The 174,558-nt window shown below is 72.1% G+C and carries 163 protein-coding genes and 3 tRNA genes (1 of these 166 only partly in view); 72 read left to right on the forward strand and 94 right to left on the reverse strand.

Annotation, left to right across the window (positions count from 1 at the left end; translation table 11 throughout):
* The 4 genes in view from DOO78_RS04655 to DOO78_RS04670 are tightly spaced (at most 5 nt apart) and all read right to left on the reverse strand, a layout consistent with a single transcriptional unit that may run on beyond the window.
* Positions 1-6 carry the 5' portion of a tripartite tricarboxylate transporter substrate-binding protein gene (locus tag DOO78_RS04655; RefSeq protein ID WP_165838718.1) on the reverse strand. 960 nt of this gene lie to the left of the window's left edge, so the window shows 6 of its 966 coding nt (coding positions 1-6); it begins with the start codon at positions 4-6; its stop codon lies off the left edge, out of view.
* A 5-nt stretch (positions 7-11) separates the two neighbouring features.
* Positions 12-1,148: a toxic anion resistance protein gene (locus DOO78_RS04660; RefSeq protein ID WP_111468552.1), complete on the reverse strand. Its 1,137-nt coding sequence runs from the start codon at positions 1,146-1,148 to the stop codon at positions 12-14.
* Positions 1,145-1,915: a hypothetical protein gene (locus DOO78_RS04665; protein WP_111468553.1), complete on the reverse strand. Its 771-nt coding sequence runs from the start codon at positions 1,913-1,915 to the stop codon at positions 1,145-1,147. The genes DOO78_RS04660 and DOO78_RS04665 overlap by 4 nt, the downstream gene beginning before the upstream one ends.
* Complete coding sequence (locus tag DOO78_RS04670) at positions 1,915-2,127, reverse strand: hypothetical protein (RefSeq protein WP_111468554.1); 213 nt, start codon at positions 2,125-2,127, stop codon at positions 1,915-1,917. Before DOO78_RS04670 ends, DOO78_RS04665 begins: the two co-directional genes overlap by 1 nt.
* A 94-nt stretch (positions 2,128-2,221) precedes the next feature.
* Between DOO78_RS04670 and DOO78_RS04675 the strand changes: the two genes are divergently transcribed.
* Complete coding sequence (locus DOO78_RS04675; protein WP_111468555.1) at positions 2,222-3,151, forward strand: 3-hydroxyacyl-CoA dehydrogenase; 930 nt, start codon at positions 2,222-2,224, stop codon at positions 3,149-3,151.
* A gap of 15 nt (positions 3,152-3,166) precedes the next feature.
* On the opposite strand, the gene DOO78_RS04680 is transcribed toward DOO78_RS04675, so the two are convergent.
* The 6 genes from DOO78_RS04680 to DOO78_RS04705 form a co-directional block, all read right to left on the reverse strand.
* A complete protein-coding gene (locus tag DOO78_RS04680) occupies positions 3,167-3,910 on the reverse strand; it encodes a CHAP domain-containing protein (RefSeq protein WP_111468556.1) in 744 nt (247 codons plus the stop codon).
* A 364-nt stretch (positions 3,911-4,274) separates the two neighbouring features.
* A complete protein-coding gene (locus tag DOO78_RS04685; RefSeq protein WP_111468557.1) occupies positions 4,275-4,625 on the reverse strand; it encodes a RidA family protein in 351 nt (116 codons plus the stop codon).
* A 55-nt stretch (positions 4,626-4,680) separates the two neighbouring features.
* Positions 4,681-5,568: a VOC family protein gene (locus tag DOO78_RS04690; RefSeq protein ID WP_111468558.1), complete on the reverse strand. Its 888-nt coding sequence runs from the start codon at positions 5,566-5,568 to the stop codon at positions 4,681-4,683.
* Positions 5,559-6,464, reverse strand: coding sequence for an SMP-30/gluconolactonase/LRE family protein (locus DOO78_RS04695; protein ID WP_111468559.1), 906 nt, complete (start codon positions 6,462-6,464; stop codon positions 5,559-5,561). The genes DOO78_RS04690 and DOO78_RS04695 overlap by 10 nt, the downstream gene beginning before the upstream one ends.
* Before the next feature lie 5 nt (positions 6,465-6,469).
* Complete coding sequence (locus tag DOO78_RS04700; RefSeq protein ID WP_111468560.1) at positions 6,470-6,916, reverse strand: cupin domain-containing protein; 447 nt, start codon at positions 6,914-6,916, stop codon at positions 6,470-6,472.
* Between the two features lies 1 nt (position 6,917).
* Complete coding sequence (locus tag DOO78_RS04705; protein WP_111468561.1) at positions 6,918-7,391, reverse strand: DoxX family protein; 474 nt, start codon at positions 7,389-7,391, stop codon at positions 6,918-6,920.
* 168 nt (positions 7,392-7,559) lie between these two features.
* Here DOO78_RS04705 and DOO78_RS04710 point away from each other — a divergent pair, with 168 nt between their 5' ends.
* Complete coding sequence (locus DOO78_RS04710; protein ID WP_111468562.1) at positions 7,560-9,131, forward strand: GMC oxidoreductase; 1,572 nt, start codon at positions 7,560-7,562, stop codon at positions 9,129-9,131.
* Positions 9,132-9,152: 21 nt separating this feature from the next.
* Here the strand turns inward: DOO78_RS04710 and DOO78_RS04715 are convergent, their stop codons facing one another.
* From DOO78_RS04715 to DOO78_RS04730, 4 genes are all read right to left on the reverse strand, one after another.
* Complete coding sequence (locus tag DOO78_RS04715) at positions 9,153-10,409, reverse strand: MFS transporter (RefSeq protein WP_111468563.1); 1,257 nt, start codon at positions 10,407-10,409, stop codon at positions 9,153-9,155.
* A 54-nt stretch (positions 10,410-10,463) separates the two neighbouring features.
* Complete coding sequence (locus DOO78_RS04720) at positions 10,464-10,916, reverse strand: hypothetical protein (RefSeq protein WP_128079998.1); 453 nt, start codon at positions 10,914-10,916, stop codon at positions 10,464-10,466.
* A 10-nt stretch (positions 10,917-10,926) separates the two neighbouring features.
* The gene (locus DOO78_RS04725) at positions 10,927-11,433 is read right to left on the reverse strand and encodes a hypothetical protein (RefSeq protein ID WP_243634367.1); all 507 of its coding nucleotides are present in this window, start codon (positions 11,431-11,433) and stop codon (positions 10,927-10,929) included.
* 184 nt (positions 11,434-11,617) lie between these two features.
* Positions 11,618-11,857, reverse strand: a complete 240-nt coding sequence (locus tag DOO78_RS04730) for a hypothetical protein (RefSeq protein ID WP_111468566.1) — start codon at positions 11,855-11,857, stop codon at positions 11,618-11,620.
* 147 nt (positions 11,858-12,004) lie between these two features.
* Here DOO78_RS04730 and DOO78_RS04735 point away from each other — a divergent pair, with 147 nt between their 5' ends.
* Positions 12,005-13,297 carry an amidase gene (locus tag DOO78_RS04735; protein ID WP_111468567.1) on the forward strand — a complete coding sequence of 431 codons (1,293 nt, stop codon included), beginning with the start codon at positions 12,005-12,007 and terminating at the stop codon, positions 13,295-13,297.
* Positions 13,298-13,324: 27 nt separating this feature from the next.
* Here the strand turns inward: DOO78_RS04735 and DOO78_RS04740 are convergent, their stop codons facing one another.
* The 6 genes from DOO78_RS04740 to DOO78_RS04765 form a co-directional block, all read right to left on the reverse strand.
* Entirely contained in the window at positions 13,325-14,974 is a 1,650-nt protein-coding gene (locus tag DOO78_RS04740; RefSeq protein WP_111468568.1) for an NTP transferase domain-containing protein, read from the reverse strand.
* Positions 14,971-15,687 (reverse strand): XdhC family protein, encoded by a 717-nt coding sequence (locus DOO78_RS04745; RefSeq protein WP_111468569.1) that lies wholly within the window; start codon positions 15,685-15,687, stop codon positions 14,971-14,973. The genes DOO78_RS04740 and DOO78_RS04745 overlap by 4 nt, the downstream gene beginning before the upstream one ends.
* Positions 15,684-16,004 (reverse strand): XdhC family protein, encoded by a 321-nt coding sequence (locus tag DOO78_RS04750; RefSeq protein WP_111468570.1) that lies wholly within the window; start codon positions 16,002-16,004, stop codon positions 15,684-15,686. Before DOO78_RS04750 ends, DOO78_RS04745 begins: the two co-directional genes overlap by 4 nt.
* On the reverse strand, positions 16,001-17,218 hold the full coding sequence (locus DOO78_RS04755; protein WP_243634369.1) for a vWA domain-containing protein: 1,218 nt from the start codon (positions 17,216-17,218) through the stop codon (positions 16,001-16,003). Before DOO78_RS04755 ends, DOO78_RS04750 begins: the two co-directional genes overlap by 4 nt.
* Before the next feature lie 102 nt (positions 17,219-17,320).
* Positions 17,321-18,217: an AAA family ATPase gene (locus DOO78_RS04760; RefSeq protein ID WP_111468729.1), complete on the reverse strand. Its 897-nt coding sequence runs from the start codon at positions 18,215-18,217 to the stop codon at positions 17,321-17,323.
* A gap of 65 nt (positions 18,218-18,282) precedes the next feature.
* The gene (locus DOO78_RS04765; RefSeq protein ID WP_111468571.1) at positions 18,283-19,143 is read right to left on the reverse strand and encodes a CoxG family protein; all 861 of its coding nucleotides are present in this window, start codon (positions 19,141-19,143) and stop codon (positions 18,283-18,285) included.
* Between the two features lie 295 nt (positions 19,144-19,438).
* On the opposite strand from DOO78_RS04765, the gene prpB reads away from it, so the two are divergent.
* Positions 19,439-20,362 carry a methylisocitrate lyase gene (gene prpB / locus DOO78_RS04770; RefSeq protein ID WP_111468572.1) on the forward strand — a complete coding sequence of 308 codons (924 nt, stop codon included), beginning with the start codon at positions 19,439-19,441 and terminating at the stop codon, positions 20,360-20,362.
* Between the two features lie 84 nt (positions 20,363-20,446).
* Here prpB and DOO78_RS04775 read toward each other — a convergent pair whose 3' ends face one another.
* The 3 genes from DOO78_RS04775 to DOO78_RS04785 all read right to left on the reverse strand — a co-directional run bounded on the left by DOO78_RS04775 (position 20,447) and on the right by DOO78_RS04785 (position 22,839).
* Complete coding sequence (locus tag DOO78_RS04775) at positions 20,447-20,860, reverse strand: DUF3597 domain-containing protein (protein ID WP_111468573.1); 414 nt, start codon at positions 20,858-20,860, stop codon at positions 20,447-20,449.
* Between the two features lie 175 nt (positions 20,861-21,035).
* On the reverse strand, positions 21,036-21,779 hold the full coding sequence (locus DOO78_RS04780; RefSeq protein ID WP_111468574.1) for an SDR family NAD(P)-dependent oxidoreductase: 744 nt from the start codon (positions 21,777-21,779) through the stop codon (positions 21,036-21,038).
* 82 nt (positions 21,780-21,861) lie between these two features.
* The gene (locus DOO78_RS04785; RefSeq protein ID WP_111468575.1) at positions 21,862-22,839 is read right to left on the reverse strand and encodes a TRAP transporter substrate-binding protein; all 978 of its coding nucleotides are present in this window, start codon (positions 22,837-22,839) and stop codon (positions 21,862-21,864) included.
* Positions 22,840-22,958: 119 nt separating this feature from the next.
* Here DOO78_RS04785 and DOO78_RS04790 point away from each other — a divergent pair, with 119 nt between their 5' ends.
* The 11 genes from DOO78_RS04790 (at position 22,959) to DOO78_RS04840 (ending at position 36,490) form a co-directional block, all read left to right on the forward strand.
* Positions 22,959-23,726, forward strand: coding sequence for an SDR family NAD(P)-dependent oxidoreductase (locus DOO78_RS04790; RefSeq protein ID WP_111468576.1), 768 nt, complete (start codon positions 22,959-22,961; stop codon positions 23,724-23,726).
* 35 nt (positions 23,727-23,761) lie between these two features.
* The gene (gene hisD / locus DOO78_RS04795) at positions 23,762-25,075 is read left to right on the forward strand and encodes a histidinol dehydrogenase (RefSeq protein ID WP_111468577.1); all 1,314 of its coding nucleotides are present in this window, start codon (positions 23,762-23,764) and stop codon (positions 25,073-25,075) included.
* The gene (locus tag DOO78_RS04800) at positions 25,075-26,304 is read left to right on the forward strand and encodes an amidohydrolase family protein (protein ID WP_111468578.1); all 1,230 of its coding nucleotides are present in this window, start codon (positions 25,075-25,077) and stop codon (positions 26,302-26,304) included. Before hisD ends, DOO78_RS04800 begins: the two co-directional genes overlap by 1 nt.
* Before the next feature lie 96 nt (positions 26,305-26,400).
* On the forward strand, positions 26,401-27,273 hold the full coding sequence (locus DOO78_RS04805; RefSeq protein ID WP_111468579.1) for an isocitrate lyase/PEP mutase family protein: 873 nt from the start codon (positions 26,401-26,403) through the stop codon (positions 27,271-27,273).
* A 48-nt stretch (positions 27,274-27,321) separates the two neighbouring features.
* On the forward strand, positions 27,322-28,422 hold the full coding sequence (locus DOO78_RS04810; protein WP_111468580.1) for an alpha-hydroxy acid oxidase: 1,101 nt from the start codon (positions 27,322-27,324) through the stop codon (positions 28,420-28,422).
* Between the two features lie 64 nt (positions 28,423-28,486).
* The gene (locus DOO78_RS04815; RefSeq protein ID WP_243634370.1) at positions 28,487-30,655 is read left to right on the forward strand and encodes a N,N-dimethylformamidase beta subunit family domain-containing protein; all 2,169 of its coding nucleotides are present in this window, start codon (positions 28,487-28,489) and stop codon (positions 30,653-30,655) included.
* A gap of 4 nt (positions 30,656-30,659) precedes the next feature.
* Positions 30,660-33,293: an aminopeptidase N gene (pepN, locus tag DOO78_RS04820; protein ID WP_111468581.1), complete on the forward strand. Its 2,634-nt coding sequence runs from the start codon at positions 30,660-30,662 to the stop codon at positions 33,291-33,293.
* A gap of 47 nt (positions 33,294-33,340) precedes the next feature.
* Positions 33,341-33,793, forward strand: coding sequence for a cupin domain-containing protein (locus DOO78_RS04825; RefSeq protein WP_111468582.1), 453 nt, complete (start codon positions 33,341-33,343; stop codon positions 33,791-33,793).
* Positions 33,790-34,512: a hypothetical protein gene (locus DOO78_RS04830; RefSeq protein WP_111468583.1), complete on the forward strand. Its 723-nt coding sequence runs from the start codon at positions 33,790-33,792 to the stop codon at positions 34,510-34,512. Before DOO78_RS04825 ends, DOO78_RS04830 begins: the two co-directional genes overlap by 4 nt.
* A gap of 33 nt (positions 34,513-34,545) precedes the next feature.
* Positions 34,546-35,397, forward strand: coding sequence for a phytanoyl-CoA dioxygenase family protein (locus DOO78_RS04835; RefSeq protein WP_111468584.1), 852 nt, complete (start codon positions 34,546-34,548; stop codon positions 35,395-35,397).
* Positions 35,398-35,488: 91 nt separating this feature from the next.
* Positions 35,489-36,490, forward strand: coding sequence for a VOC family protein (locus tag DOO78_RS04840; RefSeq protein ID WP_111468585.1), 1,002 nt, complete (start codon positions 35,489-35,491; stop codon positions 36,488-36,490).
* 121 nt (positions 36,491-36,611) lie between these two features.
* Here DOO78_RS04840 and DOO78_RS04845 read toward each other — a convergent pair whose 3' ends face one another.
* On the reverse strand, positions 36,612-37,595 hold the full coding sequence (locus DOO78_RS04845; RefSeq protein ID WP_165838719.1) for a Bug family tripartite tricarboxylate transporter substrate binding protein: 984 nt from the start codon (positions 37,593-37,595) through the stop codon (positions 36,612-36,614).
* Between the two features lie 92 nt (positions 37,596-37,687).
* Positions 37,688-38,671 (reverse strand): Bug family tripartite tricarboxylate transporter substrate binding protein, encoded by a 984-nt coding sequence (locus DOO78_RS04850; RefSeq protein ID WP_111468587.1) that lies wholly within the window; start codon positions 38,669-38,671, stop codon positions 37,688-37,690.
* 181 nt (positions 38,672-38,852) lie between these two features.
* On the opposite strand from DOO78_RS04850, the gene DOO78_RS04855 reads away from it, so the two are divergent.
* Positions 38,853-39,704 carry an alpha/beta fold hydrolase gene (locus DOO78_RS04855; protein ID WP_111468588.1) on the forward strand — a complete coding sequence of 284 codons (852 nt, stop codon included), beginning with the start codon at positions 38,853-38,855 and terminating at the stop codon, positions 39,702-39,704.
* Positions 39,705-39,758: 54 nt separating this feature from the next.
* Here the strand turns inward: DOO78_RS04855 and DOO78_RS04860 are convergent, their stop codons facing one another.
* From DOO78_RS04860 to DOO78_RS04875, 4 genes are all read right to left on the reverse strand, one after another.
* Positions 39,759-40,988, reverse strand: a complete 1,230-nt coding sequence (locus DOO78_RS04860) for an ABC transporter substrate-binding protein (RefSeq protein WP_111468589.1) — start codon at positions 40,986-40,988, stop codon at positions 39,759-39,761.
* Between the two features lie 86 nt (positions 40,989-41,074).
* On the reverse strand, positions 41,075-42,883 hold the full coding sequence (locus tag DOO78_RS04865; RefSeq protein WP_111468590.1) for an ABC-F family ATP-binding cassette domain-containing protein: 1,809 nt from the start codon (positions 42,881-42,883) through the stop codon (positions 41,075-41,077).
* A 33-nt stretch (positions 42,884-42,916) separates the two neighbouring features.
* On the reverse strand, positions 42,917-43,216 hold the full coding sequence (locus DOO78_RS04870) for a type II toxin-antitoxin system Phd/YefM family antitoxin (protein ID WP_111468591.1): 300 nt from the start codon (positions 43,214-43,216) through the stop codon (positions 42,917-42,919).
* A gap of 99 nt (positions 43,217-43,315) precedes the next feature.
* Complete coding sequence (locus tag DOO78_RS04875) at positions 43,316-44,716, reverse strand: carbohydrate porin (protein WP_111468592.1); 1,401 nt, start codon at positions 44,714-44,716, stop codon at positions 43,316-43,318.
* Between the two features lie 183 nt (positions 44,717-44,899).
* Here DOO78_RS04875 and DOO78_RS04880 point away from each other — a divergent pair, with 183 nt between their 5' ends.
* From DOO78_RS04880 to DOO78_RS04890, 4 genes are all read left to right on the forward strand, one after another.
* On the forward strand, positions 44,900-45,607 hold the full coding sequence (locus DOO78_RS04880; protein ID WP_111468593.1) for an RraA family protein: 708 nt from the start codon (positions 44,900-44,902) through the stop codon (positions 45,605-45,607).
* A gap of 26 nt (positions 45,608-45,633) precedes the next feature.
* The gene (locus DOO78_RS27360; RefSeq protein WP_165838720.1) at positions 45,634-45,984 is read left to right on the forward strand and encodes a hypothetical protein; all 351 of its coding nucleotides are present in this window, start codon (positions 45,634-45,636) and stop codon (positions 45,982-45,984) included.
* Positions 45,985-45,994: 10 nt separating this feature from the next.
* On the forward strand, positions 45,995-46,453 hold the full coding sequence (locus DOO78_RS04885; RefSeq protein ID WP_165838721.1) for an acyl-CoA thioesterase: 459 nt from the start codon (positions 45,995-45,997) through the stop codon (positions 46,451-46,453).
* A gap of 107 nt (positions 46,454-46,560) precedes the next feature.
* The gene (locus DOO78_RS04890; RefSeq protein ID WP_128079999.1) at positions 46,561-46,833 is read left to right on the forward strand and encodes a hypothetical protein; all 273 of its coding nucleotides are present in this window, start codon (positions 46,561-46,563) and stop codon (positions 46,831-46,833) included.
* Positions 46,834-46,861: 28 nt separating this feature from the next.
* On the opposite strand, the gene DOO78_RS04895 is transcribed toward DOO78_RS04890, so the two are convergent.
* The 4 genes from DOO78_RS04895 to DOO78_RS04910 all read right to left on the reverse strand — a co-directional run bounded on the left by DOO78_RS04895 (position 46,862) and on the right by DOO78_RS04910 (position 51,865).
* On the reverse strand, positions 46,862-47,791 hold the full coding sequence (locus tag DOO78_RS04895) for a 1-phosphofructokinase family hexose kinase (protein WP_111468596.1): 930 nt from the start codon (positions 47,789-47,791) through the stop codon (positions 46,862-46,864).
* A 116-nt stretch (positions 47,792-47,907) separates the two neighbouring features.
* Positions 47,908-49,062 carry a zinc-binding dehydrogenase gene (locus tag DOO78_RS04900; protein ID WP_111468597.1) on the reverse strand — a complete coding sequence of 385 codons (1,155 nt, stop codon included), beginning with the start codon at positions 49,060-49,062 and terminating at the stop codon, positions 47,908-47,910.
* Between the two features lie 171 nt (positions 49,063-49,233).
* Positions 49,234-50,211, reverse strand: a complete 978-nt coding sequence (locus tag DOO78_RS04905; protein ID WP_111468598.1) for a bifunctional enoyl-CoA hydratase/phosphate acetyltransferase — start codon at positions 50,209-50,211, stop codon at positions 49,234-49,236.
* 67 nt (positions 50,212-50,278) lie between these two features.
* Positions 50,279-51,865: an ABC transporter substrate-binding protein gene (locus DOO78_RS04910; protein ID WP_111468599.1), complete on the reverse strand. Its 1,587-nt coding sequence runs from the start codon at positions 51,863-51,865 to the stop codon at positions 50,279-50,281.
* Positions 51,866-52,167: 302 nt separating this feature from the next.
* Here DOO78_RS04910 and DOO78_RS04915 point away from each other — a divergent pair, with 302 nt between their 5' ends.
* Positions 52,168-55,296, forward strand: coding sequence for an acetoacetate--CoA ligase (locus DOO78_RS04915; protein ID WP_165838722.1), 3,129 nt, complete (start codon positions 52,168-52,170; stop codon positions 55,294-55,296).
* Between the two features lie 208 nt (positions 55,297-55,504).
* On the opposite strand, the gene DOO78_RS04920 is transcribed toward DOO78_RS04915, so the two are convergent.
* From DOO78_RS04920 to recG, 8 genes are all read right to left on the reverse strand, one after another.
* Positions 55,505-55,810, reverse strand: a complete 306-nt coding sequence (locus DOO78_RS04920) for a hypothetical protein (protein ID WP_111468601.1) — start codon at positions 55,808-55,810, stop codon at positions 55,505-55,507.
* Between the two features lie 524 nt (positions 55,811-56,334).
* Positions 56,335-57,117, reverse strand: a complete 783-nt coding sequence (locus DOO78_RS04925; protein WP_111468602.1) for a class II aldolase/adducin family protein — start codon at positions 57,115-57,117, stop codon at positions 56,335-56,337.
* A 112-nt stretch (positions 57,118-57,229) separates the two neighbouring features.
* Positions 57,230-57,676 carry an NUDIX hydrolase gene (locus DOO78_RS04930; RefSeq protein WP_111468603.1) on the reverse strand — a complete coding sequence of 149 codons (447 nt, stop codon included), beginning with the start codon at positions 57,674-57,676 and terminating at the stop codon, positions 57,230-57,232.
* Entirely contained in the window at positions 57,673-58,707 is a 1,035-nt protein-coding gene (locus DOO78_RS04935) for a DUF4340 domain-containing protein (RefSeq protein WP_111468604.1), read from the reverse strand. The genes DOO78_RS04930 and DOO78_RS04935 overlap by 4 nt, the downstream gene beginning before the upstream one ends.
* Positions 58,708-58,717: 10 nt before the next feature.
* On the reverse strand, positions 58,718-60,688 hold the full coding sequence (locus tag DOO78_RS04940; protein WP_111468605.1) for a Gldg family protein: 1,971 nt from the start codon (positions 60,686-60,688) through the stop codon (positions 58,718-58,720).
* A 3-nt stretch (positions 60,689-60,691) separates the two neighbouring features.
* Entirely contained in the window at positions 60,692-61,423 is a 732-nt protein-coding gene (locus DOO78_RS04945; RefSeq protein ID WP_111468606.1) for an ABC transporter permease subunit, read from the reverse strand.
* Positions 61,423-62,166: an ABC transporter ATP-binding protein gene (locus DOO78_RS04950; protein WP_111468607.1), complete on the reverse strand. Its 744-nt coding sequence runs from the start codon at positions 62,164-62,166 to the stop codon at positions 61,423-61,425. Before DOO78_RS04950 ends, DOO78_RS04945 begins: the two co-directional genes overlap by 1 nt.
* 130 nt (positions 62,167-62,296) lie before the next feature.
* Positions 62,297-64,411, reverse strand: a complete 2,115-nt coding sequence (recG, locus tag DOO78_RS04955) for an ATP-dependent DNA helicase RecG (protein WP_243634372.1) — start codon at positions 64,409-64,411, stop codon at positions 62,297-62,299.
* Between the two features lie 96 nt (positions 64,412-64,507).
* Between recG and DOO78_RS04960 the strand changes: the two genes are divergently transcribed.
* Together DOO78_RS04960 and mfd are read left to right on the forward strand one after the other, a co-directional pair.
* Positions 64,508-64,813, forward strand: coding sequence for a succinate dehydrogenase assembly factor 2 (locus DOO78_RS04960; RefSeq protein ID WP_111468731.1), 306 nt, complete (start codon positions 64,508-64,510; stop codon positions 64,811-64,813).
* Positions 64,810-68,322: a transcription-repair coupling factor gene (mfd, locus tag DOO78_RS04965; protein WP_243634373.1), complete on the forward strand. Its 3,513-nt coding sequence runs from the start codon at positions 64,810-64,812 to the stop codon at positions 68,320-68,322. The genes DOO78_RS04960 and mfd overlap by 4 nt, the downstream gene beginning before the upstream one ends.
* Positions 68,323-68,340: 18 nt before the next feature.
* On the opposite strand, the gene DOO78_RS04970 is transcribed toward mfd, so the two are convergent.
* Together DOO78_RS04970 and DOO78_RS04975 are read right to left on the reverse strand one after the other, a co-directional pair.
* Positions 68,341-69,000 carry a DsbA family oxidoreductase gene (locus DOO78_RS04970; RefSeq protein ID WP_207802788.1) on the reverse strand — a complete coding sequence of 220 codons (660 nt, stop codon included), beginning with the start codon at positions 68,998-69,000 and terminating at the stop codon, positions 68,341-68,343.
* Positions 69,001-69,124: 124 nt separating this feature from the next.
* Positions 69,125-69,715, reverse strand: a complete 591-nt coding sequence (locus DOO78_RS04975; protein WP_128080000.1) for a GGDEF domain-containing protein — start codon at positions 69,713-69,715, stop codon at positions 69,125-69,127.
* 346 nt (positions 69,716-70,061) lie between these two features.
* Here DOO78_RS04975 and DOO78_RS04980 point away from each other — a divergent pair, with 346 nt between their 5' ends.
* Positions 70,062-70,379 carry an HU family DNA-binding protein gene (locus DOO78_RS04980; RefSeq protein WP_111468611.1) on the forward strand — a complete coding sequence of 106 codons (318 nt, stop codon included), beginning with the start codon at positions 70,062-70,064 and terminating at the stop codon, positions 70,377-70,379.
* A gap of 496 nt (positions 70,380-70,875) precedes the next feature.
* Complete coding sequence (locus tag DOO78_RS04985; protein WP_207802789.1) at positions 70,876-73,020, forward strand: TonB-dependent siderophore receptor; 2,145 nt, start codon at positions 70,876-70,878, stop codon at positions 73,018-73,020.
* Positions 73,021-73,052: 32 nt separating this feature from the next.
* Here DOO78_RS04985 and DOO78_RS04990 read toward each other — a convergent pair.
* Positions 73,053-73,142: transfer RNA gene (locus DOO78_RS04990), tRNA-Ser, on the reverse strand.
* Positions 73,143-73,230: 88 nt separating this feature from the next.
* Entirely contained in the window at positions 73,231-74,631 is a 1,401-nt protein-coding gene (locus DOO78_RS04995; RefSeq protein WP_111468613.1) for an MmgE/PrpD family protein, read from the reverse strand.
* Between the two features lie 123 nt (positions 74,632-74,754).
* On the opposite strand from DOO78_RS04995, the gene DOO78_RS05000 reads away from it, so the two are divergent.
* From DOO78_RS05000 to mazG, 9 genes are all read left to right on the forward strand, one after another.
* Complete coding sequence (locus tag DOO78_RS05000) at positions 74,755-75,729, forward strand: lytic murein transglycosylase (protein WP_111468614.1); 975 nt, start codon at positions 74,755-74,757, stop codon at positions 75,727-75,729.
* Positions 75,726-76,628: a septal ring lytic transglycosylase RlpA family protein gene (locus DOO78_RS05005; RefSeq protein ID WP_111468615.1), complete on the forward strand. Its 903-nt coding sequence runs from the start codon at positions 75,726-75,728 to the stop codon at positions 76,626-76,628. The genes DOO78_RS05000 and DOO78_RS05005 overlap by 4 nt, the downstream gene beginning before the upstream one ends.
* Positions 76,629-76,794: 166 nt before the next feature.
* Positions 76,795-78,033, forward strand: coding sequence for a D-alanyl-D-alanine carboxypeptidase family protein (locus DOO78_RS05010; RefSeq protein ID WP_111468616.1), 1,239 nt, complete (start codon positions 76,795-76,797; stop codon positions 78,031-78,033).
* The gene (gene tmk / locus DOO78_RS05015; protein WP_111468617.1) at positions 78,033-78,665 is read left to right on the forward strand and encodes a dTMP kinase; all 633 of its coding nucleotides are present in this window, start codon (positions 78,033-78,035) and stop codon (positions 78,663-78,665) included. The genes DOO78_RS05010 and tmk overlap by 1 nt, the downstream gene beginning before the upstream one ends.
* Entirely contained in the window at positions 78,662-79,684 is a 1,023-nt protein-coding gene (locus DOO78_RS05020; RefSeq protein ID WP_111468618.1) for a DNA polymerase III subunit delta', read from the forward strand. Before tmk ends, DOO78_RS05020 begins: the two co-directional genes overlap by 4 nt.
* A gap of 97 nt (positions 79,685-79,781) precedes the next feature.
* Positions 79,782-81,326 (forward strand): methionine--tRNA ligase, encoded by a 1,545-nt coding sequence (metG, locus tag DOO78_RS05025; RefSeq protein ID WP_111468619.1) that lies wholly within the window; start codon positions 79,782-79,784, stop codon positions 81,324-81,326.
* Positions 81,327-81,354: 28 nt separating this feature from the next.
* A complete protein-coding gene (locus DOO78_RS05030) occupies positions 81,355-82,131 on the forward strand; it encodes a TatD family hydrolase (RefSeq protein WP_111468620.1) in 777 nt (258 codons plus the stop codon).
* A 5-nt stretch (positions 82,132-82,136) separates the two neighbouring features.
* Positions 82,137-82,928 (forward strand): MBL fold metallo-hydrolase, encoded by a 792-nt coding sequence (locus DOO78_RS05035; RefSeq protein ID WP_111468733.1) that lies wholly within the window; start codon positions 82,137-82,139, stop codon positions 82,926-82,928.
* A 406-nt stretch (positions 82,929-83,334) separates the two neighbouring features.
* Entirely contained in the window at positions 83,335-84,162 is an 828-nt protein-coding gene (gene mazG / locus DOO78_RS05040; RefSeq protein WP_111468621.1) for a nucleoside triphosphate pyrophosphohydrolase, read from the forward strand.
* Positions 84,163-84,415: 253 nt separating this feature from the next.
* Here mazG and DOO78_RS05045 read toward each other — a convergent pair whose 3' ends face one another.
* The 9 genes from DOO78_RS05045 to DOO78_RS05085 form a co-directional block, all read right to left on the reverse strand.
* Positions 84,416-85,387 (reverse strand): pirin family protein, encoded by a 972-nt coding sequence (locus tag DOO78_RS05045; protein ID WP_111468622.1) that lies wholly within the window; start codon positions 85,385-85,387, stop codon positions 84,416-84,418.
* A gap of 131 nt (positions 85,388-85,518) precedes the next feature.
* Positions 85,519-87,054: an amidase gene (locus DOO78_RS05050; protein WP_111468623.1), complete on the reverse strand. Its 1,536-nt coding sequence runs from the start codon at positions 87,052-87,054 to the stop codon at positions 85,519-85,521.
* 54 nt (positions 87,055-87,108) lie between these two features.
* Positions 87,109-87,855 carry an ABC transporter ATP-binding protein gene (locus DOO78_RS27825; protein ID WP_207802790.1) on the reverse strand — a complete coding sequence of 249 codons (747 nt, stop codon included), beginning with the start codon at positions 87,853-87,855 and terminating at the stop codon, positions 87,109-87,111.
* Positions 87,852-88,589, reverse strand: coding sequence for an ABC transporter ATP-binding protein (locus DOO78_RS05060; RefSeq protein WP_243634374.1), 738 nt, complete (start codon positions 88,587-88,589; stop codon positions 87,852-87,854). The genes DOO78_RS27825 and DOO78_RS05060 overlap by 4 nt, the downstream gene beginning before the upstream one ends.
* The gene (locus tag DOO78_RS05065; RefSeq protein WP_111468625.1) at positions 88,586-89,608 is read right to left on the reverse strand and encodes a branched-chain amino acid ABC transporter permease; all 1,023 of its coding nucleotides are present in this window, start codon (positions 89,606-89,608) and stop codon (positions 88,586-88,588) included. Before DOO78_RS05065 ends, DOO78_RS05060 begins: the two co-directional genes overlap by 4 nt.
* Positions 89,608-90,474, reverse strand: a complete 867-nt coding sequence (locus DOO78_RS05070) for an ABC transporter permease subunit (protein ID WP_111468626.1) — start codon at positions 90,472-90,474, stop codon at positions 89,608-89,610. Before DOO78_RS05070 ends, DOO78_RS05065 begins: the two co-directional genes overlap by 1 nt.
* 10 nt (positions 90,475-90,484) lie before the next feature.
* Positions 90,485-91,714 (reverse strand): urea ABC transporter substrate-binding protein, encoded by a 1,230-nt coding sequence (locus tag DOO78_RS05075; protein ID WP_111468627.1) that lies wholly within the window; start codon positions 91,712-91,714, stop codon positions 90,485-90,487.
* A gap of 17 nt (positions 91,715-91,731) precedes the next feature.
* Positions 91,732-92,493, reverse strand: coding sequence for an SDR family NAD(P)-dependent oxidoreductase (locus tag DOO78_RS05080; RefSeq protein ID WP_111468628.1), 762 nt, complete (start codon positions 92,491-92,493; stop codon positions 91,732-91,734).
* A gap of 22 nt (positions 92,494-92,515) precedes the next feature.
* Positions 92,516-93,556, reverse strand: a complete 1,041-nt coding sequence (locus DOO78_RS05085) for an acetamidase/formamidase family protein (protein WP_341538226.1) — start codon at positions 93,554-93,556, stop codon at positions 92,516-92,518.
* Positions 93,557-93,702: 146 nt separating this feature from the next.
* Here DOO78_RS05085 and DOO78_RS05090 point away from each other — a divergent pair, with 146 nt between their 5' ends.
* The gene (locus DOO78_RS05090) at positions 93,703-94,317 is read left to right on the forward strand and encodes an amidohydrolase family protein (RefSeq protein WP_111468630.1); all 615 of its coding nucleotides are present in this window, start codon (positions 93,703-93,705) and stop codon (positions 94,315-94,317) included.
* Between the two features lie 91 nt (positions 94,318-94,408).
* Here DOO78_RS05090 and DOO78_RS05095 read toward each other — a convergent pair whose 3' ends face one another.
* The 10 genes from DOO78_RS05095 to dusB all read right to left on the reverse strand — a co-directional run bounded on the left by DOO78_RS05095 (position 94,409) and on the right by dusB (position 106,286).
* Positions 94,409-95,242: an inositol monophosphatase family protein gene (locus DOO78_RS05095; protein WP_165838723.1), complete on the reverse strand. Its 834-nt coding sequence runs from the start codon at positions 95,240-95,242 to the stop codon at positions 94,409-94,411.
* Between the two features lie 11 nt (positions 95,243-95,253).
* Entirely contained in the window at positions 95,254-96,522 is a 1,269-nt protein-coding gene (gene hflX / locus DOO78_RS05100) for a GTPase HflX (RefSeq protein WP_111468736.1), read from the reverse strand.
* Positions 96,523-96,613: 91 nt separating this feature from the next.
* A complete protein-coding gene (gene hfq / locus DOO78_RS05105) occupies positions 96,614-96,928 on the reverse strand; it encodes an RNA chaperone Hfq (protein ID WP_111468737.1) in 315 nt (104 codons plus the stop codon).
* A gap of 183 nt (positions 96,929-97,111) precedes the next feature.
* The gene (locus DOO78_RS05110) at positions 97,112-97,756 is read right to left on the reverse strand and encodes an HAD family hydrolase (protein ID WP_111468631.1); all 645 of its coding nucleotides are present in this window, start codon (positions 97,754-97,756) and stop codon (positions 97,112-97,114) included.
* Positions 97,753-98,625, reverse strand: a complete 873-nt coding sequence (locus DOO78_RS05115) for a D-amino-acid transaminase (protein WP_111468632.1) — start codon at positions 98,623-98,625, stop codon at positions 97,753-97,755. The genes DOO78_RS05110 and DOO78_RS05115 overlap by 4 nt, the downstream gene beginning before the upstream one ends.
* 85 nt (positions 98,626-98,710) lie before the next feature.
* The gene (ntrX, locus tag DOO78_RS05120) at positions 98,711-100,156 is read right to left on the reverse strand and encodes a nitrogen assimilation response regulator NtrX (RefSeq protein ID WP_111468633.1); all 1,446 of its coding nucleotides are present in this window, start codon (positions 100,154-100,156) and stop codon (positions 98,711-98,713) included.
* Positions 100,146-102,533 carry a sensor histidine kinase NtrY-like gene (locus DOO78_RS05125; RefSeq protein ID WP_111468634.1) on the reverse strand — a complete coding sequence of 796 codons (2,388 nt, stop codon included), beginning with the start codon at positions 102,531-102,533 and terminating at the stop codon, positions 100,146-100,148. The genes ntrX and DOO78_RS05125 overlap by 11 nt, the downstream gene beginning before the upstream one ends.
* A complete protein-coding gene (gene ntrC, locus DOO78_RS05130) occupies positions 102,533-103,978 on the reverse strand; it encodes a nitrogen regulation protein NR(I) (RefSeq protein ID WP_111468635.1) in 1,446 nt (481 codons plus the stop codon). Before ntrC ends, DOO78_RS05125 begins: the two co-directional genes overlap by 1 nt.
* A complete protein-coding gene (locus DOO78_RS05135; protein ID WP_243634393.1) occupies positions 103,978-105,072 on the reverse strand; it encodes an ATP-binding protein in 1,095 nt (364 codons plus the stop codon). Before DOO78_RS05135 ends, ntrC begins: the two co-directional genes overlap by 1 nt.
* 110 nt (positions 105,073-105,182) lie before the next feature.
* Positions 105,183-106,286: a tRNA dihydrouridine synthase DusB gene (dusB, locus tag DOO78_RS05140; RefSeq protein WP_111468637.1), complete on the reverse strand. Its 1,104-nt coding sequence runs from the start codon at positions 106,284-106,286 to the stop codon at positions 105,183-105,185.
* 238 nt (positions 106,287-106,524) lie between these two features.
* Here dusB and DOO78_RS05145 point away from each other — a divergent pair, with 238 nt between their 5' ends.
* Positions 106,525-107,676, forward strand: coding sequence for a bifunctional 2-C-methyl-D-erythritol 4-phosphate cytidylyltransferase/2-C-methyl-D-erythritol 2,4-cyclodiphosphate synthase (locus DOO78_RS05145; RefSeq protein ID WP_111468638.1), 1,152 nt, complete (start codon positions 106,525-106,527; stop codon positions 107,674-107,676).
* 44 nt (positions 107,677-107,720) lie between these two features.
* Here the strand turns inward: DOO78_RS05145 and DOO78_RS05150 are convergent, their stop codons facing one another.
* The 4 genes from DOO78_RS05150 to DOO78_RS05165 all read right to left on the reverse strand — a co-directional run bounded on the left by DOO78_RS05150 (position 107,721) and on the right by DOO78_RS05165 (position 110,680).
* Positions 107,721-108,053, reverse strand: a complete 333-nt coding sequence (locus DOO78_RS05150) for a hypothetical protein (RefSeq protein WP_128080001.1) — start codon at positions 108,051-108,053, stop codon at positions 107,721-107,723.
* Positions 108,050-108,991 (reverse strand): DnaJ C-terminal domain-containing protein, encoded by a 942-nt coding sequence (locus DOO78_RS05155; protein ID WP_165838724.1) that lies wholly within the window; start codon positions 108,989-108,991, stop codon positions 108,050-108,052. Before DOO78_RS05155 ends, DOO78_RS05150 begins: the two co-directional genes overlap by 4 nt.
* Positions 108,992-109,130: 139 nt before the next feature.
* Positions 109,131-109,484, reverse strand: coding sequence for a divalent-cation tolerance protein CutA (cutA, locus tag DOO78_RS05160; RefSeq protein WP_111468641.1), 354 nt, complete (start codon positions 109,482-109,484; stop codon positions 109,131-109,133).
* A 5-nt stretch (positions 109,485-109,489) separates the two neighbouring features.
* Entirely contained in the window at positions 109,490-110,680 is a 1,191-nt protein-coding gene (locus DOO78_RS05165; protein WP_111468738.1) for an acetyl-CoA acetyltransferase, read from the reverse strand.
* Positions 110,681-110,789: 109 nt separating this feature from the next.
* Between DOO78_RS05165 and DOO78_RS05170 the strand changes: the two genes are divergently transcribed.
* Positions 110,790-112,349, forward strand: a complete 1,560-nt coding sequence (locus DOO78_RS05170) for an acyl-CoA carboxylase subunit beta (RefSeq protein ID WP_111468642.1) — start codon at positions 110,790-110,792, stop codon at positions 112,347-112,349.
* 33 nt (positions 112,350-112,382) lie between these two features.
* Here DOO78_RS05170 and DOO78_RS05175 read toward each other — a convergent pair whose 3' ends face one another.
* The gene (locus DOO78_RS05175) at positions 112,383-113,138 is read right to left on the reverse strand and encodes a tyrosine-protein phosphatase (RefSeq protein ID WP_165838725.1); all 756 of its coding nucleotides are present in this window, start codon (positions 113,136-113,138) and stop codon (positions 112,383-112,385) included.
* 190 nt (positions 113,139-113,328) lie between these two features.
* Between DOO78_RS05175 and DOO78_RS05180 the strand changes: the two genes are divergently transcribed.
* The 4 genes from DOO78_RS05180 to DOO78_RS05195 all read left to right on the forward strand — a co-directional run bounded on the left by DOO78_RS05180 (position 113,329) and on the right by DOO78_RS05195 (position 119,491).
* Positions 113,329-114,120 (forward strand): SDR family NAD(P)-dependent oxidoreductase, encoded by a 792-nt coding sequence (locus tag DOO78_RS05180; RefSeq protein WP_111468644.1) that lies wholly within the window; start codon positions 113,329-113,331, stop codon positions 114,118-114,120.
* A 559-nt stretch (positions 114,121-114,679) separates the two neighbouring features.
* Positions 114,680-116,626 (forward strand): PrkA family serine protein kinase, encoded by a 1,947-nt coding sequence (locus DOO78_RS05185; RefSeq protein WP_111468645.1) that lies wholly within the window; start codon positions 114,680-114,682, stop codon positions 116,624-116,626.
* A gap of 25 nt (positions 116,627-116,651) precedes the next feature.
* Positions 116,652-117,956 (forward strand): YeaH/YhbH family protein, encoded by a 1,305-nt coding sequence (locus DOO78_RS05190; protein ID WP_111468646.1) that lies wholly within the window; start codon positions 116,652-116,654, stop codon positions 117,954-117,956.
* An 8-nt stretch (positions 117,957-117,964) separates the two neighbouring features.
* The gene (locus tag DOO78_RS05195) at positions 117,965-119,491 is read left to right on the forward strand and encodes a SpoVR family protein (RefSeq protein ID WP_207802791.1); all 1,527 of its coding nucleotides are present in this window, start codon (positions 117,965-117,967) and stop codon (positions 119,489-119,491) included.
* Between the two features lie 22 nt (positions 119,492-119,513).
* On the opposite strand, the gene DOO78_RS05200 is transcribed toward DOO78_RS05195, so the two are convergent.
* Complete coding sequence (locus DOO78_RS05200) at positions 119,514-120,641, reverse strand: serine hydrolase domain-containing protein (RefSeq protein WP_243634377.1); 1,128 nt, start codon at positions 120,639-120,641, stop codon at positions 119,514-119,516.
* A gap of 152 nt (positions 120,642-120,793) precedes the next feature.
* Between DOO78_RS05200 and DOO78_RS28050 the strand changes: the two genes are divergently transcribed.
* The gene (locus DOO78_RS28050; RefSeq protein ID WP_243634379.1) at positions 120,794-122,731 is read left to right on the forward strand and encodes a class I SAM-dependent methyltransferase; all 1,938 of its coding nucleotides are present in this window, start codon (positions 120,794-120,796) and stop codon (positions 122,729-122,731) included.
* 480 nt (positions 122,732-123,211) lie between these two features.
* Here the strand turns inward: DOO78_RS28050 and minE are convergent, their stop codons facing one another.
* The 3 genes from minE to minC all read right to left on the reverse strand — a co-directional run bounded on the left by minE (position 123,212) and on the right by minC (position 125,533).
* Positions 123,212-123,511, reverse strand: coding sequence for a cell division topological specificity factor MinE (gene minE, locus DOO78_RS05210; protein ID WP_111468648.1), 300 nt, complete (start codon positions 123,509-123,511; stop codon positions 123,212-123,214).
* 1 nt (position 123,512) lies between these two features.
* Positions 123,513-124,334, reverse strand: a complete 822-nt coding sequence (gene minD, locus DOO78_RS05215) for a septum site-determining protein MinD (RefSeq protein WP_111468649.1) — start codon at positions 124,332-124,334, stop codon at positions 123,513-123,515.
* Positions 124,335-124,699: 365 nt separating this feature from the next.
* Positions 124,700-125,533 (reverse strand): septum site-determining protein MinC, encoded by an 834-nt coding sequence (gene minC / locus DOO78_RS05220; protein ID WP_408887559.1) that lies wholly within the window; start codon positions 125,531-125,533, stop codon positions 124,700-124,702.
* 128 nt (positions 125,534-125,661) lie between these two features.
* Here minC and DOO78_RS05225 point away from each other — a divergent pair, with 128 nt between their 5' ends.
* The 9 genes from DOO78_RS05225 (at position 125,662) to hpxZ (ending at position 133,739) form a co-directional block, all read left to right on the forward strand.
* On the forward strand, positions 125,662-126,564 hold the full coding sequence (locus DOO78_RS05225) for an ABC transporter substrate-binding protein (RefSeq protein WP_165838726.1): 903 nt from the start codon (positions 125,662-125,664) through the stop codon (positions 126,562-126,564).
* Positions 126,561-127,004 (forward strand): acyl-CoA thioesterase, encoded by a 444-nt coding sequence (locus DOO78_RS05230; protein ID WP_111468651.1) that lies wholly within the window; start codon positions 126,561-126,563, stop codon positions 127,002-127,004. The genes DOO78_RS05225 and DOO78_RS05230 overlap by 4 nt, the downstream gene beginning before the upstream one ends.
* Positions 127,005-127,051: 47 nt before the next feature.
* Complete coding sequence (locus tag DOO78_RS05235) at positions 127,052-128,014, forward strand: D-2-hydroxyacid dehydrogenase family protein (RefSeq protein ID WP_111468652.1); 963 nt, start codon at positions 127,052-127,054, stop codon at positions 128,012-128,014.
* Positions 128,015-128,175: 161 nt separating this feature from the next.
* Positions 128,176-129,123 carry an ABC transporter substrate-binding protein gene (locus DOO78_RS05240; protein WP_111468653.1) on the forward strand — a complete coding sequence of 316 codons (948 nt, stop codon included), beginning with the start codon at positions 128,176-128,178 and terminating at the stop codon, positions 129,121-129,123.
* 3 nt (positions 129,124-129,126) lie between these two features.
* Entirely contained in the window at positions 129,127-129,927 is an 801-nt protein-coding gene (locus DOO78_RS05245; protein WP_111468654.1) for an ABC transporter permease, read from the forward strand.
* The gene (locus DOO78_RS05250; protein ID WP_111468655.1) at positions 129,920-130,717 is read left to right on the forward strand and encodes an ABC transporter ATP-binding protein; all 798 of its coding nucleotides are present in this window, start codon (positions 129,920-129,922) and stop codon (positions 130,715-130,717) included. Before DOO78_RS05245 ends, DOO78_RS05250 begins: the two co-directional genes overlap by 8 nt.
* A gap of 18 nt (positions 130,718-130,735) precedes the next feature.
* A complete protein-coding gene (locus DOO78_RS05255) occupies positions 130,736-131,566 on the forward strand; it encodes an alpha/beta hydrolase (protein ID WP_111468656.1) in 831 nt (276 codons plus the stop codon).
* Positions 131,563-133,353 (forward strand): allophanate hydrolase, encoded by a 1,791-nt coding sequence (gene atzF / locus DOO78_RS05260; RefSeq protein WP_111468657.1) that lies wholly within the window; start codon positions 131,563-131,565, stop codon positions 133,351-133,353. Before DOO78_RS05255 ends, atzF begins: the two co-directional genes overlap by 4 nt.
* Positions 133,353-133,739 carry an oxalurate catabolism protein HpxZ gene (hpxZ, locus tag DOO78_RS05265; protein ID WP_111468658.1) on the forward strand — a complete coding sequence of 129 codons (387 nt, stop codon included), beginning with the start codon at positions 133,353-133,355 and terminating at the stop codon, positions 133,737-133,739. Before atzF ends, hpxZ begins: the two co-directional genes overlap by 1 nt.
* Before the next feature lie 25 nt (positions 133,740-133,764).
* On the opposite strand, the gene DOO78_RS05270 is transcribed toward hpxZ, so the two are convergent.
* Positions 133,765-134,967 carry a Zn-dependent hydrolase gene (locus DOO78_RS05270; RefSeq protein WP_111468659.1) on the reverse strand — a complete coding sequence of 401 codons (1,203 nt, stop codon included), beginning with the start codon at positions 134,965-134,967 and terminating at the stop codon, positions 133,765-133,767.
* Positions 134,968-135,172: 205 nt separating this feature from the next.
* On the opposite strand from DOO78_RS05270, the gene DOO78_RS05275 reads away from it, so the two are divergent.
* On the forward strand, positions 135,173-135,691 hold the full coding sequence (locus tag DOO78_RS05275) for a MarR family winged helix-turn-helix transcriptional regulator (RefSeq protein ID WP_111468660.1): 519 nt from the start codon (positions 135,173-135,175) through the stop codon (positions 135,689-135,691).
* 35 nt (positions 135,692-135,726) lie between these two features.
* On the opposite strand, the gene DOO78_RS05280 is transcribed toward DOO78_RS05275, so the two are convergent.
* Both DOO78_RS05280 and DOO78_RS05285 read right to left on the reverse strand, forming a co-directional pair.
* On the reverse strand, positions 135,727-136,515 hold the full coding sequence (locus tag DOO78_RS05280) for a cyclase family protein (RefSeq protein ID WP_111468661.1): 789 nt from the start codon (positions 136,513-136,515) through the stop codon (positions 135,727-135,729).
* A 37-nt stretch (positions 136,516-136,552) separates the two neighbouring features.
* Positions 136,553-137,338, reverse strand: a complete 786-nt coding sequence (locus DOO78_RS05285; protein ID WP_111468662.1) for an SDR family NAD(P)-dependent oxidoreductase — start codon at positions 137,336-137,338, stop codon at positions 136,553-136,555.
* 101 nt (positions 137,339-137,439) lie between these two features.
* Here DOO78_RS05285 and DOO78_RS05290 point away from each other — a divergent pair, with 101 nt between their 5' ends.
* Complete coding sequence (locus tag DOO78_RS05290) at positions 137,440-137,763, forward strand: 2Fe-2S iron-sulfur cluster-binding protein (protein WP_111468663.1); 324 nt, start codon at positions 137,440-137,442, stop codon at positions 137,761-137,763.
* Positions 137,760-139,601, forward strand: coding sequence for an NAD(P)-binding protein (locus DOO78_RS28370; protein WP_111468664.1), 1,842 nt, complete (start codon positions 137,760-137,762; stop codon positions 139,599-139,601). Before DOO78_RS05290 ends, DOO78_RS28370 begins: the two co-directional genes overlap by 4 nt.
* Positions 139,602-139,623: 22 nt before the next feature.
* Here the strand turns inward: DOO78_RS28370 and DOO78_RS05300 are convergent, their stop codons facing one another.
* Positions 139,624-140,949 carry an MFS transporter gene (locus DOO78_RS05300; protein ID WP_111468665.1) on the reverse strand — a complete coding sequence of 442 codons (1,326 nt, stop codon included), beginning with the start codon at positions 140,947-140,949 and terminating at the stop codon, positions 139,624-139,626.
* A 273-nt stretch (positions 140,950-141,222) separates the two neighbouring features.
* Entirely contained in the window at positions 141,223-141,729 is a 507-nt protein-coding gene (locus DOO78_RS05305) for a cupin domain-containing protein (protein WP_111468666.1), read from the reverse strand.
* 176 nt (positions 141,730-141,905) lie between these two features.
* On the opposite strand from DOO78_RS05305, the gene DOO78_RS05310 reads away from it, so the two are divergent.
* Positions 141,906-142,883 (forward strand): TRAP transporter substrate-binding protein, encoded by a 978-nt coding sequence (locus DOO78_RS05310; RefSeq protein ID WP_243634382.1) that lies wholly within the window; start codon positions 141,906-141,908, stop codon positions 142,881-142,883.
* 10 nt (positions 142,884-142,893) lie between these two features.
* On the opposite strand, the gene DOO78_RS05315 is transcribed toward DOO78_RS05310, so the two are convergent.
* The 5 genes from DOO78_RS05315 to DOO78_RS05335 all read right to left on the reverse strand — a co-directional run bounded on the left by DOO78_RS05315 (position 142,894) and on the right by DOO78_RS05335 (position 146,848).
* Complete coding sequence (locus tag DOO78_RS05315; RefSeq protein WP_111468667.1) at positions 142,894-143,856, reverse strand: dihydrodipicolinate synthase family protein; 963 nt, start codon at positions 143,854-143,856, stop codon at positions 142,894-142,896.
* A gap of 27 nt (positions 143,857-143,883) precedes the next feature.
* Entirely contained in the window at positions 143,884-144,495 is a 612-nt protein-coding gene (locus DOO78_RS05320; protein WP_111468668.1) for a thiamine pyrophosphate-dependent enzyme, read from the reverse strand.
* A 3-nt stretch (positions 144,496-144,498) separates the two neighbouring features.
* A complete protein-coding gene (locus DOO78_RS05325; RefSeq protein ID WP_111468669.1) occupies positions 144,499-145,041 on the reverse strand; it encodes a thiamine pyrophosphate-binding protein in 543 nt (180 codons plus the stop codon).
* A gap of 118 nt (positions 145,042-145,159) precedes the next feature.
* Positions 145,160-145,561 (reverse strand): VOC family protein, encoded by a 402-nt coding sequence (locus DOO78_RS05330; protein WP_111468670.1) that lies wholly within the window; start codon positions 145,559-145,561, stop codon positions 145,160-145,162.
* Between the two features lie 87 nt (positions 145,562-145,648).
* Complete coding sequence (locus DOO78_RS05335) at positions 145,649-146,848, reverse strand: acyl-CoA dehydrogenase family protein (protein ID WP_128080002.1); 1,200 nt, start codon at positions 146,846-146,848, stop codon at positions 145,649-145,651.
* A 135-nt stretch (positions 146,849-146,983) separates the two neighbouring features.
* Here DOO78_RS05335 and DOO78_RS27365 point away from each other — a divergent pair, with 135 nt between their 5' ends.
* On the forward strand, positions 146,984-147,643 hold the full coding sequence (locus DOO78_RS27365) for a TetR/AcrR family transcriptional regulator (protein ID WP_165838727.1): 660 nt from the start codon (positions 146,984-146,986) through the stop codon (positions 147,641-147,643).
* A gap of 63 nt (positions 147,644-147,706) precedes the next feature.
* Here the strand turns inward: DOO78_RS27365 and DOO78_RS05345 are convergent, their stop codons facing one another.
* The gene (locus tag DOO78_RS05345; RefSeq protein ID WP_111468672.1) at positions 147,707-148,717 is read right to left on the reverse strand and encodes an aldo/keto reductase; all 1,011 of its coding nucleotides are present in this window, start codon (positions 148,715-148,717) and stop codon (positions 147,707-147,709) included.
* A gap of 68 nt (positions 148,718-148,785) precedes the next feature.
* Entirely contained in the window at positions 148,786-150,045 is a 1,260-nt protein-coding gene (locus tag DOO78_RS05350; RefSeq protein WP_111468673.1) for a D-amino acid dehydrogenase, read from the reverse strand.
* Between the two features lie 128 nt (positions 150,046-150,173).
* On the opposite strand from DOO78_RS05350, the gene DOO78_RS05355 reads away from it, so the two are divergent.
* A complete protein-coding gene (locus tag DOO78_RS05355; protein ID WP_111468744.1) occupies positions 150,174-150,620 on the forward strand; it encodes an Lrp/AsnC family transcriptional regulator in 447 nt (148 codons plus the stop codon).
* A 25-nt stretch (positions 150,621-150,645) separates the two neighbouring features.
* On the opposite strand, the gene DOO78_RS05360 is transcribed toward DOO78_RS05355, so the two are convergent.
* From DOO78_RS05360 to DOO78_RS05375, 4 genes are all read right to left on the reverse strand, one after another.
* Positions 150,646-150,722 (reverse strand) — tRNA-Arg (locus DOO78_RS05360).
* 31 nt (positions 150,723-150,753) lie between these two features.
* Positions 150,754-151,074 carry an ETC complex I subunit gene (locus DOO78_RS05365; RefSeq protein WP_165838728.1) on the reverse strand — a complete coding sequence of 107 codons (321 nt, stop codon included), beginning with the start codon at positions 151,072-151,074 and terminating at the stop codon, positions 150,754-150,756.
* A gap of 38 nt (positions 151,075-151,112) precedes the next feature.
* Positions 151,113-151,186 (reverse strand) — tRNA-Pro (locus DOO78_RS05370).
* Between the two features lie 75 nt (positions 151,187-151,261).
* Positions 151,262-151,747, reverse strand: coding sequence for a DUF192 domain-containing protein (locus DOO78_RS05375; protein ID WP_111468675.1), 486 nt, complete (start codon positions 151,745-151,747; stop codon positions 151,262-151,264).
* Between the two features lie 78 nt (positions 151,748-151,825).
* Between DOO78_RS05375 and DOO78_RS05380 the strand changes: the two genes are divergently transcribed.
* Positions 151,826-152,719, forward strand: coding sequence for an alpha/beta fold hydrolase (locus DOO78_RS05380; protein ID WP_111468745.1), 894 nt, complete (start codon positions 151,826-151,828; stop codon positions 152,717-152,719).
* A 45-nt stretch (positions 152,720-152,764) separates the two neighbouring features.
* On the opposite strand, the gene DOO78_RS05385 is transcribed toward DOO78_RS05380, so the two are convergent.
* The 3 genes from DOO78_RS05385 to DOO78_RS05395 form a co-directional block, all read right to left on the reverse strand.
* Positions 152,765-153,670, reverse strand: a complete 906-nt coding sequence (locus DOO78_RS05385; protein ID WP_165838729.1) for an alpha/beta hydrolase — start codon at positions 153,668-153,670, stop codon at positions 152,765-152,767.
* Positions 153,671-153,978: 308 nt separating this feature from the next.
* Positions 153,979-155,370 (reverse strand): GntP family permease, encoded by a 1,392-nt coding sequence (locus DOO78_RS05390; protein WP_111468677.1) that lies wholly within the window; start codon positions 155,368-155,370, stop codon positions 153,979-153,981.
* Positions 155,367-156,638, reverse strand: a complete 1,272-nt coding sequence (locus DOO78_RS05395; protein ID WP_243634383.1) for an acetoin utilization protein AcuC — start codon at positions 156,636-156,638, stop codon at positions 155,367-155,369. The genes DOO78_RS05390 and DOO78_RS05395 overlap by 4 nt, the downstream gene beginning before the upstream one ends.
* Before the next feature lie 126 nt (positions 156,639-156,764).
* Here DOO78_RS05395 and DOO78_RS05400 point away from each other — a divergent pair, with 126 nt between their 5' ends.
* From DOO78_RS05400 to DOO78_RS05410, 3 genes are all read left to right on the forward strand, one after another.
* Positions 156,765-157,211, forward strand: coding sequence for a MarR family winged helix-turn-helix transcriptional regulator (locus DOO78_RS05400; RefSeq protein WP_111468678.1), 447 nt, complete (start codon positions 156,765-156,767; stop codon positions 157,209-157,211).
* A 15-nt stretch (positions 157,212-157,226) separates the two neighbouring features.
* Positions 157,227-158,507: an MFS transporter gene (locus DOO78_RS05405; protein ID WP_111468679.1), complete on the forward strand. Its 1,281-nt coding sequence runs from the start codon at positions 157,227-157,229 to the stop codon at positions 158,505-158,507.
* A gap of 238 nt (positions 158,508-158,745) precedes the next feature.
* A complete protein-coding gene (locus tag DOO78_RS05410) occupies positions 158,746-160,509 on the forward strand; it encodes an ATP-binding protein (protein ID WP_207802793.1) in 1,764 nt (587 codons plus the stop codon).
* A 9-nt stretch (positions 160,510-160,518) separates the two neighbouring features.
* Here DOO78_RS05410 and tpiA read toward each other — a convergent pair whose 3' ends face one another.
* Positions 160,519-161,259 (reverse strand): triose-phosphate isomerase, encoded by a 741-nt coding sequence (gene tpiA / locus DOO78_RS05415; protein ID WP_207802797.1) that lies wholly within the window; start codon positions 161,257-161,259, stop codon positions 160,519-160,521.
* Between the two features lie 114 nt (positions 161,260-161,373).
* Here tpiA and DOO78_RS05420 point away from each other — a divergent pair, with 114 nt between their 5' ends.
* The gene (locus DOO78_RS05420) at positions 161,374-163,269 is read left to right on the forward strand and encodes a peptidylprolyl isomerase (protein ID WP_165838730.1); all 1,896 of its coding nucleotides are present in this window, start codon (positions 161,374-161,376) and stop codon (positions 163,267-163,269) included.
* A 137-nt stretch (positions 163,270-163,406) separates the two neighbouring features.
* Here the strand turns inward: DOO78_RS05420 and DOO78_RS05425 are convergent, their stop codons facing one another.
* Positions 163,407-164,615 carry an ABC transporter substrate-binding protein gene (locus DOO78_RS05425; protein ID WP_111468682.1) on the reverse strand — a complete coding sequence of 403 codons (1,209 nt, stop codon included), beginning with the start codon at positions 164,613-164,615 and terminating at the stop codon, positions 163,407-163,409.
* Positions 164,616-164,905: 290 nt separating this feature from the next.
* On the opposite strand from DOO78_RS05425, the gene trpE reads away from it, so the two are divergent.
* The 10 genes from trpE to lexA all read left to right on the forward strand — a co-directional run bounded on the left by trpE (position 164,906) and on the right by lexA (position 174,389).
* On the forward strand, positions 164,906-166,420 hold the full coding sequence (trpE, locus tag DOO78_RS05430; RefSeq protein ID WP_111468683.1) for an anthranilate synthase component I: 1,515 nt from the start codon (positions 164,906-164,908) through the stop codon (positions 166,418-166,420).
* A gap of 173 nt (positions 166,421-166,593) precedes the next feature.
* Entirely contained in the window at positions 166,594-167,853 is a 1,260-nt protein-coding gene (locus DOO78_RS05435; protein WP_111468684.1) for an MFS transporter, read from the forward strand.
* 2 nt (positions 167,854-167,855) lie between these two features.
* Positions 167,856-168,722, forward strand: coding sequence for an amidohydrolase family protein (locus tag DOO78_RS05440; RefSeq protein ID WP_111468685.1), 867 nt, complete (start codon positions 167,856-167,858; stop codon positions 168,720-168,722).
* Between the two features lie 353 nt (positions 168,723-169,075).
* On the forward strand, positions 169,076-169,219 hold the full coding sequence (locus DOO78_RS27370) for a hypothetical protein (RefSeq protein WP_165838731.1): 144 nt from the start codon (positions 169,076-169,078) through the stop codon (positions 169,217-169,219).
* Positions 169,220-169,294: 75 nt separating this feature from the next.
* Positions 169,295-169,888, forward strand: a complete 594-nt coding sequence (locus tag DOO78_RS05445; RefSeq protein WP_111468686.1) for an anthranilate synthase component II — start codon at positions 169,295-169,297, stop codon at positions 169,886-169,888.
* Positions 169,885-170,895: an anthranilate phosphoribosyltransferase gene (trpD, locus tag DOO78_RS05450; protein ID WP_111468687.1), complete on the forward strand. Its 1,011-nt coding sequence runs from the start codon at positions 169,885-169,887 to the stop codon at positions 170,893-170,895. Before DOO78_RS05445 ends, trpD begins: the two co-directional genes overlap by 4 nt.
* A 37-nt stretch (positions 170,896-170,932) precedes the next feature.
* The gene (gene trpC, locus DOO78_RS05455) at positions 170,933-171,763 is read left to right on the forward strand and encodes an indole-3-glycerol phosphate synthase TrpC (protein WP_111468688.1); all 831 of its coding nucleotides are present in this window, start codon (positions 170,933-170,935) and stop codon (positions 171,761-171,763) included.
* Positions 171,764-171,791: 28 nt separating this feature from the next.
* Positions 171,792-172,265 (forward strand): cyclic pyranopterin monophosphate synthase MoaC, encoded by a 474-nt coding sequence (moaC, locus tag DOO78_RS05460; RefSeq protein ID WP_111468689.1) that lies wholly within the window; start codon positions 171,792-171,794, stop codon positions 172,263-172,265.
* A 65-nt stretch (positions 172,266-172,330) separates the two neighbouring features.
* Positions 172,331-173,536 carry a molybdopterin molybdotransferase MoeA gene (locus DOO78_RS05465; protein WP_111468690.1) on the forward strand — a complete coding sequence of 402 codons (1,206 nt, stop codon included), beginning with the start codon at positions 172,331-172,333 and terminating at the stop codon, positions 173,534-173,536.
* Positions 173,537-173,660: 124 nt separating this feature from the next.
* Positions 173,661-174,389, forward strand: coding sequence for a transcriptional repressor LexA (lexA, locus tag DOO78_RS05470; protein WP_111468691.1), 729 nt, complete (start codon positions 173,661-173,663; stop codon positions 174,387-174,389).
* Positions 174,390-174,558: the final 169 nt, after the last annotated feature.

Consider the following 174,558-nt stretch of genomic DNA (forward strand, 5'->3'; position numbering starts at 1 on the left):
GCGCACCGGCCTCAGCCGGGGCGGGCGCCGGCGGTGCTGCCGCCGCTGGCCCGCGCCGCCAGCAGGGCGCGGCGGATCTCCGCCTCCGCCTTCTCCAGCTCCTTGGTCGCGCTAGCCCGCTGCGCCTGGGCGTCCTGGGCGATGCGCAGGCTGTCCTCGATGGTGGCGACCAGCGAGGCATTCGCCTTCTTCACCGCCTCGATGTCGAAGACGCCGCGCTCGAGCTGCACCCGCGCCTCGGCATTGCCCTGGCGCAGCCGCTCGGCATTGCCGACCAGCAGGTCGTTGGTCAGGTCGGTCGCCTCCTTCAGCGTGCGCCCGGCCTCGCGCATGGTCTGGATGGCGAGCGCCTGGGCGAGCTGCTGCCGCCAAAGCGGCACGGTGTTGGCGATGACGCTCTGGATCTTGGCGGCGAGCGCCTTGTCGTTCTCCTGGATCAGCCGGATGGAGGGCAGGGCCTGCATCGCCACCTGCCGGGTCAGCCGCAGGTCGTGCACCCGCCGCTCCAGCTCGTCGCGGGCGCTGCGCAGGTCGCGCAGCCGCTGCGCCGCGACGCTGTCGCCATTCTCCACCTCCCGCGCCATGGCGGGGACCGCCTCCTCGTCGACCCGCCGCAGCACCGTCTCGCCGGCGGCGATGTGGTCGCCGAGGGCGTGGAACCAGTCGAGCGTGGCGCGGTAGAGCCGCTCCAGCTTCTCCACATCCTCGAGCAGCCGGGTGCGGTGGCTGTCCAGCCGGTCGCCGACCTCCTCCACCTGGCCCTTGATGGTCTCGTAGCGCTGCACGACCTTGGCCGTCTCGGTGCCGGCCTTGTTGAAGATGCGCGCGAAGAAGCCGGGCTTCTCGGCCAGGCCGCGCATGTCGAAGCCGCGCAGCGTGCCGAGCAGGGTCGAGAGGGTGACGCCGGCCTCGCCGGCCTCGCGGTTGCGGGCCCCCTCCAGCATGGCATCGGCAGCCAATGTCGCGCGGTTCTGCGCATCCTGGCCGAAGCGGAGGATGCTGCCGGGATCGGCGATGTCGATGCGGGCGGCGAGCGCCTGCACCTCCGCCTCGCGCCCCTCGGGCACCGTCTGCAGCGCCGCCTCCAGCGCCTCGGGGGTGATGTCGCGCAGCGGGGTCTGCGCCGTCCGTGTCTCGCGGCCGCTCATCGGTAGCCTTCCTCACGCAAGCGGTCCGAGAGGACCTTCACCTGGATCTCCAGCGCCTCGCTTTCCTCGCGCGACAGGCGCTGCCGCAGCTCGCCGGCGGTCTGGGTCAGCTCGTCGAGCAGCCCGGGCAGGGTCTCGGGCGGCGCCGCGCCCGCCTCCAGCCGCTGCACGATCCGGTCCAGCCCGTCGAGCTGCACGGTGAGGAAGCGGCGGGCCATCGGCAGACGGTCCGGCCGCTGGACGAGGTCGTCCAGCACCCCGCCCATCGCCGCCGCGACGCCCTGCAGCCGCCAGTCGCCGCGCCGCTGCGCCACCGTCTCGATGCGCGCCAGCCGGCCGCGGCTCTCCTCGATCAGGGCTGGCGGCGCGGCGGGCGGCACGGGCTCCGGCACCGGCTCGGGCGGCGGCGGGGGAGGCGGCGCCTCGGGCAGCGCGGTATAGGTGAGCCGGGTGCCGTAGAGGGCGCCGGCGGCCATCACGAAGGGGAAGATCGTGCCCATGCCGGCGGCCATATGCGCCGCCAGGCCGGTGCCGGCGGCCATGATCCAGGCGGCGCGGTTGGCGTCGCCCAGCCGGCCGCGGCGCAGCACCCGCGTCGCCAGCAGGCTGGCCCCGAAGCCGAGCAGGGAGCCGGTGACGATCCGGTTGTCGCCGCCGAGCGCGGCGATGAGCGCGGCGGCCAGCAGGGGCGAGGCGACGATCGGCAGCGCATAGCCACGCAGGCGGGTGCGCAGCCCGATCCAGCCGGCGAGCAGGTCGCGGAGCATCAGTCGAACAGGCTGGCGATGGCGCGGAACAGCGCGATCATGCCGGTCAGCCAGAGGGTCGCGGTCAGCAGCGCGCTGCCCCACGCCCAGACGAGCGGGGTATGCAGCGCCGGCGGCGACGAGGCGCCCGACGGAGTGGCCCTGGTGGGCTCCTGCCACGGCCCTGCCCCCGGGGGGGCGGCGTTCAGGGGAGGCGCGTTGCGCGTGTCCATTGCGCGGCGTTACATCGCGTGAAGCGGGCGGCGGATCAAGCGGCGTCCCCGTAACGATGCCTTTGTAACGATGCATGACAGGCGGGAGCGCAGCATGGACAAGGTGGCCGTGGTGGGGGCGGGGCTCATCGGCCGCGCCTGGGCGATGGTCTTCGCGCGTGCCGGGCTCGCCGTCTCGCTCTGGGACAAGGCGGAGGGCGTCGCCGACCGCGCCATGGGGCTGATCGGCGCCAGCCTGGCCGACCTCCGGGCCGCCGGGCTGGTGCAGGAGGCGCCCGAGGTAATCGCTGCCCGCATCACCCCCGCCGCGACGCTGGCCGACTGCGTCGCCGGCGCGATCCATGTGCAGGAGAACGGGCCGGAGCGGCTGGCCCCGAAGCAGGACCTCTTCGCCGAGCTCGACCGCCTCTGCCCGCCGGAGGTGCCGCTGGCCAGTTCCACCTCCGGCATCCCGGCGAGCGACTTCACCGGCAACCTGCCCGGCCGCGGCCGCTGCCTCGTCGCGCATCCGGTGAACCCGCCCTATCTCGTGCCGCTGGTCGAGCTGGTCGGCGCGCCCTGGACGGAGCCGGCGGTGGTGGCCCGCACCCGGGCGCTGATGCAGCGCGTCGGCCAGGTGCCGGTGACGGCCTTCAAGGAGACGCCGGGCTTCGTCCTGAACCGGCTGCAGGCGGCGCTGCTGGCGGAGGCCTTCCGCATGGTGCGGGACGGCGTGATGGCGCCCGCGGATATCGATGCCTGCGTCCGGGAAGGGCTCGGCCTGCGCTGGTCCTTCATGGGGCCCTTCGAGACCATCGACCTCAACGCGCCGGGCGGCGTCGAGGACTATGTCGGGCGTTTCGGCCCGCTGATGGGCGGCATCACCGAGGAGCAGACGCCCTACGACTACGACGCGCCGACGGTCGGGCGGGTGACGGCGGAGCGGCGCGCGGCGCTGCCGCTCGACCAGATCGAGGCACGGAGCGCCTGGCGCGACCGGCGCCTGATGGCGCTGATCGCCCACAGGCGCGGCCAGCCGGGCTGAGGCGCGGCGCCGGCCTCAGCGCCGGGCGGCGCTGGCCTGGCTGACGGTCATGTCGGCCAGCGTCTCGAAGGCGGAAGGCCGCGCGCTGACCGGCATCTCGGCGAGCTGCTCGAAGCGCATGCTGCGCTGCATGGGCTGGATGGCGGCGAAGCGGGTCGCCGGCATGTCGTCGGGGCGGTTGTAGATGAAACCGTAGGTGGGATAGGTTTTGCCGAAGCTCGTCGTGTCGTAGCCGAGCTGCACCCGCACCGCCGACCAGTCATTCGCCTCGGAGACGTCGACGACGTTGATGTTGTGCATGATCATGCCCTTGCGGAGGCCGGCGCCCCCCCAATTGGCGTGGTCGATCAGCACGTGGCGCGGGCCGAGGACGCGGCTGACCACGGCGACATGGCCGAGGCGCATGCCGTTGGTGGAGCGGAAGGCCATGATGGACCCCGGCTCCGGGCGCTGGCCGCGATCGTAGCGGCCGGCCGCGTTCGCCCACCAATCGCCGCCATTGCCGCGGATCTGCATGCCGGTGACGTCGCGCGCATAGGGGACGCAGGAAATGCCGCCGACGCTGGCCAGGCTGGCACTGCCGCGACGGGCGGCGCGATGCGCCTTGTGGGCATGCTTCTGCGACGTGGCGACGGCGTGCGGGTGGCGCTTCGCGGCATGGCCGGCCGGCCGGCCCGTGCTGGCGGCATCGGCGGAATTTATTACGATACTAAAACCAAAAGCCACGCACACTGCCAGGGTCGTGTCCACGACGCGCATATTGCCTGCCCCCGTTCTTACCCCTGCCGCAACGACGCCGGCGACGCCCGGTGCTTTGAGCGCACCTTGACCTCACGCCTCACGGAGCCATCACGGTCTTTCGGGTAACAAGCGGTCACGGAACCGACAATGCGGTGCAGTGAAACACATCGAAATGGCGTTTGATTTGTCAGATCAGCGCTTGCCTTGAGCAGCGCAAAGGGACTGATGTCCTAAAAATACGAGGATTGAAAACGTCTGCAACAGTGTGGCGACAGGATTGCAACGGTAGCGCGGCAGCAGATCGGCCACGGCATGCGGGGAATATCGAGCCGAGTCATGCACCTTCCAGGCGTTCCTGCCTGGAAGGTGCAACAGGCCAGCCTCAGCGGCAGGCCGTGACCATGATTTCCACCAGATGGCGCGAATCCGCCATGTTGGCCTCGACGCAGGCCCGCGCCGGACGGCCGGCATCGCCGAGCCAGGACACCCAGACCTTGTTCATCGCGTCGCGGTCGGTGATGTGCTTCACCCAGATCTGCGCCGTCAGCAGGCGGGTCTTGTCGGTGCCGTTGTTCTCCAGCGCCCGGTCGATCTTGGCGACCACCTCCTCGGTCTGGCCGGTGATGTCCTTCGAGAGGTCATCGGCGGTGATGCCGGCGAGGAAGACGAAGTTGTGGTACTCGACCGAGGTCGAGAGGATGGCATTGCTGCCCTGGCGGTTGATCTTGGACATCGGCGGGGCCTCTCCGTTGCGGGAGAGGCGGTTCTAGACCGGAAAGCCGGTGGCGTCAGCCGGGGGCGCCGGCGAGAACCAGCCCGTGGCCGTCCGGGTCGCGCAGCAGGCGCGCCGCGCCGGGGGCGGGATCGTCCGGCGCGCCGGTGGGCACCAGCCGCAGCCGCGTCGCGGCCAGATCCGTCTCGCGCAGATCCACCGGGCGCGGCCGTGGGCGCAGCGCCGGCGCATAGCCGAGCAGCTCGAGATGCGGCGGGGCCGCGGCGGGGCGCAGCGCCGTCACCGTGGCCTCGGCGCCCGGCAGGCCGTCCAGCCGCGCCTGCTCCGGCCCGGCATTGGCGCTGCCGCCGGCGACGGCGAAGCCGAGCGCGGCATAGAAGGCGATGCTGGCCGCGCTGTCCGAGACCGCGATGGCCGAATGGTCGATGCCGAGGCACGGGCCGCCAGGCGCGCCGCGCCAGGCCGGCGGCCAGCGGTCCGCCGGGAATTCCAGCAGCTCCAGCGGATGCCCCTCGGGATCGCGGAACTTGAAGGCGGTGACGCCGCCGGAGCTGGCCGGCAGGCGCTGCGGCCCATCGACCGAGATCGGGTTCCAGCCCGGCTGGCGCAGCAGCTGCGCATAGGCGGCGCGCATATCGGCGACGACGATCGCCATGTGCTGGAACCAGAGATCGCAGCTCCGGCTATCGACGGGGTAGGGGCGGCCGGGCGGGTCGGCGGCCCAGAGCTCGATGGCCTGCGCGCCGAGGCGGAGGCGCTGCAGCGTGCCCTGGCCGGGCAGGCCGGTCAGGCGCCTGATGGCCGCGCCGGCCAGCGCCGGCCCCTCCGGGCGGCAGCCGAAGGCCGCCTCGTAGAACGCCGCGAGACGCGCCACGCAGCCGGTGCTGAGGCCGATCGCGGCGATCCGCCAGCCGCTGCGCGCCGCCTCCGCGCTCAGGGCCATTGCGCGCCGCGGCGATTGAGGAAGATGGCATAGAGGCTGTGCGAGGCGGCGATGAACAACCGGTTCCTCGCCGGGCCGCCGAAGGTGAGGTTGGAGACGCGGTGCGGCACCAGGACCTTGCCGAGCAGCCCTCCCTCCGGGCTGATGCAGTGCACGCCATCGGCGGCGCTCGACCAGAGATTGCCGTCCTCGTCCACCCGCATCCCGTCGCAATAGCCGGGCGAGACCGTGTGGAAGACCTCGCCGCCCGACAGGCGCCGCCCGTCCAGCGCGACGTCGAAGACGCGGATATGCTGCTTCGGCGCCTCGCCGGTCTGGTCGCCCGTCTCGGCCACATAGAGGCGGCGCTCGTCGGGCGAGAAGGCGAGGCCGTTCGGCCCGTCGAAATCCCCGGCCATGCAGCGGATCTCGCCGCTTCCGGGGTCGAGGCGGTAGAGCGCCGGCGGCTGCTCGGACACCTGCCGGCCGCCCTCGTAGTCGGTCTGGATGCCGTAGAGCGGGTCGGAGAACCAGATGCTGCCGTCCGACTTCACCACCACGTCGTTCGGCGCGTTGAGCCGCTTGCCGTCGTGATGCGTGACGAGGCGCGTCACCGTGCCGTCCCATTCGGTGCGGTAGAGGCAGCGCCCGCGATGCGAGCAGGCGATCAGCCGCCCCTGGCGGTCGCGCGTCTGGCCGTTCGCGTAGTCCGACGGGGCGCGGTAGGTGCTGACGCCCCTCTCCTCCGTCCAGCGCATCGTCCGGTTGCGCGGCAGGTCCTGGAACAACAGGCAGTCGGCATCGCCCATCCAGACCGGCCCCTCGACCCAGCGGAAGCCCTCGGCGAGCAACTCGAGCGGCGCATTGTCGAGGACGTAACGCGCGAAGCGCCGGTCGTGGATCTCGAAGCCGTCCATGGCCGCTACCGGAACCGGCAGGGCGTGGCGAGGTCGGGCGGCGCATCCATCTGCACCACCATCAGCACCGCCGGCCCGTCGCCGACCGTGCCGGAGAGATGGCCCTTGCGGCCGTCCCGCTCGCGCGTGCCCTGATCCTCGCCGAAGGAGATCTCGCCCGGGCCCATCTCGACCCGCTGCCCATCCATGGATTCGACGAACCAGCGGCCGGAGAGGGGGATGATCCATTGCGGCCGCGGGTTCTCGTGCCAGGCGCCGACCCAGCCCACCGGCTGCACCGTCACCATCACCGTCATGCCGCCATGCGTCTTCTGCCCCTGCCATTGCGGTGCCGCCGGCGGGTTCATCGAGTGCAGGGCGAACTCGGTCAGGCTGCAGCGGGTCTGCCGGCTGATGCCCTGCGCGTCGGTCCAGAGATGCCAGTAGGGGATGCGTGGCGCGGCGTCGCTCATCTCAGCCTCCGATCGTCCAGGCGGCATAGGGGTGGGAGGAGCCGAAGGGATCGGCCAGGAAGCTCCCGAGCGAGAGCGTGCCCGCGCCGAAGGCCAGCACCAGGAAGCCGCCGGCGAGGGAGACGTTCTTCAGGAAGTCCCAGAACAGGTTCCGCCCCCGGCTCTCGCCGGCCTGCCAGAAATCGCCGGGCTGCCAGAAGCGCTTCCAGAGCAGCGCCGTCGCCACGCAGTAGCCGGCAAGGACCAGCGCGGCGAGCCTGTCGGCGATGCCGGTCAGGATCCCGAGCGGGGCCAGGATCTCGATGCCGAGCCCGCAGAGGATCAGCAGCCGGGCGAGGGCGGCGTTCGGCGCGATCTCGCGCGCCTGTCCGACCGCGCCCTGGAAGTTGAGGATCTTGTCGAGCGCGCTGAAGGGCAGGAACAGGATCACCAGCATCAGCCGGACCCCGAGCGTCACCGCGAAACCAGAGGTCATGCCGCCCTCCGCCGCGCATCGCCGCAAGGCGGGGCGGCCCATTGCATGGCGGCCCTATCGCCGGGGCGGGGCGGCGGTTCCGCGGCCGGGCGGCGCCGTGGCGGAACGGCGGCCGGGCCCCTGGCGTTGGCCGTCCCGCCGGAGCAAGCTGCGAGGGACGGGCCTGCCATGGCAGCCGAACGCTACGACGTGATCATCATCGGCTCCGGCCCCGGCGGCGGCACCATGGCCTGGCGCCTGGCCCAGACCGGCAAGCGGATCCTGCTGCTCGAGCGCGGCGAGTACCTGCGCCGCGAGAAGGAGAATTGGGACAGCCGCGCCGTCTTCCTGGAAGGCCGCTACCAGGCGCCGGAGACCTGGACCAATGCGGCCGGGGACAGCTTCCATCCCGGCCTGCACTATGCCGTCGGCGGCAACAGCAAGGTCTATGGCGCCGTGCTCTTCCGGCTGCGGCTGGAGGATTTCGGCGAGATCCGGCATCCGGATGGCGTCTCGCCCGCCTGGCCGCTCGGCTACGACGTCTTCGAGCCCTACTACCAGGCGGCCGAGGAGCTCTACCAGGTGCACGGGCTGCGCGGCGAGGATCCGACCGAGCCGCCCTGCGCCAAGCCCTACGCGCATCCGCCGGTCTCGCACGAGCCGCGGATGCAGGAGCTCTTCGACGGGCTGAGGCACGAAGGCCACCATCCCTTCCACCTGCCGATCGGCGTGCGGCTGGAGGAGAAGGGAGGCGAGCCGACGCCGCATTCGCCCTGCATCCGCTGCTCCACCTTCGATGGCTTCCCCTGCCTGGTGAACGGCAAGGCGGATGCGCAGGTGATCTGCGTCGACCCGGCGCTGCGAGCGCATCCGAACCTCACCCTGATGACCGGCACCTATGTCGAGCGGCTGCACACGGACCCGCTGGGACGGGTGGTGACCGAGGTCGAGGCCATCCGCGGCGAGGAGCGGCTCCGCTTCGCGGCCGATTGCGTCGTCGTCGCCTGCGGCGCGCTCTCCTCGGCGCTGCTGCTGCTCCGCTCGGCGAGCGACGCGCATCCGGACGGGCTGGCGAACGGCTCCGGCCTCGTCGGGCGGAACTACATGCGGCACAACAATGCGGCGGTGATGGCGATCTCCCGCCGGCCGAACCCGACGCGCTTCCAGAAGACCATCGGCCTGAACGACTTCTATCTCGGCGCGCCCGACTGGGACTACCCGCTCGGCCATATCCAGATGCTCGGCAAGTCGGACGGCGTCCAGATCGAGGCCGAGGGCCTGCCCGATGCCCTGCAATGGCTGCCCACCCGGCCCTTCGACTGGGTGGCGCGGCATTCGGTGGATTTCTGGCTCACCTCCGAGGATCTGCCGCTGCCGGAGAACCGCATCCACTACCGCGACGGCAAGGTGCATCTCGACCTGACCGAGACCAACATGGAGGCGCATCGCCGGCTGCGGGAGAAGCTGCGCGGGCTCTGCGACCGGCTCGACATCCACCCGCATCTGCTCGACCGCCGGCTCTATCTCGGGCGCGACATCCCGATCGGCGGCACCGCACATCAGGCCGGCACGCTGCGCTTCGGCCCCGACCCGGCCGGCGCGGTGCTCGACCTGGACTGCCGGGCGCATGAGCTCGACAACCTCTACGTCACCGATGCGAGCTTCTTCCCCTCGATCGGCGCAGTGAACCCGACGCTCACCATCATCGCCAATGCGCTGCGGGTCGGCGACCGGATCGCCGAGCGGCTGGCGGGAGGCTGAGGCGGCGCTGCGCCGCCGCCTTCAGCGGGCGCCGGCCGTCGGCTCCGGCCGCTCCTCGAGCGCCGCCGTCATCCCGGGCAGGCGGCGCCAGCCCCAGGCGAGCACGCCGAGCGCCAGCAGCATCGCCAGGATGGTCGGCAGGCGCAGCCCGAACAGCTCGCCGAGCGTGCCCAACAGGAGCGCGCCGAGCGCCGGGCAGGCCCGGGTGATGAGCCCCCAGAGGCTGAGGACCCGGCCGCGCATGCTCGCATCGGCGGCGTTCTGCACCAGGGTCTGGGTGGTGATGCCATGCGCCGAGCCCGCCGCCCCCATCGCCGCGGCGCAGAGCAGGGCGAAGGGGAAGAAGCCGGTGGCAACGAAGCCGATGGTGCAGATCGCCTGCACGCCCACCGCGCCGACGGCGATGCGCGTCGTGCCCTGCATGCGGCCGCGATTGGCCACCCAGAGCCCGGTGATCAGCGCGCCGACGCCGATGCAGGCCGTCAGCAGGCCGAGCCCTTCCGGCCCGCGATGGAACAGCCGCTCGACATAGGGCGGCAGGATCTCCTGCACGCCGCGCATCAGCACGGCGCAGATGGCGGCGAAGATCAGCAGCGGCCCGATGCCAGGGTGCCGCCCGGCATAGCGGAAGCCGGCCGCCGCCTCGGCCCAGACGCTGCCCTCGGGCGCATGGCCGCGGCGCTGCGAGGCCTCGACCCGCAGCAGCGGCATGCTGGCGCAGGCGAGCACATAGGCGAGGCAATTGAACAGGATCGCCGGCACCACGCCGCTGGTGGCGATCAGCGGCCCGGCGATGACCGGGCCGATGAAGCGGGCGACGTTGAAGCAGAGCGAGTTGCAGGCGACCGCCGCCGGCAGGTCGGCGCGCGGCACCAGCCCCGGCATCAGGCTCTGCCGCGCCGGCTGCGAGAAGCTCGCCGCCGTGCCGCTCATCGCCTCGCAGGCCAGCAGGAGGCCGATGCTGATCTCGCCCGTTGCCACCATGGTGGCGACCAGCGCCGCCTCGCAGGCGATGACCGCCTGGGAGAGCATGGTCAGCCGCACCCGGTCCATGCGGTCGGCGACCGCCCCGGCGATGGGGCTGAAGATCACCGCCGGGGCGAGGTCGGAGAAGGCGCACATGCTGACCCAGAAGGCGCTGTGCGTCATTTCCCAGGCGAGCCAGGAGACGCCCATCCGGTGCGCCCAGAGGCCGGTCCAGGAGAGCAGCGAGGCGCCGAAGAAGATCTGCGCGTCGCGATGCGAGAGGGCTCGCCCAAGCGCCCCGAAGCTGGCCATGCCGCTACCGCCGGCGGGCGGCGGGGCGGCGGGCCGGGAAGCGGCGGCGCATCCTCAGCGCTGCGGCGGCGTGCGGGTGTTCTCCTGGACGCACTGGTCGGCCAGGCGGTCGCGCTCGAAGAGACGGCCCAGCCGGTCGGTCTCGGCGCGCTGCGAATAGATGCTGGCCTGCGAGCCGACGCGGGAATCCCGCTCGTCCTCGCGCATGAGCTGGCCGCGGTCGCGGGTGACGATGATCCGGTCGGCGTCGCGGCGGCAGGCGGCGGCGATCGCCGCCTGGTCCTGCACCGCCCGGCCCGGCGGCGGCGCGACATAGACCCCGCCGGGATTGCTCGGGATGACCGGCGGCGCGCCCTCGCGCGGCGGCGGCGTGAAGCTGAGGGGGGCGATCGCCGGATCGCGGCCGCCTCCGGCGCAGGCGGCGAGGCCGGCCAGCGCCAGCCCCGGCAGCATGGCCCGCAACAGGGGCTTCGCGGCATGGGGCGGACAGGGCAGGGGGCGGATCATGCGGATCATCTCATGCAATGCGGCGCTGCTCGGCGCCTGGCGGCAGACGATCCGACAATAGCCGCCGAAGCCCGGCCTCGTCGAACCTCGCCCCGGGATCGAGCGGCATGGAGGCGGCGGCGTCGAGCAGCGCCGGATGCAGCTCGATGCCCTCGGGCGTGACGTCGAAGAGGGGGGCGAGGGCGGGCACCCGGCCGAGCACCTCGACCAATGCGAGCAGGCGCAGGCACAGCGCGAGGCCCGGCAGCGTCCCGAGCCCGACCGCCGAATCGATCGCCTCCGCCCAGCAGCCGGCATCGGCATCGGTGATGGCGATCTCCGTCGACTCGCCATCGGGCCGGGCGAAATGCAGCAGCCGCGGCGCGCCCCAGAGATGCCGCGCCGCGGCATGGCGCGCGAGGGTCCAAGCGGAGAGCAGGGCGGCGGGCTGCACGGCGGGCAGGCGCTCCGGCGGCACCGGGACGGCATAGGCAAGGGCGCCGGCCGGGGTGCGGGCGACGCGGATGGGACCGGACATCATCTGAGAGTGGGGACCGGGGCCGCCGGAGGAAAGGGTCGGCCCGCCCCGCGGCCTCCGCGGCCCCTCGAGCAGATCCCGGTCAGATGGGATCACCTGATCGGGTGACGATGCTCTGAAGGCAACAGGCTGGAGCATGTGCCGGGAACCGGCGTGAACGGACGATGCTCCGGCCCCGCCGCTATCAGCGGTGGGTCAGGTAGCGCCGGTCGCCGGAGGGCGTATAGACGAAGGCCTCGTTGAGGGCGCTCCGGCAGGGCTTGTCCCAGGTGCAGCGCCCCGGGCCCGGGGCGGGCGGCGCGCTGGCGCTCGGCGGCGCCGGCGGCGCGATGGCCCCGGGCTTCGGCGGCTCCGCCGCGCCCCCGGCCAGGCTGGCGGCGCCGAGACCAAGCCCGGCGGCCAGCAGGATGATCGCTCGCTGCATCGGATACCCCCCGCGAAGGCTGCGCGCCGCCAGCACTGGCATGGAAGTCCGACCACTTTCTTGCCGCGGCGGGCGGCGGCGCGCGGGTTTGCCGAAATCCGGCGCCCGGGGTCAACTTGGCCAGGGCCGCTTGCCCCGGACGATGCCATGACCGATCCCGCCGACCTTCCCGCCACCCAGGCCGCACGGCGCCTCGCCGAGGGCAGCCTCTCCGCCGTCGAGATGACGGAGGCGCTGCTGGCCCGCATCGCGGACCGCGAACCGGTCCTGCGCGCCTTCGCCTGGCTCGACCCGGCCCTCGCCCTGCGCCAGGCGCGGGCGCTCGATGCCGCCCGGCGCGCCGGCCGTGCCGCCGGGCCGCTGCACGGCCTCTCGCTCGGCGTGAAGGACGTGCTCGACACCGCCGACCAGCCCTCCCAGTACGGCTCGCCGATCTGGGCCGGGCATCGGCCGCGCAGCGACGCGGCCTGCGTGGCGCTCGGTCGCCGGGCCGGGGCGGTGATCCTCGGCAAGACCGTCACCACCGAATTCGCCACCCGCCATCCCGGGCCGACGACCAACCCGGCCAATCCCGCGCATACGCCGGGCGGCAGCTCCTCCGGCTCGGCGGCGGGCGCCGCGGCCGGCGTCTTCCATGCCGGCTTCGCCACCCAGACCGCGGGCAGCATCATCCGCCCGGCCGCCTTCTGCGGCGCCGTCGGCTGCAAGCCGAGCTTCGGCACGCTGCACCGGGCGGGCATGAAGGTGATGAGCGAATCGCTCGACACCATCGGCGTCATCACCCGCAGCGTGGGCGATGCCGCGCTCGTCCTCGGCGGCCTCACCGGCCGGGATTACGGCAAGCCGGAGACGCGGCCCGGCACCGCCCCGCGCCTCGGCCTCTGCTGGGGCCCGACGGCGGATCAGGCGGCGCCGGAGACGCGGGCGCTGCTGGAGCGCGTGGCCACGGCGGCGGCACGCGCCGGGGCGGTGGTCCAGCCGCTCGAGATGCCGGCCGCGGTGGTGGCCGGCCTCGCGGCGCATCCGCTGGTGATGAACGGCGAATCGGCGGCGGCACTCGCCTGGGAGCTCGACCACGCCGCGCCGCTGCTCTCGCCCGGGCTGCGCGAGCGGCTGCAATGGGGCGCCGGCCAGGGGGCGGCGGCGCTGGCGGCGGGGCGGGCCGCCTTCGCCACCGCGCGCGCCGCCATCCGCGACCTGTTCGGCGAGGTCGATGCCATCCTGACGCCGAGCGCCCCGGGCGAGGCGCCCGAGGGGTTGGGCTGGACCGGCGACCCTGCCTTCAACTCGCTCTGGACCCTGCTGCACCTGCCCTGCGTCACGGTGCCCGCCGGCACCGGGCCGCGAGGCTTACCGCTCGGCGTGCAGATCGTCACCGGCTTCGGGGAGGATGCGGCGGCGCTCGCCTGGGCGGAATGGGTCCGGCAGGCCGCCGGATAGGCCGCCCCGCCGCGGCGGGCGGGCCGCTCAGCGCAGGCCCGCGAAGCCCGGCGCCTGCCGCAGCGCCTCGGTGGTGTCGAAGTCGCGGAGCACCGCGTCATCGGCCATCTCCACCTCGGCGACGCGGTCGGCATGCTTGCCGGCCAGGTGCCGCGCGCCGACATCGCCGCTGATGGTCATCATCTCGGGCAGGAATTCCCGCGCCCAGAGCATGGGGTTGCCCTGCTTGCCGCGGAAGGTCGGCATGACGATGGCGCGGCCCTCCTCGGGATCGAAGGCGGCGGCCAGCCGGTCGATCATCGCCGCGCCGACCAGCGGCATGTCGCCGAGGCAGATCACCACCCCCTCGACATCCTCCGGCAGGGCGGCGAGGCCGGCGCGGAGGCTGGCGGAGAGCCCCTCGGCGTAATCCTCGGCATGGGCGAAGCGGACCGGCCGGCCGGCCAGCGCCTCCTCCACCCGGGCACGCTCGTAGCCCGTGACCACCACCACCGGCCGGGCGCGCGAGGCGAGGACGTTGTCCACCACCCGCGCCACCATCGGCACGCCCTTGTCGTCCGCGACCAGCAGCTTGTTGAGCGGCGCCATGCGGCGGCTGCGGCCGGCCGCCAGCACCAGCGCCGCGACCTGTCGCGGCCGGCGTGGGGGGCGCGTCGGCGCCGCGGCCCGGGCCGCCTCGGCCCGCGGCAGGGGGCGGGCCTCGATCTCCTTCAGCAGCCCGCCGACCCCCATGCCCATGACGTCCCGCGGCGTCACCGCGAGGCCGGCGAAGAGGCGCTGCAGCACCCAGTCGATGCCGTTCAGCTTGGGCGACTTGGCACAGCCGGGCAGCACCAGCGCCGGGATGTCGTCGATATGGCCGAGGCAGATCAGGTTGCCGGGATCGACCGGCATGCCGAAATGGTCGATCGCCCCGCCGGCCCGGACGATGGCGGCCGGCCCGACATCGCGCCGGTCCACCACGGCCGAGGCGCCGGCGACGAGCAGGAGCTGGGCGCCATGCCGGCGCAGGCGGTTCAGCGCATCGGCGATCGGCGTCGTCTCGTGCCGGCAGCGCTCCGGCGGCATCAGGCTGCCGCAGAGCGCCTCCACCCGGTCGCGCGTCGCCTCGACCGCGCCCTCCATCACGCTCTCCTTCACCCCCGGCAGCTCGCTCAGCACCAGCCCGACCTTGAGCGGGCGGAAGGGGTGCAGCGCCAGCGGCGGCGGGCCCTGGCGGATCATCGTCTCCGCCACCTGCAGCACCGGGCCGGGCACGGCGAAGGGGATCACCTTGATCGTCGCCAGCATCTCCTTGGCCGCCACCGGCTGGTGCGAGGCGAGGGTCGCCAGGGTGAGCGATTCATCGAGCGCGTTCAGGCGGTTGACGAGCTGCGCGTCGATGACGAGCAGGCCGGAGGTCTCGGCGAGCAGGTTGACCCGGCCGGTCGAGGCGCGCGAGCGCGCCAGCAGCGGCCCGACCAGCGCATCGGCGATGCGGTCGGCCGCCTCGTCCTCCGGCACGTCGCCCGGCTCGAGCCGGGCCGTGATCACGCTGCCATGCCCGCCCTGCTGCAGGGCCGCGACCGCCGCCTGGTCGAGCACGGTGCCCTTCTTCAGCACCCGGCCCGGCAGGCGGATGGTATGGGCGAGGATGGCGCCGCGCGCCTCGTCCAGCGGTGTCGGCCCGAAGATCATGCCGCGGCGGCCGGGGCGGGCGCGGCGCGTCGGGCCAGCGCCGCGCCGCGCCGGGCGGCGACGACCTCGGCGAGGATCGAGAGCGCGATCTCGGGGGCCGTCACCGCGGCGATGTCGAGGCCCACCGGGGCACGGATGCGCGCCATCGCCGCCTCGCCATGCCCCATCTCGGCGAGGCGCGCGACGCGCTTGGCATGCGTCCGCCGGCTGCCGAGCGCGCCGATGTAGAAGCACGGGGAGCGCAACGCGATGTCGAGCGCGGGATCGTCGAGTTTCGGATCATGGGTCAGCGTCACCACCGCGGTCCGCGCATCCGGCGCGAGGGCGCGCATGGCGTCGTCGGTCCATTCATGGATCAGCGTGATGCCCGGGAAGCGGTCGGCCGTCGCCCAGGCGCGGCGCGGATCGACGACGGTGACCGCGAAGCCGGTGGTCTGCGCCATCGGCACCAGCGCCTGCGCGATATGCACGGCGCCGACCACGATGAGGCGGAGCGGCGGGTTGTGCGGGTGCACGAACCAGGCCTCGCCATCCAGGGTGAGGTTGGCGGCCGCGTCGTCGCGCAGCGCCGCCTCGGCCGCCTCGGCGAGGGCGCCGGGCAGGGCGGCATCCGGCCAGAGGCATTGCTCGCCATCCGAGAGCCGGGTCAGCAGCGCGACCGGGCGCTTGGCGGCCTGCGCCGCCTGCAGCGCGGCGAGGAGCGCCGGCGTCACGCCAGCTTCTCCACGAAGACCTTCAGCTTGCCGCCGCAGGCGAGCCCCACCTCCCAGGCCCGCTCGTCGGAGATGCCGAAATCGAGCAGCTGCGGCGAGCCGGTCCGCATGGTCTGCTGCGCCGCATCGGCGACCGCGCCCTCGATGCAGCCGCCGGAGACGCTGCCGGCGAGCTTGCCGGTGGCGCTCACCGCCAGCCGCGAGCCGGCGGGGCGGGGCGAGGAGCCCCAGGTCTCCACCACCGTGGCCAGGGCCACGGGTTCGCCGGCCGCCCGCCAGGCGGCGGCGGTCGCCAGCACATCCTCGGAATCACTCATGCTGCGATTCTCCTCCCGGGCTGCGGCCGGCTCAGGCTTTCCACCAGCGCCCGCAGGCTGTGCAGATTATGCACGGGGCGGAACTCGTCCACATGCGGCAGCATCGCCCGGATCCCCTGGGATCTGGGCTGGAAGCCCTCGTAGCGCAACAGCGGGTTCAGCCAGACCAGGCGGCGGCAGGAGCGGCGCAGCCGGTCGGTCGCCTCGGCGAGCCCCTTGGCGCCGTCGCGATCCAGCCCATCCGTGATCAGCAGCACCACGGCGCCCTGGCCGAGCACGCGCCTCGCCCATTGCCGGTTGAACAGCTCGATCGCCTCGCCGATGCGCGTGCCGCCGGACCAGTCGGGCACGACATGCGAGACCAGCTCGAAGGCCACCTCGGCGTCGCGGTGGCGGAGCTGCCGGGTGACATTGGTCAGGCGCGTGCCGAAGAGGAAGCTGTGCACCCGGTCGCGGTCATTGGTCACGGCATGCAGGAAATGCAGCAGGATCTGCGCGTAGCGGGCCATGCTGCCGGAGATGTCGCAGAGCGCGACCAGCGGCGGCGGCCGCGTGACCTTGCGGCGGCGGGCGAGGGTGAGGATCTCGCCGCCCTGGTGCAGGCTGGCGCGGATGGTGGCGCGGAGATCGACGCCCGGCCCTTCCGGGTCGGGCCGGAAGCGGCGCGTCGGGCGATCCTCGAGCGGCAGGACGAGCTTCTGGATCTCGCGCTTCGCCGCGGCGATCTCAGCCGCCGACATGGCCTCGAAATCCATGCTCTGCAGGCGCTCGCGCTCGCTGACCGTCATCGCCACCTCGAGCGGCGGCCGCTCCTCCGGCTCGGGCGGCGGCTGCGGCGGCTGGCGCGGCGGGGTCATTGCCTCCGCGACCCGGCGGCTGGAGGGGGGGGGCTTCTGCCGCTCCTTGAACCCGTCCAGCAGGGCCATGGCGGCGGCGTTGCGGCCGGCCTCGGGGTCGCGCCAGAACAGCAGGAAGGCCTGGTCGAAGACGTCGAATTGCTCGTGCCGGCGGACCATCGCCGCCCGCAGCGCGGCATGCACCTGCCGGCGGTCGCCGATATCGACCAGGGTGAGCGCCTCGGCGGCGGCCAGGCTCTCGGCCGGGCCGACCGGCAGGCCGGCCCGCCGGAGCAGCCGGCCGAAGGCCAGCAGGTTGCCGGCGAGCGCCGTCCCCGAGGGCTTGATCAGCGCCGGCATGGCGGCGAACTCGCTCATCCCTCGGAACCTCCGATCATGCGGGCGCCGTCGCGGCGGGGCCGGACATGGCGCCGGGGGCAGTCGGGGCGGCGGTCGGGGCGCCGGCCGCGTCCCGACCGCTCAGGCCGCCGCCTGCTTCGCCTCGGCCACCAGCCGGGCGGCCTCGGCGCCGCGCAGCTTGGCGATGTCGTCCTGATATTTCAGCAGCACGCCGAGGGTTTCGTCCACCACCGCCGGCTCCAGCTCGCGCGCATCCAGCGCCGCCAGGGCCGCTGCCCAGTCGATGGTCTCGGCGACGCCGGGCAACTTGAAGTAGTCGCCGCCGCGCAGCCGTTGCACGAAGGCGACGACCTGGGCCGAGAGCCGCTCCGGCACGCCGGGCGCGCGGATGCGGAGGATGGCACGCTCGCGCGCCGCATCCGGATAGTCCACCCATTGATAGAGGCAGCGCCGGCGGATGGCGTCATGCACCTCGCGCGTGCGGTTGGAGGTGATGATGACGATGGGCGGGATCTCGGCCCGGATCGTCCCGAGCTCGGGCACGCTGAGCTGGAAATCGGCCAGGATCTCGAGCAGGAAGGCCTCGAAGGGCTCGTCGGCGCGGTCGAGCTCGTCGATCAGCAGCACCGCAGGGCCGCCCTCGGGGGAGAGGGCCTGGAGCAGGGGCCGCTCCTGCAGGAATTCCCGCGCATAGATGCCGCGCTCCAGCGCCGCCCGGTCGGCGGCCTGGCCGCTCGCCTCGGCGAGGCGGATCGCCATCAGCTGGCGGGCGTGGTTCCACTCATAGGCCGCGGCCGAGAGGTCGAGCCCGTCATAGCATTGCAGCCGGACCAGCCGCCGCGGCAGCTCGCGCGCCAGCACCTTGGCGATCTCGGTCTTGCCGGTGCCGGGCTCGCCCTCGAGGAAGAGCGGCCGGCGCATCCGGAGCGAGAGATGCACCGTCGTCGCCAACCCTCTGTCGGCGACATAGCCGCCGCCGGCGAGCAGCGCCTGCGTCGCCTCGACGCTCGCCGGCAAATCCGGGGCGCCGGTGGGGGGCAGGGCCGCCGCAGCCTCCCCAGGGCCGGTCCCGAGGGGATCGCTCACAGGAACATCAGCGCCAGGATGATGAGCATCAGGACGCAGCCGATCCAGAATTGCAGCGGCAGGCCGAAGGGCTCGATCTCGAGCAGCAGCCGCAGCGGCTTGATGGCATCGGTGTCCACCGGGCGCGGGTTCGGCCGGTAGACCGGCTTGCCGCCGCCGGCGCTCGGCCCCTCGGCGCCATGCTGGGTGAGCGGGCCCGCGGCGTCGAGGTCGCGCAGATACTCGGTGTCGGTGTTGGCGGCCGGGGCGCCATGGGCGGCGGCGCCGACGCGGCGGTCTGTCGCGGCCCGGTTGCCGGGGCTGGTGGTCGCGGCCGCGGCGGCCGCGTTGCTGGCCGCCTCGGGCGCCGCGCCGGCGCCGGCCGCCATGGCGGCCGCCGGTTGCGCCGCGGCCAGGGCCGGCTCGGCGGCCGGCTCGGGCGTCAGCCGGGCGGCGAAGCGGTCGAAGAACTGGTCGGCCATCTGCTTCGCGGTGCTGTCGATCAGCCGTGCGCCGAGCTGCGCCATCTTGCCGCCGACCTGCGCCTTGACGTTGTACTTCAGGAGCGTCTCGGCCGGGCCCAGCTCCTCCAGCGCGACATCGGCGCCGCCCTTGGCGAAGCCCATGGCGCCGCCATTGCCCTCGCCGCTGATGGTGTAGCTGGCGGGCGGGTTGATGTTCTCGAGCTTCACCTTGCCGCCGAACTTCGCCGACATCGGGCCCAGCTTGACGCCGACGCGGGCCTGGAACTGGTCATCGGCGGTCCGCTCGACGGACTCGCAGCCCGGAATGGAGGCACGGAGCGCCTCCGGATCGTTCAGCGCTTCCCAGACTTGCTGCCGCGGCGCGGGGATGCGCCGCTCGCCGGTCATTTCCATGCTCTGCTCCCGCGTTTGGCCCGGACCTTAGGCGCCGGTCCGCGGGAGGGAAACCCCTGGGGCGGGGCCTCGGTTCGCCGGCCGCATCGACCGCGCCGCAGCGGCCCCGGCCGCCCCGGCCAGGGCGGCCGGATGGACCTGCGCCGAGGGGGGTGGGCACCCGGGATGGGCGCTTGGGCCGGGCGCCCGGGGCGGGGCCCGCGATCCACCCCGGCTATTGCCAGCTTCCGACCTCCGGAATTGACAGCACCGGGCTCTGGTCCCCTTCTCCCGGAACGCCAGCAGGAGATCCGCCATGCCCTATGTGATCGGTGCCGATGTCCCGGACGAGCCGGCCGGACTGCGCTTCCGCCGCCTGCTCGAGCGGCCGGAGATCCTGCAGATGCCAGGCGCCCATTTCGGCATGGCGGCGCTGCTGGCGAAGAAGGCCGGCTTCGAGGCGCTCTACCTCTCCGGCGCCGCCATGACCGCGACCATGGGGCTGCCGGATCTCGGCATGATCACGGTGGACGAGGTCTGCTTCTGGATCCGCCAGGTCAACCGCGCCGCCGGCCTGCCGATGCTGGTCGATGGCGATACCGGCTATGGCGAGGCGCTGAACGTCATGCACATGGTGCGCGCCTTCGAAGAGGCGGGCGCCGGCGCCGTGCATCTCGAGGACCAGCTCCTGCCGAAGAAATGCGGCCATCTGAACGACAAGAAGCTGGCCGATGCGCATGACATGGCGGCCAAGGTCGCCGCCGCCCGCAAGGCCCGCAAGCACCTCTACATCATCGCCCGCACCGATGCGGCGGCGAGCGAGGGGATGGATGGCGCGGTGGCGCGCGCCAGGCTCTACCTCGAGGCGGGGGCGGACGCGATCTTCCCCGAGGCGCTGAACACCCGCGAGATGTTCACCGAATTCGCCCGCCGCATGCCCGGCGTGACGCTGCTGGCGAACATGACCGAGTTCGGCCGCACGCCCTTCTTCACCGCCGCCGAGTTCCAGGCGATGGGCTATGCCATGGTGATCTGGCCGGTCTCGCATCTCCGGGTGGCGGCCAAGGCCATCGAGGAGCTCTATGCCTCGATCCGCGCCAATGGTGGCACGCATAAGATGGTCGAGCGCATGCAGACCCGGGCCGAGCTCTACGCCACCATCGGCTACCACGATTACGAGTCGCTGGATGCGACGCTGGTCAAGACCGTGATCCCGACCGGGATGCCGCAGCGGGGCTGATCTCCTCCCCCGGGCAGCCGTCCCCGGCTGCCCCCTGGCGCGGGAGGGCTGCCCCGGCTGGCCGGCCAGGGCAGCCCCGACGCATCAGCGGCGCAGCTCTTCCGGCACCTTGCCGCCGTTCTGCGCCAGCTTCTGCATGACCTGGCGGTGCAGCCAGATGTTCATGGCCGCGGAATCCGAGGTGCTGCCGTCGTAATGCAGCTCCTGCGCAAGCTCCTTCCGGGCCTCGAGGCTGCTGTCGAGGCCGAGCAGCTTCATCAGGTCGACGATGGAGTGCTTCCAGTCGAGCTTCTGCGGCGCCTTCGCCGCCAGCCCGTCGAGCAGCGCCGCGACATCGACATCGCTGATCGAGGGCGTCTGGCCGGAGGCGCCGGCCGCACCGTCCGGGGCGCCCGGCGTGGCCGGGGCGGCGCCGGACGGGGATGCGCCGCTGCCGGGCTGCGCGGCCGCCTGGCTGTGGCCGAAGATCTTCGACAAGATGTTTCCGAAAACGCTCATGCTTCATCCTCCAGACGGTCATGTCGGACGGAAACTCTAACGAAGCTTGCCTAGCGCGGTTTGCCTCGGCACCTGGATCACCGGAGCGTCATCGGAATGGGGGCTGCCCGCGGCGGGCCTGAATCCGCCGGCCGCGCCGCCGGCGGCCGATGGCGGGGGCACCGCCCCGACCGGGTCACGGCATGTAGCTGCCGCCATTGATGTGCCAGACCTGCCCGGTGACCCAGGCCGCCTTCCCGGACGCCAGATAGACGGCGAGATCGGCGATCTCGTCCGGCCGGCCGAGCCGGCCGAGCGGCAGCGCCCGGCCCATCGCCTGCAGCTCCTCCTCGGTATTGCCGTAGCGGGGCTGTGCCGTGTCCGTGGTGCCGGGGGCGATGGCGTTCACCCGGATGCCGTGCGGCGCCAGCGCCAGGGCCATGGAGCGGGTTATGCCAACCACGCCGTTCTTGGTGGCGCTGTAATGCACGCCGACCGGCGTGCCGCGCACCGCCTGGGACGAGAGGTTGATGATTGATCCGCCATGCCCGGCCGCCAGCATCGCCCGCGCCGCGGCCTGGGCGGCGAAGGCGCTGCCCTTCAGGTTGACGGCGAGCACGCGGTCCCACTCCGCCTCGGTCATCTCGAGGAAGGGAACGCGCGGGAAGATGCCGGCATTGTTCACCAGCACGTCGAGCCGGCCGAGCGCGCCGACCGCCGCCTCGACGATGCGGCCGCATTCGGCGACATGGCCGACATCGCCCTGGACCAGCGCGGCGCGGCGGCCGGCGGCGTGCACCTCCGCCGCCACCGCCGCGGCGGCGGCCTCGTCATCCAGCCAGTTCAGCGCCACGTCATAGCCCGCCGCCGCGAAGGCGAGGGCGCAGCATCGCCCGATGCCCTGCTGCGCGCCGGTCACCAGCACCACCTGCGCCGTCATGCTCCATCTCCCCTTGGCTTGCTGCAGTGCAGTATGCGGCGGGCCGGCCGGTGATGTCAGCGGGTGATGTCAGCGGGTGATGTCAGCGGGCGATGAGGGGGCGATAGCGCTCCAGCATCTGGCCGCCATCCGGGCCGGCGCGCTGCAGCCATTCCCCGGTCTGCTTCGCGCCGATCTCGCGCAGCGCGGCCTGCATCGCCGGCGGCGCGGCCACGACCTGCATGCCCTGGCTGCGCAACCGGTCGAGCATCGCGCCCTCCGCCTCCCGGCTCATCTCCGCGCCGCGCGCCGCGGCCCGCGCCGCGGCATCGAGCACTGCCTTGCGCAGCGCGGGGTCGAGGGCGGCCAGCGCCCGGCTGTTGGCGAAGACGGCGTTGCGCGGCCGCATCCCGCCGACATCGGTGAAATGCCCGGCGAAGTCCCAGGCGCTGGCATCGACGCCGGTCTGGGCCGAGGTGAAGAGGACGTTGACCAGGTTGGTGGCGAAGGCCTGCGGGATGTCCGGCACCTGCACCGTCACGGGCTGCGCGCCGAGCAGCTCGGCGAAGCGGAAGGTCAGGGTGTTGAAGGCTCGCAGCCGCGTGCCCCGCAGCTGCTCGAGCCCGGTTAGCGGCGCCCGGGTGTAGAATCCCTGGCTGTTCCAATGGACCATGTAGAGCAGGGTCAGCCCTTGGCGCTCGAGGCGGGCCCGGATGAAGGGCTCCGTCGCCTCGTGCAGCGCGACCGCGGCGGGCCAAGTGTCGGCCAGGAAGGGCACGCTGTCGACCTCGAAGAAGGGGTCATCGTTGCCATAGGCCGAAAGCAGGATCTCGCCGAGCTGCACCTGGCCGGTCTGCACGCCGCGCTTGATCTGCGCCATGGGCAGCAGCGAGCCGTTGTGGTGGCCCTGGACCACCAGGGCGCCGCCACTGGCCTCGGCGATGTCCTGCAGGAAGGCGCGCAGGTTGCGGGTGTGGAAATTTGCCTCGGCATAGGGGGAGGCGGCCACCCAGCGCGTCTGCGCGGCGGTGGGCAGGGCGAGGCAGGCGGCCAGCAGGGCCGCCAGGGCGAGGCGGATCACGACGTGCGCTCCCGGAAGGTTCGTTCCGATCAGTTTCGCTGGCCCCGCCCTGTGCCGCAAGCCCTGGACCAGGCTGCCCAGCGGTGTAGCCTGCCGGCCATGCGCCCCGGCCCATTCGAATGACCACGCTTCCCGAGACGCCGAGCTTCCGCCTCGACGGGCGCCGTGCCCTGGTCACCGGGGCAGGGCGGGGGATCGGCCTCGCCGCCGCGGCGGCGCTGGCCGGAGCCGGCGCGGCGGTGACGCTCGCCGCCCGCACCGCGGCCGAGATCGAGGCCGCGGCCGAGGCCATCCGCGCCGCCGGCGGCGAGGCGGATGCGTTGGTGCTGGATGTGGCCGATCTGCCGGCGCTGCAGGCGGCCATCGCCGCCCGGCCGGCCTTCCATGCCTTCGTGAACAATGCCGGCACCAACCGCCCGGCGCGCTTCGACCAGGTGACGGTGGAGGATTTCGACGCCGTCGTGGCGCTCAACCTGCGCGGCTGCTTCTTCGCCGCGCAGGCCGTGACGCAGCGGATGATGGCGGAGGGGGTGCGGGGCTCCATCATCAACATCTCCTCGCAGATGGGGCATGTCGGCGGCCCGAATCGCGGCGTCTATTGCGCCAGCAAATGGGCGATGGAGGGCTGGACCAAGTCGATGGCGATCGACCTCGCCCCCTTCGGCATCCGCGCCAACACCATCGGGCCCACCTTCGTCGAGACGCCGCTGACCAAGCCCTTCTTCGAGAAGCCGGAGTTCCGGGACTGGGTGCTGTCGAAGATCAAGCTCGGGCGGCTCGGCCAGGTGCAGGACCTGATGGGCGCGGTCGTCTTCCTCGCCTCCGATGCCTCGGCGCTGATGACCGGCTCGGCCATGCTGGTCGATGGCGGCTGGACGGCGGAATAGGCGGTGCCCCGACGCAATCTTGAGGAGGAAGGCGCATGGCGCGCTGGCTGAAGACGAGCATCTCCGCCGCCGACAAGGCGGAGGCCGATGCCAAGGTGCGGGCGGTGGTCGAGGGGCTGCTGGCCGATATCGCCGCGCGCGGCGACGCCGCGGTGCGCGAGATGTCGGTGAAGTTCGACAGATGGGACCGCGCCGACTACCGGCTGACGGATGCCGAGATCAAGGACTGCCTCGGCCAGCTCCGCGGCCAGGATCTCGAGGATATCCGCTTCGCCCAGGAGCAGGTGCGGAATTTCGCGCAGCACCAGAAGGCGGCGCTGCAGGACATTGAGGTCGAGACCCTGCCTGGCGTGGTGCTCGGCCATAAGAACATCCCGGTCAACTCGGTCGGCTGCTACGTGCCGGGCGGCAAGTACCCGCTGCTCGCCTCGGCGCATATGTCGGTGGTGACGGCCAAGGTCGCCGGCGTGCCGCGCATCGTCACCTGCGCCCCGCCCTTCGAGGGTCGGCCGGCGCCGGCGATCGTCGCGGCGCAGCACCTGGCGGGGGCGGATGTCATCTATTGCCTCGGCGGCGTGCAGGCGGTGGGCGCCATGGCGCTGGGCACGGAGAGCATCACGCCGGTCGACATGCTGGTCGGGCCAGGCAACGCCTTCGTCGCCGAGGCCAAGCGGCAGCTCTATGGCCGGGTCGGCATCGACCTCTTCGCCGGCCCGACCGAGACGCTGGTGATCGCCGACGAGACGGTGGATGGCGAGATCTGCGCCACCGACCTGCTCGGCCAGGCGGAGCATGGGCCGACGAGCCCCGCCATCCTGCTGACCGATTCCGAGAAACTCGCCCGCGAGACCATGGCGGAGATCGAGCGGCTGCTCGGCATCCTGCCGACGGCCGCCATCGCGCGGCAGTCCTGGCGCGACTACGGCGAGGTCATCCTCTGCGACGGACCGGAGGAGATGCTGCGGGAGGCGGACCGCATCGCCTCCGAGCATGTGCAGGTGATGACGCGGGACGACGACTACTTCCTGCAGCACATGACCAATTACGGCGCGCTCTTCCTCGGGCCGCGGACCAATGTCGCCTATGGCGACAAGGTCATCGGCACCAACCACACGCTGCCGACGCAGAAGGCGGCGCGCTACACGGGCGGGCTCTGGGTCGGGAAATTCCTCAAGACCGTGACCTATCAGCGGGTGCTGACCGACCAGGCCAGCGCCATGATCGGCGAGGCCTGCTCGCGGCTCTGCATGTTGGAGGGCTTCGCCGGCCATGCCGAGCAGGCCAATATCCGGGTGCGCCGCTATGGCGGCCGCAACATCCCCTATGCGACGGCCGCGGAGAAGGCGTGATGGGCTTCGACCTGCTGCTGCGCGATGCCCGGCTGGCCGATGGCGCCGCCGTCGATATCGGCGTGCGGGAGGGACGGATCGCGGCTGTCGGCCCCGGGCTGGAGGGCGAGGCGGGGGAGGTGGTGGAGTGCGGCGGCCGCCTGGTCTCGCCGGGCTTCGTCGAGACCCATATCCACCTCGACAAGACCTGCACCATCGACCGCTGCGCCTGCGAGACCACCCGCTTCCCGCATGGCGCCATGCAGCGGGTGAGCGACATCAAGCACACATTCACCGTGGAGGACGTCACCGACCGGGCGCGGCGGACGCTGGAGAGGTGCATCTCCCACGGCACGACCCTGATGCGCACCCATGCCGAGGTCGATCCCAAGGTCGGGCTGCGCGGCTTCGAGGGGGTGAAGGCGCTGGTCGAGCGCTATCGCTGGGCCATCGACATCGAGATCTGCGTCATGCCGCAGGAGGGGATGCTCAACAATCCGGGCACGGAGGCGCTGATGGTCGCGGCGCTGCGCGACGGCGCCCGGGTGATCGGCGCCGCCCCGTCCTATGACAGCGACCCGGCCGGGCAGATCCGCCGGGTCTTCGAGCTGGCGCGGGAGTTCGACGTCGATATCGACATGCATGTCGACAGCGGCTCCTCGGCCGAGCATCTCGACACGCGCCTGGTCTGCGAGCTGACCGAGCAGTATGGCTGGGGCGGCCGCGTCGCCTGCGGCCACCTCACCAAGCTCTCGGTCATGCCGCTGCCGGAGCTCGACGCCATGGCCCGGCGCATGGCCGATGCCGGCGTCGCGCTCACCGTGCTGCCTTCGACCGACCTCTATCTCGGCGGGCGGGACAAGGACCACCGGATCGAGCGCAGCGTGGCCGATGCCAACCGGCTGCACCGGCTCGGCGTCACCTGCTCCCTCTCCTCGAACAACATCCTGAACGCCTTCACCCCGATGGGCGACGGGCAGCTCATCCGGCAGGCGAATCTCTATGCCAATGTGGTGCAGCACGCCATGCCGGACGAGTTGCGCGACACCTGGGCGATGGTCACCAGCCAGTCCGCCAGGCTGATGCGCCGCCAGGATTACGGCATCGCAGCGGGCAACCCGGCCGACCTCGTCCTGGTGGATGCGCCGGACCCGGTGGCGGCGATCCGGGAGGTGGCGCCGGTGCTCGCCGGCTGGAAAGCCGGCCGACGCAGCTTCACGCGCCAGCCGGTGGTGCTACACAGGCCGTAACGGAAGCCCCGGAGGAACCAGGTCCATGCGCAAGCGCCGCCTCGGCGAAGCCCCGCACCCGCGCCGCGGCGCGGCCGGCCAGGGCAGGGCCGGCCGATGAGCAGCGTCGCCGCCCGGCGCGCCGCCTTCCGCGCCATCCTCGCCGGCACCGCCTGCCTCCATCCCGCCTCGGTCTACGACCCGATGTCGGCGCGGATCGCCGAGGATCTCGGCTTCGAGCTCGGCATGTTCGCCGGCTCCACCGCCTCCCTCACCATCCTCGGCGCGCCGGACAACATCACCATCACCCTCAGCGAGTTCGCCGAACAGTGCCGGCGCATCTGCCGCGCGGTGAAGCGCCTGCCGGTGCTGGTCGATGCCGATCATGGCTATGGCAACGCGCTGAACGCCATGCGGACGGTAGAGGAGGTGGAGACCGCCGGCATCGCCGCCATGACGCTGGAGGACACCGTCCTGCCGCGTCCCTATGGCGATGGCCGGGTGACGCTGCTCAGCCTCGAGGAGGGGCTCGGCAAGATCCGGGCGGCGCTGGCGGCGCGAGACGATCCGGGCTTCGGCATCGTGGCGCGGACCGGCGCGGTCTCCGTCACCGGCCTCGAGGATGCGCTGGAGCGGACCCGCGCCTATACGGCGAGCGGCGCCGATGCGCTCTTCTATACCGGCATCCGGACCCCGGCCGAGCTCGATGCCATCGCCGCCGTGGCGACGCTGCCGATCATCCTCGGCGGGGCGGAGGGGAAGGAGCTCAGCGACCGGGCCTATCTGGCGGCGCGCGGCGTGCGCATCGCCTTGCAGGGGCATCAGCCGATCCAGGCGGCGCAGCGCGCGGTCCAGGAGACGCTGCAGGCGCTGCGCGAGGGCGTGCCGCCGAAGCAGCTGCCGGGGATGCCGCAGGGCGACCTGATGGCGCGGGCGACGCGCGAGGCCGACTACAAGCGCTGGACCGGGGATTTCCTCGGCGGCGCCTGAGGCTCGCCGGCCAGGGATGCGCATGGGGATGACAAAGGAACGACAGACATGGTGAGCCAGACCGAGGGCGCCTTCCTGACGCTGCACGAGTTCGTCAAGGAAGCAAAGGGCCGCCTCAGCCCCGGCAATTGGGACTATCTGGTCGGCGCGACCGAGACCGAGACCACCATGATGCGCAACCGGATGGCGCTCGACAGCGTCGCCTTCCGGCCGCGCGTGCTGCGCGACGTCTCCTCGATCGACCTCTCCGGCCGCTTCCTCGGCCGCAAGATCACGCTGCCGGTCATGCTGGCGCCGGTCGGCGGGCTCGAGAATTTCGATCCCGAGGGCGGCGCCCCGGCCGGCCGCGCGGCCAAGGCCTATGGCGTGCCGATCATGGTCTCCTCCGTCTCCATGCCCGGCCTGCAGCCGATGGCCGAGGCGACGCAGGGCGGGGTCCGGGTCTTCCAGCTCTATGTCCGCGGCGATTTCGAATGGATCGCCGACATCACCGAGCAGGCGATCGCCGCCGGCTACGACGCCTTCTGCATGACGGTCGACACCGCCATCTACAGCCGGCGCGAGCGCGACATCTCGAAGCGCTTCGTCAAGCCCTGGCGGCAGCGGGCGACGGGCATGCATTTCCAGGCGGCGTTGAACTGGGACGACGTGAAGCGCTGGAAGGAGCGCTTCCCGCGGACGCCGCTGGTGCTGAAGGGCGTCGCCACCGCCGAGGATGCGGCCATCGCCTGCGATCACGGCGTCGAGGTGGTCTATGTCTCGAACCATGGCGGCCGCCAGCTCGACCATGGCCGCGGCGCGCTCGACGTGCTGCCGGAGGTGGTGCAGGCGGTCGGCAGCCGCGCCAAGGTCTGGATCGATGGCGGCTTCTCGCGCGGCTCCGACATCGTCAAGGCGGTGGCCATGGGGGCGGAGCTGGTCGGGCTCGGCCGGCTCTACTGCTACGCCCTGGCCGCCGCCGGTGAGGCGGGCGTCACCCGCATGTTCGAGCTGCTGGAGACCGAGATCCACGAGGTGCTCGGCCTGCTCGGCGTGACCGGCTTCGACGGGCTCGACGGCAGCTACCTGCATGCCGCGCCGCCGGTCGTCCTGCCGCATGTCCACAGCGCCTTCCCGCTGACCAACCTGGCCGATCCCGGCTATCGCTGAGGGTTGCGCGCCCGCGCCACCCTGGCAGGCTGTCGGCTTGACAGCCCGGGGATGCGCGATGCTGGTGCCGCTGATTGGATATCTCGACCGTTTCTCCGCCCGGCCGGGCGAGCGGCTGGAGGTCAAGGTATCCTCCCAGCTCGGCCTGCCCTATCGGGCCGAGCTGGTGCGGGTGCGGCACGCCGATCCCAACCCTGCCGGCCCGGGCATGCGGCTGATCCCGGTGCCGGCCGACTGGGCGGGCGAGTATCCCGGCATCGCCAAGCCGGTCCCCAACGGCTCGTTCGGCCGCGCCGCCGGCCGGCTCGCGCTCGGCGAGGCCTTCACCCTGCTGCTGCGCGTCGCGCCCTGGCTGCCGCGCTCGGCGCCGCAGACCCTGCTGGCGCTGCGCGGCTCCGGATGCGCGCTCACCCTCTCGGTCAGCGATGCGGGCTTCGCCGTCGAGGCGAGCCATGGCGACCAGGCGGCGCGCTGCGCCACGGCGGCGCCGCCGCATCCGCGGAGCTGGTACGAGATCGCCGTCACCCTCGGCGAGGGGCGCCTCACCCTGTCGCAGCGCCCGCTGCAGCGTATCTGGGGCGCACGCGACGCCGGCGCGGCGGAGGCGGCGCTGCCGCCGGCCGATTGGTCCGGCGAGACGACCATCACCGTCGCCGCTTCGCCCGAGGCGACCGCGCATTTCAACGGCCGGATCGAGGATCCGCTGCTGCTGCGCGGCACGCCGCGCGTCACCCTGGACGATCCGGAGGCCCTGCTCGCCTCCGGCCGCGTCGCCGCCTGGTGGGACTTTTCCGAGCGCATGGAGGGCGAGGCCATCCTCGACCGCGGCGCCGCCGGTCTGCATGGCGGCCTAGTGAACATGCCGGCCCGGGCGGTGAAGGGCAGCCGCTGGACCGGCGCGGAGCATGCCTGGCGCCACGCGCCGCGGCACTATGCAGCGATCCACTTCCACGAGGACGACCTCGAGGATTGCCGCTGGGCCACCGATTTCACCGTGCCCATCCCGGAGGACATGCCGAGCGGCGTCTATGCGGTGCGGCTGACCTGCGGCGAGCACTGGGACATGATCCCCTTCTTCGTGCTGCCGCCGAAGGGGGTGGCGCGGGCGCCGATCGCCTATCTGGCCAATACCTTCACCTGCCAGGTCTACGCCAATTACCGCCGCCCCGAATTCCCGGAGGACCACCGGCGCAAGCGGCAAGCCTGGGGCGCCTTCGACTGGTGCGGCAACCTCGTCACCGAATACGGGCTCTCCACCTACAACACGCATGTCGATGGCAGCGGCATCCACCTTTCCTCGCGCCTGCGCCCGATCCTGAACCTGCGCCCCGGCTTCGTCGCGGTGCCGGACCCGGTGGGCTCCGGCCTGCGCCACCTGCCGGCGGACAGCCACCTGACCGACTGGCTGGAGGAGAAGGGCTTCGCCTTCGACGTCATCACCGATGAGGATCTCGACGAGGAGGGCCTGGACCTTCTCGCCCGCTACAAATGCGTCGTCACCGGCTCGCATCCGGAATACCACACGCCGGGCACGCTGGATGCGCTGCAGGCCTACGTCTCGGGCGGCGGCCGGCTCGCCTATCTCGGCGGCAACGGCTTCTACTGGAAGGTCGCCCGCCGCCGGGACCGGCCGCACCTGCTCGAGATCCGCCGCGCCGAGGGCGGCATCCGCGCCTGGGCGGCGGAGACCGGCGAATACTACAACCAGCTCGACGGCACGCTCGGCGGGTTGTGGCGGCGCAACGGCCGGCCGCCGCAGCTGCTCTGCGGCGTCGGCTTCAGCGGCCAGGGGAAGTTCGAGGGCAGCCATTACCGGGCCATGCCCGGCGCCACCGATCCGCGCGCGGCCTGGATCCTCGACGGCACGGGCATCGTCCCGGGCGACACCTTCGGCGGCTTCGGCCTCTCGGGCGGCGGCGCCGCCGGCTTCGAGCTCGACCGCGCCGACCCGCTGCTCGGCACGCCGCCGAATGCGGTGATCCTGGCGCGCTCGGAGGGGCACCAGGATCATTTCGTCACTGTGCCCGAGGAGCTGCTGACGCATCTCACCACGGTGACGGGCGAGACGCCGGAGGCGCTGATCCGGGCCGAGATCGTCTATTTCGAGACCCGCCAGGGCGGCGCGGTCTTCTCGACCGGCTCCATCACCTTCTGTGGCAGCCTCTCGCATGCCGGTTACGCGAACCCGATCTCGCGTATGCTGGAGAATGTTCTAACCCGGTTCCAGGCGTGACCGCATGAAGACCGACACCCCCGTCACCATCCGCCGCGGCGATTACGCCCCGCCCGCCTATCTGGTGGATGAGGTCGCGCTGGAGTTCCGCCTCGACCCGGCCGCGACGCTGGTGCGGGCGCGGCTGGCGCTGCGGCGGAACCCTGCCGCCGCGCCGGATGCGCCGCTGCGGCTGGACGGGGAGGGGTTGCAGCTGGTCGAGGCGCGGCTCGACGGCGCCGTGCTGCCGCCGGACCGCTGCCGGATCGGCGAGGACGGCGCGCTCACCCTCCTCGATCCGCCGGCCGCCGGGGTGCTGGAGACACTGGTGCGCATCGCGCCCGAGAGCAACACCGCGCTCTCCGGCCTCTACACCTCGGGCGGCAATTACTATACGCAATGCGAGGCCGAGGGCTTCCGGCGCATCACCTTCTTCCCCGACCGGCCCGACGTGATGTCGCGCTACGAGGTGACGATCACCGCCGACCGGACGCTCTGCCCGGTGCTGCTCTCGAACGGCAACCCGGCGGGCAGCGGCCTCGGCGACGGGAACACGCATTGGGCGCGCTGGGTCGATCCGCACCCGAAGCCGAGCTACCTCTTCGCCCTCGTCGCCGGCGACCTGGTGAACGTCGCCGACCGCTTCACCACCCGCTCGGGCCGCGAGGTGGCGCTCAACATCTGGGTCCGCCGCGGCGACGAGGATCGCTGCGGCCATGCCATGGACAGCCTGAAGCGCTCCATGGCCTGGGACGAGCAGGTCTTCGGCCTGGAATACGACCTCGACGTCTTCAACATCGCCGCCGTCTCCGACTTCAACATGGGGGCGATGGAGAACAAGGGTCTCAACGTCTTCAACACCAAATACGTGCTCGCCAGCCCGGAAAGCGCGACCGATGGCGATTGGCAGGGCATCGAGACGGTCGTCGCGCACGAGTATTTCCACAACTGGACCGGCAACCGCGTCACCTGCCGCGACTGGTTCCAGCTCTCGCTGAAGGAGGGGCTGACCGTCTTCCGCGACCAGGAATTCTCGGCCGACATGGGCAGCCGCGCGGTCAAGCGCATCCGCGACGTGCGCGGGCTGCGGGCGGCGCAGTTCCCCGAGGATGCCGGGCCGATGGCGCATCCGGTGCGGCCGGACAGCTATATCGAGATCGACAATTTCTACACGCCGACCGTCTATCAGAAGGGCGCCGAGGTAGTGCGGCTGATCCACACGCGGATCGGCCCGGCCGCCTTCCGCCGCGGCATGGATCTCTACATCGCCCGCAACGACAACCAGGCGGTGACGATCGAGGATTTCGTCGCCGCCATGCAGGAGGCCTCCGGCATCGACCTTTCGGCCTTCATGGGCTGGTACGACCAGGCCGGCACGCCGGAGCTCGCGGCCGAGGATCGCTACGACCCGGAGGCCCGCCGCTACACCCTCACGCTGCGGCAGAGCACCCCGCCGACCCCGGGCCAGCCGGCGAAGCGCCCGCTGCCCATCCCGGTGGCGATGGGCCTGCTCGGCCCGGACGGCGCCGCCCTGCCGACGCGCCTCGCGGGGGAGAACGCGGCGCAATCCGGCACCCGCACCCTGCTCCTGGAGGCGGCCGAGCAGTCCTTCACCTTCGAGGACGTGCCGGCGCCGCCGGTGCCCTCCCTGCTGCGCAGCTTCTCGGCGCCGGTGCGGCTGCAGGGCGTGCCGCGCGAACAGCTCCGCTTCCTCGCCGTGCATGACAGCGACCCCTTCGTGCGCTGGGAGAGCGGCCAGCAATACGCCGCCTCGGTGATGCTGGAGATGGTCGCGGCGGCGCAGCGGGGCGAGGCGCCCGGCTTCGACCCGGCCCTGGCCGAGGCGGTGGCGAACACGCTGGCGGCCGCCGAGGCGGACCCGGCCTTCGCCGCCGAGGCGCTGTCGCTGCCGGGGGAGGGGTTCCTGGCCGACCAGATGGCGGTCGCCGATCCCGTCGCCATCCATCGCGTCCGGCAGGGCCTGCGGGCGGAGATCGGCCGGCGCTGCGGCCCGGCGCTGCGGGCGGCCTATGGCTCGCTGGCCGAGACCGGGCCCTATCGCATCGATGGCCGCAGCATCGGCCGCCGCGCCCTGCGCAACGCCTGTCTCGGCTACCTCGTCGCCGCCGGCGATGCCGCGCTCGCCAAGGCGCAATTCGACGCCGCCACCAACATGACCGACAGCCTCGCCGCCCTCTCGCTGCTCGCCGATGCCGCGACGCCGGCGCGCGAGGAAGCGCTGGCCGCCTTCCACGCCCGCTGGCGCGGCGATGCGCTGGTGCTGGACAAATGGTTCTCCATCCAGGCCATGGCCGACCGGCCGGACGCGATCGAGGCGATGCGGCAGCTCTACGCGCATCCGGATTTCGACCTGCGGAACCCCAACCGCGCCCGCGCGCTGATCGGCGCCTTCGCCGCCGGCAACCCGGCGCATTTCCATGCGGAGTCGGGCGAGGGCTATCGCTTCCTGGCCGATGCGGTGATCGCGCTCGATCCGATCAACGGCTCGATCGCGGCGCGGCTGATCGGCCCGCTCGGGCAGTGGCGGCGCCAGGCGCCATCCCGGGGCGCGCTGATGCGGCGGGAGCTGCAACGGGTGCTGGACACGCCCAACCTGTCGAAGGGCACCTTCGAGAAGGCATCAAAGGCATTGCTCTGAGGCGGGAAGGGCCCGTGCGGGGCGGGCCCGGAGGGAGGATGGAGCCCATGTTCAGGCGACCGCTGCTGGCCCTGCCGCTGCTTGGCCTGCTGCCGCGCCGCGCCGCGGCGGCCACCGAGCCCGATCCACGGGTGATCGCCCTGCGTCTGCCGGACCAGATCCCCTGGGGGCCGGTGACGCAGGCGGGCAACCAGCAGGCGGTGCTGGTGGGCGACCCGGCCAGGCCGGGCTTCTACGCGGTGATGGTGCGGTGGCTGCCGGGCCATATGTCGCGGCCGCATTTCCATCCGCATGACCGTTTCATCACCGTCCTCTCCGGCACCTGGTGGATGGGCAGCGGCCAGCGCTTCGACCCCGACAGCACCGTCCCGGCCCCGGCCGGCAGCTTCGTCACCCATTACGCCAAGGGCATCCATTACGACGGCGCGAAGGAGGCGGCGGCGGTGCTGCTGATCACCGGCGAGGGCCCGGGCACCGCGACGCCGGCGGAACTGCCGTGAGCCAGCATCGCATCGCCGCCCGCTTCCGCGGCCCCGCCGGCATCGGCAATGGCGGCTATGTCGCCGGGCTGATGGCGGCGCGGCTCGGGCAGCAGCCGGCCGAGGTCACGCTCCGCCGCGGCTGGCCGCTGGAGGCGCCGGTCAGCCTCGACGGCTCCGCGGCCGGCATCGTGGCGCGGGACGCGGCGGGCGCCGTGATCGCCGAGGCGCGGGAGGCGGCGCTCGACCTCGCGCCGCCCCCGCCTCCCAGCCCCTCGGAGGCGGAGGCGGCGACGCGCTGGTTCCTCGGCAGCGCCTTCAGCCATTCGACCGGCCTCTGCTTCGTCTGCGGCTCCGCCCAGGCCGAGGGCGTCGGGCTGCGCGTCTTCACCGGCCGGGTCGAGGGACGGCCGGGGATCGCCGCCGGGCTGTGGCGGCCCGACGCGGCCTTCGCCGGGGAGGACGGCGCCATCGCCCCGGAATTCCTCTGGGCGGCGTTGGATTGCGCCGGCGCCTTCGCCTTCAGCGTGAATGCCGCGCCGCAGTCCATGCTGCTCGGCCGCATCACCGGGCGGCTGGACGGCGCGGTCCGACCGGGCGAGGCGGTGACGGTGCTCGGCTGGCAGATCGGGCAGGAGGGCCGGAAGCGGCAGGCCGGGACGGCGCTCTTCGGCGCGGATGGCGGGCTGCGCGGGATCGCCCGCGCCACCTGGATCACGCCGCCCCCCGTGGCAGGCTGATTGCTAGGCCTTGCCCAGGCAAGGAGAACCGACATGGGCAAGCGGATCTCGGAGGAGCGGCTCGCCGCCTATCGGCGGGATGGCTATGTCGCGCCGCTGCGCGCCGTCGACGCGGCGCAGGCCGCCTCCTGGCTGGCGGAGGTGCGGCGCTGCTGCGGCGAGGCGGCGCGGCCGGCCTCGGAGGCCGGGCTGCGGCAGCCCTCGACCCGGGTGAAGCCCTATCTGCTCTTTCCCTGGGCGGCGGCGCTGGTGCGGCACCCGGCCATCCTCGACGCGGTGGAGGACGTGATCGGCCCCGACATCCTGGTCTTCCACACCACGCTCTGGTGGAAGCCGGCCCGCAGCGAGGGCTTCGTGCCCTGGCACCAGGACGCCACCTATTTCGGCCTCGCCCCGCATGAGCATGTCACCGCCTGGCTGGCGCTGACGCCGAGCACCGAGGAGAGCGGCTGCGTCAGCATCCTCCCCGGCAGCCACCGGCATGGGCAACTGCCGCACAGCGACCGCAAGGATCCGCGGGTGATGCTCTCGCGCGGCCAGACCGTGGCCCTGGCGCCGGAGGCGGCCGAGACGGTGCCGATCCCGCTGGCGCCCGGCGAATTCTCGCTGCACGACACGCTGGTGCTGCATGCCTCGGCGCCGAACCGCGCGGCGGAGGACCGCATCGGCCTCGGCATCAGCTACATCCCGACCCGGGTGCGGCATGTCGGGACGACGCGGCTCTCGGCCAGCCTGGTCCGCGGCGAGGACCGGTACGGGCATTTCGACCTGGAGCCGGCGCCCCGGGGCGAGGCGGATGCGGCGGCGCGGGCAACCCATGCCGACAGCCTCGACCGCTTCTGGCTGGCGAGCGAGAGCATCCCGGAGATGTCGCTGGCGCATTGAGCGGCCGCCGCCCGGCGGATCGCCATCCCCTGCCGCCGCGACTTGCCTGTAGCATGCCGGGCTGCGCCGGCGCGGCGCGGGGAGGACAGGGATGAGCATCCAGGCGCTCGGCTATGTCGGCATCGAGGCGCGCTGCCCGGAGGACTGGGCGGGCTACGGCACCGGCTTCCTCGGCCTGCAACTGGCCGAGCGCAGCGCCGCCCAGCTCGTCTTCCGCATGGATGACCGCCGGCAGCGCCTGGTGGTCCTGCCCGGCGCGCGGGACGGGGCGCGGTTCTTCGGCTGGGAGGTGGCGGATGCGGCGGCGCTGGAGGCGCTGGCGGCGCGGCTGGAGGCCGCCGGCCTCCCCGTCGCCCGGGGCGACGCCGCGCTCGCTGCGCAGCGCCGGGTCGCCGGGCTGGTGGTCACCGAGGACCCGCTCGGCAACCGGCTCGAGCTGGTGCATGGCGCCGAGAGCACGCCGGAGCCCTTCCGCCCGGGGCGCTGCATCAGCGGCTTCCGCACCGGGGCGCTCGGCATGGGCCATGCGGTGCTGACGGTGCCGCGCATGGCGGCGGCGCTGCCCTTCTACCGCGACCTGCTCGGCTTCCGCGTCTCCGACTACGTCACCAACCCGTTCCACGCCTATTTCCTGCACGTGAATCCGCGGCATCACTCCCTGGCGCTGATCGAGACGGGGCAGGCCGGGCTGCACCACCTGATGGTGGAGCTGTTCCAGCTCGACGATGTCGGGCAGGGCTACGACCTGGCGATGCTGGCGGAGGGGCGGGTGGCGACCAGCCTCGGGCGGCACACCAACGACCTGATGACCAGCTTCTACGCCCGCACCCCGGGCGGCTTCATGATCGAATATGGCTGGGGCGGCCGGCAGGTGGATCCCGCCACCTGGCAGCCGGTCGAGATGCGGTCCGGCCCCAGCCTCTGGGGGCATGAGCGGCAATGGGGCAGCGAGGCGATGCGGGCCGAGGCGCGGCGGCTGCGGCTGCAGGCGGCCGCCGATGGCGAGCGGGCGCCGGTGCAGGTGTTGCCGGGCAACCATCGGCTGATGCCCGGCGAGTGCCCCTGGTGGGACCAGGCCCGCGCGGCGGAATAGGCGCGGCCAGTATAGGCGCGGCCAGTGGCGCGAAGGCCCAGGCGAACCGGAGGTTCGCGCCCGGCGCCAAGGGGACTGCCCATGGGGGCCGTTGATGGGGCACCAGCAACGGCCGCCCGTATCAGTCCACCTGGAGCTTGTTCTCGACGATGACCTTGCGGAATTCCTCGCGGTGGGTCTTGAGGAAGGCGGTGAACTCGGCCGTGTCGCGGTGCAGCGGCTGGAAGCCGATGCTGGCGAGGCGCTGCCGGACCTCGGCCGCGCCGAGCGCCTGCTTCGTCTCCGCCGCCAGGCGCTGGATGACCGGGGCGGGCGTGCCGGCCGGCACCATGTAGCCGCCGAAGGCGCCGACATCGAAATGCGCCAGCTCCGCGGCCTTCTCGAGCGGCGGCATGTCCGGCGCCAGCTCGCTGCCGGCGGCGAGCGAGATGCCGAGCGCCCGCAGCCCGCCCTGCCGCACCAGCGGCCCGGTCGCGGCCAGGGTGTCGATGGCGAAATCCACCTGTCCGGCCATGACCGCGGTGAGCGCCGGGCCACTGCCCTGGAAGGGCACGTGCACGGTGTCCAGTTTGGCGGCGGAGAGGAACATCAGGCTGATCAGATGCGCCGCCGCCCCGGTGCCGGAGGAGGCATAGGTGTATTTGCCCGGCTCGGCCCGCACTCGCGCGACGAATTCGGCGGCGTCCTTGGCCGGGAATTTCGGCGTCACGGCCAGCACATAGGGCGAGAGGCCGATCATCGCGACCGGCGCGAAATCCTTCTCCGGGTCGTAGGGCGTGCGCTGGACCAGCGGCGCCGTGGTGATCGGCCCGGTCGAGGCGGCGAGGATCGTGTAGCCATCGGGTGCCGCCTTGGCGACCGCATCGGTGCCGATCATGCCGCCGGCGCCGGCGCGGTTCTCCGGCACCACCGGCTGGCCCCATTGCGCGGCGATCTGCTGCGCCGCGACCCGGGCCATCAGGTCCGTCGCCTGGCCGGGCGGCCAGGGCACCACCATGCGCACCGGATGGTTCGGATAGTCGCCCTGCGCCCGGGCCCGGGGCAGGCGGAGAAGCGCAGGCAGGGCGAGGCCCGCCGTGGCAAGCATGAGGGTCCGGCGTTGCATCCTGGCGATGTCCTTCCTTCCAACCGGGCTTTTGGCCCGCACGGGCCCGGGCTGCCAAGTCGCGATCGGCCCCTGGGCCCGGCGCGGCGGCCTCATTCGGCGCGGATGCCGAGCTGGCGGATCACCGGCCCGAACAGCGTCGCCTCGGCGGCCAGCAGCCTGCGGAAGCCCTCGGGCCCGATCGGCGCCAGCTCGACGCCGATGCCGAGGAAACGCTCCTTGACCTCGCTGGTGGCGAAGCCGGCCAGCACCTCCGCCAGCAACCGGTCGAGGATCGGCTGCGGCGTGCCCGTCGGCACCATCAACCCGTTCCAACCGCCGATGTCGTAGCCCGGCAGGTCGGCGGCGCTGGCGAGCGGCGGCACGCCCGGCAGCAGGCCGCTCGGCTTCGCGGTGGTGATGCCGAGCGGCCGGAGCGCGCCCTGCCGCACCAGCGGCCCGGCGGCGGCGATGGTCTCGATCGCGTAGTCCACCTGGCCGCCGAGGAAGGCCGCCATGGCCGGGCCGCTGCCCTGGAAGGGCACGTGCAGCGCATCGATGCCTGCCTGGGCGTTGAACACCGCGGTCAGCAGGTGCTGCGCGCCGCCGATGCCGGAGGAGGCGTAGCTGTACTTCCCCGGCGCCGCGCGCATGGCGGCGACGAAGCTACGGGCGTCCGGGGCCGGGAAATCCGGCCGGACCAGCAGCATGTAGGGCGAGATGCCGTAGCAGGCGATCGGCACGAAGTCGCGCGCGACCACATAGGGCGTGCGCTGCACCAGCGGGCTGAAGGTGATCGGCCCGATCGAGGCGGCGAGCAGCGTGTTGCCGTCGGGCGCCGATTTCGCCACGTAATCCGTGCCGATCTGGCCGCCGGCGCCGGAGCGGTTCTCCGGCACCACGTTCTGGCCGAGCCGCTCGGTCAGCAGCTGCGCCACGAGCCGGCCCTGCAAGTCGGTGGACTGGCCGGGCGGCCAGGGGATGATCATGCGCATCGGCCGGTTCGGCCAGGGCGCCTGGGCCGCGGCGCGGCGCAGGGTCGCCGCGCCGGCAGCGGCCAGCAGCAGGGATCTCCGATGCAGGATCGATGGCGGCATGGCGGCTGGTCCTCCCGGTGCGGTTTGTTGCCCAGCATAACGGCGCCGGCCCGGCCTCGCCCAGCCGGCGCCGGATGGCGCCGAGGGGCTGGCAGGCCGGGCTTTCGGGTGCAGGATGGCCGCCAATGGCCGGAGCGCTCTCCCGCTGATCGGGATCCGCTCCGGCAGGAGGAAACAGCGAATGCCCTATGCCCCTTCGGACGGCGCGCGCCTCTGGTACGAGGAGACGGGCACCGGCCACCCGATCCTGTTCATCCATGAATTCGGCGCCGACCACCGGGAATGGGAGGACCAGGTCCGCTTCTTCTCCCGCGAATACCGCTGCGTCACCTATGCCGCGCGCGGCTATCCGCCCTCCGAGGTGCCCACCGACCCGCGCCTCTACGGCCAGGATTTCGCGGTGAAGGATGCCGTCGCGGTGCTGCGGCATCTCGGCATCCCGAAGGCGCATGTCGTCGGCCTGTCGATGGGCGGCTTCGCGGCGCTGCTCTTCGGCATCCGGCACCCCGAGATGGCGGTGTCGCTGGTGCCGGCCGGCGCCGGCTCCGGCTCGCCGCGGCAGGAGCAGGCGGCGTTCCGCGCCGCCTGCCAGGCGCGCGGCGACAAGCTCATCGCGCAGGGCTGGCCGGGCGAGCTGGCGGAGGAGACGGGCAACGCGCCGACGCGCATCCAGCTCCGCAAGAAGGACCCGCGCGGCTGGGCCGCCTATATGGAGCGGCTGGCCGAGCATTCCGGCCCGGGCACCGGCCTGACCATGAAGCACTACCAGGGCGAGCGCGACTCGATCTTCGACTGGGAGCCGGAGCTGCGCCGCATGCGGGTGCCGACCCTGCTCGCGGTCGGCGACGAGGACGGGCCCTGCATCGAGACCAATGTCTGGCTGAAGGGCGTGCTGCCGAATGCCGGGCTCTGGATGTGCCCGCGCACCGGCCATGCCATCAACCTCGAGGAGCCCGCCGCCTTCAACCGCGAGGTCGCGGCCTTCCTCTCGACCGTCGAGCGCGGCCGCTGGAGTCTCGACGCCACGGGCTGATGCGCGGGGCGGCCAGCGCCGGGGCATGGCGGCCCCGGCGCGGCGCATCCCGGCTCAGGCGCGGATCATCCTGCAGCCGGTCTCGGCGAGCGGCCGTGCCGCCTGCTCGGCCGGCAGGGTGGAGAGCAGCGTGTAGAGGTCCCAGGGCGCCTTGCTCTCGGAGGGCTTCTTCACCTGGAAGAGATAGGCCGGGAACAGCCCGCGCCCGTCCTCGCGGATGCGGCCCGGCCCGAAGGCGTCGTCATCGGTGGGCATCGCCTTCATGCGGGCGACCGTCGCGGCGCCGCTCCGCTTCGCCTCCGCCGGCCCCAGATCGGCCACCGCCTTCAGGTAGTGCAGTGCGCCGCCATAGGCGCTGGCATGCGACTGCGCCGGCCAGTTGTTCGGCGTGCGCGCGGCGATCTTCTCGGCGAAGCGGCGCGTCCGGTCGTTGAGGTCCCAGTAGAAGCTCTCGGTCAGCACCAGGCCCTGGGCGATGTCGAGGCCGAGCGCCTTCACGTCGCTGAGGAACATCAGCAGCGGCGCCACCTTCATGCCGCGCTGCATGGCGCCAAATTCGTAGCACTGCTTCACGCTGTTCACCGTGTCGAGCCCGGCATTGGCCAGGCCGATCACCTTCGCGCCGCTGCTCATCGCCCGCATGATGAAGCCGGAGAAATCCGCGGTGTCGGGGAAGGGGTAGCGGGCGGCGCCCTTCACCGTGCCGCCCGCCGCCTTCACCTTCAGCGTCGTCTGCTCCTCGAGGCTGTGGCCGAAGGCGTAGTCGGCGGTGAGGAAGAACCAGCTGTCGCCGCCCGCCTTGACCATGGCGCCGCCAGTGGAGGCGGCCATCATGTAGGTGTCGAAGCTCCAGACGATGGTGTTCGGGCTGCACTGCTCGCCGGTCAGCGCCACGGAGGTCGCGCTGGCATTGAGATGGACGCGGTCCTTCTGCCGGCAGACCTCGGCGACGGCGAGCGCCACCGAGGAGGTCGGCACATCGGCGATGACGTCGACGCCGTCGCGATCGATCCATTGCCGCGCCAGGGTCGCGCCGATATCGGGCTTGTTCTGGTGGTCGGCGCGCAGCACCTCGATATCGAAGCCACGGTCGCCGAAATCCTGCACCGCCTGCTCGACGCAGGCGATGGAGGTGAGGCCGGAGGTGTCGCGATAGGGGCCGGACTGGTCGTTCAGCACGCCGATCCTGATCTTGGGCCGCCCCTGCGCGCGGGCACGGGGGAGGGCGCCGCCGAGGCCGATTGCGGTGCTGGCGGCCATGAGGCCGCGACGGGTTGCCTGCATTGTTTCCTCCCGGGTGTCCGGACCGGGTGGAGGCTAGACCGAAACGCCGGGCGGCGGGAACCGGGCAAGCCCGCGGGGCGTCGGGATCAGCCGGCCTCGATCTCCTCGCGCAGCAGTTCGAGCTCCAGCCACTCCTCCTCGGCCGCCGCCAGCGCCGCCTCCTTCTCGCCGAGCGCCGCGGTGAAGCGCTCGAAGCGGGCGCGGTCGCGGGCATAGAGATCGGGCACGGCGAGCGCCGTGCGCAGCGTGCCGATCTCCTTCTCCAGCGCCGCCATGCGCCCCGGCAGCGCTTCCAGCGCGTGCTGCTGCCGGAAGCTGAGCTTGCGCTTCGCGGCCGGCGCCGCGGCCGGTTCCGACGCCCGGGCCGCCGGGCGCTCCGGCGCGGCGAGCGGCTTCGCCTCCACCCCGCGGCCGCGCTGCGCCACCATGTCGGCATAGCCGCCGGCATATTCCTGCCAGCGTCCCTCGCCCTCGCTGACGATGACGCTGGTGCAGACCCGGTCGAGGAAGTCGCGGTCGTGGCTGACCACCAGCACCGTGCCCTGATATTCGGCGAGCAGCTCCTCCAGCAGGTCGAGCGTCTCGAGGTCGAGATCGTTGGTCGGCTCGTCGAGGACCAGCAGGTTGGAGGGGCGCGCCAGGGCGCGCGCCAGCATCAGCCGGCCGCGCTCGCCGCCCGAGAGCACGCCGACCGCGGTGCGCGCCTGGTCGGGGAGGAAGAGGAAATCCTTCATGTAGCCGATCACGTGCCGCCGCTGGCCGCCGACCTCCACCTGGTCGCCGCTGCCGCCGGTCAGCACCGCCTGCAGGCTGAGCGCCGGGTCGAGGCTCTCGCGCTTCTGGTCCAGGGTGACCATGGCAAGGCCGGTGCCGAGCCGCACCGTGCCGGCATCGGGCGCCAGGGCGCCGGTCAGCAGGTTGAGCAGCGTGGTCTTGCCGGCGCCGTTCGGGCCGACGATGCCGACCCGGTCGCGCCGCAGGATCCGGGTGCTGAAGTCGTGCACCACCGGCACGCCGCCGAAGGATTTCGAGAGGCCCTCGGCCTGGGCGACCAGGCTGCCGCTGCCCTCGGCCTCGGTCGCCGCCATGCGCACCGTGCCGGTCGCCTTCAGCGCCTCCCGCCGCCTCTGCCGCAGCGCCGCCAGCTCGCCGACCCGGCGCATGTTGCGCTTGCGGCGGGCGGTGACGCCGTAGCGCATCCAGTGCTCCTCCCGGACGATCTTCCGGTCGAGCTTGTGCGCCTCCCGCTCCTCCTCCTCCAGCACCTGGTCGCGCCAGGCCTCGAAGCCGGCGAAGCCCTGCTCCAGCCGCCGGGTGGTGCCGCGGTCCAGCCAGACCATGGCGCGGGACAGCCGCTCCAGGAAGCGCCGGTCATGGCTGATGAGGACGAGGGCGCCGCGGAACTGCGCCAGCTCCGCCTCCAGCCAGGCGATGGCCGGCAGGTCGAGATGGTTGGTCGGCTCGTCCAGCAGCAGGATGTCGGGGGAGGGGGCGAGCACCTGCGCCAGCGCCGCCCGCCGCGCCTCGCCGCCCGAGAGCCGGGCCGGCGCCTCCTCGCCGGTCAGGCCCAGCTCGGCCAGCAGCCAGCGCGCCCGGTGCGGGTCGTCGGCCGGGCCGAGCCCCGCCTCGACATGCTCCCAGACCGTGGCGGCCGCGCCGAAATCCGGCTCCTGCGGCAGGGTGCGGAGCGTGGCGCCGGGCTGCAGGAAGCGGCTGCCCGCCTCCGGCTGCACCGCGCCCGCCGCGATCCGCAGCAGGGTGGACTTGCCCGAGCCGTTGCGGCCGACCAGGGCGAGGCGATCCCCGGCGCCGATCGCCAGGTCGGCCCCGGTGAGCAGCGGCGTGGTGCCGAGATGGAGGTGGATGTCCTGAAGGATGAGAAGGGGCGGCGCCATGCCGCGGCAGAGGGGGGCGGCGAAGGCGCCGCGTCAAGCCTCCCCGTCGGGCCTCGCGCCCGGCGGCGCCATGTCGATCACCGGATCGATCACTGGCGGGCGCGGGACCGCGGCCCAGACCTGCCGCCAGATATCGAGCGGCAGCAGCACGAAGGCCTCCGTCCCATGCCGGGTCAGCACCACCGGCCCGCCCGCCGCATGGTCGAGCAGCCTCGGCACCGCCGCCTCGATCACGCCCATGTCGAGGCGCGGCTGGCCTTCCAGGCCGGGGGCGGGGTTCTCCACGGCGCCGGCGCGGATCGCCGCATCCTCCTCTGCCCGCCATCCGGCCATCCCGCCTGCCCCCTGCCTGGCCGTCCGGCGGACGGCCCTTCCGTCTGGGAGATTGCGATGCGGCGCCCGGCGCTCAACCACCCGGCGGGAGATCCCGGCTCAGAAGGCGGCGTGCAGCCGCAGCCCGAGCACCGGAACCGGGCCGCGATCGGCGTTGTAGGCCGGGTTGACGACTAGCTGGGCATTGGCCGCGAGGTTGAGGCCCGGCGCCAGGCGCAGGTCGTAATAGGTCTCCACCACCGTCTCCGGCGCGTAATTCAGGCGGCCGTCGCCGGTGATGAAGCCGATCCCGCCCGCCGCGAGGAAGCGGCGATGGCCCGGGGAGAGGCCGCCCAGGTTGAAGGCGAGGCCAACCGTGTCGCCAGGCCGCTCCCAGCCGAGCCCGGTCAGGGACAGGCCGGCGGAGACGGACCAGTCCATCTCGGTGAACATCCAGTTCTGCTCGCGCCCGTTGTTCCAGCCGAGCCGGGCGAAGGCGCCGAGGCTATCGGTCAGTTCCTGCTCCAGGTTGAGCGCCGCCATCTGCTTGGTGCGGAAGGCCCGGAGCGCGCCGGTCTCGGTCTCGCCCGCGAGCTGCGCCGCGGTGAGCTGGTCCCAGCGCGCCGAGCGGGGCCGCGACAGGCCGCCGAGCAGGCGGACCATGCCCGGGCGGCCGTTCGCCGACCAGCCGCGTTCGAGCTGGAGCAGCGCCTGCCAGCCGGTGAACCAGCGCGGCTCCAGCGCCAGGGAGTTGGCATCGCGGGCGACGCGGAAGGCGCCTGCCCGCACCGCCGAGCGGCCATCCTCCCATTCCGCGACCAGGCCGTCGGTGAAGCCGCGCGCATCGGCGGCGAAGTCGAAGGCGCCGGTGCCGACCAGCCCCCAGGACATGAACTGCGTCCGGGCGTCATGGGCGTAGCGGTTGTCGTCGAAGAAGTCCCAGACCGAGACCCGGCCGATGGTGAGGGTGATCCGCTCGCGCGCCAGCGGCCCGGTAAAGCGCATCGGGTCGGGATCGGTGCCGAGGACCGTGTCCCCGGAGAGGTCGAGCGTCTGGCGGAGGAAGAGCCGCGAGAGCCAGAGCGTCGGGTCGCGCGAGCCGAGCCGGAAGGCCTCGCCATTTGGGAAGCTGGCGACGCCCACCGAGTTGCTGAGGCCGTAGCCCCGGGTCAGGGTGGGCACCGCGACGATCTCGGCATTGTCCCAGAGCCGGCGGCCGAGCACGAGGTCGATCGACTGGGTGTTCCGCGTCTCGTCCTTCGGGCTGAGGCTCGCCTCGCCACGATAGGGCGAGCGGAAGCCGGGATGCGCCTGGACGATGCCGGTGAACTGGCCGCGCAGGAACCAGCCCTGCGCCTCCAGCCGCTCCAGCCACGCCTCGCCGCCCTCGACCAGCGCGTCGATATTGGGCTGATAGATCGGCCCCGCGATGCCGCGCTGGGCCTGCGCCGCGGTCGGCGGCAGCGCCGTTGCGACCAGCCCGGCCGCCATCAGGCAGCCCTTCCACCACCCCGCCCGCATGCCATCCCCGCATCCTTGCCGTGGCTGTTAAGGGAGGGGCGCGGCCGGCGGCAAGCCGGGCGCCGCAGGTGTCGCGGAACCGTCATGCGCGGGCGGCGCTGCCATCGGCCGGAGGCTGGCGGGAGTATTTGACCGGCAGCCCCACGTCACCGATGCTTCGGCCCTTCCGGGAGGATGCAAACCATGGTCGACCGCCCCTTCATCCGCGCGGACCTGGAGCTGCTGCGGCGTTGGGACACGCCCACCATCTGCAACGCGATGGAACTCGTCATCCCGGCCCGGCGGGGGCGCGGCTTCACCCTGCAGCCCTTCGTCTGCGCCGATCCCTCCCTGCCGCCGATCTGCGGCCTGGCCCGGACCGGCCAGATCCGCGCCGCCGCCCCCTCCGGCCGCAGCAAGGAGCAGGACCGCGCCGCCCGCATCGGCTGGTACGAATACGTCGCCGATGCCGACCTGCCGACCATCGTCGTGATCGAGGATCTCGACGAGACGCCCGGCTTCGGCGCCTTCTGGGGCGAGGTCAACACGGCGGTGCACAAGGGCCTCAACTGCCTCGGCTGCGTGACCAGCGGCTCCTTCCGGGACCTCGACATGCTGGCGCCGGGCTTCCAGATCATCGGCGGCATGGTGAATCCGAGCCACGCGCATGTGCACATGGTGGATTTCGGCCGCGACGTGATCGTCCACGGCATGCCGGTGATGCATGACGACGTGGTGCATGCCGACCGCCACGGCGCCGTCGTCATCCCCGCCGATGCGGTGCGCCAGCTGCCGGCCGCCATCGACCTGATCGCGCGGCGCGAGGCGGTGATCCTCGAGATGGCCAAGCGGGACGATTTCAACATCCAGACCCTGAAGGAAGCCCTGGCACGGGCGGACGAGATCCACTGACGCCGGGGCCGGGCAGGGCGGCAGCCATGGCCGTGCTTCTCGGCCTGTCCCCGCCAGCCGCCGCCGACACCTGGACGACGCGGCTGCCCGCGCTGCTGCCGGCCCTGCAGGCCTGCCTGGCCGGGCTGCCCGACGCCTTCGCCGCCGAGAGCGAGGCGGAGGGCCGCGTCCGGGTCCGGCTGCGCCAGGACGGCGGGACCGAGGACTGCGTCGCCATCGCCGGCCGGGTCGCCTCCCGCGCGCCCCTGGCCGATGCGCCGCCCCCCGATGCCGCCGCGCCCGCCTTCTTCCTGGAGCGCCGCTGCGCCGATGCCCGGCGCGTCGAGGCGCCCGACGGGCGCATCCTGGGCTGGCTGGCCTATCCGGCCTGCCGATGACGAGGAGCCGATGACCGAACCGACCACCCTGCCGCCGCCGCTCGCCGAGGTCCGCCCCGATTGGGTGGACAACAACGGCCATATGAACATGGGCTTCTACATGGTCGTGTTCGACATCGCGACCGATCAGCTCTGGCCCGAGCTCGGCCTCGGCGCGCCCTTCCGCGCCCGGGGCCTCGGCACCTTCGCGGCCGAGGCCTGGGTGAATTACGTGCGGGAGGTGCATGTGGGCATGCCGCTCGCCTGCACCAGCGAGGTGCTGGGCTATGACGGCAAGCGCCTTCTGGCGGTGCACCGGATGTACCATGCCGGTGAGGGCTGGCTCGCCGCCGAGAACGAGGTGCTCTATCTCTGCATCGATCTCGGGCGGCGGCGGGTCACGACCTGGCCAGAGGATGTCCTGGCCCGTTTCGCGGTGTGCAGCACCGGCCGGCCCGCCCGCCGCCTCGCTCTCGCCCGCCGGGGCTGAGAGGCCCGGCGAGGCCGGGGGGCCGCGCAGTCAAGCTTGCGATATCCTGGCGTCCTTGAAATATTTCAGCAATCTTCCCGGCGTCAGATCGGCGCCGCGGGGGCTCGATGCGCGGGCCTCCCCTGGGCGGGACGCACACGGGCAGCATGGTGAGCGACCTCGACATCTGCGCCAGGATCACCTGCCCGGAATGCCGCGGCAGCGGCACGGGCTTCTGGCGCAAGGACGCGGTGCGCGGGCAGGGCCGCGAATTGCTGGGCGTGACGCGGGGCTTCCTGCGCCGCCGGGGCGATCACCGGCTCGATCCCTGCGTGTTGTGCGCGCATTGCCTGGTGCCGGCCCAGGAGGGCCCCTTCGTGCGGGAACGCAGCGAGGCCTGACGCGCAGGCCCGGGCTGCGGGCGGGTGCTCAGAGCGCCCCGATCTGCCGCCGCAACGCCTCCACATCGGCGCGCCGCGGTTGCGCCGTGCCGGGCCGCATCACCGCCGCGGCGCCGGCCGCCATGCCCCAGGCGAAGGCCTCGCGCGGGCTCTCCCCCTCCGACAGCTTCAGCACCATGGCGGCGAGGAAGCTGTCGCCGGCGCCGACCGCGCCGAGCGCCGGCACGTCGAGCGCCCGCAGGCGCAGCACGCCCTCCCGCTCGGCCAGCAGCGCGCCCTCCTGCCCGAGCGAGACGGCGATGAGCTCCGCCGCGCCCTGGCGCACCAGGTCGAGCGCCGCCTCGTTCAGCGCCCGGGGCGTGTTCAGCGGCCGGCCGACCAGCGTCTCGAACTCGCCGCGGCTCGGCTTGATGAGCGCCAAGCCGTGGCCGAGCGCCGCGCGCAAGGGCGCGCCGCTGGTGTCGAGCACGATGCGGCGTCCCTGCCGCCGGGCGATCCCGGCGAGCTCGACATAGAAATCGTCCGGGATGCCACGCGGCAGGCTGCCGCTGCCGACGATCCAGTCGCCCGGCTCCTCCTCGACCGCCTGGAGCGCGGCGCGCCATTCCGGCTCGGTCACTTCCGGCCCCTCGGGGACGAAGCGGTATTCGTGCCGCGTCGAGAGATCGTTGACCGTGAGGCTCATGCGGGTGCGGCCGGCGATCGGGATGGTCCGGCGCGGCAGGCCCTGCTCTTCGAGCAATTGCTCGAGCAGCGCGCCCGCCAGGCCGCCGGCGAGGATGATCGCCAGCGTGTCGCCGCCGAGCTCGCTCACCACGCGCGAGACGTTGACGCCGCCGCCGCCCGGGTCGAAGCGCTCGTTCCGCGTGCGGGTCTTGCGCACCGCCCGCACCATCTCCGCATCGGAGGCGACGTCGACGGTCGGGTTCGGCGTGAGCGTGACGATGCGGCGGGACATATCGGGCAAGGCTAGCGACATCCTGCTGCAATGCAAAAGCAAAAACCCTTCGGCCCGGCCGGCGAGCGGCCCGGCCGGCGAGCGGCCCGGCCGGAGGGCGCCGAGGCGCGCCGGACTCAGGCCTCCAGCAATTCGGGGAAGGGCACGATGGTGCTCTTCACCGTGCGCATCGCCATCGCATCCGCCACGGCGCGCGAGACACCATCCGCATCGAAGGGATAGAGCGTCTGCATCTCATACCAGGGATAGCGGTCGCGCGCATGGCTCAGCATCTGCACGCCAAGCGCCAGGTCGTTCGCGGTGAAGGCCCAGGAGCCGTGGATGGTGATGTCCTTGGCCACGAAGCGGTGCCAGTTGGTCATGATGGCGCCGGCATCGGTGAACTGCCCCATCTCAATGTAGACGCCGCTGTCGCGCAGCATCTCGATGCCCTCCGGCCCCGCCGTGGGGTGGCCGGTGCAGTCCATGATGAGGTCGGCGCCATAGCCGCCGACGATCTCCCGCACCCGGGCGATGCGGGCCTCGGCGGAGGGGTAGTCCTCGATGTTCACCGTCGCCTCGGCACCGAAGCGGCGCGCGAGCGCCAGGCGCGGCGTCTCCGGCGCCCCGACCGCGATCACCCGGCCCGCCCCCATCTCGCGCGCCGCGGCGATGGCGAGGATGCCGATCGGACCGGTGCCCTGGATGACGACCGTGTCGCCCCATTTGAAGCCGCCCGTCCGCTGGGCGCGGGCGAAGCCGCGGATGCAGGAGGTCAGCGGCTCCGAGAGGGCGCCGAGGCGGAGCGGCATGTCGTCCGGCAGGCGATAGATCTTGGTGCCCGGCAGGTCCTCGAGATCGACATAGACGTATTCCGCCCAGCCGCCCCAGAGATGCGGCGGCTTGTCGAAGCCGAGATAGCGCCCGTAATAGACCGGCGTCTGGCAGCGGTTGGCGTGCTCCGGGTAGTGCTTGCAGTAGTAGCAGGACCCGCAGGGCATGAAGGGCGGGATCATGATCTTCGATCCCACCGTGATCGGCAGGTCCATCCAGTCCGTCTTCAGCTCCGGCCCGATCTCCCGGACGATGCCGGTCATCTCGTGCCCCAGGGTGAAGGGCCAGGGCAGGGGCTTCGGCCAATGCCCCTTCAGGATGTGCAGGTCGGTGCCGCAGACGCCGCAGGCGCCGATCTGGATCAGCGCCGCCTTGCGGCCCACCTTCGGCCAGGGCACCTCGCGGATCTCCGGGCTGGCGCCGGGGCCGGCGAAGGTGGCGACACGGATATTGCCCATCTGGTTCCTCCCGCTCCGGCCGCCGGGGCGCGGCCGGTGGCGCGCCCGATGCCGGTTGCCAGGCGAGGCTAGAGCAGAACGCCGCGGGGCGGAAACGCCGTCATCCGCCCTTGCGACCCCCCCGTGATCGCCCATGCGGCCACATGACGGACGCCTCGCGCGGCCGCGGCCTCAATCGTTGCCGTGCCGCGTCACCCGCATCCCGACCGCGAGCCGCATGACGGCGCAGGAGGCGAGGCGCGCGCGCGACCCCTCGGCGCGGCTGGTCAGCGCGATCGGCACCCGCGCCCCGACCACGACGCCGGCGCTCTCCGCCCCGGCCAGGTATTGCAGCTGCTTGGCCAGCATGTTGCCCGAGGTCAGGTCCGGCACCAGCAGGATGTCCGGATCGCCCGCAACCGGGCTCTCCAGGTGCTTGGCATGCGCCGCCTCGAGGCTGATGGCGTTGTCGAAGGCGAGCGGCCCGTCGACGATCCCGCCCTCGATCTGGCCGCGATCCGCCATCTTGGAGAGCGCCGCCGCATCGAGCGTCGCCGGCTGCTTCGGGGTCACCACCTCGACCGCGGCCAGCACGGCGAGCTTCGGCCGGGCGATGCCGAGGGCGCGGCAGAGATCGATGGCGTTGCGGGCGATGTCGGCCTTGGTCTCGAGATCCGGCTCGATGTTGATGGCCGCGTCGGTGACGACCAGCGGCTTGTGGTAGCGCGGCACGTCGAGGATGAAGCAATGGCTGATGCGCCGCTCGGTGCGCAGCCCGGCATCGCGCGCCACCACCGCCGCCATCAGCTCGTCGGTGTGCAGGCTGCCCTTCAGCAGCGCGGCGGCGCGGCCGTCATGCACCAGGGCGACGGCGCGCTCGGCCGCGGCATGGCTGTGCGGGACGTCCTCGATCGCCATGGCGGACAGGTCGAGCCCGGCCTCGGCCGCGGCGGCGCGGATGCGGGCCGCCGGCCCGACCAGGATCGGCTGGATCAACGCCGCCGCCGCCGCCTCGAGCGCGCCGGAGAGGCTCGCGGCATCGACCGGATGGACCACGGCGCAGGGCATGGCGGGGCCCGCCTGGGCGGCGCGACGGACAAGCTGCACCAGCTTGTCCTCTGCCGCGTCCCGTGCCTTGTCCCGTGCGGAAGCCTGTGCTGCATCGGCCATGCCGCATGCCTAGAACGGATCCGGTGCGCTTGGGAACACCCCGACCGATGACGATTCGCCGGCGCCGTCAGGCGCGGTGGATGCCGTAGAAAAGGGCGACGCCCTTCAGCGTGCCCTGCAGATCGGCGCGGAGGGCGGTCGGCGAGAAGAACTGGCCGAGCGGCACATAGGGCACCTCCTCGAAGGCCACCTGTTGCATCTCCCGCCCGATCCGCGCGCGCGCCGGGTCGTCGGGCGCATCGAACCAGGCGTCGCGCAGCGTCTCCAGCCGCGGAATGGTCGGCCAGCCGAACACGGCCGCACGGCCATGGCCGCGGATCAGGTTGTTCGCCGCCGGGTTCACCTGGGCGCTGCCGGCGCTGTAGCTGACCATCATGTTCCAGCCGCCCTGCGCCACCGGATCCTGCTTCAGGATGCGCTGCGTGACCGTGCCCCAGTCGGTGGCGACATAGTCGAGGTTGACGCCGCCGCGCCGGAGATAGTCGCCGCAGACCTCGCTCATGGCGTTGATGACCGGGAAGTCCGTCGCCGCCAGCAGGTTCACCCGCTCATCCTTGTAGCCCGCCTCGGCCAGGGCGCGCTTCATGCCGCCGGCATCGAGCGGCTGGCGGAGGGCCTCGAGGCCGACATCGCTCGCCATGACCGAGCCCGGCGCGAAGAAGCCGTAGGGCACGTGCCAATAGGTCCGGTCGTCGCCGGCCGCGGCCGTCATCGCATCCACCTGGTTGGTGCCGCGCAGGATGGCGCGGCGGATCGCCGGGTTGTCGAAGGGCGGGTTCAGGCAGTTGAAGCGGAGGAAGCCAACCGAGCCGTTGGGGTCAAGGACGTCGATCTTCAGGCCGCGGCTGCGCTTCAGCGCGCCGACCAGGTCGATCGCCGGCTGTTCCCACCAATCCACCTCGCCGCGCTGCAGGGCGGCGCTGGCGGTCGCGCCGTCCGGGATGGTCAGCCATTCCACGCGGTCGAAGAAGACGCGCTTGCCGCCACTCAGATAGCTGGCCGGCTCGGGGCGCGGCCGGTAGTCCGGGTTGCGCTCATAGACGTTGCGGCTGCCCGGGACCCGCTCGGCCGCGACGTAGCGGAAGGGACCGCTGCCGATGATCTCCGGCACCGCCTGCGAGGAGGGAAGCAGCGCGTGCCGCTCCGGCATCATGACGCAGAGATGCGTGCCGACCTTGGCGAGGGCGGCGTCGAGGAGCGGGAAGGGCTTCTTCAGGCGGAAGACGATGCGGCGGTCATCGGCGGCGGCGAGCTCGTCGGTCGCGGCCCAGAGCGCCTGGCCGAAAGCGTCGCGCGTCGCCCAGCGGCGGATCGAGGCGACGCAATCCCGCGCCCGCACCGGCTCTCCGTCGTGGAAGCGGAGGCCTTCGCGCAGGGTGATGGTGGCGCGTCGGCCCTCCTCCTCGAAGGCCGGCGGGCCATCGGCCATCTGTGGCTGCGCCCGCAGCCCGGCATCCCAGCCATAGAGCGTGTCGTAGACCAGCAGCGCGTGGTTGCGGGTGACGAAGGCGACCGAGTGGATCGGGTCGAGCAGCGCCAGGTCGGCCTGGGGCACGAAGCGCAGCACGCCGCGGCCGGGGGTGGTCTGGGCGGCGGCGAGGCGCGGCGCGGCGAGCGCCAACCCCATGGAGCCCAGGAGATGACGTCGGCGCATGGCGATCCCTTCCGGCGGCGTGGCGCAGGGAATGCTGCAGTGCGGCAGTCGGTCGGGTCAACCGGGACGAGGGCGGGCGCCGTCTTGCGAGGCGCCGGCATCAACGCGGCGATCGTCGCCAGCCCGGCCAATTCTTTCTCGCAACAACTGGCTCGCCCCCCTCACAACCTAATGATTATCGATGCCTCGCAGGATTAATGAACGATTGGTAATGTGAAAACATGATATTGGAGTGAGACGCTGCTGTGTCTTTTGTTGCCATAAACGAGCAGAAAGAGCATTCCATGGCATTAGATGGAATGATGCCATCCCAACTCCGTGATTTCTCTGACGTCCTTGGCCGCAATGTTGCACGACAGTTCTCGAACTACTGGGAACTCGATCGCTTTTCTGCTGAAGAATTCCGGCAATTCTGGTCCTGTTTTCTTTCCTGGTCGAATCTTCCCCGCAGCGGCGACGAAGCGACCGTCTGCGTCGGCGATGCCGCCGAGACCGCGGTCTTCTTCCCGGACCTGCGGCTGAATTACGCGGAATGCCTGCTGCAGGGTCCGGCCGGGGCGCCGGTGCTGACCGCCTGCCACGGCATAGGCCTGGCCGCAACCGAGCGGCTGACGCGAGGCGAGCTGCGGTCCCGCGTCGCGCGCCTGGCCGCGGCGCTGCGCCGTCTCGGCGTCGCGCCCGGCGACCGGGTGGCGGCCGTCGCCCGCAACAATGCCGAGATGATCGTCGTGGCCCTGGCCGCCGCGGCGGTGGGCGCGGTGCTGGCGAATTGCACCCCCGACATGGGCAGCGTGGCGCTGCGGGCCCGGCTGGCGCCGCTCGCGCCGCGGGTCGTTTTCGCCAATCTCGAACCCATGCCCTGGGATCGTGGCCAGCCGCTGGCGGAGCGGGTCGTCGAGCTGCTCGCCGCGCTGCCGAGCGTCGCCGCCGTGATCGCGCTCGACGCGGGGGACCTCGCCGCGCCTCGCGCTGTGCCGCTGCACCACCTGCGGCGGCTCGTGCGGGCTGGGGCGGAGGAGTGGCATGCCTGGCCGCACCTGCCCTTCAACCACCCGCTCGTCGTCCTGTTCTCCTCCGGCACCACCGGGCAGCCGAAATGTATCCTGCACGGCGCCGGAGGCACGCTCATCGAGCATCTGAAGGAGCATCGGCTGCATTGCGACCTGCGGCCGGGCGACCGGATGTTCTTCCAGACGAGCTGCGGCTGGATGATGTGGAACTGGCAGCTCAGCGCGCTGGCCTCCGGCGCCGAGATCCTGGTCTATGACGGGCCGCTCGAATCGCCGGCGCTGTTCTGGCAACTCGTCGCGGCGCATGGCGTCACGGTCTTCGGCACCAACCCGGCCTATCTCCAGCACTGCGAGGCGGCTGGCCTGACGCCCGGCCGGGACCATGACCTCCATCAGCTGCGCCTCGTGCTCTCGACCGGGTCGCCACTCCGGCCACGGCAGTTCGCCTGGGTGGCCGAGGCGGTGAAGCCCCTGCCGCTGCACTCCATCTCCGGCGGCACGGATGTCATCGGCTGTTTCGTCCTCGGCCATCCCTCGCTTCCCGTGCATGCCGGGGAATCACCCTGCCGGAGCCTCGGGCTCGACATCCGCGCGCTGCCGCGGCCCGAGGCGGCGACAGACCGACAGGGGACTGCCCAACAGGAGACCGCCCAACAGGAGACTGCCCGGCAGGGCGAGCTCATCTGCGCCAACCCCTTTCCCTCCCGGCCCCTCGGCTTCTTCGGCGAGACGGATGGCCGTCGCTTCCACGAGAGCTACTTCGCGGCCAATCCCGGCGTCTGGACCCATGGCGACCTGGTCGAGCACACGCCGCGGGGCGGCTGGACGGTGCTCGGGCGCAGCGACAGCGTGCTCAAGATCCGCGGTATCCGGGTCGGGCCGGCCGAAATCTACGCGATCCTCGAATCCTTCGAGGACATCGCCGAGGCGATGGCCGTCGCGCAGGAGGCCGAGGAGGAGCCGGGCGGCCAGCGGCTGGTGCTGCTGGTCGTCCTTCGCCCGGGCCGACGGCTCGATCCGGATCTGGCCCGGCGTATTCGCAGGGCCCTCGGCCAGCGGGGCGCCTCGCATCTGGTTCCGGGACGCATCCTGGCCGTCGACGCCCTGCCGTTGACCCAGAGCGGCAAGCGCTCGGAGGCGGCGGCGCGCGACGCCGTCAATGGCCGGGCGGCGCGCAACCGCGATGCCTTGCGGAATCCGGAATGCCTGGCATCGATCACCGCCTCGATCGGTGCCGGCCCGCGATGCCGGGACACCTCGCAGGGGACCGGACCGCACGGCGCCGAGGCCGACCCGATGGCGGCGCGGCTGACCGCGCTGTGCGAGTCGATCCTCGACCTGCCGGAGCTCGGTCCGGCCGACGACCTGCTCGAGCTCGGGGCGGATTCGCTCCGGATGCTGTCGCTGCTGCTCGCGGTGGAGCGGGAGTTCGGCCAGCGGCTATCGGTCACGGCGCTGTTCTCCGCTCCGACCATCGATGGCCTGCTCGCGCAGTTGCGGGGCCGTTCGCCGGCCGCCCCGGGGGTGGTGGCCAAGGCCGCGGGCGCACCGCGGATCCGGCCGGTCACGCCCGCTGATCTCGAGCCTCTCGCGCGCCTCCTGGCTGCCGGCTTCGGTGAGTCCGGCATCGGGCCGGCGCAGTGGCGCCACCTGTTCGGGCCGCCCTGGCCGGACGATGGCGGCAGCTGGGGCTGGCTGCTGACCGTGGATGAGGCGATCGTCGGCGTCCTCGGCACGGTGCGCGCGCGCCATCCGCTGCGGGGCGACGCGCCGCTGTGCAACCTCTCCTCCTGGTACGTGCATCCCGACTACCGTGGCTGGGGCAGCGCCCTGCTCGTCGCCGCGCTGGGCGAGGCGGACGCCACCTGGACCAGCTTCACGCCGTCGTCCCTGTCGCTACAGGCCCTCGCAGCGCTCGATTTCCGCCGCCTCGATACCGCCCGGATCTTCCTGCCGCCGCTGGCGCATGCCGAGACGCTCGCCGCCCCGGGGCTGCGGATCGATTGCGCGCCGGCGACCGTGCGCGGGCTGCTCGATCCGGCCGAGCGGCAGGTCTTCGACGACCATGCGCCCTTCGACTGCCTGCAGATGGTGGCGCGCGACGCGACGGAGCGGGCCTATCTCGTCCTCAAGCGGCGGCGGGACCCGCTGCCAGGCGGGCTGCGCCGCTTGCCGCTGCGGGTCGCCTATTCCGAGTTGCTCTACTGCAGCGCGCCCGCCCTGCTGGCGCGGCATCTCGAGCGCATCAAGCTCGCCGTGCTGGCGCGGCAGCGGACGCTCGGCCTGGTGGTGGATGCCCGGCTCTGGGCGACGCCGCCGCGCGGACGGCGGCTGTCGAGCCATGCCATGTTCCGCTCCGCGAGGCTTGGGGCCGAAGCGGTGGACAAGCTCTATTCCGAGCTGGTGCTGCTGCCGGTCTGAGAACGCCCCGCAAAACCGCTTCGCGGCTTTGCGGGGACCCCGGGGAGTCCCCTCCTGCCCCAGGAACGTCACGGCCTGCCGCGGCCAAGCCGCGGCAGGACAACAGCTGATCGCCGGGGGCGGACCCACCGAAGGCGTGACTCACGCGACCGACCAACGCGCTGGATCATGGTCCAGGATGGATCTCGTTCACCCCGCGAGCGGCGGATCAGCCCTCCTGCGACGGCGCGGCGGCGTCCAACGCCTCGTCCGGGCTCACCTGCAGGCTCGCCGTCAGGCGGAGGCCGGGCCCGGCGCGGCGTCGGCCGGTCACCGCGAAGCGGCGACCGAAGCGCGCCTTCAAGGCGGCCGCGGCGGCCTCGACGGCGGCAGCCTCGCCGGCCTCGAGCACCAGGCGCACGCCATGCAGGCCCCCGAGCGGCAGGCCGGGCGGGCGCGCCGCAGGGGCCAGGGCGGGCGCAGCAGCGGCCGGCGGCTGCAGGATGAGCGGAGGTGGGAGCTTGCGGCGGGACATGGGACGCCACGATCTGGACGCAGCCCGCGGTGACAGGCAAGCCCCGACGCCGTGGCGAGGCGGCGCCACAGTTGTCCCCAGCGATCGGGACAAGCCTGAGGACAAGTTGTGAGGAATGGGCCGCAACGCCTTGGTTTGTCATGCGGGTTCTTCAGGCGTTCGCGGCCCGTCCGGGCCGCTGGCGGTTTCCTGCTGGACCGCGGCCTGCAAGCCACAACAGGGGGCCATCGGCTCGCGGCGCGGGCGGCATCGGATGCGATGGTTCAGGGGCTTGCCGGGAGAGGCATGGCGCGGCGCGTCCTGGCGCGGAAAAATTCACCGTCGCGGGCGCCGGGCCGGCGCCGGCCCGGCCCGCGGCTTATGCACAGCCATCGGGGCAACCCTCTGGAAAGCTTCGGGATGGCGTGTTCAAGCCTTTGAACAGGAACGGCAATTTTTGCCCGTTTCGGAGCCGTTCGGAGCGGGTGGAGGCCCGGCCGCGAAGGCCGGGTGGTCCCGCCCGGCCCGCCATCGCGCCCCGGCGCTCAGTCGCGGTAATCCGCTTCCTTGCGGTCGAGGATCCGCTTCAGCGCGTCGAAATGCCATTCGGCATTCGAGCGGTCGCCATAGCGCGGCGCGGTCTTGCGATAGGTGCTGATCGTGTGGTCCACGACCTCCTTCGGCAGCATCTTCAGCGGCCGGTTGGTCCACATCGCATAGAGCTGCACCTGCGCCACGCGCTCGGCGTAGTAGAGCCGGTCATAGGCCTCGGCGACGTTGCGGCCGACCGTGGCGATGCCGTGGTTGGCCATCATCAGCACCGTCTTGTTGCCGATCACCCCGGCCAGGCGCTCGCCCTCCGCCGGGTCGAAGGCCGGGCCGGTGTAGAGGTCGTCATAGGCGGTGTTCATGCTGGTCCCGAGCTCGGTCTGACCGATCGGCAGGATCTGCGGATCCTCGAGCCGGGCGAGGGCGCTCGCATAGGGCATGTGGGTGTGGAACACCGCGGCGGCCGTCGGCAGCAGCCGGTGCATCGGCGCGTGGATGCAATAGGCGCTGCGCTCGACATGCCCCTCGCCGGCGAGCAGGCTGCCATCATAGCCGACCTCTATGAAGCAGGAGGCGGTGACCTCCGACCAGTGCAGGCCGAAGGGGATCTGGTAGTAGCGGTCCTCGGTGCCCGGCACGCGCAGGGTGAAGTGGTTGAAGATGCCCTCGTTGAAGCCGTGCATCACCGCCAGGCGGTGCGCGGCGGCGAGGTCGATGCGCGCCTGGCGCCGCTGGTCGGCGATGGCGAGGTCGGGGGCGGCATGGGTTTCGAGCGGCATGGGGGAGGGACCTTCCTGGTGACCCGCCCGATGCTAGTCCTGTCGGTCGTCTGACCAGAAGCCCCCAAAGCGCATCCCGATCGCCCGCATGGCGATGCCCGCTGCCGCGTCCTCAGCCCGGGAAGAGCCGCTCCCGCGCCTCCGAGATCACCCGCAGCGCGTCCGGGGTCAGGTCGTAGAGCGGCAGGTCCTCCGGCGCCGCCCAGGCCACGGCGGCGACGTCGTCCCCGGGCCGCGCCTCGCCGGCCGACCAGCGGCCGCAATAGTCGATGATGGTGTAGTGCCAGCGCACCGCGCCGGCCTCGTCGCGGCTGATGGAATCGAAGACGGCGGCGAGTTCGAGCGGCCCCACCTCGATGCCGGTCTCCTCCATCAGCTCCCGCCGCGCCGCCGCCTCGGCGCGCTCGCCGACATGCTGGGCGCCGCCGGGCAGCGACCAGCTCCCCTCGCGCGGCGGCTTGCCGCGGCGGACGAGCAGCACCTGCTCGGCGCCGCGCTCGCCGGTGAAGGCGACGACGCCGATGCCGACCCAGGGCCGGTCGGGATATTCCCGGCTCATCGCGCCGGCGCCCCGGCCGGCGGCGCCTCCGGCGCGGCCTCCCGCGGCTTGAGGTCGTCGAGGCGCGGGGCGAAGGCCTTCAGCTTCCAGACCCCGACCTGATAGACCCAGGGAGCCCATCGGGCCGCGAGCCGGGCGCCCTCCTCGCTACCCTCGGCCCGCAGCCGGATCCAGACATTCCCCTCCTCGAGATGCGGCAGCACCGTCACGCCGAGCCCGTCCGACAGCGTGAACCGGCTTTCGGCGACCGGCTCGCCCGGCGCCTCCGCGGCCGGCTTCACGTCGAGGAAGGTCAGCATCTCGAAGGCGCGGGCGATCTCGTCCAGCGCGGCTTCGTCCGCCGGCATCCCGGCGGGCTGCTCGACCTGCAGCTTCGCCTCGGGCCCCTCGCCGCGGGCGAGGACCAGCGCCGGCTCCCCGTCCCGCCGGATGGCGACGCGGCGCACCCGCTCCTCCGGCAGGTTGGCGATGTCGCGGTCGAGCCAGAGCTGCGGATCGGCATCGGCGGCGAGCCGTCCCTCCGCCAGCCAGGCCTGGTCCTCGCCCGGGCGGCGAACATAGATGCTCTCCGGCACATTGCCCTGGGTGCGGACGCGGCGACGGCCGAGGAGCAGCTCGGCGAGCGGGCTGCCGGCGTCGTCGAGGATGCGGAGCAGCAGGGCGGTGCTGCCGGGCCGGCCCGGATCGTCGACGCCGAGCCGGCCATACTGCTCCGGATCGCTGGTCCGCGGCTCGGCCAGGCGCAGCTCGGTCAGCCCGACCAGCATCTCCCGCAGCTTCTCCGGCCGCACCGGGTAGCCGCCCTTCTCGGGCAGCACCCAGACCTCGCCCTGCCGCGCGAGCAGGAGGGTCGCGTCGCTCTTGCGGATCTCGATGCGGGTTGCCCGCTGCAGCCGCTCGGCGAGGCCGGGGAAGGCGAGGCCGCCGGCCGCCATGTCGCGCCGCTCGGCCGGGCGCGGCGTCAGCAGGAGGGCGCCGCCGAGCGCGGCGGCCGCCGCGCCGCCGAGCAGGAGGAGGGTTCGACGCTGCATCCCGGCCTCCTCAGCCCCGCGCCGCCGCCCGGCGCCGCGCCCGCACCACGGCGAGGCCGATGGCGAAGAGCGTCAGCAGCGCCGGAACGAGGGCGATGTTGACCACGCGCAGCCAAGTCTCGAGCCCCTCGATATCGCGCCGCAGCTCGAGCTGCACGGCGCGGAGCTGCCGGCGGGTGGCGATGATCTCCTCCCGCGCCTGGTCGATTTCAGCCCGCTGCTCGGGCGTGATCACGCTCTGGCCGCGCTCGCCGCCCGCACCAGTGGGGGTTCCCTGGCGCAGCTCGCGCAGCCGCCGCTCGGTCTCCTCGAGCTTCTTCGTCAGCTGCTGCTCGGTCTGCCGGTACTCGGCATCGGCGGTGCGGCGGATGTCCTCGACCAGGGTGAAGGGCCGCAGGCTCTCGCCGCGGGAGCGGAGCGAGATCAGCGCGTCCGAGCCGGCGAGCGTATCGACCAGGTTGCCGACCAGCGGCCCGTTGCCGCTGAAGGGCGTCGCCACCGGCTGGCCGAAGAAATCCTGCACCCGCACCCAGAAGCGGTCCTCCAGGATGTCGGTGTCGTTGACGACGACGATATTGGCCGGGCCGGCGGTGCGGGGGAGGAAGGCGGGGAGGTCCTTCGGCCGCTCCTGGCCCTGCGGCGGGGCGGGCGGCCCATCCGGGAAGGCCGAGGCGAGCTCGCCGCGCAGCCGGGCGGCGATGACATGCCGCGCGCCGCCGCTGCGGAAATCGGCCAGCAGCCGCACCGGGTTCGGCTGCTGCCGCACCTTCTCGGCCTCCACCAGCTCGCTCTCGGCCGAGGAGGTCAGCAGCGGCGTGAACTCGACGCTCGCGCCCTGGCGCTTGCGCAGCTCGCCGGCCGAGGCGACGGTCACCTGGTCGAGCTGGGCGAGGGCGACGTCGTCGCGGTTCAGGCTGTCGCCCTGCAGGTTGTACCAGGCGAGGTAGTCCACCGCCTGCACCCGGTCGCCCGGCCCGGCGCGCACCCGCCAGGCGCCGCGCAGGTCGAGCACCACCTTGTCCGAGGGCGCCTCGACGCCCCAGGCGTTCAGCAGCCGGTCGAGGGAGGAGGCGGTGTCGGCGGGCGGCTGGCCGGTCGGGCCGGGGCGGCTCGCCTGGCTCTCGCTATGCGGATCGACCAGCAGGAGGAGCTTGCCGCCGCGCATGACGAACTGGTCGATGGCGTATTGCGTGGCGTCGGACAGGTGCTGCGGATGCGCCACCACCAGCACCTGGATGTCCGGCTCGATCACCTGCGCATCCAGCGGCACGTCCTTCACCGCGAAGAATTGCCGGAGCTGCGTCATCACCACCTGCGGCCGGCCGAGCTGCGGGTCGCGCAGCATCATCGCCCGCGGGTCGCCGTTCAGCGGCAGCGGCGTCATCACGCCCACCACCGGCCGCGCCGGGTTGGACAGGTCGTAGACGAGGCGCGTCAGGTCGTATTCCAGGAAGCGCTCGCGGTCCGGCTGCAGGAAGGGGATGGCCCGCTCGTCATCGACGAGGTTGCTGCCGGAGAGGCCGAAATAGACCTGCTCGCCGGACTGGTCGACCGGCACGCCCTGCAGGCCGAGCGCCATGGCGCGGTCCTCGAGCTCGGAGAAGGGCTCGGGGTCGTAGAGCTCGAGCCGCAGCTTGCCGTCCGAGAGGGCGACGTATTCCTGCAGCATTTCCCGCACCCGGTCGGCATAGGCGCCATAGAGCGGGATCGCCGCGCCGAGGCGCCGCGAATAGAAGAGCCGCAGGGTCACCGGGTCCTTCAGCCCGGCGAGCACCTGCCGCGTGCCCTCGGACAGCGTGTAGAGACGCTGCTCCGTCAGGTCGAGCCGGGCCCGCGCCAGCAGCCGGTCGGCCAGCAGGTTGATGCCGACCGCGAGGCCGGCGGCGGCCAGCAGGCCAAGGGCCGAGGACCAGAGGCGGCGCGAGCCGGAGCCCGCCGGGGCGGGGGCTGGCCGGCCGGCCGGCGAGGGGGAGGCGCGCATGCGTCAATCCGCCTTCCGGTGGTCGAGCACCACCGCGTTGACGAAGAGGAAGAAGCCGATGAAGGAGGCGAAATAGACCAGATCCCGGGCGCCGACGACGCCGCGGGTGAAGCCGGTGAAGCGGTCGGAGATGGAGAGGCCGCGCGCGATGTCGGCCAGCACCGGCAGGCGCTGCGTCAGGAACTCGGTCACCACCGGGCTGCCGGCGGCGGCGAAGACGAAGCAGAGGGCGACCGCGAGGACGAAGGCGACGACCTGGTTCTTGGTCAGCGCCGAGACCGCCGCGCCGAGGGCGAGATAGGCCCCGGCGACCAGCAGGCAGCCGAGATAGCCGGCGAGGATGACGCCGTTGTCCGGGTCGCCGAGCACGTTGACGGTGATCCAGATCGGCACGGTGAGGGCGAGGGCGATGCCGCAGAACAGCCAGGCGGCGAGGAACTTGCCGAGCACCGCCTGCCACTGCGCCAGCGGCAGGGTGAGCAGCAGCTCGATGGTGCCGAGCCGACGCTCCTCCGCCCAGAGCCGCATGGTCAACGCCGGCACCAGGAACAGGAACAGCCAGGGGACGAAGGTGAAGAAGGGCTGCAGGTCCGCCTGGCCGCGGCCGAAGAAATTGCCCATCGTGAAGGTGAGGGCGCCGGCCATCACCAGGAAGATGACGATGAAGACATAGGCGACCGGCGTGGCGAAATAGGCCGCCAGCTCGCGCCGCGCCACGGTGAGCGTCGCGCCCATCAGGCCGCCTCCCGCCGCGGCGCGGCCTCGCCCAGCGTCAGGCTGCGGAAGACCTCCTCCAGGCTCTGCCCCTCGCGCTCGAGCACCGAGGGCGGCGCATCCACCACCACCCGGCCGCGGGCGATGATGATGGCGCGGCTGCAGACGGCGGCGACCTCCTCGAGGATATGCGTCGAGATGACGATCGCCTTCTCGGGGGCCATGCGGCGGATCAGCTCGCGCACCTCGTGCTTCTGGTTGGGGTCGAGCCCGTCCGTCGGCTCGTCCAGCACCAGCACCGGCGGGTCGTGCAGCAGCGCCTGGGCCAGGCCGACGCGGCGCTTGAAGCCCTTGGACAGGGTCTCGATCGGCTGCAGCCGCACCCCTTCGAGCTGGGTGAGCCGCATCGCCTGGGCGACCCGGTCGCGCAGCGCGCCGCCGCGGAAGCCGCGGATGCGGCCGGTGAAGCCGAGGAAGCCCTCGACCGTCATCTCCGGATAGGTCGGCGCCCCCTCGGGCAGGAAGCCGAGATGCCGCTTGGCCGCGACCGGCTGCGCCACGACATCGGCGCCGCAGATCCGCGCCGTGCCGGCGCTCGGCGGCATGAAGCCGGCCAGCATGCGCATCGTCGTCGACTTGCCGGCGCCGTTCGGCCCGAGGAAGCCCAGCACCTCGCCACGATCCACCGTGAAGGAGACGTCGTCGACGGCGGTGAAGCCCCCGAAGCGCTTGGTCAGGCGCTCGATTTCGATCAGCGCGGCCAAATCCGGTCCCCCCGTTCCGCCTGGATCAATGGCGCGCCGGTCCCGGCCGCCGGTCGGCCGATGTACCCTGCTGGCAGGGCTTGGCAAGGGGAGCGGCACCCTTGGGTTGCAACCGAGTGTGACGATCGCCTCATCCGGCGCCGAGCGTCGCCATCGCCTCCTCCCGGCCGAAGAGGCGCAGCAGCAGCCGCGCCGCCTGGCCGCGCGGGCCCTGCAGCAGCGGGTCCTTCTCCAGCAGCAGGGCGGCGTCGCGGTTGGCCATGATGATCAGCCCCTCCTGCGCCTCGCCCTCGGCCAGGCCGAGGCGGAAGACCGGGGCGCCCGATTGCCGGGTGCCCAGCGCCTCGCCGCTGCCGCGCAGGCGGAAATCCGCATCGGCGATGGCGAAGCCGTCCTCGGTGTCGCGCAGGATCAGCAGCCGCTCGCGCGAGGCGAGGCCGAGAGCCTCGTCATAGAGCAGCATGCAGTAGCTGGCGGCGGCGCCGCGGCCGACCCGGCCGCGCAGCTGGTGCAGCTGGGCGAGGCCGAAGCGGTCGGCATGCTCGACCACCATCACCGTCGCCTCCGGCACGTCCACCCCGACCTCGATGACGGTGGTCGCCACCAGCAGCCGCGTCTCGCCGGCGGCGAAGGCGCGGAGCGCCTGCTCGCGCATCGCCGGGTCCAGCCGGCCATGCGCCAGCCCGACCTGGCCGGGGAAGCGGGCGGAGAGCTCGGCGAAGCGGGTCTCGGCGGCGGCGATGTCGATGGCGTCGCTCTCGGCGACATGCGGGCAGACCCAGTAGACCCGGGCGCCGCGCTCGATGGCGCGGGCGATGCCGGCCACCACCTGGTCGAGCTGGCGGAGCCCGTGCAGCGTGGTGGTGACGGGCTGCCGCCCGGCCGGCTTGCCGGAGAGCCGGCTCACCGCCATCTCGCCCCATTGCGTCAGCAGCAGGGTGCGGGGGATCGGCGTCGCGGTCATCACCAGCATGTCCGCCGCCTCGCCCTTCTCGGCCAGCAGCAGCCGCTGCGCCACGCCGAAGCGGTGCTGCTCGTCCACCACGGCAAGGCCGAGATCGTGGAACTGCACCCCCTCCTGGAACAGCGCATGGGTGCCGACCACGACCTGCACCGCGCCGCTGGCCAGGCCGCCCAGCACCCGGCGCCGCTGCGCCCCCTTCACGCTGCCGGCCAGCAGCTCCACCCGCACCTCGGCCGCGGTGCAGAGCCGGTCGAGGGTGCGGACATGCTGGCGCGCCAGCAGCTCGGTCGGCGCCATGAGCGCGGCCTGGGCGCCCGACTCGACGGCCCGCAGCATGGCGAGCGCCGCGACCAGCGTCTTGCCGGCGCCGACATCGCCCTGCAGCAGCCGCAGCATGCGGTGCGGCGCGGCGAGGTCGGCATCGATCTCGGCCAGGGCATGCGCCTGGGAGGGGGTGAGGGGATGGCCGAAGGCGGCCAGCGCCCGGGCCCGCAGCCTGCCGTCGCCCGCGAGCGCCCGCCCGGCGCGGTGCCGCACCCGGCGGCGGACCAGGGCGAGGGCGATCTGCCCGGCCAGCGCCTCGTCATAGGCGAGCCGGGTGCGCACCGGCGGCGGGGGCACCCGCTCCGGCTGCTGCACCTGCCGCAGCGCGGCGGCGAAGCCCGGCCAGCCCTCGCGCCGCAGCAGGGCGGCGTCCTGCCATTCCGGCAGCTCCGGCAGCCGCTCCAGCGCCGCCGCCATCGCCTTCGCCACCTGCGACAGGCGGAGGTCCTTCACCAGCGGCCAGACCGGCTCCAGTTCCGGCAGCCCCTCCGGGCCGGTGGCCGAGAGCGGGTTGATCATCGACCAGATCCCGCCCTCGGTCTTCACCTTGCCGGCGAAGAGCCGCACCGTGCCGGGCGGCAGCAGTCGCGTCAGCCAGTCGAGGCGGCCATGGATGTACCGGATCAGCAGCCGCTTGCCCGCCGCCTCGGTCTGCACCTCGACATAGGGCCGGCCGAGACGCGAGCGGGCGGCGCGGAGCGAGACGACGAGGGCCGGCAGGATCACCTCGACCTCGATCGGCGCCTCGACCGGGCTGTCGATGCGCAGCCGCTCGGCATAGCGCTCGGGCAGGTGGAAGAGCAGATCGAGGACGCGCTCGCCGCCCACCGCCTCCCGCAGCCGGCGGGCGATCGCCGGCCCGATCCCGGGCAGCGTCGCCAGCGGCGCCAGGAGCGGCCCCAGCAGCGGATCCAGGAGCGGCGCCGGCGGATCGGCCGGATCGGAGGCCGCGGTCACGGGCCACGCCCCCGGCAACTTCCCCTGGCCTTGGCGCGTCGGGCTGACAGGATTCCCATCGCCCCCTATATGCCAGCCGCGCAGCCCCGTGACGACATGCCGACCGACACCGAATCCCTCGACCCCCGCCGCCGCCGCCTCCTGTTCCGCGCGCATCATCGCGGCACGAAGGAAGCCGACCTGATGATCGGCCGCTTCGTTGCGACTCATATCGCCGGCTTCTCCGAGGCGGAGCTGGACGAGCTGGAAGCGGTGCTGGAATACCCCGATGTCGACCTGGCCGACTGGCTCTCCGGCCGGCGACCGATCCCCGAGGCGTGCCGCAGCCCGATGCTGGACCGCATGGCGGTGGAATGCGCCGGCAGCGGCGCCGGCCTGCCGGCGGATCTCCGCCCGCAATGAGCGGGGCGGGGGAGGGGTCGGGACAGGGTCTCACCGTCCATGGCGCGCCGGAGGGGTTCGATGCGCTGCTGCTGGCCCGGCGGCGGGCCGAGACGGCGGGCGCGGTGCTGCATGTCTGCCGCGACGACGCCCGCACCGCCCGGCTGGTCGAGGCGCTCGGCTTCTTCGCCCCCGAGGTGGAGGTGCTGCGCTTCCCGGCCTGGGACTGCCTGCCCTATGACCGGGTCTCGCCCAATCCCGAGATCGTCGCCGAGCGCGTCGCCACCCTGACCCGGCTGCTGGAGCCGGCGGAGCGGCCGCGCATCCTGGTCACCACGGTGAACGCGCTGGTGCAGAAGGTGCCGCCGCGCGAGGTCTTCCGCGACGCGACCTTGCAGCTGCGGAAGGGGGGCCGGGTCGCGCCGGAGAGGCTGACCGCCTTCCTCGAGGCGAATGGCTATGGCCGCACCGGCACGGTGATGGAGCCCGGCGAGTATGCGGTCCGCGGCGGCATCATCGACCTCTTCCCGGCCGGCGAGACGGACCCGGTGCGCCTCGACCTGTTCGGGGACGAGATCGAGAGCCTGCGGCATTTCGACACCGGCACGCAGAGGAGCGGCGCGGCGCTGTCCTCGCTCTGGTTGCGGCCGGTGGGCGAGGTCTTCCTCGACGAGGCCTCGATCGGGCGCTTCCGCACCGCCTGGCGCGAGCTCTTCGGCAATGCCGCCGCCGAGGACCCGCTCTATGTCTCGGTCAGCGCCGGGCGGCGGCATCCCGGCCTGGAGCATTGGGCCGGGCTGTTCCATGCCCGCATGGAGACGCTGCTCGACTACCTGCACGCGGAGGGCGCCGCCGCCTCGGTCAGCCTCGACCACCAGGCGGAGGAGGTGCTGGCCGCCCGCCTCGAGATGATCGAGGACCACTACCAGGCGCGGCGGCAGCCGGTGCGGAGCAGCGAGGGCGAGGTGCCCTATCGCCCGGCCCCGCCCGGCAGCCTCTATCTCACCCGCAGCGCCTGGGACCGCATGCTCGCCGGCGGACCGTTGCTCCGCTTCTCGCCCTTCGCCCGGCCCGACGGGGCGGCGGGGGTGGAGGCGGGCGGCCGCCCCGGCCGGCTCTTCACCGAGGTGCGGGCCGCCGGGCAGAACGTCTTCGCCGCCTATGCCGAGCATGCGAGGGTGATGCTGGAGCAGGGCCGCCGGCCGATCGTCGCCGCCTGGACCCGCGGCTCGCGCGACCGGCTCGGCAACCTGCTGCGGGAGAACCGGGTGGCGGCGCAGGCGGTCGAGGATTTCGCCGCGCTGGGCCGGCTGCCGCCGGGCGTGGTGGGGCTCGCGGTGCTCGGGCTGGAACGCGGCTTCCTCGCCCCTGCCGCGGCCACCGGGACCGGCTTCGGCCTCTCGGTCGTCGGCGAGCAGGACCTGCTCGGCGAGCGCATCGCCCGGCCGCCGCGGCGGCGCCGGCGGGCCGACCAGTTCATCGCCGATGCGACCGGGATCGAGCAGGGCGACCTCGTGGTGCATCAGGACCACGGCATCGGCCGCTACGACGGGCTGGAGACGCTGCAGGTCAGCGGCGCGCCGCATGACTGCCTGCGGCTGCTCTATGACGGCGGCGACAAGCTCTTCCTGCCGGTCGAGAACATCGAGGTGCTGTCGCGCTTCGGCTCGGAGACGCAGGGGGTCGCGCTCGACAAGCTCGGCGGCTCGAGCTGGCAGTCGCGCAAGGCGCGGGCCAAGCAGCGCATCCAGGACATGGCCGGGCAGCTCATCCGCATCGCCGCCGAGCGGGCGACGCGGGAGGGCACGCTGGCGACCCCGCCCGAGGGGGTGTGGGACGAGTTCTGCAGCCGCTTCCCCTTCGCCGAGACCGAGGACCAGCAGCGCGCCATCGCCGACGTGCTGGAGGACCTCGCCTCCGGCCGGCCGATGGACCGGCTGGTCTGTGGCGATGTCGGCTTCGGCAAGACCGAGGTGGCGCTGCGCGCCGCCTTCGTCGTCGCCATGTCCGGCGCCCAGGTGGCGGTGGTGGTGCCGACCACCCTGCTGGCGCGCCAGCACGCCCGCACCTTCGCCGCCCGCTTCGCCGGCTTCCCCATCGCCGTCGCCCAGCTCTCGCGCATGGTGACGGCGAAGGAGGCGGCCAAGGTGCGGGAGGGGCTGAAGGACGGCACGGTCAACATCGTCATCGGCACCCATGCGCTGCTGGCCAAGAGCGTCGAATTCGCCGATCTCGGCATGGTTATCGTCGATGAGGAGCAGCATTTCGGCGTCGCCCACAAGGAGCGGCTGAAGGCGCTGAAGACCGATGTCCATGTGCTGACGCTGACCGCGACGCCGATCCCCCGCACCCTGCAGCTCGCGCTCACCGGCGTGCGGGAGATGAGCCTCATCGCGACCCCGCCGGTGGACCGGCTGGCGGTGCGCACCTTCATCATGCCCTGGGACGGGGTGGTGCTGCGTGAGGCGATCCAGCGCGAACGCTTCCGCGGCGGGCAGATCTTCTGCGTCGTGCCCCGGCTCGAGGACATGGAGAAGGTCTCGGCCCGGCTGCGCGAGATCGTGCCGGATGCCAGGGTGGCGGAGGCGCATGGGCAGATGCCGCCGACCCATCTCGAGAAGGTCATGACCGAGTTCGGCGACGGCAAGCACGACATCCTGCTCGCCACCAACATCGTCGAGAGCGGGCTCGACATGCCGGCGGTCAACACGCTGATCATCCACCGCGCCGACATGTTCGGCCTGGCGCAGCTCTACCAGCTCCGCGGCCGGGTCGGGCGGGGCAAGCAGCGCGGCTATGCCTATCTCACTTGGCCGGCGACGCACCGCCTCTCGGCGGCGGCGCAGAAGCGGCTGGAGGTGATGCAGACGCTGGACAATCTCGGCGCCGGCTTCACCCTGGCCTCGCACGACCTCGATATCCGCGGCGCCGGCAACTTGCTGGGCGACGAGCAGTCCGGCCATATCCGGGAGGTGGGCATCGAGCTCTACCAGCAGATGCTGGAGGAGGCCGTCGCCGACCTGAAGGCCGGGCAGGGACGGAAGCGCTCCGAGCTCGACCATGCCGGCGCCTGGACGCCCAACATCAATCTCGGCTTGCCGGTGCTGATCCCCGAGGAGTATGTGCGCGACCTGCCGGTGCGCCTCGGCCTCTATCGACGCATCGGCTCGCTGGCGACCGAGGCGGAGATCGAGGCCATGGCGGCCGAGCTCGCCGACCGCTTCGGGCCGCTGCCGCCGGAGGTGGAGAACCTGCTGCAGGTGGTGGCGATCAAGGCGCTGTGCCGCGAGGCGGGGGTGGAGAAGGTGGATGCCGGGCCGAAGGGCGTGGTGCTCGGCTTCTTCCGCAACCAGTTCCGCAACCCCGGCGGGCTGGTGAGCTGGGTCTCGGCGCAGAAAGGGCTGGTGAAGCTGCGGCCGGACCACAAGCTGGCCCTGCTGCGGGAGATGGAGCTGCCGCAGCGGGTGCGGGTGGCCAAGGACCTGCTGGTGGCGCTGGCGAAGGTGGCAGGCCAGGCGAAGGCGGCGTGACCGCGGCCGCCCGGGCCGTCAGCCCTCGACGAGCGCGACGTCGAGGAGCCGTTCCAGCACCTCCGGCTCCTGCGCCCCCGCGATGGCGTGGCGCCCGGCCACCACGAAGCAGGGCACGCCGTTGATGCCGAGCCGATGCGCCCGCAGATTGTCCGCGTGCACCGCCTCGACCTCCGCGACGGTCGCCAGGAAGCGGCGCGCCGCCGGGGTGTCCAGGCCGAGGCGGCCGGCGATGCCGGCCAGCACGGACGCATCGCCGATATCGGCGCCCTCGGTGAAATAGGCCTCGAACAGGGTATCGACCATCGCATCGGCCATGCCGAACCGTCCGGCCCAGCGGACCAGCCGGTGCGCGTCCAGCGAATGCGGCACGCGGCGGATGCGGTCGAAGCGGAACTCCAGCCCCTCGGCGCGGCCGAGCTCGGCGATGGTGCCGTGCAGGCGGCGCGCCCGCTCCTCGCCGCCGAACTTGCGCACCAGGTATTCCTGCCGCGGCACGCCCTGCGGCGCGAGGTCGGGGTTGAGCAGGAAGGGGCGCCAGACGAGCTCGGCCACCACGTCCGGGCGGCTCCGCAGCATGCGGCGCAGCCGCCGGATGCCGAGGCAGCACCAGGGGCAGACCAGATCGAAGACCACCTCGATCGGCAGGCGGGTACGGGGCGGGGCCAGGATGTTCACGCCGGCATCCTAGAGCAGATCGCGGCGGGCCGGGAACGTCTCTGCCAGGGCAGCGGGCGAGGGCGGCGCCGCCGCCGGGCGGCCGCGCGGGCCTGCGCGGAGCCGATGGCCGACAGGCACGGTCTCAGGGCGAGGTGACGACCTGGTTGCCGCCAGCCTCCTGCGCCGCCGCCAGGGCCGCCCGGGCGCGCCCGATCAGCTCCTCCGCCGAGCTGCCCGGCCCCCGGCCCAGCGCCAGGCCGAGGCTGCAGCGCAGGGTGAGCGGCCCCCGCGGGGATTCGAGCGGCGTCGCCTCGAGCAGCTGCCGAAGCCGCTCCGCCGTGCCCTGGGCATGCGCGCTCAGGGCCTCGGCGATGCAGACGCAGAATCCCTCCGGCAGCCGGCCGACGAGGTCATGGGTCCGCAGGCCGCCGCGCAGCCGGTCCGCGACCCCGAGAAGGGCAGCATCGGCAAGCTGCGGACCGTATTGCGCCAGCAGGCCATCGAGGCCGTCGATCCCGATGGCGAGCAGGGCGACACCCGGCCCCATCGGCTCGGACAGGTCCAAGGCAGCTTCCACGAAGCGGCGCATCGCCGGCATCGTCACCGTACCGGTCAACGCATCCTGCTGATCGCGCCGGTCCCGATCGATCATCATGTCCTTGGCCCATCTATCCATGCGCAGCATCATGCCGAGCGCGATTGCCGGATGATTAAGATCGTGACCGTTGCGCAACTTCCTGCCGCCGCCCGGGCGACTCCGTCGCCGCGGCCAGGCACCGGTGCCGCGGGCCAGCGGGAAGCGTCCTCCGCCGGTTTGGTTTCATAGTGCAATGGAATGGCCGCCCGTGCCGCCACGAGGCGCCGGCGGGCAACGGCATGCAGGTGAAATTCTCCCCTGACTCAACAGCTTACAGGCGAGCGCGCGGCAGCGGCGGCGCCTGCGTGAGCCGCGCCCGGCCGGGCCGGGCCGTTGCAGCCAGGGGACCGGGCGCCCGCCGGGCGCCGCCCGATGGGCTTATTGCCTTGCAACAGCCGAACACCCGTGATTCCTAGGAGCCCGCCACGCGACAGGGGGACCCATGTCAGCCACCACCACCGCCAAGTCGACCGCCAAGGCGACCACTACGACCACGCTGAAGCAGATGGCCGCCGGCCTCGCCGAGAGCAACGACCTGCCGAAGAAGACGGTGGAGACCGTCCTCAACGGGCTCGTCGCCGAGGTGATGAAGCACCTGCAGGCGGGCGAGAAGGTCCGTCTCACCGGCCTCGGCATCCTGCAGGTCAAGAAGCGCGCGGCGCGGACCGGCCGCAACCCGGCGACGGGGGCCGAGATCCAGATCGCCGAGAGCAAGAAGCTCGCCTTCACGGCGGCCAAGGAAGCCAAGGAAGCGATCTGACGCGACGCGATGCGGGAGGGCAGGACCGGCCGTTCCCGCATCGTCCTGGCAGGGCCCGATAGGCCTTCCACCCACGCCCCATGCCAGGCCCGCAGCCCGGCAGCCTTGCCCGACGCGTTGGATGCGGCGCGCAATCGGCTCGCCGCCGGCGCCCCGACGCTCCACTCCGGGCCGCCCCGACCCACGAAATCGTGCGCTGCACAGCGCCGCAACCGGGGAACGGCCCGGAGCCGGACCCGTTGTGCATCGCAGCAGCCGCGCCCGTTCGGCGCCCTGCTTTGGACGTTTCCTCCCTGAACTCTGCGGCGCCCTCGTGGCGCCGCTTTTTTTGTGTCCGCCAGGCCGCAGGCGCATGCCCGCGAGCGTGGAACCGGCCGCCGCAGGCGCAAGCTAATTGCAAACAATTCTCATTCGCGATAACGCCACGCCCTAATCCGAGACGGGTCTGGAGTTTGCGATGCTGTGCAGGGGTGGTGGAAGGTTTCAACCGATCAACGTGTTGCCTGGCCTGCTCCTCCTCTCGGGGGTCACGCTGTCCGGACAGGCCCTCGCCCAGGCCGAGCCTGACGCGGCGGGATCGTCGCGGCCGGTCGATGTCCGGCTGCCCGAGGTCGATGTCACGGGCCAGGCCGAGACGGGGCGGGGCCCCGTCGCCGGCTATGTGGCGCGCACCAGCACCGCCGGCACCAAGACCGACACGCCGGTGCTGGAGACGCCGCAATCCCTCTCGATCATCACCCGTGACCAGATGGACCAGCAGAACGTCCAGACGCTGAACGGGGCGGTGCGCTACACGCCGGGCGTGACGCCGGAGACCCGCGGCGGCATCGCCACCCGCTACGACATGCTGAAGGTGCGTGGCTTCGACGCCGACACCTACTGGAACGGCATGAAGCTCATCGGCAACGGCTGGTACGGCGTGCCGCAGCTCGATCCCTTCCTGATGGAACGGATCGAGGTCCTGCGCGGGCCCGTCTCGGTGCTCTACGGCCAGGCGGCGGCGGGCGGGCTGCTCAACCAGGAAAGCAAGCGGCCGACGCTGGAGCCGCTGCGCCAGATCGGCCTGCAATTCGGCAATTTCGAGCATGCCCGGGGCACCATCGACCTCTCCGGCCCGCTCGACGCCGATCGACGCTTCCTCTACCGGATCACCGCCATCGGGCGCACCGAACAGGGGCAGATCGAGACCACCCGCAACCAGCGCCTCGCCATCGCGCCCTCCTTCACCTGGCGGCCGGATGACGACACCACGCTGACCCTGCTCGGCCTCTACCAGCACGATCCGCGCAACACCTCCTACGGCGCGGTGCCGCCGGTGGGGACGGTGCTGTCCAACCCCTATGGCCGGCTCAACTACCGCTTCTACGATGGCGACCCGAATTTCGAGAAGTTCGACCGCACCCAGGCCTCGCTCGGCTATGAGTTCGACCGGCGCCTCGGGGCCGACTGGTCGGTGCGGGCGACCGGCCGCTGGTTCCACATCGACCAGGACTACAAGAGCGTCTATTCCAGCTTCCTGCAGCCAGACGACCGCACGCTGAGCCGCGGCACCGCCTATTCCACGGACCAGCTCAACACCTACACGCTCGACAACCAGCTCCAGGGCCGCTTCGTCACCGGCCCGCTCAGCCACACCGTGCTGGCCGGCTTCGACTACCAGCACCTCAACAGCGCCTACCGCACGGGCTTCGGCGCCGCCCCGACGCTCGATCTCTTCGCGCCGACCTACTACCAGCCGATCGTGGCGCCCGACCGCTACCGGGTGCGCATCGACGGCAACCAGTATGGCCTCTACGCCCAGGACCAGATCCGGCTCGGCAAATTCGTCCTGACGCTCGGCGGCCGGCAGGACTGGTTCGACACGCTGACCCGCAACCTGACCTTCGAGACCCGGGCGAAGCAGTCCGACAGCGCCTTCACCGGCCGCGTCGGGCTGACCTATGTTTTCGACAGCGGCATCGCGCCCTATGTCAGCTACTCGGAATCCTTCACGCCGCAGAACGGCACCGACATCAACGGCAAGCCCTTCGATCCCGAGCGCGGCCACCAGTACGAGATCGGCATCAAGTACCAGCCGCGGAGCTTCGACGCGCTCTTCACCCTGGCCCTGTTCGAGCTGACGCGCCAGAACCTGCTGACCACGGACCTGACCAACCCGAATTTTCAGAGCCAGTCCGGCGAGGCCCGCTCGCGCGGCGTCGAGCTCGAGTCCAGGGTCAGCCTGACCGAGCGGCTGAACGTGGTGGCGAGCTACACCTATCTCGACACCACCTACACCAAGGACAGCAGCGGACTGCAGGGCAAGTACCTGGCGGCGGTGCCGCAGCACCAGGCCTCGGGCTGGGCCTATTACACCTTCGGCGAGGGCCCGCTCTCCGGTCTCTCGGCCGGCGGCGGCGGCCGCTACACCGGCTCCACCTACAGCGCCGACAACAGCTTCAAGGTGCGCAACTTCTTCCTGGTCGACGCCACGATCCGCTACGACCTCGGCCGGCAGATCCCCAAGCTCCAGGGCGCCCAGCTCTACGTCAACGCGCAGAACCTGCTCGACAAGCACTACGTCGCCTCCTGCTACTACGGGACGTGGTGCGCCTATGGCTATGGCCGGCAGGTCTTCGCCGGGCTGACCTATCGCTGGTAGGGCCATCACTGGCCGGGGCTCCTGGCGGGCCCTGGCGGATGGGGTGGGATTCGAACCCACGGCAGGCTTGCACCTGCGGCGGTTTTCAAGACCGCTGCCTTAAACCACTCGGCCACCCATCCGGCACCGGCGCAGATGCCGCCGGCCGCCGGCCCGGGTCAAGCCCGCCGGCCCCAGGGCCGGCGGGGGGCGATGGAGGGAGGCCGCCGGCTACTCGCCGGCCAGCCGCGCCGCCATCATCGGCGCGCCGAGCCGCATCAGCCCGTTCACGTCGGCCGCCTTGTCGAGGCCGATTACCGCATCGGCGAGCTGCGCCGCCCGCTCCGCGCCCAGCACCGCATCGGCGAGGCCGTGGAATTTCGCCCGCAGCTCGGCCTCGGTGAGGAAGTTGTCCGGCTCGCCCTTGGCCACCTTCACCAGCCGCACATGCTCCTCGCCGCGCGCCCGGATGGTCAGCTTGCCCGCCATGTAGTCGGGGAACAGCGCCTGCACCTCCGGATCCTCGACGCAGTCGATCTTCGGCAGCAGGCTGCGGACGGTCGGGTCCTGCAGCAGGGCGTAGCTGTCCCAGCCCATATGGCCGGTCGCCAGGCCGCAGCTCACCACGAAGGGGCCGCTGAACTGGCCGTCCACCACGTTCTGCGGGTTCTGCTTGTAGGCCAGCGGCGCGCCGACCAGCAGCATGCCCTTGTTGGGCAGGCCCATGGTCACGCTCTCGATCGCCTCGGGCGTCAGGCCGAGCTCGCCGCGCAGCGCGATCGCGGCATCGACGCAGGCATGGCCGTAGCGGCAGGACGGGTAGGGCTTCACCGCCGTCTGCATCAGCTCGAACTCCTGCCCGAGGCCGCGCACGGCCCGCTCCGGCCGCGGGTTCGGCGCATAGGCGCGGAGGAAGCCGGCCTTGCCCTCGAAGGCTTCGGACGCGCCGCGGAAGCCCTCGCGCGCGAGGGTCGCGGCGGCGAGGCCGTTCATCGCCGACCAGCCGACCTGGAAGCGCTTCGTCCAGGCGCCGTTGGCGAGGAATTGCAGGCTGCCCGCCGCCTGGGAGAGAGCGATGCCGAAGGCATCCTGCATCGCCGCGGCATCGAGGCCGAAGACCCGGCCCGCCGCCGCCGCCGCGCCGAAGGCGCCGCAGGTCGCGGTGGGGTGGTAGCCGCGGTCGTAATGGTCGCCGCCCGGCAGGGCGACGGCGAGGCGGCAGGTTACCTCATAGCCGGCGACGATGGCCGAGAGCACGGTCCGCCCATCGGCGCCGACCATCTCGGCCGCGGCCAGCGCCGCCGGGATCACCGGCGCGCCCGGGTGCAGCGTGCCCGCCGCATGGGTGTCGTCGAAATCGAGCGAATGGGCGAGGGCGCCGTTCAGGAAGGCGGCCCCGGCCGGGGTGTAGCGGGCGCTGTCGCCGAGCACCGCCGAGCCGCCCGCCGCCAGGCCGAGGGCGCGGGAGGCGGCGATCAGCGCCGGCGTGCTCTCCGCGTCGTGCCGGCCGCGGACGATGTTGCCGACCAGGTCGAGCACCAGGAAGCGGGTGCGCTCCTGCACCGCGGCGGGCAGGCTGGCGAAGTCGAGCCCGGCGCAATAGGCGGCGAGTTCGGCGGTGATGGCGGACATGCGATCCTCCCAGGGATTGCCGCGATCCTAGGCCTTGCCTGAAATCCGGCCAAGCGAGACCGCAACCGGACGAAACACATATCGCGTTGCGGTTGCCGTGGGCGCATGCCAATCCTCCGCCCCATGCTCGACCGGCGTCATGTCCTCGGCGGAGTCGCCCTCCTCGCCGCCCCCGAAGCCCTGGCCCGCCGGGCCAGGTCGGATGATTTCGACAGCTTCCTCGGCGGCGTCCGCGCCGAGGCCCGCGGCAAGGGGATCTCGCAGGCCACCCTGGCGCGCGCCTTCGCCGGGCTGCGGCCGAACCAGCGCGTCATCGAGCTGGATCGCCGCCAGCCGGAAGGCGCCATGAGCTGGGAGGAGTACCGGGATCGCATCATGGTCTCGCCGACCCGCATCGCCAACGGCCAGCGCAACTACGCCGAGAACCTCACCCTGCTCCGCAGCATCGAAACGCGCTTCCGGGTCTCGCCGCGGGTGATCGTCGCGATCTGGGGCGTCGAGACGAATTTCGGCGGTAATACCGGCGGCTTCGGGGTGATCGAGGCGCTGGCGACCCTGGCCTGGGAAGGGCGGCGGGCGAGCTTCTTTCGCCAGGAATTGCTCGCCGCGCTGCGGGTGCTCGACGGGGGCCATGTCGCGCCCGGCCGCATGACCGGCTCCTGGGCCGGCGCGATGGGGCAGCCGCAATTCATGCCGACGAATTTCGAGCGCATGGCGGTCGATTTCGATGGTGATGGGCGCCGCGACATCTGGGACAGCCGGGCGGATGCGCTCGCCTCCATCGCCCACTACTTCCAACGCTCGGGCTGGCGCGAGGGGGAGCCCTGGGGCCGGGCTGTGCTGCCGCCGCCCGGCTTCGCGCCGGAGGCGGCCGACACCGACAGCCGGCGGAGCCTCAGGGACTGGGCGCGGATGGGCTTCCGCGCCGAGGATGGCAGCCCCCTGCCGGCCTCGGATCTCGAGGCGGCGCTGGTCCTGCCGAGCCGCGGCAGCGGCCAGCTCTTCCTCGGCCACCACAATCTCCGCGTCATCCGCCGCTACAACAGCCCGGTCAATTACGGGCTCGCGGTCGGGCTGCTGTCCGACCGCTTCGGATGATCCGGGCCAAGGTCCGGGCCTGGGGTCCGGCGCTCGGCGCCGGGCTGGCGCTCGCCGGCTGCACCGCGCCGCCGCTGCCGCGGCCCGACCCGCATTACGTGGTCGGCGAGCCCTATAGCCTGGGCGGCCTCTGGTCCTATCCGAAGGAGGAGTTCGGCCGCAGCGAGACCGGCCTCGCCGCCGTGCTGCCGGACCGCCGGCCGGGGCGGCGCACCGCCAATGGCGAGATCTTCGATCCGCGCCAGCTCATGGGCGCGCATCGCACCCTGCAGCTTCCGGCCATCCTCGCGGTGCGCAACCTCGAGACCGGGCTGGAGCTGCGGCTGCGGGTCAATGATCGCGGTCCGGCGCAGCCCGGCCGGGTCATCGGCCTCTCCGCCCGGGCGGCGGCGCTGCTCGGCATCGTGCCGGACGGCACCGCCCAGGTCGAGCTCCGGGTCGAGGACGCGCCGAGTCGGGCGCTCGCCCGGGCCCTGCCCGGCCAGGAGCGCCCCGCCGTCGAGGTGGCGGCGGCGCCGGCCGCCGCGGTCACCGCGGAGAGCCTCGCGCCGCTGCCGGGCAGCCGCGAGGCCGGCCCGCCGCGGGTCGCGCCCCGCGCCTCGCCGACCGCCCCGGTGCCGGATGCCGCGGCGCTGCCGCCCGACCCGCTGCCCGAGACGGTGACGCGCGGCCTGCCCCGGCCGGGCCGCCTCTTCATCGAGACCGGGACCTTCTTCCGGCGCGACCTGGCGCAGCGTCAGGCCGTGCGCATCGCAGGCCAGGTCGAGGCTTTCGGCGGCGGGCGCCAGCCGCAATACCGGGTCCGGCTCGGCCCCTTCGCCGACGCCGCCGCCGCCGATCGCGCCGTGGCGGCGGTGCTGGCGGCCGGCCTGCCGGAGGTTAAGCTGCTGGTCGAATGAGTCGTTACAAACTCTTGAAAACCAGACAGGATCATGCGTATGCCGTGCCTTAAATCCGCCCCGCCTGACGCGGCCGGGCTGGTTTCCCGATGCCGTCGCGCCCACCCGCATCCCAGGGCAGGGCGGCCCGGCATCCGGACACCAGCCTTCCGGAGCCAGACCCGCCATGAGTAGCTGCGCCGAGTCCAAGGGCGCCTCCCGCCGCGCCCTGCTGCTGCCGGCCGCGGCCTCGCTCGCCGCCGGTGCGCTGCCGCTGCCCGCCCTGGCGCAGCAGCGCCCGCGGGCCAACGGCGGCCGCCCGGCCGCGCCGCCGCCGGGCGCCCCGGCGACGACGCCGCTCGGCCCGCTCGACACCATCGCCCGCCAGGCGCTGATCGTCGATTTCGACACGGATGCGGTGCTGCTCGAGAAGAATCCGGACGAGCGGATGCCGCCCTCCTCCATGTCGAAGCTGATGACGATGTACGTCGTCTTCGACATGCTGAAGCAGGGGCGGCTGAAGCTCGACCAGGAGCTGCCGGTCAGCGAGCGCGCCTGGCGCATGGGCGGCAGCAAGATGTTCGTCCAGATCGGCACCCAGGTGCCGGTCGAGGCGCTGATGCGCGGCGTCATCGTGCAATCGGGCAACGACGCCTGCGTGGTCTTCGCCGAGGCGATCAGCGGCTCGGAGCAGCAATTCGCCGAGCTGCTGAACCAGAAGGCGCGGCAGATCGGCCTGACCGACAGCAGCTTCCGCAACGCGACGGGCTGGCCGGACCCGGAGCACCGCATGACCTGCCGCGACCTGGCTCGACTGGCCAAGCGGCTGATCAGCGACTTCCCCGAATACTACAAGATCTACAACGAGCGCAGCTTCACCTGGAACAACATCAGCCAGGACAACCGCAACCCGGCGCTGGCCCGCGTCTCCGGCGCCGACGGGCTGAAGACCGGCCATACCGAGGAGGCCGGCTACGGCCTCACCGCCAGCGCCAAGCGCGGTGACCGCCGGCTGATCCTGGTCTTCAACGGCCTGCCGAGCATGAAGGCGCGGGCCGAGGAGAGCGAGCGGCTGCTGGAATGGGGCTTCCGCGAGTTCGAGAACGTGGTGCTGTTCAAGGCGGGCGACCCGGTCGAGGAGATCCCGGTGCATCTCGGCAACCGGCGAACCGTGCCGCTGGTCGGCGGCAAGGACGTGGTCGTCACCCTGCCGCGGAACTGGCGCAACAAGCTGCAGGCCCGGCTGCAATACGAGGCGCCGCTGGAGGCGCCGGTGGCCAAGGGCCAGGAGCTGGGCAAGCTGCTGGTCTCCGGCCAGGGCGTGCCGAACCTGCAGTTGCCGCTGCTGGCCGGCGCCGATGTCGACCGGCTCGGCCTCATCCCGCGCATCCCGGCCGTCATCGGCTCCTGGTTCACCGGCACCTGATGCCGCGCGGCCGCTTCATCACGCTCGAGGGCGGGGAGGGGGCGGGGAAGTCCACCCAGGCGCGGCTGCTGGAGGCCGCGCTACGGGCGGCGGGGCATCCGGTGCTGCGCACGCGCGAGCCGGGCGGCACCCCGGGGGCCGAGGCGATCCGCGGCCTGCTGCTCGGCCAGGGGCCGTATCAGGGCCCCTGGGACGGCGTCACCGAGGGGCTGCTGCATTTCGCGGCGCGGCGCGAGCATGTGGTGCGCTGCATCCGGCCGGCGCTGGATGCCGGCACCTGGGTGGTCTGCGACCGCTTCCTCGACTCGACGCTCGCCTATCAGGTCTTCGGCCAGGGCTTGTCGCGCAGCGCCTTCGACAGCCTGGCCGGCATCACGCTCGAGGGGTTGCGGCCGGACCTGACCCTGGTGCTCGATATCGGCCCGGCGGAAGGCCTCGCCCGCGCCGCCGCCCGTGGCGAGACCAACCGCTACGAGGCACTCGACCCGGATTTCCACGCCCGGGTCCGCGCCGGCTTCCGGGCCATCGCCGCCGCCGAGCCGGAGCGCTGCGCCCTGGTGGACGCCACCGCCGCGCCGGAGGGCGTCGCGGCCGAGATCCTGCGCCTGGTCCGTGGCCGGCTTGCGCCATGAGCCCGCCGCCGGAGCCGCGCGCCAATCCCGATCTGGTCGGGCATGACGATGCCGCGCGCACGCTGGAGGAGGCGGCGCGTTCCGGCCGGCTGCACCATGCCTGGCTGATCGCCGGCCCGCCCGGCCTCGGCAAGGCGACGCTCGCCTATCGCTTCGCCCGCTGGCTGCTGGCCGGCCTGCCGCCGCCCATCCCCGGGGAGCCGCCACTCGCCGTCCCGGAGGCCGCGCCGGCCTTCCGCCGGGTCGCCGCCGGCGCCCATGCCGATCTCTTCACCCTCGCCCCGAGCCTCGGCGACAAGGGCGGCAAGAAGGAGGTGCTGCGGGCCGACGAGGCGCGCGAGGCGCTGCGCTTCATGGCGATGACCGCGGCCGAGGGCGGCTGGCGGGTGCTGGTGGTGGAGGGGCTGGAGCAGGTCGACCGCGAGGTGGTGCCGAACATCCTGCTGAAGACCCTGGAGGAGCCGCCGCCGCGCACGGTGCAGCTGCTGGTGACGGCGGCGCCCGACCGGCTGCTGCCGACCATCCGCAGCCGCTGCCGTCGGCTCGACCTCGCGCCGCTCGCCGATCCGCTGCTCGATGGCCTGATGGCGCGCTGGCTGCCGGAGCTTTCCGGTCCCGACCGGGCCGGGCTGCTGCGCATCGCGGATGGTTGCCCGGGCCGCGCCCTGCTGCTGGCGGAAGGCGAGGGGCTGGCCTTGCAGGGCCTGGTCGAGGAGGTGCTCGCCGGCCTGGCGCAACCCGATCCCCGCCGCTGGCACGGGCTCGCGGAGAGCATCGCCGGGCGGCGCGACGCGGCGGCGGTGACGCTGTTCCTGACTTTGCTGCGCCGAGCGCTGGCGGCGGCGCTGCGGCAGGCCGGGCGAGGGGGGGCGGCCGCGCCCTGGATCGCCGGGCGTTCGCTTGCCGATTGGTCGGTGCTGTGGGACAAGCTCGGCCGCCTGGCGGACGAGACCGAGCGACTGAACCTTGACCGGAAGCAGGCGGTGCTGACCGGGCTGGGGTGGCTCGCCGCGCGCTGAGGCATCGACAAGTCCGGCCGGGCGTGGAGACGCCCCCGGGGCACCCCTGCCGGAGGCTCGGCAGGGTCGCAGTCCCGGCCGGCGGAAGGGCAGCCCGATGGCACGCGTCTACTACACCACCCCGATCTATTACGTGAACGACAAGCCGCATATCGGCCACGCCTACACCTCGCTGGCGACCGACGTGCTGGCGCGCTGGAAGCGGCTGGAGGGGCACGAGGTCTTCTTCCTGACCGGCACCGACGAGCACGGCCAGAAGGTGGAGCGGGCGGCGCAGGAAGCCGGGATGGCGCCGCAGGCCTTCACCGACCAGGTGAGCCAGAGCTTCCGGCTGCTCGCCGAGCGCATGGGCTATTCCAACGACGACTTCATCCGCACCACCGAGCCGCGGCACCGGCAGGCCTGCCAGGCGCTCTGGGAGGAGCTGGTGCGGCGCGACGAGATCTATCTCGGCCATTACGAGGGCTGGTACGCCGTCCGCGACGAGGCCTTCTACGGCCCGGACGAGCTGACCGAGCGGGACGGCGTGAAATACGCGCCCTCCGGCGCGCCGGTCGCCTGGGTGAAGGAGCCTTCCTACTTCTTCCGCCTGTCGAAGTGGCAGGACTGGCTGCTCCGCTTCTACGAGGAGAATCCTGGCTTCATCGCCCCGGCCTCGCGCCGGAACGAGGTGATCAGCTTCGTGAAATCGGGGCTGCAGGACCTCTCGATCAGCCGCACCAGCTTCACCTGGGGCATCCCGGTGCCGGGCGACCCGGCGCATGTGATGTATGTCTGGCTGGATGCGCTGACCAACTACATCACCGCCGCCGGCTATCCCGACCCGCAGGCGCCGCGCTGGGGCTTCTGGCCGGCCGATGTGCATTTCGTCGGCAAGGACATCGTCCGCTTCCACGCCATCTACTGGCCGGCCTTCCTCGCGGCGGCCGGGCTGGCGCCGCCACGGCGCGTCTTCGCCCATGGCTGGTGGACGATCGAGGGGCAGAAGATGTCGAAATCCCTCGGCAACGCCATCGACCCGCTGAAGCTGATCGAGGAATACGGGCTCGACCCGCTGCGCTATTTCCTGCTGCGCGAGGTGCCCTTCGGCAATGACGGCGACTTCTCCCGCGCCGCGCTGATCGGCCGGGTGAATGGCGAGCTGGCGGACACGCTGGGCAACCTGGCCAACCGGACCCTGTCGCTGATCCAGCGGAACTGCGAGGGCCGCCTGCCGGCCCCGGCCGAGGGGGCGCCGGGCGACGCGGAGCTGCTGGCCGGCATCGCGGCGCTGCCGGGCGCGGTGGCGGCGCATCTCGAGGCGCAGGAATTCCACCTCGCGCTCGAGGCCATCATGGCCCAGGCGCGGGGGGCCAATGGCTACATCACGGTGCAGCAGCCCTGGGCGCTGCGGAAGACCGACCCGGCCCGGATGGCGGTGGTGCTGCGGCACCTGCATTCGGCGCTGCGCGTCTTCGCCACCGTGCTGCAGCCCTTCATGCCCGGCACCATGGCGGGCATGCTGGAGCAGCTCGGCGTGCCGGAGCAGGCGAGGGGGCTCGCCGCCCTCGCCGCGCCGCTGCCCGAGGGCACGCCGCTGCCGCCGCCGGCGCCGCTCTTCCGCAAGATCGAGGAAGCACCGGCCCCGAAGGGTGCGGCATGACCGGAATTCGCAACGAAATGCCTGGGCCATGCTGATCGATAGCCACTGCCATCTCGACTACTTCTCCGAGGAGGAGGTCGAGGCGGTCGTCGCCCGCGCCCGGGAGGCCGGCATCGCGCGCATGGTGACCATCGGCACCCGGGCGGCGCAGGCGGCGCAGGTGAAGGCGCTCACCGAACGCTTCCCGGAGGTCTGGGGCACGGTCGGGGTGCATCCGCACAATGCCGGCGAGGCCGAGGGCATGCCGACGGTCGAGGCGCTCGTCGCCCTGGCCGACCATCCGCGCATCATCGGCATCGGCGAGGCGGGGCTCGACTACTTCTATGACTCGGCGCCGCGCCCGGCCCAGCAGGAGGGGTTCCGCCGGCACATCCGGGTGGCGCGGATCACCGGCCTGCCGCTCTGCATCCATGCCCGCCAGGCGGATGCCGACATCCTCGCGATCCTGCGCGAGGAAGCGGAGTCGGGCGGCGGCTTTCCCTTCCTGCTGCACTGCTTCTCCTCCGGCGCCGAGCTTGCCCGGGGGGCGCTGGCGCTCGGCGGCTACCTGTCCTTCTCCGGCATCCTGACCTTCCCGAAATCACCCGAGATCCGCGCCGTCGCGGCGGAAGCGCCGGCTGACCGCATCCTGGTCGAGACCGACAGCCCCTATCTGGCGCCGGTGCCGTTGCGCGGGAAGCGCTGCGAGCCGGCCTATGTCACCCATACCGCGCGCGTCCTGGCCGCGACGCGGGGCATCAGCGAGGCGGAGGTCGAGGCGCTGACGAGCGACAATTTCTTCCGCCTGTTCCGGAAGGCGGCGTGAGCGCGCTGCGGGTCACCATCCTCGGCTGCGGCGGCTCGGGCGGCGTGCCGCTGCTCGGCGGGGCCGATGGTGGCGGCGAGTGGGGGGACTGCGACCCCGCCGAGCCGCGCAACCGCCGCACCCGGACCTCGGCGGTGGTCGAGGGGCCGGACGGGCAGCGGCTGCTGATCGATGCCGGGCCGGATCTCCGCCAGCAGCTCCTGGCCTGCCGGATCGGCCGCTTCGATGCCGTGGTCTTCACTCATGCGCATGCCGACCACATCCTCGGCATCGACGATATCCGGCAGGTGAACCGCACCATCGGCCGGGCGGTGGATGCCTGGGGCACCCGCAAGACGCTGCAGAAGCTGGATGAGCGCTTCGACTACGCCTTCATCGGCCCGACGGAGTTCTTCTTTCGTCCCGCGCTGGAGCCGCGGCAGGTCGCGTTCGGGGAACAGTTCGAGACCGCCGGCCTGAGGGTGGACGCCTTCCGGCAGGATCACGGCGTGATGGACACGCTCGGCCTCCGGATCGGCCGCTTCGCCTATTCGACCGATGTGGTGCTGCTGCCGGAGGAGAGCCTGGCGGCGCTGGAGGGGCTCGACACCTGGGTGGTCGGCTGCTTCCAGCACCGGCCGCACCATGTGCACGCCAATCTGGAACGGGTGCTGGACTGGGTGGCCCGGCTGCGGCCCCGGCGGACGGTGCTGACGCATATGGGCACGGCGATGGACTACCAGGATCTGTGCCGCACGCTGCCGCCCGGCATCGAGCCGGCGCATGATGGGCTTGTGCTGGATGTGCCACTCTCGTGAGGATTGAAACACCGAGAAGCAAGTCATGAGTTACGCCGCGATCAGCACCCGCTAGGCTGCCGAAGCGCAGCAGCGCCGGGCCGGGGGGCCCGATCAGGGGACCGCTTCTCATCACCGCCATCCGGACCGTCGCGGCAGGGCCGCAGGCGCCGATCCGGCTTGTCCAGGGCTTTTCCCCGACTTGTCCCCAGCTTCTTATTTTCCATAATATATCTTATGCGGTAAGTAGATCAGGTGGATAATCTGTGCCTGCACTGATGGCGGCAGGCCCGCCTATCCGCACAGATCCTCTCCCTTCGCTATGCAGTCCGGTGGCGCGGCCGCCGCCCGCCTCCGGCTTGCTGCCCGCCCACCCTTTGCGATCGCCGGCGGTCCTGCCAGAAGGCGCCGACACCGGAGATCAGCGATGCCCGACGCCCCGACCAAGCCCAGCCCGGAACGCGCCCTGACGCGACTCCTCGACATCATGGCCCGGCTGCGGGACCCGGCCGGCGGCTGCCCCTGGGACCAGGTCCAGGATTTCGCCTCGATCGCTCCGTATACGGTGGAAGAGGCTTATGAGGTGGCGGATGCGATCCGCCGCGGGCCAGATTTCCCGGCTCTGCTGGACGAGCTCGGCGATCTTCTGTTCCAGGTTGTCTATCATTCCAGGATGGCCGAGGAGGCCGGTCGGTTCGATTTCGCGCATGTTGCAGAAGCGATCAGCGAGAAGATGCTGCGCCGGCACCCGCATGTCTTCGGCGAGGCCGCTGCCCGCGACGCCGCGGTGCAGACAGCCGCCTGGGAGACGGGAAAGGCAGCCGAGCGCGCGGCCCGTGCCGAGACCGGCACCCTGGCCGGCATTCCGGAAGGCCTCCCTGCCCTGACCCGGGCCGCGAAGCTCACCCGCCGCGCCGCCCGCGTCGGCTTCGACTGGCCGGACGCCGCCGCCGTCCTCGGCAAATTGGAAGAGGAAGCCGGAGAACTCCGGGCCGAGCTTCCGGGCGCCGATCCGGTCCGCTTGGCAGACGAGGTCGGGGATCTGCTGTTTGTCCTCGCCAACCTGGCGCGGAAGCTCGACCTCGACCCCGAGGCCTGCCTGCGCGGGGCCAATGCGAAATTCGAGAGGCGGTTCGGCGGCGTCGAGCGGGCCCTTGCCGCACAGGGCGTCTCTCCGGGGGATGCCGGGCTCGAGGCGATGGAGGCGGCCTGGCAGGCGGTGAAGGCCGAGGAGAAGCTCAGCCAGGGAGGGTAACCCAGGTTATGTAAATGGCTTCACATGTCCCGATGCAGCCACCCCGACCCCTTGTCAGCAATTCACGCTCTTTGTGGCTCTTTGACAGACTGAGGCGGACCATCACGGGGCGGCGTGTCGGATTGGAACAAATAGGGGCTAAAACGCGAATAGTCTCGCTCCTGCGCGCCGATTTTTCGGTAATTCTTCCTAGGAAAAACTACCGAGAAGATTTTGACGCCTGAACTGGCCCTCCTCCAGGGCGCCGATCCGATCAGGCCGACGCGCCTGCCGGCCGACCGCCTGCCCTCACCCGCAGCGTCTCCGGCAGTGGGATGAACTCCTGGCTATCGGTCGGGATCGGTGGAAAGCGCCGCGCCCGCCAGTCGGCCTTCGCCTGCTCGATCCGCTCCCGCGAGGAGCTGACGAAGTTCCAGTAGAGGAAGCGCGGCCCGTCCATCGTGGCGCCGCCCAGCAGCAACAGCCGCGCCCCCGCCGGGCCCGCCGTCAGGGCCAGCCCGTCGCCCGCCCGGAAGACCAGCATCCGCCCCGCCTCGAAGCGATCGCCGGCCAGGCTGACCTCGCCCGACACCACATAGGCGGCGCGCTCCTCATGCCCATCCGGCAGCGGCACCCGCGCCCCCGGCTCGAGCACCGCATCGGCATAGAAGAGCGGCGAGGCGGTTGCAACTGGCGCGCGCAGCCCCCAGCCCTCCCCGGCGATGAGCCGCAGCCGCAGCCCGGCCTCCTCGACGAGCGGCAGCGTCTCCGCCGGGTGATGCGCGAAACCGGGCGCTCGCTCCTCCGCCTCCCGGGGCAGGGCCACCCAGGACTGGATGCCGGAGAGGGTGCGGACATGGTCGCGCTCGGCCGCGCTGCTCCGCTCGGAATGGGTGATCCCCTGCCCGGCCGTCATCCAGTTCACGTCGCCCGGCCGGATCGACAGGTCGGAGCCCAGGCTGTCGCGGTGCTGGATGGCCCCCTCGAACAGATAGGTCACGGTCGCCAAGCCGATATGCGGGTGCGGCCGGACATCGAGCCCGGTGCCTGCCAGGAACTCGCCCGGCCCCATCTGGTCGAAAAAGATGAAGGGCCCGACCAGCATCCGTTGGCGGGCCGGCAGGGCCCGCCGGACCGCGAAGCCGCCGACGTCATGCGCGCGCGGGATGATGACGAGGCTGACCTCGGGCCCGATCCCGGGCGGCCCGTCCGTCTGGGCCGGATCCTCGGCCGGTTGCCAGCTCATGCTCTCTCTCCCGTATGGCCCGAACCGCCATATTGGGCGCGCACCAGGGCCCGGCCGCCGGGGCCGGGCCGGCTCGCGAGAGCGTGCCTGCCTGCCTGGGGCAGGGCAGCAGGCCGCCCTGCCCCGCCCGCTCAGCCTGCCGTCAGGCTTTTCCAGTCCACGCCGCTCTCGAAGGCGGCGGCGGCGCGGTAGATCGTCGCCTCGTCATACATCTTGCCGACCAGCATGAGCCCGACCGGCAGCCCACCCGCCAGACCGCAGGGCAGGCTCATCGCCGGATGATGGGTGCAGTCGAAGGGCGCGGTGTTCGGCAGCACCTCGAAGGCCCGCTGGATGATCTCGGTGGTCGAGGCATCGGGGCTGGGCAGCGGCGTCGCCGCCATGGGCAGGGTCGGCATGGCCAGCAGGTCGTAGCGCGCCAGCACCTCGTCATAGGCACGCCGCAGACGGCGGACGAGATTCTGCGCCTTGGCGTAGTAATGGCCACGATGCCGGGTCACCATGTAGTGGCCGAGCAGCATGGTGTTCTTCAGGGATTCGGACAGCTCGTCCGCCCGGTCGCGCCAATTGCTGTGGAAGTCGAGCAGGGAGTTGACGTAGAGCCCCTGCCAGTTGAAGCCGAAACCGTTGCCATGCATCATCTGCACCGTCGCGCCCTCGGCCGCGACCGGCAGCCAGATCGCAGCGCCGAGCCGGTGCATCGGAAGCGAGACCGTCTCGACCGTGGCGCCGAGCCCCTTCAGCCGCTCGGCCGCCTCCCGCACCAGGGCGTCGTTCGCCTCCTGCGACTGGGGGTGGCCGAAGCCTTCCTCGATCAGCGCGATCTTCATGCCGGCGATGCCGCCGCGCATCAGGTCGCGATAGGCCGGCACCGGCGCCGTGCTGTATTGCCGCGGATCGAGCCCGTCCGGCCCGGCCAGCACCTCGAGCAGCAAGGCGTTGTCCTCGACCGTCGCCGTCATCGGACCGGTATGGTCGAGGGTCAGCTCGATCGGCATGATGCCGGTATAGGGCACCAGCCCATGCGTCGGCTTCATGCCGTAGACGCCGCAGAAGGCGGCCGGCATACGGATCGAGCCGCCCTGGTCGCCGCCGAGCGCCATCGGCACCTCGCCCGCCGCCACCACCGCGCCGCTGCCCGAGGAGGAGCCGCCGGCGGAGTAGCCGTGCCGGTGCGGGTTGTGCACCGGCAGCGGCGCGCTGGTATGGCTGCCGCCGGAGAAGCAGAAATACTCGCAGACCGTCTTGCCGGCGATGCTGCCGCCGGCCTCCAGGATGCGGGTGATCACCGTCGCATCCACATCCGGCACATAGCCTTCGAGGGTCGAGGCGCCGTTCATCATCGGCACCCCGGCGACGCAGATATTGTCCTTGATCGCGACCGTCTTGCCCTTGAGCTTGCCCGAGGCGGCGCCGGGGATGTCGGTCTTCACGTACCAGGCGTTGTAGGGGTTCTCCTGGCCGACCGGGCGGTAGCCCGGCCTGCGCGGCCAGGTGACGGCGGGCACCTCGTCCGGCATCTGGTCGACCAGGTTGTAGGCGGCGATGCCGCCCTCCAGGCAGGCGCGGTGCTGCGCCAGCTCGTCATCCGCCATGGACAGGCCGAGCTCGCCCGCCACCTTGCGCAACTCGTCGATGCTCGGCAGCCTCAATGTACCCAGCGGCATGGTGGTGCTCCTCCTTGCTCCTCCACGGGGCGCGCCGGATGGCCGCCCCGGCGGTCAGGCGCTCGTGCCCACGAATTCCTGCACCAGGGCAGGATCGCCGAGCGCGGTGGGCGGGATCTCCCGCGTGATGCGGCCGCGATGGATCATCAGGATGCGGTCCGCGAGGGCCTGGATGAAATCGAGGTTCTGCTCGACCAGCAGCACCGCCAGGCCGCGGCGGCGGAGCGCGTGGATGCGCTCGACCATGGCCTCGACGATGGAGGGCTGGATGCCCTCGGTCGGCTCGTCGAGCAGCAGCAGGCGCGGCCGGCCGCAAAGCGCCCGGGCCAGGGCCAGGAGTTGCTGCTCGCCGCCGGACAGGGCGCCGCCCGGCCGTTCCAGCAGCCGGCGCAATTCGGGGAATTCCTCCAGCACCTCCTCCACCACCCGCCCCGGCGTCTCGCCCTTGGCGAGCACGGCGAAGCGGAGGTTGTCGGCGACCGAGAGGCCGGGGAAGATCAGCCGCCCCTGCGGCACGTAGCCGAGGCCGCTGCGGGCCCGCAGATGCGGCGGCAGGCGCTGGATCTCCGCCCCCTGGAACCGGATGCGCCCCTGCCGCGCCGGCAGCAGCCCCATGAGGGCCCGCAGCAGCGTGGTCTTGCCCATGCCGTTGTGGCCGAGGATGCCGACGCAGCTCCCCTGCCCCACGCCGAGGCTCGCGCCATGCAGCACGCCGATGCGGCCATAGCCGGCGACCAGCCCCTCGACCTCCAGCAGCAAGCCCCCGGCGGTGCAGGCGCCGGCAGCGCCGATGGCGATCATGCCGGCACCGCCTGCCGGGCCTCGGGCGGCCGGCCGAGATAGACGTCATGCACCCGCGGATCGGCCAGCACCGCCTCGGCGCTGTCCTCGACCAGCACCCGCCCCTGGTGGAAGACCGTCACCTTGCGGGCGATGGCGCGGATGAACTGCATGTCGTGCTCCACCACCACGATGGCGTGGTCCCGGTTCATGTCGCGGATCAGGGCGGCGGTGCCGGCGGTCTCCTCGGCGCTCATGCCGGCGGTCGGTTCGTCCAGGATGATGAGGTCGGGCGCGGGCGCCACCACGGTCGCCAGCTCGACGAGCTGGCGCTGGCCATGCGCCAGCAGCCCGACCGGGCGATGCGCCAGCTCAGCGATGCCGAGCCGCTCCAGCACCGCCAGCGCCCGCCGCCGCGCCTCCCGCTCGCGGTGCTGCCGGCGGAGCGCCAGGACCACGCCCTCGAGCGCCGTCAGCCCGTCGAAGAGCGAGGGCACCTGGGTCTTGATGCCGATGCCGCGGCGGGCGATCTGGTGCGGCTCGAGCCCGGTGATGTCCTCGCCGCGCCAGAGGATGCGCCCGGCGCTCGGCCGGTACTGGCCGGTCAGGCAGCGGAAGAAGGTGCTCTTGCCGGCGCCGTTCGGGCCGATCAGGCAGCGCAGTTCCCGCTCCTCGATCGAGAGGGAGACGTCGTCCACCGCGACGACGCCGCCGAAGCGCATGGTGAGGTGCTCGGTCGCCAGCAGCACGCTCACGCCGCATCCTCCGGCAGCCGCCGGCGGAGCCATCCGGCGACGGTCGGCTGCAACCCGCGCGGGATCGCCAGTACGGCGACGAGGAGGACCAGACCGAGGATCAGGTTGGGGTTGATCTCCGGCAGGGTGCCGACCCAGGCGGTGAGCGCCTGCAGCAGCATGGCGCCGATCACCGGCCCGAGCAGCGTGCCGATGCCGCCCACCATCACCCAGATGATGATCTGCCCGGAATAGGCGAGCGAGAACATGGTCGGGCTGACGAAGACGCAATTGGCGAAGAGCAGGCCGGCCAACCCGGCCATGGCGCCGCCGATGGTGAAGATGCCCAGCTTGTAGAGCCGAACGTCGTAGCCGAGCAGCGCCGCCCGCAGCTCGTTCTCGCGGATCGCCACCACCACCCGGCCGAAGCGGCTGCGCAGGACGAGCTTGCAGAGCGCGTAGCAGAGGCCGAGGCAGAGCACGGCGAGGACGAAGATCTGCTCCGGCGCCAGCGGCGTGCCGGGATCGCCCGGCAGGTTCAGCGGCGGCGTCGTCGGGATGCCGTTGAAGCCCCCGAGCGGCGCGGCGCCGATGCGCCATTCCTCGCCGGCCGTCGAGTTGACGAAGTTGAACAGGATCAGCGTCACCGTCAGGGTGATGACGCCCATATAGACATCGCTGATCCGGCCGAAGAACATGACATAGCCGAGCGCCGCGGCGGCCAGGCTCGGCACCAGGATGGCGATCGGCACCGCATAGGTGGTGTCCGGCAGGTTCAGGGCCGCCACCGCATAGGCATAGCCGCCAAGCCCGAAGAAGGCGGCCTGGCCGAAGCAGAGGATGCCGCCGAAGCCCCAGACCAGGGCGAGGCTCAACGCCAGCACCGCCATGGCGGTGTAGACGGTGGCGTTGATGATCGAGAACAGCTCCAGCATCTGCGGCAGCCACCAGGCGGCGATGCCGGCGGCGAGCAGGCCGAGCGCCGCCTCGAAGGCGGCCCGGCCATTCGCCGATGCCCTCCCTGGGCCCTCCCCCGGCATCACAGGGCCCGCCGGAAGAAGCGGCCGGTGATGCCCTGCGGCAGCAGCCGCAGCAGCAGGATGGCGACGGCCAGCATCAGCACCTCGCCCAGCACCGGCGTGGTGGCGAAGGTGCCGAGGGTGTTGACGCCGCCGAGCAGCACCGAGGCCGAGGCGGTGCCGGCCAGCATCGCCGCGCCGCCGGTGATGACGGTGATGAAGCTCTTGGCGATATAGGCGGTGCCCATGGTCGGCAGGACGCCGGAGAAGGGCGCCATCAGCGCCCCGGCAAGGCCCGAGACGGCGGCGCCGGCGGCGAAGGAGAGCGCGTAGACCCGCTCGGTCGGCACGCCGAGCGCCGCCGCCATGCCGGCATTCTGCATCGTTCCGCGGGCGATCAGCCCGGCCGGGGTGAAGCGCAGCACCGCCCAGACGGCGAGCAGCAGCAGCACGGTCGCGCCGATCAGGAACAGCCCGTAGCCCGAGGTGCTGTAGGCGCCGATCCGCACGCTGCCGAGCGGGGCCGAGAAGCCGCTGACGGTGTTGCCGAAGATCATGGTGACCGCCCCGATCAGCGCCAGGGACAGGCCCCAGGTGGCCAGCATGGTGTCGACCATCCGGCCATAGAGGCGGCGGATCACCAGCCTCTCCACCACCACGCCGAGCAGCCCGACGCAAAGCGGCGCCACCACCAGCATGGCGATCCAGAGATTGACCCCGGCCTGCACCGCCAGGATGGCGCTGTAGGCACCGAGCATCAGGAACTCGCCATGCGCGAGGTTGATCACCCGCATCATGCCGAAGACGATGGCCAGCCCGAGGCTGATCAGCAGCAGCGTGGCGATGCCGGTCAGCGCCTGGATGCCGGTGGCGATGGCGAGGTCCATGGCCCGCCGCCTAGATCCGCACGTCCACCACCACCTGCTTGTTGGCGTTCGGCTCCTTCTGCAGGTCGCAGACCGATTGCGTGTCGGAGGGCGGCGAGCCGGGGAAATGCTGCAGCACCTTGAAGCCCTTGTTCTGCACCTCGGCGACATAGACATCGAGGGTGACGTGGTTGGTCTTCGGGTCGAGCACCGTCCGGCCGGGCGGGCCGTCGACGCCGATGCCCGACTCGAGCGCCTCGATCACCTTCATCCGGTCGATCGACTTCGCCTTGCGCACGCCCTCGGCCCAGAGCTGCGCGCCGACATAGGTGCGCATCGCCAGCTCGCCGCCGAGATAGGGCGTGCCGGCGCCGAACTTCGCCTTGAATTTCTGCAGGAAGGCGGCATTCGCGGGGTTGTCGACCTCCTGGAAGTAGCTGAAGGCGCAGGTGATGCCGTCGCCCTCCTCGGGCGAGAGCAGCAGGCTCTCATTGCCGCCGCCGAAGGTGGTCGAGGCCATCGGGATGCGTTGCTTCATCCCCGCCGCGGCCCATTGCCGGTAGAAGGAGACATGCGCGCCGCCGACCAGCGCCGAGAGCACGATATCCGGCTTCGCCGCCTGGATCTTCTGGATGGCCGGGCCGAAATTGGTGACGTCGAGCGGGAAGAAATCCACCGCCACGGCGTCGCCGCCCCCCTCGCGGAAATACTTCACCACCCATTTGCTGGTGATCTGGCCGTAATTGTAGTCGGCGGCGAGGATGTAGACCTTCTTGCCCCATTTCTGCATGATGTAGGGCACCAGCCGATTGACATTCTGCGCCGGGGTGGAGCCGGTGCAGAAGCAGTTCCGGTCGCAGACCCCGCCTTCGTACTGCGTGTTGTAGAAGTAGAGCGTGTTGTAGCGCTTCAGCAGCGGCCGGATCGCCTCGCGCGAGGCCGAGGTGATGCCACCATGCACCACCGCCGCCTTGTCGCGCGTCGCCGCCTGGGTGGCGAATTGCGTGTAGAGCTGGATGTTGGATTGCGGGTCGTAGTTGATGAGCTGCACCGGGCGGCCGAGCAGCCCGCCGCCGGCATTGATCTCGTCCATGGCGAATTCGAGCGTCGCCACCATGGGCTTGCCATAGATGTCGAGCCCGCCCGAGGCATCATGGATGCCGACCACCTTGATCGGGTCGGCGCCGAGCGCGGCATGGCGGAAGACGAGCGGGGCGGCGAGGCCACCGGCTGCGGCGGTCAGCACTGTCCTGCGATGCATGGCTTCGTCTCCGTGTGTCAGAGCTGGACGCCGCGGGTCAGCGCGCCGTCGACGACGAGGTTGGTGCCGCTGATGAAGCTCGCCGCCGGGCTGGCGAGGAAGGCGACGGCGCGCGCCACCTCCTCGGGCCGGCCCATGCGGCCGGTCGGGTTGAGCTTCAGCGCCTCGGCGAAGAGCTCGGGCATCTCGCGCTCGATGCGCGGCCAGACCCCGCCCTCGAAATAGGTGTTGCCCGGCGAGACGGTGTTGGCGCGGATGCCCTTCGGCGCCAGGCGATGGGCCAGCCCCTGGGCGTAATGCACCAGCGCCGCCTTGAAGGCGCCGTAGGGGCCGGCGGCGAAGTCGATCTCGCGACCGGAGACCGAGGAGATCAGCACGATCGCCCCGGCATCGGAGGCTTCGAGCCAGGGCATCGCCGCCTCCACCAGCACGACGCTGCCCATGAGGTCGGTGGCGAAGCCGGCGCGCCAGGCCGCCTCGTCGCCGCCCACGGCGAGCGCGCTGACATTGCCGACGACGATGTCGAGCCCACCGAGCGCGGCGGCCGAGTCGGCCACCCATCGCCGGAGCGCCGGCCCGTCGGCGACGTCGAGCGGCGCGCCGGTCGCAATGGCACCGGCGGCGCGCATCGCCGCGACGGTGGCCTCGACCTCGGCGGCGTTGCGGGCGCAAAGCCCGACCGCGCACCCCTCGGCCGCCAGCAACTCCACGACGGCCCGTCCGATGCCCTTGGTCCCGCCTGTGACCAGGGCTTTCCTTCCCTTCAAGCCGAGATCCATCGTCCTTCCCCCGTCCGTCCCGTCAGAGGTGGGACTTGGCGAGCATCATGTGCACGCCCTTGTTGCCGTCCACCGTCTGCGTCACCCGCAGATCGCCGATCAACGAGCAGAGCATGTAGGCCTGATTGCGGGAGAGGTTGGTGCGCCGGCAGACCTCGCGCACCATCTCCCGCACCGCCTGCTTCGCCGCGTCGTCCAGATCCTCGTCGATCCCGATCGAGATCAGATGCGTCGCGTTCTCGGCGAAGGGCATCGCCAGCTGCAGGTCCTTGCGCACCGTCAGGCGGAAGCGGCCCGTCAGCCCGGTCTCCAGCGCCGTGATGCAGACCTCGCCATCGCCCTGCACGCCATGCCCGTCGCCGGCATAGAACAGCGCGCCGTCGTTGAAGACCGGCAGGTAGAGCGTGGTGCCCGGCTTCAGCTCCTTGTTGTCCATGTTGCCGCCGAAGGCCCGCGGCACGTTGGTGGTGCAGGCGCCCCAGGCGGCAGGCGGCGCGGTGCCGATGACGCCGAAGAAGGGATCGAGCGGCAACTCCGTCCCCCAGGGCAGCACGCAGACCCGGCGGGCGCGGTCGATGCGCGGATGGATGGTCTCGTACTCGGTGAACTCCTCGGGCAGCGTGCCGAGCAGCGGCATGATCGAGACGAAGCCCCAATCCATCCAGGGCTCGGCCGAGAGGATCTCCACCTGCAGCACATCGCCCGGCACCGCGCCGCGGACGAAGACCGGGCGGTTGACGAAATGCGCGCCCGGGCCCTGCGGCACGGTCTCGACGGCGCGCCGGTAGTCCGGCGGCACCAGCCCAGCCTCGGGCGGGAAGGCGGGCAGGCCGCCGGCCGGCACCGCATGGATGGTGACGGTATCGCCGGAGTCGACCGTCAGGGCCGGTGGCGTCGCGGCCGAGAGCGTGCCCCAGACCAGCATCTCGGGCGTGGCGGCGATCTCGTGGTGGTTCGGCATGCTGCGGTTCCCGGTCGCTGCTTGGCGGCGCTCAGCCGGCACGGTGCCGGCCGCCTCGTCCCAGCCGGGACCGGATGGCGCGGTGCGTGCGGCAGGCCGCATCGGCATGGTCCTGTCGCAAGCGCGCCTCCTCTCGGGCTGGGCCTGCCGGTACCGGGTCTCTCCCGCGGCGATGATGGTTCGGGTGCCTGAGCGACGCAAGGGCGCCCGGGCCGCTTGACCGGCGGCCCGGGCGGGTCCTTCAATCGATGCGGGATCGTCCAGCCGGGGCTGCCGCCAAGGCCATTCCGACCGACAAGAAGAAGGATCGGGCGCGCGCCGAGCGCGAGAGCCGCACGCCGGACGAGGTCGCCTATGACTACATGGTGGCCGATCCGGCGAACCTGATCTTCTTCCCCGTCACCGGCTACAACATCGACAATCACGACGTCATCCACAGCATGCTGACGGATGAGGCCACGGTGCTCGGCCTCGGCGATGGCGGGGCGCATTGCTCCTCCATCCTCGATGCCGGGGTGCCGACCTGGATGCTGACGCACTGGGCGCGCGACCGGCACCGCGGCCCGCGCCTGCCGCTGGAATTCGTGGTGAAGCGCCAGACCAGCGAGACGGCCGCCTTCTTCGGCTTCGACGACCGCGGCGTGCTGGCGCCGGGGAAGAAGGCGGATGTCAACCTGATCGACTACGAGGCGCTGCGGCTGCATCGGCCGGAGGTGTGGTACGACCTGCCGGCCGGTGGCCGCCGCCTGATGCAGCGGGTCGAGGGCTACAAGGCCACCCTGGTCTCCGGCGTGCCGGTCTTCGAGGGCGGCGAGCATACCGGGGCGCTACCGGGCCGGCTGGTCCGCGCCGGCCGCGGCTGATACCGACGGCATGAATATTCCATTCATGGGGCCGTCGATGGGTCACCAGCAACGGCCCTTGGTATGAGCCCCGCCTCGGTCGGGCGCCCCGTCAGGGCGCCAGCAGGGCGGCGTGCAGCGCGTCCCAGCTCGCCCGGTCGGGCGCCGCGATCAGGCCGCCGCCGGTGACCAGCGGGCCATAGGCGCTGCCGTCGAAGCGCGCCGCATAGCCACCGGCCTCGCGGTGCAGCAGCCAGCCCGGCGCATGGTCCCAGGGCATCAGGCGGTTGTAGAGCAGCGCATGGGCGTGGCCGCCGGCGGCCATCCGGTACTCATGCGCCGCGCAGCGCAGGCCGAGCACCGCGCGCAGCCGCGGCAGGCGCGCGGCGACGCGGCTGCGCAGCGGCTCGGCCAGATAGGTCCAGCTCACGCTGGCCACCATCTCGTCGACCGGCGCCGGCGCGGCGACGCGCAGGTCCAGCCGGTTGCCATCAGGGGATTCGATCCAGGCCCCCTCCCCGCGCAACGCAATGGCGGTGTCGTCGCCGAGCGGGTCATGCACCCAGGCCGCGACGATCTCGCCACGGATGACGGCCGCCGCCATGCAGCCGAAGAGCGGCAGGCCGGCGGCGAAATTCGCCGTGCCGTCCACCGGATCGACGAGGAAGGCGAGATCGGCGCCGGCGAGCCGGCCGAGCAGGGCCGGATCGGCCGCACAGGCCTCCTCGCCCACCACCACGCAGCCCGGGAAGCGCGCCGCGAGACCGGCGGCGATGACGCGCTCCGCCGCCTCGTCGGCATCGGTCACCAGATCAAGCGGCCCCGACTTCACCCGCACCGCCCCGACGCCCAGGCGGCGGAAGCGCGGCAGGATCTCGGCCCGCGCCGCCGCGCGCAGCAGCCCGGCGATGGAGGCGGCCGCGGCGGCACCGATCGATCGCGTCACCGGGGCGCTCCTCAGGCGGAGGTCTGCTCGAAGCGGGCGCGGTCGGCCGGGCTGAGCCGCACGGTCACCCGCACATCGACATCGCCGTCGTTGCGCTCCAGCACCTCGCCATGCCGGTACAGCCAGGCCAGACGCGCGCCGTCGCTGGCCGGGATGGCGTAGTCGACCGTCTCCATGCCGGCCGAGAGGCGGGCATCGAGCGCGTCCCGCAAGGCGTCCAGCCCCTCGCCGGTGAGGGCCGAGACGGCGATGACGCCGGCATCCCCCGCGAGGTCCGGCACCGCGCCGACGCCGCCCAGCAGGTCGGCCTTGTTCAGCACCTCGACCACCCGCTCCTCCCAGCCCTCGTCGAGCGTGGCATGCGGGCCGCCGGCCATCTCGTGCAGCACGCCGAGCACATCGGCCCGCTGTGCCGCGGTGTCGGGATGCGCGGCGTCGCGGACGTGCAGGATGATGTCGGCGGCCGCGACCTCCTCGAGCGTCGCGCGGAAGGCCTCGACGAGCTGGGTCGGCAGGTCGGAGATGAAGCCGACCGTGTCGGAGAGGATCGCCCGCCGCCCGGAGGGCAGGCGGATGCCACGCATGGTCGGGTCGAGCGTGGCGAAGAGCTGGTCCTGCGCATAGACGCCAGCGCCGGTCAGGGCGTTGAACAAGGTGCTCTTGCCGGCATTGGTGTAGCCGACCAGGGCGATCACCGGATAGGGCACGCGCTCGCGCGCCCGGCGGTGCAGGCCGCGGGTGCGGCGCACCTGCTCCAGCTCCTTCTTCAGCTTGACCATGCGCTCGCCGATCAGCCGGCGGTCGATCTCGATCTGGCTCTCGCCCGGGCCGCCGAGGAAGCCGAAGCCGCCCCGCTGCCGCTCGAGATGGGTCCAGGACCGCACCAGCCGCGTCCGCTGGTAGTCGAGATGCGCCAGCTCGACCTGCAGCGCGCCCTCGCGCGTACGGGCGCGCTCGCCGAAGATCTCGAGGATGAGACCGGTGCGGTCGATGACCTTGCAGCGCCATTCGCGCTCGAGGTTGCGCTGCTGCACCGGCGTCAGGGCGGCATCGACCACGGCGAGGCCGACGCGCTGGTCGGCGATCGCCTGGCCGGCCGCCTGCACCTGGCCATCGCCCAGCAGCGTGCTCGGCCGCCGCTCGCGCAGCGGGAAGATCGCCTGGTGCACGATGGTCACGCCGATGCTGGCGGCGAGCCCGACCGCCTCGGCGAGCCGCGCCTCGGCCGCGCGCTGCCCGCCATCGATGGCCGGCATGCCGCCCGGACCCACCGGCCGCATGCCCCGCTCGAAGGGCAGGATCACGGCTGCCCGGATCGGTCCCGTATCGGAGCCATCGCCGCGGTCGTTCGCCGGCGACGGCCAGTCGGACTCAGTCACTGCCGGCAGGGTGGACCTCGCGGCTCATGGTCAAGGTTGTGCCCTCGCGCTGCACCGTGGCTCCCTCGCGGGCCGCGGAGGCGTCGAAGAGTTGGATCGGGGCGCCCGGCATGACAGTGCTGATCGCATGCTTGTACACAAGCTGCGTGTGCCCATCCCGGCGGAGCAGAACGGAGAAGTTGTCAAACCAGGTGATGATGCCTTGCAGCTTGACCCCGTTGACGAGGAAGATTGTCACGGGCGTCTTGCTCTTGCGAACGTGGTTCAGGAATACATCCTGAACGTTCTGGGACTTCTCGGCGGCCACGGCGCGGTCCTTCTTGTTCTTGGCAGCCACTCAATGCAGCGTGCCTTGGCGAGTTTCGCCTTTCCACAACAGGTGAGCAGAACATCAGCCACCGGCGCCGCAGTTGCAAGGGATGGTTATGGCCACCACGCAGAAATTTGCTGCATTGCAGCAAATTCCCTGCAGGCGGCCGAAGGGCGCGTCCTACAGCCTGCGGAAGAAGGCCGCCAGCGCCTCGCCATCCGGAAAGACACGATCCGGGTTGACCTGCGCCACCCCGCCATCATGCGCGGCGTCACCGAGCAGCACGGCGGTGCAGCCCGCCCGCCGGGCCGCCTGCATGTCGAGCCCGGTATCGCCGACATACCAGATCGCCGGACCGGCCGGCAGTCCGATCGCCTGCAGCGCCAGCCGGAACGGCGCCGGATCAGGCTTGTCCGCCTCGGCATCGCCCGCCCCGAGCAGGCTGCGGAAATGCCGCTCCCAGCCGAGATGCGCCGCCTCGGCGCGCAGCAGGGGCCCCTGCTTGTTGCTGATCACGCCCTGCGGCAGGCCGGCTTGGCCCGCCGCCTCGATCGCGGCGGCAGCGCCCGGCATGGCGGTGAGCACGGCGAGGTGCCGCGCCCGGACCTCCCGATAGAAGATGTCCCGCGCCCCCTCCCACGCCTCGCCGAAGATCTCGGGAAAGGATTCCCGGAGGGAGCGGCGGACCCGGGCCCGGACCTCGTCCAGGGTCCAGAGCGGCAGCCCATGGGCGGCGAAGGCGGCGTTCAGCCCGGCGGCGATCGCCGCCCAGCCATCGACCAGGGTGTTGTCCCAGTCCCACAGGATGGCGCGCGGCGCGGTCATGCGGCGTTCCTGCGGTCGCCCTGCACATGCCGGGCGAAGATCTCGAAGAGCCGCCGCACCACCGGCCCGACCTCGCCATCGCCGACCGGCTCGCCATCGATGCGGGTGATCGGCTTCACGAAGGAGGTCGCGGAGGTGAGGAAGGCCTCGCGCGCCCGGCGCATCTCGTCGAGCGAGAAGGCCCGCTCCTCGCAGGGGATGCCGGCCTGGCGCAGCTCGTCCAGCAGCGCGGCCCGGGTGCAGCCGGGCAGGATCACCTGGTCCAGATGCCGGGTGCGGATGGCGCCGGCCTCGTCGACGATCCAGAAGGTCGTCGCCGCGCCCTCGGTGATCATCCCGTCCGCCGCGTCGTAGAGGATGGCCTCCAGCGCCCCCTGCTCGCGCGCCGCCTGCCGGGCCAGGCAGTTGGGCAGCAGGTTGATGCTCTTGATGTCGCGCCGTGCCCAGCGGAGATCCGGCAGCGTGATGCAGGCGGCGGCCCAGCGCTCGACATCCTGCGGGAAGGGCGCGATGCGCTTGACCGTCACTACCAGGGCCGGCGGCACCGGCGTGCGGGGGAAGGCATGGTCGCGCCGCGCCACGCCGCGCGTGACCTGCATGTAGAGCAGCCCCTCGCCCACCCGGTTGCGCCGCGCCACCTCGGTCAGCACATGGCGTAGGGCGGCGCGGGTCATCGGCATCGGCAGCCGGATCTCGCGGAGCGAGCGCTCCAGCCGATCGAGATGGCGGTCCTCGTCGATGAAGCGGCCGCCATGGAGATGGACGACCTCGTAGATGCCGTCGCCGAACTGGTAGCCGCGATCCTCGATGTTCACCTCGGCCCGGCGCTGGTCGAGATAGCGGCCATTCACATAGGCGATGCGCGACATGGAATCCCCGGCTGGCGTCGACGCCCCCGGTTTAGGCCCGCGGCACCGCCGAAGGAAGCGCCGCCGCCCACTCCGCTCCCACGCTCTAGATCGTTGGCCCGGCGGCCGCCGGGGCCGCCGTCGTGGCCGCCTGCTGCGCCGGCGCCCGGTCCTCGGCCTGAACGCCCAGGAATTTCAGCTTCCGATGCAGCGCGCTCCGCTCCATGCCGACGAAATTCGCGGTCCGGCTGATATTGCCGCCGAAGCGCAGGAGCTGCGCCTCGAGATACTGCTTCTCGAACAGCTCCCGCGCCTCGCGCAACGGCAGCGTCATGATCTCCGAGGACCGATCGAGTTTCAGCATGGCCGGCGCCGCCGAGCCTACCTCAGGCGGCAGCATCTCGGCCCGGATCGGGTCGCGCGCCTCGCCTGGCGCCATGATCAGCAGCCAGTCGATGAGGTTGCGGAGCTGGCGGACATTGCCCGGCCAGTCATAGGCCTGCAGCGCCGCCAGCGTGTCCTCGGCCAGCTCGCGCGCCGGGATGCCGGAGAGCTCGGCCGAGCGGATCATGAAATGCCGCGCCAAGGCCGGCACATCCTCGCGCCGCTCGCGCAGGGAGGCGATCTTCAGCGGCACCACCGCCAGGCGGTAATAGAGATCCTCGCGGAAGCGGCCGGCGCCGATCTCGGCCTGCAGGTCGCGGTTGGTGGTGGCGAGCACCCGCACATCCACCTTCACCCGCGTCGCCCCGCCCACCCGCTCGAAGCCCTGCTCCTGCAAGGCGCGGACGATCTTGCCCTGGGTCTCGAGGGGCATGTCCGCCACCTCGTCGAGCAGCAGGGTGCCGCCATGGGCGCGCTCCAGCACGCCGGCGCGGCGCGGCGCCGCCTGCGGGTCGGTCCCCGCCTCGAGGCCGAACAGCTCCTCCTCGAAACGGCCGGGATTGAGGGTGGCGCAGTTGAGCGCGACGAAGGGCCCGTCCGCGCGGCGCGAGCGGGCATGGATCATCCGCGCCGCGACCTCCTTGCCCGAGCCGGCCGGGCCGGTGATCAGCACGCGGGAGCCGGTCGGCGCCACCCGCTCGATGGCGGTGCGGAGCTGGTTGATGGCCTGGGAGACCCCGACCAGCTCGGTCTCCGGCCCGGCCCGCAGCCGCAACTCGGAATTCTCCCGCCGCAGCCGCGCCGCCTCCAGCGCGCGCGCGACGACGAGGAGCAACCGGTCCGAGTTGAAGGGCTTCTCGATGAAGTCGTAGGCCCCCTGCTGGATGGCCCGCACCGCGGTCTCGATCGTGCCGTGGCCGGAGATCATCACCACCGGGATCTGCGGTTCCTCGCGGTGCAGGGCGCCCAGGATGCCGAGGCCGTCGAGCTTCGAGTTCTGCAGCCAGATATCCAGGACCACCAGGGACGGGCGCCGCTGCTTGAAAGCCGCCAGCGCGGTGTCGCTGTTGTGGGCCTGTCGCGTCTCGTAGCCCTCATCCGTCAGGATGCCCTCGATGAGGGCACGGATGTCCGGCTCGTCGTCGACGATCAGGATCTCATGCGCCATGCGCGCGCCTCATGCTCCCATCCGGACGGTCACTCTCCGCTGCCAGGGACCGATCCTGCGCCGGCCGCCAGGGCAGGGTCAGCACGGCCCGGGCGCCACCGGGCGCTGTGCCCTGGCCCGGGTCGGGGGGCCTGTCCTCGAGCCCCAGCCTACCGCCATGGTCCTCCATGATCTTCTTCACGATGGCAAGGCCGAGGCCGGTTCCTTTCGCCTTGTGCGTGACATAGGGTTCGGCCAGCCTTTCCCGCTCCTCGCCCTGGGGAAGGCCGATCCCGTCATCCTCCACGGCGATCGCCACCATATCCTCGCCCGGCTCGACGCGCACGGTGATGTGTCCGGCGGCCTCCCCCGGCGCCCGGGCGGGCGCCGACTCGCCCTCGGCCTGCTGCCGCATGGCGATGCCGTCGGCGGCATTCTGCAGCAGGTTGGTCAGGGCCTGGCCGAGAAGGCGGCGGTCACAGGGCACGACCGGGGCCGCCTCCGGCAGCACGACCCGATACTCGATCTCGGGATGCGCGTCCCGCTGCAGCACCAAGGCCTCGCGCAGCACCTGGCCGAGATCCTCCGGCTTAATCACCGGCTGCGGCATCCGGGCGAAGGCGCTGAACTCATCGACCATGCGGCCGATATCGCCGACCTGCCGGACGATGGTGTCGGTGCAGGCGCGGAAGGTGTCGGGATCCGACTGGATCTCCTTTAGGTAGCGCCGCTTCAGCCGTTCGGCGGAGAGCTGGATCGGCGTCAGCGGGTTCTTGATCTCATGCGCGATCCGCCGCGCCACATCCGCCCAGGCCGCCTTCCGCTGCGCCGAGAGCAGCTCGGTGATGTCGTCGAAGGTCAGCACGTAGCCGGCGATGCGCGGCGCCGCGCCGGTCTCGGGCGGCGCCTGCAGCTCCGCACCGATCTGTGCCAGCAAGGTCCGCCGGTTCGAGGGCGGACCGATGCGGATCTCGGCGGTGATGGCCCGCTCCGGCGCCCCGGCCGTCTCCTCGACCACGCGGGCGAGCAGCGGCGCGAATTCCGGCACCACCGCGCCGAGCGGCAAGCCGATCGCGGCGTCGAGGTCGAGCCCGAGCAGCTCGCTCGCCCGGCGGTTCGGCAGGTTGATCCGGCCATCCGCCTCCAGGCCGAGAACGCCGGCCGAGACGCCGGCCAGCACCGCCTCGGTGAAGCGCCGGCGGTCATCGATCTGCCGATAGGCCTGCATCAGCTCGGCCCGCTGCGCCGCGAGCTGGTTGGTCATCCGATTGAAGGCGCGCGTCAGGCTGGAGAGTTCCTCATCCGTCGCCGCCTCCTCGACGCGCGTGGTGAGGTCGCCGGCCCGGACCCGCTCGGCCGCCACGATCAGCCGCCCGATCGGCCGGGCGAGCTGGTTGGCCAGCACCAGGCCGATCAACACCGCCGCCAGCAGCACCAGCAGCGCGGCGACGGCGAAGATCATGATGAAGGTGAGCTGCAAGCCGTAGCGGTTGCGGTCGAGCTGCTCGTATTGGGCCACCTCGCGCTCGGCCCGCTGCTGGTTGTTCACCACCTCGGGGTCGACCGGCCGGCCGATCAGCAGCATCAGCATCGGCCGGCTGTCGAGGGCGACCACGGCCCGCACCCGGCCCGCCTGCTCATCCGGCAGCACCGCGACATCGCCCTGCTTGGCCATGTCGATCGCCCAGTCGGGCGGCGGGTCGAGGGCGAAATTGGCGGTCGGGCCGTATTGCGCCATGGGCCGCCGCAGGGTCGGGTCGAAGACCACCGACTCGGTGAGGCCGCGCAGCAGCGTGTGGGTGGCGAGCACCTGGGCGAAGCTGCGCCCCTGATCGGCGAGAAGCTGGCCGCCGGCGCGGTTGAGGTCGTTGGCCATGGCCAGCGCATCGCCACGGATATTGTTGCGGTGCTCCTCCAGATAGGCCTGCGCCACCTGCCGGCTGGCCTCCAGCGCCGTGCGGACGCGGTCGCTGAACCAGGCCTGGATGCCGAGGTTGAAGAAGGCGGCGGCGAACCCGGCGACCAGGATGGAGGGCACCACCGCCACCACGCCGAAGAGCAGCACCAGCCGCACATGCAGCCGTGCCCCGGCCGAGCCGCGCCGCCGCTCCGCCCAGACCCGTACCAGCCGCCCGGCCAAGGAGGCGCCGAGCAGGCAGAGCACGAGCAGGCTGACCAGCATCAGCCCCATCTCGACCCCCGGCCGGGTCGGGCCGAAGGGGCTGCCGTTGGAGAGCACGGTGAAGGTGGCGATGCCGAGCAGCAGCGCCCCGACCGCGAGGCCGAGCGTCATGCCGCGGCCGAGCAGCAGGTCGGCGACCCGCCGCAGCACGCCGCGGCGTCCGGCCGGTGCCTCCCCCTCCCCCAGCCGCCGCCCCGCGGGGCGCGGGACACGCATCAGCCGAGCCCGCGCACCACGGGCAGGTCGAGCTCGCGGATCTTCTTGCGCAGCGTGTTGCGGTTCAGCCCGAGCATGGCAGCGGCCTTGATCTGGTTGCCCCGGGTCGCGCCGAGCACCAGGCGGAGCAACGGCCGCTCGACCTCGGCGAGCACCCGATCATAGAGGTCCCGCACCGGCATGCCATCCTTATGCGCGGCGACGAAGCCCTTGAGATGCCGCTCGACCGCCTGCTCCAGCGTCTCCGGCCCGCGCGCCCCGCCCGGCTCGGCGGGCGGCTCGGCCTCGGAGAGCTCGGTGCCGACCGCCTCGGCATCGATCGTCTCCTGCGGGTAGAGGGCGGCCAACCGTCGCATCAGGTTCTCCAGCTCGCGGGCATTGCCGGGCCAGGAATGCTGCTTCAGCCGCTCCACCGCCTCGGCGCTGAGCTGCTTCTGCGGCAGGCCGGCGGCGCGGGCACGGTCGAGGAAGTGGCGCGCCAGCAGGGGGATGTCCTCCAGCCGCTCGCGCAGCGGCGGCAGGCGGATCGGCACCACGTTCAGGCGGTAGAACAGGTCCTCGCGGAACACGCCCTGGCGGATGGATTGCCGCAGGTCGCGATGGGTCGCCGCCACGATCCGCACATTGGCCTTGATCGGGTTGCGGCCGCCGACGGTGGTGAACTCGCCCTCCTGCAGCACCCGCAGCAGCCGGGTCTGCGCCTCGGGCGGCATGTCGCCGATCTCGTCGAGGAAGAGGGTGCCGCCGGCCGCCTGCTCGAAGCGGCCGATGCCGCGGTTCAGCGCCCCGGTGAAGGCGCCCCGCTCATGGCCGAACAACTCGCTTTCGATCAGCTCGCGCGGGATCGCCGCCATGTTGATGGCGACGAAGGGCCCGCCGCGGCGGCGCCCGTAATCGTGCAGGGCGCGCGCCACCAGCTCCTTGCCGGTGCCCGACTCGCCGGTGATCATCACCGTCAGGTCGGTGGTCGTGAGGCGCGCGACGGTGCGGTAGATCTCCTGCATCGCCGGGCTGCGGCCGACCAGGGGCAGGCGCTCGCCGGCCTCGTCCTCGCTCTCCCCGGCCACCGGCGGCTGCGGCGCCGCCAGCGCCCGCTCCACCACCGCCATCAGCTCCTTCAGGTCGAAGGGCTTGGGCAGGTATTCGAAGGCGCCGCGCTGGGCGGCCTTCAGCGCCGTCATGAAGGTGCTCTGCGCGCTCATCACCACGACGCGGAGCTCGGGCCGGATCCGCTTGATGCGGGGGACCAGGTCGAGGCCGTTCTCGTCCGGCATGACCACATCGGTGATGACGAGGTCGCCCTCGCCATCCTCGACCCAGCGCCAGAGCGTCGAGGCGGAGGAGGTGGCACGCACCTGGTAGCCCGAGCGCCCCAGCGCCTGGCTGAGCACGGTGCGGATCGCCCGGTCGTCATCGGCGACCAGGATGGTACGGCTGTCGTTCATCATCGGCTCTTGGCGCGGGGGCCGGTGCCGCGCTCGGCGGCCCGGGGGGCCGCCTCCGGCCGGCGAACGGCAGCGGGCGGCATGGCAAGGGAAAGGCGGAAGGCGGTGCGGCCGGGGCGGCTGTCGCATTCGATCAGGCCGCCCTGATCGGCGACGAGCTTGGCGACCAGCGCCAGGCCCAGCCCCTGCCCGCCCCGTTTGGTGGTCACGAAGGGCTCGAACAGCGTGGCGCGGACCGGCTCGGGGATGCCGGGCCCGTTGTCCCGCACGCTGACCTGCAGGGGCAGGTGCACGCGGTCCCGGCTGCCCGGCACGGCGATCCGCACGCCATGATGGTAGGCGGTGGAAAGGACGATCTCGCCTGCCACAGGATCAACGGCTTCCGCGGCATTCTTCACCAGGTTCAGCAGGATCTGCACGAGCTGGTCGCGGTTGCCCCAGACCTGCGGCAGGGAGGGATCGTAATCCACCAGGATCCGCAGATGCGCCGCGAAGCCGGTCTGGGCGACGCGCCGGACATGGTCCAGCACCTGATGGATGTTCACCGGCCCGAGCTCGACCGGCCGGTCCGAGAACATGTCCATCCGGTCGACCAGGCCGCGGATGCGGTCGGCCTCGTCCTGGATGAGTTGGCAGAGCTCCCGGTCGCCCTCATCGAGGCTGGATTGCTCGAGCAATTGCGCCGCGCCGCGGATGCCGGAGAGCGGGTTCTTCACCTCATGCGCGAGCATCTCGGCCATGGCCGAGGCGCCGCGCGCCGCGCCGAGGAAGTTGAGCTGGCGGTTCATCATCTGCGCCGTCGAGCCGTCCTGCAGGGTGAGCACCACCCCGCCCGGCATCTCGGGCAGCGGCGCCCCATGCGCCGTCACCCCGCGCCGGTGCAGCCGCGGGCTCTCGAGCGCCAGGTCGTGGTCGGAGACCGGCGCCTCGTGCTGCCGCACCTGGCGAAGCAGCGCCAGGAGCCGGCTGTCCTCGGGCAGCAGGTCGGCGAGCCGGATGGTGGCGAGGGTCGGGAAGGAGAGCTGGAAGAACAGCTCCGCCGCCGGGTTGGCGTAGCGGAAGCGGTCCTCGCCATCGAGGACCACCGCCGGCATGGGCAGGGCGGAGAGGATCGCCGCGGCCTCGGGCAGCGGCGTGACATGCGCCGGCTTGGGGGCGGGCTTGGCCGGCAAGGTGGCCCGGGGCCGGGCCGCGAGGGCGCCGCTCATGCCGCGAGGCGCTCGCCGTCCAGCGACAGGCCGCGGGCGTGGAAGGCCGCTCGCGCCGCCTCCAGCCCCTGATCGAGCAATGGCTGGTAGAAGGCCTGGATCAGGGACTCCACTGCCGCCGGCGTGTCGACCTGGTTGATCCGGGCGCGGAACTCCGCCGAGCCGGGCAGGCCCTTGGAGTACCAGGCGATGTGCTTGCGGGCCAGGCGCACCCCGGTCTGGTTCCCATGGTGCTCGAGCATGTCGCGGTAATGCCCGAGCAGGACATCCAATTGCTCGCCGAGGCTCGGCTCGGCCGGCGGCAGGCCGGTGGCGAGATAGGCGGCGACCTGCCGGGGGAACCAGGGGCGGCCATAGCAGCCGCGGCCGATCATCACCCCGTCGGCGCCGGATTGCCGCAGCGCCTCGGCGGCCTGCTCCACGGTCAGGATGTCGCCATTCACCAGGACGGGGATCCGCACCGCCTCCTTCACCTGCCGCACGAAGGCCCAGTCGGCGGTGCCGGTGTAGAGCTGCTGCCGGGTGCGGCCATGGATGGTGACGAGCCGGATGCCGCAGGACTCGGCGATGTGGGCCAGGCGCGGCGCATTGAGCGAGGCATGGTCCCAGCCCATGCGCATCTTCAGGGTGACGGGCACGGAGACGGCCCGCGCCGTCGCCTCGAGGATGGCGGCGGCCCGCGTCTCGTCGCGCATCAGGGCGCTGCCGGCCTGCTGCCCAACCGCCACCTTCTTCACCGGGCAGCCGAAATTGATGTCGATGATGGCCGCGCCGCGATCGGCGGCGAGCCGCGCCGCCTCCGCCATCACGGCGGGCTCGCAGCCGGCGAGCTGCACGGCCGAGGGGGCGCCGAAGCCATCCACCTCGGCCATCTTCAGGGTCTGGCGATTCTCCCGGACCATGGCCTGGGAGGCGATCATCTCGCTCACCACCATGCCGGTGCCCTGGGCCCGGGCGAGGCGGCGGAAGGGCAGGTCGGTGACGCCGGACATGGGCGCCAGATAGACCGGCGTCTCGATCTGCACGGGACCGACCGCGAGCGACCGCAATCCGGGCACGGGAGACGGCCGGCCGTCGCCGAGGGGCGTTTCGATGCTCATGATTTGGGCAAGCTAGGCCAAGACCGGGCATTCGGCAACGCGTCCCTGGACGCAAAGTGACAGTTTTCATCATCTCGACCCGACGGCTGGGACGCGGCCGGGCGAAAGTGGCAGGCCGGGCCAATTCACGCCTCCGGGCGATACCGCCCTGCGGCGATCGGCGCCTGGGGCGGGTGGCGAGCCGATTCACGCCTCCGGGCGATACCGCCCTGCGGCGATCGGCTCTAGGGTGCCGCCGATGACGATTGCCGCCCTTCTGATGACCGCCGGCCGGGGCACCCGCTTCGGGGCCGACCAGCCGAAGCAGTACCTGCCCCTGCTGGGCCGGCCGGTGCTGCGGCACGCCGCCGAGGCGCTCCTGGCCGAGGCCACGGTCACGCTGCTGCAGCCGGTCTGCGCCGCCGGCGAGGAGGCGCGGGTCGCGGGGCTGCTGCAAGGCCTGCCGGCCCTGCCCCCGGTGCCCGGCGGCGCCACGCGGCAGGAGAGCGTCCGCGCCGGGCTCGAGGCCCTGGCGCGGCGCGAGTCGCCGCCCGCGATCGTGCTGGTGCATGACGCGGCGCGGCCGGTGATCCCGCCCGGGACCATCCCGGCCCTGCTGGCGGCGCTCGCCCGTGCGCCCGGCGCCATCCCGGCGCAGCCGGTCGCCGACACCATCAAGCGCGGCGCCGAGGGCATCGTCCTGGCGACCCTGCCCCGCGCCGGCCTCTACCGCGCCCAGACCCCGCAGGCCTTCCGCTTCGAGACGCTGCTCGCCGCGCACCGCGCCACGGCGGAGGAGGCGACCGACGATGCCCAGCTCCTCGAGGGCATGGGGGCCGGCGTCGCCCTGGTCCCCGGCGCCGAGACCAATGTGAAGATCACCTTCCCCGAGGACCTGGCGCGCGTGGAGGCGCATCTGATGACCCGCATGCTGCCGCGCATCGGCACCGGCTTCGATGTCCACCGGACCGAGCCTGGCCGTCCCATGGTGCTCTGCGGCGTCACCATCCCCTGCGAGTTCGGGCTGGAGGGGCATTCGGACGCCGATGTTGGCATCCATGCGCTCTGCGACGCCATCTACGGCGCCCTTGCCGAGGGCGATATCGGCCGCTGGTTCCCCCCCTCGGAGATGCGCTGGAAGGGGGCCGACAGCGCGCAATTCCTCCGCCATGCGGCCGAGCGCATCGCCGCCCGCGGCGGCGTCCTGGCCAATGCCGACGTCACCCTGCTCTGCGAGCGGCCGAAGATCGGGCCGCACCGCGAGGCGATGCAGGCCCGGCTCGCCGGACTGCTCGGCGTCGAGCCGGAGCGGATCGGGGTGAAGGCGACGACGACCGAGCGGCTCGGCTTCACCGGCCGCGGCGAGGGCATCGCCGCCCAGGCGGCGGCGATGCTGTTGCTGCCTGGTTGAGCCGAGGCGCCGCCGGCCCGGCGCGCCGCCCTGCTCGAGGCTCTCTACTCGCTGCCCTGGGACCGCGCCCGCGCCAGCACCGCCTGGCGCACCGGCGCGGGCTGCGTCTCCAGCGCGCCGAGTAGGGCTTTGACCGTCCGGCGGGCGTCGTAGAGCTGGTCGATCAGCGAGAGCACGACCGGCATGGTCTCCTCGGCAACCTCGAGGGTGATGCGGAGCTCGGTCAGCAGCCGCACCCGGGCCACATCCACCTCGGTGAAGATCCAGGCGCCATCCGGCGCCCGTTCCGCCCGCAGCCAGCACCGCTCGATCCAGAGCGTGATCTCGGCCTGCGGCGCCTCGGGGACCAGCCCGAGCAATTCCTCGATCCGGATCATGCCCGCATTCCCGCCCATGGGCCCGCCCGCGGGTTGCTGCCATCCTGCGGCTTCCAGTCGCGCAGGAACGCCTCCAGCGCCGGATCCGGCCCCTTCGGCATCACCACGTGCAGCACCGCGATCTGGTGCCCGCCATCGACGCCGCGGCCGCGCAGCCGCAGCCGCGTGCCCTCGCCGGAATAGGGCGGGATGGTCATGGTCACCGGCCCCTCGATGGTCGGCACCTCGACCCTGGCGCCGAGCAGCGCCTCCTGCAGCGTCACCGGCAGGTCGAGCAGGATGTCCTTGCCCTCGCGCCGGAAGAGCGGGTGCGGCTCGATCTCCACCACCGCGAGGATGTCGCCGGCGGGCGCCCCCTCGCCGCGGCCCGGCATGCCCTGGCCGGCGAGGCGCAGCACCGTCCCGTCCTCCGCCCCCTTCGGAATGGTCAGGTTGACCCGGCGGCCATCCGGCAGCGTCACCTGGCGGGTGGCGCCGCGCACCGCATCGAGGAAGGGCACGTGCAGCGCGACCTGGATATCGGCGCCGCGCCGGCGGCCGCCCGCCTGGGCGCGGGCGCCGGCCCCGAAGGCGCGGGACAGGAGATCCTCGAAATCCTCGGCCTCGTAGCTGCCGCCCGGCGCCTCGCCGCCGAAGCCATGGCTGCGCGACTGGTAGCGGGCGCCCTGCGGCGCCTCCGCCCATTCCCGCCAGCCGCCGCCCGGCGGCGCCCGCTCGGCGCCGGAGGCGTCGATCTCGCCGCGGTCGAAGCGGCCGCGCTGCTCCGGATCGGAGAGCAGGGCGTTGGCGGCGCTGATCGCCTTGAAGCGCGCCTCGGCCTCCGGCTTGTCCGGGTTGGTGTCCGGGTGCCACTGCTTGGCCAGGCGTCGATAGGCCTTGCGGATCTCCTCCGCCGAGGCGGTCTTCGGCACGCCGAGGATCTGATAGGGGTCATCCACGCCGCCAGTCACTCCTGCCCAACTCGTCTCGTCCGGCGGCCTGCCGGCCTCAGGCGGCCGCATCCCTGCCCCGGCCCGGCGTCCGGGCGCGCCGCGCCGGCCCCTTCAACCGGTGGCCGGGTGCGCGGTTTCGGCCGGCTCAGGCGAGCGGCCGGACCTCCTGCCGCACCCAGTCGAGGAAGGCCATATCCCCGGCCGCCGCCGGCAGCGCCAGGATCGCCGGCGTCTCATAGCCGTGCAACGCGCGGATCCGGGCGCAGAGCGCCGGGAAGCGGCCGGCGCTGGTCTTGGCGACGAAGCCCGCCTCCGCCTCCTCCCGGATCTCCCCGTCCCAGCGATAGATCGCCCGGTGGCCGGGCAGCAGGTTGACGCAGGCGGCGAGCCGCTCCTCGACCAGGGCGCGGCCGATCCGCCGCGCCTCGGCCTCGTCGGCGGCGGTCACATAGACCCAGTAGACCGCCTCGCCCGCCGCCTGGTGCCCCGCCGCGTCCATGGCCGTCAGGCGCGCTCCAGGATGGAGACGTAATTGGCGACCGCGGCGCCGCCCATGTTGAAGATACCGCCGATCTCCGCCTTCGGAAGCTGCATCGCCCCGGCCGTGTCGGTGAGCTGCATGGCGGTCAGCACATGCATGGAGATGCCGGTGGCGCCGATCGGGTGGCCCTTCGACTTGAGCCCGCCGGAGCGGTTCACCGGCAGCCGGCCATCGGCCGCCGTCCAGCCCTCGAGCGCCGCCCGCGCGCCCTGCCCCTCGGGCGTGAGGCCCATCGCCTCGTATTCCAGCAGCTCGGCGATGGTGAAGCAGTCATGCGTCTCGACGAAGGAGAGGTCGGTGACCGCCCCGAGCCCGGCCTGGTCGAGCGCCCGGGTCCAGGCCTCGCGCGGCCCTTCGAAGCGGGTGATGTCGCGGGCGGCGATGGGCAGGAAGTCGTTCACCTGCACCGCGGCGCGGAAGCGCACCGCCTTCTGCATCGCCTTCGCGGTCTCGGCATCGGTGATGACCAGCGCCGCGGCGCCGTCCGAGACCAGGGAACAGTCGGTCCGCTTCAGCGGCGGGGCGACGAAGGGGTTCTTCTCGCTCTCGGCGCGGCAGAAGGCGAAGCCGAGATCCTTGCGCATCTGCGCCCAGGGATTGTCGACGCCGTTCTTGTGATTCTTGGCGGCGATCGCCGCGAGCGCGTCGGACTGGTCGCCATGGCGCTGGAAATAGGCCTCGGCGATGCGGCCGAAGACGCCGGCGAAGCCGCCTTTGATGTCCTGCTCGGTCTTGCGGTAGCTGGCGTTCAGCAGGATCTCGCCGACCTGGGGCCCGGGCGTCGCCGTCATCTTCTCGGCGCCGAGCACGAGGGCGAAGCGGCCGCGGCCGGCGGCCAGGAAGTCGAGCGCGCCATGGATCGCGGCGGTGCCCGTCGCGCAGGCATTCTCATAGCGGGTGATCGGCTTGAACCGGAGTTCCGGGACCGATTGCAGGATCAGGGAGCTGGGAAAACCCTGGTTGGTGAAGCCCTCGCCGAAGACGCCGACGAAGCCGGCATCGATCTCGGCGGGCGAGATCCCGGCATCCTCGATGGCGGCGCGGCCGACCCGGGCGAGCAGGCTCTCCAGATCCGGCTCCTCCGCCTTGCCGAAGGGGGTATGGGCCCAGCCGACGATGCAGGCCTCGGGCGCAGCCAGGGTGGGGGCAGGCATGGGTTCCTCCGTGCGGTTGCGCATGAGGATAGGCATCCCGGGCCGCCCCCGCTACCGCCCTGCCCCGCCGCATGCTCAACTCGGCCCGAAAAGGATAGGGAGCGAACGGATGAGCTGGCAGCCCGAACTGGACGAGCTCGCCCGCCGGCAGGCGATGGCGGAGGCGATGGGCGGGCCCGACAAGGTGAAGCGGCAGCACGATGGCGGCCGGCTGACGGTGCGCGAGCGGATCGATGGCATGGTCGATCCCGGCAGCTTCCACGAGGTCGGCGCCATCGCCGGGCGCGGCGAGTACGGGCCGGATGGCAACCTTGCCGGCTTCACCCCCTCCAACTGCGTCATGGGCCGCGGGCTGGTGGAGGGAAGGCCGGTGGTGGTGGTGGGGGACGACTTCACCGTCCGGGGCGGCAGCGCCGATGCCACCATCAAGGAGAAGCCGATCATGGCGGAGCGGATGGCGGCCGATCTCCGCCTGCCGATCATCCGCATCATCGAGGGCTCGGGCGGCGGCGGCTCGGTCAAGACCATCGAGACAACCGGGCGGGCCAACCTGCCGGGCGGCGTCGGCGGCACCTGGCTCTACCACCATACCGGCGACAACCTGGCGCGGGTGCCGGTGGTCGGGCTCGGCCTCGGCTCGGTCGCCGGGCTCGGCGCGGCGCGGCTGGCGGCGACGCATTTCTCGGTCATGACCAAGGAGACGAGCGCGATGTTCGTCGCCGGCCCGCCGGTGGTGAACGCGCTCGGCAACAACCTCTCCAAGGCCGAGCTCGGCGGCTGGGAGATCCAGTGCCGGGCCGGCAGCGTCGACCATGCGGTGGACAGCGAGGAAGAGGCCTTCGCCGCCGCCCGCCGCTTCCTCTCCTACCTGCCCGCCTCGGTCTGGGAGCTGCCGCGGCGCCTGCCCTCGGAGGACGATCCGGGCCGCACGGAGGAATCCTGGCTTTCGGTCATCCCGCGCAACCTGCGGCGGCCCTACCGCATCCGGCCCATCATCGAGGGGCTGATGGATCGCGGCTCGGTCTTCGAGATGGGCCAGTATTTCGGCCGCTCCGTCGTCACCTGCCTGGCGCGGCTGGATGGCATGCCGGTCGCGGTGCTGGCCAGCGACCCGATGTTCTATGCCGGCTCCTGGACCGCCGATGCCTGCGCCAAGGTGATCCGCTTCGTCGACCTGGCCGAGACCTTCCACCTGCCGGTCGTCTACCTGATGGACTGCCCGGGCTTCATGATCGGGCTGGAGGCGGAGCAGCGCGGCACCATCCGCTGGGGCGTGCGGGCCATGGCGGCGGTGAACCAGACCACCGTGCCCTGGTGCACGGTGATCCTGCGCAACGCCTTCGGCGTCGCCGGCGTGGTGCACCAGCCGGCCAGCCGCTACTCGGTCCGCTATGCCTGGCCCTCGGCCCGTTGGGGATCGCTACCGCTGGAGGGCGGGATCGAGGCCGCCTACCGCGCCGATCTCGACGCCGCGGAGGACCGCGCGGCCAAGCTCGCCGAGATCGAGACCCGGCTGCAGCAGCTCCGCTCTCCGCTGCGCACGGCCGAGGCCTTCTGGGTGGAGGAGATCATCGACCCGCGGCAGACTCGGCGCCTGCTCTGCGAGTTCGCCGGGCTGGCGGAGCGGGTGCTCGAGCCGGGACAGCGGGCGCACGGCATGCGGCCCTGAGGCGCCGGCCCCGGGGGCGCCGGGGCCGCTTCGCTATTCCAGATAGGCGTCGCGCAACGCCCCGAGCCGCGCGGCATCGAGGCCGAGCCCCTGCTCCAGCAGCAGGGGCAACCCGCCATGCGCCGCGATCGCCCGGTCGAGCGTCTCCTCCAGCAGCTCGGGATGGGTCGAGAGCAGCGCGTCGGCGAGCGGCTTCGGCGTCCCCTCCGGCAGGGAATGGTCGCGCCGCCAGAGCCGGTCGGTGGCGCGGTAATCCTCCAGCACCGTCTGCCGGCTGGCGCCGAGGGCGGTCAGGACCAGCGCCGCGCCGACGCCGGTGCGGTCCTTGCCGGCCGAGCAGTGGAACAGCAGCGCCGGCCGTCCCGGCTCCAGCAGCAGGGCGAAGACCTGCCGGTAGACGCCGATGAAGCGCGCCAGATAGTCGAGATAGGCGCGGCGCAGCAGGGAGACGACGTCCTCGCCGGTCGCCTCCTCGCGGTGCAGCAGGTCGCGCAGGGAGGCGCCGACCGTGGGCTCGATCGGCAGATGCACCCGCTCGGCGCCGGACGGCAGGCGGGAGGGGCGGAGCGCCGCCTCGCGCTCGCCCCGCAGGTCGCAGACCGTGCGCAGCCCCAGCCCGGCGACCCGTGCCTGGTCGGCCTCGGTCAGGTTGGCGAGGCTGGCCGAGCGGTAGATCAGGCCCCGCCGCACATGCCGCCCATCCGCCACCGGCCAGCCCCCGAGGTCGCGGAGGTTGGAAGCGCCCTCCAGGGCGACGGCCCGCGGCAGGTCCTGCACTGTGCTGGTCACGATCGCTTCCCCCTCGGCCGGCCCGCGGCGCCGCGGGCCGGCAGGCGGCACCGCCGCTCCGCTCTAGAACAGTTCCCCGGGCGAGGGAAATCGCCCGGGTCGCGGCGCCGGATCGCCGCGGCGGGGCGGGTTGACGCCGGGGCGAAGCGCTGCGGAGACTCGCCACGCACGAGACTGGAGGAAACGCAGCATGCCCGCCTCATCCCTGTTCGACCTGTCCGGCAAGGTGGCGGTCGTCACCGGCGGCAGCCGCGGCATCGGACGCGCGATCGCCGAGCGCCTGGCCGAGCACGGCGCCAAGGTGGCCGTCTCCTCCCGCAAGCTCGATGCCTGCCAGGCGGTGGTGGACGGCATCGCGGCCAAGGGCGGCGAGGCCTTCGCCTTCGCCTGCAACATCGGCCGCAAGCCCGAGCTGCAGGCGCTCGCCGACGAGACCGTCAGCCGCTACGGCGGCATCGACATCCTGGTCTGCAACGCGGCCATCAACCCGCATTTCGGCCCGGCCATGGGGATCCCCGACGAGGTCTTCGACAAGATGATGGCGACCAACGTCAAATCGAACATGTGGCTGAGCCATATGTGCATCCCCTCGATGGAAGGGCGCGGCGGCGGGGCCATCGTCATCGTCAGTTCGATCGGCGGCTATCGCGGCTCCACCAATCTCGGCGCCTATGCGATCACCAAGGCGGCCGACCTGCAGCTTGCCCGCAACCTCGCCTGCGAGTGGGGGCCGAAGAACATCCGGGTGAACTGCATCGCCCCCGGCCTGATCCGCACCGATTTCGCCCGCGCCCTCTGGGAGGATCCCGCGAATTACAAGAAGCGGACGCGCGACACGCCGCTGAAGCGGATCGGCGAGCCGGACGAGATCGCCGGCGCCGCGGTCTTCCTCGTCAGCCCCGCCGGCAGCTTCATGACCGGGCAGAGCATCGTGATCGATGGCGGCGTGCTGGCCGGGGCGCCGCCGAACAGCGAGGAGTGACGACCCGGCGGCAGCAGCGGCCGCCCGGCCTGGCGCGGCCCCGCTGCTGCCCCGTGGGAGGCGGGCAAAACGGGCCCTGGATTAAGAATCTCGCCATCGCGAGCAGGGCGAATCGGGCTTGCTGGGGCTGCCAGGCGATTCGGGCGAGCCGATAGGGGCGAAACCCTAATCTCTAGCGCAATTCGTGCCACTCTGCACGTCAGCGCATCGGCATGCCCCGCACCGCTTGGGAGAAAGATGTAACAGCGCAGCAAAAAGCCGAAGGCTCAGGTAACAGATGCCTCAAACATGGACAAATGCTTGTTCTGGGCTTTCATGAAGCGATTCAGGACCAAGCGATCCGGCATATTGCGATTGGCGCATGGCATTGCCGACCGTGATTTGCCCGGGCCATGGCTGGTGGTGGGGTTTGGGCTTGCGGAGGAAACCTCCTGTCCGCGTGATTTGCGAACTACAACGCTGCATCGCAACGCAGCAATAAAAGTTTACCGCACTCCGGCTTTGCAAAGCCCATGCTGTCGGCGTTGCGCATTCGTGGCAGCACTTCCAGGGGCCGCCGATGGACACCATGCAGGACATCTTCGCCGATTACGCACGTGCCTATGAGGCCCGCCGGGAATCGGACATGTCGATTTCCGAGTTTCTCGAGGCCTGCAAATCCGACCCGGGCTGCTATGCCTCCGCCCCCGAACGCATCCTCAAGGCGATCGGCGAGCCGGAGGTGGTGGACACCGCGAAGGATGCCCGCCTCGGGCGGATCTTCCTCAACCGGACGATCCGGATCTACCCCGCCTTCTCGGAATTCTACGGCATGGAGGACACGATCGAGCGGATCGTGGGCTTCTTCCGCCACGCCGCGCAGGGGCTCGAGGAGCGCAAGCAGATCCTCTACCTGCTCGGCCCGGTGGGCGGCGGCAAATCCTCCCTCGCCGAGCGCCTGAAGGCGCTGATGGAGCAGGAGCCGGTCTATGTGCTGAAGGCCGGCGACCAGATGAGCCCGGTCTTCGAGAGCCCGCTCGGCCTGTTCGACCCGGAGCGGCTCGGCGGCATGCTCGAGGACCGCTACGGCGTCCCGCGCCGGCGGCTCACCGGGCTGATGAGCCCCTGGGCGCTGAAGCGCCTCGACGAGTTCGGGGGCGACATCTCGAAATTCCGGGTGGTGAAGGTCCGTCCCAGCCGGCTGCGGCAGATCGCCGTCGCCAAGACCGAGCCGGGCGACGAGAACAACCAGGACATCTCCTCGCTGGTCGGCAAGGTCGATATCCGCAAGCTCGAGATGTACGGCCAGAACGACCCGGATGCCTACAGCTTCTCGGGCGGGCTGAACCGGGCCAACCAGGGCATCCTCGAATTCGTCGAGATGTTCAAGGCGCCGATCAAGATGCTGCACCCGCTGCTGACGGCGACGCAGGAAGGCAACTACATCGGCACGGAGAATATCGGCGCCATCCCCTTCCAGGGGATCATCATGGCGCACAGCAACGAGGCGGAGTGGCAGAGCTTCAAGAACAACAAGAACAACGAAGCCTTCATCGACCGCATCTACGTCATCAAGGTGCCCTACTGCCTGCGGGTGACGGAGGAGCAGCGGATCTACGACAAGCTGGTCCGCAGCTCGGAGCTGTCCGCCGCCCCCTGCGCGCCCGCGACGCTCGAGATGCTGGCGCGATTCAGCGTGCTCTCCCGTCTGCGCAAGCATGAGAATTCCAACCTCTACGCCAAGATGCGGGTCTATGACGGCGAGAGCCTGAAGGAGACCGATCCGCGGGCGAAGACGGTGCAGGAATACCGCGACTCGGCCGGCCCGGACGAGGGCATGGACGGCGCCTCCACCCGCTTCGCCTTCAAGGTCCTCGCCGCGACCTTCAACTACGACACGACGGAGATCGCGGCCGATCCGGTCCACCTGATGTACGTGCTGGAACAGTCGATCCGGCGCGAGCAGCTGCCGGACGAGACCGAGAAGCGCTACCTCGAGTTCATCAAGGGCGAGCTGGCGCCACGCTATGCCGAGTTCATCGGCAACGAGATCCAGAAGGCCTATCTCGAATCCTACAACGACTACGGCCAGAATCTCTTCGACCGCTACGTGGCCTATGCCGATGCCTGGGTCGAGGACATGGACTTCAAGGACCCCGACACCGGCCAGATGATGAACCGGGAGCTGCTGAACCAGGAGCTCACCAAGGTCGAGAAGCCGGCCGGCATCGCCAACCCCAAGGATTTCCGCAACGAGGTCGTGAAATTCGCCCTGCGGGCGCGGGCCAACCGTGGCGGGAAGAACCCTTCCTGGACCTCCTATGAGAAGATCCGGGAGGTGATCGAGCGGCGCATGTTCAGCCAGGTGGAGGACCTGCTGCCGGTGATCAGCTTCGGCTCCAAGAAGGACGGCGATACCGAGAAGAAACACGGTGAATTCGTGGCTCGGATGGCCGCCCGCGGCTATACTGAGCGTCAGGTGCGCCGGCTTGTGGAGTGGTACATGCGCGTGAAGCAGGCCGGCTAGTCCCAACCCGAAGGCAGGCCGCTTAATGCAGATCCTGGATCGCCGCCTCAATCCAAGCGGCAAGAGCCTTCCCAACCGGCAACGCTTCCTGCGTCGGGCGAAATCCCTGGTGCAGGAGGCGGTCCGGGATGCCTCTGCGAAGCGTGACATCCGTTCGGCCGACGAGGGGGGCGAGGTCAGCATTCCCCTGCACGGCATCCGCGAGCCGAGCTTTCATCTCGGCTCGGGCGGCATCCGCGACCACGTCCTGCCGGGCAACAAGGAATACCGGGAGGGGGACGAGATCCCCCGCCCACCCGGCGGCGGCGGTGGCGGCGGCTCAGAGGGGGCGCCCGACGGCGGCGGCGAGGATGCGTTCCGCTTCGTCCTCAGCCGGGAGGAATTCCTCTCCCTCTTCCTCGACGACCTGGAACTGCCGGACATGGCCAAGCGGCGCCTGGTGGACGGCGCCGACCCGGCCTGGCACCGGGCCGGCTATTCCGTCTCCGGCTCCCCGGCCAACCTCTCCCTGCCCCGCACCATGCGGAACAGCCTCTCCCGTCGCATCGCCCTGAAGCGGCCGAAGCCCGAGGAGGTGGAGGCGCTGGAGGCGGAGATCGCCGCCCTCGAGGGCAAGCCGGAGCATGCCGAGCGGGTGCTGGCGCTGCGCGCCGAGCTGGAGCGGCAGCTGCTGCGCACCCGGCGGATCCCCTATATCGATCCGATCGACGTCCGCTACCGGCGCTTCGAGCCGGTGCCGAAGCCGGTCGCCCAGGCCGTCATGTTCTGCCTCATGGACGTCTCCGGCTCCATGACCGAGGACATGAAGGACCTCGCCAAGCGCTTCTACACGCTGCTCTATATTTTCCTGCAGCGCCGCTACAAGCATGTGGAGATCGTCTTCATCCGCCACACGCACGAGGCGTCGGAGGTGGACGAGGAGACCTTCTTCCACAGCCGCGAGACCGGCGGCACGCTGGTCTCCACCGCGCTCGAGGAGATGCGCAAGGTGGTGGCGGACCGCTACCCGCCGAACGAGTGGAACATCTATGCCGCCCAGGCCTCGGACGGCGACAACGCCGCCGGGGACAGCCAGAAGACCGCCCGGCTGCTGGTGGATACCATCCTGCCAGCCTGCCAGTACTACGCCTATATCGAGGTCGGCCGCGAGGGCGAGCACGGCATCCCCGGCTTCCCGCGCGGCCCGACCGATCTCTGGCGCACCTACGAAGCGCTGGTGAATGCCGGCGCGCCACTCGCCATGAAGAAGGTCCGCCACCGGCGGGAGATCTTCCCGGTCTTCCGCGAGCTCTTCGCCAAGCGTGGCGTGACCGAAGGGGCCAGCGCATGAACGTCGCCATGAAGCCCGGGGACCTGCTGCTCTACGATGGCGCGGACTGGGATTTCGACACGCTGATGCGGGTGCACGATGCCTGCGAGGAGCTCGCCGGCGCCGAGCTCGGGCTCGACTGGTACCCGAACCGCATCGAGGTCATCAGCGCCGAGCAGATGCTCGACGCCTATGCCAGCACCGGCCTGCCGCTCTTCTACCGACACTGGTCCTTCGGCAAGCATTTCGCGCAGCAGGAGGCGCTGTACCGCAAGGGCTATCGCGGCCTCGCCTATGAGATCGTCATCAACTCCGACCCATGCGTCTCCTATGTCATGGAGGAGAACACGGCGACGATGCAGGCGCTGGTGATCGCCCACGCCGCCTTCGGCCACAACCACTTCTTCAAGAACAACCGCCTCTTCCGCGAATGGACGGATGCCAAGGGCATCCTCGACTACCTCGAATTCGCCAAGGGCTACGTGCAGTCCTGCGAGGAGCAGCATGGCGAGCTGGCGGTCGAGCGGGTGCTCGACTCGGCGCATGCGCTGATGAATTACGGCGTCCACCGCCATCGCCGCCGCGCCCCCGACCTGCAGAGCGAGCAGAAGCGCGAGCGCGAGCGCCGCGAGCATGACGAGCGGATGTTCAACGTCCTCTGGTCCACCCTGCCGGAGAAGACCTCGCAGGCGGCGACCCGCACCGAGGAGGAGCGCCGCCGCGCCCTGCTGCAATTGCCGCAGGAGAACATCCTCTACTTCCTCGAGAAGTCGGCACCCCGCCTTGCCCCCTGGCAGCGCGAGATCCTCCGCATCGTCCGCAACGTGGCGCAGTATTTCTACCCGCAGCGCCAGACCAAGATGATGAACGAGGGCTGCGCCACCTATGTCCACCACCGCATCCTGAACCGCCTGCATCAGCAGGGGCGGATCAGCGACGGCGCGATGCTGGAGGTGCTGCACTCCCACTCCTCGGTCGTCATGCAGCCGGATTTCGACGACCAGCGCTATTCGGGCATGAACCCCTATGCGCTCGGCTTCGCCATGATGGAGGATATCGAGCGCATCTGCCGCACGCCGACCGAGGAGGACCGGCAATGGTTCCCGGATTTCGCCGGCTGCGGCGACCCGATGCCGGTGCTGCGGCATGGCTGGGCCGAGTTCCGCGACGAGAGCTTCATCCTGCAATTCCTCAGCCCGACGCTGATGCGCAAGCTGCGGCTCTTCCACCTCGTCGATGACAGCGGCCAGCCGGTGCTGCGGGTCGATGCGATGCATGACGAGCGCGGCTACCGTCGCCTGCGGCGCGCCCTCGCGCGGCAATACGATCCCGCCTGGCAGGATCCCGATATCCAGGTGGTGGATGTCGATCTCGGCGGCGACCGCAAGCTGGTGCTGGAGCACCGGGTCGCCTCCGGCCGCCTGCTCGAGGAGCAGGAGGCGCGGCAGGTGCTGCGCCACCTCGCCAGCCTCTGGAGCTACGACGTGCTGCTGCGGGAGGTGGACCCGGCGAGCGGCGCCAGCCTGCGCGAGCACGCGGTCAGCCCGCCGCGCTGAGGCGACGGGCCGCTCCCCCCCGTCAGGCCGGCGGTGCAGGGCTGCGCAGCGCCGCTCCGACCGCCTGCATGACGTCGTTCAGCCGCGCCGCATCGACCCAGCGCAGCACCGCCACGATGCCATTCGGCGGATCGATCCAGGTGATGTTGCCGCCGGCGCCGGAGAAGCAGACGCTCTCCGCGCTCGCCGCCGGCCAGCGCGTGCGGCCCGTGTTCAGCCACCACAGATAGCCGTAATGCGGGTTGAGCCGGCAGGGGGTGCGGCAGGCTGCCACCCATCCCTCGGGCAGCAGCCGCCGTCCCGCCCAGACCCCGTCCTGCAGCACGAGCTGGCCGAGTCGCGCCTGATCCTCGGCATGGATGAAGACGCCGCCGCCCCAGTGCCCGCCGCCGGAGACGCTCTGCATCCGCTGGCCGTCGATCGTCACCCAGCTCGTCTCGTAGCCATGCCAGGACCAGTCGGCGGAGGCGCCGATCGGCTGCATGATCCGCTCGGCGAAAACCTCCGGCAGCGGCCGGCGGAAGCGGTGCAGCAGGGCCAGGGCCAGGCGGTTCACCCGCACGTCGTTGTATTCCCAGTAGTCCCCCGGCGGCTGCAGCGCCCGCGGCACGCCCTTTCGCCCCTTCCCCTCGAGTTGCAGGTTCCGGCCGCGATCGATGACGTCGCTCTTGCCGAAGAGCGTGCCCTCCCATTCGGAGCTGTTCTGCAGGAGCTGCCGCCAGGTGACGGCGCGGTTCTGCGCCGTCTCGAAGCCGCCATCCGCCACCAGGGCACCGACCGGCGCGTCGAGATCGGGGATCAGCCCGTCGCCCACCGCCAGCCCGGCGAGCAGGGCCAGATAGGATTTGGCGACGCTGAAGGTCATGTCGACCTGCCGCGTCTCGCCCCAGCGCGCAACCGGTTGCCCGTGCCGCAGGATCAGCCCGTTCGGGCCGCCGCGCGGCCGGGTCGGGCCGATGATGGCGTTGTCCGGCGACGGCTCGAAGAAGCCCGCCTCGAGATGGGCGCGGATGTCGCGCGGCCAGGGGGATTCATGGGCGAGCGCGAGGCCGACGGCCCGGGCGAGGTCATCGGGATCGAGGCCGAGCCCCGTGGCCTCGGCCATGGGCCAGGCCTCGGGAGGCGGCGGCAGCCCGCTCTCACGCGCCATGGGAATTCCACCTCCATCTTGGCTTGAGCGAAAGGCTTTTCTGTTCCTGACGCTTTGGTTGAGATAGATGTCTGGTCATGCACGATGCAACCCCGACCGTTGAGTCCAGCGGCCGCATCCCGGACGATGCGCCCGCCCTGCGCAACCCGGCCGTGACCACGGCCGAGTCGATGATGGATGCCGCGCTGGCCGTCTCACCGGCCGGCCTCCTGCACGCCCGGGCCACCGCGCCCTGCCTGCGGCTCGAAGCGCGCGATCCGTGCCGCTTCATCATCACCACCGCATGGCACGAATACAGCGGCGACCTGTCGCAGGGCCTGGTGCTGCAGGCCCTCCGCGGCGCCGAGGGGGCGCCGGGCAGCCCCATCTGCCACTCGGGCAACATGCTCGAATGCCGCCATCGCGGCCGCCGCCTCTCGCTCGATGTCGAGTCCCATATCGTCGATTTCGGCATTCGTCGCCTGCCGGGCCGGGTGGTGCTGTTCCACGAGAGCCGCTTCCACCGGCCGGAAGGGCTGGCCGGACGCCTGCGTCCCTTCGCCCGCCTGCGCTACGAATACGCCATCTCGGCCGAGAACCCGGTCCTGCAGCTGACGGTGACCTTGACGGCGGAGCCGGGCCTGCGCCTGATCGCGCCGCGCATCACCACGGCGCTCGACGCCCTCAGCCCGGCCGGGGCCCGCACGGCCATCCGCCGCCTGATCGCCTGGGGCCCGGGCGGCAAGGCGGCCACCCAGCCATCCGGGCAGACAGGCGCCGTGACGCTGCACGAGGGGCCGGCGCGCCACCTGCTGCTACCGGAAGAGCCGCGCTACGGCGGGACAGCCCAGGCCTGCCATCTCCGCCTCAGCGACGGCCACCTCCTCGCCAGCGTCAAGGGCACGCCGCAGGCGGATGGGATGCTGCATTGGCTGGTGCTGCGCTATGCCTGCCCCACCCTGCCCCGCGGCGGATCGATGACGATCCGCGAGGAAAGGCTGCGGCTCGACGAGGCGAGCATCGACCCGACGCCGGATGCGGCGGAGCAGACGATCGGCGGCGCGGTCTCGGTGGCCATCGAGGCGGCGCGGGAGGCCGAGGCCTCCTGGGATGCGGGCGGAACCGCGCCGGACCGACGCCCGGCATCCGCCAGGATCGCGCTCACGCCGCCGACCGGCGCAGCGGGAGAGACGGCCGCCCTGCGGGGCAACATCAAGCTGCTGGGCTCGGCGCTGGCGCAATCCCGGCTCGCCGCCTGCGCCAGCGCCGAGGCGCCGATCGGGCCGCAGGCGATCGGGCTGGCCAGCCGCGCCTGCTGCCAGGCCGATATCGAGGGAGACTGGCTGCGCCACTGGTGCCGCGTGCTCGGCGTCGCGCCGCGCTACCATCGCAAGCTCTGGGAGGATTGCACCGTCCCGCAGATGCTCTGGGAGGCGGGCATGCTGGAGCCCGGGAGGCGCGGGCTTGGCTTCGCGGTCGGGCGCGAGGATCTTCCCGCGCTCTTCGCCAGCCGTGGCGTCGAGGTCCTGGCGACCGATCTCGACAGCGCCGACAGCCGGGCGACCGCCTGGACGCAGACCGGGCAGCACGCCGATCGCCTGGAGAGCCTGCATCGCCCGCGCCTGCTGCCGGAGGAAGGCTTCCGGCGCCGCGTGCAATTCCGTCCGGTGGACATGACGGCGATCCCTGCGGATCTGCTGCAGGGCGAGTTCGATTTCGTCTGGTCGGTATGCGCCCTCGAGCATCTCGGCTCGCTCGAGGCCGGCGAGGCCTTCGTCCGCACCGCCATGCGCTGCCTCCGGCCGGGCGGCATCGCCGTGCACACGACCGAGTTCAACCTCGATCCGACCGGCCCGACCGTCGAGACGGGCCCCACCGTGCTCTACCAGCGCCGCCATCTCGAACGCCTGGGCGAGAGCCTGGCCGCGGCGGGCCATGCGATGCTGCCGCTCCGCGACCCGGCGGGGGATCGGCAGCTCTTCGACCAGCTCGTCGACCTGCCGCCCTATGCGCATCAGGGCGGGCCGGAGAACTCGCCGCATCTGCGGCTGGTGCTGGCCGGCCATACCGTCACCTCGGTCGCGCTGGTGATCCGCGCCGGCGGGGCCTGAGACCGAGCGCAGGCCGGTTTCACCGTCCTGCCCTCAGACGCCGGGCGCTGCCTCCGGCAGCTTGGCTTCGTGGCATGAGCCGCGGCGCCCGTTCGGGCGCTCGGCCCTGCGGGCCGCAGGTCGGACCGTCCTGCGCCTGGTATGACCGGTGCGGCCGGGCCGCCCTTCCCCGGCCGACGCCACCTTGGAAGGCACCGCGACGCGGCGGCGACGGGCGGCAATGCCAGCACCGGATGCCGAAGTGATGGCGGGAGGGTGGGCGCCGGGCCGAGGCCTGCAGGCCCGGCGCCGGACCGACACCGCGCGCGGCCGGCGCGGCAAGGCCAGGGCATCCGAGCGCGGCGAATATCGGGACTCACGCGATCGGGCGATGGCCTGCGGCAGGGACCGTGACCGCAGGTAGACTCACCGAAAAGCGTGCATCACCCGGTCAAAGGATGGCCAGGACCGTGGTCCGTGCAGGTGTGGGAGCGGCTCGGCCTAAGCTCTGGCGGCCTCGACGGCCCCGGCCGGCGCCGACCTCACGCTGGGCAGTTCGATCTCGATCGCCAGGGTCGAGATGTCGTTGCCCCGGTCCAGCGCGACATTCACCTTCGCCGGATCGATGGCGACATAGCGGGCGACCACGGCGACGAGATCCTGCTGCAGCCGCGGCAGGAAGTCCTCGCGGGTACGGCCGATCCGCTCATGCGCGAGCAGGATCTGCAGCCGCTCCTTGGCCTGCGCCGCGCTGTCGGGTTCGGGCTTCCGGTTGGCGCGAAAGAAGTCGAGCCAGCTCATCTCAGGCAGCCCTCCCTCCGAACAGGCGCCGCAGCAGGCCGGGCTTCTTCTCAGGCTCCAGGAAGCGATGCGGCAGCTCCTGGCCGAGGAAGCGGCTCACGGCGTCCTTGTAGGCCTGGCCGGCGATGCTCTCGCCGTCGAGGATCACCGGCATGCCGGTATTCGAGGCGCGCAGGACGCTTTCGTTCTCCGGGATCACGCCGAGCAGCGGGATGGCCAGGATCTCCCGCACATCCTCGAGCTTCAGCATCTCGCCCCGCTCGACGCGGTTGGGATCGTAGCGGGTGACGAGCAGATGCTCCTTCACCTTGTCACGCTTCTCCTCCGCCCGCTTGGACTTCGATTGCAGCACGCCGAGGATGCGGTCGCTGTCGCGGACCGAGGAGACCTCGGGGTTGGTGACGACGATCGCGTGGTCGGCGAAGTAGAGCGCAAGCAGCGCCCCCTTCTCGATGCCCGCCGGGCTGTCGCAGAGGATGAAGTCGTTGTCCTTGGAGAGCTCCTCGATGATCTCGTTGACGCCCTCCTTGGTCAGCGCATCTTTGTCGCGGGTCTGCGAGGCCGGGAGGATGCTGAGGTTCTCGATCCGCTTGTCGCGGATCAGCGCCTGGTTCAGCCGCGCCTCGCCCTGGATGACGTTGACGATGTCGAAGACGACGCGCCGCTCGACGCCCATGATGAGATCGAGGTTGCGCAGCCCGACATCGAAGTCGATCACCACCGTCTTCTTGCCGGCCTGGGCCAAACCCGTCGCGAAGGCGGCGCTGGTCGTGGTCTTGCCCACGCCCCCCTTCCCCGACGTCACGACGATCACCTGCGCCATCGACGCACCCCCTTCTCAACTTTCCTGACCCGGACGCGCCCTTCCCCGGTTCGCGTCCGCGGCTGGTGCCCCCCACGCCGACCATGCGGCATGGCGACGCCCCAGGCCATTGCTAGCCGAGCCGACCGGCACCCCCGGCACTTCCGCCCGGCGGCGGTCGGCCCCGAATTGTGGCCGCGCCGATCATGCGGCGCGAAAACACTCCAAGCCATTGATGGGCGAGGCGCCCCGCAAGATGCGGGGCATCCCCGCGACGCCAGCCCTAGAGCATTTTCCGTTCACTCCGGTTCACGGCAAATGCTCTAGCCATTTGTTTTCAGAGCATCGTCACCCGTTCGAGTGTTCCCACTCGAACGGGATCTGCTCTAGCCCAGCGGCCCGAAGCGCATCTCCTCGCCTTCCAGCCGGACCTGCGCCGGCCGGCCGATCGGCGCATCGCCGAGTCCCTCGCGGACGACGTAATAGCCCGCGATGGCAACGAGCTCGGGATCGAAATGCAGCGCGAAGATCCGCGCCTCGGAATCGTTCTGTGCCCCGGCGATGGCACGGCCGCGCAAGGCACCATAGACATGCACGTTGCCATCGGCGATCACCTCGCCGCCGGGATTGACCGTCGCCATGACGATCAGGTCGGCGCCCTCGGCATAGATCCGCTGGCCGGACCGGACCGGCTCCGTCACCAGCAGGGCGTTGCGGCCGCTGCCGCGGAACTGGGTGCTGGGCGGTGCCGCGGCGGCCGGCGCCACGGGTGGGGCGGCGGCAGCGGCCTGCGGCGGCGGCATGGCGCTCGCCGCCTCGGCCTCCGCCTCCTTGCCGCCGGCGGCGCGCAGCGGCGGCAGGCCGGCGGCCGTCGCCGCCTGGCGCATCTGCGGCGTGCCGCCGATGGTGCCGATCGGGACGATCTCGAGCGCATGCAGCCCCTCGACGAGGCCGCGGAAATCCACCTCCTCCGGCGCCGCCAGCAGATCCTGCAGGCCGATGACGATGGGGGCGAAGCGCAGGAAGCCGGGCGCCTTGCGGAACTGGTCGCCGAGCGCCGGCAGCACCGCATCCGGCCGCGGATCGAGCAGGCGCAACACCAGCAAGTTGAAATTGCCGGCGCGGAGTCTGAATGTCTCCGGAAGGATCGGGCTGCTCAATGCGGTCTCGAATCGGCCTAGCATGTTGGCCCGCAAGAGCGCGTGCCATGCGGCGTGCATAGCAGCGCCATCGCGGCGGGCGAAGCCCGAATGCAACGCTTTCGCCGCCTGGCGTGGCCCGCCGGCCGCAGACTCGCCGGCCGGGCCGAAGCCTGGATAATGGCGCCGACGCGACGGAGACGGCCGCCTTGCACGAGGTCACGCTGCTGGAACCCTTCCGGGCCCTCTTCTATGCGCCCTTTTATCTGGCGGAGGCGCTCGGCGCCTTTGCCCGGCAGGGCGTCCGGGTCCGCCTCGAGACCGCCGGCAGCCCGGATGCGGCCTGCGCCCGGCTGCTCGCCGGCGAGGCCGACCTCGCCTGGAGCGGGCCGATGCGGCCGCTCCTGCTGCGCAGCCGTGACCCCGCCTGCACGCTGCGCAGCTTCTGCGCGGTGGTCATGCGCGACCCCTTCCTGCTCATGGGGGGCCAGCGGCGCCCCGGCTTCCGCCTGGAAGACCTGCCCGGCCTCCGGCTCGGCCTCGTCGCCGAGGTGCCGACCCCGGTCTGGTGCCTGCGCGGCGATCTCGCGGCCCGCGGCATCGACTGGTCCGCCCTGACCGCCACGACCGGCCGCGGCATGGCGGAGAATGCCGAGGCGGTGGCCGAGGGCCGGCTGGACCTGGCGCAGCTCTTCGAGCCCTTCGCCAGCCGCGTTGAGGATGCCGGCGGCGCGCTCTGGTACGCCCAGGCAAGCCGCGGCCACACCGCCTATACGGCGCTCTACGCCACCGAGGCCGGCATCGCGGCGCGGCGGCCGGCGCTGCAGGCCGTCATCCGCGCCCTGGCCGAGGCCCTCGCCGCCATCCGCCGCCTGCCCGCCAGCGAGGTCGCGGCGCATCTCGCGCCGCGCTTCCCGGATGTCCCCGCCTCGCATCGCGTGCGCGGCATCGCCCGCTACCAGGCGCTCGGCCTCTGGGATGCCGGGCCGGCCTTCCCGCGCGAGGCCTATGACCGGCTGGCCGCCGCCATGCTGGCGAGCGGCGCCATCGACCGGGTCCCGGATTTCGAGGCCTGCATCGACACGACCATCGTCGAGGATGCGTTGAGATGAGTGGACGAACGCCCATCGGGACCCGCGCCGACTACCGCTGGTTCACCACCCTGCCGACCCGCTGGATGGACAACGACGTCTACGGGCACGTCAACAACGTCACCTATTACAGCTGGATCGACACCGCCGTGGCGCAGTTCCTGATCGCCCACGACGTCCTCGACCTCGGCAGCAGCACCGAGGTCGGGCTCGTCGTCGAGACGCAGTGCCGCTACTTCGCGCCCATCGCCTTCCCCGACCTCGTCACCTGCGGCGTTCGCTGCGGCCGGCTCGGCACCTCCTCCATCCGCTACGAGCTCGGCATCTTCCGCAACGAGGAGGAACGGGCGAGCGCCGAGGGGCATTTCATCCATGTCTACGTCTCCCGCGCCGAGCAGACGCGGACCGTGCCGTTGCCGGCGAGGCTGCGCGAGGCCGCGGAGCGGCACCTGCTACGCTGATTACATGCGGGCCCCTGCCCGCCCCATCGCCCCGCCGGGAGGACACCATGCCGGAGTTGAAACGCCTCGGGATCCTGGATGACTACCAGGGCGCGACCCTGCGGCTCGGTCCCTGGGACCGGCTGCCGGAGAGCCTGCAGATCGAGCAGTACCGCGACACTGTGACCGGCCCGGCGCTGCTCGAGCGGCTGCGGCCCCTGGATGCGATCCTGGCGATGCGGGAGCGCACGCCCTTCCCGCGTGCGCTGATCGAGCAGCTGCCGAATCTCCGGCTGCTCGTCACCACCGGCGCCCGCAACCGCAGCATCGACCTCGCCGCCTGCGCCGAGCGCGGCATCACCGTCTGCGGCACGCCCTCCTTCGCGCATCCGGCCGTCGATCTCACCTGGGGGCTGATCCTGTCGCTGATGCGGCGCATCCCCGAGCAGGAGGCGGCGCTGCGGCAGGGCCGCTGGCAGGTGGCGCTCGGCCACACGCTGGAGGGCAAGACGCTCGGCGTCATCGGCCTCGGCAATCTCGGCAGCCGGGTGGCGCGGATCGGCGCCGCCTTCGGCATGCGCGTCATCGGCTGGAGCCAGAACCTGACGCCGGAGGCGGCCAGGGCGGCCGGCGCCGAGGCGGTGAGCAAGGAGCGGCTGCTCGCCGAGGCGGATGTGGTGACCCTGCACCTGGTGCTGTCCGAGCGGTCGCGCGGCGTGGTCGGCGGCGCCGAGCTCGCCCGGATGAAGCCCTCGGCGGTGATCGTGAACACCAGCCGCGGGCCGCTGATCGACCAGGCGGCGCTGGTCGCGGCGCTGCGCGAGGGCCGCATCGCCGGCGCCGGCCTCGATGTCTACGACCAGGAGCCGCTGCCGCCCGGCCATCCCCTGCTCGCCGCGCCCAACACCGTGCTGACGCCGCATCTCGGCTATGTCACGGAGGAGAATTACCGGGCCTATTTCACCGGCGCGGTGGAGGCGGTGGAGGGCTATCTCGCCGGCCGGCCGGTGCGGGAATTGCGCGCCGGCTGAGCAGCGCTGCCCAGCGGCTGGGCGGGCGACGAGGCGGGCAACGGGGCGCGCGCCGCCGCCGCTGCGGCAGGGCCATCCGGCATGGCCGTTGCATCCACGGCGCGGAGAGCCGGAGCCGCCCCGCGCGGCGCGGCGACGAACCGTACCGGGAGCCCCATGCCATGTCGCTCACCCGTCGCCTGCTGATCGCCGCCGGCGCGGCCAGCCTCGCCGCGCCTGCCGTCCGGGCGCAGGGCGTCACGGTGCGGATGGGCGCGCTGCGCCTGATCCATTCCATCGCTCCCTACATGTACGAGCGCTTCCAGCCCGAGGGGCTGCGCATCGAGACCGTGGTCTTCGAGAGCCCGACCGAGGGCAAGAATGCCGTGGTCACGCGCTCGGTCGAGTTCGGGGCCTTCGGCGTCGCCGCCGCCATCCTCGGCGCCGCGGCGCGGGAGCCGGTGGTGGTGGTCGGCTCCTGCTGCGACCGCGGCATGGCCGTGGTCGCGCGCGGCGATGGCGGCATCGCCGCGCTGAAGGACCTGAAGGGCCGCAAGGTCGGCATCTGGCCGGGCTCGACGCAGGAGGTCTTCATCCTCGAGCGGCTGCGCATGGAGGGCATGAGCATCCGCGACATCCAGCCGGTGCGCGTCTCCTTCTCCGAGATGCCGATCGCCCTCGCCCGCGGCGATGTCGACGCCTATGTCGGGGCCGAGCCGGGGCCCGGCATCTCGGTCGCCGCCGGCATCGGCAAGATCGTGGAGTATCCCTATTTGACCCCCATGGGCTCGCTGAACATGATCTTCGCCACCCATGCCGAGGTGGTGGCGCAGAAGCCCGACCTCGTGCGGCGGATGCTGGCGGTGCACCGCAAGGCGAGCGAGTTCGGCATGGCCAACCGCGAGGCCACGATCGAGACCGCCATCGCCCGGCTCGGCATGAAGCGCGAGGCGCTCGAGATCAGCCTGCCGAATGTCGAGCTGAACTGGCAGATGACGCCGGCGATGGTGCAGCGCTCGAAGACCTATGCCGAGCAGATGCTGAGCCTGAAGCAGATCCGCGCCATGCCGGATTTCGGCCAGTTCTTCGATACCCGCTTCTCGGACGAGCTGGCGAAGTCGGCGGCCTGAGGCATGGCCGCCGCCCTCGGCCGCGGCCTCGTCTCGCGCCAGGCGCTGCTGGCCCTCGCCGCGCCGGTGCTCGGCCTGCTCGCCTGGCACCTGGCGACGACGGGCAGGGCCTACAGCCTGATCCCGCCGCCCTGGGACGTCGCGGTGCAATGGTGGGACCTCGCCTTCGGCGGGGTGTGGGACGACCTCTATTCGGCGACGCTGCTCGACCACGTGCTGGCCAGCCTCGGCCGGGTCTATGGCGGCTTCCTGCTCGCGGCGCTCGTCGCGGTGCCGCTCGGCCTGCTGATCGGCCGCGTCGCGGTGGTGCGCGACCTGCTCGACCCGAGCCTGCAGATCCTGCGGCCGATCCCGGTGACGGCCTGGCTGCCGCTCGCCATGATCGTCTTCGGCATCGGCCCGCGCAGCGCCTTCTTCCTGGTCTTCCTCGGCGCCTTCTACCCGATCCTGCTCAACACCATCTTCGGCGTCCGCAGCGTCGAGGCGCGGCTCTTCGAAGCGGCGGCGATGCTCGGCGTCTCGCGCCAGGCGACCTTCTGGAAGGTGGTGCTGCCGGCCAGCCTGCCCTCCATCTTCACCGGGCTGCGCCTCGGCCTCGGCTTCGCCTGGGTGGTGATCGTGGTCGGCGAGATGACCGGCGTGCAGACCGGGCTCGGCGCCATCATCATGGAGGCGCGGCAGCTCTCCCGCACCGAGATCGTCATCAGCGGCATGATCACCATCGGCCTGCTCGGCTTCGTCTCCGACCGGCTGATCCAGGCCCTCGGCCGCCGCCTTCTGCGCTGGAGCCCGCAGCATGGATGACCTGGCCCCGCTGCCGGCCCTGGCAACCGGCACGGCGGCGCCCGCGATCCTCGACATCCAGGGGGTCGGCAAGCGCTTCGCCTTCGGAACCGAGACGATCACCGCCCTCTCCGGGGCGACGCTGCGCATCCCGAAGGGCGAGTTCGTCTGCCTCATTGGTCCCTCGGGCTGCGGCAAGTCGACCTTGCTGCGCATGATCGCCGGCTTCGAGAGCGTCAGCGAGGGCACGCTGCTCATGGCCGGGCGGCACGTCGCCGGGCCGGGGCCGGATCGCGGCATGGTCTTCCAGGATTACGGTCTCTTTCCCTGGTTGACCGTGCGGCAGAATATCGGCTTCGGGCCGGCGGCGCGCGGCCGGCCCCGCGCCGAGGTGGCGGCGACGGCTGCGCGCTTCCTCGAGATGGTCGGCCTCGACCGCTTCGCCGAGGCCTATCCGCACCAGCTCTCGGGCGGCATGAAGCAGCGCGTCGCGATCGCCCGGGTGCTGGCGAACCAGGCCGAGGTGGTGCTGATGGACGAGCCCTTCGGCGCGCTCGACGCCATGACGCGCGAGAACCTGCAACGGGAGTTGCTGCAGATCTGGGAAAGCACCCAGCTGACCGTCATCTTCGTCACCCATGCCATCGAGGAGGCGATCCTGCTGGCCGGCCGGGTGGTGGTGATGTCCCCCGGGCCGGGCCGGATCGTCGCCGATGAGCGGATCCCGCTGCCGCGGCCGCGCGACCCGACCGGGGTGGAGTTCAACGCGCTGCGCCGGCACCTCGCCGCGCTGCTCGGCAGCCGGCATTGAGGAGGGAGGGGACGCGGCATGACCGGATGGTGGGAGGCGTTGACCCAGGCGGAACGCGATGCCGCCTATGACAACACCGGCGCCGTCGCCGACAGCGCCGCGCTGATCGCCGCCCGGGTCGCGGCTTCGGCCGAGTTCCGGGCCAGCCATGGCGGGCCCCTCGACCTGCCCTATGCGCCGGCGGAGCGAACGCGCTGGGATCTCTTCCCTGCCGCCGAGGCGCGGGCGCCCTGCCTGGTCTTCATCCATGGCGGCTACTGGCAGCGCAACCGGCGCGAGGATTTCGCCGTGCTGGCCGAGGGCGCGCTGGCCCGCGGCTGGGCGGCCGCCCTGCCGGGCTACACCCTGGCGCCGGAGGCCTCCCTCACCCGCATCGCCGGCGAGAGCCGCGCCGCGCTCGACTGGCTGCGCGCCGAAGGGCCGGCGCATGGCATCGCCGGCCCGATCCTGCTCGCCGGCTGGTCGGCGGGCGGGCATCTCGCCGCCGCCTGCCTCGACCATCCGGCCGTCGCCGCCGGCCTCGCCATCTCCGGCATCTTCGAGCTGGCGCCGATCCGCGACACGGTGCTGAACGAAAAGCTGCAACTGACCGCGGCGGAGATCGAGGCGCTCTCGCCGCTGCGCCAACCCATGGTGCCGAAGCCGCTCGGCATCGCCTATGGCACGGCCGAGCTGCCGGAGCTGCAGCGGCAGTCGCGCGACTTCCAGGCGGCGCGCGCCGCAGCGGGCTGCCCGGGCCCGCTGATCGCCGTGCCGGATGCCGACCATTTCCGCATCCTCGACGCGTTGCGCGCGCCGGACGGCCTGCTGCTGCGGGCCGCGGCCGAGCTGCTGCGGCGGGCCGCATGACCGCGCCGGAGGTCTTCACCCTGCCCGCCATCGCCGCCTTCCACGCCGCGGGCGGCAGCCCGGTCGCCGTGGCGGAGGCGGCGCTCGCCCGCATCGAGGCCTGGGCCGACCCGGCCCTCTTCCTCGCCCGGGTGCCGCCCGAGGCGGTGCGGGCCCGGGCCGCGGCGCTTGCCGCCGAAGGGCCGCGCGGCCGCGCGCTCTATGGCGTGCCCTTCGTGGTGAAGGACAATATCGACGTCGCCGGCCTGCCGACCACCGCCGCCTGCCCGGCCTTCGCCTACAGCCCGGCCGAGGATGCGCCGGCCGTCGCCCGGCTGCTCGCCGCCGGCGCCGTGCTGCTCGGCAAGACCAATCTCGACCAGTTCGCCACCGGGCTGAACGGCACCCGCAGCCCGCATGGCACGCCGCGCAACCCGGTGGCGCCGGGCTGCATCCCGGGCGGCTCCTCCTCTGGCTCGGCGACCGCGGTCGCCGCCGGCATTGCCGGCTTCTCCCTCGGCACCGACACCGCCGGCTCGGGCCGGGTGCCGGCCATGGCGAACAACATCGTCGGGTTGAAGCCAAGCCTCGGCCTGGTGCCGACCCAAGGCGTGGTGCCGGCCTGCCGCTCGCTCGACTGCGTCTCGGTCTTCGCGCTGACCGTCGAGGATGCCGCGACGGTGCTCGGCGTGATCGCCGGCCCGTCGCCGGAGGATCGCTATGCCCGCCCGGCCCCGGCCGGCTGGCAGGCGCGGCCGGCGCCGCAGCCCGCCTGGCGCCTGGCGGCGTCGCTGCCGGAGCACCTCGTCTTCGACAGCCCCGAGGATGCGGCGCTCTACGAGGCGGCGCTGGCGCGGGCGGCGCTGGGCGGAAGCGTCACGCGGGTCGATCTCGCGCCTTTCCTCGCCATCGCCCGGCGGCTCTATGACGGCGCCTGGGTCGCCGAGCGCACGGCGGCGCTGCGCGGCATGGTCGAGGACCGGCCGGAGGCGTTGCATCCGGTCACCCGGGGCATCCTGGCGGCCGGGCTCGAGAAGCGGACGATCGAGGCCTGGGAGGATTTCCACGCCGCCGCCGAGGCGCGCCGGCTGGCGCGCGCGCTCTTCGCCGCCGCCGATATCCTGGTCCTGCCGACGGCGCCCGGCCTGCCGGACCTCGCGACGCTAACGGCCGAGCCGGTCGCGGCGAACAGCCGGCTCGGTACCTACACCAATTTCGTCAATATCTGCGACCTCAGCGCCCTCGCGGTGCCGGCCGGCTTCCGGGCCAATGGCCGGCCGGCGGGCGTCACCCTGGTCGGTCCGGCCTTCGCCGAGGCGAGGCTCGCCGGGCTCGGCGCGATGCTGCATGCCGCGGCCGGCGTCGCGCTCGGCGCCAGCACGGCGCCGGTCCCGCCGCCGCCCGGCCCGCCGCCGCTGGCACCCGACGAGCTGCCGCTGCTGGCGATCGGCGCCCATATGGCCGGCCTGCCGCTCAATCTACAGCTCCGCGGGCATGGCGGCCGCTTCCTCCGCGCCGCCCGCACCGCGCCGCTCTACCGGCTGCACGATCTCGGCAATCGGCCCGGCCTGGTCCGGGTGGCGAGCGGCGGCGTGGCCGTGGCCGGCGAGCTCTGGGCGCTGCCGGCAGCGGGGATCGGGCCGTTCCTCGCCGAGATCCCGCCGCCGCTCGGCTTCGGCCGGGTGACGCTGGAGGATGGCTCGACACCCCTCGGCTTCCTCTGCGAGGCGGCGGGCGTCATCGATGCGCCGGACATCTCCGCCCTGGGCGGCTGGCGCGCCCATCTGCAATCCCGGAAGGAGGGGTGATGGAGGTCGACATTCCGGAGGTGCTGGCCGAGGTGAGGGCCGCCTTCGCCGCTTACGAGAAGGCCCTGGTCGGCAATGATGTCGCGGTGCTGCAGGACCTCTTCCGCAAGGATGCCCGGACGCTCCGCTACGGGCCGAACGAGATCCTGCTGGGCTGGGAGCGGATCGCCGCCTTCCGCGCCGCCCGCTCGCCGATAGGGCTGGAGCGGGTGCTGGAGAATACGGTGATCACCACCTATGGCCGCGACTTCGCCACGGCCAATACCGAGTTCCTCCGCGGCGGCCGGCGCGGGCGGCAGAGCCAGAGCTGGGTCCGCTTCCCGGAAGGCTGGCGGATCGTCGCGGCGCATGTCTCGCTGATGCCGCCGCCCGGCGGAACGCCCTGAGGCGCCCGTCGGGCGGCGGCGCGGCTCAGCCGGCGAGGTAGCGGGCCGCACCCTCCCCGAGGATGCGCATGCAGAGGGCCAGGTCCTCCTCCTTCGTATCCTCGGCCCAGTGGTGACTGATGCCGCCAATCGAGGGGGTGAAGAGCATGGCGACCGGCATGACGCGCGCGATGTACTGCGCATCATGCCCGGCGCCGCTCGGCATGCGCTGCCAGCCTCCGGGCGCGATCGCCTCGGCCGCGGCATCGAGGGCGGCCATCATCGCCGGGTCGCAGGGCGCCGGCAGGGATTTGCTGATGCTGACCAGCCGCGCCCGGCTGCGCTCGCGGCGGTTGCTCTCCTGCACGCAGGCGCGGAGGCAGCGCTCCATCCGCTCCAGCACCGCCAGGTCGATGTCGCGGAACTGGAAGAGGATGTCGGCCCCGCCGGGGATGATGGAGGGCGCGCCGGGGTCGAGGGCGATGCGCCCGGTGGTCCAGGTGCTGCGCTCGCCGCAGACCTTGGGGAATTCCTGATCGATCATGGCGAGCAGCCGCACCGCGGCGAGGCCGGCATCGCGCCGTTCCGCCATGGTGGTGCCGCCGGCATGGTCCTGCATGCCCTCGATCAGGATACGCCACTGCCAGATGGCGACGATGCCGGTGACGACGCCGGCTTGCAGCCCGGCGCTCTCGAGCTGCGTGCCCTGCTCGATATGCATCTCGAAGAAGCCCTTGTGCCGCCCCGGCTCGAGTTGCAGGCGCGGCTTGCCGGCGAGGCCGGCGGCGGCGAGCGCCTCGCGCAGGGGCGTGCCGTCGGTGCGGTTGCGGCTGCGGTCGATCTCCTCCTCCGAGAGCAGGCCGATCAGGGATTTGCTGCCGAGGAAGCCGCCCTCGAAATGCCCCTCCTCGTCGGCGAAGGCTGCCACGTCGACCGGCAGGCCGGCGCGCGCGAGGGCGAGGCCGGCGACCACGCCGAGCGCGCCGTCGAGCCAGCCGGCCTGGTTCTGCGATTCGATATGGCTGCCGGCCAGCAGATGCGGCCCCCGGCCGCGATGCCGGCCATAGACATTGCCGATGCCGTCGATGCTCGGCTCGAGCCCGATCTCGGCCATGCGCTCCATCAGCCAGCGCCGGCTCTCCATGTCCTGCGGCGAGTAGGTCGGCCGGTGCACGCCGGTCTTGTAGGCGCCGATTTGTCGTAATTCCTGCAAATCGCGCAGGAAGCGGTCGGTATCGATCTCCGGCATGGCATCGGCTCCATAGGGTGCGCTGCGATAGGCTGCCGCCCGGTGGGGGCAGGCGCCAGGGCGAGAGGCAGGATGCGTGCCATGAGGCGCCGGGCAGGGCCTGTCCGCCCTGAATACCGGGCCCGGCGGTGGGAGGGCATTTTCTGTCTGCAAGCAACTCGTTTCGCTTTCCGAAAATCCTAATGCGATTAATATTCTGAACGCCATGCAACTTACACACGTCCCGGGCGCCGGACCGACAGCGCCGAGCCTCTCGATCCTGGCCCCCGACGACGTCCTGAGCGACGCATCGGCCGGCGAGGACCTGCCCCCTGCGCTGCTCGCCATGATGATGATGGCGAACCGCATCGTGGCCACCGAGGCGGTGCGCGTCATTCCCGACGGGAAGCTGACGCCACCGCAATTCCGTATCCTGAACTACCTGCTGATCGCCCCCGGCGCCTCGCTCTCCGAGGTGGCGAACTATCTCGGCGTCCGCCTGCCGACCGCATCGGTCATGCTCGTCAAGCTGGCGGCGGAGGGCTATGTGCTGCGCAGCCGGCACCCGATGTCGCGCCGGCGCATGCAGCTCGTCCTGACCGACCAGGGCCAGGCGGTGACGGATTCGGTCCGCACCGCCCTGTTCACCCGGCTGCATGCCGGACTCGGCCGGATGACCCCGGCGGATTGCACGCTGCTGCGTGATGCGATCCCGGTGCTGCGCCGCCTCTTCTCCGAGGTCTGACGCCGCGGCGCGCCCCGCGCCGCCTCCAGGCGCCGTCAGTCCTCGATGATGGCGACGGCCCGCGTCCAGCCGGCCGAGCCGCGATGCACCTTCACCGGGAAGCAGATCACCTGGAAGCCGTCCGCAGGCAGCGCCTCGAGATTGTGCAGCTTCTCGAGATGCGAGTAACCGATCTCCCGCCCGGCCCGGTGCCCTTCCCAGATCAGCCCGGCATCGCCCGTCTCCTGCACCCGGCGCCGCGTGTGGCTGAAAGGCGCGTCCCAGGACCAGCCATCGGTGCCGACCAGCCGGATGCCGCGCTCCAGCAGCCAGAGCGTCGCCGCCTTGCCCATGCCGCAGCCGGAATCGATGTAGTCCTCCTCGCCGTAGCGCGACCCGGCGCGGGTGTTGACGACGACGATCTCGAGCGGCCGCAATTCGTGGCCGATGCGCGCCAGCTCCGCCTCGACATCGCCCGGCTGCACCACGTAGCCATCCTCGAAATGCCGGAAATCGAGCTTCACGCCGGGATTGAAGCACCATTCGAGCGGCACCTCGTCGATCCGCCAGGAGGGCTCGCCGCCCGGCTTCAGCCGCTCGTTCATGCGCGAGAAGAAGTGGTAGGGCGCGTCGAGATGCGTGCCGTTGTGGGTGCTGATGTTCACCCGCTCGACCGCGGCGTATTCGCCCTCCGGCAGCGCCTCGACCGGCACGCCCATATAGGCGGCCATGCGCGGCGCCGACTGGTGGTGATCGACATACTCGATCTGCGGCAGCATCTCCGTCGGATCGGACCGGATGCCGGCCTTCAGCGGCACGGAGATGTCGATGAAGCGGCGCGCCATGGCGGTTCCTCCCTATTGTGCGGCGGCTGACCGGCGCTCAGTACAGCGCGTAGCCGCCATCGATGACCAGCGTGTCCCCGGTGTGGAAGGCGGCGGCATCGCTCATCAGATAGACCGCGATGCCGCCGAAATCGGCGCCGGTGCCCCAGCGCCGCATCGGCACCCGCGGCAGGACGTTGCCGGCGAACTTGGCATCCGCCGTCGCCCGCGCCGTCATCTCCGTCTCGATCCAGCCGGGCAGGATGGCATTGGCCCGCACGCCATAGCGGGCCAGCTCGACCGCGAGCGCCCGGATCATCGAGACCATGCCGCCCTTCGAGGCGCCGTAATGCTCGTTCCGCGCCGCCCCCTCGATGGCCGCGAGGGAGGCGGTGCCGGCCAGCAGCCCGCCCCGGTCCCCGGCCTCCGCCCGCGCCTTCATGTGCCGCGCCGCGGCGCGGAAGGTGAGGAAGGCGCCGCGCAGGTTGACCCCGAGCACCCGATCCCACTCCGCGACCGTGCGCTCGACGAAGGGCCCGCTGCGGCCGCCGGAGACGCCGGCATTGGCGAAGCAGCCATCGACCCGGCCGAGCACCTGCAGCGTCTCGGCGAAGGCGGCCTCCACCTCGGCCTCCTCGGCGACGTTGCAGCACAGCGCCAGCACCCGCCGCCCGGTGGCTTCGAGTTGCGCCCGCGCCGCCGCGTTCTTCGCCTCGCTGGTGCCCCAGATGGCGATGTCGGCGCCGGCTTCCGCCAGCGCCTGGGCCATGCCGAGGCCGATCCCGCCATTGCCGCCGGTGACCAGCGCCACCTTGCCCGTGAGATCGAAAGCCGCATAGGCCATGCCCGTCCCCTCCCCGCTGCGTTCGGCCCAGCCTGCACCGCCCCGGCTTGCGCCGGAAGCCTGGCCGCGCGACAGGGGGCGCGGCAGCGGGGAGCAGCGGCATGGCCCGGATCACCTTCGTCCAGCCCGATGGCAACCGGCAGGTCTTCGACTCCGGCGAGGACGAGACCGTGATGCTGGTCGGCGTCCGGCACAACGTGGCGCATCTGCCGGCGGATTGCGGCGGCCAGCTCGCCTGCGCGAGCTGCATGGTGGATGTGCCCGAGGCCTGGCGCGACCGCGTCGGCCCGCCGGGACTCGACGAGGGCGACATGATCGAGGACGCGCTCGGCTCGCGGCCCCCGGGGCGCCGCCTGTCCTGCCAGATCGCCGTCTCCGAGGCGCTGGACGGGCTGGAGGTGCTGTTGCCGGAGCGGCAGGGATGAACCGGGACCGCGCCCTCGGCATGGACCGCCCGATCCCGCGGCGGGACCTGCTGCTGGGCGCGGCGGCGATCGGTCTCGGCGGCGCGTCGCCGCCCGAGGCGGCCTATCCGCCGCTGCGGCAGGGGCTGCGCGGCAGCCAGCCGGGCAGCTTCGAGGCGGCGCATGCGCTGGCGGCCGGCGCGCCGCTGCCCGAGGCGCCGTCGGAGGAGGAGGCCTACGACCTGGTGGTGGTCGGCGCCGGCATCAGCGGGCTGGCCGCGGCCCTGTTCTGGCGCGACGCCAGGCCGGAGGCGCGCATCCTCATCCTCGACAACCACGACGATGTCGGCGGCCATGCCCGCCGCAACGAGTACCGCATCGGCGGGCGGACCCTGCTGATGAACGGCGGGACCATGCTGATCGACAGCCCCCGGCCCTACGGCCCGGTGGCCGCCGGGCTGCTGCGGCGGCTCGGCGTCGAACCGGCGCGCCTGGCGGCGCGGCATGCCGATCCCGGCTTCTGGCGGCGCCAGGGCATGGGCCGCGGCATCTTCCTCGACCGCGCGACCTTCGGCGCCGACCATCTCCTCACCGGCATCGGCGAGCGGCCCTGGGCGCAGGTGCTGCGCGACTCGCCGCTGCCGCCGGCGGCGCGGCAGGATATCGCCCGGCTGCACGAGGCGCGCATCGACTACCTGCCCGGGCATGGCCCGGCCGAAAAGAAGGCGCTGCTCGCCCGCCTGAGCTACCACGACTACCTCGCCCGTATCGCCCGGGTGGACGCGGCCGCCCTGCCCTTCTTCCAGACGATGAGCCATGGCGAATGGGGCGTGGGCGCGGATGCGGTGAGCGCGCTCGATGTCTGGGCCTTCGGCTTTCCCGGCTTCCAGGGGCTCCGCCTGGCGCCGGGGGCGGCACCGGGCATGGGGTACACCGCGGCGGGCTATGCCGAGGGCGGCTCGGCGCGGTTCCACTTCCCCGACGGCAACGCCTCGATCGTCCGGCTGCTGCTGCGCGCGCTGAACCCGCGGGCGGTCCCTGGGCGGGGCGTCGAGGCGGTGGTTCTGGCGCGCGCCGATTACGCGGCGCTGGACAGGCCGGATGCGCCGGTGCGCCTGCGGCTCGAGAGCACGGTGCTGCGGGCCCGGAACGGGCCCGGCGGCGTCGAGCTCGTCTACGGCCGCCAGGGGTCGGTGCACCGCGTCCAGGCCGCGCAATGCATCCTCGCCTGCTGGGGCATGATGATCCCGCATCTCTGCCCGGAGCTGCCGGAGGCCCAGGCCGCGGCGCTGCGCAGCCAGGTGAAGGTGCCGCTGGTCTATGCCTCGGTGCTGCTGCGCAACCGGCTGGCCTTCCGCCGCCTCGGCATCGCCGCCGCCCAGGCGCCGGGCTGCCTCTTCACCGCGCTGCGGCTGGACTGGAAGACGCGCATCGGCGGCTATGACAGCATCGGCCGGCCGGAGGAGCCGATCCTGCTCTTCCTCTCGCATGTGCCCTGCGCGCCGGGCCTCGACCAGCGCTCGCAGCACCGGGCGGGGCGCGCGGCGCTGCTGGCGACCAGCTTCGAGGCATTCGAGCGGGCGCTGCGCGACCAGTTGCAGCGCATGCTGGGCGCTGGCGGCTTCGAGGCGGCGCGCGACATCCTCGGCATCACGGTCAACCGGTGGCCGCACGGCTATGCCTATGAGTACAACCCGCTCTTCGATCCCGACTACCCGCCCGGCGAGGCGCCGCACGAGATTGGGCGGCGGCGCCTTGGCCGCATCGCCATCGCCAATTCCGATGCCGGCGCCGCCGCCTACACCGACAGCGCCATCGACCAGGCGCATCGGGCGGTGACCGAGCTGCTCACCGCCTGAGCCGGCGCCGATGGCCGGCGCGTCACTGCGCCGGCGCCAGCCCCGCTGCCGGATCGAGCCGGGTCGCCGGGATCGGGTCGCGGATGATGACCGCATAGGCGATGGCGCAGAGGATGGCGAGGCCGGCGCCGACCAGCAGGGCCGGTGCGAAGCTGCCGCTGGCCTCGACGATGAAGCCGGTCACCATCGGCGCCAGGGCGCCGCCGAGATAGCCGCCGAAATTCTGCATCGCGCCGAGCGAGGCGGTGCAGTTCGCCGGCGCCACGACCGAGACCATGGCCCAGGCGGTCGCGGTCGCCACATAGCCGAGGAACATCGCCGCCGAGATGAAGGCGATCGCCAGGCTGTTGCTCGGCGTCCAGGCCGCGAGCGCGGTGCAGAGCCCGGCCCCGGCGAGGGAGAGCGCCATCGGCCATTTCCGGCTGTTGACCGGCGAGACGCCGCGTCGCGCCAGCACATCCGTCAGCCGCCCGCCGAGCAGGCTGCCGACGACGCCGAAGCCGAAGGGGATGGCGGCCAGCACGCCGGTCTCGGCGATGCTCATGTGCCGCTCCATCTGCAGGTAGGCCGGCAGCCAGGAGGCGTAGATCCAAAGGGTGTAGATCACCCCGAAGAAGCCGATCAGCATGCCCCAGGTGGTGCGGAAGGTGAAAAGCCGCCGCCACTCCGCCAGGGTGAGCTTGGTGGTCTCGCCGGTCGCATCGCCCTCCGTCAGATGCGCCCGCTCCTCCGCGGTCAGCGCCACCTCTCCGGGATTGCGGTAGATCGCATAGGCGAGGATGGCGACCGCCACGCCGATCGCGCCGACGATGAGGAACATCCAGCGCCAGCCGACATAGAGCATCAGGAAGGTTAGCAGCGGCACCGAGATGGCGGAGCCGAGCGTCGAGGAACAGTTCCAGATGCCGGTGGCGGTGCCGCGGTCGCGGGCGTTGAACCAGTCCCGGCTCACCCGCGCCGCGGTCGGGAATTGCGGCGCTTCGCCGATGCCGAGCAGCATGCGGGCGGCGAAGAATTGCGTGAAATTATGCACCAGCCCGCCGGCCGCCTGGGCCAGCGACCAGAGGCCGAGCCCGAGCGAGAGCATCAGCCGCGGCCCGAAGCGGTCCACCAGCGCCCCGACCGGAAGCTGCGAGAAGGCATAGGCCCAGAGGAAGGCCGAGAGCAGCAGGCCCATATCGCCGACCGAGAGGCCAAGCTCCTCGCGGATCAGCGGATTGGCGACCGCGAGGGTGGCGCGGTCGATGTAATTGATGACGCCGCTCAGCACGAGCAGCGCCAGCGCGATGCGCTGGGTCCGGACGATCCGCGGCGTCCGGCCCGGCGGCGGCGAAGCCGACATGGCCATGGCGATTCCTCCCGCTTTCTGCCTGTCCCGGCGGCAAGCGGAAACCCGCCGCCGGGGGAAAGTTGCGGCGCGCCGGAGCGTGATCGCCCGAGCCGGGATCAGCGAAGGCGTGATGCACGCGCCCCAGCATCGCGCTCGACCAAGGTCCGCGAACCGGCGTGAGCGGATCGTGGTCCAGGCGCCGCGCGGCCGGCCTAATCCCTTGCCGGAGCAGCGGCCACCCCCAGCGGCAGCATGGCAGCCATCGCCGCAAGGGGGCGGCGGCGGCCCCGCTCAGCGGGCGGGCAGCGTGCCGAAGAGCGTCTCGGCCTCGATCTGCCGGACATTCTCCGGCCGCGGAAAGGGCGGCGGCGGCGCCTCGCCCTCCACCCGGGGCCGGCCGATGCGGGCGAAGAAGGTCTCGAGCCCGCCCGGCATGATGCACCAGACGAAGGTGAGCGGGCCCTGCCCGGTGTTGTGGAAGGAATGCGCCCGGTTGCGCGGGAAGAAGAAGCAGGCGTTGGGGCGCATGGGATGCACCGCGCCCTCGATATGCGCCTCGCCCTCGCCGGCGACGACGAAGATGATCTCCTCGTTCTGGTCGTGCAGGTGCTCGCGCACATGGCAGCCGGGATCGACGGTCTGGGTACCGAAGGCGAAGGGCGTCTCGGCGCCGGTGCTCGCCTGGTCGAGCAGGCAGCGGACGAAGCCGTTGGCCGGCACCGGCTGCCAGAAGCTGCGGGCGGCATCCGGCTGCTGCACGACGAGGCGGGCGGGGCTCGGCGCGGTGGTGTCGGGCATCGGGGATCCTCCGGTGCGGCCGTCGATCTTCGGACCGGGGCCGGCCGCGCGGCAAGCCTTGCCGCGCCGGGCCGCGCATGGAACCTTCCACGGGGGAGACACGCCGCGCGGCCCTGCAGCCTGCCGGGAGACGCACCGCCATGCCTCGTTGGACCGCCTGGGCCCGGATGCCCGGGATGATGCCCCCATGCCTCGCCGCCCTGGCTGCGGCGCTGACGATCGCGCTGTCGCCCGCCCAGGCCCAGACGCGCTGGGTGATGGCCACGCCCTATGCCGAGAATTTCCACACCCAGAACATCCGCCAGTTCATCGCCGATCTCGACCAGGGGACGGGCGGCAAGCTGCAGGTGCAGCTGCACAACAATGCCAGCCTGCTGCCCATGGCGCAGATCAAGCGCGGCGTGCAGACCGGCCAGGTGCAGCTCGGCGAGATCCTGCTCTCGGCCTATGCCAACGAGGACCCGTTCTTCGAGGTGGACGGCGTCCCCTTCCTCGCCTGGACCTGGCCGCAGGCCGAGGCGCTGAACGCCGCGACCGAGCCCTATATCCGCGCCCGGCTGGAGCGCCAGGGCCTGACCCTGCTCTACATCGTCCATTGGGACGCCCAGGGCTTCTACGCGAAATCCGAGATCCGCAGCGTCGCCGACCTGAAGGGCAGCCGCTTCCGCGCCTACAACACCGTCACGGCCCGCATGGCCGAGCTGATGGGCGCGACCCCGGTGACGGTCCAGCTCGCCGAGGTGAGCCAGGCCTTCGCCACCAATGTCATCACCGCCATGTTCACCTCGGCCCAAAGCGGCGTGAACGTCACCGCCTGGGAGTTCACCCGCACCTGGACCAATGTCGGCGGCATGCGCACGCGCAACGCCGTCTTCGCCAATACCCGTGCCTTGCAGGCGCTGGACGCGCCGGGCCGCGAGGCGCTGCTGGCCGCCGCCGCCCGGGCCGCGACGCGCGGCAAGGAGCTGGCGAAGCAGGCCGAGATCACCCAGGCCGAGCGGCTGCGGGCGCAAGGCATGCTGCTGCCGCAGCCGAGCGAGCAGCTCATGGGCGAGCTCAAGGGGATCGGCGAGACGCTCACCGCCGAGTGGGTGCAGCGCGCCGGGCCGGAGGGCGCGCAGATGCTCGAGACCTACCGCGCCGCCCTGCGGTGACGCGCGGGGCCTATTCGGCCGCGAGTCGCCCCGAGTCCAGCAGGCCGGCGGCGGCCAGGGCCTCGCCGATCCGGCGGATCTCCGCCGGGCCGAGCTTCTTCAACGGCGGCCGCACCACGGCGCGCGGCAGCTTGCCGAGCAGCACCAGCGCCTCCTTCATGCGGTTGTGCATATCGAAGAAGGGCTCGGCGTAGAAGACCTGGGCGGTCGGGCGGATGCGGTCGTTCAGCGCCCGCGCCGCCGCCATGTCGCCGCGCTGCACCGCCTCGAACAGCCGCGCCTGCAACGCGGCGATGACGCTGCCCGAGCCGGAGAGCAGCCCGGCCGCGCCGGTGACGAGGGAGGCGAAGAGCCAGGCGCTGTGGGTCGAGAGCACATGGACCGGCCGGCGCAGGCCGTGCAGCACCTCGATATGCCGCTCCGCCAGCGCCGGGTCGTTGCACCAGTCCTTCATGGCGCGGATGCTCGGCACTTCCTCGGCCAGCCGCGCCAGCGTCTCCAGCGGATAGGTCAGGCCGGTCGCCGCCGGATACTGGAACAGGATCAGCGGCAGGTCGGTGGCGGCGGCGATGTGCCGCACATGGTCGGCCAGGCAATCCGGCCGGGCGGCATTGCCGCGCGAGAGCACACCGGGCGGGAAGACCAGCAGGGCCGAGGCGCCACCAGCCGCGGCGCGCCGGGCGATCCGCGCCGCCTGCAAGGTGCCGTCGGCATAGACGCCGTTCACCACCGGCAGCCGGTCGCCCACCTCCTCCAGCGTCACCGCCAGCACCCGCTCCTGCTCCTCCGGATCGCAGGAGGCGACCTCGGAGGCATGCGCGTTGGTGGTGACGGCGCCGAGGCCCGAGACCGCGGCGACATCGCGCAGATGCGCGCGGTAGGCGGCCTCGTCGATCGAGAGGTCGTCATGGAAGGGCAGCAGCACGGCGGGGATGACGCCGCGCGGCTCGTATCCGGGGAAGCGTCTGGCCATGGGGCGTGTCCTCCTCGCGGCGCCGGCTCAGCCCGGCAGCTTGCTGGTCTTGGTGCCGAGGCCGCGCATGAAGCGGTCGCGGATCTGCGGCGGGTCGCGCTCGGTCTGCGCCGCCGGGCCCTGGTCGTCGAGCTTCAGGCCGATCAGATGCGGCCCCTCGGTGGCGAGGGCGGCATCGATCAGCCGCTCCAGATCCGCCTCGTCGGCGGCCCAGGCGGCGCTGGCGATGCCGCAGCCGCGGGCGATGGCGACGTAGTCGGCACCACCCGCCCCCGGTGTCGGCTGACCGCCGGTGATCTGGTAGGTGCCGTTGTCCAGCACCAGGATGACGAGGTTGGCCGGGCGCAGCGTCGCCACCGTCGCCAGGCAACCGAGCTGCATCAGCAGCGAGCCGTCGCCCTCCAGCGCGAAGACGCGGCGTTGCGGCTGCGCCAGGGCGACGCCGAGGGCGATCGGCACGGCGAGGCCCATGCTGCCGAGCATGTAGAAATTCTGCGGTCTGTGCCCGGCGGCCCAGAGGTCGAAATTGCTGTGGCCGATGCCGCCGATGACCGCTTCCCCGCGGTGCAGCTTCGCCACCAGCCGCTGCGTGGCCTCGAAGCGGTGCAGCCGCTTGGCGTTGTGGGCGGTGGTCGCCATGGCTCAGCCCTCCGCCCCGGCCGTGGTCCGCACCGGCGCGGCCTTGCCGCCGGTCAGCAGCGGCGAGAGGATCAGCGCCGCCGGCTGCTGCGTCATCAGCGCCTGCCGGATCACCCGGTCGGCGATGAAGCCGCATTCATCGAGCCGGGTGATCACCTGATGCGGCATGGCGAGCGCCTCGAGCGTCGGCCGCATGGTGCGCCAGACCGCCGCCTGGCCCTGGTTGAACTCGCCGAGCGTGCCGCGCTCGCTGATCATCAGCAGCACCGGGATCTGGAAGGCGCAGGGCAGGCTGGCCAGCACATTGGCGAGGGTGGCGAAGCCGCTGGTCTGCATCAGCACCATGCCGCGCATACCGGCCATCGCCCCGCCGGCGACGATGCCGACCGCCTCCTCCTCCCGTGCCGTGGTGAAGGCGGTGAAGAAGGGATCGGCATGGATGGCGGCGATGAGCGGCTTCAGGACGTTGTCGGGCACATAGGGGATGAGGCGGATCTCGTTCGCCTTCAGCACGTCCAGCACGATCTCGTGCCAAGCCTGGCTCATGGAGGTTTCCCCGCTCCCACCCGTGGTCTTGGCCGCATCATCGCCGATGCCCGGCGATCGCGCCAGGGCGGCCCCCCGCCCGCCGGGGGTGCCGCCGGGTGCCGCCGGGGCCGCTGCCTCAGGCGGCGGGCGTCTCCGCCGGCGGATAGTTCAGCTCCACCGCGACGCCATCCGGGTCGCGGATGAAGAGCTGGGTCTGGCGGTCGCGCGGGATCACCCGCTCCTCATGCGCGATGCCGCGCTTCGCCAGGCGCTGCTTCATCTCGGCGAGGCCGGTGCAGGCGAAGGCGATGTGGTCGAGCAGCCCGGTCGGCCCCGCCTCGCGCGCCGCCTGCCCTTCCTCGCTGCGCGGGCCGATCAGGTGCACGGTCGGGGTGTCGCCGACATAGAGCCAGTAGCCCGGGAAGGCGAGCGGCGGCCGGTAGCCGATCTCGAGCCCGAGGACGTCGACGTAGAAATCCTTGGTCCGCTCCAGGTCCACCGGGCGGATCGTGTAGTGGTTCAGGCCTTCGAGCGGCATGTCGCGAGTCCTCTCTACCTACGAACGGATCGACCTACGACTGGGGCCCACGCCTCATGGCGCAGAGTCGTTGGTCTCAGGCGGCTCTCAGAAGAACCGGCCGGACGGGTTCATCCCCAGGAAATGCTGGCCGCACATCTCGAGATGCGCGGAGCGGCCCTGCACCTGCTGGGCCGAGGCATGGATGTCGCGCATGCGGCGCTCGAAGGGGCCGCCGAGCATGATCGCGCTCGCCCCCGCCTCGTGATAGGCCCATTCCGCCACCTCCTTGGCGCGGTGGATGGCGGAGGTGGTGGCGAGGCGGATCATCGCCCGCTCATCCATGGTGATGTGGCCGCGGCTGCGGGCCACCTCGAAGGCCTCCTCCAGCACCTCGACCAGCCAGGCGCCGGCCGAGCGCAGCTTCGCCTCGCATTGCGCGATGCCGTTCTGGATCACCTCGCTCTCGCGCATGGGCCGGGTCATGGCCGCCGCGGTCTTGGTCTTCGCCATCGCGGTGAAGGCGTCGAGCATGCCGCGGGCGATGCCCATGGAGACGCCGGCGAAGCCGGCGGCGTAGAGGTTGGTGGTGGTGAATTTGTAGAGCGGCACGTCGATCCGGCGTTCCGCGTCGCTGTCGCGGCAGACGCCGAAGGCGTCCGGCACGAAGAGGTCGTCGAAGCTGTAGGTGTCGCTGTTGGTGCCGCGCAGCCCGACGACGTTCCAGACATCGTGGAACCGCACCGCCTCGCGCCGCACCAGCATGGTGCGCTCGGCCTCGCGGCCATCGGGCCCGCGGCGGACGGAACCGTCCGGCTCGATGATACGGCAATGCCCGCCGATCCAGCTCGCATGCCGGTTGCCGCTGGCGAAGCCCCAGGTGCCGGAGACCCGGTAGCCGCCGGGCACGACCCGGGCGGTGCCGGTGCCGAAGCCCCAGGCGAGCACGGCGCGCGGGTCGCCCCAGACCTCCCAGGCCGCCTCCGGCGCCATATAGGCCGAGGCGAAGGAGCAGCCCGAGGCCTGGCAGAGGCACCAGCCCGTCGAGCCGTCGGCCGCGGCGATCACCTCATGCAGGCGGAAGAAGGTGGCGGGCCGCACCTCCTCGCCATGATAGGCGCGCGGCAGCAAGGTGCGGAACAGGGCGGTGCCGTGCAGGGCGTCCAGCACCTCGGGCGTCAGCGCCTTGCCGGCCTCGATCCGGGGCGCATCCGCCTCGATCCGGGCGGCGATGGCGCGCGCCCGCGCCACGGGATCGGTGCCGACGCGGACCGGCGGGGCGCCGTCCATCTCCAAGGCTGCACTCACTGGCCATCCTCCCGCGCTGCTCGGGCCGCGATGTTCGGTCGCCCGACCAAATCTCGACGGGCGGACCCGTCCGTGTCAAGCAGGAGGCCGCGCGCTATAGGGTCTGGCAGGGGCGAGGCAATGGACGGATCGAGGATGACGGTAACCGAGCAAACCAGGCCCGCCGCGACGGAGGGTCCCGCCAGCGTACGCGACCGCATCCTGGATGTCGCGCAGTCGCTGTTCTCCGAGCAGGGCTATGCCGCCACCTCGACCCGGGCGATCGCCCAACGCGCCGAAGTGAACCTCGCCCAGCTGCACTATCATTTCGGAGCCAAGCGCGATCTCTTCAAGGCGGCCTATCTGCGCGGCGCCAGCCAGGTGACCGAAGCCCGCCGCTCCGCCCTGGCCGAGGCCCGGGCGGCGCATGGCGGCGGGCCGATCCCGCTCGAGGAGCTGGTCCGCCGCTTCGTCACGCCCTTCATGCTGAACGGCCAGACGCCGGAGGGGCGGGCCACCATGCGCATGCATGCCCGGCTGCATACCGAGCCGGACGACATCTCGAAGGAGGTGCTGAGCGCCGTCTACGACGAGACGACGCTCGACTATCTCGGCGAGTTCGCCCGCGTGCTGCCGCATCTCGATCGGCAATCCTTGTGCTGGCGGGTCTATTTCATGATGGGCGCCTATCGCTACACCCTGCTGCGCACCGGCCGGCTGGAGATGATGTCGGACGGCGCCTGCGACAGCGGCGATTTCGAGCGGGCCGTCACGGAGATCCTGCCTTTCCTCTGCGCCGGCCTCGCCGCGCCCTGACCCGCCCGCCCTGGCGCGCCCACCCTTGGCGCGCCCAGCCTTGGCGCGCCGGTGGCCGGGCACCTACCCGACCACCGGCACCCGGCCCTCGATCGGGTATTGCGGGTCGTTGTAGCCAGGGGTCGAGGGATGGCCTGGCGGCACCAGGCGATCGATCAGCGCCTCGTCCTCGGCGGTGAAGCGGTAGTCGAGCGCCGCGAGGTAGTCCTCCAGGTGCTGCTCGGTGCGCGGGCCGAGGATGCAGCCGGTGACGAGCCGGTTGTTCAGCACCCAGGCGATGGCGAGATGCGCCGCCGAGCCGCCCTTCGCCGCGGCATGGTCGCGGATGCGCTGCGCGATCTCGAGCGACTCCGGCCGCAGCTCGGTCTCCAGCAGGCGGCGGTCCTGGCGGCCGGCGCGGCTGCCCGGCTCCGGCGCCTCGCCGGGGCGGTATTTCGCCGTCAGCACGCCGCGCGCCAGCGGCGAATAGGGGAGGATGCCGAGACCGCAATGCGCCGCGGCCGGGAGCTGCTCGACCTCCGGCTGGCGGTTCATGGCGTTGTAATAGGGCTGCGAGACCACCGGCCGGTCGATGCCGAGCCCGTCGCAGAGCCGGCAGATCTCGGCGATCCGCCAGCCCCGGTAGTTGGAGACGCCGAAATGCCGGATCTTGCCGGCCCGGACGAGGTCGCCGAGCGCCCGCACCGTCACCTCCAGCGGCGTCGCAGGGTCCTCCTTGTGCAGGTAGAGGATGTCGATGAAGTCGGTGCCAAGGCGGCGCAGGCAGGCCTCGGTCCCCTGCATCACCCATTTGCGGGAGAGGCCGCCTTCGTTCGGCCCCTTCCCCACCCGGTTGGCGATCTTGGTCGCCAGCACCCAGGCATGGCGGTTGCCGGCGATGGCGGCGCCGACCACCTCCTCGGACCGGCCGGCATTGTAGCCATCGGCGGTGTCGAGGATGTTGATCCCGGCCGCGGCCGCGCGGGCGATCAGCCGCCCGCTGGTCGCGGCATCGGTCGGGCCGCCGAACATCATGGTGCCGAGGCAGTAGCGGCTGACCGAGAGGCCGCTGCGGCCGAGCGTGCGGTACTCCATGGCGGCTCTCCCCTGCAGGCGACGAGGCTCGCCGTGCCGCGGGGGAAGGTCAAGCGGACCGGCGATCCTCAGGCCATGGCGTAGCGCGACAAGGCCAGGTCGTCGGCGGCGATCTCCGGCGCGCGGCCGGTCATCAGGTCGGCGAGCAGCCGGCCGCTGCCGCAGGCCATGGTCCAGCCGAGCGTGCCATGGCCGGTGTTGAGGTGCAGGTTGCGGTAGCGGGTCGAGCCCACCACCGGCGTGCCGTCCGGCGTCATCGGCCGCAGCCCGGTCCAGAAGCTCGCCGCGGCGATGTCGCCGCCGCGCGGGAAGAGGTCGCCGACCGAATAGGCCAGCGTCTCGCGCCGCGGCTTGCGCAGCCGCAGCGAGAAGCCGGCGAGCTCGGCCGTGCCGCCGACCCGGATGCGGTCGCCGAGCCGGGTGATCGCCACCTTGTAGGTCTCGTCCATCACGGTCGAGACCGGGGCGCCGGCCTCCTCGGTCACCGGCAGGGTGAGCGAGTAGCCCTTCACCGGATAGACCGGCACCGCCACCTGCAGCGGCCGCAGCAGCGCCGGCGAGTAGCTGCCCATGGCGACCACATAGGCATCCGCCGTCACCCGGCCCTGGTCCGTGGCGACGCCGGTGATGCGGTCCCCCTCGCGCTCGAGCGCCCGCACCGTGACGCCCTGGCGGAAGACGACGCCGCGGGCGGCGGCCAGGGCGGCGAGGCGCTGGGTGAAGAGATGCGCGTCGCCGGTCTCGTCGCCCGGCAGGCGCAGGCCGCCGACGAACTTGCCGGGCACCAGGCCGAGCGCCGGCTCGGCGCCGATGCAGCCGGCCGCGTCCAGCACCTCGTAGGGCACGTGATAGGCATCGAGCACCGCGGTGTCGCCGCCGACGGCATCGAGCTGCTTCTGGGTGCGGAAGAGCTGCAGCGTGCCCTTGCTGCGCTCGTCATAGGCGATGCCGGTTTCGGCCCGCAGGTCGCGCAGCATGTCGCGGCTGTATTCGGCGAGGCGCACCATGCGGGACTTGTTGGTGCCGTAGGCCGCCTCGGTGCAATTGGCGAGCATCTGGCCGAGCCAGCGATAGAGCCCGTGGTCGAGCTGCGGCCAGAGCACGAAGGGCCGGTGGCGCATCATCAGCCATTTCAGCGCCTTGATGGGAATGCCCGGCCCGGCCCAGGGGGCGGAATAGCCCGGCGAGACCTGGCCCGCATTGGCGAAGCTGGTCTCCATGCCGGCGGCCGGCTGGCGGTCGAGCACCGTCACCTCGTGCCCCGCCTTCGCCAGGTACCAGGCGCTCGTCACGCCGACCACGCCGCTGCCCAGGATCAGGACCCGCATCGCCGCCTCCGTTGGTTCGCCGCAAAGACTATCGAAGGGGATCAGCAAATTTCACGCCGATGCGCCGAATCCTCTGCCGGGTCCCGCCGATCTGCCGCATGATCGACGACGGATTCGCAGATAATTCGATGCATGCGCTGGACGACACCGACCGCGCCATCCTCCGGCAGTTGCGGGCGGATGGGCGGATGAGCAATGCCGCCCTGGCCGAGGCGGTCGGGCTCTCGCCCTCGGCCTGCCTCAGGCGGCTGCGGCTGCTGGAGCACCGTGGCGTGATCCGCGGCTATACGGCGATCATCGAGGAGGCGGCGCCGCGCGAGGGCGTGGTGGTGATCGTCCAGATCACGCTCGAGCGGCAGACCGATGCCAGCATGCAGCGCTTCGAGACGGCGGTGCGCCGCTGCCCGGAGGTGCGCGAGTGCTACCTGATGACCGGGATGTCGGATTACCTGCTGCGGGTCGAGGCGCGCGACGCGGCGGATTACGAGCGCATCCACAAGGAGGTGCTCTCCCGCCTGCCCGGCGTGGCGCGCATCCAGTCGAGCTTTGCGATCCGCAGCATCGTCCGGGGCTGACCCGCGCCGCGCCCGGGACGGCGGATGGCGCGCCCGGCAGGACTTGAACCTGCGACCCCACGCTTAGAAGGCGCGTGCTCTATCCAGCTGAGCTACGGGCGCTTGCAGCCGTCCCGGCCGAGCCGGGCCGGCCTCAATGGGTCCAGTTCTCGGTCCGGCCGTAGCGGAAATTATCGGCATAGACCTTGGCCTTGATCCGGACCGGCTTCGGCTCCTCAACCTCATAGGGCAGGCCGTTCGCCTCGGCATAGGCCACCGCCTCCTCGCGCGTGGCGAAGCGCAGCCGGAGCTGGCCACGGGTGTCGCCGGAGCCGGCCCAGCCCATCAGCGGGTCCAGGTCCTGCCGCTCGCCCGGGGCGAATTCCAGCATCCATTCCTGGCTGCGGCCCTTGCCCGACTGCATGGCACTGCGGGGCGGCATGAAGATGCGGGCGATCTGGGACGGGCCGGGCATGGTCATTCCTTGAAGGCGCGACTCGAGGTTGGCGCGACTCGGGGCGGCGGGATTCGAACCCACGACCTCCTGTACCCAAAACAGGCGCGCTACCAGGCTGCGCCACACCCCGCGCGGGGGCGCACCCTATGGGCGTCGGGCCTCCGGGGCAATGGGCAGCCGACGGATTGATGCCACGGGGGCGGGGTCAGGGTGCGTTGCCGAAGATCCGCTGCAGCACCTGGTCCCCCACCCGCAGGCCGAGCCGCTCCGCCGTGCCCGCCGCCAGCTCCAGCGTCGCCCGCACCGGCCCCCGGCTCTCGATCGTCGCCAGGGATTGCGGCACCGTGCGCTCGGCGATCCGCTGGATGCGCCCATCGGCACGGATGAAGACCATGTCGAGGGAGGTGATGGTGTTGCGCATCCACATCGCCGATTCCCGCGGCGCCCCCCAGTCGAACAGCATCCCCTCCGCCGGGCCGACGCCGGGGCGGAACATCAGCCCGACCATCTGCTGGTCCGGGGTCAGCGCCATCTCGACCCGGAAGTCATGCCGCACCCCGTCGCGGGTGACGATCACCAGCTGCTCCTCCGGCAGCTTCGGCTGCGGGCCGGTCTGGGCCGGCGCCCGGCCGGGCAGGGCGAGCTGCGCCGCCAGCAGGGCGGCGCCGGCGAGGAAGGAACGTCGCATCATGGCGGCAGCTTGCCATCCGCGCCGCGGCCGGCCAACGCCCCTTCCCCGCCGCCCGGGCCTGCGCGCATGCTGCCGCGCATGACCGAACTCCGCACCGTGCAGACCCCGACCCTCGAGATCGCCTATGAGGAGCATGGGCCGGCGGATGGCCAGCCGGTGCTGCTGCTGCATGGCTTCCCCTATGCCCCCCGCGGCTACGACGCGGTGGTGCCGCCCCTGGTGGCCGCGGGGCGGCGGGTGATCCTGCCCTATCTCCGCGGCTACGGCCCGACCCGGTTCCTCGCCGCCGAGACCCCGCGCTCCGGCCAGCAGGCGGCGCTGGGCAAGGATCTCCTCGACCTGCTCGATGCCCTGGCGATCCCGCAAGCGGTGCTCGCCGGCTATGACTGGGGCGGCCGGGCGGCCTGCGTCGTCGCCGCGCTCTGGCCGGCGCGCTGCGCCGGGCTGGTGAGCTGCACCGGCTACAACATCCAGGACATCGCCGCCTCCGTGCATCCGGCCTCGCCGGAGCAGGAGCACCGCTACTGGTACCAGTACTACTTCCACACCGAGCGCGGCCGGGCCGGCCTCGCGGCCAACCGCGCGGCCATCGCCCGGCTGCTCTGGCGCCTCTGGTCGCCGCATTGGGATTTCGACGAGGCCAGCTTCGCGGCCAGCGCGGCCGCCTTCGACAATCCCGATTTCGTCGAGGTGGTCATCCAATCCTACCGCCATCGCTACGGCTACGCGCCGGGCGATCCGGCGCTGGAGCCGCTGGAGGCGGCGCTGTCGGCACAGCCCCCCATCGTCGTGCCGACCATCGCGCCGCATGGCGAGGCGGATGGCGTCGGGCCGGTGGAGGGCTCGGCCGGCCATGCCCGCTTCTTCACCGGCCCCTATGAGCGCCGGGTGCTGCCGGGGGTGGGCCACAACGTTCCGCAGGAGGCGCCGGCCGCCTTCGCCCGCTGCATCCTCGACCTGCCGCCTGGCTGACCGCGCCGCGCCCGCCCCGCGCAGCCCGGACCGCCCCTGGCTGGCTCAGGTCCGGCGCGGCTGACCGCCGACGGCCGGCGCGGCCGGGATCGGGCCGGTGCCCACGAAGCGCGCGATGTCGCGCAGCATCGGCGCCGCGCTCGGCAGCCAGGGGCCCGAGGCCAGCAGGTCGAGATGCCCGAAGCCCGGATAGACGATGGCCTCGACCGGCGTGCCCGCCGCCCTCGCCGCCTCGGCGAGCAGCCGCGTCTCCCGCGGCGGCACGACGAAATCGAGGCTGCCGGCGAGCAGGAGCAGCGGCGGCGTGTCGGGGCCGAGCCGGCGCGTCGCCGGCGCGGCCTCGCGCACGCTCGGCGGAAAGACGGCGCTCAGCAGCGGCCAGTCCATGCAGCGCTCGGTGAAGAGTCCGGCGATGCCGATGGCCCCCTGCACGGCCTCGGGCGGCAGGCCGGCCGAGGCGACGTAGCGCCGGTCCACGGCGAGCTTCACCGCGTTGTAGGCGCCGGCCGAATGGCCGGCAAAGTAGAGTCGCCCCGGATCGCCGCCGCGCTGCGCGACGTTCCGATGCGCCCAGAGCGCGGCCTCGGCGCCGTCCTCGAGGAAATTGGGGAAGCAGGCATCGGGCGCCAGCCGGTAATTGGCCGAGATCACCACCGCCCCCCGCGCCGCCAGGCGGCGCGCGAAGAGCATGTCCTGCAGCTCGTCCTTCCGCCCGACCTGCCAGCCGCCGCCATGGAAGTAGAGGATCACCGGCAGCGGCCCGGTGGCGGTCGCGGGATGATAGACGTCGAGCAGCGCCTCCGCGCGCGGCGCATAGGCGATGTCGCGCTCGACCGCGATCTCCGGCCCGCCGAGATCCGGCAGCCCGCCTGGGATGCAGTTGGCAAGCAGCAGGCACGCGCCCGCCCCTGTGCCGCGCACAAGCGCGCGGCGCCCGTATCTCTCCCGCATCGGTCTCCTTCCGGCGCCCGGCATGGCGCAGTCGTGAGGCGGAATGCGGGGGCGGACAGACTGTTGCGAAATCGATAAGACACGCCGCCGTGACGCCGTAACGAAAAGGCGAGCCACGCCGGAGGCGCGTGTCCGCGGCGAATCTTATGTGTTTTCAGGCGATTCGGCTTGGCCAGCCCCGCCATCGGCGGCAGCCTCGCCCGCCGGCGCCTTGGGCTGCTCACCGCCTGTCCGGCCGGTGCCTTCGTCCTGGTGTTCCGGGCATCGCCACCCGGTCGGGCTTCGGCTTCAGGCCGAGGCTGCCCGGATCAGACGAGGCCGGTCAGGTAGTAGAGCCCGATCACCGCGAACACCGCCGTGGTCTTCAGCAGCGTGACCACGAAGATGTCGCCATAGCTCTGCCGGTGCGTCAGACCGGTGACCGCGAGCAGGGTGATCACCGCGCCGTTGTGCGGCAACGTGTCCATGCCGCCGCTCGCCATGGCCGCGACGCGGTGCAGCACCTCGAAGGGAATGCTGGCGGCGCTGGCCGCTGCCTTGAACTGCTCCGCCATGGCCGCGAGCGCGATGCTCATGCCGCCGCTGGCCGAGCCGGTGATGCCGGCGAGCGCCGTCACCGTGACCGCGGTGTTCACCAGCGGATTGGGGATCGCCGACAAGGCCTCGCGGATCGCCAGGAAGCCCGGCAGCGCCGCGATCACCGCACCGAAGCCATATTCCGAGGCGGTGTTCATGCTGGCCAGCAGCGCGCCGGCGACGGCGGCCCGGCTGCCCTCGGCGAAGCGGCCGGCGATGCCGCGCCAGGCGAAGGCGAACACCGTCAGGATGCCGCAGAGCAGCGCCAGCTCCACCGCCCAGATCGCCGCCACCGATGGTATGGCGATGGTGATCGGCTCCGCCAGCCCGGCGAGGTGCGTCGTATGGCTCGGCCCATAGAGCACCGGGATGAGGCGGGTGAAGGCGAGGTTCGCCAGGAACACCACGATCAGCGGCGCGACGGCGAGGCCGGGATGCACCAGCCGCGCATCGGCTGCGCGTTCCGGCTCGTTGGTATGGCCCTTGCCGTAGCCTTCGCCGCGTGCCGCCGCCTGGCGCACCCGCCAGGACAGATAGGCGAGGCCGGCCGCGAAGATGAAGGCCGCCCCGGCGAGGCCGAGGATGGGCGCCGCCCAGGCATCGGTCTCGAAGAAGGTGCTCGGGATGATGTTCTGGATCTGCGGCGTCCCGGGCAGCGCATCCATCGTGTAGCTGAAGGCGCCGAGCGCGATGGTGCCGGGGATGAGGCGCTTCGGGATGTCCGCCTGGCGGAAGGCCTCGGCGGCGAAGGGATAGACCGCGAAGACGACGACGAAGAGCGAGACGCCGCCATAGGTGAGCAGGTTGCAGACGAGGACGATGGAGAGGATCGCCCGGCCGCGCCCGACCAGGCCGATGACGGCCGAGACGATGGCCCGGGAGAAGCCGGAGAGCTCGATCAGCTTGCCGAAGACGGCACCCAGCATGAAGGCGGGGAAGTAGAGCCTGACGAAGCCGACCATCTTCTCCATGAAGAGGCCGGTATAGACCGGCAGCACCGCCGCCGGATCGGTGAGCAGCACGGCACCGAGCGCAGCCACGGGCGCGAAGAGGATGACGCTGTAGCCGCGATAGGCGACCAGCATCAGGAAGCCGAGCGCGAGGAGCGCGATGACGAGGCTCATGGGCCTTCTCCCGGAGGCGGGGCCCTGCCCCTCATGCGCCGCAACCGCCGGGCGCCGCGCCGGTTCCGCCCGCGGGTCAGGCCGCCGCGAGCGGCGCCGGCAGGTCGCGCAGCGCCGCCGCCGCCACGCGCTGCACCGCCGCCCGCACCACGCCCCGACGCGGCGCATCGCGGAGCGTGGTGAACCAATGTTCCGGCGGGTCGCGCCCGGCCGCCCGGGCGAAGCTCAGCGCCCGCAGCACGCGCTCGGCCGCCGGCGTCACCCGGTCCGGGATCTCGACGCCGTTGAGCACCGCCCAGATCCCGGCCCAGCAGCGTCCGACGGACCAGGGGTTGTAGCCGCCGCCGCCCAGCACGACGAGGCGCGGCGCCACGCCCATCAGGGCCCGCACCACGCCCCAATGCGCGTTGTTGGAGAGGGCGAGCCGCGAGAGCCCGCACCACGCCCCAATGCGCGTTGTTGGAGAGGGCGAGCCGCGAGAGCGGGTCCTCCTCCAGCGCATCGGCGCCGCATTGCAGCATGATCGCCTGCGGCCGCAGATGCCGCGCGATCGGCAGGATCGCCTGGTGCAGCAGCCAGAGCATCTCGCTGTCGTTGAAGCCCGGCGGCACCGGCAGGTTGCGCGCATGGCCGCCGGCGCGATCCGTCGCCGCCCCGGTGAAGGGCCAGCGGCCGCCCTCATGGACGCTGAGGGTGAAGACGCGCGGGTCGTCGTGGAAGGCGTCCTGCACGCCGTCGCCGTGATGCGCGTCGATATCGACGTAGAGGATGGCGTCGAGCCCCTGGTCGAGCCAGGCGAGCAGGCCGAGCACCGGGTCGTTCAAATAGCAGAAGCCGCTGGCTCGGTCCGGCCGGCCATGATGCGTGCCGCCGCCCGGGCAGTGCACGATGCCGCCCGCCGCGGTCAGCCGCGCCGCCAGCAGGCAGCCGCCGGCGCTGGTGGCGGGGCGGGAGAAGACCTCGCGGTAGACCGGGTTGCCATGCGCGCCGATATGGAAGCGGGCGCGGTCGGCGGCATCGGCCTGCTGCGTCGCCTCGGCGCGCTGCAGGGCGGCGATGTAGTCGGGGTGGTGGAAGCGGGCGAGCTCTGCCGGGCTCGCCATCGGCGCCGGCACCCAGCCCTCCGGCGGCAGCCAGCCCATGGCCTCGATGAGGTCGAGCGCCGTCGAGACCCGCGGGATGGCGAGCGGGTGCTTCGGGCCATAGGAGGAGCGACGGTAGATCTCGGAGCCGATCAGGACCGGGCGCAGGCGGGCATCGGGCGGCATCGCTGCCGATATGCGGCGCGCCGGCCAGGGCGCAAGCGGGCGCAAGCGGGCGCGGCGAGAGGCGGCGGCGGGCGCAGGTGGCGCCAGGGCGGTTGCAAAAGGCGTATATGCACCTATTATCCGGGCATGCCGCCCCGCCCGCCCGATCCCTGCAGCTGCCTCGCCATCCGCAAGGCGGCGCGCCACGTCACCCAGTTCTACGATGCCCGCCTCGCCCCGAGCGGCCTGACCACGCCGCAATTCTCCATCCTCGCCCGGCTGCGGCACCGCGGCCCGAGCACCATCAACGAGTTGGCGGCGGATCTGGTGATGGACCGCACCACCCTCGGGCGGAACCTGCGGCCGCTCGAACGCGACGGGCTGCTCGCCATCGCCCCCGACCCGGAGGATCGCCGGCGCCGGGCGCTGACCCTCACCGCGGCCGGCCAGGACCGCCTGGCCACGGCCCGGCCGCTCTGGCAGGCGGCGCAGGCGGCCTTCGATGCCCGCTTCGGCGCCGAGGCCTCGGCCGCGTTGCGCGCCACCCTCGCCACCCTCGTCGCCACCGATCTCGGCTGCCCGACCGCGGGCTGAAGGGGACTCGCCACCATGCTCGCCGACCGCCTCGCGCCACTCCTGGCCCGCCACGGCCTCCACTACGGCTGGGTGATGGTGGCGCTCACCTTCCTGGTCTCCCTCGCCTCGGCCGGGGCGCTCGGCGTGCTCGGCGCGCTGCTGCTGCCGGTGCAGCGGGAGTTCGGCTGGGAGACCGCCACCATCGCCGGCGCCCTCGCCCTGCGCCTGCTGCTCTTCGGGCTGATGGCGCCCTTCGCGGCGGCGATCCTGCAACGCTACGGGCTGCGCCGGACCGTCGCCCTCGCCCTCGGGCTGGTGGTGCTGGGCTGCGGCCTCTCGCTCGGGATGCAGGCCCCCTGGCAGCTCTGGCTGAGCTGGGGCGTGCTCACCGGCCTCGGCACCGGGATGACCGCCCTCGTCCTCGCCGCGACGGTGGCCAATCGCTGGTTCACCGCCCGGCGCGGCCTGGTCATGGGCATCCTCACCGCGACCAACGCCACCGGCCAGCTCGTCTTCCTGCCGCTCGGCGCCTGGCTGGCGCAGTTGGCCGGCTGGCGCATGGCCATCCTGCCCGGGCTCGCCGCCTGCGGCCTCGCCGCCCTGCTCTTCTGGCTGCTCGCCCGCGACCATCCGGCGCAGCTCGGCCTGCCCGCCTATGGCGAGAGCGGGCCGGCCGCGCCCCCGCCCCCGCCGGCCGGCAACCCGGTGCGGACCGCTTTCGCCACCCTCGCCGAGGCCGCCGGCACCCGCATCTTCTGGATCCTCTTCGCCACCTTCGCCATCTGCGGCCTCTCGACCAACGGCCTGATCCAGACGCATTTCATCCCGCTCTGCAGCGATTTCGGCATGGCGGAGGTCGAGGCCGCCTCGGTGCTGGCGCTGATCGGCGCCTTCGACTTCATCGGCACCATCGCCTCCGGCTGGTTGTCCGACCGCTACGACAACCGCAAGCTGCTGTTCTGGTATTACGGGCTGCGCGGCCTCTCGCTGCTCGTCCTGCCGAGCAGCAGCTTCACCCTGTTCGGGCTTTCGCTCTTCGCCGTCTTCTACGGACTCGACTGGGTCGCCACCGTGCCGCCGACCGTGAAGCTCGCGGGCCAGGCCTTCGGGCGCGACCGGGCGCCGCTGGTCTTCGGCTGGGTCTTCACCGCGCACCAGCTCGGCGCCGCCCTGGCCGCCTTCGGGGCCGGCCTCGCCCGGGATTCGCTGGCGAGCTACCTGCCGGCCTTCTACCTCGCCGGCCTGGCCTGCCTGCTCGCCGCCCTGCTGGCGCTCGGGGCGCGCCGCCCGGCCCCGGCCGCCGCGCCCCCCTGAGCGGCGGGCGCCGGCCCGGCCGGGACGAGACGCAGGCCGTTGCAGGGAATGATGCCCCGGCCGGGCGGGATGTGTACTCTGCGCCTGGCTGCGGGAGGGTGTCCCGGATGCGATCACACGCTTTCCGCGGGCGCCCCGGGTTGCCCCGGCCCGGCCGGCGGCCCTGCCGCCGATGAGTCCGGCGCGGCCTCGCGGCGGGAGGCCGCACCCCGGCCAGCCGGAGGTGCGGGCGGAGCGCATGGCGCTGCTGTTCCGCCAGACGCCGATCGCCGTGGCGGTCACGGCGGTGAATGCCCTGCTGATGACGGCGCTGCTGCTGCACGCGGGCGAGCCGCGGGCGCCGGCCTGGATGCTCCTCGTGCTGGCGGTGGCGGCGGCGCGCCTGCTCCTGGCGCGCGCCTGGCGGCGCGCCGCCCCCGCCGGCCGGCAGGTGGCGCGCTGGGACCTGCTCGGCACGCTCGCCGTCGGCGCGGCGGGGCTGGCCTGGGGCTGCGGCGCGGTCTGGCTCTGGCCGCCGACGGCGGCGGCGAACCGCCTCGTCTGGACCTTCCTCATCGGCGGCATGTGCGCCGGCGCCTCCGGGCTGTACCACGCGCATCTGCCGGCGACCCTGGCCTTCCTCCTCGGCGCCGGCCTGCCGCTCATCGGCCGCTACGCCGCCGAGGGCACCGCCGAGGGCGGCATCGCCGCCGCGATGATCCTCGTCTTCCTCGGCGCCCTCGCCTTCAGCGTCTGGCGCTCGAGCCAGGATTTCGCGGCGCATGTCCGGCTGCGCCTCGACCTGGCGCGGCAGGCGCGGACGCTCGACGCGATGACCCTGAAGCTGCGCGAGGCCGTCGCCCGGCACCACGGCGCCGAGGCCAGCCTGCGCCAGGCTCAGAAGATGGAGGCGGTCGGCCAGCTCACCGGCGGCATCGCGCATGACTTCAACAACCTGCTGACCGCCGTGCTCGGCAGCCTGGCGCTGCTGCGCAAGCACCTGCCGCCCGGTGACGAGCGCATGGCGCGGCTGCTCGACAATGCCTGGCAGGGCGCGCAGCGCGGCGCCGCCCTGACGCAGCGCCTGCTCGCCTTCGGGCGGCGCCAGACCCTCGAGCCCACCGCGGTGTCGCTGCCGCAGCTGGTGCGGGACATGACGCCGCTGCTGCAGAGCGCCCTCGGCGGCGGCGCCCGGCTGCGCAGCGACTTCCCGCCGGCGCTGCCGCCGGTCCTGGTCGACGCCAACCAGCTCGAGCTCGCCCTGCTGAACCTGGTCGCCAATGCCCGGGACGCCATGCCGGAGGGCGGCGAGATCCAGGTCTCGGCGGCGGAGCAGACGGTGCCGCCGGGCGAGGCCGGCGGCCTGCCGCCGGGCAACTACGTGGCGCTGCGCGTCGCCGATGCCGGCGAGGGGATGGACGAGGCGACGCTGGCCCGGGCGATCGAGCCCTTCTTCACCACCAAGGGGCTCGGCAAGGGCACCGGCCTCGGCCTGTCGATGGTGCATGGCCTCGCGGCGCAGTCCGGCGGCCGCTTCCTGCTGCGCAGCGCCAGGGGCGAGGGCACGGTCGCCGAGCTCTGGCTGCCGCGAGCGGAGGCGTCGGCCCCGCCGCTCCCGGACGAGCCGCCACCCGGCCCGGCCGGCCGGAGCGGCCATGTGCTGCTGGTCGACGACGACCCGCTGGTGCTGCGGAGCACGGCAGCGATGCTCGAGGATCTCGGCCATGCCGTGACCGAGGCAGGGTCCGGCGAGGCGGCGCTGGCGCAGCTCGCCGCCGGCATCCCGGTCGACCTGCTGATCACCGACCAGGCGATGCCCGGCATGACCGGGCTGCAGCTCATCGAGGCGGCGCGGCGGCAGCGGCCGGGCCTGCCGGTCCTGCTGGCGACCGGCTATGCCGAGCTGGAGGGCGGGATGCCCCCCGGCCTGGCCCGGCTCGGCAAGCCCTTCGCGCAAGAGAGGCTCGCCGCCGCCGTCGCGGAGCGCCTGGGCGGCGACCGGCCGGACCCCATGCCGGGCTGAGGCGAGGGGTCAGCCGAGGGCGGCGGCGATCGCCAGGAAATCCGCGGCGACGAGGCTGGCCCCGCCGACCAGCGCCCCGTCCACATGCGGCAGGGCAAGGATCGCCCTGGCATTCCCCGGCTTGACCGAGCCGCCATACAGGATGCGCAGCCCCTCCCCGGCCTTGCCGAAGCGGCCGGCGAGATGGGCGCGGATCGCCGCATGGATGGCCGCGATGTCGGGCTCGGTCGGCGTCCTGCCGGTGCCGATCGCCCAGACGGGCTCATAGGCGACGACGCCGCCGGCCGCGGCGAAGCCCTCCGGCAGGCTGCCGGCGAGCTGGCCGGTCACCACCGTCTCCGCCTCGCCGGCCAGGCGCTGCGCCTCGCTCTCGCCGACGCAGACGATCGGCGTCAGGCCGGCGGCCAGCGCCGCCTCGGCCTTGGCCAGCACCATGGCGTCGCTCTCGCCATGGTCGGCGCGGCGCTCGGAATGGCCGAGGATGACGTAGCGGGCGCCGACATCCTTCAGCATCGGCGCGGCGACGTCGCCGGTATGGGCGCCCTTGGGCGCGGCATGGCAATCCTGCGCCCCGACGGCGAGGTCCGGCCCGGCCTTGCCGGCGACGAGGTGCAGATAGGGAAAGGGCGGGCAGACCAGCAACTCGGCGGCCGGCGCCCCCGCCGCCCCGGCCTGCACCGCCGCGGCCAGGGCAGCGGCCTCGGCGAGGGAGCCATGCATCTTCCAATTGCCGGCGATCAGCGGGCGCACTCCGGGGGTCATGGCGTCCTCCATTGCATCCGCGACCCCTATCGGGCAGGCCCCGGTTTGGCAACCGGGCGCCTCCTCGGCTATGGCAGCCGCCCAACGCGCGCACGGAACCCGATGCTCACCGCCCTCCGCCGCCTGGCCGGCACCTGGTTCGCCAAGGTCCTGTTCGTCCTGCTGATCCTCTCCTTCGCGATCTGGGGCATCGGCGACATGGCGCGCAACCTCTTCGCGCCCGATACCTCCCTCGCCCGCGTCGCCGGCCAGCCGGTCACCTTCGAGGAGGGGCAGGCGGCGATGCGGCGGGAGATGCAGCGCCTCTCGCGGCAGATGGGTGGCCAGTTCGAGAACGATCCGCGCATCCGCCGCGCCCTCGCCGAGCAGGCGGTGGACCAGATCGTGCTCGACCGGGTGCTGCGGGTCGAGACGGAGCGGCTGAAGCTGGCGGTGCCGGATGCCGCGGTGCGCGACTATGTCTTCGCCATCCCCGGCTTCCATGGCGCGGACGGGCAGTTCTCGCAGGCGCTGTTCCAGAGCTTCCTGCGCAACAACGACCTGAGCGAGGCGCGCTTCCTCGACCTGCTGCGCGCCGACCTGGCGCGGCAGCAGATCGCCATGGCGGTCCGCTCCGGCGCCGCCGCCCCGACGCTGCTGACCGACCGCCTGCTCCGCTGGCTGGACGAGCAGCGCGACGTCACGCTGGTGAGCCTGCCCATCGCCGCCGCGCCGGAGCCGCCGGCCCCGACCGAGGCGCAGCTGCAGCGCTTCCACGAGAACAACCCGGACCAGTTCTCCTCTCCCGAATACCGCGAGGCCACCGTCGCCGTGCTGACCGCCGCGCTGCTCTCGCAGGAGGTGACGGTCAGCGACGAGGATGTCGCCGCCGCCTACGAGGCGCGCCGCGGCCAGTTCGAGACGCCGGAGCGGCGGCGGCTGACGCAGGTGCTGGTGCCCGACGCGGCCAAGGCGCAGGAGATCGCCGCCGCCTGGACGGGCGGGGCGCCCTTCGATGCGATCGCCGCCCAGGCGAAGGCCGCCGGCGGCGAGGCGCTCGAGCTCGGCGAGGTCGACCGGGCCGGCCTGCCGGTGCCCGAGCTCGCCGAGGCGGCCTTCGCCGCTCCGGAGAGCGGGGTGACGGCGCCGGTGCAGAGCCCCTTCGGCTGGCACGTCTTCCGGGTGGAGGCGATCGAGGCCGGGCAGAGCCGGCCGCTCGCGGAGGTGCGCGAGCAGCTGCGGCGCGACCTGGCGCAGGAGAAGGCCGCCGATATCGCCTTCGAGCGCGCCAACAAGGTGGAGGATGCGCTGGCCGGCGGCGCCACGCTGCCCGAGGTGGCGAAGCAGTTCGGCCTCGGCCTCGCCACGGTGGAGACCGATGCCAATGGCCTCGGTCCGGACGGCAAGCCGGTGGCGCTGCCGGTGATCGAGGCCTCCCGCGCGCCCCTGCTGAAGGCGATCTTCCAGGCCGAGCGCGGCGCCGCGCCGCGGCTGCAGGAGACCGAGGCGGGGTTCGTCGCGATCGAGGTGCGGAAGATCGTCCCGCCGGCGCTGCGGCCCTTCGATGCGGTCGAGGCGGCGGTGCGCGCGGCCTGGACGCTCGATGCCCGCCGGCATGCCGAGGAGGAGCGCGCCGCCGCGCTGCTGCAGGCGACGAAGGAGGGCAAGAGCCTCGCCGAGGCGGCCGCCGCCGCCGGGCTCGGCTCGCGCGAGATCGGCGCCGTGCGGCGCGACCCGCAGCAGGAGGCGGCGGTGCCGCGGGAGCTGCTCGCGCCGCTCTTCGAGTTGAAGCTGCACGAGGCGACGATGGTGCAGACCCGCGACGGCTTCGCGGTCGCGCAGGTGCAGGCGATCGCGCCGGGCGATCCGGCGGCGGACCAGGAGGGACTCGAGCGGCTGAAGGGCCAGCTCAACCAGGCGCTGGCGCAGGACATCGACGTCGCCCTGCTCGGCGCCCTGCGCGCCCGTTCCGATGTCCGCGTCAACCCGCGGATGCTGGATTCCCTGGCGCAACCCTGACGCCAGGGCCTGGCGTCAGGCCTTGGGGGGGCTGCCAGAGCGGATCCCGATCAGATGGACTCACCTGATCGGGTGAAGATGCTCTGAAAACAATAGTCTAGGTTGCTTCCCGTGAACCGGTGTCCACGGGAGGCGCCCTAGCTCACGCTGCCCTCCAGCAGCTCGCCGAAGCGGTCGTAGCTGCGGCCGTTGAAGCGCTGCAGCTGCATCTGCCGGATCGGCCGGTAGTTGGTTGGGCTGGAGTTCAGCCGGATGCCCGGCAGCAGCGTCGGCACCTCGACATCCTTGAGGCTTGCCGCCTGGCGCATAATGTTCTCGCGCGAGGCGTCCTCGCCGCATTGCCGCAGCACCTGCTCCATCGCCCGCGCCGCGCTGTAGCCATAGACCGAGTTGGCATCGGTGAGGTCGGCATCCGGCAGGTAGCGGGCCATGAAGGCGCGCCATTCCAGCATGCCGGCATCCTTCGCCCAGGCCGGATCGGTCGGATCCTTCATATAGGCCGCGGTGGTCAGGCCGACCGCCTTCTCCATCCCGGCCGGCTGGATCACCACGCCGACGGAGTTGGCGCCGTAATGCACGCAGGTGGTCGGCTTCCAGCCGATCTCGTGCAGCTTGCGAATGGCCATGGAGGCGAATTTCGCGGTGACCGCCAGGACCAGGCCCTGCGCCCCGCTCTGCTGCAGGGTCAGGATCTGCTGGTCGATGGTCGGGTCGGTGCTCTCGTAGCTCAGCACCTTCGTCGCTTCCTCGAACCGCGCCCCCAGCACGTCGCGCACGCCATGGACGTAGTCGCGGCCGAAATCGTCGTTCTGGTGCAGGATGGCGATCCGCCCGCCGGGATGCGTGGCGAGGATGTGCTTGGCGTAGAGCTGCGCCTCGATCCGGTAGGAGGGCGGGAAGCCGATGGTCCAGGGGAACTCCTTGTAGTTGCTCCACTTGTCGGCGCCGGTCGAGGGAAACAGGTTCGGCACCTTGCGCTGGTTGGTGTAGCGCAGGATGGCGCTGTTGGTCGGCGTGCCGAGGTTGCTGAACAGGCAGGCCACCTGGTCCTGCTCGACCAGCCGCCGCACCTGCTCGACCGTCTTCGGCGGGCTGTAGGCGTCGTCATAGGTGAAGAAGCGGATCTTCCGGCCGGCGATGCCGCCATCGTCGTTCAGCTTGCGGAAATAGGCCTCCATGGTCTTGCCCTGGATGCCGAGGCTCGAGACCGGGCCGCTATAGGACATGGTGTTGCCGATGCGGATCTCGGTGGCGGTGACGCCGGGCGAGGCCTGCGCGGCGGCGAGGCGCGGGGCGGCGAGCACGGCCGTGGCCGCGCCCCCGAGGAGCGTGCGACGGGTGGTCATGGACGGATCTCCCTTTTCCTGTGGCGGTTTGCCGTTGTCTTGGGCGGGCCGGCGCGCCGGCCGCCTGCGGGCAGCCTAGGCCGAAGCCCCGCCGGCCCGCCACCGCCTCCGCCGGGCCATGCCCCCGCCGCAGGAACCACCCCCGCCCCACCCTGCCCGCGGCCCCGCGGGCCGATTCGCGCCTGCGGGCGTACCGTCCTCCGGCGATCTGCTCTAGAACCCCCGACGCGCCGGCAGCCCGGCCCGCTTCGGGCCGGGGCGGCGCAGACCAGGGATCAGGAATCCAACCGATGTCGCTCCCCGATTTCGCCCGCTTCAGCGCCGGTCTTGCCGCGGGGCATGGCCAGGTGCTGTGGCGGGAGCGGGTCGCGGATCTCGACACGCCGGTCGGCACCTTCCTCAAGCTCGCGCATGGCCGGCCCAACAGCTTCCTGCTCGAGAGCATCGAGGGCGGCGCCGCCCGCGGCCGCTACTCCGCCATCGGCCTGGAGCCGGACCTGATCTGGCGCTGCCGCGACGGCCGGGCCGAGGTGAACCGCCACGCCCTGGCCGCGCCGCATGCCTTCGAGCCCGCCGCCGAGCCGGCGCTCGACAGCCTGCGGGCGGTGATCGCCGCCACCCAGATGCCCCTGCCGCCCGGCCTGCCGCCCATCGCCACCGGCCTCTTCGGCTATCTCGGCTACGACATGGTGCGGCTGGTCGAGCGGCTGCCGGCGAAGAACCCGGATGTCATCGGCATCCCCGATGCGGTGCTGCTGCGGCCGACCCTGGTCGCGGTCTTCGACCATGTCCGCGACGCGCTCAGCCTCTTCACCACCGTCTGGCCCCAGGGGGAGGGCGCATCGGCACTCGATCCGCGCACCGCCTGGGAGGCCGCCCAGGCGAGGCTGGACGAGGCGGAGGCGGCGCTCGACCGCCCCCTGCCGCGCCCCGCCGCGCCGGTCAGCCTGCCGGCCCTGCCGGAGCCGTCGAGCAATTTCACCCGGGAGGGTTTCGTCGCCGCGGTGGAGCGGGCGAAGGAATACATCCGCGCCGGCGACTGCTTCCAGATCGTCCCCAGCCAACGCTTCTCCCTCCCCTTCGCCCTGCCGCCCTTCGCGCTCTACCGGGCGTTGCGGCGGATCAACCCGGCACCCTTCCTGTTCCATTTCGACTTCGGCGGCTTCGCCGCGGTCGGCGCCAGCCCGGAGATCCTGGTGCGGTTGCGCGACGGGGCGGTGACCATCCGCCCCCTCGCCGGCACGCGCCGCCGCGGCGCGACGCCGGAGGAGGACAAGGCGCTGGAGGCGGAGCTGCTCGCCGATCCGAAGGAGCGGGCCGAGCACCTGATGCTGCTCGACCTCGGCCGCAACGATGTCGGCCGCGTCGCCGAGATCGGCAGCGTCCGGGTGCCCTACCAATTCCAGATCGAGCGCTACAGCCAGGTGATGCATATCGGCTCCGAGGTCGAGGGGCGGCTGCGGCGCGGCCTCACCGCCGTCGACGCCCTGGCCGGCGGCTTTCCCGCCGGCACGCTGACCGGCGCGCCCAAGGTGCGGGCGATGGAGCTCATCGAGGAGCTAGAGCCCTCCCGGCGCGGCGTCTATGCCGGCGGCTTCGGCTATTTCGGCGCCGATGGCGGCATGGACACCTGCATCGGCCTGCGCATGGCGGTGGTGAAGGACGGCGTCATGCATGTCCAGGCCGGCGCCGGCGTGGTGGCCGACAGCGACCCGGTCGCGGAATACGAGGAGACGCGGCAGAAGGCGCGCGCCCTGTTCCGCGCCGCCGAGGAAGCGGTGCGCTTCGCCGCCGGGCGGAAATAGGCCTGTCGCGCGGCGCGGGCGCAACGGCCCGCGCCGCGCGGGTTTGACACCGCGCCGCAACGGCCGCCTACTGCCGCCGCATGGCGGCCCGAGAGTCGCCCCGTCCAGGAAAGACGCGCGACCGCCCTGCCCCGCAGGCAAGTCCGTGCGTGCGGCAGGAGGATCCCCCGGCCATGTTCGGCTGGCTACGCGAGCTCAACGAGAAGGAGCGCAAGACCATGATCGGCTGCCTCGGCGGCTGGTCGCTGGATGCGCTCGACGTGCAGATCTTCAGCTTCGTCATCCCGACGCTGCTCACCCTCTGGGGCATCAGCCGCGCCGATGCCGGCATGCTCGGCACGGTGACGCTGCTGGTCTCGGCGCTCGGCGGCTGGCTCGCCGGCGCGCTGTCGGACCGCTACGGCCGTGTCCGGGTGCTGCAGATCACCATCCTCTGGTACGCCTTCTTCACCTTCCTCTGCGGCTTCGCGCAGGACTTCAACCACCTCTTCATCTTCCGCGCCCTGCAGGGCCTCGGCTTCGGCGCCGAGTGGTCGGCCGGCGCGGTGCTGATGGGCGAGGTGATCCGGGACCGCTTCCGGGGCCGCGCCGTCGGCTTCGTGCAGTCCGGCTGGGCGATCGGCTGGGGCGCCGCGGCGCTGCTCTATACCGTCATCTTCGCCCTCCTGCCGGAGGAGACCGCCTGGCGGACCATGTTCTGGATCGGCCTGGCGCCGGCGGCGCTGGTCTTCTGGGTGCGCAAGCATGTCGACGAGCCGGATGTCTTCAAGGCGCAGCAGGCGCGCCTCATCGAATCCGGCCGCTCGCCGCTCAGCCAGCTCCTGGTCGTGCTGAAGCCGCCCTATCTCTCGACCACCTGGAAGGTGGCCTTGATGGTCACCGGCGCCCAGGGCGGCTCCTACGCCCTCTCGGTCTGGCTGCCGACCTTCCTCCGGACCGAGCGGCACCTCTCGGTGCTGAACACCGGCAGCTACCTGCTGGTGCACATCGTCGGCGCCTGGTTCGGCTTCATCGTCGGCGCGGTGCTGGCGGATGCCATCGGCCGCAAGGCGACCTTCCTCATCTCGGCCATCGGCTCGGCCATCTCGGTCGTGCTCTATGTGACGATGCCGATCTCGGACACGGTGATGCTGCTGCTCGCCGCGCCGCTCGGCTTCATCCTCTACATGATGTTCTCGGCGATGGGACCCTTCCTCACCGAGCTCTACCCGACCGAGGTGCGCGGCAGCGGCCAGGGCTTCTGCTACAATGTCGGGCGCGCCTTCGGCGCCCTCTTCCCGGCGCTGGTCGGCTTCCTGTCGCAGCGCCTCGGCCTCGGCCCGGCCATCGCGGTCTTCGCCGCCGGCGCCTACGGGCTGATGATCATCGCGCTCCTGATGCTGCCCGAGACGCGGGGGCGCGATGTCCGCAGCATCGCGATGGCCGGAGAATAGCCATGACCCGCCCCTGCCCCGGCCCGCGCCCCGTCACGAGCAAGCCCGGCTGGCGCGCGCCGCCCGGCGCGACCGATTGCCACATGCACATCTTCGGGCCTTATGACCGCTACCCGCTCTCGCCGGGGCGCGGCTACACGCCGCCCGAGGCGAGCCTCGCCATGTACCGGGAGATGCTCTCGACCATCGGCCTCGAACGCACGGTGGTGGTGCAGCCGAGCGTCTACGGCACCGAGAACGAGGTCAGCCTCGCCGCCGTCGAGGCGCTCGGCCGCGACCGCGCCCGCGCCGTGGTGGTGGTCGATGAGAGCTTCGACCTCGCCGCGCTGCGGGCCATGGGGGAGCGCGGCGCCTGCGGCGTGCGCTTCAACGCGGTCTCCGGCAACGGCACGCCGCTCGAGCAGCTCAAGGCGCTGGCGGAGCGGCTGGCGACCCTCGGCTGGCACCTGCAGCTCTATGCCCACAGCGCCGAGCTGGTGGCGTTGGAGGCCCTGCTCGCCCGGCTGCCCTGCCCGCTCGTCATCGACCATATGGGCGGGTTGCAGGCGAGCGCGGGGGGCACCGCCGATCCCGGCTTCAAGGCGATGATCCGGCTGCTGGAGGGCGGCGCCTGGGCCAAGCTCTGCGGCTACCGCTCCTCGGCGGGCGCCCCCTATGCGGATGTCGATGCCATGGCGCGGGCGATGATCGCCGCGGCGCCGGAGCGCTGCGTCTGGGGCACCGACTGGCCGCACCCCTCGCTGGCCAGCCCGGAGGCGGTGCCGGATGACGGGGTGCTGCTCGACGCCCTCGGCCGCTGGGCGCCGGGCGAGGCGCAGCGCCAGGCGATCCTGGTCGACAACCCGGCGCGGTTCTACGGATTCTCCTGATCCCCACGACACCGCGGCGCGGCGTCGCGGGGGGGGCCCTTCATTCGCTCGATGCCAAGCCAGCGTCACAGCCTGTCGCGGCCAAGCCGCGCCAGGGCAACGGGCGGCCGAACAGGCGGGATCGGCGGCGCAGGGGCGTTGCGTCGGGGGCGCGGCGGAGCTAGTCTTGCCGCCATGTCCAGAGAGACGCGCCCCGCACTGCGATTTTGGTACCGCTGGTACACACCGGCGGCCTAGGATCTCGCGCAGCGCAGAGACACACCCGAAGCCGCCACCTGCTGGCGGCTTTCGCGTCTCTGGACCTTTTCAAGCGAATGCAGCCGGCCCGTGGCGGTCCCCACCAGGAGGCCAGCATGCAGCAGCGTAGCGATTTCGATTTCGACGTCATCAGCGGCCCCTCGGCTCCGCCGCTGGTGCGCACCGCGCCGCAGCCGGGCACGCCCGCCCCGGCCGAGCCGCGCGAGGCCGCCCCAGCCGAGCCGCCGCCCCGTGGCTGAGCGCCTGCCCGGCGGCCGCCCGTCCGCCGCCCCCTTGCTTGACCGGTCCGCGCACCGGCCCGAGAGTGCCGCGCCATGATCCTGCTGATCGACAATTACGACAGCTTCACCTTCAACCTCTACCATGTCCTCGGCGATCTCGGGGTGGAGATCGAGGTGCGGCGTAACGACGCCCTCACCAGCCAGGAGGCGCTGGCCCTGCGGCCGGAGGCGATCCTCCTCTCGCCCGGCCCCTGCACCCCGAACGAGGCCGGCATCTGCCTGCCGCTGATCGGCGCGGCGGCCTCGGCCGGGGTGCCGCTGATGGGCGTCTGCCTCGGCCACCAGGCGATCGGCCAGGCCTTCGGCGGCAGCGTCGTCCGGGCGCCGGAGCCGGTGCATGGCAAGGTCTGGGACGTGCACCACCGCAACACCGACCTCTTCGCCGGGCTGCCGGACCCGTTCCGCGCCACCCGCTACCATTCCCTCGTCGTGCGGCGCGAGGACCTGCCGGCGGAGCTGGAGGTCACGGCCTGGACCGAGGACGGGCTGATCATGGGCCTCGCGCACCGCACGCTGCCGATCTGGGGCGTGCAATTCCACCCCGAGAGCATCGCCAGCCAGCACGGCCATGACCTGCTGCGCAACTTCGTCTCGCTGGCCAGGGCGAAGGCGCTGACGCCGGCATGAACACGCTGAAGCCGGTGCTGGCCCGCCTTGCCGCCGGCGAGCGGCTGGCCGAGAGCGAGGCCGAGGCCGCCTTCGGCATCATCATGGCCGGCGAGGCGACGCCGGCGCAGATCGCGGCCCTGCTGATGGCCATGCGGGTGCGCGGCGAGACGGTGCCGGAGATCACCGGCGCGGTTCGGGCGATGCGGGCCCGGATGACGGCGATCGAGGCGCCGCCCGAGGCGATCGACATCGTCGGCACCGGCGGCGACGGCTCGGGCAGCCTCAACATCTCGACCGCGACGGCGCTGGTGACGGCCGCCTGCGGCGTCCCGGTCGCCAAGCATGGCAACCGGGCGCTCTCCTCGCGCTCCGGCGCCGCCGATGCGCTGGCCGCCCTCGGCATCAACCTCGACGTGCCGCTGGAGCGGCTGGAGACGGTGCTGGCCGAGGCCGGCATGGTCTTCCTCTGGGCGCCGCGGCACCATGCCTCGATGCGCCACGCGGCCGGGCCGCGGGTGGAGCTCGGCACCCGGACCATCTTCAACATCCTCGGCCCGCTGGCCAACCCGGCCCGGGTCCGCCGCCAGCTCACCGGCGCCTTCTCGGCGCAGTGGCTCCGGCCGATGGCCGAGACGCTCGCCCGGCTCGGCACCGAACGCGCCTGGGTGGTGCATGGCCAGGGCCTCGACGAGATCGCCCTCTGCGGCGAGACCCAGGTGGTGGCGCTGGAGGACGGGGCGCTGCGGGCCTTCACCATCGCCCCGGAGGATGCCGGGCTGGAACGCGCCCCGCCGGAGGCGATCCGCGGCGGCGAGCCGGCGGAGAACGCCGCCGCCCTGCTGGCGTTGCTGCAGGGCGCGCCCGGCGCCTATCGTGACATCGTGCTGCTGAATGCCGCGGCGGCGCTCCTCGTCGCCGGCCGGGCCGGCGATCTCCGCCAGGGCGTGGCTCAGGCGGCCCGGGCCATCGACAGCGGTGCCGCATCGGGCGTCCTCGCCCGGCTCAAGGAGGCCACCCTCGCATGACCGTCCCCCACCCCCCCGGCATGCCCCTCGGCACGCCATGAATGCCCCGCACCTGACCCTGCCTGTCCGCGACCTGCCGGACACCCTCGCCCGGATCCTCGCCGACAAGTACGAGGAGGTGCGGGAGCGCGCCGCGGCGACGCCGCTCGCCGAGATGGAGCGGCAGGCGCGCAATGCGCCGAAGCCCCGCGACTTCGTCTCCGCCCTCTGCGGCGCCGTGGCCGATGGCCGGGTCGGGCTGATCGCCGAGATCAAGCGGGCGTCGCCCTCGGGCGGGCTGATACGCGACCCCTTCGAGCCGGTGGCGCTGGCCGAGGCCTATTGCGAGGGCGGCGCCACCTGCCTCTCGGTGCTGACCGACGAGCCCTATTTCCAGGGTTCCCCCGAGCACCTGGTGCAGGCCCGCGCCGCCTGCCCGCTGCCGGTGCTGCGCAAGGATTTCATGGTGCATCCCTGGCAGGTCCACGAGGCGCGGGCGATGGGCGCCGACTGCATACTGCTGATCATGGCTGCCCTCTCCGATCCGCAGGCGCATGAGCTGGAGGATCTCGCCCGCAGCCTCGACATGGCGGTGCTGGTCGAGGTGCACGACCGCGCCGAACTCGACCGGGCGCTGGGGATGGAGACGCGGCTGATCGGCGTGAACAACCGCAATCTCAGGACCTTGAAGACCGATCTTGCGACTTCAGACGAACTGGTGCCGCTGATCCCGGCGGATCGCATCCCCGTGGCCGAGAGCGGCATCCGCACGCCCGAGGATGTCCGCCGCATGGCCGCCGCCGGGGCCCGTTGCATCCTCGTCGGCGAGCATCTGATGCGCCAGCCCGATGTCAGCGCGGCGGCGCATGCGCTCGTCCATGCGCTCTGACCGCGTCTGAGGTGGAGGGCGCAACCCCTTGAGCGACCTCACGCATTTCGACGAGCAGGGCCGTGCCGCCATGGTCGATGTCTCGGCCAAGGCCGAGACCGCGCGGGTCGCGGTCGCCCGCGGCGCGGTGGTGATGGCCCCGGCCACCCTGGCGCGCATCGAGCAGGGGCAGATCGGCAAGGGCGACGTGCTCGGCATCGCCCGCCTCGCCGGCATCATGGCGGCGAAGCGGACCAGCGACCTGATCCCGCTCTGCCACCCTCTGATGCTCTCAAAGGTGACGGTGGACCTCTCGCCGCTGCCGCCCGACCGGGTCGAGATCGAGGCCCTGGTGAAGCTGACGGGCCGCACCGGGGTGGAGATGGAGGCCTTGACCGCGGTCACGGTGGCGGCGCTCACGGTCTACGACATGTGCAAGGCGATCGATCGCGGCATGCGCATCGAGGCCGTGCGCCTGGTGCACAAGTCGGGTGGCAAATCAGGCCTCTATGAGGCGGAGTGACCATCGGACGTGATGTCCCGCCGCCTGGGATTTGCCGCAGGACCAACAGGTTCGGGGAGGGGTCGATGATCTCGGTCGAGGAAGCCCGCAGCCGCATCCTCTCGGCGCTCGAGCCCACCCCGGCCGAGACGATACCGCTTGCCTGCGGCTGGGGCCGGGTCCTGGCCCGCCCAATCGTCGCGCGGCTGACCCAGCCGCCCGCCGATGTCTCGGCCATGGACGGCTATGCGGTCCGCGCCGCCGAGGCCACCGCCGGCGCCCTCCTGGCGGTGACCGGCAGCGCCCCGGCCGGCCATCCCTTCGCGGGCGCCGTCGGCCCGGGCGAGGCGGTGCGCATCTTCACCGGCGCCCTCGTCCCGCCCGGGGCCGATGCCATCCTGCTGCAGGAGGATGCCGAGGCTGCCGAAGGCCGCGTGCGGGTCACGGAGACGGTGCGGCCGGGCCGCTGGATCCGGCGCCAGGGCCTCGATTTCACCGAGGGCGAGGCCCTGCTGCCGGCCGGCAAGCGGCTCACCGCGCGGGATATCGGCCTTGCCGCGGCGGCGAACCATGCCTGGCTCGCGGTGCACCGGGCCCCGCGCATCGGCATTCTGGCCACCGGTGACGAGATCGCCCTGCCGGGGGACCCGATCCCGGCGGGCGGCATTGTCAGCAGCAATGCCCACGCTCTGGCCTCGCTGGTCCGCGCCGCCGGGGGCGATCCCCTGGTGCTGCCGATCGCGCCGGACGATTCCCAGGCCATCGCCGAGGCGGCGCGCGCCGCCCGCGCCTGCGACCTCCTCGTCACCACCGGCGGGGCGAGCGTCGGCGATCACGACCTGGTGCAGTCGGCGCTTGGCCCGCAGGGCTTCGCGCTCGACTTCTGGAAGATCGCGATGCGGCCGGGCAAGCCGCTCATCTGGGGGCGGCTGGGCGCGACGCCGGTGCTCGGCCTGCCGGGCAATCCCGTCTCCGCCCTGGTCTGCTCCGTGCAGTTCCTGGTGCCGGCGATCGCCCGCCTCTCCGGCCTGCCGGGCGGGCCGCCCCGCACCCTGCAGGCCCGGGCCGGCGCGGCGCTGCCGGAGAACGACCGCCGCTTCGACCATCTGCGCGCCAGCCTCGATGCCGCCGCGCCCGGCCTGCCGGTCGCCACCCCCTTCCCCCTGCAGGACAGCTCCATGCTGAAGGTCCTAGCCCGGGCCGAGGCGCTGATCCTGCGGGCGCCGCATGCCCCGGCCCTTGCCGCCGGCGAGACGATCGAGGTCATCCCCTTGGGCGATCTCGGCATTTGAACGTCCTGCCTGTGGAAAACCGTTTGACCCGACGCGGAGAACCTATCTAGAACGTCGAGACCCGGTTGCCCCTTTGTTCCCGCATCGCGGGAGGGTTGCACCGACCGGGCACGGAGGCGACGCGGTGCTCACGCGCAAGCAGCACGAGCTGCTGATTTTCATCGACAAGCATCTGCGCCAGACCGGCTTCTCTCCTTCCTTCGAGGAGATGAAGGAGGCGCTGAAGCTCAAGTCCAAATCCGGCATTCACCGGCTGATCACCGCGCTCGAGGAGCGCGGCTTCCTGCGCCGGCGGGCGCATCGGGCCCGAGCCCTCGAGGTCATCCGCCTGCCCGAGAATGTCGCGCCGCGCCGTGCGGCCGAGGCGTCGGCCCCCGCCCCGGCGCGGGAGGCGGGGTTCGCCCCCAATGTCATCCGCGGCAATTTCGCCCCCGGGCTGAGCGGCGTGCCGAAGGCGGCGAACGAGACCGCGGCGGTGCAGTTGCCGCTCTATGGCCGCATCGCCGCCGGCCTGCCGATCGAGGCGATGCGCGAATCGGGGACCAGCATCGAGGTGCCGGCGGCGCTCCTCGGCGCGGGCGAGCACTATGCCCTCGAGGTGGCCGGCGATTCGATGATCGAGGCCGGCATCCTCGACGGCGACACGGTGATCATCCGCCGCGGCGAGACGGCCGAGAACGGCGCCATCGTGGTCGCGCTGGTGGATGAGAACGAGGTGACGCTGAAGCGGCTCCGCCGCCGCGGCAACTCGATCGCGCTGGAGGCGGCGAATCCGCGCTACGAGACGCGCATCTTCGGCCCGGACCGGGTGCGCGTGCAGGGCCGGCTGATCGGCCTGCTGCGCCGCTACTGAGGGCTTCGTCGGCCCATGGCCGTTGGCGCTGCGGCATCGCCCGATCAGGTGAATCCACCTGATCGGGATCTGCTCTAACAGGCTGCTGAAGAAGTCGCACGCGACGGGGGATTTCTGGTCTGGGGACGATTTTGCCGGTTGGCGGTGGTGTGCTGACTGCCTTTGTTTG

The sequence above is a fragment of the Roseicella frigidaeris genome, assembly GCF_003258945.1.
In the GTDB taxonomy this organism is placed as follows: domain Bacteria; phylum Pseudomonadota; class Alphaproteobacteria; order Acetobacterales; family Acetobacteraceae; genus Paracraurococcus; species Paracraurococcus frigidaeris.

What these genes read in the sequence shown, in the direction of transcription:
- DOO78_RS04660 (WP_111468552.1), bottom strand. Translation starts at nt 1,148, where the DNA reads ATGAGCGGCCGCGAGACACGGACGGCGCAGACCCCGCTGCGCGACATC.
- DOO78_RS04665 (WP_111468553.1), bottom strand. Translation starts at nt 1,915, where the DNA reads ATGCTCCGCGACCTGCTCGCCGGCTGGATCGGGCTGCGCACCCGCCTG.
- DOO78_RS04670 (WP_111468554.1), bottom strand. Translation starts at nt 2,127, where the DNA reads ATGGACACGCGCAACGCGCCTCCCCTGAACGCCGCCCCCCCGGGGGCA.
- DOO78_RS04675 (WP_111468555.1), top strand. Translation starts at nt 2,222, where the DNA reads ATGGACAAGGTGGCCGTGGTGGGGGCGGGGCTCATCGGCCGCGCCTGG.
- DOO78_RS04680 (WP_111468556.1), bottom strand. Translation starts at nt 3,910, where the DNA reads ATGCGCGTCGTGGACACGACCCTGGCAGTGTGCGTGGCTTTTGGTTTT.
- DOO78_RS04685 (WP_111468557.1), bottom strand. Translation starts at nt 4,625, where the DNA reads ATGTCCAAGATCAACCGCCAGGGCAGCAATGCCATCCTCTCGACCTCG.
- DOO78_RS04690 (WP_111468558.1), bottom strand. Translation starts at nt 5,568, where the DNA reads ATGGCCCTGAGCGCGGAGGCGGCGCGCAGCGGCTGGCGGATCGCCGCG.
- DOO78_RS04695 (WP_111468559.1), bottom strand. Translation starts at nt 6,464, where the DNA reads ATGGACGGCTTCGAGATCCACGACCGGCGCTTCGCGCGTTACGTCCTC.
- DOO78_RS04700 (WP_111468560.1), bottom strand. Translation starts at nt 6,916, where the DNA reads ATGAGCGACGCCGCGCCACGCATCCCCTACTGGCATCTCTGGACCGAC.
- DOO78_RS04705 (WP_111468561.1), bottom strand. Translation starts at nt 7,391, where the DNA reads ATGACCTCTGGTTTCGCGGTGACGCTCGGGGTCCGGCTGATGCTGGTG.
- DOO78_RS04710 (WP_111468562.1), top strand. Translation starts at nt 7,560, where the DNA reads ATGGCAGCCGAACGCTACGACGTGATCATCATCGGCTCCGGCCCCGGC.
- DOO78_RS04715 (WP_111468563.1), bottom strand. Translation starts at nt 10,409, where the DNA reads ATGGCCAGCTTCGGGGCGCTTGGGCGAGCCCTCTCGCATCGCGACGCG.
- DOO78_RS04720 (WP_128079998.1), bottom strand. Translation starts at nt 10,916, where the DNA reads ATGATCCGCCCCCTGCCCTGTCCGCCCCATGCCGCGAAGCCCCTGTTG.
- DOO78_RS04725 (WP_243634367.1), bottom strand. Translation starts at nt 11,433, where the DNA reads ATGTCCGGTCCCATCCGCGTCGCCCGCACCCCGGCCGGCGCCCTTGCC.
- DOO78_RS04730 (WP_111468566.1), bottom strand. Translation starts at nt 11,857, where the DNA reads ATGCAGCGAGCGATCATCCTGCTGGCCGCCGGGCTTGGTCTCGGCGCC.
- DOO78_RS04735 (WP_111468567.1), top strand. Translation starts at nt 12,005, where the DNA reads ATGACCGATCCCGCCGACCTTCCCGCCACCCAGGCCGCACGGCGCCTC.
- DOO78_RS04740 (WP_111468568.1), bottom strand. Translation starts at nt 14,974, where the DNA reads ATGATCTTCGGGCCGACACCGCTGGACGAGGCGCGCGGCGCCATCCTC.
- DOO78_RS04750 (WP_111468570.1), bottom strand. Translation starts at nt 16,004, where the DNA reads ATGAGTGATTCCGAGGATGTGCTGGCGACCGCCGCCGCCTGGCGGGCG.
- DOO78_RS04755 (WP_243634369.1), bottom strand. Translation starts at nt 17,218, where the DNA reads ATGAGCGAGTTCGCCGCCATGCCGGCGCTGATCAAGCCCTCGGGGACG.
- DOO78_RS04765 (WP_111468571.1), bottom strand. Translation starts at nt 19,143, where the DNA reads ATGGAAATGACCGGCGAGCGGCGCATCCCCGCGCCGCGGCAGCAAGTC.
- prpB (WP_111468572.1), top strand. Translation starts at nt 19,439, where the DNA reads ATGCCCTATGTGATCGGTGCCGATGTCCCGGACGAGCCGGCCGGACTG.
- DOO78_RS04775 (WP_111468573.1), bottom strand. Translation starts at nt 20,860, where the DNA reads ATGAGCGTTTTCGGAAACATCTTGTCGAAGATCTTCGGCCACAGCCAG.
- DOO78_RS04780 (WP_111468574.1), bottom strand. Translation starts at nt 21,779, where the DNA reads ATGACGGCGCAGGTGGTGCTGGTGACCGGCGCGCAGCAGGGCATCGGG.
- DOO78_RS04790 (WP_111468576.1), top strand. Translation starts at nt 22,959, where the DNA reads ATGACCACGCTTCCCGAGACGCCGAGCTTCCGCCTCGACGGGCGCCGT.
- hisD (WP_111468577.1), top strand. Translation starts at nt 23,762, where the DNA reads ATGGCGCGCTGGCTGAAGACGAGCATCTCCGCCGCCGACAAGGCGGAG.
- DOO78_RS04800 (WP_111468578.1), top strand. Translation starts at nt 25,075, where the DNA reads ATGGGCTTCGACCTGCTGCTGCGCGATGCCCGGCTGGCCGATGGCGCC.
- DOO78_RS04805 (WP_111468579.1), top strand. Translation starts at nt 26,401, where the DNA reads ATGAGCAGCGTCGCCGCCCGGCGCGCCGCCTTCCGCGCCATCCTCGCC.
- DOO78_RS04810 (WP_111468580.1), top strand. Translation starts at nt 27,322, where the DNA reads ATGGTGAGCCAGACCGAGGGCGCCTTCCTGACGCTGCACGAGTTCGTC.
- pepN (WP_111468581.1), top strand. Translation starts at nt 30,660, where the DNA reads ATGAAGACCGACACCCCCGTCACCATCCGCCGCGGCGATTACGCCCCG.
- DOO78_RS04825 (WP_111468582.1), top strand. Translation starts at nt 33,341, where the DNA reads ATGTTCAGGCGACCGCTGCTGGCCCTGCCGCTGCTTGGCCTGCTGCCG.
- DOO78_RS04835 (WP_111468584.1), top strand. Translation starts at nt 34,546, where the DNA reads ATGGGCAAGCGGATCTCGGAGGAGCGGCTCGCCGCCTATCGGCGGGAT.
- DOO78_RS04840 (WP_111468585.1), top strand. Translation starts at nt 35,489, where the DNA reads ATGAGCATCCAGGCGCTCGGCTATGTCGGCATCGAGGCGCGCTGCCCG.
- DOO78_RS04845 (WP_165838719.1), bottom strand. Translation starts at nt 37,595, where the DNA reads ATGCAACGCCGGACCCTCATGCTTGCCACGGCGGGCCTCGCCCTGCCT.
- DOO78_RS04850 (WP_111468587.1), bottom strand. Translation starts at nt 38,671, where the DNA reads ATGCCGCCATCGATCCTGCATCGGAGATCCCTGCTGCTGGCCGCTGCC.
- DOO78_RS04855 (WP_111468588.1), top strand. Translation starts at nt 38,853, where the DNA reads ATGCCCTATGCCCCTTCGGACGGCGCGCGCCTCTGGTACGAGGAGACG.
- DOO78_RS04860 (WP_111468589.1), bottom strand. Translation starts at nt 40,988, where the DNA reads ATGCAGGCAACCCGTCGCGGCCTCATGGCCGCCAGCACCGCAATCGGC.
- DOO78_RS04865 (WP_111468590.1), bottom strand. Translation starts at nt 42,883, where the DNA reads ATGGCGCCGCCCCTTCTCATCCTTCAGGACATCCACCTCCATCTCGGC.
- DOO78_RS04870 (WP_111468591.1), bottom strand. Translation starts at nt 43,216, where the DNA reads ATGGCCGGATGGCGGGCAGAGGAGGATGCGGCGATCCGCGCCGGCGCC.
- DOO78_RS04875 (WP_111468592.1), bottom strand. Translation starts at nt 44,716, where the DNA reads ATGCGGGCGGGGTGGTGGAAGGGCTGCCTGATGGCGGCCGGGCTGGTC.
- DOO78_RS04880 (WP_111468593.1), top strand. Translation starts at nt 44,900, where the DNA reads ATGGTCGACCGCCCCTTCATCCGCGCGGACCTGGAGCTGCTGCGGCGT.
- DOO78_RS27360 (WP_165838720.1), top strand. Translation starts at nt 45,634, where the DNA reads ATGGCCGTGCTTCTCGGCCTGTCCCCGCCAGCCGCCGCCGACACCTGG.
- DOO78_RS04885 (WP_165838721.1), top strand. Translation starts at nt 45,995, where the DNA reads ATGACCGAACCGACCACCCTGCCGCCGCCGCTCGCCGAGGTCCGCCCC.
- DOO78_RS04890 (WP_128079999.1), top strand. Translation starts at nt 46,561, where the DNA reads ATGCGCGGGCCTCCCCTGGGCGGGACGCACACGGGCAGCATGGTGAGC.
- DOO78_RS04895 (WP_111468596.1), bottom strand. Translation starts at nt 47,791, where the DNA reads ATGTCCCGCCGCATCGTCACGCTCACGCCGAACCCGACCGTCGACGTC.
- DOO78_RS04900 (WP_111468597.1), bottom strand. Translation starts at nt 49,062, where the DNA reads ATGGGCAATATCCGTGTCGCCACCTTCGCCGGCCCCGGCGCCAGCCCG.
- DOO78_RS04905 (WP_111468598.1), bottom strand. Translation starts at nt 50,211, where the DNA reads ATGGCCGATGCAGCACAGGCTTCCGCACGGGACAAGGCACGGGACGCG.
- DOO78_RS04910 (WP_111468599.1), bottom strand. Translation starts at nt 51,865, where the DNA reads ATGCGCCGACGTCATCTCCTGGGCTCCATGGGGTTGGCGCTCGCCGCG.
- DOO78_RS04915 (WP_165838722.1), top strand. Translation starts at nt 52,168, where the DNA reads ATGCCATCCCAACTCCGTGATTTCTCTGACGTCCTTGGCCGCAATGTT.
- DOO78_RS04920 (WP_111468601.1), bottom strand. Translation starts at nt 55,810, where the DNA reads ATGTCCCGCCGCAAGCTCCCACCTCCGCTCATCCTGCAGCCGCCGGCC.
- DOO78_RS04925 (WP_111468602.1), bottom strand. Translation starts at nt 57,117, where the DNA reads ATGCCGCTCGAAACCCATGCCGCCCCCGACCTCGCCATCGCCGACCAG.
- DOO78_RS04930 (WP_111468603.1), bottom strand. Translation starts at nt 57,676, where the DNA reads ATGAGCCGGGAATATCCCGACCGGCCCTGGGTCGGCATCGGCGTCGTC.
- DOO78_RS04935 (WP_111468604.1), bottom strand. Translation starts at nt 58,707, where the DNA reads ATGCAGCGTCGAACCCTCCTCCTGCTCGGCGGCGCGGCGGCCGCCGCG.
- DOO78_RS04940 (WP_111468605.1), bottom strand. Translation starts at nt 60,688, where the DNA reads ATGCGCGCCTCCCCCTCGCCGGCCGGCCGGCCAGCCCCCGCCCCGGCG.
- DOO78_RS04945 (WP_111468606.1), bottom strand. Translation starts at nt 61,423, where the DNA reads ATGGGCGCGACGCTCACCGTGGCGCGGCGCGAGCTGGCGGCCTATTTC.
- DOO78_RS04960 (WP_111468731.1), top strand. Translation starts at nt 64,508, where the DNA reads ATGCCGACCGACACCGAATCCCTCGACCCCCGCCGCCGCCGCCTCCTG.
- mfd (WP_243634373.1), top strand. Translation starts at nt 64,810, where the DNA reads ATGAGCGGGGCGGGGGAGGGGTCGGGACAGGGTCTCACCGTCCATGGC.
- DOO78_RS04980 (WP_111468611.1), top strand. Translation starts at nt 70,062, where the DNA reads ATGTCAGCCACCACCACCGCCAAGTCGACCGCCAAGGCGACCACTACG.
- DOO78_RS04995 (WP_111468613.1), bottom strand. Translation starts at nt 74,631, where the DNA reads ATGTCCGCCATCACCGCCGAACTCGCCGCCTATTGCGCCGGGCTCGAC.
- DOO78_RS05000 (WP_111468614.1), top strand. Translation starts at nt 74,755, where the DNA reads ATGCTCGACCGGCGTCATGTCCTCGGCGGAGTCGCCCTCCTCGCCGCC.
- DOO78_RS05005 (WP_111468615.1), top strand. Translation starts at nt 75,726, where the DNA reads ATGATCCGGGCCAAGGTCCGGGCCTGGGGTCCGGCGCTCGGCGCCGGG.
- DOO78_RS05010 (WP_111468616.1), top strand. Translation starts at nt 76,795, where the DNA reads ATGAGTAGCTGCGCCGAGTCCAAGGGCGCCTCCCGCCGCGCCCTGCTG.
- tmk (WP_111468617.1), top strand. Translation starts at nt 78,033, where the DNA reads ATGCCGCGCGGCCGCTTCATCACGCTCGAGGGCGGGGAGGGGGCGGGG.
- DOO78_RS05020 (WP_111468618.1), top strand. Translation starts at nt 78,662, where the DNA reads ATGAGCCCGCCGCCGGAGCCGCGCGCCAATCCCGATCTGGTCGGGCAT.
- metG (WP_111468619.1), top strand. Translation starts at nt 79,782, where the DNA reads ATGGCACGCGTCTACTACACCACCCCGATCTATTACGTGAACGACAAG.
- DOO78_RS05030 (WP_111468620.1), top strand. Translation starts at nt 81,355, where the DNA reads ATGCTGATCGATAGCCACTGCCATCTCGACTACTTCTCCGAGGAGGAG.
- mazG (WP_111468621.1), top strand. Translation starts at nt 83,335, where the DNA reads ATGCCCGACGCCCCGACCAAGCCCAGCCCGGAACGCGCCCTGACGCGA.
- DOO78_RS05045 (WP_111468622.1), bottom strand. Translation starts at nt 85,387, where the DNA reads ATGAGCTGGCAACCGGCCGAGGATCCGGCCCAGACGGACGGGCCGCCC.
- DOO78_RS05050 (WP_111468623.1), bottom strand. Translation starts at nt 87,054, where the DNA reads ATGCCGCTGGGTACATTGAGGCTGCCGAGCATCGACGAGTTGCGCAAG.
- DOO78_RS27825 (WP_207802790.1), bottom strand. Translation starts at nt 87,855, where the DNA reads ATGATCGCCATCGGCGCTGCCGGCGCCTGCACCGCCGGGGGCTTGCTG.
- DOO78_RS05065 (WP_111468625.1), bottom strand. Translation starts at nt 89,608, where the DNA reads ATGCCGGGGGAGGGCCCAGGGAGGGCATCGGCGAATGGCCGGGCCGCC.
- DOO78_RS05070 (WP_111468626.1), bottom strand. Translation starts at nt 90,474, where the DNA reads ATGGACCTCGCCATCGCCACCGGCATCCAGGCGCTGACCGGCATCGCC.
- DOO78_RS05075 (WP_111468627.1), bottom strand. Translation starts at nt 91,714, where the DNA reads ATGCATCGCAGGACAGTGCTGACCGCCGCAGCCGGTGGCCTCGCCGCC.
- DOO78_RS05080 (WP_111468628.1), bottom strand. Translation starts at nt 92,493, where the DNA reads ATGGATCTCGGCTTGAAGGGAAGGAAAGCCCTGGTCACAGGCGGGACC.
- DOO78_RS05085 (WP_341538226.1), bottom strand. Translation starts at nt 93,556, where the DNA reads ATGCGGCCTGCCGCACGCACCGCGCCATCCGGTCCCGGCTGGGACGAG.
- DOO78_RS05090 (WP_111468630.1), top strand. Translation starts at nt 93,703, where the DNA reads ATGCGGGATCGTCCAGCCGGGGCTGCCGCCAAGGCCATTCCGACCGAC.
- hflX (WP_111468736.1), bottom strand. Translation starts at nt 96,522, where the DNA reads ATGCGGCCGGTGGGTCCGGGCGGCATGCCGGCCATCGATGGCGGGCAG.
- DOO78_RS05110 (WP_111468631.1), bottom strand. Translation starts at nt 97,756, where the DNA reads ATGACCGCGCCGCGCGCCATCCTGTGGGACTGGGACAACACCCTGGTC.
- DOO78_RS05115 (WP_111468632.1), bottom strand. Translation starts at nt 98,625, where the DNA reads ATGTCGCGCATCGCCTATGTGAATGGCCGCTATCTCGACCAGCGCCGG.
- ntrX (WP_111468633.1), bottom strand. Translation starts at nt 100,156, where the DNA reads ATGGCGCATGAGATCCTGATCGTCGACGACGAGCCGGACATCCGTGCC.
- DOO78_RS05125 (WP_111468634.1), bottom strand. Translation starts at nt 102,533, where the DNA reads ATGCGTGTCCCGCGCCCCGCGGGGCGGCGGCTGGGGGAGGGGGAGGCA.
- ntrC (WP_111468635.1), bottom strand. Translation starts at nt 103,978, where the DNA reads ATGAACGACAGCCGTACCATCCTGGTCGCCGATGACGACCGGGCGATC.
- DOO78_RS05135 (WP_243634393.1), bottom strand. Translation starts at nt 105,072, where the DNA reads ATGCCGGCGGTGGTCCTCGATGGCGAGGACCGCTTCCGCTACGCCAAC.
- dusB (WP_111468637.1), bottom strand. Translation starts at nt 106,286, where the DNA reads ATGAGCATCGAAACGCCCCTCGGCGACGGCCGGCCGTCTCCCGTGCCC.
- DOO78_RS05145 (WP_111468638.1), top strand. Translation starts at nt 106,525, where the DNA reads ATGACGATTGCCGCCCTTCTGATGACCGCCGGCCGGGGCACCCGCTTC.
- DOO78_RS05150 (WP_128080001.1), bottom strand. Translation starts at nt 108,053, where the DNA reads ATGATCCGGATCGAGGAATTGCTCGGGCTGGTCCCCGAGGCGCCGCAG.
- cutA (WP_111468641.1), bottom strand. Translation starts at nt 109,484, where the DNA reads ATGGACGCGGCGGGGCACCAGGCGGCGGGCGAGGCGGTCTACTGGGTC.
- DOO78_RS05165 (WP_111468738.1), bottom strand. Translation starts at nt 110,680, where the DNA reads ATGCCTGCCCCCACCCTGGCTGCGCCCGAGGCCTGCATCGTCGGCTGG.
- DOO78_RS05170 (WP_111468642.1), top strand. Translation starts at nt 110,790, where the DNA reads ATGAGCTGGCAGCCCGAACTGGACGAGCTCGCCCGCCGGCAGGCGATG.
- DOO78_RS05180 (WP_111468644.1), top strand. Translation starts at nt 113,329, where the DNA reads ATGCCCGCCTCATCCCTGTTCGACCTGTCCGGCAAGGTGGCGGTCGTC.
- DOO78_RS05185 (WP_111468645.1), top strand. Translation starts at nt 114,680, where the DNA reads ATGGACACCATGCAGGACATCTTCGCCGATTACGCACGTGCCTATGAG.
- DOO78_RS05190 (WP_111468646.1), top strand. Translation starts at nt 116,652, where the DNA reads ATGCAGATCCTGGATCGCCGCCTCAATCCAAGCGGCAAGAGCCTTCCC.
- DOO78_RS05195 (WP_207802791.1), top strand. Translation starts at nt 117,965, where the DNA reads ATGAAGCCCGGGGACCTGCTGCTCTACGATGGCGCGGACTGGGATTTC.
- DOO78_RS05200 (WP_243634377.1), bottom strand. Translation starts at nt 120,641, where the DNA reads ATGGCGCGTGAGAGCGGGCTGCCGCCGCCTCCCGAGGCCTGGCCCATG.
- minE (WP_111468648.1), bottom strand. Translation starts at nt 123,511, where the DNA reads ATGAGCTGGCTCGACTTCTTTCGCGCCAACCGGAAGCCCGAACCCGAC.
- minD (WP_111468649.1), bottom strand. Translation starts at nt 124,334, where the DNA reads ATGGCGCAGGTGATCGTCGTGACGTCGGGGAAGGGGGGCGTGGGCAAG.
- minC (WP_408887559.1), bottom strand. Translation starts at nt 125,533, where the DNA reads ATGCACGCCGCATGGCACGCGCTCTTGCGGGCCAACATGCTAGGCCGA.
- DOO78_RS05230 (WP_111468651.1), top strand. Translation starts at nt 126,561, where the DNA reads ATGAGTGGACGAACGCCCATCGGGACCCGCGCCGACTACCGCTGGTTC.
- DOO78_RS05235 (WP_111468652.1), top strand. Translation starts at nt 127,052, where the DNA reads ATGCCGGAGTTGAAACGCCTCGGGATCCTGGATGACTACCAGGGCGCG.
- DOO78_RS05240 (WP_111468653.1), top strand. Translation starts at nt 128,176, where the DNA reads ATGTCGCTCACCCGTCGCCTGCTGATCGCCGCCGGCGCGGCCAGCCTC.
- DOO78_RS05245 (WP_111468654.1), top strand. Translation starts at nt 129,127, where the DNA reads ATGGCCGCCGCCCTCGGCCGCGGCCTCGTCTCGCGCCAGGCGCTGCTG.
- DOO78_RS05250 (WP_111468655.1), top strand. Translation starts at nt 129,920, where the DNA reads ATGGATGACCTGGCCCCGCTGCCGGCCCTGGCAACCGGCACGGCGGCG.
- DOO78_RS05255 (WP_111468656.1), top strand. Translation starts at nt 130,736, where the DNA reads ATGACCGGATGGTGGGAGGCGTTGACCCAGGCGGAACGCGATGCCGCC.
- atzF (WP_111468657.1), top strand. Translation starts at nt 131,563, where the DNA reads ATGACCGCGCCGGAGGTCTTCACCCTGCCCGCCATCGCCGCCTTCCAC.
- hpxZ (WP_111468658.1), top strand. Translation starts at nt 133,353, where the DNA reads ATGGAGGTCGACATTCCGGAGGTGCTGGCCGAGGTGAGGGCCGCCTTC.
- DOO78_RS05270 (WP_111468659.1), bottom strand. Translation starts at nt 134,967, where the DNA reads ATGCCGGAGATCGATACCGACCGCTTCCTGCGCGATTTGCAGGAATTA.
- DOO78_RS05275 (WP_111468660.1), top strand. Translation starts at nt 135,173, where the DNA reads ATGCAACTTACACACGTCCCGGGCGCCGGACCGACAGCGCCGAGCCTC.
- DOO78_RS05280 (WP_111468661.1), bottom strand. Translation starts at nt 136,515, where the DNA reads ATGGCGCGCCGCTTCATCGACATCTCCGTGCCGCTGAAGGCCGGCATC.
- DOO78_RS05285 (WP_111468662.1), bottom strand. Translation starts at nt 137,338, where the DNA reads ATGGCCTATGCGGCTTTCGATCTCACGGGCAAGGTGGCGCTGGTCACC.
- DOO78_RS05290 (WP_111468663.1), top strand. Translation starts at nt 137,440, where the DNA reads ATGGCCCGGATCACCTTCGTCCAGCCCGATGGCAACCGGCAGGTCTTC.
- DOO78_RS28370 (WP_111468664.1), top strand. Translation starts at nt 137,760, where the DNA reads ATGAACCGGGACCGCGCCCTCGGCATGGACCGCCCGATCCCGCGGCGG.
- DOO78_RS05300 (WP_111468665.1), bottom strand. Translation starts at nt 140,949, where the DNA reads ATGGCCATGTCGGCTTCGCCGCCGCCGGGCCGGACGCCGCGGATCGTC.
- DOO78_RS05305 (WP_111468666.1), bottom strand. Translation starts at nt 141,729, where the DNA reads ATGCCCGACACCACCGCGCCGAGCCCCGCCCGCCTCGTCGTGCAGCAG.
- DOO78_RS05310 (WP_243634382.1), top strand. Translation starts at nt 141,906, where the DNA reads ATGATGCCCCCATGCCTCGCCGCCCTGGCTGCGGCGCTGACGATCGCG.
- DOO78_RS05315 (WP_111468667.1), bottom strand. Translation starts at nt 143,856, where the DNA reads ATGGCCAGACGCTTCCCCGGATACGAGCCGCGCGGCGTCATCCCCGCC.
- DOO78_RS05320 (WP_111468668.1), bottom strand. Translation starts at nt 144,495, where the DNA reads ATGGCGACCACCGCCCACAACGCCAAGCGGCTGCACCGCTTCGAGGCC.
- DOO78_RS05325 (WP_111468669.1), bottom strand. Translation starts at nt 145,041, where the DNA reads ATGAGCCAGGCTTGGCACGAGATCGTGCTGGACGTGCTGAAGGCGAAC.
- DOO78_RS05330 (WP_111468670.1), bottom strand. Translation starts at nt 145,561, where the DNA reads ATGCCGCTCGAAGGCCTGAACCACTACACGATCCGCCCGGTGGACCTG.
- DOO78_RS27365 (WP_165838727.1), top strand. Translation starts at nt 146,984, where the DNA reads ATGACGGTAACCGAGCAAACCAGGCCCGCCGCGACGGAGGGTCCCGCC.
- DOO78_RS05345 (WP_111468672.1), bottom strand. Translation starts at nt 148,717, where the DNA reads ATGGAGTACCGCACGCTCGGCCGCAGCGGCCTCTCGGTCAGCCGCTAC.
- DOO78_RS05350 (WP_111468673.1), bottom strand. Translation starts at nt 150,045, where the DNA reads ATGCGGGTCCTGATCCTGGGCAGCGGCGTGGTCGGCGTGACGAGCGCC.
- DOO78_RS05355 (WP_111468744.1), top strand. Translation starts at nt 150,174, where the DNA reads ATGCATGCGCTGGACGACACCGACCGCGCCATCCTCCGGCAGTTGCGG.
- DOO78_RS05365 (WP_165838728.1), bottom strand. Translation starts at nt 151,074, where the DNA reads ATGCCCGGCCCGTCCCAGATCGCCCGCATCTTCATGCCGCCCCGCAGT.
- DOO78_RS05375 (WP_111468675.1), bottom strand. Translation starts at nt 151,747, where the DNA reads ATGATGCGACGTTCCTTCCTCGCCGGCGCCGCCCTGCTGGCGGCGCAG.
- DOO78_RS05380 (WP_111468745.1), top strand. Translation starts at nt 151,826, where the DNA reads ATGACCGAACTCCGCACCGTGCAGACCCCGACCCTCGAGATCGCCTAT.
- DOO78_RS05385 (WP_165838729.1), bottom strand. Translation starts at nt 153,670, where the DNA reads ATGCGGGAGAGATACGGGCGCCGCGCGCTTGTGCGCGGCACAGGGGCG.
- DOO78_RS05390 (WP_111468677.1), bottom strand. Translation starts at nt 155,370, where the DNA reads ATGAGCCTCGTCATCGCGCTCCTCGCGCTCGGCTTCCTGATGCTGGTC.
- DOO78_RS05395 (WP_243634383.1), bottom strand. Translation starts at nt 156,638, where the DNA reads ATGCCGCCCGATGCCCGCCTGCGCCCGGTCCTGATCGGCTCCGAGATC.
- DOO78_RS05400 (WP_111468678.1), top strand. Translation starts at nt 156,765, where the DNA reads ATGCCGCCCCGCCCGCCCGATCCCTGCAGCTGCCTCGCCATCCGCAAG.
- DOO78_RS05405 (WP_111468679.1), top strand. Translation starts at nt 157,227, where the DNA reads ATGCTCGCCGACCGCCTCGCGCCACTCCTGGCCCGCCACGGCCTCCAC.
- DOO78_RS05410 (WP_207802793.1), top strand. Translation starts at nt 158,746, where the DNA reads ATGGCGCTGCTGTTCCGCCAGACGCCGATCGCCGTGGCGGTCACGGCG.
- DOO78_RS05420 (WP_165838730.1), top strand. Translation starts at nt 161,374, where the DNA reads ATGCTCACCGCCCTCCGCCGCCTGGCCGGCACCTGGTTCGCCAAGGTC.
- DOO78_RS05425 (WP_111468682.1), bottom strand. Translation starts at nt 164,615, where the DNA reads ATGACCACCCGTCGCACGCTCCTCGGGGGCGCGGCCACGGCCGTGCTC.
- trpE (WP_111468683.1), top strand. Translation starts at nt 164,906, where the DNA reads ATGTCGCTCCCCGATTTCGCCCGCTTCAGCGCCGGTCTTGCCGCGGGG.
- DOO78_RS05435 (WP_111468684.1), top strand. Translation starts at nt 166,594, where the DNA reads ATGTTCGGCTGGCTACGCGAGCTCAACGAGAAGGAGCGCAAGACCATG.
- DOO78_RS05440 (WP_111468685.1), top strand. Translation starts at nt 167,856, where the DNA reads ATGACCCGCCCCTGCCCCGGCCCGCGCCCCGTCACGAGCAAGCCCGGC.
- DOO78_RS27370 (WP_165838731.1), top strand. Translation starts at nt 169,076, where the DNA reads ATGCAGCAGCGTAGCGATTTCGATTTCGACGTCATCAGCGGCCCCTCG.
- DOO78_RS05445 (WP_111468686.1), top strand. Translation starts at nt 169,295, where the DNA reads ATGATCCTGCTGATCGACAATTACGACAGCTTCACCTTCAACCTCTAC.
- trpD (WP_111468687.1), top strand. Translation starts at nt 169,885, where the DNA reads ATGAACACGCTGAAGCCGGTGCTGGCCCGCCTTGCCGCCGGCGAGCGG.
- trpC (WP_111468688.1), top strand. Translation starts at nt 170,933, where the DNA reads ATGAATGCCCCGCACCTGACCCTGCCTGTCCGCGACCTGCCGGACACC.
- DOO78_RS05465 (WP_111468690.1), top strand. Translation starts at nt 172,331, where the DNA reads ATGATCTCGGTCGAGGAAGCCCGCAGCCGCATCCTCTCGGCGCTCGAG.